155 protein-coding genes and 5 pseudogenes (2 of these 160 running past the window's edge) are annotated in these 177,500 nt (G+C 42.5%); 77 read left to right on the top strand and 83 right to left on the bottom strand.

Annotation, left to right across the window (positions count from 1 at the left end; all coding sequences use genetic code 11):
• The 6 genes and pseudogenes from rbsR to AAC853_RS04890 form a co-directional block, all read right to left on the bottom strand.
• A protein-coding gene (gene rbsR / locus AAC853_RS04915) for a ribose operon transcriptional repressor RbsR (protein ID WP_340613837.1) crosses the window boundary here: on the bottom strand, positions 1–943 show its 5' portion. The gene continues 59 nt to the left of window position 1, outside the view; only the first 943 of its 1,002 coding nucleotides appear in the window; it begins with the start codon at positions 941–943; its stop codon lies off the left edge, out of view.
• A gap of 2 nt (positions 944–945) precedes the next feature.
• Positions 946–1,875 (bottom strand): ribokinase, encoded by a 930-nt coding sequence (gene rbsK, locus AAC853_RS04910; RefSeq protein ID WP_340613836.1) that lies wholly within the window; start codon positions 1,873–1,875, stop codon positions 946–948.
• A 65-nt stretch (positions 1,876–1,940) separates the two neighbouring features.
• The gene (rbsB, locus tag AAC853_RS04905; protein ID WP_340613835.1) at positions 1,941–2,831 is read right to left on the bottom strand and encodes a ribose ABC transporter substrate-binding protein RbsB; all 891 of its coding nucleotides are present in this window, start codon (positions 2,829–2,831) and stop codon (positions 1,941–1,943) included.
• Between the two features lie 28 nt (positions 2,832–2,859).
• Positions 2,860–3,830: pseudogene (rbsC, locus tag AAC853_RS04900) on the bottom strand (ribose ABC transporter permease).
• A gap of 85 nt (positions 3,831–3,915) precedes the next feature.
• A complete protein-coding gene (gene rbsA, locus AAC853_RS04895) occupies positions 3,916–5,400 on the bottom strand; it encodes a ribose ABC transporter ATP-binding protein RbsA (RefSeq protein WP_338883929.1) in 1,485 nt (494 codons plus the stop codon).
• A gap of 7 nt (positions 5,401–5,407) precedes the next feature.
• A complete protein-coding gene (locus AAC853_RS04890; RefSeq protein WP_340613834.1) occupies positions 5,408–5,554 on the bottom strand; it encodes a hypothetical protein in 147 nt (48 codons plus the stop codon).
• Positions 5,555–5,938: 384 nt separating this feature from the next.
• On the opposite strand from AAC853_RS04890, the gene ravA reads away from it, so the two are divergent.
• Both ravA and viaA read left to right on the top strand, forming a co-directional pair.
• Positions 5,939–7,426 (top strand): ATPase RavA, encoded by a 1,488-nt coding sequence (ravA, locus tag AAC853_RS04885; RefSeq protein ID WP_340613833.1) that lies wholly within the window; start codon positions 5,939–5,941, stop codon positions 7,424–7,426.
• Positions 7,427–7,430: 4 nt separating this feature from the next.
• Positions 7,431–8,888, top strand: coding sequence for an ATPase RavA stimulator ViaA (gene viaA, locus AAC853_RS04880; protein ID WP_338883926.1), 1,458 nt, complete (start codon positions 7,431–7,433; stop codon positions 8,886–8,888).
• A gap of 3 nt (positions 8,889–8,891) precedes the next feature.
• On the opposite strand, the gene asnA is transcribed toward viaA, so the two are convergent.
• Complete coding sequence (gene asnA / locus AAC853_RS04875) at positions 8,892–9,884, bottom strand: aspartate--ammonia ligase (RefSeq protein ID WP_189758975.1); 993 nt, start codon at positions 9,882–9,884, stop codon at positions 8,892–8,894.
• A gap of 165 nt (positions 9,885–10,049) precedes the next feature.
• Between asnA and asnC the strand changes: the two genes are divergently transcribed.
• From asnC to asd, 17 genes and pseudogenes are all read left to right on the top strand, one after another.
• Complete coding sequence (asnC, locus tag AAC853_RS04870) at positions 10,050–10,511, top strand: transcriptional regulator AsnC (protein WP_074018962.1); 462 nt, start codon at positions 10,050–10,052, stop codon at positions 10,509–10,511.
• Between the two features lie 91 nt (positions 10,512–10,602).
• Entirely contained in the window at positions 10,603–11,043 is a 441-nt protein-coding gene (mioC, locus tag AAC853_RS04865) for an FMN-binding protein MioC (protein WP_338883925.1), read from the top strand.
• A gap of 375 nt (positions 11,044–11,418) precedes the next feature.
• Positions 11,419–13,308, top strand: coding sequence for a tRNA uridine-5-carboxymethylaminomethyl(34) synthesis enzyme MnmG (mnmG, locus tag AAC853_RS04860; protein WP_340613832.1), 1,890 nt, complete (start codon positions 11,419–11,421; stop codon positions 13,306–13,308).
• Positions 13,309–13,319: 11 nt separating this feature from the next.
• Complete coding sequence (gene rsmG / locus AAC853_RS04855; RefSeq protein WP_189758977.1) at positions 13,320–13,940, top strand: 16S rRNA (guanine(527)-N(7))-methyltransferase RsmG; 621 nt, start codon at positions 13,320–13,322, stop codon at positions 13,938–13,940.
• Positions 13,941–14,550: 610 nt separating this feature from the next.
• Positions 14,551–14,928: a F0F1 ATP synthase subunit I gene (gene atpI / locus AAC853_RS04850; RefSeq protein WP_273560240.1), complete on the top strand. Its 378-nt coding sequence runs from the start codon at positions 14,551–14,553 to the stop codon at positions 14,926–14,928.
• A gap of 31 nt (positions 14,929–14,959) precedes the next feature.
• Positions 14,960–15,784 (top strand): F0F1 ATP synthase subunit A, encoded by an 825-nt coding sequence (atpB, locus tag AAC853_RS04845; RefSeq protein ID WP_273560242.1) that lies wholly within the window; start codon positions 14,960–14,962, stop codon positions 15,782–15,784.
• Between the two features lie 52 nt (positions 15,785–15,836).
• Complete coding sequence (gene atpE / locus AAC853_RS04840) at positions 15,837–16,076, top strand: F0F1 ATP synthase subunit C (RefSeq protein ID WP_045967711.1); 240 nt, start codon at positions 15,837–15,839, stop codon at positions 16,074–16,076.
• Positions 16,077–16,134: 58 nt separating this feature from the next.
• Positions 16,135–16,605: a F0F1 ATP synthase subunit B gene (gene atpF, locus AAC853_RS04835; protein ID WP_047770880.1), complete on the top strand. Its 471-nt coding sequence runs from the start codon at positions 16,135–16,137 to the stop codon at positions 16,603–16,605.
• Between the two features lie 12 nt (positions 16,606–16,617).
• Entirely contained in the window at positions 16,618–17,151 is a 534-nt protein-coding gene (gene atpH, locus AAC853_RS04830) for a F0F1 ATP synthase subunit delta (protein ID WP_189758980.1), read from the top strand.
• Positions 17,152–17,165: 14 nt separating this feature from the next.
• Positions 17,166–18,707, top strand: coding sequence for a F0F1 ATP synthase subunit alpha (gene atpA / locus AAC853_RS04825; RefSeq protein WP_273560246.1), 1,542 nt, complete (start codon positions 17,166–17,168; stop codon positions 18,705–18,707).
• 72 nt (positions 18,708–18,779) lie between these two features.
• Positions 18,780–19,643 (top strand): F0F1 ATP synthase subunit gamma, encoded by an 864-nt coding sequence (atpG, locus tag AAC853_RS04820; RefSeq protein ID WP_193851894.1) that lies wholly within the window; start codon positions 18,780–18,782, stop codon positions 19,641–19,643.
• A gap of 34 nt (positions 19,644–19,677) precedes the next feature.
• Positions 19,678–21,059, top strand: a pseudogene (gene atpD, locus AAC853_RS04815) (F0F1 ATP synthase subunit beta).
• Positions 21,060–21,080: 21 nt separating this feature from the next.
• Positions 21,081–21,503, top strand: a complete 423-nt coding sequence (locus tag AAC853_RS04810) for a F0F1 ATP synthase subunit epsilon (protein ID WP_045967700.1) — start codon at positions 21,081–21,083, stop codon at positions 21,501–21,503.
• Between the two features lie 143 nt (positions 21,504–21,646).
• A complete protein-coding gene (gene glmU, locus AAC853_RS04805) occupies positions 21,647–23,047 on the top strand; it encodes a bifunctional UDP-N-acetylglucosamine diphosphorylase/glucosamine-1-phosphate N-acetyltransferase GlmU (RefSeq protein ID WP_338804118.1) in 1,401 nt (466 codons plus the stop codon).
• Between the two features lie 121 nt (positions 23,048–23,168).
• A complete protein-coding gene (gene glmS / locus AAC853_RS04800) occupies positions 23,169–24,998 on the top strand; it encodes a glutamine--fructose-6-phosphate transaminase (isomerizing) (protein ID WP_340613831.1) in 1,830 nt (609 codons plus the stop codon).
• Positions 24,999–25,402: 404 nt separating this feature from the next.
• Complete coding sequence (locus AAC853_RS04795; protein ID WP_340613830.1) at positions 25,403–26,851, top strand: flavin-containing monooxygenase; 1,449 nt, start codon at positions 25,403–25,405, stop codon at positions 26,849–26,851.
• A 191-nt stretch (positions 26,852–27,042) separates the two neighbouring features.
• The gene (gene asd, locus AAC853_RS04790) at positions 27,043–28,164 is read left to right on the top strand and encodes an aspartate-semialdehyde dehydrogenase (protein ID WP_338883918.1); all 1,122 of its coding nucleotides are present in this window, start codon (positions 27,043–27,045) and stop codon (positions 28,162–28,164) included.
• Positions 28,165–28,246: 82 nt separating this feature from the next.
• On the opposite strand, the gene AAC853_RS04785 is transcribed toward asd, so the two are convergent.
• From AAC853_RS04785 to dnaA, 5 genes are all read right to left on the bottom strand, one after another.
• On the bottom strand, positions 28,247–28,888 hold the full coding sequence (locus AAC853_RS04785) for a hypothetical protein (protein WP_340613829.1): 642 nt from the start codon (positions 28,886–28,888) through the stop codon (positions 28,247–28,249).
• 725 nt (positions 28,889–29,613) lie between these two features.
• Positions 29,614–32,037 carry a DNA topoisomerase (ATP-hydrolyzing) subunit B gene (gyrB, locus tag AAC853_RS04780; RefSeq protein WP_338883916.1) on the bottom strand — a complete coding sequence of 808 codons (2,424 nt, stop codon included), beginning with the start codon at positions 32,035–32,037 and terminating at the stop codon, positions 29,614–29,616.
• A gap of 18 nt (positions 32,038–32,055) precedes the next feature.
• Entirely contained in the window at positions 32,056–33,147 is a 1,092-nt protein-coding gene (gene recF / locus AAC853_RS04775; RefSeq protein WP_189758997.1) for a DNA replication/repair protein RecF, read from the bottom strand.
• Between the two features lie 17 nt (positions 33,148–33,164).
• Positions 33,165–34,265: a DNA polymerase III subunit beta gene (gene dnaN, locus AAC853_RS04770; protein ID WP_340613828.1), complete on the bottom strand. Its 1,101-nt coding sequence runs from the start codon at positions 34,263–34,265 to the stop codon at positions 33,165–33,167.
• A 4-nt stretch (positions 34,266–34,269) separates the two neighbouring features.
• Positions 34,270–35,658, bottom strand: coding sequence for a chromosomal replication initiator protein DnaA (gene dnaA, locus AAC853_RS04765; protein WP_189758999.1), 1,389 nt, complete (start codon positions 35,656–35,658; stop codon positions 34,270–34,272).
• A 749-nt stretch (positions 35,659–36,407) separates the two neighbouring features.
• Here dnaA and rpmH point away from each other — a divergent pair.
• From rpmH to mnmE, 5 genes are all read left to right on the top strand, one after another.
• Positions 36,408–36,548, top strand: coding sequence for a 50S ribosomal protein L34 (gene rpmH / locus AAC853_RS04760; RefSeq protein WP_000831330.1), 141 nt, complete (start codon positions 36,408–36,410; stop codon positions 36,546–36,548).
• A 17-nt stretch (positions 36,549–36,565) separates the two neighbouring features.
• Positions 36,566–36,925, top strand: a complete 360-nt coding sequence (rnpA, locus tag AAC853_RS04755) for a ribonuclease P protein component (RefSeq protein WP_189759000.1) — start codon at positions 36,566–36,568, stop codon at positions 36,923–36,925.
• Entirely contained in the window at positions 36,889–37,149 is a 261-nt protein-coding gene (gene yidD, locus AAC853_RS04750; RefSeq protein WP_047771132.1) for a membrane protein insertion efficiency factor YidD, read from the top strand. The genes rnpA and yidD overlap by 37 nt, the downstream gene beginning before the upstream one ends.
• 2 nt (positions 37,150–37,151) lie before the next feature.
• Positions 37,152–38,768, top strand: a complete 1,617-nt coding sequence (gene yidC, locus AAC853_RS04745) for a membrane protein insertase YidC (RefSeq protein WP_340613827.1) — start codon at positions 37,152–37,154, stop codon at positions 38,766–38,768.
• 109 nt (positions 38,769–38,877) lie between these two features.
• Positions 38,878–40,242 carry a tRNA uridine-5-carboxymethylaminomethyl(34) synthesis GTPase MnmE gene (gene mnmE / locus AAC853_RS04740; RefSeq protein ID WP_338883910.1) on the top strand — a complete coding sequence of 455 codons (1,365 nt, stop codon included), beginning with the start codon at positions 38,878–38,880 and terminating at the stop codon, positions 40,240–40,242.
• A 144-nt stretch (positions 40,243–40,386) separates the two neighbouring features.
• Here the strand turns inward: mnmE and AAC853_RS04735 are convergent, their stop codons facing one another.
• From AAC853_RS04735 to AAC853_RS04670, 14 genes are all read right to left on the bottom strand, one after another.
• Positions 40,387–40,953: an NAD(P)H-dependent oxidoreductase gene (locus AAC853_RS04735; RefSeq protein WP_338883908.1), complete on the bottom strand. Its 567-nt coding sequence runs from the start codon at positions 40,951–40,953 to the stop codon at positions 40,387–40,389.
• 62 nt (positions 40,954–41,015) lie between these two features.
• Entirely contained in the window at positions 41,016–41,759 is a 744-nt protein-coding gene (locus tag AAC853_RS04730; RefSeq protein ID WP_338883907.1) for an SDR family NAD(P)-dependent oxidoreductase, read from the bottom strand.
• A 13-nt stretch (positions 41,760–41,772) separates the two neighbouring features.
• Complete coding sequence (locus AAC853_RS04725; RefSeq protein WP_340613826.1) at positions 41,773–42,537, bottom strand: SDR family NAD(P)-dependent oxidoreductase; 765 nt, start codon at positions 42,535–42,537, stop codon at positions 41,773–41,775.
• The gene (locus AAC853_RS04720; RefSeq protein ID WP_340613825.1) at positions 42,534–45,380 is read right to left on the bottom strand and encodes an aminotransferase class III-fold pyridoxal phosphate-dependent enzyme; all 2,847 of its coding nucleotides are present in this window, start codon (positions 45,378–45,380) and stop codon (positions 42,534–42,536) included. The genes AAC853_RS04725 and AAC853_RS04720 overlap by 4 nt, the downstream gene beginning before the upstream one ends.
• Positions 45,381–45,394: 14 nt before the next feature.
• Positions 45,395–46,162, bottom strand: coding sequence for a hypothetical protein (locus AAC853_RS04715; RefSeq protein WP_340613824.1), 768 nt, complete (start codon positions 46,160–46,162; stop codon positions 45,395–45,397).
• Positions 46,149–47,447, bottom strand: a complete 1,299-nt coding sequence (locus AAC853_RS04710; protein WP_338885632.1) for a beta-ketoacyl-[acyl-carrier-protein] synthase family protein — start codon at positions 47,445–47,447, stop codon at positions 46,149–46,151. The genes AAC853_RS04715 and AAC853_RS04710 overlap by 14 nt, the downstream gene beginning before the upstream one ends.
• Complete coding sequence (locus AAC853_RS04705) at positions 47,447–48,529, bottom strand: beta-ketoacyl-[acyl-carrier-protein] synthase family protein (protein ID WP_340613823.1); 1,083 nt, start codon at positions 48,527–48,529, stop codon at positions 47,447–47,449. Before AAC853_RS04705 ends, AAC853_RS04710 begins: the two co-directional genes overlap by 1 nt.
• 3 nt (positions 48,530–48,532) lie before the next feature.
• Positions 48,533–49,795 carry a beta-ketoacyl synthase N-terminal-like domain-containing protein gene (locus tag AAC853_RS04700; RefSeq protein WP_340613822.1) on the bottom strand — a complete coding sequence of 421 codons (1,263 nt, stop codon included), beginning with the start codon at positions 49,793–49,795 and terminating at the stop codon, positions 48,533–48,535.
• Positions 49,796–49,871: 76 nt separating this feature from the next.
• A complete protein-coding gene (locus tag AAC853_RS04695) occupies positions 49,872–50,336 on the bottom strand; it encodes an acyl carrier protein (RefSeq protein ID WP_338883900.1) in 465 nt (154 codons plus the stop codon).
• A 462-nt stretch (positions 50,337–50,798) separates the two neighbouring features.
• Complete coding sequence (locus AAC853_RS04690) at positions 50,799–50,984, bottom strand: MFS transporter (RefSeq protein ID WP_340614157.1); 186 nt, start codon at positions 50,982–50,984, stop codon at positions 50,799–50,801.
• Positions 50,985–51,405: 421 nt separating this feature from the next.
• The gene (locus AAC853_RS04685; RefSeq protein ID WP_340613821.1) at positions 51,406–52,227 is read right to left on the bottom strand and encodes an energy transducer TonB; all 822 of its coding nucleotides are present in this window, start codon (positions 52,225–52,227) and stop codon (positions 51,406–51,408) included.
• Positions 52,228–52,247: 20 nt separating this feature from the next.
• Positions 52,248–55,226, bottom strand: a complete 2,979-nt coding sequence (locus tag AAC853_RS04680) for a TonB-dependent receptor domain-containing protein (protein ID WP_340613820.1) — start codon at positions 55,224–55,226, stop codon at positions 52,248–52,250.
• A gap of 61 nt (positions 55,227–55,287) precedes the next feature.
• A complete protein-coding gene (locus AAC853_RS04675; protein ID WP_340613819.1) occupies positions 55,288–56,763 on the bottom strand; it encodes a surface lipoprotein assembly modifier in 1,476 nt (491 codons plus the stop codon).
• Between the two features lie 88 nt (positions 56,764–56,851).
• On the bottom strand, positions 56,852–57,592 hold the full coding sequence (locus AAC853_RS04670) for a Slam-dependent surface lipoprotein (protein ID WP_340613818.1): 741 nt from the start codon (positions 57,590–57,592) through the stop codon (positions 56,852–56,854).
• Positions 57,593–58,242: 650 nt separating this feature from the next.
• Between AAC853_RS04670 and AAC853_RS04665 the strand changes: the two genes are divergently transcribed.
• Entirely contained in the window at positions 58,243–58,611 is a 369-nt protein-coding gene (locus AAC853_RS04665) for a hypothetical protein (protein WP_340613817.1), read from the top strand.
• On the opposite strand, the gene AAC853_RS04660 is transcribed toward AAC853_RS04665, so the two are convergent.
• The 3 genes from AAC853_RS04660 to fdhD all read right to left on the bottom strand — a co-directional run bounded on the left by AAC853_RS04660 (position 58,608) and on the right by fdhD (position 61,957).
• The gene (locus tag AAC853_RS04660) at positions 58,608–60,041 is read right to left on the bottom strand and encodes a surface lipoprotein assembly modifier (RefSeq protein ID WP_340613816.1); all 1,434 of its coding nucleotides are present in this window, start codon (positions 60,039–60,041) and stop codon (positions 58,608–58,610) included. The genes AAC853_RS04665 and AAC853_RS04660 overlap by 4 nt on opposite strands.
• 110 nt (positions 60,042–60,151) lie before the next feature.
• Positions 60,152–60,868, bottom strand: a complete 717-nt coding sequence (locus AAC853_RS04655; RefSeq protein ID WP_340613815.1) for a Slam-dependent surface lipoprotein — start codon at positions 60,866–60,868, stop codon at positions 60,152–60,154.
• Between the two features lie 243 nt (positions 60,869–61,111).
• Positions 61,112–61,957, bottom strand: a complete 846-nt coding sequence (gene fdhD, locus AAC853_RS04650; RefSeq protein ID WP_340613814.1) for a formate dehydrogenase accessory sulfurtransferase FdhD — start codon at positions 61,955–61,957, stop codon at positions 61,112–61,114.
• Between the two features lie 144 nt (positions 61,958–62,101).
• Between fdhD and fdnG the strand changes: the two genes are divergently transcribed.
• The 5 genes from fdnG to AAC853_RS17770 all read left to right on the top strand — a co-directional run bounded on the left by fdnG (position 62,102) and on the right by AAC853_RS17770 (position 67,222).
• Complete coding sequence (gene fdnG, locus AAC853_RS04645; protein WP_340613813.1) at positions 62,102–65,149, top strand: formate dehydrogenase-N subunit alpha; 3,048 nt, start codon at positions 62,102–62,104, stop codon at positions 65,147–65,149.
• A 12-nt stretch (positions 65,150–65,161) separates the two neighbouring features.
• Positions 65,162–66,088: a formate dehydrogenase subunit beta gene (fdxH, locus tag AAC853_RS04640; protein ID WP_340613812.1), complete on the top strand. Its 927-nt coding sequence runs from the start codon at positions 65,162–65,164 to the stop codon at positions 66,086–66,088.
• Positions 66,085–66,726: a formate dehydrogenase cytochrome b556 subunit gene (gene fdoI, locus AAC853_RS04635; protein ID WP_340613811.1), complete on the top strand. Its 642-nt coding sequence runs from the start codon at positions 66,085–66,087 to the stop codon at positions 66,724–66,726. Before fdxH ends, fdoI begins: the two co-directional genes overlap by 4 nt.
• Positions 66,727–66,869: 143 nt before the next feature.
• Complete coding sequence (locus tag AAC853_RS04630) at positions 66,870–67,127, top strand: type II toxin-antitoxin system RelB/DinJ family antitoxin (RefSeq protein WP_273557825.1); 258 nt, start codon at positions 66,870–66,872, stop codon at positions 67,125–67,127.
• Entirely contained in the window at positions 67,121–67,222 is a 102-nt protein-coding gene (locus AAC853_RS17770; protein ID WP_422824190.1) for a type II toxin-antitoxin system YafQ family toxin, read from the top strand. Before AAC853_RS04630 ends, AAC853_RS17770 begins: the two co-directional genes overlap by 7 nt.
• Positions 67,223–67,353: 131 nt before the next feature.
• On the opposite strand, the gene AAC853_RS04625 is transcribed toward AAC853_RS17770, so the two are convergent.
• Positions 67,354–69,429, bottom strand: coding sequence for a plasmid pRiA4b ORF-3 family protein (locus AAC853_RS04625; protein WP_340613810.1), 2,076 nt, complete (start codon positions 69,427–69,429; stop codon positions 67,354–67,356).
• A gap of 263 nt (positions 69,430–69,692) precedes the next feature.
• Between AAC853_RS04625 and fdhE the strand changes: the two genes are divergently transcribed.
• From fdhE to AAC853_RS04605, 4 genes are all read left to right on the top strand, one after another.
• Positions 69,693–70,577 (top strand): formate dehydrogenase accessory protein FdhE, encoded by an 885-nt coding sequence (fdhE, locus tag AAC853_RS04620; protein ID WP_340613809.1) that lies wholly within the window; start codon positions 69,693–69,695, stop codon positions 70,575–70,577.
• Positions 70,578–70,593: 16 nt separating this feature from the next.
• Positions 70,594–71,988, top strand: coding sequence for an L-seryl-tRNA(Sec) selenium transferase (gene selA, locus AAC853_RS04615; protein WP_340613808.1), 1,395 nt, complete (start codon positions 70,594–70,596; stop codon positions 71,986–71,988).
• Between the two features lie 18 nt (positions 71,989–72,006).
• Positions 72,007–73,896, top strand: a complete 1,890-nt coding sequence (gene selB / locus AAC853_RS04610) for a selenocysteine-specific translation elongation factor (RefSeq protein WP_340613807.1) — start codon at positions 72,007–72,009, stop codon at positions 73,894–73,896.
• Between the two features lie 84 nt (positions 73,897–73,980).
• Positions 73,981–75,630 (top strand): LTA synthase family protein, encoded by a 1,650-nt coding sequence (locus tag AAC853_RS04605; protein WP_340613806.1) that lies wholly within the window; start codon positions 73,981–73,983, stop codon positions 75,628–75,630.
• An 87-nt stretch (positions 75,631–75,717) separates the two neighbouring features.
• Here AAC853_RS04605 and AAC853_RS04600 read toward each other — a convergent pair whose 3' ends face one another.
• Positions 75,718–76,377, bottom strand: a complete 660-nt coding sequence (locus tag AAC853_RS04600) for a helix-turn-helix transcriptional regulator (protein WP_340613805.1) — start codon at positions 76,375–76,377, stop codon at positions 75,718–75,720.
• Between the two features lie 94 nt (positions 76,378–76,471).
• Here AAC853_RS04600 and AAC853_RS04595 point away from each other — a divergent pair, with 94 nt between their 5' ends.
• Positions 76,472–77,884, top strand: a complete 1,413-nt coding sequence (locus AAC853_RS04595) for an MFS transporter (RefSeq protein WP_340614156.1) — start codon at positions 76,472–76,474, stop codon at positions 77,882–77,884.
• Positions 77,885–78,228: 344 nt separating this feature from the next.
• Here AAC853_RS04595 and AAC853_RS04590 read toward each other — a convergent pair whose 3' ends face one another.
• From AAC853_RS04590 to AAC853_RS04560, 6 genes are all read right to left on the bottom strand, one after another.
• The gene (locus tag AAC853_RS04590; RefSeq protein WP_338883875.1) at positions 78,229–78,627 is read right to left on the bottom strand and encodes a type II toxin-antitoxin system death-on-curing family toxin; all 399 of its coding nucleotides are present in this window, start codon (positions 78,625–78,627) and stop codon (positions 78,229–78,231) included.
• Positions 78,624–78,845 carry a type II toxin-antitoxin system Phd/YefM family antitoxin gene (locus AAC853_RS04585; RefSeq protein WP_047962450.1) on the bottom strand — a complete coding sequence of 74 codons (222 nt, stop codon included), beginning with the start codon at positions 78,843–78,845 and terminating at the stop codon, positions 78,624–78,626. Before AAC853_RS04585 ends, AAC853_RS04590 begins: the two co-directional genes overlap by 4 nt.
• A 965-nt stretch (positions 78,846–79,810) precedes the next feature.
• Positions 79,811–80,218: a type II toxin-antitoxin system HicB family antitoxin gene (locus AAC853_RS04580; RefSeq protein ID WP_340613804.1), complete on the bottom strand. Its 408-nt coding sequence runs from the start codon at positions 80,216–80,218 to the stop codon at positions 79,811–79,813.
• Positions 80,219–81,315: 1,097 nt separating this feature from the next.
• A complete protein-coding gene (locus AAC853_RS04570) occupies positions 81,316–81,708 on the bottom strand; it encodes a hypothetical protein (protein WP_340613803.1) in 393 nt (130 codons plus the stop codon).
• The gene (locus AAC853_RS04565; RefSeq protein WP_340613802.1) at positions 81,705–82,976 is read right to left on the bottom strand and encodes a tyrosine-type recombinase/integrase; all 1,272 of its coding nucleotides are present in this window, start codon (positions 82,974–82,976) and stop codon (positions 81,705–81,707) included. The genes AAC853_RS04570 and AAC853_RS04565 overlap by 4 nt, the downstream gene beginning before the upstream one ends.
• A gap of 180 nt (positions 82,977–83,156) precedes the next feature.
• Positions 83,157–84,020, bottom strand: a complete 864-nt coding sequence (locus AAC853_RS04560; RefSeq protein ID WP_340613801.1) for a YicC/YloC family endoribonuclease — start codon at positions 84,018–84,020, stop codon at positions 83,157–83,159.
• 123 nt (positions 84,021–84,143) lie between these two features.
• On the opposite strand from AAC853_RS04560, the gene rph reads away from it, so the two are divergent.
• Together rph and pyrE are read left to right on the top strand one after the other, a co-directional pair.
• Complete coding sequence (gene rph, locus AAC853_RS04555; protein ID WP_340613800.1) at positions 84,144–84,887, top strand: ribonuclease PH; 744 nt, start codon at positions 84,144–84,146, stop codon at positions 84,885–84,887.
• 103 nt (positions 84,888–84,990) lie between these two features.
• The gene (gene pyrE, locus AAC853_RS04550) at positions 84,991–85,632 is read left to right on the top strand and encodes an orotate phosphoribosyltransferase (RefSeq protein WP_338883868.1); all 642 of its coding nucleotides are present in this window, start codon (positions 84,991–84,993) and stop codon (positions 85,630–85,632) included.
• Between the two features lie 242 nt (positions 85,633–85,874).
• Here pyrE and slmA read toward each other — a convergent pair whose 3' ends face one another.
• The 3 genes from slmA to coaBC all read right to left on the bottom strand — a co-directional run bounded on the left by slmA (position 85,875) and on the right by coaBC (position 88,314).
• On the bottom strand, positions 85,875–86,474 hold the full coding sequence (slmA, locus tag AAC853_RS04545) for a nucleoid occlusion factor SlmA (RefSeq protein WP_338883866.1): 600 nt from the start codon (positions 86,472–86,474) through the stop codon (positions 85,875–85,877).
• A 159-nt stretch (positions 86,475–86,633) separates the two neighbouring features.
• Complete coding sequence (gene dut, locus AAC853_RS04540) at positions 86,634–87,092, bottom strand: dUTP diphosphatase (RefSeq protein ID WP_338883864.1); 459 nt, start codon at positions 87,090–87,092, stop codon at positions 86,634–86,636.
• Positions 87,070–88,314, bottom strand: coding sequence for a bifunctional phosphopantothenoylcysteine decarboxylase/phosphopantothenate--cysteine ligase CoaBC (coaBC, locus tag AAC853_RS04535; RefSeq protein WP_340613799.1), 1,245 nt, complete (start codon positions 88,312–88,314; stop codon positions 87,070–87,072). The genes dut and coaBC overlap by 23 nt, the downstream gene beginning before the upstream one ends.
• Before the next feature lie 330 nt (positions 88,315–88,644).
• On the opposite strand from coaBC, the gene radC reads away from it, so the two are divergent.
• From radC to AAC853_RS04500, 7 genes are all read left to right on the top strand, one after another.
• A complete protein-coding gene (gene radC / locus AAC853_RS04530; protein ID WP_338883861.1) occupies positions 88,645–89,337 on the top strand; it encodes a RadC family protein in 693 nt (230 codons plus the stop codon).
• A 274-nt stretch (positions 89,338–89,611) separates the two neighbouring features.
• Positions 89,612–89,848 carry a 50S ribosomal protein L28 gene (rpmB, locus tag AAC853_RS04525; RefSeq protein ID WP_092512040.1) on the top strand — a complete coding sequence of 79 codons (237 nt, stop codon included), beginning with the start codon at positions 89,612–89,614 and terminating at the stop codon, positions 89,846–89,848.
• 11 nt (positions 89,849–89,859) lie between these two features.
• Positions 89,860–90,027: a 50S ribosomal protein L33 gene (rpmG, locus tag AAC853_RS04520; RefSeq protein WP_010847629.1), complete on the top strand. Its 168-nt coding sequence runs from the start codon at positions 89,860–89,862 to the stop codon at positions 90,025–90,027.
• A gap of 160 nt (positions 90,028–90,187) precedes the next feature.
• Complete coding sequence (locus AAC853_RS04515) at positions 90,188–91,306, top strand: glycosyltransferase family 4 protein (RefSeq protein WP_340613798.1); 1,119 nt, start codon at positions 90,188–90,190, stop codon at positions 91,304–91,306.
• 190 nt (positions 91,307–91,496) lie between these two features.
• The gene (locus AAC853_RS04510) at positions 91,497–92,486 is read left to right on the top strand and encodes a glycosyltransferase family 9 protein (RefSeq protein WP_340613797.1); all 990 of its coding nucleotides are present in this window, start codon (positions 91,497–91,499) and stop codon (positions 92,484–92,486) included.
• A 17-nt stretch (positions 92,487–92,503) separates the two neighbouring features.
• A complete protein-coding gene (locus tag AAC853_RS04505) occupies positions 92,504–93,625 on the top strand; it encodes a glycosyltransferase family 4 protein (RefSeq protein ID WP_340613796.1) in 1,122 nt (373 codons plus the stop codon).
• On the top strand, positions 93,606–94,784 hold the full coding sequence (locus AAC853_RS04500) for a glycosyltransferase (RefSeq protein WP_340613795.1): 1,179 nt from the start codon (positions 93,606–93,608) through the stop codon (positions 94,782–94,784). The genes AAC853_RS04505 and AAC853_RS04500 overlap by 20 nt, the downstream gene beginning before the upstream one ends.
• An 81-nt stretch (positions 94,785–94,865) precedes the next feature.
• Here AAC853_RS04500 and rfaL read toward each other — a convergent pair whose 3' ends face one another.
• Positions 94,866–96,110 carry an O-antigen ligase RfaL gene (rfaL, locus tag AAC853_RS04495; protein ID WP_340613794.1) on the bottom strand — a complete coding sequence of 415 codons (1,245 nt, stop codon included), beginning with the start codon at positions 96,108–96,110 and terminating at the stop codon, positions 94,866–94,868.
• Between the two features lie 131 nt (positions 96,111–96,241).
• On the opposite strand from rfaL, the gene mutM reads away from it, so the two are divergent.
• Positions 96,242–97,051 (top strand): bifunctional DNA-formamidopyrimidine glycosylase/DNA-(apurinic or apyrimidinic site) lyase, encoded by an 810-nt coding sequence (mutM, locus tag AAC853_RS04490; protein ID WP_340613793.1) that lies wholly within the window; start codon positions 96,242–96,244, stop codon positions 97,049–97,051.
• A gap of 40 nt (positions 97,052–97,091) precedes the next feature.
• Here the strand turns inward: mutM and coaD are convergent, their stop codons facing one another.
• The 3 genes from coaD to waaA are packed head-to-tail and all read right to left on the bottom strand — an operon-like array spanning position 97,092 to position 99,626.
• On the bottom strand, positions 97,092–97,574 hold the full coding sequence (gene coaD / locus AAC853_RS04485; RefSeq protein WP_338883848.1) for a pantetheine-phosphate adenylyltransferase: 483 nt from the start codon (positions 97,572–97,574) through the stop codon (positions 97,092–97,094).
• Positions 97,540–98,349, bottom strand: coding sequence for a glycosyltransferase family 2 protein (locus tag AAC853_RS04480; protein ID WP_340613792.1), 810 nt, complete (start codon positions 98,347–98,349; stop codon positions 97,540–97,542). The genes coaD and AAC853_RS04480 overlap by 35 nt, the downstream gene beginning before the upstream one ends.
• A complete protein-coding gene (gene waaA, locus AAC853_RS04475; protein WP_273557790.1) occupies positions 98,349–99,626 on the bottom strand; it encodes a lipid IV(A) 3-deoxy-D-manno-octulosonic acid transferase in 1,278 nt (425 codons plus the stop codon). Before waaA ends, AAC853_RS04480 begins: the two co-directional genes overlap by 1 nt.
• Before the next feature lie 184 nt (positions 99,627–99,810).
• Between waaA and rfaQ the strand changes: the two genes are divergently transcribed.
• From rfaQ to AAC853_RS04455, 4 genes are all read left to right on the top strand, one after another.
• The gene (gene rfaQ / locus AAC853_RS04470) at positions 99,811–100,875 is read left to right on the top strand and encodes a putative lipopolysaccharide heptosyltransferase III (RefSeq protein WP_340613791.1); all 1,065 of its coding nucleotides are present in this window, start codon (positions 99,811–99,813) and stop codon (positions 100,873–100,875) included.
• A complete protein-coding gene (locus AAC853_RS04465) occupies positions 100,872–102,002 on the top strand; it encodes a glycosyltransferase family 4 protein (protein WP_340613790.1) in 1,131 nt (376 codons plus the stop codon). Before rfaQ ends, AAC853_RS04465 begins: the two co-directional genes overlap by 4 nt.
• Complete coding sequence (locus AAC853_RS04460; RefSeq protein ID WP_338804071.1) at positions 101,999–103,102, top strand: glycosyltransferase; 1,104 nt, start codon at positions 101,999–102,001, stop codon at positions 103,100–103,102. The genes AAC853_RS04465 and AAC853_RS04460 overlap by 4 nt, the downstream gene beginning before the upstream one ends.
• A gap of 70 nt (positions 103,103–103,172) precedes the next feature.
• A complete protein-coding gene (locus AAC853_RS04455) occupies positions 103,173–104,126 on the top strand; it encodes a polysaccharide deacetylase family protein (RefSeq protein ID WP_340613789.1) in 954 nt (317 codons plus the stop codon).
• Between the two features lie 132 nt (positions 104,127–104,258).
• On the opposite strand, the gene AAC853_RS04450 is transcribed toward AAC853_RS04455, so the two are convergent.
• From AAC853_RS04450 to rfaD, 6 genes are all read right to left on the bottom strand, one after another.
• The gene (locus AAC853_RS04450; protein WP_340613788.1) at positions 104,259–104,999 is read right to left on the bottom strand and encodes a glycosyltransferase family 25 protein; all 741 of its coding nucleotides are present in this window, start codon (positions 104,997–104,999) and stop codon (positions 104,259–104,261) included.
• A 282-nt stretch (positions 105,000–105,281) separates the two neighbouring features.
• The gene (locus tag AAC853_RS04445) at positions 105,282–106,154 is read right to left on the bottom strand and encodes a glycosyltransferase family 2 protein (protein ID WP_340613787.1); all 873 of its coding nucleotides are present in this window, start codon (positions 106,152–106,154) and stop codon (positions 105,282–105,284) included.
• Positions 106,155–106,262: 108 nt separating this feature from the next.
• A complete protein-coding gene (locus tag AAC853_RS04440) occupies positions 106,263–107,048 on the bottom strand; it encodes a glycosyltransferase family 2 protein (RefSeq protein WP_340613786.1) in 786 nt (261 codons plus the stop codon).
• Between the two features lie 96 nt (positions 107,049–107,144).
• The gene (gene rfaC, locus AAC853_RS04435; protein ID WP_340613785.1) at positions 107,145–108,122 is read right to left on the bottom strand and encodes a lipopolysaccharide heptosyltransferase RfaC; all 978 of its coding nucleotides are present in this window, start codon (positions 108,120–108,122) and stop codon (positions 107,145–107,147) included.
• Entirely contained in the window at positions 108,122–109,174 is a 1,053-nt protein-coding gene (gene rfaF, locus AAC853_RS04430) for an ADP-heptose--LPS heptosyltransferase RfaF (protein WP_340613784.1), read from the bottom strand. The genes rfaC and rfaF overlap by 1 nt, the downstream gene beginning before the upstream one ends.
• A gap of 9 nt (positions 109,175–109,183) precedes the next feature.
• Positions 109,184–110,122, bottom strand: coding sequence for an ADP-glyceromanno-heptose 6-epimerase (gene rfaD, locus AAC853_RS04425; protein ID WP_340613783.1), 939 nt, complete (start codon positions 110,120–110,122; stop codon positions 109,184–109,186).
• A 278-nt stretch (positions 110,123–110,400) separates the two neighbouring features.
• Here rfaD and kbl point away from each other — a divergent pair, with 278 nt between their 5' ends.
• Both kbl and tdh read left to right on the top strand, forming a co-directional pair.
• Entirely contained in the window at positions 110,401–111,597 is a 1,197-nt protein-coding gene (gene kbl / locus AAC853_RS04420) for a glycine C-acetyltransferase (RefSeq protein WP_338804074.1), read from the top strand.
• 9 nt (positions 111,598–111,606) lie between these two features.
• Positions 111,607–112,632, top strand: coding sequence for an L-threonine 3-dehydrogenase (tdh, locus tag AAC853_RS04415; RefSeq protein WP_338883832.1), 1,026 nt, complete (start codon positions 111,607–111,609; stop codon positions 112,630–112,632).
• On the opposite strand, the gene AAC853_RS04410 is transcribed toward tdh, so the two are convergent.
• Positions 112,629–113,660 (bottom strand): divergent polysaccharide deacetylase family protein, encoded by a 1,032-nt coding sequence (locus AAC853_RS04410; protein ID WP_340613782.1) that lies wholly within the window; start codon positions 113,658–113,660, stop codon positions 112,629–112,631. The genes tdh and AAC853_RS04410 overlap by 4 nt on opposite strands.
• Positions 113,661–113,676: 16 nt before the next feature.
• Positions 113,677–114,990, bottom strand: a complete 1,314-nt coding sequence (gene envC / locus AAC853_RS04405; RefSeq protein ID WP_340613781.1) for a murein hydrolase activator EnvC — start codon at positions 114,988–114,990, stop codon at positions 113,677–113,679.
• 329 nt (positions 114,991–115,319) lie between these two features.
• Here envC and AAC853_RS04400 point away from each other — a divergent pair, with 329 nt between their 5' ends.
• The 4 genes from AAC853_RS04400 (at position 115,320) to cysE (ending at position 118,161) form a co-directional block, all read left to right on the top strand.
• Positions 115,320–115,757: a rhodanese-like domain-containing protein gene (locus tag AAC853_RS04400; protein WP_273557776.1), complete on the top strand. Its 438-nt coding sequence runs from the start codon at positions 115,320–115,322 to the stop codon at positions 115,755–115,757.
• A gap of 73 nt (positions 115,758–115,830) precedes the next feature.
• Positions 115,831–116,301 carry a protein-export chaperone SecB gene (gene secB / locus AAC853_RS04395; protein ID WP_340613780.1) on the top strand — a complete coding sequence of 157 codons (471 nt, stop codon included), beginning with the start codon at positions 115,831–115,833 and terminating at the stop codon, positions 116,299–116,301.
• Positions 116,301–117,320 carry an NAD(P)H-dependent glycerol-3-phosphate dehydrogenase gene (gene gpsA, locus AAC853_RS04390; RefSeq protein WP_340613779.1) on the top strand — a complete coding sequence of 340 codons (1,020 nt, stop codon included), beginning with the start codon at positions 116,301–116,303 and terminating at the stop codon, positions 117,318–117,320. The genes secB and gpsA overlap by 1 nt, the downstream gene beginning before the upstream one ends.
• 19 nt (positions 117,321–117,339) lie before the next feature.
• Positions 117,340–118,161, top strand: coding sequence for a serine O-acetyltransferase (gene cysE, locus AAC853_RS04385; RefSeq protein ID WP_340613778.1), 822 nt, complete (start codon positions 117,340–117,342; stop codon positions 118,159–118,161).
• A 93-nt stretch (positions 118,162–118,254) separates the two neighbouring features.
• Here the strand turns inward: cysE and trmL are convergent, their stop codons facing one another.
• A complete protein-coding gene (trmL, locus tag AAC853_RS04380) occupies positions 118,255–118,758 on the bottom strand; it encodes a tRNA (uridine(34)/cytosine(34)/5-carboxymethylaminomethyluridine(34)-2'-O)-methyltransferase TrmL (protein ID WP_340613777.1) in 504 nt (167 codons plus the stop codon).
• Positions 118,759–118,833: 75 nt separating this feature from the next.
• Between trmL and AAC853_RS04375 the strand changes: the two are divergent.
• Positions 118,834–119,501, top strand: a pseudogene (locus AAC853_RS04375) (IS1 family transposase).
• Between the two features lie 1,719 nt (positions 119,502–121,220).
• Positions 121,221–122,354 carry an ISAs1 family transposase gene (locus AAC853_RS04370; RefSeq protein WP_340613776.1) on the top strand — a complete coding sequence of 378 codons (1,134 nt, stop codon included), beginning with the start codon at positions 121,221–121,223 and terminating at the stop codon, positions 122,352–122,354.
• An 801-nt stretch (positions 122,355–123,155) separates the two neighbouring features.
• Here the strand turns inward: AAC853_RS04370 and AAC853_RS04365 are convergent.
• The 13 genes and pseudogenes from AAC853_RS04365 to cpxR all read right to left on the bottom strand — a co-directional run bounded on the left by AAC853_RS04365 (position 123,156) and on the right by cpxR (position 136,744).
• A complete protein-coding gene (locus tag AAC853_RS04365) occupies positions 123,156–123,560 on the bottom strand; it encodes a WbuC family cupin fold metalloprotein (RefSeq protein WP_340613775.1) in 405 nt (134 codons plus the stop codon).
• Complete coding sequence (locus AAC853_RS04360) at positions 123,547–124,761, bottom strand: glycosyltransferase family 4 protein (RefSeq protein WP_340613774.1); 1,215 nt, start codon at positions 124,759–124,761, stop codon at positions 123,547–123,549. The genes AAC853_RS04365 and AAC853_RS04360 overlap by 14 nt, the downstream gene beginning before the upstream one ends.
• Positions 124,761–125,891, bottom strand: coding sequence for a non-hydrolyzing UDP-N-acetylglucosamine 2-epimerase (wecB, locus tag AAC853_RS04355; protein WP_340613773.1), 1,131 nt, complete (start codon positions 125,889–125,891; stop codon positions 124,761–124,763). Before wecB ends, AAC853_RS04360 begins: the two co-directional genes overlap by 1 nt.
• Positions 125,891–126,994, bottom strand: a complete 1,104-nt coding sequence (wbjC, locus tag AAC853_RS04350; RefSeq protein WP_340613772.1) for a UDP-2-acetamido-2,6-beta-L-arabino-hexul-4-ose reductase — start codon at positions 126,992–126,994, stop codon at positions 125,891–125,893. The genes wecB and wbjC overlap by 1 nt, the downstream gene beginning before the upstream one ends.
• A gap of 1 nt (position 126,995) precedes the next feature.
• Entirely contained in the window at positions 126,996–128,030 is a 1,035-nt protein-coding gene (gene fnlA / locus AAC853_RS04345) for a UDP-N-acetylglucosamine 4,6-dehydratase/5-epimerase (protein WP_340613771.1), read from the bottom strand.
• Between the two features lie 43 nt (positions 128,031–128,073).
• The gene (locus AAC853_RS04340) at positions 128,074–129,171 is read right to left on the bottom strand and encodes a glycosyltransferase (protein ID WP_340613770.1); all 1,098 of its coding nucleotides are present in this window, start codon (positions 129,169–129,171) and stop codon (positions 128,074–128,076) included.
• On the bottom strand, positions 129,168–129,881 hold the full coding sequence (locus AAC853_RS04335) for a CDP-glycerol glycerophosphotransferase family protein (protein WP_340613769.1): 714 nt from the start codon (positions 129,879–129,881) through the stop codon (positions 129,168–129,170). Before AAC853_RS04335 ends, AAC853_RS04340 begins: the two co-directional genes overlap by 4 nt.
• Positions 129,882–130,664, bottom strand: coding sequence for a glycosyltransferase family 25 protein (locus tag AAC853_RS04330; protein ID WP_340613768.1), 783 nt, complete (start codon positions 130,662–130,664; stop codon positions 129,882–129,884). It abuts the gene before it with no gap.
• The gene (gene wzy, locus AAC853_RS04325) at positions 130,645–131,835 is read right to left on the bottom strand and encodes an oligosaccharide repeat unit polymerase (RefSeq protein ID WP_340613767.1); all 1,191 of its coding nucleotides are present in this window, start codon (positions 131,833–131,835) and stop codon (positions 130,645–130,647) included. Before wzy ends, AAC853_RS04330 begins: the two co-directional genes overlap by 20 nt.
• A 497-nt stretch (positions 131,836–132,332) precedes the next feature.
• Positions 132,333–132,473 (bottom strand): hypothetical protein, encoded by a 141-nt coding sequence (locus AAC853_RS04320; protein ID WP_340613766.1) that lies wholly within the window; start codon positions 132,471–132,473, stop codon positions 132,333–132,335.
• A gap of 1,331 nt (positions 132,474–133,804) precedes the next feature.
• A pseudogene (locus AAC853_RS04315) lies at positions 133,805–134,559 on the bottom strand (IS5 family transposase).
• A gap of 119 nt (positions 134,560–134,678) precedes the next feature.
• Positions 134,679–136,055 (bottom strand): envelope stress sensor histidine kinase CpxA, encoded by a 1,377-nt coding sequence (gene cpxA / locus AAC853_RS04310; RefSeq protein ID WP_340613765.1) that lies wholly within the window; start codon positions 136,053–136,055, stop codon positions 134,679–134,681.
• Complete coding sequence (cpxR, locus tag AAC853_RS04305; protein WP_338883804.1) at positions 136,052–136,744, bottom strand: envelope stress response regulator transcription factor CpxR; 693 nt, start codon at positions 136,742–136,744, stop codon at positions 136,052–136,054. The genes cpxA and cpxR overlap by 4 nt, the downstream gene beginning before the upstream one ends.
• 152 nt (positions 136,745–136,896) lie before the next feature.
• Here cpxR and AAC853_RS04300 point away from each other — a divergent pair, with 152 nt between their 5' ends.
• The 5 genes and pseudogenes from AAC853_RS04300 (at position 136,897) to AAC853_RS04280 (ending at position 141,161) form a co-directional block, all read left to right on the top strand.
• Positions 136,897–137,403: a Spy/CpxP family protein refolding chaperone gene (locus tag AAC853_RS04300; protein WP_338883802.1), complete on the top strand. Its 507-nt coding sequence runs from the start codon at positions 136,897–136,899 to the stop codon at positions 137,401–137,403.
• Between the two features lie 274 nt (positions 137,404–137,677).
• Positions 137,678–137,887 (top strand): annotated as a pseudogene (locus AAC853_RS04295) (phosphatidate cytidylyltransferase); the annotation flags it as partial.
• A gap of 31 nt (positions 137,888–137,918) precedes the next feature.
• Positions 137,919–138,818: a CDF family cation-efflux transporter FieF gene (gene fieF, locus AAC853_RS04290; RefSeq protein ID WP_340613764.1), complete on the top strand. Its 900-nt coding sequence runs from the start codon at positions 137,919–137,921 to the stop codon at positions 138,816–138,818.
• Positions 138,819–138,975: 157 nt separating this feature from the next.
• On the top strand, positions 138,976–139,953 hold the full coding sequence (gene pfkA, locus AAC853_RS04285) for a 6-phosphofructokinase (RefSeq protein WP_338883798.1): 978 nt from the start codon (positions 138,976–138,978) through the stop codon (positions 139,951–139,953).
• Positions 139,954–140,159: 206 nt separating this feature from the next.
• On the top strand, positions 140,160–141,161 hold the full coding sequence (locus AAC853_RS04280; RefSeq protein ID WP_340613763.1) for a sulfate ABC transporter substrate-binding protein: 1,002 nt from the start codon (positions 140,160–140,162) through the stop codon (positions 141,159–141,161).
• A 71-nt stretch (positions 141,162–141,232) separates the two neighbouring features.
• Here the strand turns inward: AAC853_RS04280 and tpiA are convergent, their stop codons facing one another.
• Together tpiA and AAC853_RS04270 are read right to left on the bottom strand one after the other, a co-directional pair.
• Positions 141,233–142,000, bottom strand: a complete 768-nt coding sequence (gene tpiA / locus AAC853_RS04275; RefSeq protein ID WP_338883794.1) for a triose-phosphate isomerase — start codon at positions 141,998–142,000, stop codon at positions 141,233–141,235.
• A gap of 144 nt (positions 142,001–142,144) precedes the next feature.
• A complete protein-coding gene (locus AAC853_RS04270; RefSeq protein ID WP_340613762.1) occupies positions 142,145–142,765 on the bottom strand; it encodes a DUF1454 family protein in 621 nt (206 codons plus the stop codon).
• A 59-nt stretch (positions 142,766–142,824) separates the two neighbouring features.
• Here AAC853_RS04270 and AAC853_RS04265 point away from each other — a divergent pair, with 59 nt between their 5' ends.
• Positions 142,825–143,259 carry a DUF805 domain-containing protein gene (locus AAC853_RS04265; RefSeq protein ID WP_340613761.1) on the top strand — a complete coding sequence of 145 codons (435 nt, stop codon included), beginning with the start codon at positions 142,825–142,827 and terminating at the stop codon, positions 143,257–143,259.
• Here AAC853_RS04265 and fpr read toward each other — a convergent pair whose 3' ends face one another.
• A complete protein-coding gene (gene fpr, locus AAC853_RS04260) occupies positions 143,260–144,006 on the bottom strand; it encodes a ferredoxin--NADP(+) reductase (RefSeq protein ID WP_338883788.1) in 747 nt (248 codons plus the stop codon).
• Positions 144,007–144,322: 316 nt separating this feature from the next.
• Here fpr and emrD point away from each other — a divergent pair, with 316 nt between their 5' ends.
• Complete coding sequence (gene emrD, locus AAC853_RS04255) at positions 144,323–145,510, top strand: multidrug efflux MFS transporter EmrD (protein ID WP_340613760.1); 1,188 nt, start codon at positions 144,323–144,325, stop codon at positions 145,508–145,510.
• A gap of 79 nt (positions 145,511–145,589) precedes the next feature.
• Here emrD and glpK read toward each other — a convergent pair whose 3' ends face one another.
• Positions 145,590–147,113 carry a glycerol kinase GlpK gene (gene glpK, locus AAC853_RS04250; RefSeq protein ID WP_340613759.1) on the bottom strand — a complete coding sequence of 508 codons (1,524 nt, stop codon included), beginning with the start codon at positions 147,111–147,113 and terminating at the stop codon, positions 145,590–145,592.
• Positions 147,114–147,136: 23 nt separating this feature from the next.
• A complete protein-coding gene (locus tag AAC853_RS04245; RefSeq protein WP_189760055.1) occupies positions 147,137–147,934 on the bottom strand; it encodes an MIP/aquaporin family protein in 798 nt (265 codons plus the stop codon).
• Positions 147,935–148,250: 316 nt separating this feature from the next.
• Between AAC853_RS04245 and zapB the strand changes: the two genes are divergently transcribed.
• Positions 148,251–148,493 (top strand): cell division protein ZapB, encoded by a 243-nt coding sequence (gene zapB / locus AAC853_RS04240; protein WP_074019086.1) that lies wholly within the window; start codon positions 148,251–148,253, stop codon positions 148,491–148,493.
• A 56-nt stretch (positions 148,494–148,549) separates the two neighbouring features.
• Here zapB and rraA read toward each other — a convergent pair whose 3' ends face one another.
• The 7 genes from rraA to priA all read right to left on the bottom strand — a co-directional run bounded on the left by rraA (position 148,550) and on the right by priA (position 156,553).
• Positions 148,550–149,047, bottom strand: coding sequence for a ribonuclease E activity regulator RraA (gene rraA, locus AAC853_RS04235; protein ID WP_338883769.1), 498 nt, complete (start codon positions 149,045–149,047; stop codon positions 148,550–148,552).
• Between the two features lie 108 nt (positions 149,048–149,155).
• Positions 149,156–150,073, bottom strand: coding sequence for a 1,4-dihydroxy-2-naphthoate polyprenyltransferase (locus tag AAC853_RS04230; RefSeq protein ID WP_338883768.1), 918 nt, complete (start codon positions 150,071–150,073; stop codon positions 149,156–149,158).
• Between the two features lie 136 nt (positions 150,074–150,209).
• Positions 150,210–151,541: an HslU--HslV peptidase ATPase subunit gene (hslU, locus tag AAC853_RS04225; protein WP_338883766.1), complete on the bottom strand. Its 1,332-nt coding sequence runs from the start codon at positions 151,539–151,541 to the stop codon at positions 150,210–150,212.
• A gap of 11 nt (positions 151,542–151,552) precedes the next feature.
• A complete protein-coding gene (gene hslV / locus AAC853_RS04220; protein ID WP_338883764.1) occupies positions 151,553–152,083 on the bottom strand; it encodes an ATP-dependent protease subunit HslV in 531 nt (176 codons plus the stop codon).
• A 135-nt stretch (positions 152,084–152,218) separates the two neighbouring features.
• Positions 152,219–153,037 (bottom strand): cell division protein FtsN, encoded by an 819-nt coding sequence (gene ftsN, locus AAC853_RS04215; protein ID WP_338883763.1) that lies wholly within the window; start codon positions 153,035–153,037, stop codon positions 152,219–152,221.
• Positions 153,038–153,108: 71 nt separating this feature from the next.
• Positions 153,109–154,134, bottom strand: coding sequence for a DNA-binding transcriptional regulator CytR (gene cytR / locus AAC853_RS04210; protein ID WP_340613758.1), 1,026 nt, complete (start codon positions 154,132–154,134; stop codon positions 153,109–153,111).
• Between the two features lie 220 nt (positions 154,135–154,354).
• Complete coding sequence (gene priA, locus AAC853_RS04205; protein WP_340613757.1) at positions 154,355–156,553, bottom strand: primosomal protein N'; 2,199 nt, start codon at positions 156,551–156,553, stop codon at positions 154,355–154,357.
• 231 nt (positions 156,554–156,784) lie between these two features.
• Between priA and rpmE the strand changes: the two genes are divergently transcribed.
• The gene (rpmE, locus tag AAC853_RS04200) at positions 156,785–157,000 is read left to right on the top strand and encodes a 50S ribosomal protein L31 (protein WP_189760010.1); all 216 of its coding nucleotides are present in this window, start codon (positions 156,785–156,787) and stop codon (positions 156,998–157,000) included.
• Positions 157,001–157,082: 82 nt separating this feature from the next.
• Here the strand turns inward: rpmE and metJ are convergent, their stop codons facing one another.
• Positions 157,083–157,400 (bottom strand): met regulon transcriptional regulator MetJ, encoded by a 318-nt coding sequence (gene metJ, locus AAC853_RS04195; protein WP_338883758.1) that lies wholly within the window; start codon positions 157,398–157,400, stop codon positions 157,083–157,085.
• 292 nt (positions 157,401–157,692) lie between these two features.
• Between metJ and metB the strand changes: the two genes are divergently transcribed.
• The 3 genes from metB (at position 157,693) to ppc (ending at position 164,186) form a co-directional block, all read left to right on the top strand.
• Entirely contained in the window at positions 157,693–158,853 is a 1,161-nt protein-coding gene (gene metB, locus AAC853_RS04190) for a cystathionine gamma-synthase (protein ID WP_340613756.1), read from the top strand.
• Positions 158,854–158,855: 2 nt separating this feature from the next.
• The gene (locus AAC853_RS04185) at positions 158,856–161,291 is read left to right on the top strand and encodes a bifunctional aspartate kinase/homoserine dehydrogenase II (protein ID WP_340613755.1); all 2,436 of its coding nucleotides are present in this window, start codon (positions 158,856–158,858) and stop codon (positions 161,289–161,291) included.
• Between the two features lie 258 nt (positions 161,292–161,549).
• Positions 161,550–164,186 (top strand): phosphoenolpyruvate carboxylase, encoded by a 2,637-nt coding sequence (ppc, locus tag AAC853_RS04180; RefSeq protein WP_340613754.1) that lies wholly within the window; start codon positions 161,550–161,552, stop codon positions 164,184–164,186.
• A 57-nt stretch (positions 164,187–164,243) separates the two neighbouring features.
• On the opposite strand, the gene metF is transcribed toward ppc, so the two are convergent.
• Together metF and argE are read right to left on the bottom strand one after the other, a co-directional pair.
• The gene (gene metF, locus AAC853_RS04175) at positions 164,244–165,131 is read right to left on the bottom strand and encodes a methylenetetrahydrofolate reductase (RefSeq protein WP_340613753.1); all 888 of its coding nucleotides are present in this window, start codon (positions 165,129–165,131) and stop codon (positions 164,244–164,246) included.
• A gap of 230 nt (positions 165,132–165,361) precedes the next feature.
• Positions 165,362–166,519, bottom strand: coding sequence for an acetylornithine deacetylase (argE, locus tag AAC853_RS04170; protein WP_340613752.1), 1,158 nt, complete (start codon positions 166,517–166,519; stop codon positions 165,362–165,364).
• Between the two features lie 115 nt (positions 166,520–166,634).
• On the opposite strand from argE, the gene argC reads away from it, so the two are divergent.
• The 5 genes from argC to oxyR all read left to right on the top strand — a co-directional run bounded on the left by argC (position 166,635) and on the right by oxyR (position 172,287).
• Positions 166,635–167,639 carry an N-acetyl-gamma-glutamyl-phosphate reductase gene (gene argC, locus AAC853_RS04165; RefSeq protein ID WP_340613751.1) on the top strand — a complete coding sequence of 335 codons (1,005 nt, stop codon included), beginning with the start codon at positions 166,635–166,637 and terminating at the stop codon, positions 167,637–167,639.
• A gap of 54 nt (positions 167,640–167,693) precedes the next feature.
• Entirely contained in the window at positions 167,694–168,467 is a 774-nt protein-coding gene (gene argB, locus AAC853_RS04160; RefSeq protein ID WP_340613750.1) for an acetylglutamate kinase, read from the top strand.
• A 55-nt stretch (positions 168,468–168,522) separates the two neighbouring features.
• Complete coding sequence (locus AAC853_RS04155; RefSeq protein WP_340613749.1) at positions 168,523–169,734, top strand: argininosuccinate synthase; 1,212 nt, start codon at positions 168,523–168,525, stop codon at positions 169,732–169,734.
• A gap of 162 nt (positions 169,735–169,896) precedes the next feature.
• Positions 169,897–171,270 carry an argininosuccinate lyase gene (argH, locus tag AAC853_RS04150; protein WP_340613748.1) on the top strand — a complete coding sequence of 458 codons (1,374 nt, stop codon included), beginning with the start codon at positions 169,897–169,899 and terminating at the stop codon, positions 171,268–171,270.
• A 99-nt stretch (positions 171,271–171,369) separates the two neighbouring features.
• Positions 171,370–172,287, top strand: coding sequence for a DNA-binding transcriptional regulator OxyR (oxyR, locus tag AAC853_RS04145; protein WP_338883741.1), 918 nt, complete (start codon positions 171,370–171,372; stop codon positions 172,285–172,287).
• Here oxyR and sthA read toward each other — a convergent pair.
• Positions 172,279–173,676: a Si-specific NAD(P)(+) transhydrogenase gene (gene sthA, locus AAC853_RS04140; protein WP_340613747.1), complete on the bottom strand. Its 1,398-nt coding sequence runs from the start codon at positions 173,674–173,676 to the stop codon at positions 172,279–172,281. The genes oxyR and sthA overlap by 9 nt on opposite strands.
• Before the next feature lie 205 nt (positions 173,677–173,881).
• Here sthA and fabR point away from each other — a divergent pair, with 205 nt between their 5' ends.
• Together fabR and AAC853_RS04130 are read left to right on the top strand one after the other, a co-directional pair.
• Positions 173,882–174,523: an HTH-type transcriptional repressor FabR gene (fabR, locus tag AAC853_RS04135; RefSeq protein WP_338883739.1), complete on the top strand. Its 642-nt coding sequence runs from the start codon at positions 173,882–173,884 to the stop codon at positions 174,521–174,523.
• A 41-nt stretch (positions 174,524–174,564) separates the two neighbouring features.
• Positions 174,565–174,942, top strand: a complete 378-nt coding sequence (locus tag AAC853_RS04130; RefSeq protein WP_338883738.1) for a YijD family membrane protein — start codon at positions 174,565–174,567, stop codon at positions 174,940–174,942.
• A 75-nt stretch (positions 174,943–175,017) separates the two neighbouring features.
• Here the strand turns inward: AAC853_RS04130 and trmA are convergent, their stop codons facing one another.
• Positions 175,018–176,118, bottom strand: coding sequence for a tRNA (uridine(54)-C5)-methyltransferase TrmA (trmA, locus tag AAC853_RS04125; protein WP_340613746.1), 1,101 nt, complete (start codon positions 176,116–176,118; stop codon positions 175,018–175,020).
• Between the two features lie 203 nt (positions 176,119–176,321).
• Between trmA and btuB the strand changes: the two genes are divergently transcribed.
• A protein-coding gene (btuB, locus tag AAC853_RS04120) for a TonB-dependent vitamin B12 receptor BtuB (RefSeq protein WP_340613745.1) crosses the window boundary here: on the top strand, positions 176,322–177,500 show its 5' portion. Its footprint extends 660 nt past the window's final position; 1,179 of the gene's 1,839 nt are visible here — the first part of the coding sequence; the start codon lies at positions 176,322–176,324; its stop codon lies off the right edge, out of view.

The raw sequence follows: 177,500 nt of genomic DNA, 5'->3' as shown, positions 1-177,500 counted from the left end.
GTTCACTATCTGGATTATCCATTCGATAGAGCAGCATATCTATAGCTAACTTACCTAACTCATCTTTTGGTTGATGAATTGTCGTCAAAGGAGGGGTTAAATAGGAAGCTATAGCAATATTATCATATCCAATGACAGAAATATCTCTAGGAATAGCAAGCCCTACCTGATATAAAGCCTGATAAACGCCAATCGCCATAGCATCATTTCCCGCAAAAACTGCTTCGGGAATTTCAGGTAATTGGAGGAGTTTTTTCATTGATAACAATCCTCCCGCAAATTCATAATCACTGTGGATTTCATAACCATCGGGGATCTCAAGCTGAGCATTTCTCATTGCTTTTCGATATCCAGCCAGACGCTGACGAGAAAGAGATGTATTCTGTGAGCCTGCGATACAGGCAATTTTGCGAAACCCACGATTAATCAAATAAGATGTGGCTAATTCGCCTCCGAACAGAGAGTTATCTTTAATAACATCACTAGAGGCATCAAAAGGAGACCAATCCAATGTCACTATTGGCACTAGCGGGTATCGCAATAGAAAATCTTTGGATAGCAATTTATGTTCGGAACTCATAATCAGAAGGCCATCGACACGTTTTTGCAATAGTATTTCCATACTGCGAATCATACGGGTAACACTACCCTCAGTATTACACAGAATTAAACTATATCCCCGTTCGTAACAATTGTTTTCGACACTTCTGACAACTTCGGAATAAAAAGAGTTATCACTGGCCGTAATCAACATACCAATAGTTTTAGTTTGCTTGACTTTCAAGCTCCTTGCCAAAGCAGACGGTGCATAATTCAATTCCTCAATAGCTGCATTGACCTTCTTTTTCACGCTTTCACTGACATAACGATTGCCATTAATCACATGAGAAACCGTTGATGTTGATACACCCGCCAGACGAGCAACGTCCTTCATGGTAGTCACGATTAATCCTGTTCAGATAGAAATGCATCAATTTCATTCCGCCACGGAACCGCAGGCTGTGCCCCCTGACGCGTAACGGCAATCGCAGCTGCAGCATGAGCAAAGCGGATCGCCAACAACATTTCTTTTCCTTCCAGTAATCCCGTTACCAAAGCGCCATTAAATGTATCCCCAGCAGCAATTGTGTCGATTGCTTTTACTTTAAACCCTGGAACAATTTTACCTTCCTTGCCTTTTTCACTCAGCCATACGCCTCGACTACCCAATGTGATAATGACTGTTTCTATACCTTTATCATGTAAAACCTGCGAGGCTTCTTCCGCTCCAACATCATCTTTTACGGCGATGCCAGTCAAATACTCGGCTTCGGTTTCATTCGGCGTAATAATATCTACCAGCGAAAGCAATCGATCCGAGATTTTCTGTGCAGGCGCTGGATTCAAGATCACTTTGGCATGATGCTTCTTGGCCGTTTCAGCAGCAAGTTGTACGGTTTCCAATGGCGTTTCAAGCTGCAATAACAATGCATCAGCTTCTTTGACAACTTGATCATGACGAAGGAAATAATCAGGAGTTAATCTCCCATTCGCCCCTGCATTAATACCAATAATATTCTCACCCTGCCGGTTGACAAAAATCAGAGCAACGCCCGTTGTTTCTCCTTCAATCACCTCAATTGAGGAAGTATTAATGTTATCTTTTGCCAACTGTTGGCAAACACGTATGCCAACATCATCTTGGCCAACACAAGCGATAAATATAATGTCCGCACCACAGCGACCAGCAGCAACGGCCTGATTTGCGCCTTTTCCTCCAAAGGCAACCTTATACTGTTCTCCCCTCACTGTTTCCCCTGGTTGAGGAAAAGAGTTGAGATTCAATATGTGATCTACATTGATGCTACCCATCACAACCAGTTTTGCCATACTCATGACATTTGTTCCTGTGTGAAAATCATGCAATCATTAAAGCTAATGGCTGCATAAATAAGGTTAATTTATTTCTTCACAACTAATTCCAGCTCAACCGGAATGATGACATCTACTTTTTCACCTTTTAGCACTTTGTCCGCAGCCTGAACGCCGATGATACCCATTTGATCCGGACGCTGTGCGATCGTTGCTCCCAATTTACCACTCTGTACAGCCTTAAGAGCATCGTCAGTGCCATCAAATCCGACAACCAACACATTTTCTTTACCGGCTGCCTGCAATGCTCGCAATGCACCAAGAGCCATTTCATCATTTTGAGCGAAAACAGCTTGTACTGACGGGTGAGCTGTCAGTAAGTTTTGCATGACATTCATCCCCTTTGTACGATCATAATCAGCGGGCTGACTAGCCAACATATTGAATTTGTGCTCTTGGGCTGCCTGACCAAAACCTTCACCACGTTCACGTGCACCTGAAGTTCCTGGAATACCTTCTAATTGAATGACCTTGACATTATTACCTAATTTCTTGGCAATAAAATCAGCTGCCATTTTGGCGCCTAAACGGCTGTCAGAAGCAATATAGCTAATAACATTGCCCTTATACGCTGAGCGATCAAGAGTAATAACCGGAATATTCGCCTTATTTGCCATGATCACTGCATTACCAACGGCATCCGAATCGGTTGGGTTAATTAACATCAATTTTATGCCACGAACCGTCAAATCCTGCACATTGGCCAATTCTTTTGCTGGATTATCCTGAGAATCAAGTACAATCAAGTTATATCCCAGCTTATCAGCCTCTTTTTGTGCACTATCTTTCATTGTGACAAAGAAAGGGTTATTCAGGGTTGAAATAACCAATGCTATGCTATCTTTCGCCAGTGCATTAGCACTTATAGTGGCACTCAATGCTATGACAGAGAGAATGGTTACCAGCTTCTTCATTTTCATATTATTTTTTCCTGTAGGGTGAGAGAGATTATTTACTGCTTTTGTTATCAACCAAAACCGCCAGTAAAATAACAACTGCCTTGACGATCATCTGGTAATTGGAAGAAATACCTAATAAGTTCAATCCATTATTTAAAAAGCCTAAAATCAGCGCACCAATCAGTGTGCCAACAATCCGTCCTCTACCTCCTGCCAGACTGGTACCTCCCAGTACAACAGCAGCAATAGCATCTAACTCATAACCACTCCCAGCCATCGGTTGAGCAGAAGATAATCGTGCAACTTCGATAATGCTGGCCAATGCTGCCAATAAACCACATAGGGAATAAACGATTATTTTTATTTTATCAACGTTAATACCTGATAAACGTGTTGCAAGTTCGTTCCCACCTAAAGCGTAAATATAACGACCAAGGCGCGTATGGTAGAGGATGAACCATGCAACAACAAAAGTAATCAGCATAATCCAGACGGGAGTCGGTACTCCCAATGGATGGCCAATACCAAACCAGACAAATAGATCTGCATTTTCACTGAAACCTGTATTTATCGGGCTACCATCGGTATAAACACGGGTGATACCACGCAATAACAACATCATGACCAATGTTGCAATAAATGCCTGAACTTTGCCTTTTGCAACAATAACGCCAGTACACGCCCCAACAGCTGCTCCCAGTGTCAATGCACAAGCAACAGCCACTAATGCATTAACATCACTACCTACCATTGATGCAGCTATTGCTCCTGTCAGTGCCAACAGGGAACCGACAGATAAATCAATCCCCGCAGTCAAGATCACCAATGTCATTCCCACAGCTATGATTGCATTAACAGATGTTTGCTGAAGGATGTTAAAGAGGTTATTCAATGTGAAAAAGTTGGGACTAAAAAAGAAACAACCGCAATCAGCGTTAATAATGCAATAAGTGATTTTTGTTCCATCAACCATGTTTTCGTAAACCAACGTCGGGAGGCTGACCCTGTATTAGAATTCATATCGATTCCCTTGACCATTTTCTTTTAATTCACTGTAGTTTTGTTTGTCGATAAATTATATGCCTGTAGATTATGTACCTATGAACTACTTGCCAAAAGCAGCGGCCATCAACTCTTCCTGAGAAACCTCGTTCGCATTAAATTCCCCACTAATACTTCCTTCATGCATAACCAGAATACGGTCACTCATTCCCATCACTTCAGACATCTCAGAAGAAACCAAAATGATGCTCAAGCCTTCTTTTTTAAACTGGTTGATAAACTGATAGATTTCTTTTTTTGCCCCGACATCTACGCCTCGGGTTGGCTCATCAAGGATTAAGACTTTTGGACAAGTCATCAACCCACGGGCAATAGCCTCTTTTTGTTGATTACCACCAGAAAGCAAACTAATAGGTTGTTCCATAGAGGGAGTTTTGATATTGAACAACTTGATAAAATCAGCAACGGACTTTTTTTCCGCCAAATGGTGCAAGCGATAGAAATTTTTACTGAAAAAAGGCAAAAAGGTTAGAGACATATTCTCTTTAACAGACATGCTCAAGACTAATCCATCACGCTTACGATCTTCTGAGATGTAGACAATACCATTAGCCATTCCTTCTTGTGGATTTCGGATAGTTAGGAGGTTTCCATCCAGCAAGATCTGACCTTCAGTTTTCGACAATGCCCCGTATATAACCTTCATCAACTCAGTACGACCAGCGCCCATCAAACCAGATATTCCCAAAATCTCGCCGCTATACAGGGAAAAACTGACATTTTTGATCCCAGAGCCAGACAGGTTTCTAATCTCTAACCGCTTTTTACCACGCGGTAGAACCAAGCGAGGGTATTGCTCACCAAGCTTGCGCCCCACCATCATTTCAATCAATCGCTCTTCATTCAGAGCATTGACAGGCTGTTCACCAATAAATTGGCCATCACGCAATACCGTCACATCATCACAAATTTTAAAAAGTTCTTTCAAGCGATGGGAAATATAGACAATGCCACATCCTTGTGCTTTCAGTTCCCGTATGACATGAAACAAGGATTCAGTTTCGGTATCCGTCAAGGCATCTGTAGGTTCATCCATAATGATGACTCTGGATTGGAAACTCAGTACCTTGGCAATTTCTACCATTTGTTGCTCACCAATGGACAATTCAGAAACAAGCCGATGGCTGCTGTAAAAAATATTTAGTCTCCTCAGCAAGTTATCGGCTTCTTCATACATTTTTTTCCAGTTGATAAAACCCAATTTATTGACGAATTCACGACCCAAAAAAATGTTTTCAGCGATCGTTAGTTGAGGAATGAGGTTTAATTCTTGATGAATAATGCCAATACCCGATTCCAGAGAGGATTTGGGGCCAGAGAAAGCTACATCTTGCCCAAGATAGCGGATCGTGCCAGCATCTTTTGTATAAATACCGGTCAAAACTTTCATCATCGTAGACTTGCCGGCACCGTTTTCGCCGACTAACGCCATCACTTTCCCGGGATAAACTCGTAGTGCAGCGCCTGACAAAGCTTTTACCCCAGGAAAAGCCTTGTCAATTCCCTTTAACTCCAGTAATGGCTTCATAATAACCTCAGAAAGTGACTCTTTTCTCTTTCAGAATGCTATGACTGACATACTTTATCGCAATTGCGTTTCCCTGTTGCATTTCGAAAGCAGCAACACATTTGATGATTTGCTCATGTATTTGCTGATTGGGTTCAATAATTGAAGCAGCCAAAATGGCTGCTTCAATTTGTACTTTCTAAATAACAACATTGAAGACAGATCTGGTGTTCCCTGGGTTAGCGCTAAATCAATTCTTTGGGTAGATAATGGGATAGTTTTCTTTTTTATAAGCCTCTTAGCGAAACGTTTCGCTAAGAGGTCATCATATAAAGCTAACGACCAAAGACAACATGATTAATACGAAAATGTGATCATCATTGAAACGTTTAAGAAGGTGATAATAAACAGAAAAAAACTAACTTATTGAATAAGTTAAGCTGAATCGATTTTTTAAAACACACCACTAAACTTAATAAATTATCACCAAAATCTTTGCATAGAGTGAATTTTATCTATAAATAAAGGCAAGTAACTATTCAGCCTTGGTATAAATACTATGCGATTGGTCGAGAAAATATCCCTATTAAGTCAGTATCTAGAAAGTGGGCTATATGAACGACGGCAAGCCATTCGCCTGTGCCTGCTGGCCGCTTTATGTGGAGAGAGTATTTTTCTTCTTGGGCCACCAGGAATAGCTAAAAGCCTTATCGCACGTCGGCTCAAGTTTGCGTTTCAAAACGCCCACGCTTTTGAGTACCTGATGACCCGTTTTTCCACCCCAGAAGAGATCTTTGGTCCCCTTTCCATTCAAGCACTCAAAGATGAAGGACGTTACCAGCGCCTTACCGAAGGGTATTTGCCCGAAGCCGAAATCGTTTTTTTAGATGAAATTTGGAAAGCAGGTCCCGCCATTTTGAATACGTTACTCACCGCGATTAATGAAAAGAAATTCAGAAATGGCAACCAGGAAGAACAGCTACCGATGCGTTTATTGGTTACCGCATCCAATGAACTCCCAGAGAGTGATAGCAGTCTGGAAGCACTTTACGATCGCATGTTGATCCGACTCTGGCTAGACAAGATCCAGGAAAAGAAAAATTTTCGAGCTTTGCTGACTGACCGAAACAATGAAAATGACAATCCTGTACCTGCCCATATTCAAATCACCGATGATGAATTCCAGCAATGGCAAAACAAGATCAATCAAATATCCCTACCAGATCATATCTTCGAACTGATTTATCAATTACGCCAACAATTAAATGCGACTGGAAGTACGGCTGATGTCTCAGATCGCCGTTGGAAAAAATCCATCCGTTTACTGCAAGCCAGTGCCTTTTTCAGTGGCAGAAATGAGATATCTCCGTTAGATATCGTGCTGTTAAAAGATTGCCTATGGCACGACTTGAATAGCTTAAAACTCTTGTCCCAATTTTTGCATGTCTTATTGACAGAACAGGCTTATCGACAACATTCCCTCATGCAAAAAACAGAGAAGCTATACCAACAATGGGTACAGTCCAACCAAAACGAAAATGACCATCCCCTGCAATTAGTCGCCAAATCTTCTCTACTTGGCCGCAAGGCTTCCTATTCACTGCCTGAAAATATTGCAGATGAAAAACTGATCCTGTTTTTACATCCTTCATTGCACATGCATAATATTGAAGTCAATTTCATCGAAATAGATAAAAAATCACTGGAAAATACCTTAAAAAATAATACAGGAGAACTCTCTGCTTGTTTAAATGGCATTGGTTTTCCTCAAACTATCACGGCAGAAATTAATGAAAAGAACCAGCTTACAGTACTGGATATTAGCCGTAATAGCGCTGTTCTCTGCCTATCTGACCCCGCCAAAAACACCGATACAGAATGGCATGAAAAGCTGATATCCATCGGTGATGAAATTCAACGACAACGTAATTTATTCAACCAACATCAACCCTGTTTATTTGTCGAAGAACATTGGCTTGCCAACATTGAACAGAGTTTCCTGCTATTAACTGAAAAGCAGAAACAATTAAGATCAAAAATGGAATAAAAATATGTTAACACTAGCCACACTTGATCTCTTGCTCTCTGTCAATGAAGGGGAGCTGATCGAAGAGATCATCTTGATACTGCTAAGTGCCCCTCAGTTAGTTATTTTCTTTGAAAAACATCCAAGACTTAGACAAGCATTTATGCAAGATCTTCCTGCATGGCAGCAAATATTGCGGCAAAAAATAAAAGAGACGCCGATCCCCGCCCCATTGGCCGAAGAGTTTCAGTTATACCAATATATACAGACAATTAACACGACAGAATTCTATCAGCAGTTACCTAACATCGTAGAGAAACTTCAACAACTCGAATCTCCCTTTACCAAAGAAGCCGATACACTATCCAAAGCATTCTCTGAATACACCTCTTCAGGACAAATACTGTTTATCCAACGCTGGCACCTCAGCTTGATCCTGCAAGCGACGGCATTTAACAACACACTATTAGAACAAGAAAAAGAGCAACTCCTTGCAGAGATCCAGAAACGATTAACACTCAGTGGCACTCTTGATCCCATATTTGATCACAATGATCACGCAGCAGGACGATTATGGGATATGAGTAAAGGACAACTTCACCTAACCACGAAAAATATACAACTATTTACCCGTTATGCTGACTTTCTTGAACAGCAAGCTGAGCTGGAAAAACTAGCACAATTACTTGGCCGCAGTCAGACAGCAAAAGCAATTCCTAAAGAAAACCCCATCCTGGAACCATTTACCCGACTTGAAAGAGTGCCAGATACAATACCTGAGCAAATTAGCGGAATTAGGCAAAGCGACGATATCTTAAGGTTATTACCTACCGAGATGGCTATGCTGGGTATTGAAGAGTTGGAATACGAATTTTATCGGCGGCTGGTGGAGAAAAAATTACTATCGTATCGCCTGCAAGGGGACAACTGGCAAGCCAAAACCACACTCAAACCCATGACACACTACCACAATGAAAAACAGCCTCGGGGACCATTTATGGTTTGTGTTGATACATCCGGCTCAATGGGGGGGTTTAATGAACAGTGTGCAAAAGCATTCTGTCTGGCTTTGATGCGTATTGCACTAGCGGATAATCGTCATTGTCATATTATGTTGTTTTCAACACAACTTATTCATTATGACTTAACATCACCGGATGGGTTCACCCAAGCCATGCATTTTCTGGGGCAAACCTTTAGGGGGGGAACCGATCTGGCATCTTGCTTAAATGCCACTGTTGAAAAAATGCAAGAAAATAGTTGGGAAGATGCTGATGCTGTTGTTATTTCAGATTTCATTGCCCAACGCTTGCCAGGCTCCCTAATCCATCAGATAAAAAATCTGCAACAGCATCAACAACACCGCTTCCATGCGGTCTCCCTTTCCCACTATGGCAAGCCCGATATTATGCAGATATTCGACCATATCTGGCGTTTTGATACCGGGCTTACAAGCCGTTTACGAAGAAAGTGGCGCAATTAAAACTTACAGTACACCTTCAACGGATTCAATGATCTCAGGTGACCAAACACCGCACTGAACCTGACCGATATGTGCCATTTGCAGCAGCAACATCACCAAACGGGATTGCCCGATACCACCACCGATAGATTGTGGCATATCTCCCTTGATCAGAGCCTGGTGCCAATCATATTGCAGACGATCTTCATCACCAGTCAGTGCCAGCTGACGTTTTAACGTCTCTGCATCAACACGGATACCCATAGAAGATATTTCAAAGGCATCTTGTAAAACTGGGTTCCAAACAATAATGTCACCGTTTAAACCAAAGAAGCCATCACAGTTTGGTGTAGTCCAATCGTCATAATCCGGCGCACGTACATCGTGAGCCTGATCATCAGACAACTTACCGCCAATCCCCATCAGGAAAATAGCACCAAACTCTTTGGCAGCCTCACGTTCACGACCTTTCGCATCCAGACCAGGGTAACGTTTCAGAAGCTCTTCACTGTGGATAAAGTGAATTTGATCTGGCAGGAACGGTGCCAGACCAAATTCCTTACTTACCGCTTGTTGTGTTTCTTTTATTGCTTCGTAGATTTTACCTACTGTCTGTTTTAAATAGTCGAGTGAACGCTGACCTTCACCCATCACTTTTTCCCAATCCCACTGATCAACAAAGACAGAGTGGATAGGTGTCAAGCGATCTTCATCAGGACGCAGAGCTTTCATGTGAGTATACAATCCTTGTTCAGATTGAAAACCAAAGCGACCTAATGTCTTACGTTTCCATTTCGCCAGAGAATGAACCACTTCAAAGGTGTCGTCCGGCAACGTTTTCACTTTCACCTGAACTGCTTTTTCATGGCCAGATAAGTTGTCCTGAGTACCATCACCAAGACGGCTCAAAATAGGACCTTGAACTTCGATTAAGCCAAGTTTTTTCTCTAACAGACGGGAAAAGTATGATTTAACAAAACTAATCTGCTGTTGTTTTTCAATAAAGGATGTTTTCATGATGCAACTCTCAAAATTTTTAGTAGCCCTGTGACCCGTTGATATAGATTAAGCAACAAAATGAGGTACAAATTCAATATCTGATAATAAAAATATTGTATAAGATTTATAAATGATAATTTTTACACTATAAAAATGAATATTATTCAAAAACAGGGGTTAAAAATGGCGGAAATTTATCAGATCGATAATTTAGACCGTGACATACTTCACGCTTTAATGGAGAACGCACGTACACCTTACGCAGAATTAGCCAAAAAATTCGCAGTAAGCCCGGGAACCATTCATGTCCGCGTAGAAAAAATGAAACAATCAGGGATCATTACGGGGACTCGAGTCGATATCAGCGCCAAACAACTGGGGTTTGATGTGTGCTGCTTTATCGGCATCATATTGAAAAGCGCCAAAGACTATCCGGCAGCATTGAAGAAACTCGATATGCTTGATGAAGTCGTTGAAGTTTACTACACCACAGGGCACTACAGCATTTTCATTAAAGTCATGTGCCGATCCATTGAAGCTCTTCAAGATGTACTTATCAACAAGATCCAGACGATTGACGAAATCCAGTCAACAGAAACGTTGATCTCCCTGCAAAATCCGATAATGAGGACAATAAAACCTTAAAGCAAAAAATCAGTTAACCACATTATCCACAGGTAGATCCCAGTAGATTCACTACGTACAATAGTTATTCTTTAATTTAGCAAGGATCATGATGAGCACAATAACCTTAATCAGTGGCAGCACAATGGGTAGCGCCGAATACGTTGCTGAACATATCGCTGAGATCTTAGAAAATGATGGCTTTTCAACAGAGATATTTCATGGTCCCTCATTGGAAGATCTTCCACTTGAAGGATTATGGCTTGTGATCACTTCCACTCATGGGGCAGGGGACTTACCTGATAATCTCCAGCCTCTGGCAGATGAGATCACCCAACAGCAACCGGATCTCAGTAATATCACATTTGGTGCCGTTGGTATCGGCAGTTCCGAATATGACACCTTCTGTGGCGCGATAAGATCACTGGAACGTTTATTGGAAGATCACGGAGCAAAACGGATCGGCGATCGATTGGAAATCGACATTCTGCAACATGAAATTCCCGAAGATCCGGCTGAAGAATGGGTCAAAGAGTGGGCAAAGTTACTCTGATCCGATTAAAAATATAACGATCAGCTGTGGATAACTTGTCTGAAAAGCAGGGGTTAACCCGTAGTTATCCATTTAACAACTGAGTTTAAATCGAGTGGCTGTGAATAACTAGGCTTTTAGATCCCAGCTTATCCTGAGCTGGATCACGGATCATTCACAGCAAATGATCCTTTACAGCATTATGATCTTTATATGGAAAATCCACTTATCCACAGATGATCGTGATCCTAATAAAAGATCCAATAAAGAGATCTTTAAATAAAAAGATCTTATTTTAAAGAATGATGATCTCTCACCTCTTGGTCTGAGGTCCAAACTTGAGTAGAATTCTCTCCCTGATGCATATGAAGCATTCTCACTATTGAAGGTTCGCACATGTTTTATCCAGATCACTTTGACGTCATCATTATCGGCGGGGGTCATGCCGGTACTGAAGCGGCGATGGCCTCCGCACGTATGGGGCGTCAAACCTTACTACTGACTCACAATATTGATACTTTGGGCCAGATGTCATGTAATCCAGCCATTGGTGGGATCGGTAAAGGGCATCTGGTAAAAGAGATCGATGCACTTGGTGGCCTAATGGCAAAAGCCACGGATCAAGCCGGTATTCAGTTTAGAACACTCAATGCCAGCAAAGGCCCAGCTGTTCGAGCAACACGAGCACAAGCGGATCGAGTACTTTACCGACAAGCTGTAAGAACAGCACTGGAAAATCAACCTAACTTAATGATCTTCCAGCAACCCGTTGAAGATCTCATTGTTGAAAACGACACTGTTACCGGTGTTGTTACTCGTATGGGATTGAAATTTAAAGCTAAATCTGTAGTCCTGACAGTAGGAACTTTCCTTGATGGAAAAATTCACATCGGATTAGAAAACTACAGTGGAGGACGAGCAGGTGATCCTCCTGCGATCTCATTGTCCCATCGTTTACGTGAACTGCCTCTGCGCGTAGCTCGCTTGAAAACAGGCACACCACCTCGCATTGATGCACGTACCATTGATTTTAGCCAGCTTGAACAACAACTAGGTGATAACCCGACACCTGTATTTTCATTCATGGGTAATGTCGATCAACACCCACGGCAGATCCCGTGCTATATCACACATACCAATGAAAAAACCCATGAAGTGATCCGCAATAACTTGGATCGCAGTCCAATGTATGCGGGGATCATTGAAGGGATCGGCCCTCGTTATTGTCCTTCCATCGAAGACAAAGTTATGCGTTTTGCGGATCGTAACGCTCACCAGATCTTCCTGGAACCCGAAGGATTGACCAGTAACGAAATCTATCCAAATGGTATTTCTACCAGTTTGCCATTTGATGTTCAGATGCAAATTGTTCACTCCATGAAAGGCATGGAAAATGCCCGTATTATTCGCCCTGGCTATGCGATCGAATACGACTTTTTCGATCCACGTGATTTAAAACAAACACTGGAAAGTAAATTTATTCACGGTCTGTTCTTTGCTGGTCAGATCAATGGTACTACTGGGTATGAAGAAGCAGCAGCGCAAGGATTACTGGCTGGTCTTAACGCAGCACGCTATGCTTATGGTGAAGAAGGTTGGTTCCCACGCCGTGATCAGGCTTATATTGGCGTCTTGGTCGATGATCTATGCACACTTGGCACTAAAGAGCCTTACCGCATGTTCACCTCCCGTGCTGAATATCGTTTGATGCTGCGTGAAGACAATGCGGATCTTCGACTGACTGAACAAGGCCGCCAACTTGGTTTGGTAGATGATCTCCGTTGGGAACATTACTGCCGCAAATTTGAAATGATCGAACAGGAACGCCAGCGCCTGCGTAATATCTGGGTACATCCTCACTCTGATAACTTAGAGGATATCAACCAGATGCTAAAAACACCGCTGTCAAAAGAAGCCAACGGTGAAGATTTGCTGCGCCGCCCTGAGATGAATTATGAATTGTTAACGTCGTTACCTCGTTTTTCACCTGGGCTGACTGAGCCTCAGGCTGCGGATCAGGTTGAAATTCAAGTGAAATATGAAGGCTATATTGCCCGTCAGCAAGAAGAGATCGAAAAACAGTTACGTAATGAAAATACCGCATTACCTGTTGATTTGGATTATCAACAAGTGAGCGGGCTTTCCAATGAAGTTATTGCAAAACTGAATGACCATAAACCAAGTTCAATTGGCCAGGCTTCGCGGATTTCAGGCATCACTCCAGCCGCAATTTCTATTTTGCTGGTATGGCTGAAAAAACAAGGTCTATTGCGTCGTAGCGCTTAAGGGGACAGATTTTGCTTAACAAATTGGAATCGCTGCTGGCGAAAACTGACATTAAGTTATCACTGCTACAAAAACAGCAGCTCATTGCCTATGTTGATATGCTGAATAAATGGAACAAGGCTTATAACCTGACATCTGTCCGTGATCCAAAACAGATGTTGGTTCGGCATATTATGGATAGCATTGTTGTTAATCCATTCCTGCATGGAACGCGTTTTATTGACGTTGGAACTGGCCCTGGCTTGCCAGGCATTCCACTGGCAATTGTACGTCCAGATTCCCATTTCACTTTATTGGATAGTTTGGGAAAACGCGTTCGTTTTTTGCGCCAGGTTCAACATGAATTAGGCTTGACCAATATTGAGCCGGTACAGAGTCGGGTTGAAGAATTTATTCCTGAACCTCTTTTTGATGGGGTGATTAGCCGTGCATTTGCTTCACTGCAAGATATGCTGTCATGGTGCAACCATCTTCCTAAACCACGTGAAGGGCGTTTTTATGCTTTGAAAGGTGTACTGCCAGAAGATGAATTGACTCAATTGCCAACAGGGATTGTGCTCGACACGGTTGTTCCTCTCCAAGTCACAGAGTTAGATGAACAGCGTCATCTGGTAATACTTAAGTCAAACTAACTTTGCTATTTGTCAATAAAAATCTAAATAATTAGTGACGTCAACGACATTTAAAATGTAACGGGCGTTACTAATTCTTCTCTTCCATGGATTCAACTTTATTTACTGATGATTTACAGAAAACCAACGTAATGTTTATATTGGTAGAATTTCTCTTTTCAAAGATTGCTATCGATTTTCTTTATAAATAAATTTTAGAGAAAGTGAAAAAATAGTCATTTAAACTTTTTTATCGATATATCAGATAAAACTTCACAGATGTAATATTAATATTTTGATTTTCGATAAAAAAAATAAAATATTTTTATCACATATTTAATGATAAATATAATTAATGGGTTTTGTTTAATGTGATGTATATCACGTTTAATTTAGAGGTCATACCATTAATCATTGCAGAATATTAAATAGTATTTGTGAGCGATCTAGCACCAAAGTTAGAAATTTAAATAATTATTCACTTTTTCGCTACTTATGGATTGAATTCATTTTGGCTGCCCGTATAATTTGCACGTTTTTGTCACTTGACACTCTTAAGCAAAGCCAGTTTTATACAACATTCAGCAAAGCCTGATATGTGATGGTGTACCACAGGGAGAAAACAAAAGTCATGTCTGTATCCCTTTACAGCGGTAGAATGGCACTGAAACTGTTATTTTTGCAGTTAATGACTTTTGTTATTCTCAGTGTAGCTTTTTGTACCAAAAGTATAGAGTGGGGCGCTTCTGCTTTTGCTGGTGGGCTAGCATGTTGGCTACCAAATGCCATTTTTATGCTGCTTAGCCGCTTCCAAAAGGTAAAAGAAGAAGGCGTTCCAGTACGTATTGCATGGTTTTTCGCGATTAGCGAAGGGGTGAAGGTTATCATTACGATAACCGTGCTGATAGTCGCTTTAGGGGTGTTCAAGGCGGCATTTGCACCACTTGGTGTGGCCTATTTAGCGGTGCTGATTGTGCAGATCATCGCACCTGCCGTAATGAACGGTTAGCGTTTTTAACAACAAAAGGGTAAAAAGCATCATGTCTGCATCAGGAGAAGTTTCAACTTCGGAGTACATAAGTCATCACCTGAAGCACCTTCAGTTGGACTTGCGTACCTTTGAGTTGGTCAATCCCCACGCTAGTGGTTATGAGCCGACGTTCTGGACGTTAAATATCGACTCGCTTTTTTTCTCCATCGTATTAGGGATGTTGTTTCTATTTGTATTCAGAAGAGTCGCGGTTCGCGCCACTGACGGCGTTCCGGGCAAATTTCAGACTGCAATAGAAATGGTAATCGGCTTCGTTGATAACACCGTGCGTGATATGTATCACGGCAAGAGCAAAGTGATAGCTCCTCTGGCTTTGACTGTGTTCGTCTGGGTGTTACTCATGAACGCATTGGATTTGCTGCCAATCGATTTAATTCCTCTAATCGGTGAACACTACTTCGGCTTGCCTGCGCTGCGTATTGTTCCAACCGCAGACGTCAGTGTCACTTTGTCGATGGCCCTCGGTGTTTTTGTCCTCATTCTGTTCTACAGCATTAAGATGAAAGGAATTCGTGGTTTTGCGAAGGAGCTGACATTACAGCCTTTCAATCATCCACTCTTTATTCCAATTAACTTAATCTTGGAAGGGGTCAGCTTGCTGTCTAAACCTATATCACTCGGTCTGCGACTGTTTGGTAATATGTATGCTGGCGAATTGATCTTTATTCTTATTGCGGCCCTTCTACCGTGGGGAGCACAGTGGTTACTCAGCCTGCCTTGGGCGATTTTCCACATACTGATTATTACGTTACAAGCCTTTATTTTCATGGTTCTGACGATTGTTTATCTGTCGATGGCATCTGAAGAGCATTAATTTTTTATCAATCAATAATTGTGTTTTAACTTGAAACAAACTGGAGACTGTCATGGATATAAACATGGATCTGCTGTACATAGCTGCCGCTATTCTGATGGGTTTGGCGGCTATCGGTGCTGCGATCGGTATCGGCATCCTCGGGGGTAAATTCCTGGAAGGCGCTGCTCGCCAACCTGATCTAATTCCTCTGCTGCGTACGCAGTTCTTTATCGTCATGGGCCTGGTTGACGCCATCCCGATGATTGCTGTGGGCCTGGGCTTGTTTATGATGTTCGCTGTTGGCGGTTAATAAGATAGCAGAACTTAAAATTACGCCAATTCATTAATTGAAATAGAGGTATTGTGTCGTGAATATTAACGCAACAATCCTCGGCCAGGCCTTAGCGTTTGTCCTGTTTGTTTTGTTCTGCATGAAGTATGTATGGCCACCAATCATGGCGGCCATTGAAAAACGTCAGAAAGAGATTGCTGACGGTTTGGCTTCAGCAGAGCGTGCCAAAAAGAACCTGGACTTAGCGCAAGCCAATGCGACCGACCAACTGAAAAAAGCGAAAGCTGATGCACAAGTTATCATTGAGCAGGCTAATAAACAAAAAGCCCAAATTATTGATGATGCGAAAGCAGAAGCAGAGCTGGAACGTAACAGAATTGTGGCGCAAGCTCATGCTGAAATTGAAGCTGAACGCAAGCGCGCACGTGAAGAGTTACGTAAACAGGTTGCGATGTTGGCTATCGCAGGTGCCGAGAAAATCATCGAACGTTCCGTGGATGAAGCTGCTAACAGCGACATCGTTGATAAACTGGTCGCTGAACTGTAAGGAGGGAGGGGCATGTCTGAATTTGCTACGGTAGCTCGCCCCTACGCCAAAGCAGCTTTTGACTTTGCTGTAGAACACCAATCGCTCGAACACTGGCAGAACATGCTGGCGTTCATTGCTGAGGTTACTCGCAACGAGCAGGTTGGTGAGCTGCTTTCCGGTTCATTAGCACCGGAAACGTTAGCCAAAACCTTCATCACCCTTTGTGGTGAGCAGGTTGATGAGCATGCTCAGAACTTTATTCGTGTAATGGCAGAAAATGGTCGCTTGCTGGTACTGCCAGAAGTCTTCCGGCAATTTATCCAATTGCGTGCGTCACTTGAATCGACTATCAATGTTGAAGTGATTTCTGCGACCGAACTGAATGAGCAGCAGCAGGCTAAAATTTCTGCGGCGATGGAAAAACGTCTGTCACGCAAAGTGAAGCTGAATTGCAAAATTGACAAGTCTGTTATTGCCGGTGTGATTCTCCGTGCGGGTGATATGGTAATAGATGGCAGTATTCGTGGCCGTCTGGATCGTTTAACAGACGTCTTGCAGTCTTAAGGGGACTGGAGCATATGCAACTGAATTCCACCGAAATCAGCGAACTGATCAAACAGCGTATTGCTCAGTTCAATGTCGTGAGCGAAGCTCACAATGAAGGTACGATTGTTTCCGTTAACGACGGTATCATTCGTATCCATGGTTTAGCTGATGTCATGCAGGGTGAAATGCTTTCCCTGCCTGGCAACCGTTACGCAATTGCACTGAACCTGGAGCGCGACTCTGTAGGTGCGGTTGTGATGGGTCCGTATTCTGACTTGGCCGAAGGCATGAAAGTCAAATGTACTGGCCGTATTTTGGAAGTGCCTGTTGGTCGTGGTTTGCTGGGACGTGTTGTTAACACACTGGGCGAACCCATTGACGGCAAGGGCGCTATTGAGAACGACGGTTTCTCACCGGTAGAAGTTATCGCACCAGGGGTTATCGATCGCCAATCCGTTGACCAGCCTGTCCAGACAGGTTACAAATCTGTTGATGCCATGATCCCAATCGGCCGTGGCCAGCGTGAGCTGATCATCGGTGACCGTCAGACCGGTAAAACTGCTCTGGCTATTGATGCGATTATCAACCAGCGTAATTCTGGTATCAAATGTGTCTACGTTGCGATTGGTCAGAAAGCCTCTACCATTGCTAACGTCGTTCGTAAATTGGAAGAACACGGCGCACTGGAAAACACCATCGTTGTTGTTGCATCCGCTTCTGAATCTGCGGCCCTGCAATATCTGGCACCTTACTCTGGTTGCGCGATGGGTGAATATTTCCGTGATCGCGGTGAAGATGCCTTGATTGTTTACGATGATCTGTCTAAACAGGCTGTAGCATACCGTCAGATTTCCCTGTTGTTGCGTCGTCCACCTGGACGTGAAGCATACCCTGGTGACGTATTCTATTTGCACTCCCGCTTGCTGGAGCGTGCAGCGCGTGTTAACGCTGAATACGTTGAAAAATTCACTCATGGTGAAGTGAAGGGTAAAACCGGTTCTCTGACTGCGCTGCCAATCATTGAAACTCAGGCGGGTGACGTTTCTGCGTTCGTACCAACAAACGTTATTTCTATCACAGATGGACAGATCTTCCTTGAATCTTCTCTGTTTAACTCAGGTATCCGTCCAGCGGTTAACCCAGGGATTTCCGTATCCCGTGTAGGTGGTGCTGCTCAGACTAAGATCATCAAGAAACTGTCTGGTGGTATTCGTACCGCTCTGGCTCAGTACCGTGAACTGGCGGCATTCTCCCAGTTTGCTTCTGATCTGGATGATGCAACGCGTAAGCAGTTGGATCATGGTCAGAAAGTGACTGAGTTGTTGAAACAGAAACAGTATCAGCCGATGTCCATTGCACAGCAGGCTCTGTCTCTGTTTGCTGCTGAACGTGGTTATCTGGAAGATATCGAAATCGCAAAAGTGGTCAGTTTCGAAGCTGCGCTGTTGGCATATGCTAACCGTGAACATGCTGATCTTCTGAAAGAGATTGACCAGTCTGGTGATTACAATGGAGAGATCGAAGCGAAGCTGAAAGCTCTGTTGGAATCCTTCAAGGCGACTCAGTCCTGGTAACACTATTCGGCCCAGTTTGATTCTATTTAACGAAAAAACTTGGGCCGTCTGGTTGAATTCGGAGAAGCAGAAATGGCCGGCGCAAAAGAGATACGTACCAAAATCGCCAGTGTGCAGAACACGCAAAAAATCACTAAAGCGATGGAGATGGTCGCCGCGTCCAAAATGCGTAAAACGCAGGATCGCATGGCGGCCAGCCGTCCTTATGCAGAAACCATTCGCAATGTGATTGGACACCTTGCGTTAGGTAATCTGGAATACAAACATCCATACCTTGAAGAGCGCGAAGTGAAGCGTGTTGGGTACGTGGTTGTTTCGACTGACCGTGGTTTATGTGGCGGTTTGAACATTAACGTGTTCAAAAAATTGCTGATAGAAATGAAAGACTGGTCTGATAAAAACGTTCAAGTTGATTTGGCGCTTATTGGATCAAAAGCGGTTTCCTTCTTTTCTTCTGTTGGTGGCAACATTGTTGCTCAAGTAACAGGGATGGGAGATAACCCGTCATTATCCGAACTGATCGGGCCAGTCCACGTCATGATGCAAGCATATGACGAAGGGCGTCTGGATAAACTGTATATAGTGACAAACAAGTTCATGAATACAATGTCTCAGGTTCCGACGATCACTCAGTTATTGCCTCTGCCAGCCGGAGACGATGAAACACTGAAGAAGAAGTCTTGGGACTATCTGTATGAACCTGATCCTAAGGCGTTGTTGGATACCCTGCTGCGTCGCTATATAGAATCGCAAGTTTATCAGGGCGTCGTTGAAAACCTGGCTAGTGAACAGGCCGCACGAATGGTAGCGATGAAAGCCGCAACCGATAACGGTGGCAACCTGATCAAAGAGTTGCAGTTGGTTTACAACAAGGCTCGTCAGGCCAGCATCACTCAGGAACTCACCGAAATCGTTTCGGGTGCTTCTGCGGTTTAACAGCTAGGTTTACGAATTACGTAGAGGATTCAAGATGGCTACTGGAAAGATTATCCAGGTAATCGGCGCCGTAGTGGACGTCGAATTCCCTCAGGACAGCGTACCAAAAGTATACGATGCCCTTGAGGTTAAAAACGGTGAAGAGAAACTGGTGCTGGAAGTTCAGCAGCAGTTAGGTGGTGGTATCGTCCGTTGTATCGCAATGGGGACCTCCGATGGCCTGCGCCGTAATTTGGACGTGACTGATTTAGGACACCCAATCGAAGTACCAGTGGGTAAAGCGACACTGGGCCGTATCATGAACGTATTGGGCGATCCAATTGACATGAAAGGTGAGATTGGCGAAGAAGAGCGTTGGTCAATCCACCGTACAGCACCATCCTATGAAGAGTTATCTAACTCTCAGGAACTGCTGGAAACCGGTATCAAAGTTATGGATTTGATCTGCCCATTCGCGAAGGGGGGAAAGTTGGTCTGTTCGGTGGTGCTGGTGTAGGTAAAACCGTTAACATGATGGAGCTGATCCGTAACATCGCGATCGAGCACTCAGGTTACTCTGTATTTGCCGGTGTTGGTGAGCGTACCCGTGAAGGTAACGACTTCTATCATGAAATGACCGATTCAAACGTATTGGATAAAGTATCTCTGGTATACGGTCAGATGAATGAGCCACCAGGAAACCGTCTGCGTGTTGCGTTGACCGGTTTGACGATGGCGGAAAAATTCCGTGATGAAGGCCGTGACGTTTTGCTGTTCGTTGATAACATTTACCGTTATACCCTGGCAGGGACAGAAGTATCTGCACTGTTAGGTCGTATGCCATCAGCGGTAGGTTATCAGCCAACGTTGGCAGAAGAGATGGGTGCTCTGCAAGAGCGTATCACCTCAACGAAAACAGGCTCTATCACCTCCGTACAGGCTGTTTACGTTCCTGCGGATGACTTGACTGACCCATCACCTGCGACAACCTTTGCTCACTTGGATGCAACCGTCGTATTGAGCCGTCAGATCGCCTCTCTGGGTATTTACCCTGCGGTTGATCCACTGGACTCAACCAGCCGTCAGCTTGACCCACTGGTTGTTGGTCAAGAGCACTATGACGTGGCTCGTGGTGTTCAGTCCATCCTGCAACGTTATCAGGAGCTGAAAGACATCATCGCCATTCTGGGTATGGACGAACTGTCTGAAGAAGACAAACTGGTTGTGGCGCGTGCTCGTAAGATCCAGCGCTTCCTGTCTCAGCCATTCTTCGTTGCAGAAGTCTTCACCGGTTCACCAGGTAAATTTGTTCCTCTGAAAGACACTATCCGTGGCTTCAAAGGTATCCTGGAAGGTGATTATGACCACCTGCCAGAGCAGGCGTTCTACATGGTTGGTACCATCGAAGAAGCTGTGGAAAAAGCGAAAAAGCTTTAATACGGCTGACGGGAGGTTGATATGGCTGCAATGACGTTCTCCCTGAACGTAGTCAGTGCTGAAAAACAGATGTTTGAAGGACTGGTACAGAAAATTCAGGTGACAGGTAGTGAAGGTGAGTTGGGGATCTATCCTCAACACACACCACTACTGACTGCCATAAAACCGGGCATGATACGTATTGTTAAGCAGTTTGGTGAAGAAGAATTTATCTACCTGTCAGGTGGTATTCTTGAAGTTCAGCCAAATGGCGTTATCGTACTGGCCGATACAGCGATCCGTGGTAAGGATTTGGACGAAGCTAAAGTGCTTGAAGCCAAGCGCAAGGCGGAAGAACACATCCGTAATTCTCACGGCGATGTTGATTATGCTCAGGCATCTGCTGAATTGTCGAAAGCGATCGCGAAACTTCGTGTTATCGAATTGACAAAAAAAATGATGTAATAAATACCCAAAGGGTATAGGCAGTTAGATGAGAAGCCAGTTGGTGAAAACTAACTGGCTTTTTTGCATTGCGAAATATGTGGCAATTTATTTCGCAAACAGGTTTACTTTCATACTTAAAAATTGGGATTGTCAGGTTTCTTATGTCTGTAATTGCAAATAATGACAACGCAAATAATATCGGTACAAAAAGTGTCGTGATCCTTGCCGCAGGCAAGGGAACTCGCATGTATTCCGCACTTCCTAAAGTTCTGCACTTGCTGGCCGGTAAACCGATGGTTCAGCATGTTATCGATACCGCAATGGAGTTGGGCGCCCAAAATGTTCACCTGGTTTATGGGCATGGTGGTGATTTGATGAAACAAGCACTTTCCAGCCAGGATTTGAACTGGGTACTGCAAGCTGAACAGCTTGGGACAGGCCATGCTATGCAGCAAGCGGCTCCGCATTTTTCGGATGATGAAGATATTCTGATTCTTTACGGTGATGTGCCCTTGATTGGTAAAGATACCTTGGCGCGTCTGATTGAAGCTAAGCCAGAAGGTGGAATCGGTTTATTAACTGCCATTTTGGATAATCCAACGGGCTATGGTCGTATCATTCGTGAAAATGGTGAAGTGACGGGTATTATCGAACAGAAAGATGCAACGGAAGAACAGCGTAAAATCAACGAGATTAACACGGGTATTTTGGTGGCGAATGGCGGTGATTTGAAACGTTGGTTATCCAGGCTGGAAAACAATAACGCACAGGGCGAATATTACCTGACTGATGTTATTGCGCTTGCACACAAAGAAGGCCGTCAAATCAAAGCGGTACACCCAAGCCGTTTAAGTGAAATGGAAGGGGTAAACAATCGTTTGCAACTTTCTGCCCTGGAACGGATTTACCAGTCTGAGCAAGCGGAAAAATTACTGCTGGCGGGCGTTATGTTGTTAGATCCTGCCCGTTTTGATTTGCGTGGAACATTAGAACATGGCCGTGATGTGGTCATTGATACCAATGTGATTATTAAAGGCCATGTCACACTGGGAAATAATGTTCAGATCGGTTCTGGTTGTATCCTAAAAAATTGTGTTATTGGTGATGGGGCAGTGATTGACCCTTATACTATCATCGAAGATTCTGAAATTGCGGCTGAGTGCACTATTGGGCCTTTTGCCCGTTTACGCCCTGGCTCCAAATTGGCGGAAAAAGCTCATGTTGGCAATTTCGTTGAAATGAAAAAATCCTCACTTGGCAAAGGTTCCAAGGCAGGCCACCTGACTTATCTTGGTGACTCTGAAATTGGCAATAATGTAAATATTGGTGCGGGCACCATTACTTGTAATTATGATGGCGCCAATAAATTTAAAACCATCATTGGTGATGATGTTTTTGTTGGTTCTGACACTCAGCTTGTTGCGCCAGTTACGGTCGCGAAAGGTGCGACGATTGGTGCCGGAACCACAGTAACAAAAAACGTTGCTGAGAATGATTTAGTTATCAGTCGCGTAAAGCAAACTCATATTAAAAACTGGCAGCGTCCAGTGAAGAAAAAATAATTAAGATATATCCATAATAAAAATCCCCATCTCTACAAAGCTCGGGGACGGCAAAGCCGAAACGCAATCAGGTTGGCGACATAAAAGGGCTTCATCGCCCTGTTTTTGGGAATAAAACAAAATGTGTGGAATTGTTGGTGCAGTAGCACAACGGGATATTGCAGAAATACTGATCGAAGGTCTTCGTCGCCTGGAGTATCGTGGTTATGACTCTGCGGGTATAGCTGTTGTTGACAGTGAAAACCGCATGACCCGCCTGCGCGAAGTGGGTAAAGTACAGATGCTGGCTGATGAAGTAGATAAACAGCCTGTCATTGGTGGAACAGGGATTGCCCATACTCGTTGGGCGACTCACGGTGAACCCAGCGAGCGCAATGCTCATCCTCATGCTTCTGAACATATTGCTGTTGTGCATAATGGCATTATTGAAAACCACGAAGAACTGCGCGAAGAATTAAAAGTGCGTGGTTACACCTTCGCTTCTGATACAGATACAGAAACCATTGCCCATCTTGTTCACTGGGAGCAGCAACAAGGCGGTTCACTGCTGGAAGTGGTGCAGCGTGTGATCCCACAATTACGTGGCGCTTATGGCACCGTAATTATGGACAGCCGTCACCCTGATGTGCTGGTTGCTGCGCGCTCTGGCAGCCCATTGGTCATTGGCTTAGGTGTGGGTGAAAACTTCCTGGCATCTGACCAATTGGCATTACTGCCAGTGACTCGCCGCTTTATTTATCTGGAAGAGGGTGATATTGCAGAAATCACTCGCCGTACCGTTCGTATCTTTGATGTACAGGGCGAAGCGGTTGAGCGCGAACAAATTGAATCTAACGTTCAGTACGATGCCGGCGATAAAGGTGTATACCGCCATTACATGCAGAAAGAGATTTACGAGCAACCAATGGCGATCAAAAGCACATTGGAAAGCCGTTTGAGCAATGGTCAAGTAAATCTGTCAGAACTAGGCGCTAATGCTGCGGAATTACTGTCCCAAGTTGAGCATATCCAAATCGTTGCCTGCGGTACTTCCTACAATGCAGGTATGGTTTCGCGTTACTGGTTCGAATCACTGGCAGGTATCCCATGTGATGTTGAAATTGCTTCTGAATTCCGTTACCGCAAGCCAGCGTGTCGTAAAGGAAGCCTGCTGATCACCCTGTCCCAATCTGGTGAAACGGCTGATACCTTGGCTGCCTTGCGTTTGTCCAAAGAACTCGGTTATCTGACTTCGTTGACCATCTGTAACGTTGTCGGTTCCTCTTTGGTACGTGAATCTGAATTTGCCCTGATGACCAAAGCAGGGGCAGAAATCGGCGTGGCATCCACCAAAGCCTTTACCACCCAGCTAACTGTATTGCTGATGCTGGTGGCTTATATGGGACGTCTGAAAGGTGTGGATACAGCACTGGAACAAGATATTGTTCATGCCTTACATGCTCTGCCAAGCCGTATTGAAAGCATGTTGTCTAAAGACAAGTTGATTGAAGCATTGGCAGAAGATTTCTCTGAAAAACATCATGCCCTGTTCCTTGGCCGTGGCGATCAATACCCGATCGCGGTTGAAGGTGCGCTGAAACTGAAAGAGATCTCCTACATTCATGCAGAAGCCTACGCAGCCGGTGAATTGAAACATGGCCCGTTGGCACTGATTGATGCGGATATGCCGGTTATTATCGTTGCACCGAACAACGAACTACTGGAAAAACTGAAATCTAACATTGAAGAAGTTCGTGCCCGTGGCGGTTTGTTGTATGTCTTTGCCGATCAGGATGCAGGTTTCACTAACAGCGAAAACATGAAGATCATCTCTCTGCCACATGTAGAAGAGTTGATCGCACCGATCTTCTATACCGTGCCACTGCAATTGCTGTCTTACCATGTTGCCTTGATCAAAGGTACGGATGTGGATCAGCCGAGGAATTTGGCTAAATCGGTGACGGTGGAGTGAGAGCCACCAATTTTGGTGTAAAAAAGCTTTAAACTTTCTAAATCCGGTTATGCGTAAGCTAACCGGATTTTTTCGTAAGAGAATAATCGCAGTACATAGAATGTTAACGATAATAAAATGTATAAAACAAATCTGATAAATCTCTTACTCAAACGTCCAGTCCTCAACTCTTAATCCATCCACTCTATTAAATTATTAGTTACAACAATTAACCCTTTGCTTCTAGCATGACAAATATTAATCAAATTCTAAAGTCGTCCGTGATACCTCCCAATTCCAATCATTAACGTCCTGATACTCCCCCCACATAAATGCAAATGGTTGCTCCTGCAAATAGAAAATAACATGACATCTTGAACAAACCGCTTATCTGGTTAAGAGGATCTTTTTGCAGGAGAAGCAACATGAGTCACCATTATGATGTTTTAGTTATAGGCGCTGGAGTTTCTGGTATTGGTATGGCGTGTCATTTGGCAAGGGAATGTCCCAATAAAAAAGTGGGGATCTTAGAACGTCGCCATAATATAGGGGGAACTTGGGATTTATTTCGCTATCCAGGTATTCGTACAGATTCGGATATGATGAGCTACGGCTATAAATTCCGTCCTTGGACAGATACCAGTATTTTTGCTGATGGATCTTCAATTAGGCGCTATCTCCATTCAGTAGCAACAGAATATGAAGTTGATAAGAAAATACAGTTCGGGTTGAGAATCACTCAAACTGACTGGTCAAATGAAACTTGCCAATGGACTGTTACTGCAATTGATGAAGCCACTGAAGAAACCCGGCAATTTACCTGCCATTTTCTTATCATGGCGACAGGTTACTACAACTATGATGAACCTCATTTACCCAAGTTTCCCGGTCTTGCAGATTTCAAAGGCCCAATCATTCATCCTCAATATTGGCCCGAAGAATTGGACTATAAAGGAAAGCGAGTCGTTGTGATTGGAAGTGGCGCAACCGCGGTCACTTTACTGCCGGCAATGGCTAACGATACTGAACATATCACCATGCTACAGCGTTCTCCTGGCTACATTTTATCAATACCAGGAAGAGATAAGATGGCAGAATTGCTAAAGGGCGTTATTCCCCAACGTTGGATTTACACGTTAAGTAAAAATCGCAATATCTTATTTTTCAGTTCGTTGTATAAGATAAGTCGGTATTTTCCCAACCTGCTCAGATCGTTTTTATTGGGTCTGGCTCGCAGAAAGGTTGGTTCTGGTTTTGACATGAAACACTTGACGCCAAAGTACATGCCATGGGATGAACGATTGTGTTTTGTTCCCGACAGTAACCTGTTTAAGGTACTGAAAGAAGGCAAAGCGTCTATTGTTACCGATCAGATTGAACGTATTACTGCAAATGGTATTTTGTTGCAATCTGGTAAGGAATTACCCGCAGATATCATAGTGACAGCGACGGGGCTGAAATTACATCTTATGGGGGGAATAGAACTTTTTATTGATGGACAAAAGCCACAAAGTCATAGCCAATTGTTATATAAGGGAACATTGGTACAGGACGTTCCTAATTTTGCTTATCTGGTTGGCTATATCAATAATGCCTGGACATTAAAAATTGATCTCTCAGCTGAATATATTTGTCGTTTATTAAATGAGATGGATCGCCGCCATGCCAAGATTGTCACACCACATGCGCAACCCAATGAAGTCGTGGTTAATGAGCATATTTTTGGTGCCTTGCGTTCAGGTTATGTGAGACGTGGTGAATCTGGTCTTCCTCGTCAGGGACGTAGCCAAAATTGGCATGTTTCACATGATTACAAAAAGGATAAAGAGGTATTTGGGCAATCTATTAATGATACGGCATTACGGTGGAAGTAAATTTTAACTAACGATTTGTGATGAGCCACTTCTTAGCAGGGAAAATCTCAATATAGATTAAAAATGGCAGACACATCGCTTTAAAAGTTCTAGTGCTGTAGCTCATAAATATACTTGCACCTTTTACCATATTTTGTCAGTTTTAATGCTATCAGTGGTATCTGATGAACATCTTTTAAGGCAGGGTAAATATGAGTAAGAGTGTAGGTTTTATCGGTTGGCGCGGTATGGTCGGCTCAGTATTGATGCAGCGGATGATAGAAGAGCGAGATTTTGACGAAATAAATCCGGTTTTCTTCACAACCTCCCAACACGGGCTTCCAGCCCCGCAGTTTACAATAAATCGCACAGGAACATCAGGCATCTTACAGGATGCTTTTGATATTGATGCGCTGGGTGCGCTGGATATTATCATTAGTTGTCAGGGGGGGGATTATACTAATGAAATCTACCCTAAACTGAGAGCCACTGGCTGGCAGGGATATTGGATCGATGCTGCTTCTGCACTGCGTATGAATGATGATGCTGTCATTATTCTTGATCCTGTCAACCATCAACATATTCAAAATAGCTTAAATAAAGGCACCAAAACCTTTGTTGGCGGTAATTGTACGGTTAGCTTGATGCTGATGTCATTGGGCGGATTGTTTGCCAATGATTTGATCGAGTGGGCATCGGTATCAAGCTATCAGGCGGCTTCTGGCGGTGGCGCTCGCCATATGCGTGAACTGCTGGTGCAAATGGGTATGCTGCATAATCAGGTGGCTGAGGAGCTACAAAATCCTGCTTGCGCGATTTTGGATATTGAAAAACGTGTAACGGATTTTACCCGCAGTGGTGCATTGCCAACTGACCAGTTTGGTGTTCCTTTGGCTGGAAGCTTAATTCCGTGGATTGATAAGCAACTGGAAAATGGACAGAGTCGCGAAGAATGGAAAGGCCAGGCCGAAACCAACAAGATCTTGAACACGGGTAATAACGTGATCACGATTGATGGCTTGTGTGTCCGTATTGGGGCATTACGTTGTCATAGCCAGGCATTTACCCTGAAATTAAAAAAAGATATCCCGATCCATGAAATTGAAACATTACTGGCTTCCCATAATGATTGGGTACGCGTTATTCCAAATGATCGCGAATTAACGATGCGAGAGTTAACACCGGCGGCGGTGACTGGCACGTTAAATACACCAGTAGGGCGTCTACGTAAGTTGAATATGGGGCCAGAATATTTATCTGCCTTTACGGTGGGCGATCAGTTGTTATGGGGAGCTGCAGAGCCTTTGCGCCGTATGTTGCGTATTTTGCTGTAGAAAAGAGTTAAGTTTTTATATTGGTTGAGAATAATGCCGCCACTCAATAGAGATATTGGCGGCATTAATTATTTTTTGGCTTTTAGCGAACGGTTGTACCCAATGTTAACGTGACACAACGAATAAACTCGGTACTGACACCTTTGCGGTTTTCAAGGTCTATAACTGATGTTGTATGGTATTTTGGACAGATTTCATAAAGCAATTCAGGTGATATATCTGCCCCCAGAGATTTAAGCACTGCAGAAGCTGTTTCTGGCCTAAAATTCATTCGGGCTTCATAGGCGGGAAGTGCATTACGGATTTTCTGGAATATCTCTTGATTTTCATCCAGAATTGTTTCCAGATTACTGTCATTAATATGGGACAAAGCATGATCAAAATCTGTCACACCGCGAAGTGCGAGAAGACTAATATCCATATTATGTTTGGTAGCAAGTGATTCAGTGCCTGTTTGGGATTGAATTTTTGCATAGTTGAGTGACTTAATTTCATGATGAATTTTACTGGCTACTTCTGGAATAAAACCAACAGCCAGAGCAATATTTTCAATTTCATCATGAGTTAATGCGAACATGACACCTTCCCATGAATCGGTCAGCTCCATTGCCTTAGCACGGAGAGCATTGGCATTGTCGGATATACGATTTAGCTCATTTTGACTCACCATCTCAGCATCAATAATATGAGGTTTGGTGGATGTTTGGTCTGTGAATTTTTGCATGATCTTCTCCTAAGTGACATTACTATATAACAGGTAAATATCTTCTACGGATAATGATACAGCTTCCGATAAATCGGACGAGATGAATGGGTTTGGATATTAATTAACTTTATCCGTCATCCATTGTCAATAATTTTTTAAGGCGGCCATTGTTCAGGTTTTGTTATATTGAATATGCTGAAATAATAAATATATAAATTAAAGAAGTTATACGTATTGAACTTCAAGTTGCATTTGCAACACTCTATGAAACCTGATATTTACCCGCGAAGCGGGGAAATATCACACGCATCTTGAAGTTAGATTGGTATATATTTTTTGTGAAAAATAGATTTACTATTTTTATTGGATTAACAGAATGTAAAGGGATATAAAATAATAGTCTAATAATAGGGGGAGATATATATTAAGAGATAGGATCTGTTTATGAATAGTTAATTTTTAATTTACCTGTATCATGGGGATATATTTATTTTATATTATCCATCAGGTTTATATTTATAGATTATTATAATATTTTATTTTTCTGGTGGAGATAAAACAATTATTTTTCAAGTTGCAGATTTGTTGTCTGCAACTTGAAATTGATTAGGTATATACGCATTAAACTTCAAGCTGCAATTTACAACACGATATGAAACCTGATATCTCCCCGCTTTCGCGGAGAGATATCACTCGCATCTTGAAGTTAGATTGGTATAGTTCTGTAAATAGTTTCGGGAATATCAGATATCAATATTCGCCGCTTTCAAGGCATTCTCTTCAATAAATGCCCGGCGAGGTTCAACCGCATCCCCCATCAGAGTCGTGAACAGTTGGTCAGTTGCAATGGCATCTTTCACGGTTACACGCATCATGCGACGGGTTTCTGGGTTCATGGTTGTCTCCCACAACTGTTCAGGATTCATCTCTCCCAGACCTTTATAGCGTTGGACGGCAAGACCACGGCGTGACTCTTTAGTCAGCCATTCCAGAGCTTGTTCAAAGCTGCTGACTGCCTGACGACGTTCACCACGTTCGCCACGTTCGATGTATGCACCTTCCTCAATCAAATTCCCAATCAATTCACCCAGTTTGGTAATGCGGCGATATTCGCCACCGTGGATAAAGTCGAAATCCAGATTGTAGTTAGTATCAACACCATGTGTACGAATGCACAGAATGGGTTCGAAAATTTGGCGTTCACGGTTCTCATGGATTTGATAGCTGTAAGTGCTGCCATTTTGCTCTTTGTCATTCAGACGAATAGCCAGTGAGCTTACCCACTCTTCCACTTTTGCCTGATCGTTCAAAGCATCTTCGGTCAGTTTAGGGTGGTAAATCAGGTTGTTTAGCAGGGCCTGCGGATACAGACGCTCCATGCGACGGATGATTTTCTGAGCGGCATTGAATTCAGCTACCAATTTTTCCAACGCTTCCCCTTTCAGGGCTGGTGCATGTGGATTGGTATACAACGCTGCGCCATCCAATGCGATAGACATCAGGTAAGCTTCCATTGCATCATCATCTTTGATGTATTGTTCTTGCTTACCTTTTTTCACTTTATACAGTGGTGGCTGGGCGATGTAGACATAACCGCGCTCAATGATTTCCGGCATCTGGCGATAGAAGAATGTCAGCAACAGAGTACGGATGTGCGATCCGTCAACGTCAGCATCGGTCATGATGATAATGCTGTGATAACGCAGCTTGTCTGGGTTGTATTCATCGCGGCCAATGCCACAGCCCAGGGCCGTGATCAAAGTGGCGACTTCCTGTGAAGAGAGCATTTTATCAAAGCGTGCTTTCTCAACGTTCAGGATCTTACCTTTCAATGGCAAGATAGCTTGATTCTTACGGTTGCGTCCTTGTTTTGCAGAACCGCCCGCAGAATCACCCTCCACCAAGTAGAGTTCGGACAGGGCTGGATCGCGCTCCTGGCAGTCAGCTAGTTTTCCCGGCAATCCGGCCAGATCCAGTGCACCTTTACGACGGGTCATCTCGCGAGCCTTACGTGCTGCTTCACGGGCGCGGGCTGCATCAATGATTTTGCCGACGACAGTTTTGGCATCGTTCGGGTTTTCCAGCAGGTATTCCACCAGCTTCTCATTCATCAGGGTTTCAACCACGGTTTTCACTTCGGAAGAAACCAACTTGTCTTTGGTCTGTGAAGAGAATTTAGGATCAGGCACTTTAACGGAAATCACCGCAATCAGGCCTTCACGAGCATCATCACCTGTCGCGCTGACTTTGGATTTTTTGTTGTAGCCCTCTTTGTCCATGTAGCTATTGAGGGTACGGGTCATCGCAGTACGGAAACCAACTAAATGGGTTCCCCCGTCGCGCTGGGGAATGTTGTTGGTGAAGCAGTAAATATTTTCCTGGAAACCGTCATTCCATTGCATGGAAATTTCAACACCAATGCCATCTTTTTCGGTACAGAAATAGAAGACATTTGGGTGAATTGGGTTTTTATTACGGCTCAGGAATTCAACAAACGCTTTTATTCCCCCTTCATAGTGAAAGAGATCTTCGGTATTTGTACGTTTGTCGACTAAACGAATGGCAACACCGGAGTTGAGGAATGATAATTCACGCAGGCGCTTGGCCAGAATCTCGAATTCGAACTCAGTGTTAATCTTAAACGTATCCATACTTGGCCAGAAACGGACAGTCGTTCCTGTCTGCTCAGTATCACCGACGACTTTCAATGGTGACTGTGGCACGCCCAGACAATAGGTTTGTTCGTGAACCTTACCGTCACGGCGGATAGTCAGTTCCAGTTTTTCCGATAAGGCGTTAACAACAGAAACCCCCACGCCATGCAGACCACCGGAAACTTTATAGGAGTTATCATCGAATTTACCCCCCGCATGCAGCACAGTCATGATGACTTCTGCTGCTGAAACACCTTCTTCTTCGTGTATGTCGGTCGGAATACCGCGGCCATCATCCTGCACAGAAACGGAATTATCTGCGTGGATAGTGACAGTTATTTTGTCACAATGACCTGCGAGGGCTTCGTCGATAGCGTTATCAACAACCTCGAAGACCATGTGGTGCAGGCCAGTACCATCATCGGTATCACCGATATACATGCCTGGACGTTTACGGACGGCATCCAGCCCTTTTAATACCTTGATACTTGAGGAGTTATATGTATTCGACATCAACGTTTCTCGCTCATCTTAATCCTGTGGTTGAACCTCTATTTTGCCATGTTCTACGCGAAACATCCTGCTATTTACATCAATCATGTCTGTAACTTGTCCAGGTGTGATTGCACTGACAAACACCTGGGCTTGCGTAGATTTTAGACGCTCGGCTAATAGCTGACGACGGCCGGCATCCAGTTCTGAGGCAAAATCATCAAGCAGATACAGGCATTTTTGCCCGCTCTGTCGGGTGAAATATTCACCCTGTGCTAACCTCAATGCGCACATCAGTAACTTCAACTGACCACGGGACAGCATATCTTCTACTGGTGTACCGTCCGCCCTGATCCGCAGATCGGCTTTATGCGGGCCGGAAGCGGTATAGGTTAGCGATCTGTCGCGCTCAAACTGCCGCGCGAGCAGTTCCGCATATTCACTCTCTTTGTCCCAACCTTGCTGGAAGCTGATACTAAGTGTGAATTCAGGTAAAAATTGTTTGCAGGTTTTTTCTATATCTTCGGAAATTTCCGCAATATATTCAGCCCGCCATTGACTAATTTCACTTGCCAATGGGGCAAGCTCTCGATCCCAATGCTGGATTTGGCTGTAGCGAGTGACTTGTCGCAATGCGGCATTGCGCTGCTTAAGCAGCCTTTTCAGGTTGGCCCATGCAGCAAAAAAGCGTGGCTCATTGTGAAAGCACCCCCAATCAATAAAGGCTCGACGATATTTCGGGCCACCATTTAGCAACGTAAAACCTTCTGGTGTGATAAGTTGCATTGGCAGTATTTTCGCTAATTCAGCAATTTTATGTCCATCACTGCCATCTATCCTGACTTTGCTGTCGCCTTGACGGTTTTTACTTAAGCCCACCGATAAAGTTCGTTCATGGGGTTGCTGATCAAGCCGCCCATGAAGAATGAACTCTTCGCAATCATGACGAATGACTCTTCCTGCCTGAATACTGCGAAAAGCACGGCCGTGGCCTAAGGTATAAATGGCTTCCAATATACTTGTTTTGCCGCTACCGTTCGGTCCAACCAGAAAATTAAAACCGGTTGCCAGTGGCAAGTCAGCATCCGCGATATTACGGAAATCGCGGATCAGCAAACGCGAGAGAATCATATAATGAGTTAATTTTGTTACAGGCGCATTGGCATCACGACATAAGTCGCAGCCTGACTCGCTGAATTCTCAATTTTTACGCTGGATGTGGCATCTGTTAGCAGAAGGCTCACTTGCTCGCATTTCAATGCGTTGAGGACATCCAATATGTAGCTGACATTGAAGCCAATTTCCATTTCAGCCCCCTGATAACTGACATCAACAATCTCTTCTGCTTCTTCCTGCTCTGGGTTATTGGCGGTAATTCTAAGTTGATTTTCGCTCAAGTAGATGCGAACGCCCCGGAATTTTTCATTGGACAAAATGGCGGCTCGCGAAAATGCTTGCTTAAGCATGTCACAATTGGCTTCTAATGTTTTATCAGGATTTTTGGGTAACACGCGACGATAATCAGGAAAACGGCCATCAACTAACTTCGATGTGAAGATAAAATCACCAACATGAGCACGAATGTTATTGCTGCCAATCTGCAATTGCAGCGGATTGTCACCGCCATCCAGCAGACGCATTAATTCAATGACGCCTTTGCGAGGTACTATCACGGAATGGGAAGGCAGATCTTGCCCGATGCTCATGGAACAAACGGCCAAACGGTGGCCGTCTGTGGCAATGGTACGTAGTTCTTCGCCTTCCGTTTCAAACAACATACCATTCAAGTAATAGCGAACATCCTGATGCGCCATGGAAAATTGGGTGGATTCGATCAGGCGTTTCAGTGTGGACTGAGGCAGAGAAAATTCGACTTCGCTCTGCCAGTCATCAAGATTGGGAAAATCCGATGCGGGTAGCGTAGAGAGTGAAAAACGGCTGCGACCCGAACGGACGAGGATGCGATCGCTATCCAGTTCTACACTGATTTCTGCTCCTTCAGGCAACCCACGCCAGATATCGAAAAATTTACGTGCGGGAACAGTCGTTGCACCTTGTTCATGTGGCTGGGTAAGTGTAACCCGAGCCTTCATTTCCATTTCCAAATCGGTGCCCGTCAGTAGCAGGGAACCTTCTGTTACCTGCAATAATAAGTTGCCTAAAATAGGCAGGGTAGGGCGGCCTCCCAAGGGGCTGCTAACCTGTTGCAAAGGTTTTAATAATTGCTCACGTTCAATGATAAATTTCATAGCGCTAGGAAGACAATGTTCTGATTAAGTTAGAAAAATCTTCTTTGATGTCGTGACTTTCTTCACGCAGCTGTTCGATTTTACGACAAGCATGAAGTACGGTTGTATGGTCACGTCCACCAAAGGCATCCCCGATTTCAGGCAAGCTGTGATTGGTCAGCTCTTTTGCCAGCGCCATTGCCATTTGTCTCGGACGGGCAACGGAGCGTGAACGGCGCTTGGAAAGCAGATCTGCAACCTTGATTTTGTAATATTCAGCCACCGTTTTCTGAATATTATCGATGGTTACCAGCTTTTCCTGTAGAGCCAATAAGTCACGTAATGCTTCGCGTACAAAATCAATAGTAATCGCACGGCCAGTAAAATTGGCATTGGCGATGACTCTGTTCAAAGCGCCTTCGAGTTCACGAACGTTAGAGCGCAGGCGTTTAGCAATAAAGAAAGCCACTTCTCCCGGCAACTGGATTTGATTCTCATCGGCTTTCTTCATCAAAATAGCAACGCGAGTCTCCAGCTCCGGCGGTTCAATAGCAACGGTCAATCCCCAGCCAAAACGGGATTTTAACCGATCTTCGACGCCATTTATCTCTTTCGGATAGCGATCTGATGTCAGAATAATCTGTTGATTACCTTCTAACAGAGCATTGAACGTGTGAAAGAATTCTTCCTGAGATCGCTCTTTATTGGCAAAAAACTGAATATCATCGATCAGCAGGGCATCAACTGAGCGATAGTAACGTTTGAATTCTTCTATAGCATTGTTTTGTAATGCTTTTACCATATCCTGAACGAAGCGTTCAGAGTGCATGTAAACCACTTTTGCATTAGCTTTACGTGCCATAATGCTGTTGCCGACAGCGTGCAAAAGGTGGGTTTTACCCAGTCCGGTTCCGCCATAAAGGAACAGAGGATTGTATGCGCCACCAGGATTATCTGCCACTTGTCTGGCGGCAGCTCTGGCGAGTTGGTTAGATTTACCTTCAACAAAGTTATCGAATGTATGCTTGGGATTAACATTGGAACGATAAGATAACTCAGGCTGAGCTTTTGCGTTATCCCAGCTTGGGCGTACTGATGAACTGGACGGCGCAGCAGCCACCGGCATATCGGCAATGATTTTCTGAGATGCAGACTGGTTTGGTGAAACAGGCTTATTTCCTACTTCAAAACGCAGTAACGGTACTTCAGGACCACAGAAATCATTTAATAACAAATTGATATTATTAATATATTTCTCTCTCACCCAATCCAACACAAAACGGTTGGGGGCATAGAGAGCCAAAGTGTTATCACTCAGTTCTGCCTGAAGGGGTCGTATCCACATACTGAATTCTGTGGCAGGTAACTCATCCTGCAATCGGGCAAGACATTGCTGCCAAAGCGAAAGTGACACGGCGAACTCCCCTAAAACAAGACCAATAAAAGAAACCGGAATAAAAGACACGTTATATTGGGCACAAGGCGTTATTCCTCTCTGTTTCTCATGTGACGAGGAACAGAGCATGTACCTTGTGGCGATTTTTAACATCATCGCTCCCCAAAGATCCACATAATCTGTATATAGAGAGACTGGGATCGGGATTAACGATCATAACGCAAAAGACGACACAAATCCTCATTCTTTTACACAGCTTTGACGCTTTTTATCCACAGGGAGATCACCACGCTTTGGCACTTGCAGAATATAAAGGCCCGTAAGAAATACTGTAGTGTAATCATGGCATATAGCAAACTTCATTTAATTATCGTTTTAAATTCAAGATGAAAACAATGCTATGATCACGCATTAAGCGGCAACTATCTGTGTATGATCCTTGCGCTTTATTACACAGTCCGTATAATCTTGCACCCTGCGTGTTATGCCAACGATTTTTTCCGGCTAGGTCTGGTGAGGATTTGGGGTTAGCACTTCGGGTAGCAAAAAGTCTGACCTGTCTGTATTGATTGAAATAAAAAAATCTGACAGGGGGGCGGTCAGGCTCGCGTCATCTTAGATTGACTAGGGGGAGTACATTTTATTACAATCCTGCCTCTTTCTATATATTGATGTTGCGACTGAGGCATCGGTGTCTACTTTATTCTCACTGGTCGCCAACGCATTTGCTGAATCAGTAACAAATTTTAAGCTAGGTAGAAATCGCTATGAAACGCACTTTTCAACCATCCGTACTGAAGCGTAACCGTTCTCACGGCTTCCGCGCTCGTATGGCCACTAAAAATGGTCGTCAGGTTCTGGCTCGCCGTCGTGCGAAAGGCCGTGCTCGTCTGACTGTTTCTAAGTAATAAAGCTAACCAACCAAGTGGTTAAGCTCGCTTTTCCGAGGGAGTTACGTTTGTTAACTCCCGAGCATTTCACTTATGTTTTCCAGCAGCCGCAACGGGCAAGCTCCGCAGAGTTAACAATTCTTGGGCGCTTGAATGAGCTGGGGCATCCCCGCATCGGTCTAACCGTCGCCAAAAAAAATGTTAAACGCGCCCATGAGCGTAATCGTATCAAGCGACTGGCTCGTGAAAGTTTTCGTTTAAACCAGCATAAATTGCCTCCAATGGATTTTGTGGTTTTGGTGAGGAAAGGGGTCGCTGAGCTTGATAACCGTGAGCTAACGGAAGCTTTGGGCAAATTATGGCGTCGTCACTGTCGCTTGGCTCGCGCCTCCTGATTGCTTTGATCAGGGGTTATCAGTTAGTGATTAGTCCACTGCTGGGGCCTCGTTGTCGTTTCAATCCTACCTGTTCCCACTATGGCATAGAGGCATTGCGCAGGTTTGGGATGATAAAAGGCAGTTGGTTAACAGTGAAACGCGTATTAAAATGCCACCCTTTACACGAAGGTGGTGATGATCCTGTCCCACCTAAAAAAAACGACGATAACAGAGAACATTAACGATGGATTCGCAACGCAATCTTCTTCTCATCGCTTTGCTGTTTGTTTCGTTCTTGGTCTGGCAGGCGTGGGAAAATGATAAAAACCCACAACCAACGGCCCAGATCACGCAGCAAGCAAATACTACGCTGAGTAGCGAAGCAAGCAGTGGGCAAGGTAAACTGATCACCGTGAAAACGGATGTGCTTTCACTGCACATTAATACCCGTGGCGGTGATATCGAGGAGGCTGATCTGCTGGCCTATCCTGATACTCTCGGTTCCAAAACTCCGTTCAAATTGCTGGAAACAACCCCTGAATTTACTTATCAGGCTCAAAGTGGATTAACGGGTATCAATGGTCCCGATAATCAAGCTGAACGCCCATTTTATCATGCCTCTCAGGATAGCTTTGTTTTGGCTGATGGTCAGAATGAATTGCGTATCCCAATGACTTATACTGCGCCGGACGGTGTTGTTTATGTCAAGACCTTCGTTTTAAGACGTGGCGACTATGCAGTTTCTGTTGATTACAACATCAATAACGTCACTGATAAACCATTACAGATGGCCTTTTTCGGTCAGTTGAAGCAGAGCGTTGAGCTACCAAAACATCGCGATACTGGCAGTAGCAACTTTGCTTTGCATACATATCGTGGTGCTGCTTACTCTTCTGATGAAGAAAAATACGAAAAATACAAATTTGATGATATTGAAAGTAAAGCGCTTTCCGTGACCACAAAAGGCGGCTGGGTAGCAATGCTCCAGCAATATTTCGCCACTGCGTGGGTTCCGGGAGAAAGCAAAACCAGTACTTTCTATACCAAGGACCTGAAAAACCAAAAAATGGCGATCATCGGGTACAAAGGTGAAGACATCAATATTGCGCCGAATAGCCAACAGAATATCTCTTCTACCCTGTGGGTTGGCCCTGAAATTCAGGACAAAATGGCAGCGGTTGCACCACATCTGGATCTGACCGTGGATTACGGTTGGTTGTGGTTTATTTCTCAGCCGTTATTCAAGTTACTGAAATTCCTGCATGAGTTCATCGGTAACTGGGGTTTCTCCATTATTGCGATTACCTTTATCGTGCGCGGTATCATGTATCCGCTGACCAAGGCGCAATACACCTCAATGGCGAAAATGCGTCTGTTGCAGCCAAAAATCACGGCAATGCGTGAGCGTTTTGGTGATGACCGCCAGCGCATGAGCCAGGAAATGATGGCGCTGTATAAGACAGAGAAAGTGAACCCACTGGGTGGCTGTTTGCCTCTGGTGATTCAGATGCCAATCTTCCTGGCGTTGTATTACATGTTGATGGGTTCTGTTGAATTGCGCCATGCCCCATTCATTGGTTGGATTAACGACTTGTCTGCTCAAGATCCTTACTACATCCTGCCATTGCTGATGGGTGTGACCATGTTTGTTATCCAGAAACTGTCACCGACTACTGTGACTGATCCAATGCAGCAGAAGATCATGACCTATATGCCTGTTGTGTTCACGGTTTTCTTCCTGTGGTTCCCATCTGGTCTGGTGCTGTACTACATCGTCAGTAACCTGGTTACTATTATCCAGCAGCAAGTTATTTTCCGTAGCCTGGAAAAACGTGGCTTGCATACCCGTGAGAAAAAGTAACTGTTTTTAAAATAGCTGTTTTTAAAAATATCAGTGGAAGGCGGTCATTGGCCGCCTTTATTATTTTAGCTTTTAACGATAACGAATCTAGGTCAAAAGAGAGAATTTCATGAATACCACCGATACGATAGTCGCTCAGGCCACTCCTCCGGGACGAGGCGGTGTAGGCATTCTGCGTATTTCTGGCTCTAAGGCTGCGAAAGTTGCTGAGGTGGTATTGGGTAAACTCCCAAAACCTCGTTATGCCGATTATCTGCCCTTCCGTGATGCGGATGGCTCTGTGCTTGATCAAGGTATTGCACTTTACTTTCCCGGCCCTAACTCATTTACGGGGGAAGATGTTCTGGAGCTTCAAGGGCACGGTGGGCCGGTTATTCTGGATTTGCTGTTAAAGCGCATTCTGGCGATTTCCGGTGTACGCATTGCCAACCCTGGCGAATTCTCTGAACGGGCTTTCCTCAATGATAAACTTGACCTGGCACAGGCGGAAGCCATTGCGGATTTGATTGACGCCAGCTCTGAACAAGCCGCACGTTCCGCGATGAACTCCCTGCAAGGTGCATTCTCCAACCAAGTCCATGAAATGGTAGAAGCGCTGACTCACTTGCGGATCTATGTTGAAGCCGCGATTGATTTTCCCGATGAAGAGATTGATTTCCTTTCCGACGGCAAGATAGAAGCCAAGTTGGATGAAGTGATCGCAGAACTGGAGCACGTTCGTTCACAGGCGCGTCAAGGCAGCTTGCTGCGCGAAGGTATGAAAGTTGTCATTGCAGGGCGCCCGAATGCGGGTAAGTCCAGTTTGCTTAATGCACTGGCAGGCCGTGAAGCTGCGATTGTGACTGATATTGCGGGCACAACGCGCGATGTTTTGCGTGAACATATCCATATTGATGGAATGCCACTGCATGTGATTGATACGGCAGGCTTGCGCGAAGCCAGTGATGAAGTGGAGCGTATTGGTATAGAACGGGCATGGCAGGAAATTGAGCAGGCGGATCGCGTGCTGTTTATGGTAGACAGTACGACAACGGATGCCGTTGAGCCTGCACAAATCTGGCCTGAATTTATGGCTAAGCTGCCAGAATCGCTACCTGTTACTGTTATCCGTAATAAGACAGATATGACGGGGGAAGAAACGGGTGTTGCAGAAACCAGTGGCTATACATTAATTCGTCTCTCTGCCCGTGATGGGAAAGGTATCGGTTTTCTGCGTGATCACCTAAAAGAAGCCATGGGATTCAACAGCAATACAGAAGGCGGCTTCCTTGCCCGTCGTCGTCATTTGCAGGCATTAAACACAGCAGCGGAGCATTTGCAGGAAGGTCATCAACAGCTCGTCTTTGCTCGTTCAGGGGAACTGCTGGCAGAAGAACTGCGTTTGGCACAGCAAGCATTAAGCGAAATCACGGGTGAATTTACTTCCGATGATTTACTTGGGCGGATTTTTTCCAGTTTCTGTATTGGGAAATAAGTAACACTGCGACTATTCCAGATAGTCATGATGATGATAAAAAATGGAAACAAAATTACGCCAGCATGTTAGATGCTGGCGTTTATAATAATGCGGCTGCCAATATTATGTGGGTTAAACGAGTTACAAAAATGTAAAAAAACCTTAAATGACGATCGATTCCAGCATGATTTTTCTCTCTTCGTCAGTGATCTTAGGAATAGCATAAAAAGGTATAACGTTAACTGGAGAAATACCCACTAACTCTAGAGTTCCAAGTGTCATACTACGCATGAAGTGATCTACTTCCATGCCATTTTGGACTAAGATATTTTTTTCAGTGCCTAAGGTGACATATACAGTTGCCGATTTTCCTGTCAAATAGGGCATAAAAGTCTTTTCATCTTCATAATAAGCAAAACCATTAGAAAAAACCCGGTCAATCCATCCCTTAAGGATGGCTGGCTGACCAAACCACCAAATAGGATAAATAAAAATAAGGTGATCAGATTCTTTAACCATGGCCTGACTTTTCACAAGATCTGGCGATACCTCACCTCGGTGTAGGGCTTCAAAATCCGGGCTATCAAGTACGGGATTAAATTTTTCATCATAAAGAGAAATAAAATGGTATTCCTCACCTTTCTTGACTATTTCACTAATTATTTTTTCTTTAATGGCATGATTAAAACTTTTAGGATTAGGATGAGCATAAATAACCATGTGCTTCATTTTGTTACTACTCCTTTAAGAAATAAAAAAACACATTAACATCTGGGTGATGAATGAATATCTTACATTCCTCCCCTTTCACCACCATCAATTGTTATCCCTTGGGCAGTAATCATGGCAGCATCAGGAGAAATGAAAAACATGACCGTACCGGCAACATCCTGTGGAGTGACTAAACGTCGTAATGGAATTCTTTTGGCTGCCCTTTTTAATAAGACTGATGTTGAACATCCCAGTAATTTGGCTTGTGGCTCCAGTCCTTTTACAAACATCGGCGTATTCACCCAGGCAGGCAATACAGCATTTACGGTTATTTGTCTCTCTGCAAGATCCAAAGCTAATGATTTAGTTAAACCAAGTAAAGCATGTTTTGATGTACAATAAGCAGTATTACGTATTGTTCCTATCTTTCCAAGAATAGATGAAATAATGACAATACGCCCACCAAAAACAATATCAGGCACAATATGTGATAGTAAGCGTTGGGTTGAATGCAAATTGGTTGCCAATACTGAGTCCCATATATCATTTTGGTCAATATAGTTATCATCCGCTTTACCGTGGCTAACAACAATGCCTTTTATTTCACGTTCCTTAACCAAAGGCATTAATTCTCTGACCAGTGCTTTCTCGTCAACTAAATCGATTTGGAGAGGATGAATATACTCTGGTGATTTATCGACTAATTCACTTAAACCGTTTCGGTTAATATCAATAGCAATAACATAATATCCGGCCGCAACAAGTCTTTGGCAAACAGCAAAACCAATTCCGCTTGCTGCACCAGTAACAATAAATGTTAACATGATTTTTCCTTATTTAACTTAGTGCAATGCCGCCATTGATATTAATTACTTCGCCAGTTATGTAACTATTTTCTATAAGAAAATGTATTGCACTGGTAATTTCATTGACATGTCCAATTCGCTTAAGTAGTACTTTGTTATTGATTATTTCCTTGTGGGTACTTAATAAAGTTTCTGTCATCTCTGTTTGGATAATACCTGGGGCAACAGCATTAACCCGAATATTTTTAGGCGCGACTTCAACTGCAAGCGCTCGAGTCAATGATTCTATTCCACCTTTGGCTGCCGCATAAATTGATTGACCTTTATTCGGTCTTGTCGCTGAAATCGAAGAAATATTGATAATCTGGCCACTACGTTGCGGTATCATTACTTTCAGTACCTCACGACTGCACAAAATATAGCTCAGCAAATTGTTATTTATCAGTAATTCAATATCCTTGGTTTCCATCGTAGCGAGTAATCCATCTCTGGTTATTCCCACATTGTTGACCAAGAGATCGATCCGATCAAATGTGCCAATCACTCTAGTAATAAACGCATTGATATCTTCTGCCTTGGCTAAATCAGCCTTGATAGGCAAGATATCCGGGTAAGTTAGCTTCATTTCGGCAATAAAATCGGTTAATTGTGGAGTTTCATGCCGATAACAAAAAGCAACCCGATATCCCTTGTCCAACAAACTTAGAACTATGGCTTTGCCAATGCCTTTACTGCCCCCCGTCACAATTGCACTTTTTGTGATGGTATCTGATCCTGATTCTCCGTGATTGTTCATAAACTTGAATTCTCTTTGATATCAGATAAGGTAAAATGATGTTTTCTGGCGATTGTCATGATATCAATCACCTGATCGGCGGTAATGTTTCCGTATGAAAAATTCCCTTTGTACTCTTCCAACCCCAACAAAACCGTTTCTGCCATGCAAGCGTAAATCTGCCCTTCTTTCAAATAGGCACGGACACGGGCATCCAGGCTGTCATTATTAGGTGTCTGAACAATCCCTCCTCGCAATATTTTGATATCGGGTCGTTTAAGGACATCTTCATCAGAAAGGTTATGTGGCACTGAAATATCACAGACGATTGCCCTATTTTTAATTTTTTCGACTGATAAAAATGCCTCTGAAGCATTCGAAGCACATACGATTACATCACAGTCTTCAATATCAGAAATATTTTGGGAGGTGTGGATAAATGTTTGGGTCGGGTAATGCTGGTTCAAATAGTGATCTATCTCTATTCCCACGTTTGCCTTACCAATGAGGTAATCAATAGGCATAGTGGAAAGGCAATCTGCTATTCTTTTTGCTAATCCCCCAGTGACTGGCATCCTATTAACTAGGAATTGTTCATAGATATTTTTATAAATATGGTATTTCACCGTATCCAGTTTTTTCAGCGAACCATGATTACTGCTGCCTATCAATATCATTTCCTGGAATTGAGATCCTAATATCTCTGCATAAACACTTCCGATATTTCCGGCACCTCCTACAATCGCAATCCGCATGTTAGCTATATCCCGATCTGCGATACTTTTCTGCAATGCTTCAATACCGATGCCTACAGTTAAGGCATTGCCTGTTGTCACGCTAATTGGCGGATTTTTTAAGGATTTGCCATTATTGGTGATGATAGAGGTAAACATTCCCAGCCCAACAGCGACATTACCATCAGAGGCTGCTTGGGTAATCCGAACATCAATTTCATGCCGCAACCGCCCCAGGTCATTTTTTTCCAGTGATTTTTTGATCATTTTTGAAGTCACTGTCAGTGGATATAGGGTAAATTCCACTGATTTGCCATTACCTGAACGGATACGTGCCGCTTTGAAAGGTTTGGTCGCGAGATTAAAAGTAGAACTCTCAACAAACAATGTTAATTCTTCATCACTAAATATACCAAATGATGGATCAACCTCTCTAAGCCCGCTTGCAGAAATCAGGTGGTTAATAAAAGCCACCTTATAGTCAGCTTCTTTGTCATCATCATGCTGTGGGCTTTCCACACGTCGGTGATCGGTAGAAATGGTAAGATCCTTTTTCCCAAGCATGGGAGCAATAATAAATCCCGCGTCAGCATGACGAATAGCAAGGCAAACTTTGGATAACGCTTCAACAAATCGGTGAATTTGTTCAATTTCCAAAAATACAGATGGTTCTACACGAATCACATTTGCTGCACTTCCAGAAGGTGCGACACGAATATGGCTACCACACAGCAAATGCCCGCTAATCACGTAACCTAAGCTGCCTTGTACGGCAATATTTTGCAAAATATAAGAGTCTGAATGAGTGACATCATGAAACTCCATTCCCCATATCAAACCTTTGCCACGCACTTCTCGAATGACATCAGGATATTGTTCTTGGAGAGCGTTCAGCTGTGTCTTGAATTCCTCTCCCAATTGAGTCACTTTTTTCAGTAAATGACGCTGGTCAGCATGTAAAAAATTGACGAAATCATGTGCTATTCGACAAGATAAATCATCCTCCCCAAAAGTGGAGCTTTGTATGACATCAAATCCCGGTGTAAAACTTTCCTGACGAATAGCGACCACCCCAATCTTGACATATCCAGCGCCCAATGCCTTGGAAAGGACATAATAGTCGGCATCAAGGCCTACATCACTGGATGCCACCAAAAATCCACATCTACCTGATCCTGATTGGACTTCATCGGCAATAACTGGGCAACCCAATACCTGTTTTAATCGGTTAATTTCTCCAATTTGCCCTGTATTAAGCGGATAAACGCCTCCCTCTCCCTGTATTGGCTCTACCAGAAATGCAGTAACAACCCTGAATGGTTTCTTCGTTAAAATAATTTGGTTGTTCTCTTCTTGCGGTAACCACAACCAACTATTAAAAACATCATTGGCTTTTTCCCCCATTCCCGCAAATTCGTTTAGTTCTTCAGAAGAAAGGAAATGTGTATCTATTTTCATTCTTCTCAGATAATGACGATACATGGCACCATACGTACAGTTGGCCGTTATCATTGTCTTGCCATGGAATGAATTTTCAAGGGCTAGAAATGTTGGTTTTGTATCCAATCGATTCTGGGTAAATGCCGACAATGCTAATTTTATCTCTTCGGCAGATGCATTTTCCTCCAATTGCAAGTCTTGGCGTTGTTCCCCTGTGAGTACGATCTCTTTACCACTGCTGATTTTGGCAATAGCTGATATGGCTTCCTGCCCTAGCTCTTCAAGTTGGGCATTACGTGTAAATTCTGCACTTTTTAGGGCAATTTCTATTGATTCTGCCCCTGTACTGGCAAAGCAGAATATAAAATCACTATGTGTCCCAGTTTCTTCTTTCAGTAACTCATTAAGACGTTCAGCCAATAATGCGGCGGGTTTTTTGATGGAAAATTGATTATGGACGGGGGTTTCTTCATCAAGATAACGCTTTATTTTTTCTCTTATAAAAGGAGAGTTATGGCCCAATAATGTTGCACCATATCCCCCCAAGAGATCCAGGACAGGAATTTCTTTGTCATTTTCATCTTTGTAATAGAGAAAATTCCCTGCTGCCCGATGATAAGTTATGTTTAAACCAAGTGAAATCAATGCGCGGGTTAGCTGAGGCTTACAAAAAGTAGCATAACTTTCCATTGTAATTCCTATTGTTAATTAACAGTTTCAACCTGCTTATGGGCGTTTATACGATCTGCTAATTCCTTGATAAAAAGGAGGGTTTCAGCAGCATAATTTCCCTCACGATAATTTTGATATAGTCGTGTAATATCAATGAGGTGTAGGTTCTCTTGCGATACTTGATTTTCAACTTTTGTTAGAATAAACGTGACTCCGAATTCAACACCCCCACCAGCAAATTCAGATTGGCTCTCTTGGCTTACATTTCCTATCCCGGAAGCAACTACCAAGGCATAATCAATCAAGCCACTGTTTAGGCATAACTCCGCTTCACTGAATGCCGACAGTAATCCTAAATTTCCGCGCAAGAAAGAAGCACAATCACATTGCAAATTGAGTTCCTGGGAAAGCACTCCTAACAGGTTATTACTGAGTGATAGGGTGATTAAGAAAGGATTGACCTGTTCACATTCCCAGATAGTTTGAAAAATACTATTTGGATTGTTTGTCTGGGTTTGCTCATATTCAGGCAACAATTCCGAAGGCAATGGGTGAAGATATCCATATTGCGTGGTATACAAGCCAAACCTTATTTTAGGATCATTGATGTCTAAACCAGCTGAAATCAAAGCTCTTCTGGTTGAAATGATCCCTTTTTTTGTTCCTGTAGAATAAAAGCGCCTGAGTTTATTATTTTTAACCAGTTCATCGCCCTCTTTTTCATCATTCAGGTTATTAAACAGATGGCAAGGCGTGGTTATGTTATGGGTAATGAGTTTGATTACTCTATTTTTTTCCATCGTAATCCCCTATCACTAAGCAGGAGTTAATTCCACCAAAACCAAATGAATTGGTTATCGCGTTCTTCACAGGGAAAGGCCGTCCATAATTCGGGACATAGTCCAAATCACAAAGCGGATCGGCAGTTTCAAGGTTAATGGTGGGTGGAATAAATTTGTGTTTCACAGTCAAAACCGTTGCCACCGCTTCAATGGCTCCTGCTGCTGCTATCCAATGACCTAACATTGATTTGGTTGATGAAACCAACGGAGAGCGCGAACCAAAAATACGTTTTATGACAGCGGATTCAAGAGCATCATTTAATGGCGTTGATGTGCCGTGGGCATTGATATAATCGATCTGGTGCAGATACAAACCACTATCCTTGATAGCTCGCTTAATGGCATTTTCTGCACCAATTCCATCAGGATGCGGAGCCGTTAATTTATAGGCATCCAAGGAAGCGCCATAGCCTTTAATTTCAGCATAAATATTAGCTCCTCGACGTAGCGCACTTTCTTCACTTTCAAGCACTAAAAACGCACCACCTTCACCTGCAACCAATCCACTACGATCTTTATCAAAGGGGCGACAAAGTTTATTTCCCCACTTTTCCGTTGTGGCGGTGGCTCCCAATAATTTCAGCCCGATCAAGGTATGCAGGTTTATGACTGAATCTGCCCCACCAGCCAGCATTATGGACACTTCCCCCCTTTTTATGGATTGACAAGCCAGCCCGATAGCATGAGTGGCTCCGGCACAAGCGGCATTCACGTTTATTGCAGGTCCCGATAAAGAAAATCGGTGGGCAATGGCTTTTACCATGCCATCGTTGCTGCACTTTATGCCGGAGTAGAAACTCAAGTTGTGGCGTTGGTCGAACAAGGCTTTAATAGCTTGTTGTTCCGTGTCTTCATCGTGACGGCTTTTGCGCCACAGATGCCTGTCATCCTCTGATATTTCCGTGACTCCACTACATCCATAAATACCGATATGCTGCTCATTCCTCTGTGTCGGCATGAATAGTCCAGCATCTTCCAAGGCCTTAGAGGCTGAAATGATTCCCATAATGCCACGCTTGTCCGTAATGCCTGATTCCGGTAGATATGTTGAATGTTCAGAGAGCAGGGAATTAAAATCAATTTGGGCTGCATATTTCACTGGCAGTACGCCATCATCCTCAAATGTTAGTGGCCTAACGGCTGATTCACCATCACAGAGCTTTTGCCAGACAGTATCAAGATGGGTTCCGAAAGCACTCACAACCCCTATACCTGTAACAACAACACGACGGTCAGATATCATCACAATTCTCTCCCGGCCATTCCCATACGAAGCAAAACAGCAATACACTGTTTTTCCAGACCATGAACCAATATCAGGACTAAAGGAGATGATTGTTGAGAGATAAGATTTGAATGAGTGTTATCTATGCTCAACGTTTTTTCATGCATCTCGATGGCGAGATTGGTAGCAATAAAAGATGCGGCAGGTCCTGTATATCCTATAGCTTTATCAAGATTAAACTGTAAGGCATCAGGGAAAATGTCATGCGTTAACGAAAGATGTTTACTATCAACTTTTCCAACATGGATTATCTGATGTGGTGATAAACCTGTTGTGCTCACTTTGGACAGGAAACGAGTATATTGATTACTATCGTAGATTATCATGCGATTAGCATAAATAATCTCACCATCAGCATTCTGTCTGTCTCCGTGTAAGGAAACAAATGAAGCAGCTTCCGCAGGTAGCCACGGTGTATCACTGATTAGGCGTTCATAGGCAAGATAATACCATTCTGAAATTTTCTGGGCATTACCCCCACAAAGTGCAAACTGGCTGCGTTTCTCTTTGATACTGTAATACCCTTCTAGAAGAGCATGGCCTCCTGCATCAACATGCGGTGAAAAGAAGGCATTGTCGCCTATGATACCAAGATGTTGCGATAAATGGCTGGCTGTTGAAGTATTCAACAGTGTCAATCCCATTAATGGAGGTGTTTCCACTAATGCCCTGGAAACATAATCCTTATCATCTTTTGTATCAGACGCAATGAGATAAGCATTATTATCAGCATCACTTATTCCTAGCCCAATAAACAATCCACGGTGCTCAGGAAGAAATTTTTCACCAATACTGTTTTCCCAAGTTTTTATGCCAGTATAGAGCACCCACTGACTTTGCCCATGTGCTGCCCGTCGGATCATCTTATCCATGGAAGGCATGACAAAATCATCTTCTTTGATGCATCTTTCCCCTATAATATGTGGCAGACATAGCCTATTGTCTGGTAAATGAGCTTCTTTAATATTTCCATGAATAATATCATTCATGCACAGGCTATCAGGAAGCAAACTACTCCCTTTGGTTATGTAAATCCCCATAAATTATCCTTCAGCTCGTTTTAAGATCACACTGCTATTTTCTCCACCAAAGCCAAAGGAATTACTTAGGATATATTTGGCGTGCATCGCTTTTGTAGAATTGTTTACATTAATGACTCCATCCATTTTTCCCAGTTCAGAAAAGTTAAGGCTGGGAAGAAGTTGATTATTATTTAGCGTTTCAATTGAGAGTATTGCTTCCAGTAACCCACTAACGGCTAACGAATGCCCCATTGCCGACTTAGTGGAAATAACCGGTGGTTTATGCGGAAAAAGAGCATTAATAGCTTTACTTTCCGCAAGGTCGTTATTAACAGTTGAAGTGCCATGAGAGTTGATGTGATCGATATTTTCAGGCGATAGCCCGGCATCTTTTAGTGCTGAAGACATACAGTCGAGATAATATTGCCCCGATAAATCTGTTGATGTCATTTTATAACCTTCAGATTGTCGGGATATTCCTGCAATCTCAGCGAGTATCTTGGCCTTTCTGGTAATCGCATGAGAATAATTCTCAACCACTAGAAACGCAGAGGCATCAGCCAAGACACAGCCTGCTCTGTCTTTATCAAATGCCCGAGAAGATTGGCTTAATTCTGTAAACGTACCATCATAAAGGGCCCTAACTTTTTTGAACAATATTTGCATAATAGGATGGGTTGCTTCTTCAGAAGCACCAACCAGAGCTATATCATTTCGGCCACTTTTAATGGAGTGATATGCAGAATAGAGAGCGACCATACCTGCCGTACAAGCATCACTATAGACTCTTGGTTGCCCTGACATATTAAAGCGTTCAATCAACTCTTCAGCAATTTCATACGGGCGCATCAGCGCCCCAAAATGTTCAACGTCAAGATATTCTGAGGAAGATACATTTCCGTTGAAGTAATGGTTCAAGGTATCACCATCAATAAACATCTTATTATTGGCAAAAAATAATTCACACCTATATTGCTTCAGATTTTTGTAGGTTAATCCTGCCATTTGCAAACTGTTTGCGCCTGAACAATAGGCCATCAATAAAACAACATTATTGGATGATTGCCCAGTGATGTTGTATTGATTGCGTAAGCTACTTATATCTGTGGAAGTTAATTTTGCGCTAGGGATATTATTTATTCCATATTTTCTTAATAACTCATCTTCACAGATAAGTGACTTTTTATTCATCAATGAATTGAATAAATCATTTGGACAATTATGATTACGGACAATCAAACCATAACCGGTTACAGCCACTTTCTCTGTAGTTATACCAGCCATATTTACTTCCATATTAGTGACAAAATGACTTTTACATTTAAGTTGTTAATATAATTGCAAACAAAAATTAACAACTTTACAACCCAATTAACATATCATGACAATATTTTTCGATTTCGGCTAAAATAATATCATCTGCATTTTTACTATCTGATTCACAAATAGATTTACATAATGAAGCCCAATTATGGACATTAGTTTCACCGAATAAATCACCCAATGTACAAATAGAGCCTAATTGCTCTGTTGTATAGTTATAACAACTAAAAGCAAGTAATCCTTTACCTTCCTCGGTAAGGACATCCCCAGTTAACAAGCGATTTATTATGTTTTCAGACGCAGTCTCTTGAACATGAGAAAAAATACTTTTAGTTGGCATGGTGATCTTGAATTTTTTTCCAAGATTAAAGGAAAGATCAATAATATCCAAAGAGTCAGCCCCTAATTCATTAATTAATGAAGAATTTTCATTAATAACATTTTTGTCAACAAAAAGAATTGAAGAAACCTCTTCACATACAGCGGAAATGTATTTTTCCATATAAGTAGCCCCAATAAAACAATAAAAGGAATGTGTTTATGAAGAACAATAATTGAAAATGTATGTGCTTTTTTACCAACAAAAATGAATAAAAACCAGAGAAACATAATGGTGCAATTAACAAAATATATTATACATATAAAAAACAATAGAATTGCATAAATGATTACACTGTCATTCCGCACTTTATTAATAATTAATTTCTATATAAAATATAAAAAATTTAAAGATCAAAATATTATATATACCAATCTAACTTCAAGATGCATGTGATTTCTCCCCGCCTCGCGGGCAGGGCGCGAGCACACTATTTTTACTGCTTTTTAAAGATTAATAATTTTCAATATTTGATTATCACAGTTTTATATCGGGTAATAATTAAACTAAATTACAGTTCTTTAGACATTTATAGTTAACAAAAGAGTTAAAGAACAATGCTGACATTTTAAGTGCAAATATTAATCAAAGTATGCTCTCGCCCTGACTATCTGCCAATGTTCCAACCGGTACCATAAAAGCGGAAAGGGCTATCATAAATATAGAAGTAACCCACTGTGTTTCCTTCAACGATGTATTAAATTCACGCCCAATTGCAGGAATAATGGTATTCACAACGGTGAGATCTATACATTCAAGAAAACTTGCAATACATATTCCGATTAATCCGGTGTATTTTCGGGTTGCAATAACTCATTAACTAGCTCCTTTTGTTTTCTCAATAGTTGAAATTTGAAAAAAAATCAGGTGTCATTATGACTGATATATCACCAGATCATAGATAGTTACCGGTTAGGGACTTTACATCGATTTCTATTATTTCGCTTATACTATCTCCTTATAAAAACAAGGAGGTGATATTAAAAAATAATAATTGATTTATAACTTTTTTATTAAAAACAATACATATTTAAATTAATGAGTTTTTTATCTGTAACGGATTTTTATATCATATATTATTCCAATAAATGACTATGTTTCTTGTATTTTGATTACGTTATTGTGGTTTGAGTTAACTAATTAGTCACAATGACAATTAATCCTCGCCCCGATTGGGAGCGAGAGATGGGACTTACCTCAATGTAAAATCAAGTGTCAGCACAACATCGGGCTTTATACCTGCTGGTATAGGGCCAACTGAATTGGCATTATTGATCGCATCGAGTGCGGCATTATCCAGTATGTTATTGCCGGAGGAATTAACGACTTTGGCGGCAGTCAAGGTGCCGTCACTTAGCAGGGTAAAGCTGACGGTGACTATACCTTGCTGTTTCATCCTTTTTGCCTTGCGGGGATAGCGTTTATGGCGTTCAATTTCTTGCCGCAGTCTTGCGGAGTAATTGTCTACTTCACTATTTCCTTGCCCCACCAAAGGTTGTGATGTTGCTGCGCGGCTCATACTGCCTTCTGAATTAGCCTGATCGTTACCATGCGTTTCCTGCTCTGTCTGATTGTTTTTCTCTACCTGTGGTGATTGGATGGTTTTCTTTTCTGCTACTTCTTGCGGTTTTTCTTTCGGCTGCTTTTGGCGTTTCTTAGGCTTATCGGCTATTGGCGGTTTTGCTATCTTATTTTCAGGGTGAATGGCTCTATCCAGTACGAGTTCTGGTTTTGTTGGTGATTCCGGTGCGGTCAAAAGTGGGGAGGGAGGAGAAACAGGCTCTGGCTTATTTTCCCACGATGGGGCAGCAACCATCGTAATGGATAGCCCGGTAGTAAAAGCGTTATTGTTGATATGATGTGCCGCGTCATCATCATATGAAGTCTGTCGGTTAAACAGCCATAGCAGACTGGTATGCAATAAAATAGCGATTAAGATACCAACCAGCACTCCCCTTCTGGGCATCAATGGAAAACAAGCGGCTGGATTGTCTAATATGGCTGTGTTGGTCATACGATCCTCTCATCAAGCCCCTAAAATTGGCTGGTCAAACTGAGTTTAAAAGTTCTGCCCGGCGCTGGAATCATCGAACGTGTCAGCGGATCGAGATAGTAGCGGTTAGTTAGGTTTGTGCCAGTTAACTCTATGGATATAGCCGGAGTGATTTGATAGTTGATATAGGCATCAACCGTAAGCACCGGATTCCAGCGCATTGGGTTATTAGACTGTCCTTTATAAATATCCGGTAAGGCATTCATCAGCCATTTTTCATCTTTATTTTCTGCCTTACTGTGATAGAGCATTCGGCTGCCTAGCTCCAGTTTTTCATCAAACAAGCGGCCGCCGACGCTCAGGTTAGCTGAGTATTTAGGCTGAATAGAGGTACGTAAATAACCGCCAGGGAAACCACCATCAATACATTCAGGTATACCATAACGATTCTGGGAATCCAGTCTCATGACAGCGTTATGGTCACAGACCTTGTTTTTCATGTTATAGACCAACCCCATATCGGCAAAGAAACTGCCGTTGTCATAACGTGCTTGTAGTTCCACGCCCGCCAATTTTTGTTTGTCCAATTGGGAGAATTTATAGGTAGTGTCCCGGTCGAACACATTTTCAATGAGGGTGTTGTAATAGGAGAGTTTGATATCAGCATGGCGTTCAGCTTTGACTAATTGGCTGACATCGTAGACTAAGCCAACTTCCGCGGTTTTTGCGCGCTCAGGCTTAAATTTATGACCTATTTGGTTGGTTGGAGAGCCTGAAAAACCGACGGTATCTTCAAAAATACTGGGCATTCTTACCGCTTCAGCATAACGGGCGTAGATACGGAAATCATCTGTAACATAGGCCGTCGCGGAGAAAGTGGGTGCCCAAGCGTGATCCTTACGTTTTGGCGCAGTTTCCCAAGGATCGTCAACAGCAGGGCCTTGTACGCCAGTAGCGTCAGCTCTCTCACCGTATTCATATTTATAGACTTCTTTGCCGCTTATTGGGTCAATAACCTTTTCATTCATGTCTAATTGGCCATTGAAATAGAGGTTACCGCTTTTACTGAGCTTGCCATTGCTAGGATCGTACTTCCAAGTGAATTTTTCTCTAACCATATTGCGCTTTAGGCCATCACGTGAATCAATACGAGTTGTCTCAACCACAGGGTATTCAGTTTGGAGTTTATTCATAAACTCAACCCTCTCTGCGAAGCTCATTTTCAAGCTGTTGTTTGATCTTATAAATTGTTTTCTTTTTTTCATCATATTAGATTCAGTTTCAGTTATTGTTCGCCAATAACTCATTTCATGACCAATGGTTTCCGGTTGTTTCTGATAACGGCTATCTTTTACGGCACGCCGTTCATTAAGCAAATCATCTTGAGACCAATAAGAAACACGCTTGGCTCCTGCATTCAGTTCCAGCCATGAAGCAGGTCGCCAGTTAAAGTTAAAGGCGAGATTGATTTCCTGACGTTGTCCTTTCCGTGTCGGTGACTGGTCGAAATATAGACTAGGTGAATCATAATCATCATTGGAATCAAGGCGTTCCCGTTGGAAATTTCCCATTAAAGTCAGTTCTAAACTCGGGTGCAGGGTAAATTTATTGGAAATATCGATACCCCAACGATTGTTTTGAGAATGGGTGAGAGCGGTATTGATCAATGTGCCATCGATATTGGCGTTTCTGCCCTCAAGACCATCTTCCCAACGCCAGTCTCTGTCAACAGGGGTACGCGGATATCCTCCCGCCGTGTTGGTATTGCTGGTGGTGCGAGTTGTCCATAAATTCATGTCGAAGTCGACATAAGGGTTATTCTCAGGTTGCCATTTATAGGTCAGATTGGCTGCTTTCTGGTGAACTTTTGCTAATGGCCATTGAGGAATTTTATTTTCTTCGGGTATAACCCAGCCTAAACGTGAAGGCATAATATCACCAAACTCCATATGGGTATTACGAATCCCCAACTGTAGAACCTGATCTTCGGTGAAACGCCAAGTATTTTTAATTAATACAGAACGCATTTCACTGGAAGTATTGGGAACTTCATTGCCGGGGTGATAGATACGAGCGGCAAAAGGCAGATAGGGATCCAGTGTTGTCTGGACATTTTTCATGAGCTCCCTATCGTTTTCCGTAATGGGTTCATCATAGCGATGGGCGCCCCCTTTGCCGGCAAAATAGTTACCCTGATGACGGTATGCATAGGCCAGCATTAGGTCAAAATATTCCTGCCGTGTTCCTAATGCGATACGGAAGGCATTATCTTTGAAACCAAACAGTTTATTGTCTTTCGATGAATGAGGCGTAATTTGCAACTCCGGATCGGTTTCCACCTTGTTTTGGATAAAGTTAGGAATATCGCGGTAATCCTGTCCCAATGGCAGGGACGGAGTGTGCTCTCTCACAGAGTTACTACTGGTTTCCAGCTTAGTATTGATACCGAAAGTTTCCCCTTTCGGCACCACGTCATCAATGGTCAAAGTTTTGATAGATACTGCCCCACCGATTGATCCTTTAACTTTACGGTTCAGAGAAGGACCTTTTTCGATTTCAATGCTACTGATTAAATTTGGATCGATGTAGTTACGGTTATTGGCTCCATTATAACCACGCCCGACGGTAATAGCCTGTTCTGTGCCATCGATGGTGATGGGAATTCGCCCTTGTCCTTGAACACCACGGATATTGACATCTAGGGCGCCACTATTGCGGGCGTCACCGCTATATACACCGACAGCACCTTTAATTAAATCGGCGGGAGAAGCTCCCTTGTAGCGCTCTATCTGCTCTTTACCGATATAAATATTGGAAATATCTTTGTCATAGACTGCGTTATAACCCTCTTCATCTTTATCACTGTTATCCGTGACACGAATCTTGCCTAGATCCGTCTTACTATTTGAGGTTGTGGCTGTAGGTTTGGATTCGGCAAATAGGGGTGGGGCAATTAGTGATAATGCCAGTGACAATGCAATTGTGGTGGGAGTGAACTGTGTTTTAATTCGGTATGTCATTGATGTCTCTTGCCTCGATTTATCAATTATCATCACACAAATGAAAAGAGTAACTATTTGATTAAAAATATTTTTCTAGTCTGATTAGCACTTCGTTTTTGTTATAGCTGTACATCCAAGCCACATTGCTGTGATTGCGTCGATGGCGGAAAGTGAAAGAAGGTGTCATGCCCCATATTTCAGCGGCGGGCACTTTAATGACGGCACTGTAAATCTGCTCATTATCTTGGCGTGTAGCATTCAACATCGGGCTGTAAGCGCCAAAATGGCGTTTTTTCAGTGTGGAAAACAGTGAGCCATTGATTCCGGGATAGATTTGTCCTGCAATCCCTGTCCGAATTCCCCATTGCTGATAGCGATCCATGGCATACTGATGGTTGTCACGATAAACCCAATCGCCGCCGCCAAACAGGACAACGTCTTTACTAATGGAGTAGAACAGAGTGAGGTAGGCTGAGGTAAAGCTGCCATCTTTCCGGCGAAAACTTGGCTGATGATGTAGCTGTTTGTGCTCAAGTTCAACATTCATGGCTGTTTTGGGTGTGAATGCCCATCGCCATTCTGTTTTGGCGCCTACCGCACGGTAATAGGGTTCGCCTGCTCGTTGTTTATATTCAAACAGAGGCCCAAAAGAGAAATCGTGACTTTTGCTTTTGTAGCTGTATCCACTAACCAGTTGAAATGTATTCTCGTTTTCATCATGGTAATCACGATAGTTTTCACCATAAATCAGGCCACGACCAAAAATACCGTGATGACCAGTAAGTTGATAACGCCGACTTAATGTTGCGTCATAAGACGTACCCCATGCTCTGATGGCCTTTGGTATCTGCCTTTTATAGAATATTTGCTTTATGGGATCAAAATCGTAACGGGGATTTTCCTGATCAGGAGACATATTTACATTATCATTATAAGCGTAAGCAGCCGAGAAAGAGCCGCGCCAACTATTTCTCAGATCTATCGCTTCCAGATAGCTGTTAATATTTTTCAGCACGACTTCTGGTAACTTTTGTGCTTTATACAATCCAGTAAACAGTTGCTCAGCTTCCCGATTTTTATGATCCTCAAAATAGACGCGAGCTAATTCTAGTTCGATACGAGGAAAATCGGGCTGTTGATTCAGAACTTGTTGATAATGATAAGCGGCGAGATCTAAATCTCCCTCAAGACGTGCCAGCCCGCCCTGAGCAAAATTGACCAACATTACATCATGTTCCGGCAATTTTTGATAAGCCGAGAGAAAACGTCTGACATCTGACCATTGTTGATGGTTAATAGCCAGGAATAGTGCTTGGCCGATATCATTAATATTGTTTTCGACCTGAAACGTTTGTCCGTTAATGACAATCAGTGAAGCATTATTTTCAACAAAAATAGGATCTGGCGTAATCAGATTGGTTTCATTTTCCTGTTGATTATGTTGTGCTTCTTGCCAGATTTTTCTTGGGGTATCTTCATCGGCATAAACGGGTAGGGATAGGCATAGAGCCACCAGCGCCGTTAATAATATTGGCGTAATTTTATTCTCAGACATCGGGAAACCAGATCATAAAGCTCACGTTATTAGCAATAAAAAAACAGAGAACAGCCCAAGATGGTACTGTTCTCTGGAAAATTAACGATTACTGTTTAGGACCACCAAAAGCGGTATCTTTGGTGTCATCATCAGCAAATTTCGCATACCCTGCCAAACTAGATGCGTTATCGCCAAAGAAGTGACCACTGGTGCTGCCAACCAAATCATCAGTTATGGCTATGCCGTTGAATTTGGCATCAGCGCCAATATTGGCACTAATATCTATTGTCATTGCGGTATTTTCCATGGAACCGACCAGGGTTTTCTCACCGAAGTCTGCGGTAAATGTACCGGCCAGAGCATTGTCACCGCTGTACTGGTTAATACCTGTCACTGTATAAGTTGCTGTACCGTCGGTTGGAATATTGGTAGTGATATCCTTGCCTGCATAGTAAACCGTATGGGTACTATCACCAGCCTGACCGGTCTGAGACCATTCACCAAAATAAACGTCAGCATTGGCAACTTTGCTGAAATGGAATACCCCCATCCCGCCATGAGAACCTGGTGCGCCTGCTCTTGAGATATTATGAATACCATTGCTGTCCGTTGGTGCCATGCGAGTTAAGCCAGAAAAACCGATAAGTTTTCCTCCACCGATTGAACTGACTCCAATGCCTGGGGCGCCATTCGCACCACCGTGTGAATTTGAACCTGTTTGAGTTTCACCAACCTTGACATATGATGGTGAGCTTATTTGACTCTGCCCGAAACCAACTCCTGCCTGAGCCTGTGCTATAAATCCCAATGTGCCTAAAGCGGCGATTAATACGTTGAACTTTTTCATCATTATCCTCGTTTGGAGTGGGGGATCCCTCGTTACCCAATCTTAAAAACGGCCTGATTTATCGCGCGAGAAAAACGTACTCCGTTCAAATGATAATGTAAATGATAATTATTACTATTTGTTTCACTAATAATGGGGTTTATTAGTCAATGTTTTTTTATTTTATTGATTTTTATTTTATTTTTTGCATTTTTGGTAAGATTTTAACTATCTACTTTTTTTTGAAAATGTGAGGTTGGTAGATTTTATTTACTGGGGTTATTTTATTGTTAACAAATTAATTAAAATTAAAAAGTTTCCTATATTATTAAATTAATAGGGTTATATAACTACTCATATAATTAAACAAAGTTAATACATATATTTTATACCAATCTAACTTCAATATGCGTGTGATTTCTCCTCGCGAAGCGGGGAGAAATCAGGCTTCATATCGTGTTGTAAATTGCGACTTGAAGTTTAATGCGTATATATGGAGAAATATTCGTTCTCTGTTGTGGAAAATAATGAGTTATGGTGAAATTTGAGCGCAAATAACCAATCAAGTACATGTTATATATTTATTTTTTGCGTTGTAGAAAGCCGTTATTTAAAAGAATAAGGGGCATATCTCATATATCTGTCTGAAAAAAGCAAAGTGGAGATGCATTATGGAAGCAAAAATGGTTATTCAGTCTGTTGAAGAAAGGACAGATCTTGGTGATGAGGTAGAGGAGCTTATTGATAACAATTGGCCTCTATTTATCGAATATTACGGATGGAAAAATGGTAAAGGCGAACCATTTGATCCGTGGATACGTACCCATTGTCGATTAGGCGCCAAAATCATCAAGCCCGCCCTGCGCTCCATGGATATTTATGGCACTTTGGAACAGTGGCAGGAATGGACAGGCATGAAGTTTCCGCAAAGCGGGGAATACGTTATTCCGGGTGGTCTGGTGCCATTGGTAGTAGATGTTGAAAAGCAGATGGCTTATTACATTGAGCCTAATTTGTGGATGTACCATAGCCTCGATTAAAAAGATTTTTCTAACTGTATCTGTACCTCGTTTTTATCATAACTGTATAACCAGTTCACATTACTGTGATTGTGTCGATGGCGGAAAGTTAAAGAAGGTGTCATGCCCAATATCTTCGCGGCAGGGAATTTAATGGCGGCAGTATAGATTTGTTCATTGTCCTGGCGTCTGGCACCCAATAATGCGCTGTAAGCACCGAAGCGTTGTTGCCTTAGAGTAACAAGCAGTGAACCATTAATGCGGGAATAGAGTTGTCCAGCTATTCCCGCACTTATGCTCCGTTGTTGGTAGCGATCTGCCGGGTATTGATTATTTCGATAGCTCCAATTGCCGCCACCAAACAGAATTAATTTTTCATTGATAACATGAGATAGGCTGAAATAGGATGAGGAAAGTTCGCCGTCTTTCCTGCGGTAAAGCGGTTGATAACTCAATTTTTTATGTCCAAGTTCAACATTAAGGATGGTTTGTTTGGTGATAGCCCATTGCCACTCTATTTTGGCACCGATAGCATGATATTCAGTCTTCCCTGCCCGCTGTTGATATTCAAATAGAGAGCCAAAGGATAAATCCTGGTTCCTGTTTTTGTAGTTGTAACCACTGGTCAGCAAAAACATATTTTCGTTTTCGTCGTGATAATTGCGATAATTTTCACCATAAATCAGCCCGCGGCCAAAAATACCATGATGGCCGACAAGCGGGTAACGTCGGCTTAAAGTAGCGCTGTAAGTCCCGCCCCATGCTTTGATAGGTTTCGGTATGCTCCGTTCAATGATGCACTGTCCCTTGATAGACTGCAGACAGATGGGTCTCTGATTTGGAGACATATTGATATTATCGTCATAGGCATAGCCAAATGAGAATGAACCGCTCCAGTCATTTCTTTGGGTTACTGCGGCCAGATAACGGTCAATATTCTTCAAGACCATTTCTGGTAATTGATATTGTTTACTGATTTCTTTAAATAGTTGCTCGGACTCCCGATTTTTGTGATCTTCAAAATAAACACGAGCCAGCTCCAGTTTGATGCGAGTAAAATTCGGTTTTTGACGTAGGATCTTTTGATAATAAGAAGTCGCCAGCGCTAAATTCCCTGCAAGATGTGCGAGTCCGCCTTGAGCAAAATCGATAAGTAACGGATCGTACCCAGGAATTTTTTGATAAATCAGCAAGAGGCGCCTGACGTTTTGCCACTGCTGGTGGTTAATAGCAAGGTACAGAGCTTGACTGATACCCTTAAGATTATTTTCCACTTTTATAGACGTCGCGTTTGGGACTTCAATTTCCTGGTGATTGTATCGTGCTTTTTGCCAAATCTTGGGGCTAATATTTTCAGTGGCATAAACTGTCGGGGAAAAGAATGAGAGCAGCAGCATGATAAGAAATATTGGCAATATTTCTTTTGCAGTCACTTTTTTTTGATCAGACATAACAAAATCCGCTTCATAAGCCACCGATTTATTTGAAATAAATCGGGTAAAGAAGATGAAGAGAAAACAGCGTCCAAACAAAATGACACTGTTTTCTGGAGAATTAATAATTATTCTTTAGCACCGCCGAAGGCAGTATCTTTGTTTCTGTCGCTATCAAATTTGGCATACCCTGCCAGAGAGGAGGCGGAATCACCGAAGAATTTTCCATCGGTAACGCCATTAATATTGCTGTTGGCTGTGGCTTTACCGGAAAATCCGGCATCATCATTTATATTGGCATCGATACCAATATTGAGTGAACCATTGCTCAGTGAACCATTCAGCTTTTTGTTACCAAAATCCGCAACGAGTTTGCCGGAGAGGAGATTCTTGCCACTATACTGGCTTAAGCCTTTTACTGTATAGGACGCAGTGCCACCTGTTGGCAGATTGGTTGTCACATTTTCGCCCACATAAAAAACAGTATGAGTGACATCCGATTTATCAGGCGTTTTTTGAGCCCATTCTCCAAAGTAAACTTCTGTATTGGGAATCTGACCGATATCGATATACTGGTCCTCGATATCGAAAAGTGAACCATCAATTTCGGCATGATAGATGCCATTCTTGTCAAGTGTAGCGAAACCTTTCAGTTGGGAGGCAGAAAGTAATTGACCTTTTGCTTTGGATAAAGTGATACCCAGGGCGGGTTCACCATTTACCTCTCCGATTATAAGATGTGGATCGGTTTCTTGTTGGCTTATACCATACTCGATTTTTGCCTGAGCCTGTGTAGTAAATCCAACAATGCCTAACATGGCGATTAATATATTGAGCTTTTTCATAAGCAACCTCACAGAGTATTGAATGTCTTGTTATCCTGTCATAAGAGCGTCCTGAGCTTTTTGTGTGAAAGGTGTGCGCAAAAAATGCGCAGCAAATAAAATGTATGTTGGTTAAATAGCGCTGTAAACTATAAGTTATAATTATGTTTCTTATTTGTTTAATCTCATTGCTTGTGCAAAGTAGAGGTGAGTTAATTGAAATTAAGTTGTTTTTTGAGGATGGAATGAATTTGTGGATTTCAATTAATCCACTAATCGTTGAGGGTGGGTATACACTGTTGCTCGCCCTGGCTTGCAAAATCCGATCAACGTTAAATGACATTTCTGGGCGACTTGAATGGCAAGTGAGGTTGCGGCAGAAACGGCGAATAAAATTTCTACCCCGCAATTAGCTGATTTTTGTACCATCTCATAACTGGCACGGCTGGAAACTAACACCGCACCTTGTTGCCAGCCTGTTTTTGCTCGCATTCCCAGTAACTTATCCAGTGCAACATGGCGGCCAACATCTTCACAACCACCAAGCAATTTGCCCTCTGGATCAATCCAACCTGCCGCATGGGTACAGCCGGTAAGTGTGCCGATTTCCTGAACATGTGGTAATTGGGCAAGCGCAGCATCAAGGCAGGAGAGTGAAAACGTTTGGGTGAAAGGCAGGGGCGTAATTGGGCGAAAGATTTCTGCGAGTTGTTCGGTGCCACAAATACCGCAACCCGTTCTGCCAGCCATATTGCGTCGGCGCTCTTTTAATCCCGCAAAACGGCGGCTGGAAAGCTCAATGTGCAGTTCAATGCCGCCATGGCAGCTAACTATCGTATCAATCCCCCGAATTTCTTGCGCAGATGTGATAATCCCTTCTGACAAGGAAAACCCGATAGCAAAATGATCGAGATCTTTCGGACTGGCCATCATTACGACATGGGAAATACCGTTGTAGACCAATGCAACAGGGACTTCCTCTGCTACCCAATCCGGCGTTGGATTGCTCAAGGAGCCGCTTTGTTTGGCATTTTTTTGTTGTACATTGGTGCGAAAAACACCGCTGATCCCTCCCATATTTAACTCATTTTCTGACCTTTTATTTTTCATTAATGAATTCCCCAATAGTTTGATTCATAATACTGTTTGTGTGGATAATATATTATCAATCTGTGTCCTGATAAGAAGCAAATACACCCGCGGAATTCCTGTCATGCGGTGTGTTAATGAGCAATGTGAGTGAGGAGATCCCCCATGCAAGTCAGCAGAAGGCAGTTCTTTAAGATCTGCGCTGGCGGTATGGCGGGTACGACGGCAGCCGCGCTGGGGTTTGCCCCAGGCGCAGCGATTGCACAAACACGTAACTACAAATTGTTGCGTGCGCGTGAAACCCGAAATACCTGTACATACTGCTCTGTCGGTTGTGGATTATTGATGTACAGTCTTGGTGATGGCGCTAAAAATGCCAAATCAACTATTTTTCATATCGAAGGGGATCCGGATCATCCTGTGAACCGTGGTGCCTTATGTCCGAAAGGGGCTGGCTTGGTGGATTTTGTTCACAGCAAAAATCGCCTGCTCTATCCAGAATATCGTGCCCCAGGCTCCAATCAATGGCAGCGAATAAGCTGGAATGAAGCCTTCGATCGTATCGCGAGATTGATGAAACAAGACCGCGATGCCAATTTCATCAAAACCAACCAAGATGGTGTGACGGTTAACCGCTGGCTGACAACGGGTATGTTGTGTGCGTCTGCGGCCAGTAACGAAACCGGTTTTTTATCGCAGAAATTTAGTCGCGCGCTCGGCATGCTTGCCGTAGACAACCAGGCGCGTGTCTGACACGGACCAACGGTAGCAAGTCTTGCTCCAACATTTGGTCGCGGTGCGATGACCAACCATTGGGTGGATATTAAAAATGCGAACTTGATTGTCGTGATGGGCGGGAATGCGGCTGAAGCACATCCTGTCGGTTTCCGTTGGGCGATGGAAGCTAAAATTCACAACAACGCTAAACTGATCGTTATCGATCCTCGCTTTACCCGTACGGCATCCGTGGCGGATTTCTACACGCCTATCCGTTCCGGTACGGATATTGCCTTCTTGTCAGGTGTGATTTTATACCTGATAACCAATGAAAAAATTAACCGTGAGTATGTCGAGGCCTACACCAATGCCAGCCTGATTGTGCGGGAAGATTTCTCATTCGATGATGGCCTGTTTAGTGGCTATGATGCTGAAAATCGCCAGTACGATAAAACGACATGGCACTATGAGCTAGATGAGAAGGGCTTTGCCAAACGGGACAAAACGCTGAGCCATCCACGTTGTGTCTGGAACCTACTGAAAGCTCACGTCAGTCGTTATACACCGGATGTTGTGACTGATATCTGTGGAACACCGAAGGAAGATTTCCTCAAGGTGTGTGAATATCTGGCAGAAACCAGCGCGAAGGACAAAACCGCTACTTTCCTGTATGCACTGGGTTGGACGCAACACTCCATCGGCGCCCAGAATATCCGTACAATGGCGATAATCCAATTACTGCTCGGTAATATGGGTATGGCAGGCGGTGGCATCAATGCGCTGCGCGGTCATTCCAATATTCAGGGACTGACAGATTTGGGGTTGTTATCCCAAAGCCTGCCGGGGTATCTCTCCCTGCCATCGGAGAAACAGGCCGACTTGCAAACTTATTTGCAGGCGAACACACCAAAAGCCACCGTTACAGGTCAGGTCAACTATTGGGGAAATTATCCGAAGTTTTTTGTCAGCCTGATGAAGAGTTTTTATGGTGATAATGCCCGTAAAGAGAATGATTGGGGCTTCGATTTGTTGCCGAAGTGGGATAAGCCTTACGATGTCTTGCAATATTTTGAAATGATGTCGAAAGGGGAAGTGAATGGCTATATCTGTCAGGGCTTCAATCCAATGGCATCATTCCCGGACAAGAACAAAGTCGTCGCCGCTTTGTCGAAGCTGAAATTCCTGATCACGGTTGATCCTCTCAGTACCGAAACGTCATCATTCTGGCAAAATCATGGTGAATTCAACGATGTTGATCCTGCCACCATTCAGACTGAAGTATTCCGTTTACCCTGTTGCTGTTTTGCCGAGGAGAATGGCTCAATAGTCAATTCAGCTCGCTGGCTGCAATGGCACTGGAAAGGTGCGGACGCGCCAGGGGAAGCGATTGGGGATGGTGAAATTTTGTCGGGCATTTTCAAGCGGCTGCGTGATTTGTACCGTGAAGAAGGCGGTGCTGCGCCAGAACAAGTCTTGAGCATGACATGGGATTATTTCGATCCTGACGCACCAACAGCGGAAGAGGTGGCCCAAGAAAGTAACGGTCGCGCTTTGGCTGATTTGCTGGATAACAACGGCAATGTTTTGGTGAAAAAAGGGCAGCAATTATCCTCTTTTGCTCAATTGCGTGATGATGGCACTACCGCCAGCGGCTGTTGGATTTTCGCTGGAAGCTGGACGCCGGAAGGTAACCAGATGGCGCGCCGCGATAATGCTGATCCATCCGGGATAGGGAATACACTGGGTTGGGCATGGGCGTGGCCACTGAATCGCCGCATTCTGTATAACCGCGCATCTGCTGATCCACAGGGCAATCCGTGGGATCCCAAACGCCAGTTGATTGCATGGGATGGCGATCAATGGCGCGGAGTGGATATCCCAGATTACAGCAACGCAGCCCCAGGAACGGATGTTGGACCTTTTATCATGCAGCCAGAAGGTATGGGGCGCTTGTTTGCCATCGACAAAATGGCAGAAGGACCGTTCCCTGAACATTACGAACCGTTTGAAACGCCGTTGGGAACCAATCCGTTACATCCGAATGTGGTTTCCAATCCGGCCGCCCGTGTGTTCAAGAGCGATTTTGAAGCTATGGGGAAAGCCGATAAATTCCCTTATGTCGGCACCACCTACCGCCTGACTGAGCATTTTCATTTCTGGACAAAACATGCGTTGTTAAACGCTATCGCCCAACCAGAGCAGTTTGTGGAAATTGGTGAACGGTTGGCGGCAGAAAAGGGCATCAAACAAGGCGATACCGTTAAAGTTAGCTCCAGCCGTGGTTATATCAAGGCCAAGGCGGTGGTGACAAAGCGTATTCGTACCTTGAATGTTCACGGCCGTGAAGTGGATACCATCGGTATTCCGATTCACTGGGGCTTTTTGGGCGCGGCGAAGAAAGGTTTTATTGCGAATACCCTGACGCCGTTTGTCGGTGATGCCAATACGCAGACGCCGGAATTCAAGGCATTTCTGGTTAATGTGGAAAAGGTGTGAGGGAGAAAAATTATGTCATTGCAAACCCAGGACATTATTCGTCGCTCTGCCACCCATTCATTGACTCCCGCGCCTCGTGTGCGGGATCACCAGCAAGAAGTGGCAAAGCTGATCGATGTGACAACCTGTATTGGCTGTAAAGCGTGTCAGGTAGCATGTTCAGAATGGAACGACATTCGTGATGAAATTGGGCACAACGTTGGCGTTTATGATAATCCGGCTGACCTGACAGCGAAGTCATGGACAGTGATGCGATTTTCCGAAGTGGAGGAGCATGGCAAGCTGGAATGGTTGATCCGTAAGGATGGGTGTATGCACTGTGCCGATCCGGGTTGCCTGAAAGCTTGTCCGGCGGAAGGCGCGATTATTCAATATGCCAATGGCATCGTTGATTTTCAGTCAGAACAGTGTATCGGCTGTGGCTATTGCATTGCCGGTTGTCCATTCAATGTACCGCGTATCAACAAAGAGGATAATCGTGCCTACAAATGTACTTTGTGCGTTGACCGTGTTGGTGTAGGACAAGAGCCGGCATGTGTGAAAACTTGTCCAACCGGTGCGATTCATTTCGGTAGCAAGCAGGATATGAAAGCGCTGGCGGCAGAGCGGGTTGAAGAGCTTAAGGGACGTGGTTATGAAAATGCCGGTTTGTACGATCCCGAAGGCGTAGGTGGAACCCATGTTATGTATGTGCTGCACCATGCCAATAAGCCTCAACTCTATCATGGATTGCCGGATAATCCGGTTATAAGCCCAACTGTCACCTTCTGGAAAGGTATCTGGAAGCCATTAGCTGCAATCGGTTTTGCCGCGACTTTTGCTGCTGCCGTTTTCCATTACGTGGGTATTGGTTCGAACCGTATTTCCAGAGAAGAGGAAGAAAGCGCACTTAAAGAGATTGATTCGGACAAGGCAAATAATGAGGAGGTGAAGAAATGAAAAAGCGTAACGATACCATTATCCGTCACTCTCCGGTTGAGCGAATCAATCATTGGGTGGTTGTGGTTTGCTTCCTGTTTACCGCCATCAGTGGATTAGGTTTTTTCTTCCCCTCCCTGAACTGGCTGATGAATATCTTTGGTACGCCGCAATTGTCACGGATATTGCATCCGTTTGCGGGTTCGGTGATGTTCTTTCTGTTTGTCTTTATGTTTTTCAGGTATTTCAAACATAATCTGATCGACAGGGATGATATCGAATGGGCGAAAAATATTCACAAGGTACTGCGTAATGAGGAAGCGGGAGATATCGGACAGTATAACCTCGGACAGAAAGGCATTTACTGGTCAGTAAGTCTCTGCCTGTTTCTCCTGCTTATTAGTGGCATTATTATCTGGCGCCCGTATTTTGCGGAATATTTTCCTATCCCATTGATCCGAATTGCTTTGCTGGTTCACTCACTGGCGGCGATTGGTCTGATCCTGACGATTATCATCCATGCTTATGCGGCGTTTTGGGTAAAGGGATCAGTGCGAGCAATGGTAGAAGGTTGGGTCACACGTGGCTGGGCGAAAAAACATCATCCGCGTTGGTATCGTGAAATGGTGAAACAAGAGCAGCAAAAAGAGAAAGAATGAGTTTGAGGCAGGGTATTTTGTGTACTCTGGCTCATTTCTACAGTTATTGTTCTTAAGGTTATTGTAGTAATTGATAAACGTTACTTTGTGGCTACAACATGGCTGCAATGTTCATTGTTTGTACAATAAATGAGGGCGTTTGTATGATTGAGACCATCGTAAGAGCCAGAGTATCTTCAGCTTCTAAAGAAGCGGCTATGGCGAATGCTAAGGCTTTGGGGTTGGATTTATCTACCGTTATCCGTATGCTTGTTAACCGGCTGGCTGTTGAGGGACAACTTCCCGATGGATTTTTTCAGCCAAATAGCGAAACCTTACAAGCTATTCGTGACTTGGAAAATGGTAAAGGAGTTCATCGAGTCAATACAATTGACGAACTGAGAGATGATTTGGACTGGTAGAACATGTTGACAATTGTTTACTCTTAATTTATCAATGCACTGATATAGAACTGATATTGTACCGTGTTGGAAGCCATGCTGATTTGTTTAAGTAGCCATCAGTAGTCGAAAATGGATATCTTGGTTCTCAGAAAGGGAAGAAAACCGGAGGCCGTTTTCTCCTCCGGTTTATCAGGTGCGCCGTAAAACCCCGTCCTTCAGAGGGTGTCGTAAAAGGGGGAGGATGTCAATGACTGATGAGTGTCTTGAGCCTCTTATTAACCTGCTGTTTATCAAAAGGTTCCAGTGACTCACTTGGGGATAATCCCACAAGTTCTAATTGTTCTGCTTCATCTTCCGTCAGGAGTTTCTTTTTTCTCAACTTGAGCAAATAGTTCCAACTCCAAATGCCACCGGAATCTTCCGCCGGACACATGCCATTACCTGCGGTCACTTCAGGCTGGATAATATCTTTTGGTAACACCTTCTCTAGCGTTATTTGATGGAACCAATCATCGCCAAAGTCATATTGGTAGTTGAATTCATCGCCGGCTTCCTCCAGAAATGCACCGATGCATAATTGGTCATACTGTTCTTCTGGAATATCGATTCCTGCAAAACTAAAACTGAATAGATGAGCATTTTCCCAGCCCATGGCAGCTTGTATCACATCATGAAATTCACTGAGTGTGAGTTGATTGCTGACACGGATCCGGCGCCATACGGCGGGTGTTGCATCGAATAAACTCACTTTAACAACAAAACCTTGCGGCTCAATCTCTTCCTCTTGCTCCATGTAGAAATATTCAAAGCTGAGTTCAGACAAGGTATCAAATAAGGCAAATCTCTTGCGATTTAATCCAGGATCTCTGAGGGCATAGGCCAAATCTAAATATTGCTCTACCAGATATGGCGCTTGTGGTGGCAATCTGTATTGTTCGATTGAAGCGGAATAAGTCAGACGTTCAATAAACAGCTCGCGGTTTGCGTAGTAATAGAGCTTCAATAAATCCCTGGGTTTTTTCGCTTTCAACAGGCATTCTTCCGGCGCCAGCCAAGACAATATTAATGATGAACCCATGGTGATGCCAAGACGATTCTGATCCTGTCGCTTCAGATCAGCTTTATACCCGAACTTCTGGCTCCAGTGTTCAAGCTCAAATGCTTCTGGCTGTGTCCATTCGACGGGAAGTTGTGACAACCAATAAAGTGAGTTGAGATCGAGTGGGGTATGTTGATTTTGCTGGACTGAAAATATCCACGGTAAAATTTGTTGCAGCCAGTCAGGGGAGACCGGAGTAAAGTCAACATATGCTTCACTATTATTGCTCAACTCTTCAATCAGTTCGGGGATTGTGCTCTCAGGAGCAATATTCATAAAGCTTTCACGGATACCAGATTTAAAATCTAGCATCATATTCATTTGATATTCTTGACCATCCAGTGTAATTGTCATCATCATGCTGGCACAGTCATTGCCATCAACATGAGTGACGTATAATTCGTGTATCTTCGCTGTTTCCCGCGGCTTACTGTGGTGCGACATCGCCTTTTTTTTCCAACGCTTAAAACAGGAGTGAATGGCAGGATGGCGGTTAAATTGTGCACACAGATTGATCAGTTGCAGATAGGATAAGTTTGCCCATGCAGAAGAAGGACAATCGTCCAATGTTTGCGCACAGGCAAGGGCGACGGGTTCTTCAAAGTATTGGGTGAGTAACAGCAGGGCATCGATACCCCATGAATGCTTGGCAACTTCCGCCAACAGATGAGGTAAGGCTTCATGGGGAATGATGGATAGGCCGTTTTCAAAAAAGTCAATAAATTCAATGCCAGAATGAATTTCAAACTGCTTAAACAGTTGGTTCAAATTTAAGGATTTTTTAGGGAAAGTTGCTATGTTGGTGTCATCAGTAGATTGAGGTGCATCCAGTAGCTGGGTGATGTCAGTTTTGATATGAAATTGATTTCTTTTCAGGACTGATACACATAACAACATGCATTCGCTATTAATTTCGAATTCTTCTTTGGTATTCAGCAAAATTTGCTCAATGATCTCTTCGAACAGTTGTTTGGTTTCAGCAGGCAATTTGTTTGCTGTTAATGCAAGTTCCGCTATGGCAACTTCAAGCCAATGGTTAATGCTGTCTCCTATCTCCGTCATCGCTTCCTTGGGCAGCGTTAGCACCAGGCTAATCAACAAGAAGACGTTTTCTGGATAGGAAAACCACTGTATCTGCTTTGGCGTTAAGGAACGTTGTTTATCGGGAGTATGGGCGTATTTTTCTATTGCAGATAACAATTTTTCAGGTGTTAATTTCATTATCAACCTCTTCAATATATCTATATTTCAACTAAGAAGAGATGCTGGTTATCACGCTGTCATATCCACCATTCCCCTTTACGATTATTCAATAGTCTAACCTGAATTTTTGTGATGGCAGTAAGTTTGTGTTGAAATTTATCCACGTTACTGCTTTGTGGTCTGTAACTTGAAATCGATAGGATCTGGCAATGCCATTCCGCTGTTTGGCGGGGTAAGATGGTTGGGGATTTACATATCAACATAACTGGAAGGTGAGATTGATGAGTATTCGCATTGCCCCTATTCCCCCATTATTGTTTGTCAACCTGAAAACGCTTTACCAGCAGCGTGCTGAGCGTCTGAAAACGTTGGCAACCGAAAGCAACCCATTTGCAAGTTATCTGAATTTTGCGGCAGAAATTGCCCAAGCACAGCAAAAAGCGTGGTATGACAATCCGCTGGAGATGGAATTGGATGAGCTTCTTGGTCGTTCCCAGCAAGAAATTCGTGTCCCATTGGATTGCAAAACATTGCACCGTACCCAGCATTGGCAGAATATTCTGCACGCCCTGATGGCGGAATTGTTGCCTACCGTACCTGAACATGTGAAACCTGCCCTCGAAAATCTGGCAAAAAATTCAGAACAAGAGTTAGAAGAGATGGCGAGTGCGCTACTCAATAGTGAATTCAGCAAAGTTAGTGCTGATCAGGCGGTGTTTGTTTGGGCAGCATTATCTATCTATTGGGCACAAATGGCCAGTTTGATCCCCGGCAAGGCACGGGCGGGATATGGAGAACATCGCCAGTTTTGCCCGATCTGTGGCAGTATGCCGGTTGCCAGTGTGGTGCAAATCGGCACTCACCAAGGGCTGCGTTACTTGCATTGTAACCTGTGTGAAAGCGAGTGGCATGTTGTCCGTATCAAATGCAGTAACTGTGAACAAAGTCGTGACCTGAGTTATTGGTCACTGGAGAGTGAGCAATCGGCAATCAAGGCAGAAAGTTGTGGTGATTGTGGTAGTTATCTCAAAATTCTGTATCAGGAAAAAGATCCAAATATCGATGCTGTGGCCGATGATCTGGCGTCATTGATTCTGGATGCCAAAATGGAAGAAGAAGGTTTTGCCCGCAGTAGCCTGAACCCTTTTTTGTTTCCTAACGAATAAATGGGGTGGGGAAGCGATGACACAAGCAATCAACTCGCTGTACCGTCAATTACCCTCCATTGACAGATTGTTGCGGGAGCCAGAAATCACCTCGTTGGTTGCGTCATATGGACAGACGCAAGTGGTGGAGATATTGCGGGACATGCAAGAACAGGCGCGATTTAATATTCGTGAATATCAGACCTTGCCAGAGTGGAGTGACGATTGGGCTGCATTATTGCAGCGAAGATTGGACAAGGTTCAAGCAACTGCCTTGAAACCCGTTTTTAACTTGAGCGGAACGGTGCTTCATACCAATTTGGGCCGTGCATTGTTAGCGGAATCAGCAATTGAAGCCGTGACACAGGCAATGCGTTCGCCGGTCACGTTGGAATATTCTCTTGATGGTGCTAGTCGCGGGCACCGTGATCGCGCATTGGCTGATTTACTCTGTACGTTAACAGGGGCAGAAGATGCCTGCATCGTTAACAATAATGCCGCCGCTGTTTTACTGGTGCTGGCAACAGTGGCGCAAGGCAAAGAGGTTGTTATTTCCCGCGGTGAATTGGTAGAGATTGGCGGGGCGTTCCGTATTCCTGACGTGATGGTGCAAGCAGGTTGTCGTTTGGTGGAAGTGGGAACAACTAACCGAACGCATTTAAAAGATTATCAGCGGGTAATCAATTCTGATACCGGTTTGTTGATGAAGGTGCATACCAGTAATTACAGTATTGAAGGCTTCACCGCTGAAGTATCGGCAGAAGCCTTGGCGACGCTGGGTATGGCATCCCAAATCCCGACAGCCATCGATCTTGGTAGTGGCTCCATGACCGACATGACACAGTATGGTTTGCCGGCTGAGCCGATGCCCCAGGATTACCTGAACCATGGTATCGATTTGGTGACCTTTTCTGGTGATAAATTATTGGGTGGCCCGCAAGCTGGCATTATTGTTGGCAAAAAACAGTGGATAGACGCTATCCAGCAGCATCCCCTAAAGCGCGCATTGCGGGCAGACAAAATGACGTTGGCGGCACTGGAAGCCACTTTGCGCCTCTACCAACACCCTGAGCAACTTCGCCAGAACTTACCGACTTTGCGCCTGCTGACTCGTACACAGGGTGAAATCCGTGATATGGCGCAACAGCTCATTCCTCAACTTCAGGCATATTACAGCGAAAAATTTATTGTTCGTGATGAACCTTGCTATTCCCAAATTGGCAGTGGTTCTTTGCCAGTGGATCGGTTGCCCAGTTGGTCGCTGACTTTTACTGCCATCGATGGTCGTGGCAGCACATTGGAAAATTTGGCTCACCAATGGCGCAATTTGGAAAAACCGGTGATTGGGCGTCTGTATGATGGGCGGTTATGGCTGGATCTGCGTTGCCTGGAAGATGGAAATGCATTATTGCAGGCACTTTTGCTGTTATAAGAAATAGGCTTGATAACTATGATTTTTGCCACAGCGGGACATGTTGATCACGGTAAAACGACGCTCATTCGAGCGATCACGGGGGTTGATACGACCCATTTGCCGGAAGAGAAAAAACGCGGGATGACTATCGATCTCGGTTATGCCTACTGGCCGCAGCCAGATGGATCTTCGGTGGGGTTTGTCGATGTGCCGGGACATGAAAAATTCCTGTCGAATATGTTAGCGGGGATGGGTGGAATAGATCATATCCTGCTGGTTGTCGCTTGTGATGATGGTGTCATGGCTCAGACACGGGAACATCTGGCAATTTTGCGTTTGATTGGGCGACCTGATATTACGGTTGTATTGACCAAAGCGGATAGCGTCGAACAAGCACGGATTGAGGAAGTCCGGCAACAAGTCGGGCAATTATTAGCATCACAAGGTTGGCAATCGGTGCCTTTGTTTATAACGGCAGCCGCCATAAAAGAAGGCATTATCCCACTAAGAGAGCATTTGCAGTCTATTCACCAATCTTATGCTATCCATCAAGTTCGCTTCCGGCAAAATCCACAACATGAAAAATTACAGCAACGCTTTCGTTTGGCTATCGATCGCGTTTTTACTATTAAAGGTGCCGGGTTGGTTGTCACCGGAACGGCGTTAGCGGGAAGTGTCAATGTTGGCGATATGTTATGGCTGATTGGCAGTGATCAAAGCGTGAGAGTGCGTGGCTTGCACGCCCAGAATCAACTCGTTCAACGTGCTACAGCGGGACAGCGTATTGCATTGAATATTGCGGGGGATATCAGCAAAGAGCAAATTTCCCGTGGCGACTGGCTGTTATTACAAAAACCCTCGTTTGCGGCTGAAAAAGTGTTAGTCGAAATTGAAGCGGATTTACCGCTGCAAAACTGGCAATCTCTCCATATCCATCATGCTGCCAGCCATATCACCGGCAGAATTTCTATCCTGAACTCGCTAACCGCTACGCCAATATTGGCTGAGCTGACGCTGGATCGTCCTTTGTGGCTGGTGGAAAATGATCGCCTGGTACTGCGTGATATCAGTGCCAGAAAAACGCTGGCTGGGGCACGAGTCGTTAGCTTAAATTCCCCGCGCAGAGGGAAACGCCAGCCTGAATTTCTTCATTGGTTATCCCAACTGGCCCGAACGAGCAGCCATCTGGAAAATCTTACCTTATATTTAACACGTGGTGCACTGTTACTTAGCCACTTTGCCTGGGCACGCCAGTTGACAGAAAATCAGCTCAACAACTTGTTGGTTGGGATGGAGGTGATGGTTGCGGGTGATTGGGTTTTATCACTGCATCATGTGGTGCTGGCAGAACAAAAGCTATTGCAGACTGTCGTGGAATACCACGAAAAACACCCTGATCAATTGGGTGTGGGTAAGGCGCGTTTGAAACGAATGGCTTTGCCGACACTGGATGACATGCTGGCTTATAAACTTATCAATCGGCTATTGGAACAAGAAGTGCTAAAACAAACCCATGGTTGGTTGCATTTGCCTGAGCATGGATTGATGTTTACCCCAGAGCAGGCGTGTTTGTGGTTAAAAGCAGAACCTTATTTTAAAACGGAAGCGTGGTGGGTGCGCGATTTGGCAACTGAAATGGGGGAAGATGAAGAGGTCATACGTCGTCTTTTGCGAAAAGCGGCACAATTAGGACTCGTTATCGCCATTGTGTCTGATCGTTATTACCACCGACAGCAGATTCAGCAGCTTGCTGATTTAATTCGCAACTATTCTCAGACTAAGGGCGGTATAACAGCAATCGATTTTCGAGATGAATTAGGGATTGGCCGGAAACTGGCGATTCAAATACTGGAATACTTTGATCGTACGGGTTTTACCCGCAGGAAAGCGAATTTGCATGTTCTACGGGATGAGGGCATTTTTTAGCATTTTATTTACAGTATCTCTGACAATCTGTGCTATTTTTCATCGGGTTGGCAAACTGAACTCATGTGTGGAATTCAATAGAGTATGAAAAAGAAGATAATCTCGAGGATTTATCTTGGATTGTTGTTGATTGCTTCCTTGATATTAGTGTTTGAGAAAGGTGGAGATATTTATCCTGCACTGGTGTCTGTCGGCGTATTCGGCATCATCTTTGGCCTGGCTTTTTTAGTTTCAGCGCGCTGGTTATTTTCGGTAGTGTTAACTGGCACGTTATTTATCATCCTAAAATTCCTCAACCAGATAAAAATCCATTACTACAAAGAACAACTGATGTTTTCTGATTTGAATGTGATGTTAGATCCATCAAATCAGGAGACTTTACGCCATTATTGGCTGGCAGGTATCGCTGTAGTGGCTATGCTTATCTGGTTGATATTCAACATGATATTGAGCTGGAAAATAGTCCCTTCTGCGCGTGGGATAAAATGGCGCTTCGCCAGTATCGTTTTGATGGTCGTGAGTACCTGGGGTATCAATCTCACAGTTAGTGCTTATCATGAGCAATGGCAAGGGGAATTACCGAAGGGGCGGGGAACGGTGACTAATATGGTAATGTCTGCCTCTGATGCCCAATATCAGCCGCCAAAATTGGGTTCATCTGCTGATTATTTCTTGCAGCAGGCGAAACAAGTGACGTTGCCTGAACCTCAGTCGGAGGTTAAACCCGATGTGGTTGTCTTGCTGCAAGAATCCACGGTCAATCCCCATATTTATCAATTACCTGCCAAAGTGCAGTTGCCCGATCTTTACATGTTCCGGCGTGATGTGGGTGTCAGTGCCCAAAGTCCACTCAGGGTACAAACCTTTGGTGGTGGAACCTGGTTATCTGAATTCTCCGTTTTAACCGGATTGAATACGGATGATTTTGGTTCACGTAAAAATGCGGTGTTTTATTTTGTCGTTGATCACCTGAAAAACAGCCTGTTTCGTGCAATGAAAGATAATGGCTATTACACGGTTGTTCTGACACCGTTTAATAAGTCTGCTTACCATGCGGGACATGCTTACAAGACACTGGGTGTTGATCGAATTATTCAACCGCAGGAGTTAGGGTATCCCGCTGGCATGGATGAAAATTTGTGGAAAATTCCAACACAAGATATGTTGTCTTATGTGAAAACTATCCTGGCTAAGGAAACAGACAAGCCGATTTTTATTTTCTCTCTCACCATGTATGAACATGGTCCTTATGAAGAGAGTCATCATGATGATTATGGCTTGGCTGGCAACGTTGACTCTGTAATAGCGACAGGTAAGTTTAGCCATTACATGGAAAAAATTGTGGCCTCTGATCCTGCCATCAGGGATTTCAGTGAATTCGTTGCTAATCGCGACAAGCCTACCGTTTTCCTCTATTTTGGTGATCATCAACCGAACATCAATTTTGATCACTATAATTCTCCGTTACCTGATCCAGCACATGTGACTCAGTTTACTCTGCGGGATAACCTGAAACAGGGAGCGTCAATAACAACGGGCAAGCTGACCGATATCTCTTTCCTCGGCGGGATCATTCTGGAACGTGCCCGTTTGTCAGCGCCAGCGTTTTACCAAGCAAATATGATCATGCGCCATTTATGTGGTGGTGCTTTGAATGATTGTCAGGATAGTGCATTGGTAGAGAGTTATAAGCATTATATTTATCAGAAGTTGGAAGCGGCAGGTAAGGAATAATGTTATCCCTTCTGTCGGTGATGCTACTGACAGAAGGGATGTGTTATCGATATACCGCTACAATATGGGAACTATGTGTGAAACCATTTAGTTATTTGTGGCGGTGATGCGATAAGCGCAGCGTCGGTGACCACTCAGAATATATTCGGTTCTTTCCACATTGGCTTGCAGGATCTCCCGAAACAGTTTCAGCTCTGTCCGACAAAAACCCTGACACAATTTGGCGGCGGCACAAATTGGACAATGGTTTTCAAAAAACAAAATAGCGCCATTTTCCTCAACAGAATAATGAGCCATATAACCTTCTTGGCAGCGAATCGAAACTAGACGCTCAACCTTCTCCTGTAACCCAGTGGCACCTTCCATTGCCTTTTTATAGTTGGAAAAAGCCTCTTTTTCACGGGCGCTGATAATCAAATCCATAGCATCTTCACCCAACTGATTACGGATAATCGAGATCAGTTGCGTTGTTAAATCTGCGTGAGCATCAGGAAATTTGGCATGGCCTTTCTCTGTAATATGCCAAAGTTGTATTGGACGCCCAACCCCCCTTGTTTCTGATTTTGCTTCAACTAACCCCTCTTTAGCCATTTTCACAAATTGCTGACGGGCTGCTTCTCCAGTTGTTCCCAATAATTTGCCGGCATCAGAGGCTTGTAAGGCACCTTGAGTTTTTAGCAACATTAATAGCTTTTCACTCACTGTTTGCCCTACGATTGTGCCATTTTCCAAGTCATTGCTTGACATATTATTGATCCCGACATTAATTTATTCCAAGATTTATCTTGTTTAATTTAGCGCAAGACTTTTCACAACTCAACCTGAGTTTAGGGCAAAAATGATGATAATGACTGAGGAAAGCCGTTGGAGGGATCTGTTTTCCAGCAAAAATGCACCGAGTGCGATAGCACTTTCACTGGGCGTGGTATTGATGGCAATTAATACCTTAATTGCGATTACGATTCTGCCTTCTGTCGTCAATGATATTGGAGGATTAAATCTTTATGCCTGGAATACGACATTGTTTGTCGTGGCATCGATTATTGGTTCCGTTCTTTCTGCGAGATTGTTAAGTGCATTGGGTGCAAGAAACGCTTATCTGATTGCATCAGTGATCTTTTTTATCGGTAGCTTACTCTGTACTCTTGCACCGACAATGGTAGTGATGTTGGTTGGCAGAACCATTCAGGGCCTGGGTGGTGGATTTTTGTTCGCCCTTTCCTATTTGATGATTAATCTCGTCTTTGCCCAATCACTTTGGCCGCGAGCTATCGCATTGGTTTCGGGGATGTGGGGTGTAGCGACTTTAATCGGGCCAGCTATTGGCGGTATTTTTGCTGAGATGGATGCATGGCGTTACGCATTTGGCATTATGCTTCCTATTATTCTGTCTTATGCCGTATTTACCTGTCTGATTTTACCTAAAACAGAGGTGCAGGATAAAACCAAAACAGCACTGCCCATTGTGCAATTGATTCTGTTATCGGCAGCGGTACTGGCGGTTTCTTCTGGCAGTTTGTCGCCAGATGTTCGGTTCAACATTCTCGGCATTGTTGCCGCTGTGATATTCATCTTTTTATTGATCATTTATGAGCGTAGAGCTTCAGCCAGGTTATTGCCTGAACGTTCCCTAAGTTTACGTTCTCCTCATTTGGTCTTATTTACTACTATATTTCTATTGGTAGTGGGTTTATCAGGGGATGTTTTTATTCCCTATTTTTTGCAAATTCTGCATGGGCAATCCCCTTTTGTTTCTGGTTACATGGTTGCGTCCGTGGCAATGGGTTGGACTATAGGAGAAATACTCAGTGCTAGCTGGCAAGGGACAAAAATGCGGTTTGCGATTATCAGTGGGCCTGTCTTCATGTTGGTTGGTATGTTGCTGTTGCTTGTGTTTCTGCCATCTCAGTCAGCAGGGGAACGGCAGATTATACTACCGATAATCCTGGGATTGGGGATGTTTGGTTTTGGGGTTGGATTCGGCTGGCCTCATCTTTTGACGCTCATTTTACAGGTTTCCCGTGATGCGGATAAAAGCATCGCCGGTTCATCCATTACTACCATACAGTTATTTGCCTCTGCATTTGGTTCTGCATTGGGGGGAATGACTGTCAATTTATTTGGATTTTATCAGCCAGGAGGCGTTGAAGGGGCTGCTTCTTCTGCTTATTGGCTATTTTTATTCTTTTCCATTGCACCAATATTGGCATTATTAACAGCATTTCAATCAGCGAAAATTAAGGCAGAGGAATAAATTTATTATCAACGGCATTATCATAAAAAAGTAGTGCCGTTTTCTTGATTCCGTGTGATGGGATATCCATATAATAGTGGTGATTGATATTATGAACCGAAAGTTCTAATTTCCTTCCCGTGTATTTGATAAATGGAAATTGGATTGTGTATGAAAAATGAATGTGTCCAAATTGAGTACACGTCAATCATGTACTATTGTGGGGCGGATTTATTCATTGATGAGTAGACAGCCTAAGTCTGCATAAATACTGGGTTGTTGTTATTCAATATCTTCTAGGGGTACACCTTTGGGTACACGGCAAAATGAGATGTTCACTTATTCTCATAAAAAGTAAGTTGTGATTATGTCTTACAGTTTGGCTCAACATGGTCTACCAATTCGCGTAAATGTTGCGCCAACTGGTCAACAGTTTTCGCACCCGTGGCAGCCTCTACTGTTAAGTTTTCTAGTGTATTGTCGTTATCACGGATCTTGATACCGTTGCGGTAAAGAAAAGTCATGGTAACGAAAAACGCTGTGCGCTTATTACCATCATTAAAGATATGACCACGAGCAATAGCAACCCAGTAGGTGGCTGCAAGTTCAAAGATGTCTGTTACACCTTCATTGTGGGTACGGTTTTGTACCCGATAGATAAGTGCTTCAGCTCTGCCTGAATCGGGCATTCCAGCAACGCCGGGAAACCACTGCAATATACGGTCATGAAAAGCGATAACTTCCTGCGCGCTGACCCATATCATCGGTTTGTCAGAGCCTCTACCGTATGCCCATGACGCTGCATAATCGAATCAAATTCTGCATCCAGTTTGGCATTCTGGTATGCCTCGAATTCTGCTTTACTGATAACAACTGCTGAACTGCCGTCCCGACGAGTAATTTCAACAGGTTCGCCGTGGGTAGCCGCATCCAACACTTCTGAAATATTGGCTCGTGCTTGGGTTGAGGTGTATGTACGCATAATATATCTCCAGATATGTACATGTGAATTGTACATAATTTGGGTGTTTATTCAACAATAGTGATCTCGGCATAGCTCACCTTTAATCGTGGCTTTTTTGCATACTCATATAACGCAACCAATCGCCCGCTAAGCTACGCAGATTTTAGATCATGTCACCACATCACGCCCACACCACGTAATTCCCACGAAATCAACGTAAACTTCACGTAGAACGGCCTACACCGCACCCGCCTGCACGTTTTCGATCAAAAAGTTTTTTCAATTTTAAAATCCTACAAACCAAATCACCAGACCGCGCCAGTACTGACTGTGTGAGGAAAATCTCAAACTGAAATGAGTGAAAAGAATTTCAGTTTCTTATCCAGTTGCGCTCTCGTATGTTGATTGTATTTATTTGAAATAAAATGATTTTTCTATTTTGCGTGAGATTTTTACTGGGGAGGAAATGTAAACTGAAATTGTGTGAAAAATTTATTTTCACTGTTAGCGTTCTGCTCCAGACAGTTGTACCAACTTACTAGGACGTATCCACGCACTGATCTCTTTGTCTGTAAGTTTAGGCATTTGTGCAATTCTCAATGTAAAAAAGTGGGGTGTACCCAAAATGGTTTTTTAAATGTGCTATGGTTACACGCTAATCATGCGCTACTGTGATTCGTTCAGCAATTCTGATAGTAAAAAAGCCAGCAATAACAAGGTATATGCTGGCTTTCTGAAATGTTGTGATTCGCTAATGGATTTATTCATTGAGTAGAAGGATCAAGCCCGCATGAATACTGGATTGTTGTTACTCAATATTTTTTAGGGGTACACCTAAATCGGAGCGTGCAAGATTTAACATGCGGGCAAATAATCCCTCAGTCACTGCATAAATGAAATTATCTCGTCAAAATCAAATCAACTACTGCTTTGGCGGAGTAAGGCCATCGGGTTAATCATGCGATGACCTTTAACATTAGGGGTTAGGGGTGAGCAATTTCTTTACGTGCTAATTCCGCCAGAAAAGCCGAACGGTTCTTATAGTGACCGTTTCGCTCAATATAGCGGTCTATCGCGGTTAACAAATTGCCAGGCATCGTCAGATTAAACTTGATAGCCTTAGATTCATATTTCGCAGGGTCTAGCTCAATCAGTGCAATCATTCCTCCATCTTCCGTTAAGCGGGGGTCATTGATGTACTCTGAGGGATCTTTCGGCGCGGGGACATACCCGCCTTGTTCCGTCAATACCTCCATATGCTGCCCGAACGCGCTTTCAGCATCACGGATAGTTTCTTCTAAAGTGTTGCCAGCGAAAAAGCAGCCGTCAACATCAGGAAAGTAACCGTCAAAGCCCTCTTCTGTTTTAAAGATAAAGAGCGGATAAATCATAGTATTACCTCGTCGTATGATGATGAGTAGCGCAGAGAAGGAGCGGTTAGACCGCTCCTTAATTATTACAACAACTTCAATCCTGAATTTTTCTGTGCCTGTCGAAGAATCCCCTTTGACGAATCTTTTCTCGGATGCGGTACGGTGATTATTTCTCTGACTCCCTCCCTGTTTGGCTAGCGTGACATGACTCCCGTCTTGCCGCATCTTTACCCAACCGTCAGCCATTAGGCGTTTGATTAACTCTGTACTACTCATCAACCCTCCATTGCGTTAATGAATGGGTATAATACCCATAAATTCAAGCATTGTCAATTATTTGTGGGTATTATACCTATTATCAACTAGTGTTCTCCCTCTTAACCTGTTATTTATTGCCCACCCATAGAGCGCAACCAGACGCATACAGAGCTATGCACAATAAAATTGACTCACTTACGGCTAATTTGGATCACGTTATTACATTGCATCTCATACTGCGTAATTCCCACGAAATAAACGTAAACTCCACGTAAAATGGACTACACCGCACCCGCCTGCACTTTTGGATAAAAAAGTTTTTTCACTTTTAAAATTCTACAAATCAAATCACCAGACCGTGCCAGTACTGGCTGTGTGAGAAAAATTTCAAACTGAAATGAGTGAAAAGAATTTCAGAAAATTTCAGTTTGTTATCCAGTTCTGCTCTGGAGTGTTAATTGTATTTATTTGAAATAAAATGATTTTTCCATTTTACGTGAGATTTTTACTTGGAGGGAAACCCAACATAAAAACTGAAAAGCCAGTCTTCATGCGGGGTAAGAGGAAATGTAAACTGAAATTGTGTGAAAAAATTATTTTTGCTGTTAGTGTTTTGCGCCAGACAATTATTGATGCTATTTCTCAGATGACTACGACTTCATTTTTGATGTCATTGTATATGTGTTGTTTAATGGGATCGCCTATTGCGCCGTAATGGTCTGATGGCTGACAGCCGTTTATGCTTTTTTCTTGAAGCAGTAATACAAGCAATCCAATTAATTTATAAGTTCCTTTTTGCTCATCATTTTTTCGATATTGTCCCTGACCTTTTTTATTCTGTAGTGCTATTTTCTCAACTAATGCCCGTCCACCAAAGACCTTAATAGACTCCTCCCATCCACCATTTTTTTGTGCTCTTTGTATATATTGTCTAAAGCTTGCTCTATTCTTGATACAATAACCTCTGGGATATTTTCTATTAAGCTCATATATTGATATGCAGCACCAAACACAATATCAGAGTCAATCACATCGCTTGTGTTTTTTCTTTTGTCCTGAAACAAGCTGAGGGAGTTCACATTACTTAAAATAGCACTTCTTACCTTACGAACATTTTCTGAATACTCTTCGGGTACATTTGTCATTGATGTATAAGGATCTAATCCAAAGATTGAAAGGGCTACAGCATTAGGCGTCGCAGTTCCTTGTAAAGCAAATAGTTTTAATACATCAATTTCAGGTACTGTCATACAAATTTCCTTTTAATTTGTTTTATTGGAGTCACGTTGTAATCTTCACCTTTCTCCAGCATTATCAGCAAATCACACCATTGAGCTAACGCGGCTTTACGTTCATCAAAATAATCATGCCTGTTATAAATGCCCTCAACGCCTTTTATGCGATGATTTAGGCAACGTTCAGCCACAAAGGGATCAACACCTAACGCGGCTAAGTGGGTTCTGGCGGTTCGTCTAAAGTCGTGAATAGTGAAATTAGGTATATCTGGCGGCAGTTCTCGTCTTACTTTGGCAAGCGCAACGGGTAGAGTGCTTTCCTGAATATGTGGGATCATGCGGTGTTGCATTTTTCTTGCTGGTAGAACGTACTTACTACCACAGGCCATAGCCTTTAATTCCATGAACCACTCTATAACCTGTGGACACAGTGGAATGTCTACCGCATCGCCGTTCTTGCTGCGTTCTGCCGGAAAATGCCAGACAGCTTTTTTGAAGTTGAATTCTTCCCATCGTGCGCCGCATAGCTCCATTTTCCGTAAGCATAGGGCAAGTAGTATCTTAAAGCTGATTTCATTCTGGCGACTGATTGTAGACGTTCTAAATGTCCTCAGCACAATGATTAATTCTTCTCTGGTTAGCCATCTATCGCGTGATACTTCTTTCCCACCAGCGTCCGCAACCTCGAAAGCTGAACAGGGGTTAATATCTATCATCTGTCGCTTAATGGCATAATCAAACATGCGTCTTAACCATCGTAGAACATCGGTCGCCATAGTGGGTGCGCCTCTGTCTACAATGCTCTTTAGCATTTCATCAATATGACGGGGCTTTACATCCTCCAGCTTCATATTGCCGATGCGAGGGTCAATGTCTTTATCTATCCGCCTGCGGAGTATGTCGGGGTGTTTCCAGCGTGGTAGTATCTGGCGCTCAAAATATTCAGCCGCTAAGTCTGATACCTTTATAGCGTTCTTTTCGGCATCAATCTTTGCCAGTGCTTCGGCCTTGCGTTCCTGTTTCTCCATAGCGACGTCATAGCCCAGCGAAACACGCGCTGATAGTTCTCTGGTTAGCTCTCTTGCCTTTGATAGCGATAGGTCAATGTATGAGCCTAAAATCATCACTCGTGATAATCCTGCAAATTTATACCTAAATCGCCATACAGGGTGTTTATAGGTTTTTCGATAGCATAGATATAGCCCGTTACCGTCCGCTTTCCCCTCGAACCTTTCGCCGGATTTTATCCATGCCCTGATCTCTTTATCGGTGAGTTTAGACATTGTGCAATCTCCAATGTAAAAAAACAGCCGTGTACCCCTAAATGGGTTAGGGGTACACACTAGGGGTACACGCTAATCATGCGCTACTGTAATTCGTTCTGCAATGCTCTGATAATAAAAAAGCCAGTTATAACAATGTATAGACTGGCTTGATGGTTTGTTGTGATTCGCTAAGAAATACTATTCAATATTTTGAATCTGCTCGCGCATCTGCTCAATCAGTACCTTCAACTCAATTGCAGAATTTGTCACATCCGCATTAATTGATTTTGAAGCCAGTGTATTCGATTCGCGGTTAAATTCCTGCATCATAAAATCCAGTCGGCGGCCGACGGCTTCTTTTTTCTTCAGAATATTACGTGTTTCTTTGACATGAGCATCCAGACGATCCAACTCTTCTGCTACATCAATACGCTGGGCTAATAAAATTAGCTCTTGCTCAAGGCGATTATTATCTAACTGAATTTGTGCTTCTTCTAACTTGGTCTGTAAGCGCTCGCGCTGCCATTGCAGGATTGCCGGCATTTGTTCTCGGACTTTAGCCACTTCTACAGTTACCGCATCCAAGCGTTGCTCAATCAGTGTTTTGAGCGCTTGTCCTTCGGTTTCACGACTCTGGATAAAAGAATCTAGCGCCAGATCTAATTCTGCCAGCAACTGTGCATTGATGACATCCAAATCCTGCTCTTCGGCAGACATCACGCCTGGCCAGCGTAAGATATCTACCGGATTAATTTCACCTTCACTACTCTGTTGTTTAACCCAACTTGCTGCTTCAACCAGTTGTTTTGCCAGTTTTTCATTCAGGATTAAGGAATTTGGGGCAAGGGAGTTCAATTCAAAACGAAGGTTACATTCCACTTTGCCGCGCGTCAGGCGGGAACGGATGCGCTCACGGATGACAGGTTCAAGGCTTCTGAATTGCTCTGGCAGGCGAATATAGGTTTCCAAGTAACGCTGATTGACAGAACGTAGTTCCCATGCTGCATTTCCCCAACCTTCCTTAATATCTTGCCGTGCAAAAGCAGTCATACTACGGATCATAATTCGTTTCCAATTTATAAAATGATGTGCGGATTATAGCGCTCCATGTAGATGCAGGATAGGCATCCACCACTTTAGGCCGTATAATGCGCCCCTAAAATGTACGAACAACGGAGATACACTATGAGCTTAGTAGGAAAGCGTCCAGCAGGAAGGTCAGCGGGGCAGGTGCGTCCTATTAAAATGACCCGTCATTACACCAAACATGCAGAAGGCTCTGTTCTGGTGGAATTTGGGGATACCAAAGTGTTGTGTAATGCTTCCGTTGAAGAAGGAATTCCCCGTTTCCTGAAAGGCCAGGGACAAGGCTGGATCACCGCTGAATACGGTATGCTGCCACGCGCAACCAATAGCCGTAATGTACGCGAAGCTGCCAAAGGCAAGCAAACAGGTCGCACAATGGAAATCCAACGCCTGATTGCGCGTTCATTGCGTGCTGCCATCGACTTAAAAAAGCTGGGTGAATTCACTATTACGCTGGATTGTGATGTGATTCAAGCGGATGGCGGTACTCGTACTGCGGCTATTTCTGGCGCTTGTGTGGCTCTGGTCGATGCCCTAAATAAGCTGGTTGCGGAAGGCAAATTGAAAGAAAGCCCGCTAAAAGCAATGGTTGCAGCAGTGTCTGTTGGCATCGTTGAGGGTGAAGGACGTTGCGATCTGGAATATGTCGAAGACTCTGCGGCTGAAACTGACATGAATATCGTCATGATGGATGATGGCAGAATGATTGAAGTGCAGGGTACGGCAGAAGGTGAACCGTTCAGCCATGATGAGTTGCTCTCACTGCTTTCATTGGCAAAAGAGGGATTGGATACGATTTTCAAAGCACAGCGAGATGCGTTAGAACAAGAACCATTAAAATAATAAATAAATCAGGCGGCTGAAGAGTCGCCTTTTTTATGCCTGCAATAAATTTACCTGCAATAAATAGTAATGAATGACAAGAGATCAAAGAGGAGAAACCCCAATGAAAGCCTATCAGCGCGAGTTTATTGAGTTGGCACTGGAAAAACAGGTGCTGAAATTTGGCGAATTTACGCTGAAATCAGGCCGCAAAAGTCCGTACTTTTTTAATGCTGGCCTGTTTAATACCGGACGTGATTTGGCGTTGATTGGTCGTTTCTATGCAGCAGCGTTGCTAGATAGCGGAATTCAGTGTGATTTGCTGTTTGGGCCGGCTTATAAGGGGATCCCGATTGCAACAACTACCGCAGTAGCATTGGCGGAACGTCATGATATCGATATGCCTTATTGCTTTAACCGCAAGGAGGCTAAAGATCATGGTGAAGGTGGATCGCTGGTTGGTAGTCCTCTGCAAGGTAATGTTGTTGTTGTGGATGATGTTATTACCGCAGGTACGGCGATTCGTGAGTCGATGGAAATCATTAAGCAGCACGGGGCAACGCTATCCGGTGTGATTTTGTGCCTGGATCGTCAGGAACGTGGACGTGAAACGCTTTCAGCAATTCAAGAAGTTGAACGTGACTATCATTGTCAGGTTTTTTCCATCATTACCTTGAATGATTTGGTAAGTTATTTGCGCGAAAACCCAGAGATGCAATCTCATCTGGAAGCGGTAGAGGCTTATCGCAAAGAATACGGTATTTAATGGCCAGTAAGCTGGGTTGAAAAAAAATCCCTCGCCCAAAAATGGGCGGGGTGAGTAGTAGAAATGGCATCTATCTAATGGTAAGGATTGCGATAATGATGATGCCATTATTAAGTCACTGAGTAGTGAACTTAATGAACGAGGACATGTTAACACAACTCAATAAAAAATCCGCACGTTATCATTCACTCTATGAAGGGCATAACTTACGATGCTGCGATCAGCTATTGTAGTGGATTAGATTATTGCAGTTGGGTCAATATCAATGGCCAGCGTACTTCAAATTCAGTTGTCGGGCGATAGCGAAATTCAGAGCGAACAAAACGGGAGAGCATCCCTTCGCAAAATGCCAGTAGCTGTGATGCCAATACGGATTCGTCATAAGCGAATCCTTGCCCATCACGGATTTTTCTCTCTTTTAAAATTTGGCGAAGTTGCATTTCAATTCGCTCAAATAGCTGGTTTATTCGATTTTGCAATCTGTCTTGTTCGAACATTAGAGCATGGCCGGTCATGATACGAGTCAGCCCCGGATTTCTTTCCGCAAAACCTAAAAGAAGGACGAGAATTAACCGAATGCGTATGATGGTGTCTTTTTCATCTTGCAGGATCAGATTGATACGTGAAATTAAGGTATCTTCAATAAATTCAATCAAGCTGTCAAACATCCGGGTTTTGCTCGGAAAATGACGGTAAAGGGCTGCTTCAGAAACACCAACGTTTGCGGCAAGTTTTGCAGTAGTAATGCGTTGGCTGCCATCACTGGATTCCAGCATGTGTGCCAGAGTCTGCAAGATTTCCTCACGTCTATTTTTCTTTTTTGTACGTTCTTTTTCTGCCATGTCTGGTAAGACCCCTGCTAAAACAGCAAAACAAATCCAGCGATTTTTTGCCACAACGTTATTGTTGCCAAAAGCCATTTTTGCCAAAAGCTATTGTCGTCAAAAACATTGTGGACAAAAAATATGAAAATCGATTGATGGTACAGGCCTTATGAAAAGTTATTGACGACCGGAATGGCCAAATCCACCATTGCCGCGTTGGCTCTCCTCAAAATCTGCAACCACATTGAATTCAGCCTGTACAACGGGTACAAAAACCATTTGGGCAATGCGTTCGCCAGGTTCGATAATGAAAGTTTTATCACCACGGTTCCAAACTGAAACCATTAATTGTCCCTGATAATCTGAGTCGATAAGTCCTACCAAATTGCCCAGAACAACGCCATGTTTATGGCCCAGACCAGAGCGAGGGAGAATAACTGCCGCTAATTGCTCATCTGCAATATGGATAGCAATCCCGGTTGGCAGAAGTTCAGTTTGGCCAGGAGGTAGTTCCACTGCATTATCCAGACAAGCACGTAAATCTAAACCCGCAGAGCCAGGTGTAGCATAAGTCGGTAAAGGAAATTCTTGCCCGATGCGGGGATCAAGGATTTTAACGTCGATTTTTTTCATCATAGCGTTTGAGTATCTCGTCTAATAAGCTGTGGCTGAGTTGTAATTTACCATTGTGGGGTAACAGAACACTACCATCATGCCAGAATAGATGTAATGCGTTAGTATCACTGTTGAAACCGTGTCCGGCCAGGGATACATTATTTGCGCAAATCAAGTCCAGATTCTTCTGTTTGAGTTTTCCGCGGGCGTATTCTTCCACATTCTGGGTTTCGGCTGCAAATCCAACGACAAATGGACGATTTTTTTCTATGGTAGCAACGCTCGCTACAATGTCAGGATTTTTCACCAGTGTAAATGTGATTTCATCACCTTGCTTTTTGATTTTTTCTGTTGAGATTTGCTTAAAACGATAGTCAGACACGGCAGCGCAACCGATAAAGATATGCTGTGAGGCTACGGTAGCTTGAACCTGTTCATACATTTCCAGTGCACTATTGACATCAATGCGTTTAACGCCTTGTGGTGTGGGTAAATTAACGGGGCCGGTAATTAATGTCACCTCAGCACCCCGTTCTGCTGCTGCCTGTGCAATGGAAAACCCCATTTTACCGGAGCTATGATTGCTGATGAAACGAACAGGATCCAAGGCTTCACGGGTTGGTCCTGCGGTAATGGTGATACGTAGGCCAGAAAAATTTTTCTCCGTGGTGAAATGCTGCATTGCCCGTTCGACAATCGCCATCGGTTCCAACATTCTCCCTGGCCCAATATCACCACATGCCTGGCTGCCCTCATCTGGTCCCCAAATTAATACATTACGCTCTTTAAGTACCTTCAGGTTATGTTGGGTGGCCTGTGCTCGGTACATTTGTTGGTTCATGGCGGGAGCAACAGCAATAGGTGCAGCGGAAGCCAGGCAAATTGTAGTGACTAAATCGTTCGCCATGCCTGTGACCAGACGAGCAAGTAGATCTGCGGTGGCGGGGGCGAGAATAATTAAATCAGCCCACTTTGCCAGTTCGATATGCCCCATAGCAGCTTCGGCTGCGGGGTCTAGAAGATCATCTGAGACGGGATGACCGGATACTGCCTGTAAGGTCAGTGGAGTGATAAAAGCTTCTGCTGCAGGAGTCATGACGACGCGTACCTGGGCGCCACGATCACGTAAGCGTCGTACTAGTTCGGCTGTTTTGTAAGCTGCGATCCCTCCGCTGATCCCGAGGACTATCTGCTTACCAGAAAGTGAATTATCAGAAAGTGGTTTGCCGGAAAATCCTGTCATTTTGATTGTCCAGATGTAAGTTACAATTCCCTAAGATTCTATCACAAGAAAATATTGTGTTGAGAACTGTCCCTATTTAGGTAGTCAAAAATGGCAAGTTTGCGAAGCGTTGCGCAAGCCTCGCAAGTCGATCTGGCGATGATTTTTTCATCATGGGATAGTAAGTGCGTAAATGTAGGTGCGTGAATATAGGTGCGTGAATATATAACTGCATGAATATAGAGGAAGAATGGAGATAGAGGGCGAGTGAATATTGATTGATAGCACCCATTGTTATGAGGGGATTATAGGGCAAGGGATTGGGACAATATTGAAGGTGGGAGGAGTATTATGGATTTAACGGTAATGGAAAGAAACGATGAATTGCATTTAAATCTTCTTCCCCGGGAGAAATTATTAGCTTATGGGGCTGTTTCCCTAACCGATGCGGAGTTATTGGCTATCTTTCTGCGTACAGGAACCAGGGGCGTTCCTGTCGTTCAAATGGCAGAATACCTGCTGAAATCATTTGGTTCGCTTTATCACCTTCTATCCGCGGATTACGATGAATTTTGTTCACATAAAGGCATGGGGAGATGTAAGTATGTCCAATTGCAGGCGATATCTGAATTGGCAAAACGGTTTTTCTCCAGTCAATTTATCCATGAAGATATTATGAGCAGTCCCACGATGACTCAAACATATTTGCAGGATTTATTATCCTGGCAAGATAGGGAGATATTTGTGGTGTTGTTTTTAACTAACCAAAATAAAGTTATTTGCCATGATGAAATGTTTAAAGGAACGATAAACAAAGTTGAAGTTCATCCACGTGAAATTGTGAAACAAGCGGTTAAAGTAAATGCTGCATCAATTATTCTTGCTCACAATCATCCTTCCGGCAATCCAGAACCTAGCCTGGCAGATAAATTAGTGACAGAAAAAATTATTGAAGCTTGTGACTTGGTTGGCGTTAAGGTTTTGGATCATATCGTTATTGGTAAGCAATCTTGTGTCTCATTTATGGAAAGAGGTTGGATTTAATACGGTTTTTTCGCATTACGATCAGATCTTAGTTGTTCGGGACTTGAGCATCAGCTAATGAGGGCGTATACTACGCCACCTTTGAGGATCTTGGGTTTGGCGAGAAGAGCCTATCTCAGTAAGTTTTTTTACTGGGAGAATGTGAGTCCTTTTAGTGACGTTCTTTTCAGTAATATTTTCAATAAAGAAAGTTTGCTGAGATGGGCTCCTAAGCCTGACGAGGCGGTCATACCCAATATAAAGCTCGAGCTGATTTGATTTTTGGAGAATAGACATGTCCCGAGTCTGCCAAGTTACTGGCAAGCGTCCGGTGAGTGGTAACAACCGCTCCCACGCATTAAATGCGACTAAGCGTCGTTTTCTGCCTAACCTGCACTCTCACCGTTTCTGGGTTGAGTCTGAGAAACGTTTTGTAACTCTGCGTGTATCTGCCAAGGGTATGCGTGTGATTGACAAAAAAGGTATCGACACAGTTCTGTCTGAACTGCGTGCCCGTGGTGAGAAGTACTAAGGAGCTGAAAAATGGCTAAAGGTATTCGCGATAAAATCAAGCTAGTTTCTTCCGCTGGTACAGGTCACTTCTATACCACTACGAAGAACAAGCGTACTATGCCTGAAAAATTGGAAATGAAAAAATTCGATCCAGTTGTTCGTCAGCATGTTATGTACAAAGAAGCTAAAATTAAGTAATTTTAGTGGATTATAAAAAACCCAGCATTATGCTGGGTTTTTTATATCTGTTGATAATGTCACCACGGCTTATTTTAAATTGGGTTATGCGTGTAGACCTGAGCATTGTTCAGTTATACTACCGTTTTTTCAATTATGAACCGTCAGGTGTAGCGCTAAAATGGTTAGAAAGACCTTGAATATCTTACATACAGAGTCATCGTGTGGTTGGGGAGGGCAGGAAATTCGTATCCTGACAGAGTCTCAAGGCATGATACAGCGTGGACACTATGTCGTTATCGTTTGTTGTCCAACTTCAACCCTTTACCGTGAAGCTCATCATTATGGTGTGCCTGTTGTTGCGCTCCCAATTGAAAAAAAACGTCTTTCTTGTCTTCGGGCAATACGTCAATGGCTAAAAACAGAAGGTCGCCAATTCGATGTAATCAATACCCATAGTTCTACGGATTCTTGGCTAGTGGCGGCGGCATGTGCCACATTAAAAGGCATGCCCCCGATAGTCCGAACCCGTCATGTTTCAACCCATGTTTCAAAATCCATTGCGACTCGTTGGCTGTATTTGCACGCAGGTCAGCATATTGTGACAACCGGGGAAAAACTACGCCAATATCTGCATATACATAACGATTATCCGCTATCTCATATGACTTCTGTACCGACAGGAATCGATTTGTCACGTTTTCATCCTGAAAATAAATCCTTAAGTCGTCAGCGTATTGGCATAAAAGATAAGCCAACACTGGGCATTGTCGCCACAATGAGAACGTGGAAAGGCCATCGTTACCTTCTTGATAGTTGGAAAACTCTCCACCAACGTTATCCTGATTGGCAATTACTGTTCGTGGGTGATGGCCCCCAGAGAAAGAATTTAGAGCCGCGAGTTCAGCAGGAAGGACTGACAGAAAGTGTCATTTTTCTTGGCAATCGTCAGGATGTTCCTGATTGTTTAAATGCAATGGATATATTTGCCCTGCCTTCGTTTGGCAATGAAGGTGTACCCCAAGGTATCATGCAGGCAATGGCGTGTGGATTGCCTGTTGTGTCTACATCGGTGGGAGCGATAACAGAAGCCGTAATTGATGGAGATACAGGGTATATTATTGAACCTAAAAATGTTGAACAATTAGCAGAAAGATTAGATTCATTAATGAATGATATTGAATTGCGTTTACAAATGGGAGAGGCCTCATTGCAACGAGCAACTCACTTATTTGGTATGGATAATATGTTAGAAAAAATGGAGACTATTTTTTATTCTAGTATTGAAAGTAAGAGGTAACATTTTATTTATATCATTTTTATCCATATTAGTAGAATAATCGATATTTTTTCTTAGCTATTTGAAGTGTAATTAGATTATTCTTATGAGTTTATTGTGTTACTAACCATAAATAGAACATTGATATACTTTACTGTATAGTATCTTAAGTGCCCCCAATTCCTGAATTGATAATTTAATATTCATTATTATGCAGCCCCAAAATATCCTAATCATCAATATTGCCCGTTTTGGTGACACCTTGCTGATAACGCCAGTTATTCGCGCCCTGAAAGAAAAATGGCCAGAGGCAAATATTGATATATTTGCGCATAAAAAAACGAAAGAAATCCTTGAAAATATAGAATTAATTAATATATTGAAAGATTTTTCAAAGGGCAAAGCCAGATGGTGTGGCTGGTTTTCTCGTCGGCACTATGATCTGGCATTAGTCTATGGCCAAGATAAATCTCTATTGCAATATGCCAAACGCGTAGCAAATTTGACGGTTTATTTTGCGGATATCTCTAGTAAAAAGTCAAATGAATATACTGTTGCAAAGCCTGGAATACTTATACCAGCACAACAGGAAAGGGCTTTGTTAATTGATTTACTTGGGGTTGAAGTGAGTAATTGGCGTTTGCAGTATAATGTAAGTTCGTGTGAAGAGGCATACGCCAGAGATTTTCTTCAGCGGCAAGGGATAGAGCGGCAATTAAGAATTGGTTTTCAGTTACAGAGTTTTCCAGCAAAAGCCTATCGTGATTGGCCTGTAGAATATTTTTACGAGTTAGCTCAACGTATTTACCGTGATTATCCGTATGCACATGTTTTGTTGTTAGGCAGTAAAGAGAGTGAAGAAAGTGCGCGAATGCTGGCTGAGAAATTGGGTACAAACAGATGTTCATCATTAGCAGGTAAAACTACGATGCGGCAAAATGCGGCAATCATGAGCCAACTTAATTTGTATGTGGGCGTCGATACTGGAACAACTCATCTGGCAGGAGCCTTGGGAATACCAATGGTTGCACTGTACCACAGTTTTCATCCAGGACGTTTTCTTGCACCTCAGCAACATCCCAAATTAGTGGTAATTGAACATCCGATAGATTATCGACAGGCAACTCGTCAAGATACAATGTCGGCAATATCGGTAGATCAAGTCTGGCGTTCTGTTCAAAATTTGCTGGAAAATGAATGAAAGGATAATGAAATCCAATGAAGATAGGATTTATCGATGTTACTGTTACTATGTCGTATGGCGGCATTCAAACCGCTGTTTGGGAGTTAGCCAAAGCGCTAACTGATGAGGGGCATGAAGTCCATATTTTCGGTGGTGTTGGTGATGTTCGGCCGGCATTAGGTGGAAGAAATATCCATATTCATACTTTCCCATTTATCTCTAGAGAGCGCGTGCTTAACATTGGGCGTCGTTTCCAACGCATTGTTGAACGTTATTCTTTTGCTCGTCATGCTCGCGCAACAGTTATTGCTGAAAATTTTGATTGGGTGATTTTGACCAAACCATTTGATTTTTTCTGGCCCAGAATGGTGCCTGCAACATCTAGTACCCAGTTTTGCTATATGAGTGGTGGAACCAGTTTTTTTAAAGGGGATCGGGTATTAGGTAAGAAAATATCTGCATGGGTTGCATGTAGCCATTTTAATGCCTGGCAGATTCAGCATCATTTCAAGCAATTTCCAAGCGTCATCTATAATGGCGTAGATATCAGTAAGTTTAAACCATCTGACTCGGATGTCCGAACTCGATTAGGTATTAACGAGAAAACGTTTCTGTTAACGTTTGCAGGCAGATTAGTTGGCTGGAAAGGTATGAAAGTAGCCATTAATGCAATGACTTTGCTGCGGAACAAGGATGTAAGGTTATTAATTATTGGTAAAGGTGAAGAGTTGAAATCGCTTGAAAAGCAGGTTTCAGCTTTGCAGCTGGAAAAATCTGTTATTTTTCACCCTCCAGTTAGTCACGATCAATTACCCGAATTTTATGCTGCGGGTAATGCTGGTATTTTCCCTAGTATTGGTGATGAAGCATTCGGTATTACTATTGCAGAAGCGATGGCGTGTGGACGCCCTGTGATTGCCAGTTGTATTGGCGGAATACCGGAAGTGGTCGGCAACGAAGGTAGTACTGGTATTTTGGTGACACCGGGTGATGCTGTCGCTATTGCTGAGGCGGTGAATCATCTTTTATCTTTGCCGGATAGGGGAGAAAAGATGGGGAAATCTGCCCGCCAGAGGATTGAAACGATGTACACTTGGCAACATTCTGCTAGCCGTTTATTGAACGCTATAAAAAATAATGAAAATTGCGTATATTGATCCTTATCCTGTACCTGATTATCGGGTTGCGTCGTTGCAAATTTTGCAGAATGTAGACGCTTTTGCCCGCCAGGGGCACTGTATTTACCTGATTACTCCAAAAGGCCAAAGTCAAGTTGAGGAGATTCTTGGCCGGTCGTTACCATCCTACGTAGAGCTAGTTGCCTTGCATGATATACGTAGAAAATGGTATTTCCCGCTAAATACCCAGAAACTGTTTTATTTGCAGGTTTCGCGATGGCTAAAGGAGCATCAAGTTGATGCCCTTTTTACCCGCAATATTAAAATGGCAAATTACCTGTTGTGTAATCATCCAGATATTCCTCATTTTTTTGAAAGCCATGAGGTATTTTCTCAGTCGTTTAGAGAGTCCCATGATTTACTAAATCGTAGAAACCAACGTAAATATCATAAACTAAGAAAAATTGAACAGCAGGTTTATGATAGTTCTAAGGTTGTTTTTGCCCTGACTTCGCTCTTACGAGAAGATATTTATAAGCAATATAGTGTCAAAACACCGATTGTTGTTGCTCCCGATGGCGTTGATATGCTAGCGGTTGAATATGCTAAGCAGACACTTGTTGGCAGCGATTACAGCAATACTTTGGCTAAAAAAGTGCTTTATTTGGGCAGCTTACATCGTTGGAAAGGTATCCCAACGGTAATGAAATCTATGTGTTACCTGGATAATGTTGAACTAAACATTGCTGGAGGTACAAATGAACAAATTGAGCGATTAAAACAGATTGCTGAACGAATTGGCGTGAGTGATAAAGTGAATTTCCTGGGTTTTATTCAACCCAGAAAACGTTTTCAGGTTATTGCTGGCAGTGATATCTGTGTCTTGCCACTGACGAAAACCAGTATTGGTAGCCGCTATACCTCCCCTCTCAAGCTATTTGAATATATGGCCATGGGCAAGCCTGTGGTTATTTCTGATTTCCCTTCCATTCGTGATGCTGTTGATGAAAATGCGGTAAATTTTGCTGATAGTGAAAATGCAGAGAGTTTTGCTGAACAGATTCAATGGTTGATTAATCATCCTGTTGAAATGATGGCGAAAGTTGACTATTCGCAACGACTAGTTGCGGAACGTTTTAACTGGGATCAGAGGGCGAAGTTAATTATGAACGTGATAACGGAAAAATTATTCCAATAATCTGCTTATCCTGTTATCGGAAAATGTGTAAATTCAGCCCATATCGTCCATTGCCTATGGGCTGGTATTTTGTCGTTTAGCTTATACCGCTTTATCGGGTGTTTTCTTATATAGCGCAAGCATTAAGCCAAATAAGATACCTATCTGATTGATATAGGCATTTTCAAAAATCCCTCTGACAATAAACACGCCAATAAAAGCAGACAGAAGGATAAGCCCTACTTGCCGGACAATACCTTTATGTTGGCGTATGATTTGTCCTCCAGTCAATAGAGCTGAAAATGTCATCAGTAATGTTGTTATCAGGCCAAAGATGCCAGCCGAAAACCAAAGTGATAAGAAGACATTATGTGGACCAATCGAAGTTTTGAATGTCCAGTCAGGATAATCGGCTATACGGCTATTGTAGACTCGATGATAAATTTTATTGCCAAAGCCATAACCTTTGAGGGGGTTTTCCATAATAAGCGACCATGCTGAACCTTGGGTGCCATTATGATAACGATGACTACTGTCTGTTTGAGTGAGTTTACGTAACAATAATCGGGTATCAGGGTTGGAAGCAGTTATCCAGTGTGTGGTGCCCGCCAGTAACCCTAAACACATTGCAGCTACAAGGGTGAGTTTCCACTCTCTGTTAATCACAATAATAAATACAGTGGCAACGGCAACGGCAACCCAGGCTCCACGGGAAAGTGTCCCAAGGAGTAAAAATAAGCTCATTGCTGAGGTAATAATCAATAATACCCAACTCAATAGAGAATGTTTTTTCCATAACGCCCAGGTACATAGCAACACGGGGAAATAGAAAATAAAACCGTATGAAAACTCACGGTGGTTGTAATTCTTAAATGGTATTTCACCAGTAGCATGGTAATTGATGATATATTTTGCAATATCGGTCAGTGAAATAGCCGCCATTCCGATAATAAATGAAACCAGAATCATCTTTGCGATATGCTCTTTACTTTCTTGGTAGAGCAAAATCGGGAAAGTAAAACTGAATAAAAGTAATCCATTTAAGATAGGCTTGTTCATTTCCTTGAAACTTAATGCAGGATCAATAGAGATCCCCACAGAATAAAACATTGCCAGAACGAACAGTAATACGGATAAAAATAGGTGGCTACGTAGCGAATTGATGACTTGGTGAAAATATCTTACCAGATAATAGAGTGCGGTTGTACCGATAAGAATCATGACAATATTTTTGTATCTTGTGATATCTGGCAGATAAACAAGAATAATATATAGCCCAACAAGAGATAAATTCCATAAGGATTTCTTGTTGTGACAGAGGTTAAATCTATTTTTTATATTAAGCATAATGAATAATCTATTTTCTTATACTAACCAATCAAATCTGGCTGCAAATAATACATGAAAACGATATTGTAATCTGCTTAGATACAATATTCTCAGATCAATATCGTAGATAATTTATTCAAGGGGTGGGTATGCCGGAGCTACCAGAGGTAGAAACTAGCCGCAGGGGGATTGAACCTCACTTGGTTGGTAATGTGATCCAATATGCTGAGGTCAGAAATGCACGCTTGCGCTGGCCTGTTTCTGAGCAAATCATGGCGCTTTCAGACAGGCCTGTGCTTAGCGTCCAACGGCGGGCAAAATACTTATTGCTTGAGTTGCCGGAGGGTTGGATTATTATCCATTTGGGCATGTCTGGTAGTCTGCGTGTCTTGTTGGATGAACAGCCCCCGGCAAAGCATGATCATGTCGATTTGGTTATGGCCGATGGCAAAATTCTCCGGTATACCGATCCCCGACGTTTTGGTGCGTGGTTATGGAGCGACAATCTCAAAGAGTGCTCTGTACTGGCTCATTTAGGTCCTGAGCCTCTTTCTGATCAGTTTGATGGCGAATATCTTTATACGGTTTCTCGCAACAAAAAAACAGCTATCAAACCTTGGTTGATGGATAACAAAGTTGTGGTTGGTGTTGGGAATATCTATGCCAACGAAGCGTTGTTCGTTGCGCGTATTTTGCCTGAACGCTCCGTGAATTCATTAACGCAGCAAGAAGCGCATCTATTGGCTGAGATAATCAAACAAATTTTACGTCGTTCCATTGAACAAGGTGGAACAACACTGAAGGATTTTCTGCAATCTGATGGTAAGCCGGGATATTTTGCCCAAGAATTGTTTGTCTACGGTAAGAAAGGTGAACTTTGTCCGCTATGCGGTGAGAAAATCGAGTGTGTGAGATTGGGGCAACGCAGTACATTTTTCTGTCGTCAGTGCCAGCATTAAAGATATTGGGGGGCAGAAGATAGTTGCCCCGTATAATGTATTATTTACCTAATTTTTTTAGCATTGCCAGCGCAACGGGTTCTGACAGGAAAGATGAAACGTCACCATCATGGCGTGCAACATCCTTGATTAAGGATGATGAGACGAAAGACAGAGTTTGGGAAGGCAATAAAAAGACACTTTCTAGCTCAGGCATAAAATGTCGATTCATATTGGCTAGTTGCCATTCATATTCAAAATCGGAAACAGAGCGTAATCCGCGGATTAAGATGTTAGCTTGCTGTTTTTTGGCAAAATTAACCATCAGTTCGCTAAACCCAACCACATCAACATTTTTCAGATGTGCTGTGACTTCTTTTGCCAACGCGACACGTTCTTCCAAACTGAACATGGGACTTTTTCTATCACTATTGGCGATAGCCAATAAAACATGGTCGAACATGTTTGCGGCACGAGTAACAATATCAAGATGACCATAAGTGATGGGGTCAAAGGTGCCGGGATAAATCGCTTTTCTTTTCATCGTTGTTCTTACCCTTTGTTTGAGCCATTTCCCACAATGCAGCGTATTTATTGAATGTATACTGGGCATTCACAATAGCCAATATCAGACCTTGCTTGCCATCCAAAAAACCTGCCCTTAATAACCAGGTTTTGAAAAACGCGCCCAGGGTATGGCTTATTATAGAAAAATAACGGGTTTTTTTGCCTTGCTCGTAGCGATGCTTTGCCCAATCTCTTGCATAATTTAATTGTTTTTGCTGGAACTCCATCAGATTACGGCAGGTTAAGTGACGTAAGTCGCCCTTTAGCGTCACGATAGATGCGCTTTGAATATCAAGGGATTCGTGAACTTGATTGTCGTTGTATTGGTAACGTTCACGGCAATAAAGGCGAATAACCCTATCAGGATACCAGCCACTGTGTTGCATAAATCGCCCCATAAACAGATTGAGGCGCGCGCAGCTATAGACTTTATTGTCATCAGGATTTACCAGGATTTGTTCAATGGATGCTTTTAGTTCTGGCGTTACGCGTTCATCGGCATCAATCATAAAGATGTAATCACCGCTGGCATAGGATTGCGCGAGTTGCCGTTGCCGTCCGAAGCCAGGCCATTGGGTATTTGAGTAAACTTTTGCCCCCATTTCGCTGGCTATTTGGCAAGTTGTATCGGTGCTGCCTGAATCCAGAACGATGATTTCATACGCCCAATTCACAGAAAGCAGACAATCTGCAATCACATCAGCGGCATTTTTGGTGATCATGACAACGGACAGGCGTTTTTTGGCAATCATCAATGTCTCCTTGGAGGGAGGTAAGGTTCCAGTAATTTTAGCAAGCGTTGAAGAGCACCTTGGTTTTCATGCAGGACTTCTGCGGCGTGGTGGCCGTAATAGCGTCGGTAATCTTCATCTGTCAGCAGGCTATTGATAGCTGAACTTAATGATTGGCTATCTGTAACAGTAATCAATCCATCCGCTTTATGCAGCTTGGCACAAATATCTTTAAAGTTGAATGTGTGTGGGCCCATGATAACAGGAATGGCATGAGCAGCCGCTTCCAGCGGGTTATGTCCTCCACGTTCTATCAGGCTCCCTCCGACAAAAGCCAGATCAGCGATACCATACAAGAGCATCAATTCGCCCATTGTATCGCCAATAACCACTTGCACATTGGTGTCAGGAATAGTGTTAGCACTGCGTAAGATCGCGTTTAATCCCGCTTTTTGGGTCAATTCAGCGGCTTTACCAAAACGTTCAGGATGGCGGGGCACTAGAATTAACAACAGATCAGGGAATTGTTTAAGCAGCTTGCAATGTGCGTCCAGAATAATTGTCTCTTCCCCATCATGGGTACTGGTTGCTATCCATACCGGACGATGGGGCGCCCATTGGCGGCGTAATGTGACGGCCTTTGCTGCGAGTTCTGGTGTAACAGAAATATCGAACTTAAGGCTACCAGTGACAGAGAGTTGGGAGCGTCTTAATCCCAATTCGATAAAGCGTTCACCATCTTCCTGATTTTGTGCGGCAATCAACGTGATTTTATTTAAAATGGTCTTAATAAAGTTACTAATTTTCTGGTATCCCGCAGCAGAGCGGGCTGATAGTCTCGCGTTGGCGATAACCAGTGGAATTTCCCGTTGATGTAACTGAGTAATCAGGTTTGGCCATAGTTCAGTTTCCATAATGATCACTAGCTTGGGATTAACGTGATCGAGAAAACGTCGCATTGAACCTGGCAAGTCATAGGGAAGGTATACATGGTTAACATCATTACCCAGGGCAGACAGAACCCTTTCAGAACCCGTCGGTGTCATGGTTGTTATCGTAATGGGCAAAAAAGGGTAATGGTGCCGTAAGATCCGTACGAGCGGAATGGCCGCCAATGTTTCTCCAACAGAAACGGAATGCAGTAAGATCCCACCTGGGGCCACCTTTTTAGCGCAGAAGCCATAGCGCTCTCCCCAGCGTTTACGGTACGCGGGGGATTTGCGGCTGCGCAGCAGCAGACGTAACCAGATAATTGGTTGGATAAGGTAGAGAAGTACCTGATATAAGCGAAGCAACATTCTATCAAATTCACTGACATGGACTGCGGTTATAGTACCACATTGGCTTGAAGAAAGTGTGTAAAATGCGGATATGTTGTGTGCCAGTGAATATACTTGATATCTAAAGATGGAAGGGGAGAGTTGCTGCCTTTAGAATATAATTAATAAGATTTCTGCCTCAATTGCGAATATTGGAAACACAATGGGTAAAATATCCCCTGGGTTTGGAAAGATTCTTATCATAAAACTAAGACATCATGGTGATACATTGCTTATCACACCAGTTGTGAATACGTTGAAAGAAAATTTTCCTGACGCTGAAGTTGATGTTTTATTGTACAAAGAAACAGAACCAATGTTGATAAATTTCGCTCCCGTATTCCATATTTTTTCCGTTGATAGGCAATGGAAAAAGGAAGGTCTAAAAGCTTATATCACCCATCATTGGCGTTTACTGAATCAGTTGAGGAAAAGAAAATACGATCTCGTCATTAATCTTGCTGATCAGTGGTATAGCGCTCTGGTATCTAAAATTTCTCGTGCTCCAACCCGTATTGCCTTTGATTTTCCCAAGCGACAAAACTGGTTATGGAAAATCTGTTTTAGTGATTTGGTTTCTACTGAAGGTGAAGAATTTCTACATGTCGTTGAACAGAATTTATCAGTGCTGAAACCGATTAATCTTTCCAGTATCAATTTCAATGTAACAATGAGTTATAGTGAAGACGATTGGCATAAGGTAGCAAATCTTTTATACATGGGTGGAATTCATCAAAAGTATATTGTTATCCACCCGGCATCCCGCTGGTTTTTCAAGTGCTGGAATGATGAGAAAATGAGTGAAACCATTAATGCCTTGCAAGCAGATGGACATTCAATTGTTGTGACATCCGGGACGGAATCACGGGAAAAAGAGATGGTGGCAAAAATTTTATCTACCTGTAATCAGAAAAATATTGTCTCTTTGGCAGGCCAGATTACGTTACCCCAGCTTGGGGCACTGATTGCTCATGCCAAGTTGTTTATTGGGGTTGATTCTGTTCCCATGCATATGGCGGCTGCGCTGAAAATACCTTGTATTGCATTATTTGGGCCCTCTAAATTAGCTTTTTGGAGTCCATGGAATGCTAATGGAGAAGTGATTTGGGCGGGGAATTACGGTAAATTACCTGATCCTGATGATATTGATACCAAAACAGATACTCGTTTTTTGGATCTTATCCCTACTGATGTCGTAATTACTGCTGCCCGGAGATATTTATCATGAAACCTATGCGCCTTGCCATTGTCCGGCAAAAATATCGGCCTGATGGAGGTGCGGAACGTTTTATTTCCAGGGCACTTGAGGCATTGGATAATGGCAGCTTGGAATTGAACGTAATTACTCGCTCTTGGGAAGGGAGTCGCAATCCTAATTGGCATGTACATGTGGCAAATCCTTTTAAATGGGGTCGGATTAGCCGCGAGCAGAAATTTGCAGAGGCTGCAAGGCGCATTTGGCAAAAGGAGAAATTCGATATCGTTCAAAGCCATGAACGCATTGCAGGATGTGATGTGTATCGAGCAGGGGATGGTGTTCATCAACGTTGGTTGCAGCAAAGATCACGGATCTTGCCATCTTGGAAAAGCAAACTGCTTTTTTCCAGTCGTTATCATCGTTATGTTATGGGAGCTGAGAAAAGAATGTATCTCTCTCCCGCATTAAAAAAGGTTATTTGCAACTCTCAGATGGTTAAGCGTGAGGTGATGGCAGATTTTGATCTGCCCGATGAGAAAATTTCTGTTATCTATAATGCCATTGATCAGTCACAATTTTTTCCTGTTGGAGAAGCTGAACGGCTCGCATTACGGCAGAAATACGCTATTCCTGCACAAGCGAAATGTTTGGTATATGTTGGTTCTGGTTTTGAAAGAAAAGGATTGAAAGCTGCGATAGAAGCTATCAGCATGACGGATGCTTATCTGGCTGTAGTGGGCCAGGATAAAGAAGAAAGTAAATATAAGCAGCTTGCCAACTCGCTTGGCTGTCATGGCCGAGTTCGGTTTCTGGGGATGCAGAAAAAGACATTACCATTTTATCAAATGGCAGATGGATTATTACTACCAACATTATATGATCCTTTCCCGAATGTTATTTTGGAAGCCATGGCATGTGGCTTGCCCGTCATAACTAGTGAAACTTGTGGGGGTGCTGAATTCATTGTTTCAGGTGAGAATGGCTTTGTGTGTGATGCCCTCGATATTTCGGCTTTGGCTGAAGCTATCTCTTTAGTGCCAGCAGACCATTTGACTAGTAAGATCTCAATGTTATCAAAAGAGAAAATAGTGAACTACACTCCTGCTTATTTGTCTCAGCAGCTTACGGAACTGTATAACAAGGTGCTTTCCTTATGAAAGGACATATTTTATTCATCATTGATGGATTACCGGGAGGAGGCGCTGAGAATGTTACAATTCGCTTGTGCCGTGGCCTGCAACAAAAAGGTTTTGATATTACCCTGTTATCTCTCTCTGACAGATGTGAATATCCGATCCCAGATAATGTTGAATTAATCATTAATGCTGATGAATATAGAGGGCCTTTTAGAAGACAGACTGAAATTATTCGTAGAGCTAAATCTATGGATAAAGTTCTGTCTAAAGTCTTTCTTCAAAAAGGTACACCTGTGTTAGTGATATCTAATTTACATAAAACAGATCGTATTGTTGCGAAGTCTAAGATATTGGCCAACTTAAATGTATGGTTTTGTATTCACGGTGTGTTTTCAAAATCGTATCTTGAGAATAAAGTGGGGTTATCTCGTTGGATTAAGAAATGGAAAATCCAACATGTTTATCAAGATCGTAACTTAATTTGTGTTTCTGATGCTGTTGGTTTGGATTTGAAAGAAAATTTATCGTTGACACCTAAAAAAATGGTCACTATTTATAATCCATTCAATCTAGCTGAAATTAAAAATCATTCTTTGGAAATAAATCCCTATTCCGATGAGAATTATTTTCTTCATTTAGGACGCTTCCACAATGTAAAACGTCATGACCGTTTATTGGATGCTTTTGCCAAAGCTGATCTTCCCTGTAAATTGTTGATCGCGGGTCAGGGGGATTATGGTATAACTAAAGAAATTAAACAAAAAATTGAGAAACTAGGCTTACAATCTAAAGTTTTTCTAATTGGTTTTTTAGTTAATCCATTACCGGTCATACGAGGTGCTAAAGCTGTTGTATTAAGCTCTGATAGTGAAGGGTTGGGTAATGTTTTGATTGAAGCGCTGATTTGTCATACGCCTATTGTCAGCACGAATTGTCCGGGTGGTATTAGTGAGATTATGGTGAATGAATTAGAACAATACAAATCTGAACTGACTTCTGGATCATTAGCAGAAAAAATGCGGTTGGTTTATCAAAATCCACCAATCATTACAGAAGATATGTATAAAAATTTCGATTTAGAAATTGTGCTTGGTAAATACTTAGCCTTGATAGAAAAATAAACTTTGAAAGAAGTTGGGATGTTGTATTTTACATTGTATTTTATTTACTTTTATTTTGGGTATGTATCTTATGACACAACCTGCGTTTATCATCACAATTGATACTGAAGGTGATAACCTTTGGCAAAACGATGAGCAAATCTCTACCAAAAATACGCGATATTTACCACGATTTCAGAGCTTATGTGAGCGTTTTGGCTTCAAGCCTGTTTGGTTAACTAACTATGAAATGGCAATGGATGATAGCTATATTGAATTTGCCAAGGATGTGATCACCAGAAATGCGGGTGAAATCGGTATGCATTTACATGCTTGGAATAGCCCACCTATTACTTCCCTCACTGGCGATGATATGCGTTATAAGCCATATCTGATTGAATATCCTAAAGATCAGATTAAAGCAAAAATTGATTTAATGACCCATCTTTTGGAAGATAAACTCCAAACTAAGATGTTGAGCCATCGTGCAGGGCGTTGGGCATTTAATGAATATTATGCACAATTGTTGGTTGAATATGGGTATCAGGTAGACTGTTCAGTTACACCAAAAGTTAATTGGAGCTTTACCAAGGGAGATCCTAATGGAAATGGGGGAACAGATTATAGCCGTTTTCCTGATCAGGCTTATTTTATGGATTTGCAAGATATTTCCAAAGAAGGTGATTCATCGTTATTGCAAGTACCAATGAGTATTCAATATAAGCACTCTGGAGTTATGAATTTCATTAAGCAGAAATATGATCGATTGAGAGGAAAACAACGTTCACCATCAGTTAATTGGCTGAGACCAAAAGGTGGAAATTTGGCGCAAATGAAAGCTGTAGTCCAGAAAACATTGGCATCTGGTAATGATTATATTGAATTTATGTTGCATTCATCTGAATTTATGCCGGGAGGGAGTCCAACTTTCCAGAATAAAGAAAAAGTTGAACAGCTTTATCAAGATCTGGAGGGTTTGTTTGAGTTTTTGAAGCCTTTGGTGCAGGGGGTGACGTTGGCAGAATATTATACATTGAAATTGTAAAAATATAAGAAATTTAAAATTGATTATATAGTTTATGGTTATTTCTATAATAAGGCGTTTCACAAATAGAGTTTATTTAAATCTAACTAACTTTAATGCTATGAACGCCTTTAGTCAATTTTAGAAAGGTAACTAAGGTCTAATTTTTTTTAACCAAGTTCGAATAAAAACTCTCCACAAAGTTAATTTTATTTGAATAAATATATTTTTCTTTCTATTCATTTTATCTAATTTTGTTAATACGCAAGTTCTTTTTCCAATAGAGGAGTATGCTCCGTGAGATGAAATAGTAATTACAGGAGGAATTACCCCTTTTAATTTAATAATTCCTTGTTCTCTTAACATTTTCCACTCATCAGCTACGAATTTCACGGGAAATAAATGACCATATAATTTACTGGCTGCTGATAGGTTTAAAGCATAACCATGAGTACATGCAGCATCAATTACACTAACAATATGATGACTATCGCCCAATTTTTTTTTGAATGAATCAAAATATTCATTCGTTTTACTAAGAAGAAATACGTAAGGTGTTGAGCTTAAAGTCATTGGATGACGTTCTAAAGACGATAAGACGTTTTTCAAATTGGTATTTAGACTTGCATCATCTTCTAAAATGAGGGAAATAGGAATCTGGTGGTCTATAATTTTTTTATATGCATTTAAATGGCTTAGTGAACATCCAAGTTCACCAAGAGTAAGTGTCATTTTTTCAAAGCAAGGACAAGTTTCCTGAAGTTGCTCTTTGTTTAAATTTTTTCCATAAATGGCATTTATAAATTCAAAGTCAAGTTTTAAATTTTGTAGTTGTTCTTGTATTGATTTTTTTCGTTCTATATCTTTTTCTAAATTAATCACAAATATTTTCATAACTAACCTAACACAATAAATTTAATAAAAACATATTACCACAGTTGATGTTTTATACTAAAGTTATATTTATATGGTTGATAATAAGTACCTTTTTGTAACGGTAATATTCTGATATTTATTTCCCTTACACCCCACAATGTGAGGTGTAAGGGAGTGTAAAGTCTTATTATTTTTAATTGTTACTTGGTTGATAATTTGTTGTAAAATACTCTGTTTATTTATTTTACTGTATGGGTAAAATTTTTTATAAAAAAATTAAATAGTTTTCGTTTACAACTGTCAAACATTAGGATTGAATAGATAAGAAAATTTATTTATTTTCCTGATTAAAAAAATTAGTTTTTCTTTATTTTCATTAGAAATTATGTTTCCATTTTTCAATATATGCTCTATAGCATGAGTAGCTACTAGATTTTTATATTTATCACCAAAAATACTATCCATTTCTATGATTACGTCAGCCATTATATTTATTTTTTGTGAGTCTATTGTCATAGATAAACTGTTTTCTCTTTTTATATAATTATAGATAATAGAGTCTGTAAAATATATTTCTTTACTAAAATTCAATAACTTAGGGAATACATAGGCGTCTTCATAACAAGATATTTCAGGTATTTTAATATCTTCAAATAGTTTCTTTTTAAATATCTTACCCCATAGGTGGGCTTGGAATTTTTTATGAACTAAGAAATATTTTATAGCATTATCTTTTTTTAATTTTATAGGTGGCTTAAGGATAGATGATGATAGCAGATTGCTTTCATTATGAACTTCATGGATTCTTGATAACAGGATATCAGGAGAGTAATATCTTAGGAAAAACATTAAATAATTAAAATTAAAACTTGGTATAATATCATCACCATCAATAAAAGTAATATATTTACCAGTGCATAATTTAATAGCATGATTCCGAACTTTACCTATATTTCCAAACTCAGTCCTTATGTAACTAAAATATTTACTCTTTTGGGAAAAATCTGACATTAATTTTTTTGTATTATCTGATGAATTATCATCTATTAATAATATTTCTATATTATCATCATCAGAATGAGCTAAGCATTTTTCAATACTATTTAAACATCTCATTATAAATTCTTCTATATTATGAGCGGTTACAACAATTGATATTAATGTCGTTTTCATATTATGTTTATGATTTATCGTTGAGCTATATAAACTATATTGTAATTTGAAACAATCAATAACTCAAGCTCCTTTTAATAGGAGCTATACAAATATAAGAATTAATAATTATTTCATAATATTCAAAAAAACAAAAGTTAATATACTGCCGAGAAAAAAACCTATTGAAAAATATTTTATTTTCTTTCGTGTTTTGTTTCTTTTATGAAAAATGTCATTTTTATTAATAACATGTTGATCCCAACCAATATGTTTTGTAGCGCTATTCTTTAAAATAACTGCGTACATTCCTTTTTCATAATACAGTTTTGAAATGTAAGCTTCAGCTTCTCCAAAATCTTTTCCAACATAATAAGGCGCTATTTTTAAATAGTCACTTTTTCTACGTAACCCAGGATTAAAGCTAAACCCCTTCCAAACTTTATCATTGCTTTCTAATACAGAGAAATCTATTCCACATATTGATTGTGGATTAGAAGGATAATGGAAAGGATAATTAATTTTCACATCTTTATCAAAATCGCGTAACCATACTTGCAGGATTTCATTGTTTTTTTCAAGAAGTAAACGTGAATCTTCGATAAAGTTATCTCTATAAAAAATCCAATCATCTTCACAATGGAAAATATATTGTGTGTCTACTTTCCCATAAGCTAAATCTATAGACTTGATCTGTCCAAGTTTGGGATTATTTACTATGATTTCGCAATGATGTTGCCAGTGCTCAGGTATCACCTTTACAATTTTTTTATTTCCTGAATCCTCTGTAATTAATACTTTTTTTACTGGATAAGTATTATGTTTATCCAATGATTGAAGAGTTTTTGTTAGTAGATCGAATCTTCCACAACTTGTGATAACTATGGTGACGTCACTTTTATCTGAAAAAATCATATATACATACCTAATTTGATTTCTGAAAATACTATCAATTTAAATAGGGATAGGGTGCAATGTGAATACAAAAATCGTTGGTGTGAAACATTGCCGCTAGGCAAAGTGCTTTTTTAATGTGTTCTGCAAGAGCAGCATAACTTCTCCTGAAGCAACACCTTGCATCGTATTATCTGCTGATTTCAGGGGATGCTGTTCTTTACCATATCCACCGATTAAACCAGGATCAGTCGGCCCGAATAGCGTAATATTGGGTCGATCAAGTGCCGCTGTCAGATGGCTTAAGCCCGTATCAACTGAAACTACGGCTTGTGCCCCTGCAATGACATGTGCAACTTCAGCCAGTGTCAGTTTTGGCAGAACATCAACATGGGAAAACCCTTCCGCTAGCCTTAATGCCCGTTGATATTCATGCTCAGCGCCCCAAGGCAATTTAATGCGCATACCCGTTGTCTGGATATCTGCGATAAGCTGCCGCCAATGATCTTCAGGCCAATGTTTTTCATCGCGCGTTGTTGCATGGAGAAAAACGAGATAATTATTTTGGCCATTAATTTGCTGGTGCAAAAAATGGCGGGCGATGGCGTAATCACCTTGCCCTGACGGTTTTTTATACCCCAAACTATCAGCAAATAAAGCCCGAGTGCGTTCAACCGCGTGTTGTTGCTTGCTGACAGCATGACAATGATCGTAGAAGAAGCTGGCAATGGGTTCACGGATGCTTTTTCGATCGTAACCATGCTTTGAACCCTGTGCTAATCGCGTTACCAAAAAAGCGCTTTTTAACAGACCTTGAGCATCAATGATAGCGTCATATTGGTGCTGTTGCAGTTGTTGCCGAAATTGTGCCCGTTCTTCACGAATATCTTTTCTGAACCAATTTTTTCGCCAGCGGCGAATAGCCACGGGGATGACATTTTCGACCGCGTAGTGCCAGGTTGGAATTTGGGCAAATCCCTCTTCCACTACCCAATCAAATTGAATATCAGGAAGCTGCTGTTTTGCATCAGTTAACGCCGGCAGAGTATGTAACACATCTCCCATCGAAGACGTTTTTACCAGTAAAACACGCATTAATTTTGGCTCTCCGCCTGTAGCAGTTTTGCTAATGAAGATAGAACTCTTTCAGGTTGAATATCGATCAGACTTTGGTGATAGCCACCATCGCTGTCGCCTTTTCTGATTTTGTGGTAACCCGTAATCAGGCGGATCACTTCGGCCTTATTTGATAATGGCGGGGTAAAATCCGGGCTACTTGGCCCATATAATGCCACCAGCGGCCGGTTTAAGGCTGCCGCTACATGCATCAAACCTGAGTCGTTTGTGACGATGGCATCACAAGCTGCGATGACATTTACCGCTTGTTCAAGCGAGGTTTTTCCTGCCAGATTGAGACAATATTCGCGGGCATCATCGCTTAACAGTGCGCGAATATCTTCACCTGCTTGATGATCTTTGTCAGAACCAAACAGCAAAATTTGGTAGCCTTTTTGAGTAATTAACTGTTCGGCAAGAGCAGCATAGTGATAATGTGGCCAGCGCTTGGCTGGTCCGAACTCAGCACCAGGGCAGAAACCAATAATAGGGCGGTGATCGGAAATATTGAAGGCTGAAGTTGATTCGGCAATATCTTCGTCATTGACACTTAATCGCGGCCATAACAAAGGTTGTGGAAGATCATCGGCGCTACGTATATTTTTCCCTTCATACGCGAGAGCGACATAGCGTTGAACCATGAGTGGAAAAGCACTTTTATTCAGGACGCGGATGTCATTTAGTAATCCGTAACGCATCTCACCGCGCCAGCCTGTCCGTCGCGGGATATTGGCGAAGAAAGGGACCAATGCAGATTTGAATGAATTGGGTAATATATAAGCACGATCATATCTATTTTCACGCAATGACAGCCCAAGGCGTCGGCGCTCACCCAAGGCCAGGGCACCATGACCAAGCGGCATGGCTAATGCCTGATGCACTTCTGGCATTTTTGCCAGTAATGGACGACACCATGCGGGTGCCATCACATCAATTTCTGCATTGGGGTGCAAATCTTTCAAAGTACGGTAGAGGCTTTGTGACATCATCATGTCACCCACCCATGATGGGCCGATCACCAATATCTTCATAGAAATCGATTAATTATCCTGATTGAGCCATTGCATATATTCAGCGACGCCTTCGGCAACCGTCTTGAACGGTTTTTGATAGCCAGCAGCGCGAAGTTTTGTCAGATCTGCCTGAGTAAAACTCTGGTAACGGCCTTTTAATTTTTCTGGAAAGTCGATGTATTCCACGGCTGGAGATTTTTCTTTATGGAATTCAATCACAGCATTTGCGACAGCCTGGAAAGATTCAGCGCGGCCTGTTCCACAGTTAAAAATGCCGGAAACGCCATTTTGCCAGAACCACAGATTGACGGCGGCAACATCGCCAACATAGATAAAATCGCGGCGGAAATTTTCACTGCCAGCAAATAACTTCGGATTCTGTCCCTGGTGAATCTGGTTATTTAAATGATAGGCGACACTCGCCATACTGCCTTTATGACCTTCGCGCGACCCGTACACATTGAAATAACGGAAGCCGCAAATTTGGGAATTTGCATGGGGCAAAATATCACGAACATATTGATCAAATAGGAACTTGGAGTAGCCATAGATATTGAGAGGTTTTTCATATTGGCGCTCTTCAATAAAATTGTCACTGCGGCCGCCATAAGTAGCAGCAGAAGAGGCGTACAGGAAGGGGATTTGGCGCTCAAGGCAGTAATGCAGAACATCTTTAGAATACTGATAATTATTGTCCATCATATACTTACCATCCCATTCTGTTGTGGATGAACAAGCACCTTCATGGAAAATAGCATCAATGTCACCTAAATCATCACCTGCCACTATACTGGCAATGAAGTCTTCCTTATCCATATAATCGGTGATATCCAAATCAACCAAATTGACGAACTTTGTGCCGTCTTTCAGGTTATCAACAACCAGGATATCTTTATAGCCCTCATCATTCAGTGCCTTGACAATATTGCTGCCAATAAACCCTGCGCCACCAGTGACAATAATCATTTGGCTCACCTCTAAATAGTCAGTTCACTTTATACCCAGCTTTATTACTGTAACTTGACGTCTATTGGGTATATCTTTGTTGTGTATAATAGCACTTAACCCCACTGACGACAGCAGCTTAGGCAGGGAAATATCCTGAAATCTTGCTGTATACCAGACACTGAGGCGTGATCAGCTTTACAAAGTTGAGATTAACTTTCTCGTTGTGTCGTCACTAGCAGGATCTATCAGTAAAATACATCAGGCCTTTCACTTAGTTAGGGATTCAGGAGAGAAAAATGTCAGCGTCGTTTTACCAGAAAATTAATGAGCAGTTGGAACAAACCCGCTCCGAAGGATTATTCAAAAGTGAACGTATAATCACTTCTGCCCAGGATGCCAATATTGCTGTTGCGCAGGGTAACCAAGTTATTAATTTTTGTGCCAATAACTATTTAGGCTTAGCTAATCACCCTGACTTGATTGCTGCGGCAAAAACAGGCATGGATAGCCATGGTTTTGGTATGGCATCCGTTCGCTTTATCTGTGGCACACAAGATTCCCATAAAGAATTAGAAAATAAGATTGCTGAATTTTTAGGTATGGAAGATGCCATTCTGTACTCATCATGCTTTGATGCAAACGGCGGTCTGTTTGAAACCCTATTTGGGCCAGAAGATGCCATTATCTCCGATGCTTTGAACCATGCCTCTATCATTGATGGCATCCGCTTATGCAAAGCAAAGCGTTACCGCTATGCCAATAATGACATGCAAGAATTAAGGGTGCAGTTGGAAAAGGCAAAAGCGGACGGTGCGCAAAATATCCTGATCGCAACTGACGGGGTATTTTCAATGGATGGCGTTATTGCTGACCTGAAATCTATCTGTGACCTGGCTGATGAATTTGGTGCATTGGTCATGGTGGATGATTCACATGCAGTTGGCTTTGTTGGCAAGCATGGTCGTGGCACTCATGAATACTGTGATGTTATGGGACGTATTGACATCATCACCGGTACGCTAGGTAAGGCACTGGGTGGCGCATCAGGTGGTTATACTGCCGCGCGTAAAGAAGTGGTTGAATGGTTGCGTCAGCGTTCACGCCCATATTTGTTTTCCAACTCACTGGCTCCCGCCATTGTCGCTGCATCGATCAAGGTGCTGGATATGCTGAAAAGTGGCGATGATCTGCGTGAGCGTCTCTGGAAAAATGCGAATTTGTTCCGTGAAAAAATGACAGCGGCAGGTTTCACACTGGCGGGAGCAGATCATGCGATTATTCCTGTTATGTTGGGGGATGCAAAACTGGCGCAGGAATTCGCCGCAGAACTGCTGAAAGAAGGCATTTATGTGATTGGGTTCTTCTATCCGGTTGTGCCGAAAGGTCAGGCGCGTATCCGAACCCAGATCTCAGCCGCCCATACTGAAGAACAAATTGAACGTGTGGTGGCTGCATTTATCCGCATTGGCAAGCAATTGGATGTCATTGCTTAAGGTATCATTATGAAAGCATTGTCCAAATTAAAGCCAGAAGAAGGTATCTGGATGACAGATGTGCCTACGCCGGAGCTTGGGCACAATGATGTGATGATTAAAATCCGTAAGACTGCTATTTGTGGGACGGACGTTCACATCTATAACTGGGATGATTGGTCGCAAAAAACTATCCCTGTCCCGATGGTAGTGGGGCACGAATATGTTGGTGAAGTTGTTGCGATTGGTCAGGAAGTAAAAGGGTTCAAGGTTGGTGATCGTGTATCTGGTGAAGGCCATATCACCTGTGGTCACTGTCGTAATTGTCGTGCTGGACGTACACATTTATGCCGCAATACCACGGGTGTGGGTGTGAACCGTGAAGGTGCTTTTGCTGAATATCTGGTTATTCCCGCATTTAATGCTTTTAAGATCCCAGACAATATACCCGATGAGCTGGCTGCGATTTTTGATCCATTTGGTAATGCAGTACACACTGCACTGTCTTTTGATCTGGTGGGAGAAGATGTACTGGTATCAGGTGCTGGTCCTATCGGGATTATGGCAGCAGCGGTATGTAAGCATGTTGGTGCCCGTCATGTCGTAATTACGGATGTCAATGAATACCGCCTTGAGTTAGCTCGTAAAATGGGGGTTACCCGCGCTGTGAATGTCAGTAAAGAAAATCTAACTGATGTCATGGCAGAACTGGGAATGACAGAAGGTTTTGATGTTGGGTTGGAGATGTCGGGTGCTCCACCAGCGTTCCATACTTTGCTCAATACCATGAACCACGGTGGGCGCATTGCTCTGTTAGGTATTCCGCCTTCGGATATGGCGATAGATTGGAACCAGGTCATCTTTAAAGGATTATTTATCAAGGGCATCTACGGGCGTGAGATGTTCGAAACCTGGTACAAGATGGCGGCTTTGATCCAATCTGGCCTGGATTTATCCCCGATTATCACTCACCAATTCTCGATTGATGATTACCAGAAAGGCTTTGATGTCATGCGTTCAGGGCAATCTGGCAAAGTTATCTTAAATTGGGGTTAAAAATTAGCGCAGGCGTCTTTGGTTTTTTGGGCGCCTGCTTGATCGTTTTCTGGTCGAGTTTCCGTTTTATTTTCCAGAGTGTGTTTTACTTCTGTTTTGTCTGACGCTTTTTTTGTCGTGTAATTCCCCAAAAGTTTTTGCATGTACCGATTTAAGGTATTAAAGATGACACTGTTAGAGAATGCCTTTTTGACCATCTTGAGATACTCCAACTGAGTGGCTGGTACATGTTTTGGCTGATGGGGTTTTATGCACTTACGTGCAGTTTGATGATCTAACAACCGGCTGGGTGTTACCAGCTCAATATCACTGGGTAATGTTGCAAGTGCTTGCTGTAAGGCGCGTATGGTCGTGGGATGTGGGTGTCCAATTGCAACGGCAGAACCTCGCTTACGGGCAAGTGAAATTGCTCGGTTAAATTGATGCCATGTTTCGGCTTCGGTTTGAATATTATCCAAAAATACATTTCTTCGGATCACGGGAACAGGGGTTCCCATTGCTGCTTTGGTGACCTGTGTATTGCCTATTGTCACACTGTCCAGAAAGTAAAGGTGATAATGGGCTAACGTTTGCATTACCTTTTCCATGCCACTGAGATTAGATGTCATTGCACTGCCCATATGATTATTCATACCAATAGCATGGGGGACTTTCTGTATCGCATCTTGAATAATACGGGCAATTTCTTCCTTGCTCATGGCAGGATGGAGTGTATTTTTTTCCAGAGGTTGCCTGCCTAATGGGGCCATTGGCAAGTGGATTAAAATCTCCCTTCCCTGCTGATGAGCTTTTTCCGCCATTTTCCTGCCATACGGAGAGTTGGGCAGGATGGCGATAGAAACCGCAACGGGCATTTGTAAGATTTTATTTTCTTCATTAACACGATAGCCAACATCATCAATGACAATGGCTAAACGTGCAGCTTGTGCATTTAAAGTAAACAGCAATGATGTGAAGAATAGCGGTATCCAAGATAAAAAAGTGAATACATTAACCCGCTTTATTAATCGATACCGCATCTTCACCATGACTTGTGTTCCTATCCTATTTTCCTAACCACGGTAAAGGGTTAACAGCCTGCCCTTGACGGCGGATTTCAAAGTACAGAGACGGTTGTTGTTGTCCGCCGCTGTTGCCAACCAACGCTATTGGCTGGCCTGCCCGAACCTGTTGCCCAACACTGACCAATGTACTCTGGTTGTAACCGTAAATGCTCATATCACCTTTACCGTGTTCAATCACAACAACCAGTCCATAGCCTTGTAGCCAGTCTGCCAGCAAGACACGCCCATCTGAAATTGCCCTGACTTCTGTTCCTTCCGCTGCCGAGATAACGACGCCTTTCCAGCGAAGCTCACCTTGTATTGCTTCACCAAAACTATGGATGACACGACCGCGTACTGGCCAGATTGCTTGCCCTGCAGGACGCCCAAGGCCACCAGTTCGAGCCATGAGAGCACGTTCTTCTTCTGTTGGCTTATAGCTGGAACCTTTTTGTTGTGCTTGTTTCTGCTTAGCAGCAACTTGGGCACGAACACGAGCTGCTTCACGTGCTTCACGTTCAGCACGCGCTTTTGCTTCCCGCTCAGCTTTGGCAATTTTGTCTCTCAGTCTGGTTTCATTCTGCCGAAGCTCAGCCAGACTCTGTTGATCTTTCTTCAATGAAGATTCGAGTGTCGTTAATGTTTTTTGCCGTGCAGTGCGGGCAGTTTCCATCTTTTGCTTTTGCTGTTTTTGGCTGGCCAGTATCGCTTTCTGTTCACTTTGTTTTTCTAGTTGCAGTTTTTTTTGCTGGTTAAGTTCTTCGGTTGTTTTTTGCAGTTTAGCGATAGTTTCCTGACGAGCCTGATTTAAATAACTGTAATAGGCGAGAATACGTTCTTTGCGCTGATTTTCTTGCCCATTGAGCAACAATTCTAACCCTTGGTGATTTCCTTGCCGGAATGCAGCATCCAATTGGTTGGCAAGTAATTGACGTTGCTCTTTTTGTTGTATTTGCAGCTGCTTGATATTGGTATTTAGTGATGAAACGTCGTTTTCTAGTTTCTCCAGACGATTCTGTGTTGTATGCAGCGAACGTCCCACTTCGGAGATAGTATTTTCTTGTTCTTTTAATTGGTTGAGCAAGTCTGCACGTTGTTTTTGTTGCTGTTTTACGCTTTTCTCTTTCTCGGCAATATCTTGTTGAATATCTTTGAGCTGATTTTTATTCTCTGAAATTGGATTAGCGAAAGTATTTGTACTGAAACTGAGAAAGGTGAATAACAAGGCACAGAGTTGTAACACTCTGATTTTATTTTGCAGTTTGTATTGCCTCTGCCGATTCTTACGGCTATTGAGATCCTTATTTTCAGCCATCTTATTGGGTACCCTGCTGCTACATAGCGCCTGATTATTTCATGAGGAATTGCCCCTGACCAGAGAACAGACTGTTTTTTATCATTAACATAAGCTTTAGTTAATTTAGTCCATTTATGGTTGAAGATCCTGCCTGGAGCCAGTGTTACATGAAATATTTTATTGGTGCATGACAATCAAGTTGTTCTCGGTATGTTTTTTAATTTTTCTCGAAACTCTCCGCAAAATCTGCATTGGATTGATGCTAATTGGCTGTAATTGAGGCAACACACAGGTATACTCTTCTACCTTAGATATTTGTTATTAACTAACGGGAGTTGTTGCCCTCCATGCTGCAAGAAATCATGCAATTTATTAGCCGGAACACGATCCTGAGCCTTGTCTGGATTGCATTGCTGGTGGCTGTCATTGTTATGACGGTAAAAAGCGTGTTCTCCAAGAGTAAAGAGATCACCCGTGCTCAGGCCATCCATTTCATCAACAAGGAAGAAGCTATCGTCGTGGATTTACGCTCCCGTGACGATTTTCGCAGAGGGCATATTATTGGTTCCGTTAACCTGACGCCATCTGAAATTAAAGACAGTAATTTAGGTGAGTTGGAGAAACATAAAAAACAGCCTGTTATCGTAGTTTCAGCGAATGGGCTAGAATCCAGAACACCAGCGGAAAATCTGGTTCGTTTAGGCTTTGAGCAGGTTTATTCCCTGAAAGAGGGGATAGCTGGTTGGGCGGGTGAAAATCTGCCATTGGCTCATGGCAAGAGATAACGAACTTAGCTGCAAGTAATAGCTCTTGCATTATTGAACAGTTTAAGGACATCTGAAAAAGGTAAACATCATTATGTCAGAACAAAACAACACAGAAATGGCTTTCCAGATCCAGCGTATTTACACGAAAGATATTTCTTTCGAAGCACCAAAAGCCCCGCAGATTTTCCAGCAGGATTGGCAGCCGGAAGTTAAATTGGATCTGGACACGGCTTCCAATGAATTGGTTCAGGGAGTTTATGAAGTTGTTCTGCGTGTTACCGTTACGGCGACACTGGAAGAAGAAACTGCGTTTCTGTGTGAAGTTCAGCAAGCGGGTATTTTCTCTATTGATGGTATTGAAGGAACCCAGCTGGCACATTGCTTAGGTGCATATTGCCCGAACATTCTGTTCCCATACGCCCGTGAGTGCATCACCAGCTTGGTAAGTCGTGGTACTTTCCCACAACTGAACCTGGCACCTGTTAACTTTGATGCGCTGTTCATGAATTATCTGCAACAGCAGGCTGAATCTCAGCCTAATGAGGCTGGACAGGAAGCCTAATGAATACTGCTTCTATGACAGTGATCGGTGCCGGTTCATACGGCACCGCTTTAGCCATTACTTTGGCTCGCAATGGGCACGATGTTGTGCTTTGGGGGCATAACCCTGAGCACGTCAATGCGTTGCAACAAGCGCGTTGTAATCAGGCATTTTTACCAGATGTTTCTTTTCCTGATAGTTTACGGCTTGAGACTGATCTGAAAAGTGCTGTTTCAGCCAGTTGTAATATCCTGGTAGTGGTTCCCAGCCATGTTTTCGGTGATGTCTTACAGCAGATAAAACCATATTTACAACAGGATAGTCGCATTGTTTGGGCGACCAAGGGGCTTGAAGCGGAAACAGGGCGCTTATTGCAAGATGTCGCTCGTGAGATATTAGGTGATAAAATCCCCTTGGCCGTAGTTTCTGGCCCGACATTCGCAAAAGAGCTGGCAGCAGGTTTACCAACGGCGATTGCGGTTTCTGCCACCACACCTGAGTTTAGTGAAGAACTGCAACAGTTTTTCCATTGTGGTAAAAGTTTTCGAGTCTACAAAAACCCGGATTTCATTGGGGTGCAGCTCGGCGGGGCAATAAAAAATGTTATTGCAATTGGTGCAGGGATCTCTGATGGTATGGGATTTGGAGCTAATGCCCGTACAGCTTTGATCACTCGAGGATTGGCGGAGATGAGCCGCCTTGGTGTGGCGTTGGGGGCTGATCCTTCGACATTTATGGGAATGGCTGGATTGGGTGATTTAGTTTTGACCTGTACCGATAACCAATCCCGTAACCGTCGTTTTGGTATGATGCTGGGAAAAGGTATCAGTGTTGATGAAGCGCAGCGTGAGATCGGACAAGTTGTTGAAGGATATCGCAATACTAAAGAAGTTCGGGCCTTGGCGGAACGAGTGGGTGTTGAAATGCCTATCACAGAGCAGATCTACCAGATACTATACTGCAATAAAAATGTGATTGAGGCTGCCCAAACATTATTGGGAAGAGCTACCAGGGAAGAGGGAGAAAACTCTCACTCTTAAGTAAAACGGGAATGCTGATATGTCGCGATCAGAACTTAACGAAGTCTGGGAACATATAAAAAATGAAGCAAAAGTTCTGGCTGATTGTGAACCTATGTTAGCCAGTTTTTTTCACGCGACACTACTAAAGCATAGAAATCTTGGTAGTGCCTTGAGCTATATGTTGGCAAATAAGCTAGCATCACCGATTATGCCTCCCATCGAAGTCAGAGAAGTCGTTGAAAATGCATACCGCAGTGATCCCAAGATGATCGAATCGGCAGCCTATGATATCAAAGCTGTTCGACTACGCGATCCAGCAGTAGATAAATATTCGACACCATTGCTCTACCTTAAGGGTTTCCATGCACTACAGGCTTACCGCATTGCACACTGGCTGTGGAAACAAGATCGCAAGGCATTGGCAATTTATCTGCAAAACCAGATCTCAGTTTCTTTTGGTGTCGATATTCATCCTGCTGCAAAAATTGGTTGTGGCATTATGTTAGACCATGCAACTGGCATTGTGATTGGTGAAACGGCGATTGTTGAAAATGATGTTTCCATTTTGCAATCTGTAACGCTTGGTGGTACGGGTAAAACAGTAGGAGATCGTCATCCGAAAGTACGTGAAGGCGTGATGATTGGTGCGGGAGCTAAAATTCTCGGAAATATAGAGATTGGTCGTGGTGCAAAAATTGGGGCAGGCTCGGTTGTATTGAGATCAGTGCCACCTCATACCACTGCGGCAGGCGTACCAGCGAGGATCGTTGGTAAACCGGAAAGTGAAAAACCATCTTTGGATATGAACCAGCATTTTAATGGCATCAATAATGGATTTGAGAATGGGGATGGAATTTGAAATTCTGTTCTTTTCTTATGAGCATTAGCATTAATAGATAATTAATAAGATAGGACATTCAGCGAGGATTAGGTACTGAATGTCCTATTAATCTTAATCCCGCAATAACGCACCTGGATAACCCAGCTGCCGCCATGCTTCAAACACAACCACTGCCACAGAATTTGACAGATTCATGCTACGGCTATCTGGCAGCATAGGAATTCTGATTCTCTGTTCAGGTGGCATGTTATCTAATACATAAGACGGCAAACCACGGGTTTCCGGGCCAAACATTAAGTAATCACCATCACAATAACTCACATTACTGTGCGCCGGAGTGCCTTTTGTAGTTAAGGCAAACAGACGCGCTCCAGAAGGAGACTGTGAATTGACGAAACTAAGTCCTTCACTTTCCAAGAATGCATTGTAATCGTGGTGTTGTTTGATATTGGCGAATTCGTGGTAATCCAACCCTGCACGACGCAGGCGTTTGTCATCCCATGTGAAACCCAAAGGTTGAATGAGATGAAGTTGACAGCCAGTGTTGGCACACAGGCGGATTATATTGCCTGTATTAGGCGGAATTTCTGGTTCGAATAGGACTATGTTTAGCATGTTTTTATTAAATTGTTACAATTTATTGAATAGCGTAATAGTATATCTATTTGGAGAACATACCGATGGCAAAGAATAGATGTGATCTACCCATTTTGTTGTACAGTTAAAGAGTGCTACCGTAATGGACGCTCTTGTTCTGGTCACCAACGTTATCTCTGCCAATCCTGCCGTCATTCTTGGTAACTTAAATTCACTTATGTCGCATGTCATACTGGCACACATCAGCAAAGCGTAGATATGGACATGAATGGGATGTCGTGTGACAGTGCATGTCATGGGGAGTGGCCTTAATATTGTCCTTCGTCATTTAAAAATCTCAGAACCAATTTGTCACTGAGGCCAATTTTTCCTAGCACCGAAGTGATTGTCTACTGTGAAATGGATGAGTGGTGGTCGTCGTATGTGAACAAAAAAGAGTAAGCCCGGATGATTCTTTTATTATGCCTACGGCAGGATCAGACGAAAAGTGAGCCTAAGAACAAAAAAACATTGATGAGTCTGGTGGCTTTGCTGGCTTCTTTCAACATTGTGGTTATATGACCAATGGTGGGGAGGTGATGAAAAAACGCTGGTAGGGAAACTCCATGTGAGCAAGCGTTATACCCAGTATAGGGAGACATAACCTGAATCTCCGTCAGCATGTGGCAAGACAGATTTGTTAGACGCTGCCTTTTTGAATATCCATAGATATGCATGATAAGGTCATTGGGTATTACCTGAATATTCGTCATTATCAATAAATTGGAATCATGACCAAATGCACGAAAAAATTATTGGTACTTCAATTAAAATAACCCCCCCAATTATAACTTGAGGGGGAGAGGAATTATTTTAATGGTTTGATTTTGAGAGAATCCGAGTAAGAATTAATTACATAATTTCCATTTTTTAAATTATCCCCGTTTAATGTGTATTTCTTATTTCGCTCTATAAATTTAGTATCTGCTCTAAAGATCGTAATATAATTGTATTCATGAACATAACTTGATATATCTCCTCCGCAAGTCCATACATCATTGTTATAATATTTATCCCCCAAAGACCAACACCACCATGATGTATGAAAAGGTGACATGAGATAATTATATATGTATTTTTCGAAACCAGTTGAATTTTGAATTATGAAATAAGATTTATCGTTATTAGACATCATGGGTTTAAGTTCATCAACATATTTTTGAACTTGCAATCTTGATTCAAGTAATTTTTTATCAGGTGTTATTCCCTTAATGTCTTTTCTAATTTGGCTAGATGAAAAAAATGCTAAAATAAAAATTACAATTAATATGGTGGTTAATTTTCATTTTTCATTTTTTATTAGTGAAAAATACATTATCATGGATACAGATAGCCAGGCAAAATAGTAAGATGCTGCGTATCGCTCAAATGAAGCTAACCTAATTCCTTCATATTCTGAAAAAAATACCAAATAACAAAAGAAAAGAAATACAACGTAAGCAATAGAACATATAAACAAATAGATTAAACTAATGAAATTGTCAATTAGATCAGTGAACTTTCTGTTTATCAACAATAAAAATAAGCTTGATAAATTAAAAAACACACAAAGTAATGTTATTCCAAATAGAGATAGATTTAATTCCTTTGATGATAAAACAAAAAAATTTGTTCGAAAAACTCTTTCTAATAGGGCATTTACTGTAGCACCAAATCTATCAATTAATGGATGCCTCATATACTCAGTCAATGATGGCACAATAGTGTCAACAGAGATTTCATGGATTGAGATATAAAATGACCATGATTTATATCCTATTGTTACAATGACAATTGAAACTAAAAAATATAAAAATGAATAAGATAATTTTCTGGCTAATTTGCATTCGCTTGAATTTATGTAACATCTTATGGAGTAAATTCCGGATATAAAAAATGCAAATACTAAACCCACTTGTTTAATAAGTGGCAAGGTGAGTAATAAAATTAATAATATTATAAAATTATTGGTGTTTTTTTTAGATGTTATCGCGAAGGACAATGCAGATGCAAAATAAGCTCCAAGGAGTCCATCTACATAAATATGGGATAGATCATATCTAAATGAGTAGAAAACTAATGTTAAAAATAAGATGTATAAAATTGATATGATTTTCTTTTTAGAAAAACAAGATGCTATAAATAAAAAACATGATATAGTAAATGCTTGCTGTATAGCTAAGATAAATGGCTCTGACCAGCCTTTAAAGTATAAAAAGAAATATTGAAGAGTTTGTTGACCTGGTGGATATGTTTTAAATGCTTTATGGATAGGAGTATCTAAAGTATAAAAAGAGTTTGAATCAAAAATAGTTTTTATACTAAATGCCCAATATGAAAATTCATCCCAACCAGTAAATAGAAAGTTCAGGGTGAGAGCGTGAATTTTTTGTTAACAAAATTTAGGGTTGACGGATAAGAAAAAACATCATCTCATCCTTCTTTTTTTAGGAAGTATTCTCATGAGCATCGATGCCTTTTCTCAATATTTCAGTACGTTAACAGACCCTCGCCAGTCGTCTAAGATCAGTTATCCTTTGTTTGATATCCTTTTTCTGGCAATTACATCCATCATCGCCGGCGCGGAAGGATGGGAAGATATTGAAGATTTCGGCGAAACGTATCTGGACTGGTATCAAAAAAAATCACTTTTCCCGAATGGAATACCGGGACATGATTCTATCGCTCGACTTATTTCTCGTCTCAATCCTGTTGAGTTTCAGCACTGTTTTATCCAGTGGGTTCAAGGGATTAATGAACGTTCTGAAGGGGAAATTATCGCCATTGACGGGAAAACATTGCGGGGAACTTATCACGGCAAGGATCGGCAGTCGATGCTCCACATGGTAAGTGCGTTTGCCACCCAGAATGGCGTTGTGATGGGGCAATTGAAGACAGACAAAAAGTCCAATGAAATCACTGCGATCCCTAAATTACTCCGTTTGCTGGATATCAAAGGCTGCCTGATAACGATTGATGCGATGGGATGTCAAACGAAGATTGCGGAACAAATTGTGCAGCAAGAAGGTGACTATCTTCTGGCGGTGAAAGGCAATCAGGAAACGCTGTATCACGCCGTCAAGAAGGCGTTGTCTGCGCAAGTCTCAGCAGTGAGTCATGCCGAAAATATCACGATAGAACAAGGGCATGGTCGTATAGAAGCGCGTGAATATCATGTATTGTCTGCACAAGCGTTATCCCAACCATTTCCTGAATGGAAAAACTTAAAAAGCATCGGCGTAGCAATCGGGTATCGAATTAATAATAAAGGAAAAGAGTCGCTCGATTATCGTTATTACATCAGTTCAGCGGAGCTAAACACGGATAAATTTGCGACCGCTGTCAGGAGCCACTGGGGGATCGAAACACGATTACACTGGGTTCTTGATGTCACTATGGGAGAAGATGCTTGCCTTATCCATCGGGGAGAATCGGCTGAAATATTGGGATGTATGCGTCATATCAGTGTCAATATGTTGCGGGTAGAAACAACCAAAAAAGTGAGTATTCGCCGAAAACAACGGCTTGCGAGCATGGATATTAACTATCTGGACAAGGTATTAGTCGCAGGATTTACGGTATTGGGCAAGAAGTGAGCATTCACGCTCTTGCCCTGATTCTTGGTTCCTTTATTATTAAAGATTATGTTTTTGATTGGTTTATTATTTCGATACCAATCTATCATCTATTGAGTATGTGAAAAATAGAATAAGGTGATATGTAAACAAACAATGGGTCATAACTTTCAAAAGATTGTAATGATGTTTTTCAATATATGAGCTAGTGAATTTTTTATGAATTTCTATTGAACGTGAGAACGAATTGTTCTTCTTGCTAATTGATTGAAATAGATTAGAAAATTGAGATTTTGCTACTCTGTGCATAACACATTATGGTTGGGTAAGATCTTGCCTATTAAGATAGTTTCTTGGCTCGATTTTTCTGGTGCAACATTCATCCAGAGTACAAAATGTTTTGCACGAGGCAGACATGCTAGAATCCCAGCCCTTAGCCACTAGCACTTGGGCTTCGTCGCTTTGGTTTTATCTTTCGGTTTTACGAGAGAGCTCCTGATAATGTCATAGATAGTGGAACAATCAATACTAAGAGCCAGAACGATATTATAATAACTCAGGTGCCGCTCAAATCGGAGTCACAGACTTCAAAACAAATGTCCATAGAGGTTTTCACATTTCTCTTTTACGCGTTATATTCGGCTTTACAAAAGTGAGAGCAACCAGTAATTATTAGGCAGCATGATGATTTGGTGTAATTATTTTCGCCAAAGCCAATTATGTCTTATCATCATGCCGCAGACTACCTTAACAAATATACATTTTGGCATTACTAAAAAACAGAAAGCCTACATTTCGTCAACCCATAACTTTGCTGTATTATCACCAGAGTGGAAAAACTTTTGCATAGTTTGGATCAAAAGGGCCTTCTTTAATCTCCATCATTAATGCCTTGGGCGAAATACATTCAACGCTATGTATATCTTTAGGAGAAAACTCAACCACGGATATAGGTGTATCAGGGCCAACAATGAAAGTTTGGTTGATTTTTCCATCAGTTTCGTATAAACATACTTTAACTTTGCCTTCCATAACGACAAACATTTCCCACTGGTTGGCCAGCTCATGATAGTGAGGTTCAACATAACTTCCTTCAACCATTGCAATAAGTAATCGTTGAACCTTTTCTTGATGAGAACTATGTAACAAATAATGAGAGCGCTTGCGGTCAGAAAGGTGTGCTTCATCGTATATTTTTTGCAACAGGCCATCGTCAATTAACAGCATTTTCAGCCTTCAATATAATTTCAATGAGTTGTGCAGCAGATGTGACAGAGAATTGCTCTTTTAGAAGTTGGTGAGCTCTACCCCCGAGTTTTTTCCGTAATTCTTTATCCAGAAATAGGTTTTGTGCAGAAGTGAAAAGCTTGTCATCCTCACCATTAATATGAATGAACCCCGCTTCGTTACTGTTTATTACGTCTAAGAGATCATTACCTTCATTCACGCTGCCAAGAATAGGTAAAGCCTGCGCCATGTATCCTAGTAATTTTCCTGGAAAATTATGAGAGGAATGATATGCTGAAAGAGAGAATAGGCCTATATCAACTTCTTTGAGGATATATTTAAATTCCTGCTGACTTACTGATGGTAAGTAGCTGAAGTTTCTTAATTTCCATTCTTCTGCGAGAGATTTAATCAGTTCAACTTCTTCTCCTTGGCCAATAAAAAGGAAATGAGCTTGTTCATGACACTGCATATTACGAGCTAGACGCATCAAATTAGCCATATCTTGAGCATGGCCAATATTTCCACCATAAAAGAATACAACTTTATCTTGAAGTTTAAGGCGATCACGAATAGAAATATAATCTTTTCCGTTTTGAAATAGAGGAGTAGAACTAGCCCAATTTCTCAATATTTCACAAGTGTGACCTTGATTTACGGAAAGGAACACTTCAAGATTTTTTTCAGACATTAAGCCAATGCAATTAGCTTGATTGTAAGAAAAATGTTCAAAGATACGGAAGTATTTTTCTATCATCGATCCTTGTTTCAACATTCCTGCATCAATAACCCATTGAGGGAATAAATCACGGAGAATTAAGTATGCGGAACAATGACAGCGTTTTTTCAATTTGCGAACTAAACTTCCCCAAAAAATGGAGGGGGAATAGTAAATAATACCATCAAAAGTGTTTTCAGTAACTAAGTGACGAATAGCTTTCCAAGCCTGATAAGAAAGTAGTGTTTCATTTATGGCCCGGAAAAATCTACTAACATCCTTGATAGGGCCATTTTTAAAACGCCAGATAGTAATTCCATCTAACGTGACGATGTTTATTTTTTGTTTCTGCTGGGAATCTGGCGTTATAACAGTAATATTATGTCCTCTGGAGCGCAGTTCAACTGCTAGTTCATGAAACATTTTAGCTCCAATGCGAGTACTATGAGGTAAATAATCATCAATGATTAAAACAAGATTCATTAATATTCTTTCCAGACAACTCGTTTCACATAATCTGTGTAGGAATGAATTATTCTGACAACCTTCTCAGAAACATTAGGCATACTATAATCATAAACTTGGCGCAGCAGACGTTCTTTTCCACGAGGCTGTGATTCAAGAATAGTCAATGCTTGTAAAACTCGATCGCATTCTAAACCAACCATCATCACTGATGCTTCCTCAAAACCTTCAGGGCGTTCATGAGCTTCACGAATATTTAGTGCTGGGAAGTTCATAATCGAAGACTCTTCAGTTATCGTACCACTATCAGATAACACTGCACGAGCATGCTTTTGTAAATGATTATAGTCGTGAAATCCAAGTGGTTTTAATAACTGAATATTTGGATGAAATTCTATACGGTTATCGTTGATACGATTACGTGTACGTGGATGTGTGGAAACAATTACAGGTAAATTATATTTTTCGGCAATTATATTAATAAGTTGGGAAAATTTAGTGAGTTGTTGTGGAGAATCAACATTTTCTTCACGGTGGATGCTAACAACAAAAAAATTCCCATTGCGAAGATTTAGTCTATTTAATACATCTGAGTTGTCAATATGTGGCATATAATGTGAAAGCACTTCAAACATAGGGCTTCCGGTTTTAATTACTCGGTCGGCAGGAATGCCTTCTGCTAATAAATAATCGCGAGCAATATCGCTATAAGTGAGGTTAATATCTGCAGTATGATCAACTATGCGGCGATTAATCTCTTCGGGAACTCGCTGATCAAAGCAGCGATTACCTGCTTCCATATGAAAAATAGGTATTTTTCTTCTTTTAGCTGGTAGAGCAGATATACAGGAATTAGTATCGCCAAGAATAAGCATTGCTTCAGGCTTTTCAATTTGCAAAACTTCATCAATTTTAATAATTACTTGACCAATTGTTTCAGCTGCATTCTTTCCTGCTGCATTAAGAAAATAATCCGGTTTACGTACACCAAGATCATTGAAGAATACTTCATTTAGTTCAAAATCGTAATTTTGTCCCGTATGAACAAGAATATGCTCACAATATTGATCTAGTTTTGCTAATACACGTGAAAGACGAATAATTTCAGGACGAGTTCCAACCACAGACATTACTTTAAATTTTTTCATTATAATGGCCTCGCTATTGTATCTGGAGATTCTCGATCGAATATTTCATTTGCCCAAAGAATAACTATCATTTCATCATCACCGATATTAGTAATATCGTGTGACCAACCAGGAACAGTCTCAACTATTTCATAATTTTCATGAGAAACATTAAGTTCATATTTTTCACCAGTAATGACATGTTCAAATTTAAACTTGGCCTGGCCTTTGATGACTAAAAATTTCTCATTTTTAGTGTGGTGATAATGTCCGCCTCTGGTAACGCCTGGATATGCGGTAAAAAATGAAAACTGGCCAGTTGAAGGAGTTTTAAGTATTTCACAGAAAACACCTCTTGTATCACCATGTGTTGGAATCTTATAGTTAAATTGTTCTGGTCGTAAATAACTTAGCCAAGTTGAATATAAGGCTCTGGTAAATCCTGTCCCTACATTTTCAGTAATCAACGTATTGCGACTATTTTTAAAACGATAAATAAGATCTGCAACTTCTCCTACTGTTGTATTATATTCTGGCGTAATTTTCAGATAACCTCTGTGACATTTTTTCTGTAATAAATTAATCAATTCAGAACAAAGATCATCAATATAAATTAATGTTACTTTTGTTAATGGATTGTTGATTTTAATGTCCAGGTTGTTTGCAATATTATAGCAGAAAGTAGACACGAACGAATTGTAATTTGGCCGACACCATTTACCAAATACATTAGGGAAACGATAAATATAATAATCTATATTATTAGCTTCGCCATATTCTTCTATCCATTTTTCTGCTTCTGCTTTACTTATGCCATAGGTATTATCCTTCTCAGCTTGTGTTGAAGAACTCAACACAATGGGAGTTTTTATATTTTTCTTGGCGAGATAATTAACAATTTTTTTTGTTAAATTACTGTTAATTTCAGCGAATTCTGTTTCATCTTTCGGTCGATTACTCCCTGCCAAATGGAAGATAAATTCGGCTTTTTGTAAACCTGAGATAAGGTCTTGTTCAGAGGTATTACGATCAATTTTTATTAGGTCTGTAAAACCTGCTTCTTCAAGACGTAAGCAGAGGTTGCTACCTATAAATCCCTGAGTTCCGGTGATAAGTATTTTCATGTCATGCGTCCAGTTCGTATTCTTCACCAGCACACAAGGCACGGATGAATGATAATTTAAGAAGCAATTTTTTCATACATTCAGTATCTAAGCGTTGTGTATTATGCGAATTGTAATCTTTGACCTCTGAAATACGCTTGTCACCATGTTCAACATATTTACCATAGTTAAGATCACGCAGATCTGGTGGAACTCGATAGTAGTCACCCATATCCTCTGCGGCGATCATTTCTTCTCTACTGAGAAGAGCTTCATATAATTTTTCACCGTGACGGGTACCAATAATATTAATTGGATGTTCGTTGACGTTCAATAAGTCTTTTAATGCGATTGCCAATGTTTCAATTGTAGCTGCTGGTGCTTTTTGAACAAAAATATCACCATTACTTCCATGTTCAAAAGCGTATAGTACTAGATCCACTGCATCTTCAAGTGTCATCATAAAGCGCGTCATATTAGGATCTGTTATTGTCAGAGGTGCTCCAGAACGAATCAAGTCGACAAATAAAGGAATCACAGAGCCACGTGATGCCATAACATTCCCATAGCGTGTGCCACAAATGATAGTTTTGCTGCTGTCTAAGTTACGAGATTTGGCAACCATCACTTTTTCCATCATGGCCTTAGAAATTCCCATGGCATTAATGGGATAAACAGCTTTATCAGTACTGAGGCAAACAACGCGTTTAACTTCATTTACTATTGCGGCTTCAAGAACATTTTCAGTACCAAGAACATTTGTCTTTACTGCTTCCATTGGGTGGAATTCACAAGAAGGAACTTGTTTAAGAGCTGCTGCATGGTAAATATAGTCAACTCCACGTGTTGCGTTAAGTATACTGGAGTAGTCGCGGACATCACCAATATAAAACTTTAACTTAGAGTTATGATATTTTTTACGCATATCGTCTTGTTTTTTCTCATCACGAGAAAAAATACGAATTTCTTTAATATTCGTATTTATGAACCTTCTTAATACAGCATTCCCAAAAGAACCCGTGCCACCTGTAATTAAAAGGATTTTATTATTGAACATGATTTACCTTACATTTATCTATTGAAATTATAATAAATTATTTTTAATACAATTGGTTACTTTGTGAATTTAAAGTGTTTATTATTTCTTGTAATTTTTTCCATCCGGATTCATAATGAAATGTATTTTCTCTAATTGGTTCTTCTGATTCAATAATAGATTTAATACTTTTAGCCCAACTTGAAGCATCATTGTTATTGCAAAAATCAACATAATTATAATTATTTAATACTTCTTTCGAATAAGGAAGTTCACTGGCAATTATATATGTATTTAATTTTGCTGCTTCAACTAAGGGAATACCAAAAGTTTCAAGATTGGATGGGAATAACATTGCTCTACTTTTTATTATTAAATTTAAAACCTTATCTCTAGAAATATGCCCAGAAAAGAGAACATAATTGTCTAGATCATAATTCTTTATGAGATTGTTTAGCTTAGGAATTTCATTTCTTTTTATAGTAAGTAATAATCTAAAGTTATGTTTATCTAAAAAATCAATTCCGAGAATATTCATGGCCTCAATTAAAATTAAGTGATTCTTATAGCTATAAGATGCCGCTGGATAGATAAAATCGTTAACTTTCGTTTCTGTCATATCTATTTTTGAATAATCGATTTTTATGTCTGGTTTGATTATATGAATTAATTCTTTATTTAATTTAATTTTTTTAGCTACTGCATCTTTCATCCAGTTTGTTTGAACTAAGCAGTGACTAATATACTTTTTGTTAAAGGCGATTAATGAGGCATATATATATTTATACATTAATAAATTGCGTTCTTTTTTGGATAAAATAGAGAACGTGATATTAGAGAATGGTATTGGTTGATGTATAAATAGAAATTGAGGTAAGTTTGTCCGTACTGGTATGTTTTGTAAGTTAATAACTGCATCATATGTACTGATATCAAAACAGTTTGAAAAACCCCAAAAATCAAAGTAAATTCTTTTATATGTACTTTTAGTATCAATGGTACGGTAAGAGATATTAGTTGCACTTATTAAATCTTCTTTTATACTTTCATTAATACACACAGTATAATAGTTATTATCTTTTTTTATAAAGTTCAGTAAATCTTTTAGCATTGATAATGCGCCACCTTCTACAGCTGCGGTAGCGTAAATAATGATATTCATTTAATGTTCCTTGTTAATAATTCTAACTTTTCCGAGTGTTTTTTCTCTCCTTGACCATAAAATGGATATTTTAACAAAAATTCTTTGTTTCTGATATTATTGAAGTTATAAACATTCCTAAAAAAATCATCACCTATTTCATTAACATCATTGAGAAAATATCCAAAGAAATCTGCTTTATCAAAATAAACACCTTCGTATTTTGTATAGATATCATAATCATATTGAATAAAGCAAACTTGCTTATTTTGATATAGATAATCCCATGAGATACTTGAGTAGTCTGTGATAAATAAATCCGTATTACTTATTGTTTTTTGAATCTCATTAATACTAATAAAAATTACTTTTTTTGAACAGAAGAATTCTATATTAGTTATGTTAGAGTGCTCATGGGAGCATATATATATATTTATATCATTTTTGATACTACTTATTTTTTTTATTATTTCAATAATTATATTGGAGTGATTGAGACTTAATATTTTTCTCCAAGTAAACATTATAAAACAACTTTCAATATTTTCTTTTGTATTATTTAATACACTATATCTGTCGAATCTAAAGGTAATATATCCACTTTCTCCATTTCTAGTACCAACAATAATTATAGATTTAATATTTCTCAATTTAATAGTTTTATAAAATGGATATATTATGAGGGCGATAACAAATTTTGATAATACAGTAAAGACATTATAAAATTTCATCTATTCCCAGTCCTTGTCAGTAATTGTTAGTACAATTTTTTTGACTAAAATTTTTGCTTTTGCAATTGTTGAAATTTTATTTTTTTTGATAATTTTTTGTCTATCGTGGTTGATAAAGCTATCGATCATCCGTACTTGTTCTTCATTTGTTTTGACTACACTTGGTATTACACAATAAAAATTCTTTATCCCACTTTGTTTTTTGATAAAATACCAATGATCACACACACAAAAAATTGGTAAATAATTTAGAATCAATTTATTTATTGCTTCTTTAGTCACTATATAACCATAGGAACCAACAAAATATTGAGAACTACCAAGTAATCTTCTCATGCCATAATTATTTGTTAATTTTTGTATTTTTCTGCTAAATATAACCTTTTTATTCAAAGTATGCTCTTGAATAAATATAATTGCATCTTCTTCAGGAGATATTCTAGTTGTTATTTTTTTTATTACCTTATCAAAATCCTGATTTATAAAAGTATCATCCTCTAAAACAAGCAAATAATCTACTTTTTTACTGTTAGCTTCTAAATACATTAAATAATGTGAGTATGTGGCACCAATTTCTCCTAAAGTTAAATCACGATTGATTTTATTATTGGCTTTCTCGGATGAATATATTTGAGCAATACTTTCTTTTTTTAAATGTTTTCCATATATACCATCAAAAAATTCATAAGAAAAACTAGAGTTTTTTATAAACGTATTGCTAAATTTTTTTCGGCGGACATCAGCATCTGGTAATGATAGAACTTTAATTAATAGATTGTTCACAGTTGTTCCTTAATCCAACAACAAGCATTTGATTTATTATTACTATAAGTAAATAAACAAATAAGGAATATAAATAATTTGCCAATATTCCCCAAAAACCTTGATATAAGGTAAGGAGGACAAAGAAAAATGCCACAATATTCTGTTCGTTCGAACAGTCCAGTTTTCCAATGATAAAATGGATAAATATATAGCTAAAAAATAAAATTGACATAATGATATATAATTTATCTGGTATGACGAATATCATTCCCATAACTGATATTGCTATAGCACTATCAAGTCTGCCATATGAATTTTCAAATATAATTTTACCAAATTCTATTATTTTATCATTAATACCAAATAAACTTGGCATTGGTGTCAATTTCTCAAGAAATTCACTAACAGGGTTATAACTATAAGAGTTGATGGCGTTACGTAATGATTCAATATGCTCATAATTATAGAGAATGTTTGATAATACACTCAGCCGCCCTGCAAGCATTAATGACGTTTGCAGTATATCAATGTAAGTATATTCATCCCCCATTCTCATCATATATTTCAAGTTATATACGGTATTGATAAATAACAATAATATAGGGAAGAATACGAATATGTATCTTAACTTTGCATATTTTTTCCATTTTTTATATTCAATTATTCCTAGTAACAAAATTGGAAAAGAAACACCCCTATATAGCTCTGCAATTACAAATATAATCAAACTTAAATAATATATTTTATTTTTATTTCTACAACCTGCTGCGTATAAGTAAATTAAGAAATTTATTTTCAATAGAATAATAGGAAGAAATATTATTTTTTCGAAACCATTAAGAAGATTTTTTGGTTCAGAAGCTATGGTAACTTTGCCAACACCAGTTTTAATTAAGAAAATAAAATAAAGGATGACTAGTATTAAAAAGAGGCTATTTAGATTACTCAATGACTTGAATTTTTTACGACTGTTGAAAAAAAGTGTCGTTTTTATCCAAGAGTAATAATAGGATAAATATAAAAAAATTATACCTATAAAAAATAATATTATATTGTTATTACTAACAGTAACATCTACTCCAAAGTAATCTGAAACGTATTTATGTTTGATTATAACAAAGAAAAAACATAATAATTCACAAATAATAAAAAGTTTAATTATATTTTTGTTTGTTTTTATATTGTTCATTTAATAGAAACCTCCTGGCTTCCAATGGCCATTTCCAATTATTATATATCATTTGTGAAACTAATATTGCTAATATCGCTCCAAGTGAATCTAACTTTGGTATTAATATTATAGATAATATGAATGCAAGTATTCCTGTATATAATGATGCGTATGCGAAAGGGATTTTATTTTGAATAGTAAGTAATTGCCCTGAAATACTATGATTCAATTGTAATGAAAACGTTATGGCAAAAATAAAGCATATTTCAACAGATAATAAATGAGTTTTTATATTAGAAAATTGAAGAATATAATTTCCTATAAAACTTAATATAATGCCTCCACAGAACATTAATAAAACACAATTATTTTTTACTCTGCTATAAGATTTTATTAAGCTATTATCTCCATTTTATAGGAGTTTATCCATTGTGGAGTTTTTATTAATGCTACAGTGAATAAAAAATTAATATGATTTCAAATAGTTGATATGTCAAACCATACTACTACTTCTTCTAAGAAACATAGTAAGGTAAAATAAAGAGGCCAATTCTAACTATTAATCCCCCACCTATAGTTGACAAAAGAGATAAAAAAGATAATTTGTAAATTTTTTCTTTTATTTTATTAAAATATTTTTGTACTTTTCTTTTCATGTTCACTACCTTTCTTGAAAGAACTATTAAAATAGTAATATAATATAATTCTTTTAAATAACATTACTGAATAGATAAAAAAACGCAGAATAATAAAAGGGAATATTGATGAATATCTATAACGATTAGTAATAATCCTAGAAGTGACAAAATGCTTCTGGAAATAAAATTTGCAAAATGAACTTTTGTAAATTCACCTATACCATTAAATGCGCAATCATATGAAGTATAATATACTTCAAAGCATAATGAGAATGCTATAATAATCCATGATGCTAATATAATTCTGTTTTCGTAACTAAATATCGAAATAATCTTGCTAAGATAAAGAAAAGTTACTGAAAAACAAATGAATAGTACAATTAAAACAAGCCTAATAAACAAAAGATTGGTTTTTGAATGAAACTCATAACAATTAAAAATATAATTTTTATTATTAAGGCCTAAAGAATATTGTCTAGATATATTAGGTATTAGCGCATTATTCAAAATAAAGATCAAAGTTTGCAATGTCATGAACACATACCATATTCCCAGTTCCTTTGGAGATAATATTTTTATCATTAACAAAGCATTAAAAGATGTCGCAATTATATAAAGTCCTTTATATAAAACTCCACCGATAACTTGATTATTCTTATGTTTTACCACTAGTTTGAATCCTAGTTATTTTAAAATAATAACACGATAATTAGTTTAATAACATTATCGCTTCTTAGTTCTATAGACTATTATATAGAATTTGAAAGGTTAAAATTTCAATAGAAACTAATAGTTAGCCGGATTAACACTAAAATCTTGCTTGGGGCTTTGAGCGATCATTACTTTACTAAATATCCCAAGATATTCTTGGTGCCATTGGTTTATAGATAATAGCGATTATATTTATCAGGATAGGTAGTCTCAATGCTTTGGGAGCGGAACGATTAATATTATGCGCTGTGTAAATTGGTGATGCTGAACAGGCAAAGTGGCAGTGGCATTACTGGATGCTATATAGTTTCTACAACATATTACAGTCGTTTGATTGGATATTATTGATATAGGATCGGAAAAGAAACATTAGAGCATGAATATATTATACTTCATCAAAGCTACCGCACTAGGTTACGGCTCCCAGAGTGCCTATTATGTGTAACAATTTGACTTATCCATTTAATATAAAAGGATTTTTCTATATTAACAAAAATTAACATATCAACGAGTTATGTTAAGCAGGGACGAGATTAGTCCCTCAACGCTTTGAGGTCAAGTATAATAACTTTTTTTCTTTAATTGTTACATTTTGTAATTAGGGCGTGTTGACGTTTATTGTTCATCATTCATTCAACCTACATTGGTAGCCATATAATGACAAACGTCAGTGTCAGGATGCTGGCATAATCTCGAGCTAATTTATTGTATCTTGTTGCAATTGCTCGGAAATGTTTCATTTGGGAAAACGTATTTTCGACTAAATACCGATAACGGTATAAAATATTATCAATATTCTTATCCAAATTTTGGCTATTTTTTAGATAAGGAATGATCATTTTCACCCTGTGTTTTTCAACGAAACCTCTGAAAGCGCCTCTATCGTAACCTTTATCAGCAATCACTAAATTTGATACAGGTGAATGGACGACCAAAAAACTTTCCGCATGGGCAATATCATGAGTTTGACTGCCTGACAGCTCAAAATAGACGGGTAAACCGTAACTGTCTACAACTAAATGAATTTTTGTAAAGCGCCCGCCCCGACTTTTACCGATGACTTCATCTTCTGTTGAAGCTGCGCTTGAGCTAAGTTGATGAGTACGGATAATACTGCTATCAATAAATAGCCATTCGGTGTCCGTGTTTTTAGATAACAATTTGGATTATGAATTAAAAGTGCTTTTTTTGACCATGCATTAAAGCGCTTAAAGAAGGTATTCCATTTTCCAAACTCATCAGGTAAATCCTGTCACGGACATTCCATTCTCATTCGATAAAGGAGTTCTTCGAAAGTCAGGTAGTGCTCTTCTTTGTGGTAAATATCTCCACGTTATTGCATCAATATAACTAGTTTATCCCATAAGGATATTGATAATATGGTTCTTGGCATGATGGGGTCGGGTAATCGTTTTTCGCGAAGACAATGATACCAGATCATTATGCCTGCCGCTCAAATTCCTTTCATAAAACGTCAACACATCTTAGATAAATTTCAAGGCGAAAGCCTGTTTATCTTCCATGCAATGGCAACCAAATTATCAACCGTAATCCTCCTAAAGGGCTATCTTCTGCTTTCACCCAACCTCGATGCTGGCTCACTGCTGTTTCAACTATCGCCAACCCTAATCCAGTTCCACCAGATTCTCTATCCCGTGCCTCATCTGTTCGATAAAACGGTCGGAAGATATGTTCTCGGTCTTCTGGGCTGACTCCTGGGCCGTCATCATCAACGGTAATTGTTACGCCTTGGTTATCTGCCTTAAATGCAACAGCAATATGGTTGCTAGAGTAACGTAATGCATTGCGGACGATGTTTTCTAGTGCGCTGCCGAGTGCTGCGGGGTTGCAGTAAATTATCCAGTTTCCGGGAGGTGAGACGATATCGAGAGTTTTACTCATCTGCTCAGCTTCGAATTTTGCATTTTCCAGGATGTCAGACCATATATCGTAGGCTTTGATATTCTCGCGCAGTAACTCGTTTTTATGTTGATTGCGGGAAAGTACTAGTAAGTCATTAATCATACCATCTAAACGTTGGGTTTCTGTTTCGATACGCTCCAGCTCTTTACTTTCACCATGACGGCGGCGTAATAAGGCAGTCGCTAGCTGTAAACGGGTAAGCGGCGTGCGCAGCTCATGGGAGATATCGGAAATCAGACGTTGTTGGGCGGTGACCATCCTTTCTAGTGCACTAATCATTTGGTTAAAACTACTGCCGGTAGCTAAAAATTCTTGTGGTCCGGATTCCAGTTCAGGGTGTTGTCGTAAGTTTCCTTTCGCGACGTCATCGGCTGCGTTTTTGAGTTTACGAGCGGGTTTTGCCAGGCTCCATGATAGCCATAAGAGTAGTGGAGCGCTGATTAACATGGTGGCTGCGGGCAGTAAAAATGGCCGGTCAAACATCAAATTAATAAAATCTGATTGTGGACTGCCCGCTGGCCTAATGATGTAGAGGTGGTAATGATCTTCTCTATCACGGACAGAAAAAGGGCCGAGTATTTCCGAACGGCCATATTTTTTCTTTTTAGGGTGATCAGCGTTATCGGATTGACCGATAAAGTTGCGGATAACTTGTTGTTGATGGGGGGGAGTATTAATGTCGCTAATCAGCCCCTCACTGGAGACGAGGATCAGACGTTGTCCAGGAGGAGTCCACAAAGCAATAGCACGATCTAGACGTAACCACCAGAATAGATCATTCCCAGAGTCGTGCATTAATTCTTCTTCTACTTGTTTTGCCAGTTTTTCCCCTAACTGATATTCGCTATCTAAAAGAGGTGTTAACTGCCGTGAGTCCAGTTTGGGAGCCATTAAAGCTATCATCAGGACAAGTGCAAGCGTGAACCAAAAAATTGCAAATATACGGGCTGTCAAGCTGTTGATCATTTTGCAGAAACCATTAAGTATCCACGGCCGCGTAATGTCTTAAACCATGGTAGTTCATCAGTTCTATTGGGTAATTTACGGCGTAGATTCGAAATATGCATATCAATAGCTCGATCAAAAGGCGTTAAACGTTTTCCCAATACTTCTTGGCTTAAATGTTCACGGGAAACGACTTGTCCCAAATGTTGTGCTAATAAATAAAGCAGAGTGAATTCTGTGCCAGTGAGATCCAAAATGACACCATCAAAACTGGCTTCCTGACGTCCTGGGTTGAGTTGTAGTTTATCGATCTCCAGTATAGGTGTCCCAATATCAGCTTGTTGTTCACTCCAGTTGGAACGGCGTAAAATGGCACGTATGCGGGCGACCAGTTCGCGATCGTTAAACGGTTTGGGGAGATAGTCATCTGCTCCTAACTCTAATCCCAAAACACGGTCTAAATCGCTACCACGAGCCGTTAACATGATAACAGGGGTCTGGTGGTATTGCCGTAACTCTTTCAGCGTCTCAATGCCGTTCTTGCGCGGCATCATGATGTCCAGCAACAATAGGTCAATTGAAGAATCGATGTATTGTAAAGCCTGTTCGCCATCGTGGGCGATTACAACATTGAATCCTTCCATCTCGAGCAATTCTTTTAATAGCGATGTCAGTTCGCGGTCATCATCAACTAATAAGATTTTATGCATTAATTCTTCCTCCAAGAGCAAAATACGATAACAAACTTCGCTATTCCATGACTTTACGTTCTTTTACATGCTCTGACGCTAGTTTGCAGCCGCAGGTTTATAGTTATCCACACTGAATCGAATGCTGCTGTTCGAGAAAGCGAGGAAATTTAATGCGTAACATAGCAATATTGGCTTTAGCGTCAATGGTTGTTCTCGGAACAGCGGAGGCTTTAGCTAAAACTGCTGATACGGATCATATTCCTGAGGTTAGTGTTAGTCCTTCCTCCACACATCCATATTGTATGCCATATGGGTATAAGAGGGGATTTAATCATCACCAAGATGGTCAATATAACTATAGTTATATCTTCGGTGGAATAGCGTTAACTGAGCATCAACGTGAGCAGATGTGGAATTTAGTCAAAAAGCAGCATCAGTATGAACAGCCGCAGCTTGATATGCGAGCTGAACATCGAAAGTTGCGTGCGCTTTTGGCAACAGAGGATTTTGATGAAGCTGAGGTTCGCTCGCAGCTCGAAAAAATAGCTGAAAAGAATGTTGCCTTGGGTGTAGAAATTGCACGCATTAGCAATCAGATTTATCAACTTTTAACACCAGAGCAGAAAGGGTTATTAAAAAATTGTTTAAAACAAACGAATGTGAAGCTCGAAAAGTGAATTAATTTTTTTGTTACTACTCTTGATTCCTATACTTTTGCTACATAGTGGCATTAACAGCGGTTTTCCTTGCCATAGACACCATCCCTGTCTTTCAGCCCCTGTGAGGGGCTTTTTTTTTTCACGTTAATTATCAGTAAGAAAATGAACTCTCAAAGTGTACTGCTGCCGAAAACCAAAAACCGGATAGTAATAGTCTAGACGTTGAAATCATCTAACATGTAAAACCTAGTCTGACAAAGCATATTGCCGATAGCTCATGACATAGCTCTGTTGGTGGAGGGATCTTATGTCTGTGCTGTTCGTCGTTAGTAATCACCCTGATGCAGTTGGTAGATTATGCAAGTCGGCGATTAAACGAGATAGTGGAGTGAGGGAGTTCAGTGGAATAATTGAAAGCCATGGTGGGGAGTTGGAGTGAAGCGACTCACTTTGCCCCTCTGCGCCTATATTTTTCCATTTCACACGCTATTTTTATACTTGAGAGTGACTGAAGAACCGAAAGGCGGTAGTCAATGAGTATAAATTATGGGCGATGGGTCAGTTCTGCTGCGTTGGCGGCAACGGTTCTGGCTAGTGTGCTGTTGATCGTGAAAATTTTTGTCTGGTGGTTGACGGGTTCGGTGAGTTTATTGGCAGCGTTAGTGGATTCATTGGTCGATTTGGCTGCTTCCTTGACGAATTTTTTTGTTGTGCGCTATTCACTTCAACCTGCTGATGACGAACATGCTTTTGGACACGGTAAGGCTGAATCGCTGGCGGCTTTGGCGCAAAGTATGTTTATTTCCGGTTCGGCAATTTTCTTGTTTTTGACAGGCTTCCAGCATCTATATTCCCCCGAGCCATTGGAACATGCGGCGATAGGTATATGGGTAATCGTCATTGCTTTGGTTTCCACGTTATGTTTAGTTACGTTCCAGAAATGGGTGATCAGTAAAACGCAAAGTCAGGCAATCCGCGCGGATATGCTGCATTATAAGTCCGATCTGTTGATGAATGGGGCGATTTTGCTGGCGTTGTTTTTGAGTCTGTATGGTTTTAAACGCGCAGATGCACTCTTTGCTTTGGGTATTGGAGCCTATATCCTCTATAGTGCGTTACGGATGGGCTATGATGCTGTACAGTCTTTGCTTGATCGCGCCTTGCCAGATGAAGAGCGACAGGAGATTATTGAGATCATTCAAAATTATCCGGGTATAGCTGGTGGGCATGATCTGCGGACTCGTCAATCAGGCTCAACGCGTTTTATCCAGTTCCATCTGGAGATAGATGACAATTTGCCCTTGGTGCAAGCGCATGCTCTAGCCGATGGGATTGAAAATAAATTGCGGAGTAGATTCCCAGATGCCGATATTATTATTCACCAAGATCCCAGCTCTGTCGTGTCTGAAGAGCATAAAAACCGCTGGGATTGAAGGGGAATTTATTCATAATCAAAAGAACATCAAAAAACAGACATTATCTTGATGCAGACTGGGTGTTTTTCCGTATTATAGTTAGAGTTGAATCAATTCAGCTAATGCAGTGACAATCAGGTTTCTCAAATATTATATCTACAAGTCAGAGGTCATCATGATCAACAAGATTAAAAGAATTGGAGTCTTAACGAGTGGCGGTGATGCGCCTGGCATGAACGCCGCTATTCGTGGTGTTGTTCGTGCCGCTTTAACCGAAGGGTTGGAAGTCTATGGTATTTATGATGGCTATCTGGGGTTGTATGAAAACCGCATGAAGAAGCTTGATCGCTTTAGTGTTTCCGACATGATTAACCGCGGTGGTACGTTTTTGGGATCAGCCCGCTTCCCAGAGTTCAGAGATGATAAGGTTCGGGAAACTGCCATTGAAAACATGCGCAAAAATGGAATCGATGCGTTGGTGGTGATTGGAGGGGATGGATCTTATTTGGGGGCGAAAAAGCTGACCGAAGCAGGTTTCCCTTGTATTGGTTTGCCTGGAACTATTGACAACGATGTTGCGGGCACAGATTACACCATTGGTTATTTCACGGCGTTGGAAACGGTGGTTGAAGCGATTGACCGTTTGCGCGATACATCAACTTCCCACAAACGAATTTCGATTGTTGAAGTGATGGGACGTTATTGTGGTGATTTAACCTTATCAGCGGCAATCGCGGGTGGATGCGAATTTATTGTTCTGCCTGAAAGTGAAGTTCCGTTCGACCGTGAGGAATTGCTGGCTGAAATTAAAGCTGGAATTCAACGAGGCAAGCGTCACGCGATTGTTGCTATAACTGAGCATGTTTGTGATGTCGCGGAGCTGGCGAGATATATTGAGACAGAAACCCACCATGAAACCCGTGCGACGGTATTAGGACATATCCAGCGTGGTGGTGCGCCTGTCGCTTATGACCGCATTCTTGCTTCCCGTATGGGGGCATACTCTGTTCAACTACTGCTGGAAGGTCACGGTGGTCGTTGTGTTGGTATCCAGAACGAGAAACTTGTTCATCATGATATCATTGATGCGGTGCAAAATATGCAGCGTGTCTTCAAGAAAGAGTGGCTGGAAACCGCGAAGAAACTCTACTAATCCTTTCTTACCTGTCAGATCCTCTTGCGGAGACAGCCATATGCTCTGGCTGTCTCGTTCCTCATATTCTTCTTATGCATAAGCAGAAATTTAAAATTATTTCTGCGTCATAACGCTTTCTGTCAGTTTTTATAGAGAAATCATAATAACTTAGGGGAAATATTATCGTGGATGCAAGAGGTATAAATAGAGGCTCAAGATGGGCAATGGCAAAAGAGTATGTGGTATCGGCGTTATTCTTGGCGGCGCTGGCGGTAACTAACGGTGCATGGGCAAAAGAGCAGCAATTATTGAATGTCTCCTATGATCCGACACGTGAATTTTATCAGCAGTATGATGAGGCATTCCGCGAATACTGGCATAACAAAACGGGGGATGATGTAAAAATCCGCCAATCACATGGCGGTTCAGGCAAGCAGGCAACTTCTGTTATTAATGGTCTTCAGGCGGATGTTGTGACGCTGGCACTGGCTTATGATGTGAATGCCATTGCAGAGCATGGGCGCATTGATAAGAATTGGATTCAGCGCCTGCCAGATAATTCAGCACCTTATACATCAACCATTGTCTTTTTAGTGAGAAAAGGAAACCCTAAACAGATAAAGGATTGGTCGGATTTAATTCGTCCAGATGTTGCGGTGGTTACGCCAAATCCGAAAACTTCCGGCGGAGCACGTTGGAATTATCTGGCTGCTTGGGGATATGGTCTGGCGCATAACAACCAAGATCAGGCTAAAGCTAAAGAATTCGTGAAAGCGCTTTATAAAAATGTTGAAGTGTTGGATTCCGGCGCACGCGGTGCAACGAATACGTTTGTGGAGCGCGGAATTGGTGATGTATTGATTGCCTGGGAAAACGAAGCGTTACTGGCAATTAATGCGTTGGACAAAGGCAAGTTTGAAATTGTGACGCCGAGCATTTCTATTCTGGCAGAGCCAACGGTTTCTGTTGTCGATAAGGTGGTTGATAAGCGAGGAACGCGTGAGCTGGCAACAGCATATCTGAAATATCTTTATTCTCCGGCTGGGCAGGAGATTGCCGCCAGGAACTATTATCGTCCTCGTGATAAAGTAATTGCAGAAAAATACCACGCGGTTTTTCCTGATTTGAAGCTTTTTACGATTGATGAGGTTTTTGGTGGTTGGGAGAACGCTCAGAAAGAACATTTTGCCACAGGCGGAACATTTGACGACATTATCCGGCGTTAATCATTGAACTCATTTGGGATAGAAAACCGCCACAAGTGATACTGCGTGGCGGTTCTGTCTTAATTAAAAACTTACGCTTTTTTCGCTTCTGCTGCGGCTTTTACGATAACAGCAAAGGCATCAGCTTTCAGTGATGCGCCACCGACCAGAGCACCGTCGATATCTGGTTGGGTGAATAGCTCTGCTGCATTGCTGGCGTTAACTGAGCCGCCATATTGAATAATGACCTGTTCAGCGATAGCTGCATCCTGTTTGGCGATATGGTCACGGATAAATTTATGGACGGCCTGAGCCTGGGCAGGTGTAGCGGATTTGCCTGTGCCGATTGCCCAAACTGGCTCATAAGCAATCACCGTATCTTTGAATGCTTCCGCGCCCAGCGTGTTCAGAACGGCATCGATTTGTCGCGCGCAAACAGCTTCAGTCTGACCGGCTTCATTTTCTTGTTCAGTTTCGCCAATGCACAGGACAGGGATCAAACCTTGCTCTTTCAGGATTGCGAATTTCTTCGCGATGAATTCGTCGCTCTCTTTGTGGTAAGTGCGGCGTTCAGAGTGGCCGATAATGATATATTTTGCCCCGACGTCTTTCAGCATTTCTGCGGAGGTTTCGCCCGTAAAGGCACCAGAAAGATTGACGCCAGTATCTTGTGCACCCAGAGCGATACGGCTACCAGCCAGGGCATTTTTTGCCAGAGAAACATAAACTGTTGGTGGTGCGATAGCGACGTCACAGCCGTCAACGTTGCTCAGTTCTTTACGTAGGCCTGCAATCAGGTCGTTAACCATGTGGGTACTGCCATTTAATTTCCAGTTACCCATAACTAATGGATGTCGCATATTTTTCCCTCCAACCAGAAAATAATCAAATTGCGAACTGAATGAATATTCTTTCTTTGAATGACATTATGGTGATGTCATTCCCTGTAAGTGGAATCCCGACAGTATAAAGATCATCAACGCGAATAGCTCTGCGTTGTGTCACTAATTTTCATTTGCTGCTGTGTCAGATAACGATAGCTTAATCGGTTCAATTGCGAAGGTCATTATATTTTCGCTGCTGTTTACGATGATATAACGCATTGCTCCCATTTTTTGACTGAAAGCAGCTCGGTTTTCTGCTGTTTGTAAAAGCCTTTCCAATTGAATTTCGGCTTGTTCAGGAGAAAAGGTCGGTTCGAATTGGCTGATCAGGGCTGTGATATATTGCTTTGCCAATATATGGTTTTGTTCATCTTCTCGTTTATTTTGTGATGGCAGCAAGGTAATTTGCAGACTTTTAATTTTTTCGCTGCCTCGTTCAAGTACCGCTGAAGAGTAAATTTTGTCATTGATTTTACTGGCGGCGCGGATGAAAGGTTGAGAAATATCTGTGCTTGCAATCACCCGATATTCGTACAGAGGAGTATCCGGGTGTTTTTTGTTGAATTTCTCCCGAAAGACAGGGATGGTGTCTTCGAAAGTAGGGGAATCCGGCAACAGGTACATTAATGGTGAGTTTATTTCTGGTGTGACTGAAGACTCATCGGCAGAGGCTGAGAATGGTAAACCGATGCTAAAAGCGATTAAAATTGTCACCAGAAGTTTATTTATGCCTGTTTTCATTTTAATTACTCACTGAGTTAAATCCTGGAAAAACAGCATCCACAATTGGAAAAGAGTACATGACATTACAACAATGGGGATTTTCATTCAAAGGCCGAATTGGAAGGCGGGAGTTTTGGATCGGCATGGCTATTTGTTTCGCCTTGATCTTTATACTTCTGACACTGCATGGAATGAATCTCCTTCCCATGAATTATGCGGCGGTCGGTCTTGCTTTGCTATTGTATCCAACGGCGGCAATTTTTTCGAAGCGCCTGCATGACCGGAATAAACGGGGTGGTTGGATGCTACTATGTGCACTGGCCTGGATATTGTTGTCCCTTGATTGGAGCGTGATGACACCAATATGGCAGTGGGGAATTGGTCGTTTTGTTCCAACCCTGATTTTTGTCATGATGATATTGGATTGTGGTGTATTCCGTGGTACGGAAGGTGCCAATCGTTTTGGTGAGATGGCAGAAACGGTTGATTATATTTCTGCCAAGGGAAACTGATTACCAGTACTGCTCGCTGGTAATATGGCCTGGTTTACGACGTAGATGTTTTGCCATATTACGCTGCTCTTTTAATAGTTGCTGGGTATCCCTGACCATTTGGGGATTCCCGCACAGCATGACATGGCTGTTTTCTGCCTGAATGGGTAAACCAACAGCCGATTCCAATTCGCCATTTTCAATTAATGCTGGAATTCTGCCCATGAGTGAATTTGGCCATTTTTCTCGGCTGACGATGGTCTGTATTCTCAGTTTACCTTGAAATTTTTTCTCTAATTCTTGCATCATCGGTAAATAACTTAAATCCGCTCCCCATCTGGCGGCATGAACCAAAACGATATTTTCGAATCGTTCCAGAGCGGTTCCTTGCTGGAGGATGGAAAGGTAAGGCCCAATGGCGGTGCCAGTGGAAAGCATCCAGAGTGTTTGGCAGTCAGGGATTTCATCAAGAACGAAAAAACCCGCCGCTTGCTCTGTTACCAGCAATTCATCACCAATTTTTAGTGCAGCCAATCGAGGACTGAGTTTTCCTTCAGGAACGGTAACCAAATAAAATTCCAGATTATTGTCATCGGGAGCGTTGACGTAGGAATAAGCCCGTTGGATACGTTCCTCCCCAATTTTTAGGGCAAGTTTTGCAAATTGTCCGGCGGTGAATTTTTCTATTGGTGCATGAACTTTGATGCTGAAAAGCGAATCAGTCCAGTTGGTTATGTCGGTAACTTTTCCTGTAACCCAATTTGTCATTACGATTAACCTCTCTACACAAATTGATGATTTTTTGTAACGATTCTACGTGATTACTTGATCTAGCATTATCGATTACGTGTTACAGTTCGATTAACTGGGTTTTTGCCAATATCATGGTCTAATATGTACATTTTTATTGACATATATGGGTGATATATCTGTAATTTTTTCTTCATATAAAATTGTATACTGCAAAGAAAAAATATAGATTTACCAAATGGATCTATCTAGTGAAGTTAATTCATCAGGTTCTTTATTAAGGGCTTGAGGGGTTCACTATGGCTGTTTGTAATGAGTGGTTGAATAAAGTGCGATGAGAAAAATAGAACACTTTAATTTATTGTTAATGTTAATTGCCTTGGCCGCTGTAGGGCAGATGACGCAAACAATCTATGTACCAGTTATTGCTGATATGGCAAGTGATCTGAGTAAGCCTGCGGGAGAAGTTCAGCGGGTAATGGCGGCATATCTGTTTTCTTATGGATTTTCACAACTTTTTTATGGACCGCTATCTGACAAGGTGGGGCGCCGTCCTGTGATTTTGGTCGGTATGTCGATTTATCTGGGGGCGACGATATGTGCTCTGTTTGCTCCACACTTGCTGGCATTGGTGGTTGCGAGTGCATTACAGGGATTGGGCACTGGGGTAGCAGGTGTGATGGTGCGTACCATGCCGCGGGATTTATATACTGGGATGACGTTGCGTTATGCCAATAGCTTGCTGAATATGGCTATATTGGTTAGCCCTCTGGCTGCTCCCATGATTGGTGGAATGGTTGCTCACTATTTTGGTTGGCGCTCCTGCTACTTATTCTTACTGATGCTAGGGGCTGTCGTTGCTTTCTTCCTGGCTCGGCATTTACCGGAGACCCGTCCTACAGGGACTGAACATAGTACGATGTTAGTTTCCTTCTACCAATTACTCTCGCAGCGTGCTTTTGTTTCTTACCTGATTATGTTAGTGGGTGGCTTGGCTGGAATTGCCGTTTTTGAAGCCAGTAGCGGTGTGTTGATGGGAGCTGTTTTGGGGTTAGATAGCTTGACAGTCAGCATCTTGTTTATTCTGCCAATCCCAGCGGCGTTTTTTGGGGCATGGTATGCTGGGCGAGAAGGGAAAACATTTTATTGCCTCATGTGGCGCTCTGTGATCTGTTGCTTGCTGGCGGGTATCTTGATGTGGTTGCCTGGTTGGTTTGGCATCATGAATATCTGGACCTTGTTGATACCGGCTGCATTGTTCTTTTTTGGCGCTGGTATGTTGTTCCCTCTCGCGACGACGGGAGCGATGGAGCCTTTCCCTTATCTGGCAGGAGCAGCAGGAGCCTTGGTCGGGGGATTGCAGAATGTCGGTTCAGGTGTGGCAACGTGGCTGTCGGCGATGCTACCGCAAAATAGCCAATTTAGTGTTGGGATGTTAATGTTTTCCATGTCATTGCTGATTCTATTTTGTTGGCTGCCTATTTCACAGCGGTTCCAGCGTCAAGAACATACGGCTTTGTAGAAACGATAGTGTTTAAAAAAAGCTCTGGCAACAATCTTAGATGCCAAAGCCTTTATCTCACTTGCTCAATATCTTGCGGTTAGGCACGATCTTCCCATTCTTGGGCGCGGGCGACGGCTTTTTTCCAGCCATTGTATTTATGGTTGCGTTCAGTCGTTTCGATACTTGGACGGAATTCTTTTTCGACTACCGCCTTACTTTTCACTTCATCCAAATCTCGCCAGAAACCAACGGCTAAACCTGCAAGGAAAGCTGCGCCTAAAGCTGTGCTCTCACGCACTTCAGGGCGCTCTACCCGAGTGCCAAGAATATCGGACTGGAATTGCATCAGGAAGTTGTTGGCGACAGCACCGCCATCGACGCGCAGGGCTTGCAGGCGAGTACCCGCATCAGCTTGCATAGCGTCCAAAACATCGCGGGTTTGGTAAGCAATGGATTCTAATGTAGCACGAATAATGTGGTTGCTATTGGCGCCGCGGGTCAGGCCAAAAATAGCGCCACGGGCGTAAGGATCCCAATATGGTGCGCCAAGGCCAGTAAAAGCAGGAACAACATAAACACCGTTGCTGTCTTTGACCTTGGTCGCGAAGTATTCTGAATCTGCGGCATCTGCAATGAGTTTCAGTTCATCACGCAACCATTGAATGGATGCGCCACCAACAAAGACGGCACCTTCCAGTGCATAATTAACTTCACCGCGTGGGCCACAACAAACAGTTGTTAACAGGCCATGGTTGGAGCGTACTGCGTCTTTGCCGGTGTTCATGAGCAGGAAGCAGCCTGTGCCGTAAGTATTTTTTGCCATTCCGGGGCTTACACACAGTTGCCCGTATAAAGCGGCTTGTTGGTCGCCTGCGATACCCGCGATAGGAATACGAGTGCCGCCTTTACCGCCGATATTGGTTTGGCCATAGATCTCCGAGGATGCGGCCACTTTAGGCAGCATCACGCGAGGTATGCCTAACTCTTCAAGGATTTTTTGATCCCATTCCAGATTATGGATATTAAATAGCATGGTACGGGAGGCATTAGTGTAATCGGTCACATGTACGCGCCCCTGAGTCATTTTCCAGACCAGCCATGTGTCGACTGTACCGAATAAAAGTTCACCGTTTTCAGCACGCTGACGGGCGCCTTCAATGTTGTCCAAAATCCATTTTATTTTCGTACCTGAGAAGTAAGGGTCAAGCACCAAACCTGTATTATGGCGGATGTATTCTTCCAGCCCCTCTTTTTGTTTCAGTTTGGTGCAAATATCTGCTGTCCGGCGACATTGCCATACAATCGCGTTATAAATCGGTTTACCGGTTTCTTTTTCCCAGATGATGGTTGTTTCTCGTTGGTTTGTAATACCAATGCTGGCAATTTCATCAGAGTGAATATCGGCTTTTGCCAAGACTTCAACTAAGGTAGAGCTTTGGCTTGCCCAGATTTCCATTGGATCGTGTTCCACCCAGCCAGGCTTGGGATAGATTTGTGGGAATTCACGCTGTGAGATGCAGACAATATTGGCATCGTGATCAAGTACAACGGCGCGTGAACTGGTCGTGCCCTGATCCAGAGCAACAATATATTTTTTTTCTGTAGTATTTTCTGTTGTCATAACTATAACCTGGTTTTATGTATTTAAATCTCGCGTGGTAAATGGCGAGTAATCAGTTTACGGTAGCCAAAAGCACCTAAAATCGCGCCAACGATAGGAGCTACCAACGGAACAAGGCAATAAGGAATATCTCGGCCTCCGGTCAGGGCAATGTCTCCCCAGCCGGTCAAGTAAGCAACTAATTTGGGGCCGAAATCACGAGCTGGATTCAGGGCAAAGCCGGTCAGTGGGCCAAACGAGCCACCGATAACTGCAATAAGAATCCCGATTAACAGGGGAGCTAAAGGTCCACGTGGGATGCCATTACCATCATCTGTCAGGGACAGGATCAGGCATAACAGAACGGCCGCAATAATAACTTCAACGATAAACGCATGAAACACGGAGATCTGGGCAGCTGGGTAAGTGGAGAAAACCCCCGCAGTAAAGAGGCTTTCCTGCGAGCCTCGAACGATGTTGTGAACTTGCTCATAATCGAGGAACAGATTGTAATACATCATGTAGATAATGAGTGCTGCGACAAAGCCACCGAGCATTTGGGCAATGATATAAGGCAGCACCTTTTTTCTGTCAAAGTTGGCAAATAGGCATAATGCGATAGTCACTGCGGGGTTAAGATGTGCGCCTGATATTCCGGCAGTAAGGTAGACTGCCAGGGCAACACCAAAGCCCCAGATAATGCTGATTTCCCATAAGCCCAGTTGTGCTCCGGCAATTCGGGCAGCAGCAACACAGCCTAAGCCAAAAAAAACGAGCAATGCAGTACCGAGAAATTCGGAAATACATTGACCTGATAATGTTGGAGTTGTGGTCTGGCTCATTTCTATATCCTATAAAAAAGTACAGGGAAGAGATTAATTATTAGTCATTTCTTATGTGTTAAGAAAAAGATGCCTGTGAATTTATCGTTAATGCGCGTAAACGAGAAATAGCGAAATTGAAATATGCGTGTTGCGTCAACAAAATGAGCGAATTCGCATTTATTTACAGTTTTATTGAACTTGGAAATGTGATCTTACAGACATTTGGGTTTGGTCACGATATTTCGCGTTATGCCGCACATTGCTAGGATGAAACTAGACAGATGTTAATAGGCTAAATACAATCAATAACATTGCTTACAAGAGGGGCCTTAGAATGTCATTTGAAGTTTTTGAGAAGCTAGAATCTAAAGTTCAGCAGGCGATTGATACCATCACTTTGCTGCAAATGGAAATTGAAGAATTAAAAGAAAAGAATGCCGTCTTATCTCAGGATGTCCAGAATATAACAGACAGTCGTGATTCTCTGGCACGTGAAAATGAGCAGCTCAAACAAGAACAATCTGCATGGCAAGAGCGCTTACGCACTTTGTTGGGTAAGATGGAAGATGTACAATAGGGTATCTAATGGCTTAGCTGAAAAAGGGCGATAATTGCGCCCTTTTTATATTCCCTTTAATTTAGCTCTTCATCAATTTCCAGAGGGAAATCGGATAAGACAATGCCGGTATTATCTGCGTAGAGATAGTCACCAGAGAAGAATGTGACGCCACCAAAATTCACCCTGATATCACTTTCTCCCACCCCTTCGCTATTGGAGCCAGCAGGAATGGCAGCCATTGCCTGAATTCCAATATCAAGTTCCGCGAGATAATCGACCTGACGCACTGCGCCATAGACGACAATGCCTTCCCAATCATTATTGACGGCGAGCTGAGCCACTTCAGCATCAACGAGTGCCTTGCGTACTGATCCACCACCATCAACGAGCAAAATGCGACCTTGTCCGTTTTCTTCAAGCAAATCATAAAGAAGGCCATTGTCCTCAAAACATTTCACTGTGATGATCTGACCACCAAATGAAGTACGCCCACCAAAGTTGGTAAAGATTGGCTCTACCACATTTATATCTTCTTGATAGATATCACAAAGTTCGGAAGTATCATATTTCATGGGATTTACGTCTGGTTTATGCAAGGAACGGACAGTATATCCTTTTAAAGTCAGTGTTGGCAAAACCATCAATCTTGAAACCTATGTGTAAAATCGATTCTTACTCGCTTAATTCAGTACCAATCCAATAGAAAACAGAATATTGGTCAATAATGCCGCTTTGACCATTTGTACTAATTTAGGGCGCATACCTTCAGCGGTTGGATCACGTAGCACTTGCATCATATGTTTTAACAGCAGGGGAAAAGCAAGCAGGAACAACCAACTAAACCAATTATTCAGGTATAGGAGCGTGAAGAAAACAAAGCAGAGCATCGCAGTTAGCAGAATGGCTGCATGGTAATAGCGAGCCTTTTTTCCTCCCAGCCGGACAGCCAGCGTATTTTTGCCGTTTTGGCGATCACTGTCGATATCGCGTAAGTTATTAATGTTCAAGACTGCCACGGAAAGTAAGCCACTGGCAGTTGCGGGCAAAACGGTGCTTATGGAAAAAGTACTGGCTTGCAGATAGTAGGTTCCAAGAACGCTTAAATAGCCAAAGAAAATCAGGACAGAAATGTCTCCCAACCCCAGATAGCCATAAGGACGCGTACCCACTGTATAAGTGATAGCGGCGACAATCGCCAGTAACCCTAGGATCAAGAATCCGATTATGTCGTTTGGGTTATTACAAGCTATAGCAATCAGGGAACTTCCTGATAAACAAGAGAGTAGTACAGTGAGCTTCAAGGCATTTTTCATCTGCTTTGCGGTAATCAGGCCTTTTTGCATACCACGACTTGGGCCAATGCGATGTTCTGTGTCACTGCCTTTGGTGACGTCACCATAATCGTTAGCGAGATTAGAAAGAATTTGCAGTAGGGCCGCAGTTAATAAAGCCAGTAACGCGACAGGCCATTTGAAATGTCCGGTCCATGACGCAAGGGCTGAACCCGTTATGACGGCAGCAACGGCCAGCGGGAGCGTTTTGGGGCGTAAACTTTCCAGCCATGCTTGCATCTGACTGATAGACGTTGTTGAGCTCATATTGTCACTGTTTGTCATTATGATTGATGAAATAAATTTTATACCATCGAAAATAGCAAAATGGGAGGCTAAAAGCCCCCCATTTTGTCTCAGTACGAAGAATTATTGGCTCTAATCAAACTGATAATATGACTGATTATAAAATAAACCGACTCAAATCTTCATCTGCAACCAATTCGTCCAAGTGTTCTTTGACATAATCGGCATTGATTTCGACAGTTTGTCCTTGACGTTCGCTGGCGTCGAAAGAGATATCTTCCATCATACGTTCAAGCACGGTGTGCAAACGACGGGCACCGATGTTTTCAGTCGTTTCATTAACTTGCCATGCTGCTTCCGCAATTTTACGGATACCGTCAGCCGTGAATTCAATACCCATGCCTTCCGTTGCCATCAGGGCTTTGTACTGTTCGGTCAGCGAAGCATTAGGTTCAGTCAGGATTCGTTCAAAGTCTTCGGTGGTCAGGGCTTGCAATTCAACACGGATTGGCAAGCGACCTTGAAGTTCTGGGATCAGATCAGAAGGGCTGGCAACCTGGAATGCACCGGAAGCGATAAACAGAATGTGATCAGTTTTGACCATGCCGTGTTTAGTGGAAACGGTGCAGCCTTCGACAAGTGGCAGCAGATCGCGCTGAACACCTTCGCGGGAAACATCTGGACCGGAAGTTTGGCCGCGTTTACAAATCTTATCGATCTCATCAATGAAAACGATGCCGTGTTGTTCAACTGCATCAATTGCCTGCTGTTTCAGTTCTTCAGGATTGACCAGTTTTGCCGCTTCTTCTTCGACCAGCAACTTGAAGGCGTCTTTGATTTTCATCTTACGATTTTTTTGACGCTGGCCTGCCAGATTTTGGAACATGGATTGTAACTGATTCGTCATTTCTTCCATGCCCGGAGGTGCCATGATTTCAACACCAACTGGGGCGGCTGAAACTTCAATTTCAATTTCTTTATCGTCTAACTGGCCCTCACGCAATTTCTTGCGGAATGCTTGACGAGTTGAAGACGGCTCAGCTTGAGTCTCAGTCTGTCCCCAGTTATTTTTTGCTGGTGGTAGCAGGACATCCAAAATACGCTCTTCTGCTAACTCTTCTGCACGATAGCGGTTTTTCTCAATGGATTGCAGACGGACTATTTTTACCGCTACATCAGTGAGATCACGAATAATGGAATCGACTTCTTTACCGACATAACCCACTTCGGTGAACTTAGTTGCTTCAACCTTGATAAAGGGAGCATTGGCCAGTTTTGCCAGACGACGGGCAATTTCGGTTTTACCGACACCGGTTGGGCCTATCATCAAAATATTTTTTGGCGTGACTTCATAACGCAGTGATTCATCTAACTGCATGCGACGCCAGCGGTTACGCAGGGCAATAGCAACGGCACGTTTTGCTTTGTCCTGACCGATAATATGATTGTTTAGTTCGCTGACAATTTCGCGAGGAGTCATTTCAGACATACTATCTATCCTTACGCTTTCGAAGGCAGTTCTTCGAAGTTGTGATTATGGTTGGTGTAGATGCAGATATCGCCAGCGATAGTTAAAGCGCGTTCTGCGATTTCTCTGGCGCCGAGTTCGGTTGTTTCCAACATCGCACGGGCAGCAGCCTGTGCGTATGATCCACCGGAACCAATGGCGATAAGGTCATTCTCTGGCTGAATAACATCACCATTGCCTGTAATGATCAGCGAAGTATTTTCATCTGCGACAGCAAGCAGGGCTTCCAGCTTGCGCAACATGCGATCCGTTCGCCAGTCTTTGGCTAGTTCCACGGCTGCTTTGGTTAGGTGTCCTTGATGCATTTCGAGTTTCCGTTCAAACAGCTCGAACAGTGTGAAAGCATCAGCAGTACCGCCGGCAAAACCCGCGATGACTTTGTCATTGTAAAGGCGGCGTACTTTGCGGACATTGCCTTTCATAACGGTATGACCCATTGTTGCTTGTCCATCACCACCGATGACGACTTTGCCATTACGGCGAACACTTACGATTGTAGTCACGAGTTAGCCCCTGGTTACAAAATAGAAGATGGTACACACGGAGCATTAATTTGCTATCCCACAATTGCTTGTGCACTGCTGATAAGCACCATGTGTATATTATTAGAGAGTAAGATGGGGGAGCTTTCCGCTTTTTCAACCCCCGGTAGGGCGGAGAATACAACCAGGTACACCAGCACCTGCAACACGTTCGCGCATTTTCACAGCACTGGCTTTATTTTTATAAGGGCCAAGTACAACACGGTTCCAATTATCTTTCGTGGTAATTTGACTCTCAATGCCTGCGAATGCAAGGCTGGCACGGACAGATTCCGCCTGTTCCATTGTGCGGAAAGAGCCGCATTGTAGCATCAATTTTGCCTCATTGGCTTCAGGCTTTGTGCTGGTTTGGGAAGAAGCGGAAGACCTTTTTTCCGGCACGTTGGCTGGCTTTTGTTCTGGTGAATGTTGTTCAGTATGTTGTTGAGGAGGGCTGATCAACACTTGTGAACGTGCAACTGCTTCACTGTTATAGGGCACTTCTTTCAATGAAATAGGCGGTTGGCGCATATCCGCTTGTATTTGTTCGAGTAGCTGTTTCTGCTCAGGGGTTAATTGAGGAGGCTGGTTTAGTGGTTTGTTTACTGTTGTATCGCCTTCCTGGATGGAAGATTCATTAACAGGACGATTTTCCAATTCCTTGATGTAACTCCAGCGCTCTTCTGGTTTTGGTGGCAAGCCGTGCCCCTTGTTTTGATGATGGGGCTGTGAGGTATTTTGTGTACTTTCTTCCTGCTTATTTTCTTCCTGTTTATTGTGTACGATGAAATAAAGTCCACCAATAAATATGACCACCAAGGCCACAGCAACGGCTAATGTAGTTTTGGGTAATCCTTGAGACTGATTTTTTTTCTTACCAGTACTTTTCCGACGGGGATTGTTACGCCCGCGACTTACATAATCTCGTTGTGCCACTGTTTAATTCACTGAGTTATTTAAAAATTAAAGGATAGGTAACTAATGTTACTTAAGCTGTTGTTATTTGCCTAGCTTTTAGGCGAACAAGTACTTGCACGGATGATCAATTCTGCCTCCAATAATCTTGAACCTTTAGAAACCAAACGGCCTTGAAGCTGCTCCAGTAATAATAAAATGGAATTATACCCAATCTCATAACGGGGATGTTCTACTGTAGTTAGGGCTGGCTCACAGTATTGAGCCAAGTTTAAATTATCGAAACCGACAATAGAGAGATCTTCTGGTAATTTTAATCCCATTTTTTTAGCTTGCCACATTGCGCCCATTGCCATGATATCACTATGGCAAAAAATAGCGCTTGGAGGCTCTGGCAGGTTAAGCAAGGTTTCTGCCAGTGTAGCCCCACTTTTATGGGTGAAATCACCACGGATAATATATTCTTCGCGAATTTCTTCTCCTGCACGCCGTAATGCCTGGATGTAACCTTGTAAACGATAGTGGCACAATGGCATGGTTTCCGGCCCGGTAATGCAGGCAATGCGTTTGTGTCCCAGATCTTGCAAATGATGGGTAGCATTAAAGGCGGCTGTCAGGTTGTCAATATGGACAGTGGGGAGTTCCAGTTCTGGTGCGAATTCATTGGCCATCACCATGGGAGGCAGATTTTTCTGTTCTTCTTTAGAAACATCGAAAGGAATGTTGGAACCCAATAGCACCATACCATCAATGCGTTTGGTGATCAGAAAATTGATAAATGCATGTTCTTGTTGCTGTTGATGTTTGTGATCACCAATCAGAACCAAATAACCATGTTCAGTGGCGGTTTCTTCAATGCCCCGAATAACTTCAGTAAAGAAAGGATCACAGATATTGGGAACAAGTACTAAGATGGTTCTGGATTCATTACGTCGTAAATTTTTGGCCAGGGTGTGGGGATAGTAACCCACCTCCAACACTGCATTCTCAACCTTCTGGCGTGTATGGGCAGAAACCTTGTCAGGATTCATTAGTGTTCTTGATACAGTCGCGGTAGAAACACCAGCCACCTTGGCAACATCCTTCATAGTTACTAACGCGTAATGCTTTTTTTCCATAGTTCACTTCTCGCTTTCCATAGGCAGCTAATCGGTTGCTATCCAGCTGCTGAAAAACGCCAGTCTTTCCTGAGAAGGGAGTGCTGGCAAATTATTTTCTACAGTTATATTAATAAGTTCATTTTAAGCTGATTAACAGATCCATCTGTTACTTTGTTTGCATAAAAAGTGTGAGATAAATCATTTCTTAGAAGTGCTTCGCAAATTAAAGAAATAATTATCAATTTTCGGTGGGATCAACATCAATGTTCCATTTCACTTTACGTGCTTGTGGCAGTGTAGTGATTTGGGGATTAATTCTGGCCATCATTTTCTGGAGAAAAATGCGGGAAGGGTGTTGAATCATCAACTGCCAACGATAACGACCGCCACGTTTAGCCTGTAATGCGGGTACTGGCCCCATGATCCATAAATGATTATCAGGTTGTGAATGATGTTCAAACAGTTGACGCATTTGCTGCAAAAATGCGGGGGCTTGTTGGTTGTCGTGATCTTCTGCGCGGAGCAGGATATGGCTCACAAAAGGTGGCAAATGAACTTGTTGACGCTCTTCCATCGCTTGCTGGGCAAAGGCATCGTAGCCTTTCTCCAACAATATTTGCAAAAGTGGATGCTCAGGATGGTGGGTTTGCAGGACAACTTCTCCCTGCTTTCCGGCTCGTCCTGCCCGACCGGAGACTTGGGTATAGAGTTGGGCAAAACGTTCGGCGGCTCGAAAATCAGCAGAAAACAGGGCACCATCGACATCCAGTAAGGCAACCAGCGTAACATCAGGGAAATGGTGACCTTTCGCCAACATTTGCGTACCAATCAAGATGCGGGCTCCACCTTGATGGACTTCGGCTAGTTGCTGTTCCAGTGCACCTTTGCGGCTGGTGGTATCACGGTCGATACGAGTAACCGGGGTATTGGGAAACAGTTTTGTAATGCCATCTTCAAGTTGCTCAGTGCCTAAGCCAACGGGAATTAAGTTAGTGGTGCCACATTGCGGGCATTGGCGTGGGATTGGGCGCTGGCTGTCACAGTGATGGCAACGCAGGTGGCGATGATTTTGATGTAGGGTGTAATAGTGATCACAGCGTTGGCACTCTGCTATCCAGCCGCATTCGTGGCAGAGCAGGGCAGGAGAATAACCACGACGGTTCAGAAATAGAATGACCTGATTGTCAGCTTTGAGATGTTCACCTATGCGATTGATGAGTGGTTGGGATAATCCAACCGTCAATGGCAAGCCTTTCAGATCTAATAAATGCTGAGTGGCTACTTGGGCGTGGCCTGCCCGTTGAGTTAAGGTGAGTTGGCGATATTTCCCCTGTTGTACATTATATAGTGTTTCCAGTGCCGGGGTGGCAGAACCCATAATAATCGGAATCCCCTCTTTTTTCGCCCGGAATACCGCCAGATCGCGAGCATGATAGCGCCAGCCTTCTTGCTGTTTGTAAGAACTGTCATGTTCTTCATCAATAATAATGACACCCAGATGAGCAAAGGGGGTAAACAAAGCTGAGCGTGTACCGATAACGATGGCATTTTCCCCTCTTTTCGCTCTCAGCCAAACTGTTAACCGTTCACTGTCATTCAAGGCTGAATGCAGAACATCAATGGGAGCGTTGAAACGTTCCCGGAACCGGCGGATAGTTTGTGGCGTCAAGCCAATTTCTGGCACTAAAATGAGGGCCTGTTTACCTTGTGCAAGAATGTTCTCCAGTATACTGAGATACACTTCTGTTTTACCCGATCCCGTGATCCCCGCTAGTAGCCACGGAGAAAAGGTTTGATCTTCTGCACGGATGGCGCCTATCGCGGTAGCTTGTTCTGTGTTGAGCTTTAACCGTTCGCCAATAGTTTTAAAATGCTCACGCCAATTTTCCGCTTTTGGTTGGATGGGATGCAGGGCAATCAGTGATTTCTTTTTCAGTGATTGCAGTGCGCTTTCACTTAACGCCAATTCAGCGACTTGGTGACGATAAACAGGACGTTGGCGCAAAGCGGCCAACGCCTTTTGTTGCTTAGCGGAGCGCTTGAGTTGTGTAAGCGGGAGTTCGCGGCCTGCTTCAGTAACTTGCCATTGCCAGAGAGGGGAAAATTCTGCTGGTTTTCCCTGTCGTAGCAAGACAGGCAAAGCATGGAACAACACTTCACCCAGCGGATAGTGATAATAGCTGGCGGCCCACTGAAGCAATTGCCAGAGATCGTTAGGAAAAAGGGGTTGGTTATCAAGAATAGTAGCAATAGACTTGAGTTGTTCAAGAGGAAGTTCGCTGCTGTCTGTGATACCAGTGACAATACCTATCGCATTACGTTTACCAAAAGGCACGAGTACTCGAACTCCAATAGTGGGTAAAGGTAACGCTGTAGGCAGTAGATAATCAAATGTGCGGGTTAGGGGGACAGGCAATGCAACCTGGACAACTGTCATAAGGCGATTTCCGGATAATTAATGACCAGATGAAAGAACGTATAAAAGAACATATAGCGATAAGGGTATCATAGCAAATCGGCAGATTTCATTGCGCAATAAACAGATATTCTGTATGATCCGCCGCCTTTGGTATAGAAATTACCGATACATATTTTTTATCAACACGACGTGTGGTGTCTGGCAGCAAAACAAGGCTGGATAGCGACACGGCCTGAACAGAGGTTTCCCATGAAACAAGGTATCCATCCTAAATACGAAGCAATTACTGCAACTTGCTCTTGCGGTAATGTCATCAAAATTAACTCTACTGTAGGTCATAATCTGAACCTGGACGTCTGTGGTGAATGCCACCCGTTCTACACTGGTAAGCAGCGTGATGTTGCGACTGGTGGTCGTGTTGATCGCTTTAACAAACGTTTCAGCGTTCCAGGTACTAAAAAGTAATGACTTTTTCCTGTCTGTTGTTCATACAGGCCGGAGAGTTCAAACAAAAACGCCCGATGTTTTGCATCGGGCGTTTTTGTTATCAATATTCCCATGTATCAGGATCAATGCCTCGTTCACGCATCATGGTTTTCGCTACTTCCGGGATTTCATCATGGCGTTCTTTGCGCAAATCGTTATCATTAGGCAGAGGCTGTCCGGTGAATGCATGGAGAAAAGCTTCACACAGTAATTCGCTGTTTGTTGCATGACGCAGATTATTCACCTGACGGCGAGTGCGCTCATCAGTCAGAATTTTCAATACCTTTAGTGGGATTGAAACTGTAATTTTTTTGACCTGTTCACTTTTTTTGCCATGTTCAGCATAAGGGCTGACATACTCACCATTCCACTCAGCCATGAGATACCTTAAATAATTTTTGAATCAAGTAATTGAGATTAGAAATTGGAAGGAATTTCTGATCTGTTTTCATGTCGATAATGCAATAGTCTAACATAATTAGCCTGTCGACTATATCGCCCTACCCGCACTAATTTATAAAATATAACCAGAAGACATATAAAGTGTAATGACAGCCATGGAATTGTGGTATTAAACCGCAAAATAATTTGGATGTCTAGATGTATTGACGTCTATCTTTCCAATCGTTATTCTTGCGTGACGCTAATAATAACGATGATGGTGAAAGGTTATGGGATGTAAGCAAGCGACAATTGCGGTTCACAGTGGTTCAAATGTTGATGAACAATATGGTTGTGTTGTTCCGCCTATCTATCTTTCCAGTACATACAACTTTACGGGTTTCAATCAGCCCAGGGCGCATGATTACTCGCGCCGTGGCAATCCTGGTCGTGATGTTGTCCAACAGGTGTTGGCCGAGCTGGAAGGAGGCGCGGGCGCAATCATGACTAGCAGTGGCATGTCAGCGATTCATCTGCTCTGTACCGTATTTCTGAAACCAGGGGATTTATTGGTGGCTCCGCATGATTGTTATGGTGGGAGTTACCGCCTGTTTGACAGTCTAAGCAAGCGTGGCGCATACAATGTGATTTTTGTTGATCAGTCAAATGAACAAGCGTTGAAACAGGCGTTGGCTAAAAAACCCAAACTGGTGCTAATTGAAACACCGAGTAACCCTTTGTTGCGGATCGTAGATATTCAATACATTTGTGGCTTGGCCCATGAAATTGGGGCATTGGCTGTGGTCGATAACACTTTCTTAAGCCCTGTACTGCAAAAGCCATTGGATTTGGGGGCAGATTTAGTCGTGCATTCTTGCACGAAATATTTGAATGGACATTCTGATCTGATTGCGGGAGCAATTATCGCTAAGGAGCCATCCATCGCGGAAGAGTTAGCTTGGTGGGCAAACAATATTGGCGTAACGGCTGCGGCCTTTGACAGTTATCTGCTACTGCGCGGCATTCGTACATTATCTGCCCGCGTGCTGCTCCAACAAAACAATGCTGTTGCCATTGCGGATTATTTGCAACAACAGCCCCAAGTGAAAAAGCTCTTCTATCCTGCGTTGAAGAACCATCCAGGGCATGAAATTGCCGTTAAGCAACAGCAAGGTTTTGGGGCGATGCTAAGTTTCGAACTGGATGGTGATGAACAGGCCATGCGTCGTTTCTTATCTGCGTTAAAATTATTTACCTTGGCTGAATCTCTCGGTGGTGTGGAATCGTTGATTTCTCATACCGCGACGATGACACACGCGGGAATGTCGGCAGAAGCAAGGACTCAGGCAGGGATTACGGATTCGCTTCTTCGTGTCTCTGTGGGAATTGAAGATAGTCAGGATTTAATTGCTGATCTGGACAATGCGTTTCAGGCAGCGGCAACGAGGTAATCATGAGTACAAGGGCAACAGCGGGGACGGGATCTGGCCGTCAGTTACATAAATTTGGTGGTAGCAGCCTGGCTGATGTGAAATGTTATCAGCGGGTTGCTGAAATTATGGCGAACTACAGCCTGCCAGGTGATTTGATGGTGGTATCGGCCGCAGGGAGTACAACCAACCAATTGATTGATTGGCTTAAATTGAGCCAGAGTGACCGGATATCAGCCCATCAAATACAGCAGTCTTTGCGGCGTTACCAGCAAGAATTGATCCGTGGCTTGTTGCCCGAAACAGTTGCAGAAGAACTAAATGCAATGTTTGTCGCTGATCTGGAAAGATTGAGCGTATTGTTGGATAAGCCTGTCACCGATATGACATACGCCGAAGTTGTCGGTCACGGGGAAATCTGGTCTGCACGTTTAATGGCGGCAGTGCTGGAAAATCAGGGTATCCCTAGCGCATGGCTGGATGCGCGTCAATTCCTGCGGGCAGAGCGCATTGCTCAGCCGCAAGTTGATGTCAGTTTATCTCAACCTCTGCTTAGCCAATTACTGATCCAAAACCCCAATAAGCGTTTAGTGGTTACCGGCTTTATTTCCAGTAACCAGAAAGGGGAAACGGTATTATTGGGGCGCAATGGCAGCGACTATTCTGCTACCCAAGTTGGCGCTTTGGCGGGAGCCAAAAAAGTCACAATTTGGAGTGACGTAGCGGGAGTTTACAGTGCCGATCCGCGTAAAGTTAAAGATGCCTGTTTGTTGCCGTTGCTGCGTTTGGACGAAGCCAGTGAATTGGCACGTTTGGCCGCGCCTGTTCTCCATACCCGAACATTGCAGCCGGTTTCTCTCAGCGATATTGATCTACAACTGCGTTGCAGTTACCAGCCTGAACAGGGTTCCACCCGGATTGAACGGGTACTGGCAACGGGGACAGGGGCAAAAATTGTCACCAGCCATGATGATGTCTGCCTGATTGAATTGCATGTTTCTTCAGCCCACGATTTCAAGCAAATCTATAAAGACATTGATTCTTTGTTGAAACGCGCCCAAATCCGGCCATTGGCAACAGGGCTACACGCAGATTGCAACCTGATCCAACTTTGCTATACCTCTGAGATTGTCAATAGCGCCCTTGATGTTTTGCAGGATGCTTCCTTACCCGGCAAACTTTCTTTGCGTGAAGGTTTAGCGCTGGTGGCATTAGTGGGGGCGGGTGTATGCAAGAATCCACTGCATAGCCATCGTTTTTATCAACAATTAAAAGATCAGCCAGTTGAATTTATCTGGCATGCAGAAGATGACATTAGTTTGGTTGCTGTACTGCGTTTGAATCAGACATCACATTTAATTCAGGGATTGCACCAAAGCCTGTTTAGGGCAGAGAAACGTATCGGTTTGGTGTTGTTTGGTAAAGGGAATATTGGTTCTCGTTGGCTGGAGCTGTTTGCCCGTGAACAGAAGAACATTTCTGCTCGCAGTGGATTTGAATTTATTCTCGCGGGTGTCGTCGATAGTCGGCGGAGTTTGTTGAATTATCAGGGCATTGATGCCAGTCGGGCATTGGCCTTCTTTGATGATGAGGCAACTGAACATGAAGAAGATACTCTGTTTTTATGGATGCGGGCACATCCTTATGATGACTTGGTTGTACTGGATGTCACGGCAAGTGAAGAATTGGCCAAAGAGTATATCTATTTTGCCAGTTATGGATTCCACGTTATCAGTGCCAACAAAGTCGCCGGTTCTTCCGACAGTAATACCTATCGTATGATCCGCGATGCCTTTGCAAAAACGGGGCGCCATTGGTTATACAACGCCACAGTAGGTGCAGGGCTGCCGATTAATTATTCCGTCAGGGATCTGCGGGAGAGCGGTGATACTATTCTGTCCATCAGTGGCGTTTTTTCCGGCACATTATCCTGGCTGTTTTTGCAGTTTGATGGTTCTGTACCTTTCAGTGAATTAGTTGAGCAAGCATGGCAACAAGGGTTGACGGAACCTGATCCGCGTATTGACCTTTCTGGTCAGGATGTGATGCGTAAATTGGTTATTCTGGCGCGCGAAGCGGGTTATGAGATAGAGCCTGATCATGTACGGGTTGAATCTTTGGTGCCGGTAGAGGCTCGAAGCGGTTCTATCGAAGAGTTCTTTGAAAACAGTGCTGCCATTAATGAGCAAATGCGGCAACGATTGGAAGCGGCACAGGAAATGGGCCTGGTGCTACGGTATGTCGCTCGTTTTGATGCCAGTGGTAAGGCAAAAGTGGGGGTGGAAGCGGTGCGTAGCGATCATCCATTGGCTTCACTACTGCCGGCGGATAATGTTTTTGCGATAGAAAGTCGCTGGTATCGTGATAATCCGTTAGTAATCCGTGGGCCTGGTGCGGGACGAGATGTCACCGCGGGAGCAATCCAATCGGATTTAAATCGTCTGTCACAACTTCTATAACCTATCTCTCGGTAGGAGAGATATTGAGCGATCAGGCTTTAAAATTCGCCCAAGTTGTTTGTTTTCTGATATGAATATACGCATTAAACTTCAAGCTGCAATTTACAACACGATATCACACGCAGCTTGAAGTTAGATTGGTATATAAATAGAAGAACAGGCTCTACAGCAAAATATGAAATATTTAGACAGAAAATAAGGGTAAGCCAATCCATTGGTGAGATAGGTGACATACAGCAACACAAGGCCAGGAACCACATGAATCAACAATATTCCGCAATGCGAAGTAATGTCAGTATGCTCGGTAAGTTACTGGGCGATACAATTAAAGAAGCTTTGGGAGAAGATATTCTTGATAAAGTTGAAACGATCAGGAAGTTATCTAAATCATCCCGTGCAGGTAACGAAACCCACCGTCAGCAGCTTTTATCAACACTGGAAAATTTATCCAATGATGAATTATTGCCTGTGGCCCGTGCGTTTAACCAGTTTTTAAATCTGGCTAACGTTGCCGAACAGTATCACAGCATTTCGCCACATGGCGAAGCGGCAAGTAATCCGGTCGCGCTGGCAGCGCTATTCAACCGGCTCAAAGACAAGCAATTCAGCAATGATGATCTGATCAAGGCAGTCAATAAACTGGCGATTGAACTGGTTCTGACCGCTCATCCGACAGAAATTGCCCGCCGTACCCTGATTCATAAGTTGGTTGAAGTTAATGGCTGTCTGGCACAGCTTGATCATGACGATTTGGCCGATTATGAACGCAATAACATCATCCGCCGATTGCGTCAGTTGATTGCCCAATCATGGCATACTGATGAGATCCGTAAGAATCGTCCCACCCCAATTGATGAAGCAAAATGGGGTTTTGCTGTGGTTGAAAACAGCTTGTGGGAAGGTGTGCCGGCATTCCTGCGTGAATTCAATGAACAACTGGAAGGATCCATTGGTCATAGTTTGCCGGTGGAAGCTGTACCAGTACGTTTCACCTCTTGGATGGGAGGCGATCGTGATGGTAATCCTAACGTTACCGCTGAGATTACCCGTCATGTCTTATTGCTGAGCCGTTGGAAGGCCGCCGATCTGTTCCTGAAAGATATTCAGGTTTTAGTTTCTGAGCTTTCCATGTCGGAATGTACGCCTGAACTTCGCCAAATGGCAGGAGGTGAGCATGTTTTGGAGCCTTACCGTGAAATTGCCAAACAATTGCGCACGCAATTAGGTAACACACTGGCTTATCTGGAAAAACGCCTTAAAGGCGAGCAAACTTTACCACCCGCGGATCTACTTTTGCATAACGAACAGTTATGGCAACCACTCTATGCTTGTTATCAATCATTGAAAGCTTGCGGGATGGAAATTATCGCAAATGGCCAATTGCTGGATACCTTGCGCCGCATTCGTTGCTTTGGTTTGTCTTTGGTACGTATTGATATCCGTCAGGAAAGTACCCGCCATCGCGATGCGATTGCTGAACTGACGCAATATCTGGAAATGGGAGACTATGCGAGCTGGCCTGAAGCCGAAAAGCAGGCATTTCTGCTGGGAGAGTTGCAATCAAAACGTCCTCTGATCCCACGTGATTGGCAGCCGAGCGCAGAAACGCAAGAAGTTTTCGATACCTGCAAGGTTATTGCTGAATCACCCCAAGATTCGATTGCAGCTTATGTTATTTCCATGGCGAAAGTTCCTTCTGATGTCTTGGCGGTGAAATTATTGTTGAAAGAGGCGGGATGTCCATTGTCATTGCCTGTTGCGCCGTTGTTCGAAACCCTTGATGACTTGAATAATGCAGAAGGCGTGATTGAAAAACTGTTGGGGATTGGGTGGTATCGCGATCTGATTAAGGATAAGCAGATGGTGATGATTGGTTACTCTGATTCAGCCAAAGATGCAGGGGTGATGGCGGCGTCGTGGGCACAATATCGGGCACAGGATGCATTAATCAAGGTGTGTGAAAAAGAAGGCGTGACACTCACTCTGTTCCACGGACGTGGTGGCACCATTGGCCGTGGTGGTGCTCCAGCCCATTCGGCTTTGCTCTCCCAACCGCCGGGTAGCCTGAAAGGCGGGTTTCGGGTAACGGAACAGGGGGAAATGATCCGTTTTAAATTTGGTTTGCCGCAGGTCACGATCAGCAGTTTGGCCTTGTATGCCAGTGCGATCCTGGAAGCAAACTTATTGCCGCCACCAGAGCCGAAACCGGAATGGCAGCAGATTATGGATACACTCTCTGATGTTTCCTGTGACATGTATCGTGATTATGTCCGTGAGCAACCGGAATTTGTGCCTTATTTTCGCGCAGCGACACCAGAGCAAGAGTTGGCAAAACTGCCTTTGGGTTCGCGGCCAGCTAAACGACGCCCGACAGGGGGAGTTGAAAGTTTGCGAGCAATCCCGTGGATATTTGCCTGGACGCAAAACCGGTTGATGTTGCCGGCATGGTTAGGCGCGGGGGCGGCGCTGCAACGGGTGATCGATGCCGGTAACTTGTCAGTTTTAACGGATATGTGTCGTGATTGGCCATTCTTCAATACGCGTATTGCCATGTTGGAGATGGTGTTTGCTAAAGCAGATCTGTGGTTAGCAGAATATTACGATCAGCGTTTGGTCGAACCTAAGTTGTGGCCATTAGGCGTCAAATTGCGTAATCAACTTGCAGAGGATATTGAAACGGTATTGACTATTTCGCAGGACGAACAATTAATGGCAGATTTGCCATGGATCGCCGAATCTATCGCTTTGCGTAACGTGTATACCGATCCGTTGAACGTACTGCAGGTCGAATTATTACAGCGTTCTCGTCAGCAGGAAAATCCTGATCCGCATCTTGAACAAGCGCTAATGGTAACGATTGCCGGTGTTGCGGCAGGAATGCGTAATACAGGATAACGTTTAAATATTTTTTAATCATAGAAGCCGAATGGGAAACTGTTCGGCTTTTTGGCGTTAGCAAGGGCGTACTCCCAGCGTATGGCAGATGGCATAACTCAATTCTGCCCGATTCAGGGTATAAAAATGAAAATCTTTCACGCCTTCACGGCTGAGAATTTTCACCATGTCCATTGCAATAGATGCACCGACTAAATTGCGACTTTCCGGATCATCATCTAACCCTTCAAACATTCTGGTCATCCAGCTTGGGATCCGAACGTTAGTCATTGCGGCAAATCGTTGCAATTGACGGAAGTTAGAGACTGGTAAGATCCCGGGTACAATTTCTACGTCAATCCCTGTTGCGACGCAACGATCACGAAAACGCAGGTAACTTTCCACATCAAAAAAGAATTGGGTAATGGCGCGATTGGCTCCAGCATCAATTTTACGTTTTAAATTGATCAAATCTGCCTGTGCACTTTTCGCTTCTGGATGCACTTCTGGATAAGCGGCAACGGAGATATCAAAATCTGCTTCTTTTTTTAATAGCTCAACTAAATCAGCACCATACATTTCTGGTTTGCAACCGTTAGTCGGTAAATCACCACGTAATGCCACAATATGACGAATGCCGTTTTGCCAATAATCATGAGCAATGCTGCTCAGTTCTTCACGGTTGGCATCAATACAAGTTAGGTGCGGGGCTGCATCAAGGCCGGTTTTTTCTTTAATACCTTTGATAATGCTATGGGTGCGATCACGTTCGCCAGAGTTAGCACCATAGGTGACAGAAACAAATTTAGGTTTCAGTTTGCTCAAGCGATCAATGGATTTCCACAGGGTTTGTTCCATCTCAGCCGTTCTAGGTGGAAAGAATTCAAAGGAAACACGAATTTGACCTTCAAGTTCAGCCAGATTCTGGTTCAGCGCTTCTCGCTGATTAGCGTGAAAAAAACTCATACCCTGTGCCCTCATGAACATATTTTTAGATGTTTAAGTGTTTAAATGTCTATCCGTTTAGATGTCCAAATAGAATGGGCGAAGCGGCGTTTTTAGTCAATCGAGAAATGGCTTATTCCCAATGAGGAATATTCAAAGTGATCAGGAAAGAAATTCATGTTGGGGAATGAGCAAAAAACCCCGATGTATCCATCGAGGTTATGGAGTTGGCTGGGATAGTAGTGCGTATTTTAACCTGCTTTCAAACAAAAGTGTTCCACAAGCTGTGAAAGTAGCTTCCTTGTCGGTTCAATAAATGCCATATCTAAAAATTCATCGGGCTGGTGTGCTTGTTCAATTGATCCCGGCCCTAAGACCAAGGTCGGACACAATGCCTGTATAAAAGGTGCTTCCGTACAGTAATTGACGGTATCTGCTTTGGTTCCCAACAGTTTTTCAATCACGCCGACCAGTTTGTGGTCTGTTGGACATTCATAACCCGGAATCGGGGGATGAAGCTCTGTTACACTCAGGTGACCAGGCCAGCGCTGTTTGACCGGTTCCAGAGCGTCATTTAGCAATTCATTCAAATTCTGCAAAGTCAATCCAGGAAGCGGGCGGATATCCATATGCAGCTCGCAGCAGGCACAAATACGATTTGCGGCATCACCGCCGTGAATATGGCCGAAATTCATGGTTGGATAAGGGATGACAAATGCCGGATTGTGATAGCGTTCTTGTAAGGTATGGCGTAGTTTTATGAGCTGGGTAATGGATTCGTGCATCAGATCAATGGCATTGACGCCCCGTGCCGGATCACTGGAATGCCCAGATTTTCCTTCAATGCGGATCGCTTGGGCGATATGCCCTTTATGGGCGCGGATTGGCTGTAATGATGTGGGTTCGCCAATGATGGCAAAATCAGGCTGAAGATGGGTATTGGCAGCAAAGTAACGTGCACCCGCCATGGATGTCTCTTCGTCAGCAGTGGCCAGAATATACAGAGGGTGCGATAGTTTGCTGACATCGATATCCCGTAACGCATCAACGATAAAGGCAAAGAAGCCTTTCATGTCAGCCGTCCCAAGTCCATATAATTTGCCATCGCGTTCGGTCAGCGTGAAGGGATCTTGTGTCCAGCGCCCCTCATCAAAAGGAACGGTATCTGTATGGCCACATAGCAGCAAACCACCTGAACCACTGCCCAATGTTGCCAGCAGATTGAATTTACCTCTGGTTTCAGGGACGCCCTGAATTTCAATGGAAAACCCGATCTCTTTTAGCCATTCCGCCAGCAGATTGATAACAACTTCATTGCTTTGATCGTGTTCAGCATCGGTGGCGCTGATCGAAGGAGCCGCAATGAGCTGATGATATAATTTAATAAAAGACGGTAATTTAATATTCACTGTTGACAGCCTTTACTCATAATAGTATCAATATTCATGCAAATTTATTGCATATAAATGCAATGAGGTCATTGGATTAATATTATTGGGTTAATACTAAAGGTGAATAAATCCCATGTTGAATACGCTGATAGTTGGTGCCAGTGGTTATACCGGAGCTGAGTTAGCAGCATATCTGCAACGTCATTCCCATGTCCATCTTTCCGGCTTGATGGTTTCTTCTCAAAGTTTAGATGCAGGGAAATGTTTTTCTGAACTTCATCCACAATATCAAGGTATTGTGGATTTACCCTTACAGCCGCTAACTGAGGTGATTGAGGCGGCAAAAGGGATTGATGTCGTCTTTCTCGCCACTGCCCATGAAGTCAGCCATGATATTGCCCCGATATTTCTGGCAGCAGGTTGTATCGTATTTGATTTATCTGGTGCCTACCGCGTACAAAATACACAGTTCTATAAAAAATACTACGGATTTGAACATAAAAATATGCAGTGGTTGGAGCAAGCCGTATATGGGTTGGCAGAATGGCAAGCCGAGAAAATCAAGCAAGCACAATTGATTGCCGTTCCCGGCTGTTACCCTACCGTTTCCCAACTTTCCTTGAAACCGTTGCTTGAGCAAAACTTATTAGATACAGAACATTGGCCTGTTATCAACGCTGTCAGTGGTGTCAGTGGCGCTGGCCGAAAAGCATCGATTGCCAATAGCTTCTGTGAAGTGAGTTTGCAACCGTATGGTGTTTTTAACCATCGTCATCAACCTGAAATCACCACACATTTAGGTACAGAGGTGATTTTCATCCCTCATTTGGGCAATTTCTCACGCGGTATTCTTGCCACAATTACCTGTAAGTTGAAATCTGGTGTGACAGAAGCACAAATTAGGGAAGCTTATCAACAGGCATATCATGATAAGCCGTTGGTACGGTTATATAGCAAAGGCGTTCCCGCGTTGAAAGCTGTTGTTGGTTCGCCATTCTGCGATATTGGTTTTGCTGTTCAGGGGCAACATTTGATCATCGTAGGAGCTGAGGATAATTTGTTGAAAGGGGCAGCGGCACAAGCAGTACAGTGCATGAATATTCGTTTTGGGTATGAAGAAACTCAGGCATTACTTTAACTTCTAAAATAACTGAATGCCGAAAAATTAAAATTCCGACAGAGGATAAATCCGATGGAGCCGTTAGTTATCAAGTTGGGTGGTGTGTTATTAGACAGTGAAGAAGCGCTGGAACGGTTATTTACCACATTACAGTTATATCGAAAAACACATAAACGTCCGCTGGTTATTGTACACGGCGGTGGTTGCTTGGTTGATGAGCTGATGCAACGATTGCAGATGCCTATTTTGAAAAAGCAAGGTCTGCGGGTTACCCCTGAGGATCAAATTGACATCATTACGGGGACGCTTGCCGGAACCGCCAATAAGAAATTACTGGCGTGGGCAACAAAGTATCGTTTGCCTGCTATCGGATTATGTTTGGGTGATGGAGGGATGGTTAAAGTTTCTCAACTTGATGAAGAGCTTGGCCACACTGGAAAGGCTCAACCAGGATCACCTGATCTCCTGCAAATTTTGCTGGATGTGGGCTATATGCCGATTATCAGCTCGATTGGTATTACTGAGCAGGGTGAATTGATGAATGTGAATGCCGATCAAGCTGCGACAGCTATCGCGCAAGTACTGAATGCAGATTTGGTCTTGTTGTCCGATGTCAGCGGTATTCTGGATGGGAAAGGGAAAAAAATCCCAGAAGCCACGGCAGAGCAGATCAGGCAGCTTATCGATCAAGGCATTATTACTGACGGCATGATAGTGAAAGTGAATGCAGCGTTGGAAGCGGCAAAAACACTCGGACAATCCGTAGATATTGCGAGTTGGCGTCATGCAGATCAATTGATTGCGTTATTTAATGGCATACCTATTGGCACACGAATTTTGGCGTAATTGAACGTGTATTTACCGAACTTATGTTTTTACTAAAATTAAAAAGGTTACCCCTATGACTAAAAGCATTAAGAAAATTGTTTTGGCATATTCAGGTGGTTTAGATACATCCGCCATTATTCCGTGGTTGAAAGAACATTATGGCAATTGTGACGTGATTGCGTTTGTCGCTGATGTCGGCCAAAGTCGTGAAGATCTGGAAGACGTGGAGCAAAAAGCGTTACGTTCCGGCGCTTCCGAATGCCATGTCGTTGATCTGCGCGAAGAGTTTATCAAAGAGTATGTTTATCCTGTGTTAAAGACCGGCGCCCTGTATGAAGGAAGTTATCTGCTCGGTACTTCAATGGCTCGTCCAATTATTGCCAAGGCGCAGGTTGAGCTGGCTCTGAAAGTAGGAGCGGATGCCGTCGCTCATGGCGCAACAGGTAAAGGTAATGATCAGGTTCGGTTTGAAAGCACTTATACCGCGTTGGCACCACATCTGAAAGTTGTGGCTCCTTGGCGGGAATGGGATCTGCGTTCCCGTGAAGCGCTGCTGGATTATTTAAAAGTTCGCGATATTCCGACAACCGCAACGCTGGAGAAAATCTATAGCCGTGACGAGAATGCATGGCATATTTCAACTGAAGGCGGGGTTCTGGAAAGCACGTGGAACGCTGCCAATAAAGATTGTTGGGCGTGGACAGTAGAGGTAGAAGAGGCACCCAATGAACCGGAGTATGTCACGGTGATGGTTGAAAGAGGTGAAGTGGTTGGCGTGAATGGTCAGGCACTTTCACCTTATCAATGTCTTGATAAGTTAAATAAGTTGGGAGCCAGGCACGGCATTGGCCGGATCGATATCGTGGAAAATCGTTTGGTAGGCATGAAATCCCGCGGTTGTTATGAAACTCCGGGGGGAACCATCATGATGGAAGCACTACGTGGTATCGAACAACTGGTTTTAGATCGTGATAGTTTCAAATGGCGTCAACAACTGGGGCTGGAGATGTCTTATGTGGTTTATGACGGCCGTTGGTTTGCACCATTGCGTCAATCAATTCAAGCGGCAGCAGAAATGTTAGCGGCCAGTGTCAGCGGTGAAGTTGTCCTGAAACTTTATAAAGGGCAGGTAACGGCAGTGCAGAAAAAGTCAGCCAATAGCCTCTATTCTGAAGAATTTGCCACTTTTGGCGAGGATGAAGTTTACGATCACAGCCACGCAGAAGGGTTTATTCGCCTCTATTCGCTTTCTTCACGCATTCGTGCACTAAACAGCAAAAAGTAATTTTGGGGCGATCAACTTTTATACGCATTAAACTTCAAGTTGCAATTTACTACACGCTATGAAACCTGATATCTCCCTCGCTACGCGGGGGAGATATCACACGTATCTTGAAGTGAGATTGGTATAGTAATTAATAGCGATTAGAAAAACAGGAACGATATTATGGCACTTTGGGGTGGGCGTTTCAGTCAGGAAGCCGATCAGCGCTTCAAGCAATTTAATGATTCACTGCGTTTTGATTATCGTTTGGCGGAGCAGGATATTATTGGCTCGGTTGCGTGGTCAAAAGCGTTGGTTACGGTAGGCGTGTTCACTGCCGAAGAGCAGCAAAAGCTGGAACTAGCCTTAAATGAGTTACTGGATGAAGTGCGAACCAACCCCAAGGCCATTTTGCAAAGCGATGCGGAAGACATTCACAGTTGGGTTGAAGGGCAACTTATCACGAAAGTGGGCGATTTGGGTAAAAAACTCCATACGGGACGCAGCCGTAATGATCAGGTCGCAACTGACCTGAAATTATGGTGCAAAGATCAGATCGTCCACATTCTGACAGCATTAGTTGAGTTGCAACAAGCATTGGTATCCACTGCTGAAAATAATCAGGATGCAGTCATGCCAGGTTATACCCATTTACAGCGGGCGCAACCTGTCACTTTTGCCCATTGGTGTTTGGCCTATGTGGAAATGCTTAATCGTGATGAAAGCCGACTGCAAGATGCATTAAAGCGGTTGGATGTCAGTCCATTGGGATGCGGGGCATTGGCAGGAACGGCTTATGATATTGATCGTGAGCAGCTGGCGTCATGGCTTGGTTTTGCTTCAGCGACACGCAATAGTCTGGATAGTGTGTCTGACCGTGATCATGTTTTGGAGCTACTGTCAGATGCGAGCATTAGTATGATTCATCTTTCGCGTTTGGCTGAAGATTTGATTTTCTTTAATAGCGGAGAGGCCGGCTTTGTTGAATTGTCGGATCGGGTAACTTCCGGCTCTTCCTTGATGCCGCAAAAGAAAAACCCAGATGCGTTGGAACTTATCCGCGGTAAGTGTGGACGGGTGCAAGGCGCATTGACGGGGATGATGATGACGTTAAAAGGGCTTCCTCTCGCCTACAATAAAGATATGCAGGAAGATAAGGAAGGCTTGTTTGATGCACTGGATACCTGGCTGGATTGTTTGCATATGGCGATACTGGTGTTGGATGGCATTCAGGTAAAACGCTCCCGTTGTGAGGAAGCAGCAAAGCAGGGATATGCTAATGCAACTGAGCTGGCGGATTATCTGGTGGCAAAAGGTGTTCCGTTCCGCGAAGCACATCATATTGTTGGTGAAGTTGTTGTTGCGGCAATTGACCGAGGTAAGGCACTGGAAGAACTTTCTCTATTTGAATTGCAAAAATTCAGCAATGTCATTGCTGTGGATGTTTATGACGTTTTATCGTTGCAATCGTGTTTAGACAAGCGACTGGCAAAAGGTGGAGTAGCGCAAGAACAAGTGAAGCAAGCGATTGCTCAGGCCAAAAAGCGATTTAGCTAAAAACATCAGTAATCACATGCGGTTGATAGTTTTTTCCCCTCGTGGATATAATGATTTATTGGTCAATACTATCATTGATATCAAATGCTGAGGTTGGGAATGAATATCCGCGATCTGGAATACCTTGTAGCACTTGCTGAATACCGGCATTTTCGCCGAGCCGCTGATGCTTGTCATGTCAGCCAACCGACACTAAGCGGGCAAATCCGCAAACTGGAAGATGAGCTTGGCGTGATGCTGCTGGAACGCACTAGCCGCAAGGTATTATTCACCCAACAGGGAATGTTGCTAGTGGAACAGGCCAAAACCATTTTGAGAGAAGTGAAGGTTTTGCAGGAAATGGCCTCGCTTCAAGGTGAAAGTATGTCTGGGCCGTTGCATATCGGCCTTATTCCAACAATCGGTCCCTACCTCCTGCCACTTATTATTCCTGAACTGCATAAATTGTTCCCCAAATTGGAAATGTACCTACATGAGGCTCAAACCCTAAACTTGTTGGCTCAACTTGATAGTGGCAAGCTTGACTGTGCTATTTTGGCGTTGGTGAAAGAAACCGAAGCATTTATCGAAGTGCCGTTATTTGAAGAACCCATGAAACTGGCGGTATATGAAGAGCATAAATGGGCTGGACGGGACAAAATTAAGATGGCGGAGCTATCCGGCGAGAAGTTATTGATGCTGGAAGATGGACACTGTTTGCGTGATCAGGCGATGGGATTTTGTTTTCAGGCTGGCGCCAAAGAAGATACCCATTTTAGGGCGACCAGTCTGGAAACTCTGCGCAATATGGTCGCGGCGGGGAGCGGTATTACGTTATTACCTGATTTGTCAGTGCCGAATGAAAGAAGCCGGGATGGGGTTTGCTATCTGGAGTGTTATGAACCGGAACCGAAGCGCTCTGTCATATTGGTTTATCGTCCCGGTTCACCTCTGCGTGGTCGCTATGAGCAATTGGCAGAGGCGATTCGGACTAAAATGGGTAATTATTATGAAATACTTGGAAAAACCTCAAAATAATCGGTTTAGCCCATTCAGTGCTGCAACACGGTAGGCTTCTGCCATTGTTGGATAATTGAAGGTAGTATTAACGAAATATTCGATATTATTGCCTTCACCTTTCTGTTCCATAATGGCCTGACCAATATGAATGATCTCTGCCGCACGTTCGCCAAAACAGTGGATGCCTAAAATCTGTTTTGTCTCACGGTGGAACAGGATCTTGATGCTGCCAACATTCATACCGGCAATTTGTGCCCTTGCCAGATGTTTGAATTGGGCACGTCCTACCTCATAAGGGATTTTCATTGCGGTTAATTGCTGCTCAGTCTTACCAACGGAACTAATTTCAGGAATGGTATAAATGCCCGTTGGGATATCTTCCACCAGATGCAGATCAGCATGGCCTGTAATAATCGCTTTTGCCGCGATGCGTCCCTGATCATAGGCCGCAGAAGCCAAACTTGGATAACCAATAACATCCCCCACGGCATAGATGTTTTCATTGTTGGTTTGGTAGACGCGATTGACTTTCAGTAACCCGCGGTTATCTGTTTCCAGTCCAACATTTTCTAAACCGAGAGTGTCTGTATTGCCTGTTCTGCCATTGGCATACAGCAAACAATCCGCTTTGACTTTCTTACCGGATTTCAGGTGAACGATGACACCATTATCAAGGCCTTCAATTTTTTCATATTCTTCGTTATGACGAATGACTGTGCCACTATTCCAAAAATGGTAGGAGAGCGCATCAGACATTTCTTGATCAAGAAACGACAGAAGATGATCGCGAGTATTGATCAAATCCACCTTAACACCCAATCCGCGGAAAATAGAGGCATATTCACAACCAATCACGCCGGCACCATAAATAATGACATGCCGAGGTTCGTGATCCAGTTGCAGTATGGTATCGCTGTTATAAATACGGGAGTGGGTGAAATCGACATCAGGAGGGCAGTAAGGACGGGAGCCGGTGGCAATGATAATGTTGTCTGCACTTAAGATATCAACACTATCATCGGCATAACGCACACTGACCCGATGTTCATCAATGAAAGAGGCTTCTCCTGCAAACATTCGACAACGGTTACGTTCATAAAACCCTTGGCGCATCTTAGTTTGTTGGTTAATCACGACTTCAGCATGGCGGAGAATTTCTGAAAACGAGGAACGAAGAATGCGGGAGTTATCACTGTAGAGAGGATTTTGATTAAATTCGATAATACGACTAACAGCATGGCGGAGAGCTTTCGACGGGATTGTGCCCCAATGAGTACATCCACCACCGACATTATTATAACGTTCTATAACAGCAACGTTTTTGCCTTGTTTTACTAACCCCATTGCTGCTCCTTCCCCTCCGGGACCAGAGCCAATCACAATGGCATCAAAATGAGTATGTTGCATAGAGGAAAGACCTGTTTTTACACAAAATAACAACGCTATCTTAACATTACTTGATGCAATAACCCAATGAACATAAGGTTTTTATCTCATTGTTTAGAAATAAATCAGGAAAACATCGAATAATATCTTTAAGAGAACAATCACAGCAAACTTAGCAGAATCTGTTATATTTGCCTGATTAAAGTCGAGATAGATCAGGATTGTTGTGAGTAACGTAACCGGCGTTAGAGCAAAACAAAAAGAAAAAACCCGCCGCTCCCTGATTGAGGCGGCATTCAGCCAACTCAGTGCTGAACGCAGCTTTACCAGTTTGAGTCTACGGGAAGTGGCTCGGGAGGCGGGTATTGCACCAACTTCTTTTTATCGACATTTTCGCGATGTGGATGAACTGGGTCTGACGATGGTGGATGAAAGTGGTTTGATGTTGCGTCAGTTAATGCGTCAAGCCCGCCAGCGTATTGCCAAAGGTGGCAGTGTCATCCGTACTTCGGTTTCAACCTTTATGGAGTTCATTGGCAACAATCCTAATGCGTTCCGGCTGTTGCTGCGTGAACGCTCCGGTACATCGGCTGAATTTCGTGCTGCTGTAGCACGAGAAATCCAACATTTTATTGCCGAATTGGCAGACTATCTCGAGCAAGCCAGCCATATGCCACGTCATTTTACCGAAATACAAGCCGAGGCGATGGTGACAATCGTGTTCAGTGCAGGTGCAGAAGCGTTGGATATTGATGAAGAAAAAAGGCGTCGTCTCGAAGAGCGTTTAGTTTTGCAACTCCGCATGATTTCCAAAGGTGCTTATTATTGGTATCGTCGTGAGCAAGAAAGAAAACTGTCCCTAAAGTGATCCCTAAAACCTCTGAATAATAATGAAAGGAGAATAATACGATGGAACAATACCGCCAAGATAAAAGCACAATGTTGCTGGCGCTTATCGTTGGAATGGCAACACACGGAACTTTCTCAGCATTTTTTAATTCATTTGTCCCTTTTTCTATTTTCCCGCTTATTGCACTGGCACTCTCTTTGTATTGTCTCCATCAACGTTATTTGAATTATCCAATGGCAGAAGGATTACCAAAACTAGCGACGGGATGTTTCTTGTTAGGTATATTCATGTATAGCGCATTTATTCGGATGGAATATCCAGCAATTGGATCTAATTTATTATCTGTCATTATTGGCACAGTTTTGGTGTTTTGGATCTACCTAAAGATGAAAAAGCGCAAGCAGCAAGTAGCGTTCACTTCAGAAAGCCAAAACTAACCGCTTTTATCGAGAATGGTTCAATAAAAAACGCCACGAAATTGACTCTGTGGCGTTTTGTTTTTTTTATGACGACTAAGTTCTTTTTTCTAGCAGAACACCGCACTCCATATGATGGGTATAAGGGAATTGGTCAAAGAGCGCCAGTTGGCTGATTTTGTGGGTCTGTGTTAGCGTTTCCAGATTTTGGCAGAGCGTTTCTGGATTACAGGAAATATAAAGAATACGTGGATATGCTTGAACCATTTTTAGCGTTTCTTCATCCAGTCCGCTGCGCGGTGGATCAACAAAAATGGTTTCACATTGATAACTGTTTAAATCAATTCCTTGCAACCGATTGAATTCACGCTCTCCATTCATCGCCTGAGTAAATTCTTCTGCTGACATGCGGATAATCTGTACATTATCAATTTTGTTCGCTGCAATATTAAATTGGGCAGCCGCCACTGAAGGTTTGGCTATTTCTGTCGCCAATACTCGTTCAAAATTCTGCGCCAGTGCCAGAGAGAAATTACCATTACCGCAATACAGCTCAAGTAAGTCACCTTTCGAGTCTTTGGTGATATCAATTGCCCATTCCAACATATGCACATTGATACTGGCATTCGGCTGGGTGAAACTATTTTCAACTTGACGATAAATCATCGTCTTGCCTGCAACAGGCAGTACTTCATCAATATAGTCATGGTCAAGCATGATCTTGGTTTTTGCTGCGCGTCCAATAAGGTGCACATCAAACCCTGTTGCTATGAGTTGAGTACGCAGAGCAGTTGCATGTTCACGCCATTCATCCCCCAGTTTTTTGTGGTAAAGCAGAGAGACAATGATTTTGTCACTGCGGGTAGAAAGGTAATCCACTTGAAACAGTTTATGGCGTAAGATGGGATTGTCTTTTACGCCAGCAATGATGGCTTGCATCATTTTATTGATTAGCTGATTGGCAACGGGAAATTGATCAATGCGGATACGCTGTTTAGTCTGCTGATCAAACATAATGTGATAGAGATCATCTTCCTCATGCCAGATACGGAATTCTGCGCGCATTCTGTAATGTGATGCCGGGGAACGGAAAACTTCAGGCTCAGGTGCGCTAAAGGGGAGCATCATTCCTTTTAAACGATGGACTTTCTCCATCAATTGATTTTCATAATTTTCCGTTGGCAAAGCATTCTGCATTATCGGGTTCTCGTATGGTCGCGTTAAGAAAAATTTCCGAGCGGCATTGTAGGGCAAGTGCAAAGGATGTCCAGTTTTCTGGTTTATCAGTGCTTTTTTTGATAGAGAGGCATTCTGGACACGCTGAAGTCTTCATCGTAGCATGACTCTTTATAGTTAAATATAGCTAGCCAGATAACACACACATTCTCATTACAAATCTTATGGTAAATAAAAAACAGATTCCTCTATATGTTGCGTACGTGGCGATATTTTTTGGCTGGAACCATCTTGCAATTGCAGATAACCAGGATACGTTGGTGGTTACAGCCCATCGCTTTAAGCAGCCGATTTCTTCAGTGTTGGCGCCAACGACGGTAGTGACTCGTGAAGATATAGATCGTTGGCAATCCAGTAGCTTGGTTGATGTTTTGCGTCGTTTGCCGAGTATTGATATTGCGCAGAATGGTGGTATTGGGCAGCATTCTTCTTTATTTGTTCGTGGTACGAACTCAAACCATACACTGGTGCTGGTGGATGGACTCCGTTTGAATCAGGCAGGTATTACCGGAGCCGCCGATTTTAGCCAAATCCCAATTTCAATGGTGCAAAGAATAGAATATATCCGTGGCGCACGTTCGGCTGTATACGGTTCTGATGCCATTGGTGGCGTGATTAATATTATTACAAAACGGCAACAACGCGGGACAACACTGAATGCGGGGATCGGCTCGAATGGATATCAGAACTATAATGGTTCAACACAGCAAAAATTTGGTGAGAATACTTTATTAACTACAGCTGCAGGTTATACCTATACCAAAGGGTTTGATGTGATAGTTGATGGTAAAACAGGGGGATATCGTCAGCCAGATCGTGATGGTTTTATGGGTAAAATGTTGTGGTTGGAAATTGATCATAAAATAAATGAGCAAATGAGCGGATTTGCTCGAGCCTATGGATTTAATAATCGGACCGCTTATGATGCATGGAACTTCGGCGAAGCAGACACGCGCGAACTGTTCAGTCGTTCCTATGATGCGGGGCTTCAATTTAATCAAGGCCTCTATTCTTCCCAATTCATTGTCAGTTACAGTCGTGTTAAAGATTACAATTATGTTCCTAAGCATGGGCGTTATGGCACAAGCTCCAGTCTAAGTGATTCAAAACAATACAATGTGCAGTGGGGAAATACGTGGCAGGTTGCTCATGGTGCAATCAGTAGTGGGATTGACTGGAAAAGAGAATGGATTGCCGCAGGCTCTAATAACATTCCTGTACAGAAACATGTTGATAATACGGGACTATATTTAACTGCTCAGCAACAGGTACGGAATGTCATTTTAGAAGGTGCTGTGCGTTCAGATCATCATTCTGAATATGACTGGAATACGACGGGGCAA

Origin of the sequence: Xenorhabdus thailandensis, assembly GCF_037996785.1 — a bacterium.
Lineage (GTDB): Bacteria > Pseudomonadota > Gammaproteobacteria > Enterobacterales > Enterobacteriaceae > Xenorhabdus > Xenorhabdus griffiniae.
Note: the sequence above shows the minus strand (reverse complement) of the source record. Positions and strands in the feature narration are given on the sequence as shown.

Bases quoted from the DNA above. Each gene is read 5' to 3' on its own strand.
- glpK (WP_340613759.1), bottom strand. From the start codon at position 147,113: ATGACAACAGAAAATACTACAGAAAAAAAATATATTGTTGCTCTGGAT.
- AAC853_RS04300 (WP_338883802.1), top strand. From the start codon at position 136,897: ATGCGTAACATAGCAATATTGGCTTTAGCGTCAATGGTTGTTCTCGGA.
- sthA (WP_340613747.1), bottom strand. From the start codon at position 173,676: ATGCAACATACTCATTTTGATGCCATTGTGATTGGCTCTGGTCCCGGA.
- emrD (WP_340613760.1), top strand. From the start codon at position 144,323: ATGAGAAAAATAGAACACTTTAATTTATTGTTAATGTTAATTGCCTTG.
- AAC853_RS04185 (WP_340613755.1), top strand. From the start codon at position 158,856: ATGAGTACAAGGGCAACAGCGGGGACGGGATCTGGCCGTCAGTTACAT.
- argB (WP_340613750.1), top strand. From the start codon at position 167,694: ATGGAGCCGTTAGTTATCAAGTTGGGTGGTGTGTTATTAGACAGTGAA.
- radC (WP_338883861.1), top strand. From the start codon at position 88,645: ATGGATTTAACGGTAATGGAAAGAAACGATGAATTGCATTTAAATCTT.
- cpxR (WP_338883804.1), bottom strand. From the start codon at position 136,744: ATGCATAAAATCTTATTAGTTGATGATGACCGCGAACTGACATCGCTA.
- atpG (WP_193851894.1), top strand. From the start codon at position 18,780: ATGGCCGGCGCAAAAGAGATACGTACCAAAATCGCCAGTGTGCAGAAC.
- AAC853_RS04590 (WP_338883875.1), bottom strand. From the start codon at position 78,627: ATGATATGGGTCAGCGCGCAGGAAGTTATCGCTTTTCATGACCGTATA.
- rpmB (WP_092512040.1), top strand. From the start codon at position 89,612: ATGTCCCGAGTCTGCCAAGTTACTGGCAAGCGTCCGGTGAGTGGTAAC.
- priA (WP_340613757.1), bottom strand. From the start codon at position 156,553: ATGACAGTTGTCCAGGTTGCATTGCCTGTCCCCCTAACCCGCACATTT.
- AAC853_RS04665 (WP_340613817.1), top strand. From the start codon at position 58,243: ATGGAAGCAAAAATGGTTATTCAGTCTGTTGAAGAAAGGACAGATCTT.
- AAC853_RS04585 (WP_047962450.1), bottom strand. From the start codon at position 78,845: ATGCGTACATACACCTCAACCCAAGCACGAGCCAATATTTCAGAAGTG.
- metF (WP_340613753.1), bottom strand. From the start codon at position 165,131: ATGAGTTTTTTTCACGCTAATCAGCGAGAAGCGCTGAACCAGAATCTG.
- cpxA (WP_340613765.1), bottom strand. From the start codon at position 136,055: ATGATCAACAGCTTGACAGCCCGTATATTTGCAATTTTTTGGTTCACG.
- wzy (WP_340613767.1), bottom strand. From the start codon at position 131,835: ATGAACAATATAAAAACAAACAAAAATATAATTAAACTTTTTATTATT.
- AAC853_RS04465 (WP_340613790.1), top strand. From the start codon at position 100,872: ATGAAACCTATGCGCCTTGCCATTGTCCGGCAAAAATATCGGCCTGAT.
- trmL (WP_340613777.1), bottom strand. From the start codon at position 118,758: ATGCTAAACATAGTCCTATTCGAACCAGAAATTCCGCCTAATACAGGC.
- pyrE (WP_338883868.1), top strand. From the start codon at position 84,991: ATGAAAGCCTATCAGCGCGAGTTTATTGAGTTGGCACTGGAAAAACAG.
- mnmG (WP_340613832.1), top strand. From the start codon at position 11,419: ATGTTTTATCCAGATCACTTTGACGTCATCATTATCGGCGGGGGTCAT.
- metB (WP_340613756.1), top strand. From the start codon at position 157,693: ATGGGATGTAAGCAAGCGACAATTGCGGTTCACAGTGGTTCAAATGTT.
- AAC853_RS04570 (WP_340613803.1), bottom strand. From the start codon at position 81,708: ATGACAGTACCTGAAATTGATGTATTAAAACTATTTGCTTTACAAGGA.
- AAC853_RS04370 (WP_340613776.1), top strand. From the start codon at position 121,221: ATGAGCATCGATGCCTTTTCTCAATATTTCAGTACGTTAACAGACCCT.
- ravA (WP_340613833.1), top strand. From the start codon at position 5,939: ATGCGATTGGTCGAGAAAATATCCCTATTAAGTCAGTATCTAGAAAGT.
- wbjC (WP_340613772.1), bottom strand. From the start codon at position 126,994: ATGAAAATACTTATCACCGGAACTCAGGGATTTATAGGTAGCAACCTC.
- AAC853_RS04280 (WP_340613763.1), top strand. From the start codon at position 140,160: ATGGCAAAAGAGTATGTGGTATCGGCGTTATTCTTGGCGGCGCTGGCG.
- AAC853_RS04680 (WP_340613820.1), bottom strand. From the start codon at position 55,226: ATGACATACCGAATTAAAACACAGTTCACTCCCACCACAATTGCATTG.
- argC (WP_340613751.1), top strand. From the start codon at position 166,635: ATGTTGAATACGCTGATAGTTGGTGCCAGTGGTTATACCGGAGCTGAG.
- metJ (WP_338883758.1), bottom strand. From the start codon at position 157,400: ATGGCTGAGTGGAATGGTGAGTATGTCAGCCCTTATGCTGAACATGGC.
- rbsB (WP_340613835.1), bottom strand. From the start codon at position 2,831: ATGAAAATGAAGAAGCTGGTAACCATTCTCTCTGTCATAGCATTGAGT.
- AAC853_RS04365 (WP_340613775.1), bottom strand. From the start codon at position 123,560: ATGCTGTTAATTGACGATGGCCTGTTGCAAAAAATATACGATGAAGCA.
- recF (WP_189758997.1), bottom strand. From the start codon at position 33,147: ATGATTCTCTCGCGTTTGCTGATCCGCGATTTCCGTAATATCGCGGAT.
- atpA (WP_273560246.1), top strand. From the start codon at position 17,166: ATGCAACTGAATTCCACCGAAATCAGCGAACTGATCAAACAGCGTATT.
- zapB (WP_074019086.1), top strand. From the start codon at position 148,251: ATGTCATTTGAAGTTTTTGAGAAGCTAGAATCTAAAGTTCAGCAGGCG.
- fdhD (WP_340613814.1), bottom strand. From the start codon at position 61,957: ATGAAAAATAAAAGGTCAGAAAATGAGTTAAATATGGGAGGGATCAGC.
- AAC853_RS04450 (WP_340613788.1), bottom strand. From the start codon at position 104,999: ATGAAAATATTTGTGATTAATTTAGAAAAAGATATAGAACGAAAAAAA.
- AAC853_RS04560 (WP_340613801.1), bottom strand. From the start codon at position 84,020: ATGATCCGTAGTATGACTGCTTTTGCACGGCAAGATATTAAGGAAGGT.
- slmA (WP_338883866.1), bottom strand. From the start codon at position 86,474: ATGGCAGAAAAAGAACGTACAAAAAAGAAAAATAGACGTGAGGAAATC.
- AAC853_RS04360 (WP_340613774.1), bottom strand. From the start codon at position 124,761: ATGAATCTTGTTTTAATCATTGATGATTATTTACCTCATAGTACTCGC.
- hslU (WP_338883766.1), bottom strand. From the start codon at position 151,541: ATGTCTGAAATGACTCCTCGCGAAATTGTCAGCGAACTAAACAATCAT.
- atpI (WP_273560240.1), top strand. From the start codon at position 14,551: ATGTCTGTATCCCTTTACAGCGGTAGAATGGCACTGAAACTGTTATTT.
- AAC853_RS04660 (WP_340613816.1), bottom strand. From the start codon at position 60,041: ATGTCTGATCAAAAAAAAGTGACTGCAAAAGAAATATTGCCAATATTT.
- rpmH (WP_000831330.1), top strand. From the start codon at position 36,408: ATGAAACGCACTTTTCAACCATCCGTACTGAAGCGTAACCGTTCTCAC.
- AAC853_RS04730 (WP_338883907.1), bottom strand. From the start codon at position 41,759: ATGTTAACATTTATTGTTACTGGTGCAGCAAGCGGAATTGGTTTTGCT.
- asd (WP_338883918.1), top strand. From the start codon at position 27,043: ATGAGTAAGAGTGTAGGTTTTATCGGTTGGCGCGGTATGGTCGGCTCA.
- fnlA (WP_340613771.1), bottom strand. From the start codon at position 128,030: ATGTTCAATAATAAAATCCTTTTAATTACAGGTGGCACGGGTTCTTTT.
- dut (WP_338883864.1), bottom strand. From the start codon at position 87,092: ATGATGAAAAAAATCGACGTTAAAATCCTTGATCCCCGCATCGGGCAA.
- AAC853_RS04785 (WP_340613829.1), bottom strand. From the start codon at position 28,888: ATGCAAAAATTCACAGACCAAACATCCACCAAACCTCATATTATTGAT.
- atpE (WP_045967711.1), top strand. From the start codon at position 15,837: ATGGATATAAACATGGATCTGCTGTACATAGCTGCCGCTATTCTGATG.
- AAC853_RS04580 (WP_340613804.1), bottom strand. From the start codon at position 80,218: ATGATTTATCCGCTCTTTATCTTTAAAACAGAAGAGGGCTTTGACGGT.
- atpH (WP_189758980.1), top strand. From the start codon at position 16,618: ATGTCTGAATTTGCTACGGTAGCTCGCCCCTACGCCAAAGCAGCTTTT.
- wecB (WP_340613773.1), bottom strand. From the start codon at position 125,891: ATGAAAAAATTTAAAGTAATGTCTGTGGTTGGAACTCGTCCTGAAATT.
- cysE (WP_340613778.1), top strand. From the start codon at position 117,340: ATGTCGCGATCAGAACTTAACGAAGTCTGGGAACATATAAAAAATGAA.
- mioC (WP_338883925.1), top strand. From the start codon at position 10,603: ATGAGCACAATAACCTTAATCAGTGGCAGCACAATGGGTAGCGCCGAA.
- rbsK (WP_340613836.1), bottom strand. From the start codon at position 1,875: ATGAGTATGGCAAAACTGGTTGTGATGGGTAGCATCAATGTAGATCAC.
- ppc (WP_340613754.1), top strand. From the start codon at position 161,550: ATGAATCAACAATATTCCGCAATGCGAAGTAATGTCAGTATGCTCGGT.
- waaA (WP_273557790.1), bottom strand. From the start codon at position 99,626: ATGTTGCTTCGCTTATATCAGGTACTTCTCTACCTTATCCAACCAATT.
- AAC853_RS04340 (WP_340613770.1), bottom strand. From the start codon at position 129,171: ATGAATATCATTATTTACGCTACCGCAGCTGTAGAAGGTGGCGCATTA.
- AAC853_RS04500 (WP_340613795.1), top strand. From the start codon at position 93,606: ATGAAAATTGCGTATATTGATCCTTATCCTGTACCTGATTATCGGGTT.
- AAC853_RS04595 (WP_340614156.1), top strand. From the start codon at position 76,472: ATGATAATGACTGAGGAAAGCCGTTGGAGGGATCTGTTTTCCAGCAAA.
- AAC853_RS04515 (WP_340613798.1), top strand. From the start codon at position 90,188: ATGGTTAGAAAGACCTTGAATATCTTACATACAGAGTCATCGTGTGGT.
- yidD (WP_047771132.1), top strand. From the start codon at position 36,889: ATGGCGTCGTCACTGTCGCTTGGCTCGCGCCTCCTGATTGCTTTGATC.
- AAC853_RS04795 (WP_340613830.1), top strand. From the start codon at position 25,403: ATGAGTCACCATTATGATGTTTTAGTTATAGGCGCTGGAGTTTCTGGT.
- trmA (WP_340613746.1), bottom strand. From the start codon at position 176,118: ATGCAGAATGCTTTGCCAACGGAAAATTATGAAAATCAATTGATGGAG.
- yidC (WP_340613827.1), top strand. From the start codon at position 37,152: ATGGATTCGCAACGCAATCTTCTTCTCATCGCTTTGCTGTTTGTTTCG.
- AAC853_RS04810 (WP_045967700.1), top strand. From the start codon at position 21,081: ATGGCTGCAATGACGTTCTCCCTGAACGTAGTCAGTGCTGAAAAACAG.
- AAC853_RS04480 (WP_340613792.1), bottom strand. From the start codon at position 98,349: ATGATTGCCAAAAAACGCCTGTCCGTTGTCATGATCACCAAAAATGCC.
- fieF (WP_340613764.1), top strand. From the start codon at position 137,919: ATGAGTATAAATTATGGGCGATGGGTCAGTTCTGCTGCGTTGGCGGCA.
- asnA (WP_189758975.1), bottom strand. From the start codon at position 9,884: ATGAAAACATCCTTTATTGAAAAACAACAGCAGATTAGTTTTGTTAAA.
- AAC853_RS04565 (WP_340613802.1), bottom strand. From the start codon at position 82,976: ATGTCTAAACTCACCGATAAAGAGATCAGGGCATGGATAAAATCCGGC.
- AAC853_RS04695 (WP_338883900.1), bottom strand. From the start codon at position 50,336: ATGGAAAAATACATTTCCGCTGTATGTGAAGAGGTTTCTTCAATTCTT.
- tdh (WP_338883832.1), top strand. From the start codon at position 111,607: ATGAAAGCATTGTCCAAATTAAAGCCAGAAGAAGGTATCTGGATGACA.
- oxyR (WP_338883741.1), top strand. From the start codon at position 171,370: ATGAATATCCGCGATCTGGAATACCTTGTAGCACTTGCTGAATACCGG.
- AAC853_RS04335 (WP_340613769.1), bottom strand. From the start codon at position 129,881: ATGAAATTTTATAATGTCTTTACTGTATTATCAAAATTTGTTATCGCC.
- fdxH (WP_340613812.1), top strand. From the start codon at position 65,162: ATGTCATTGCAAACCCAGGACATTATTCGTCGCTCTGCCACCCATTCA.
- fpr (WP_338883788.1), bottom strand. From the start codon at position 144,006: ATGACAAATTGGGTTACAGGAAAAGTTACCGACATAACCAACTGGACT.
- AAC853_RS04445 (WP_340613787.1), bottom strand. From the start codon at position 106,154: ATGAAAACGACATTAATATCAATTGTTGTAACCGCTCATAATATAGAA.
- AAC853_RS04460 (WP_338804071.1), top strand. From the start codon at position 101,999: ATGAAAGGACATATTTTATTCATCATTGATGGATTACCGGGAGGAGGC.
- AAC853_RS04230 (WP_338883768.1), bottom strand. From the start codon at position 150,073: ATGAGCTCAACAACGTCTATCAGTCAGATGCAAGCATGGCTGGAAAGT.
- glmU (WP_338804118.1), top strand. From the start codon at position 21,647: ATGTCTGTAATTGCAAATAATGACAACGCAAATAATATCGGTACAAAA.
- argH (WP_340613748.1), top strand. From the start codon at position 169,897: ATGGCACTTTGGGGTGGGCGTTTCAGTCAGGAAGCCGATCAGCGCTTC.
- rfaF (WP_340613784.1), bottom strand. From the start codon at position 109,174: ATGAAGATATTGGTGATCGGCCCATCATGGGTGGGTGACATGATGATG.
- tpiA (WP_338883794.1), bottom strand. From the start codon at position 142,000: ATGCGACATCCATTAGTTATGGGTAACTGGAAATTAAATGGCAGTACC.
- rbsA (WP_338883929.1), bottom strand. From the start codon at position 5,400: ATGAAGCCATTACTGGAGTTAAAGGGAATTGACAAGGCTTTTCCTGGG.
- AAC853_RS04130 (WP_338883738.1), top strand. From the start codon at position 174,565: ATGGAACAATACCGCCAAGATAAAAGCACAATGTTGCTGGCGCTTATC.
- pfkA (WP_338883798.1), top strand. From the start codon at position 138,976: ATGATCAACAAGATTAAAAGAATTGGAGTCTTAACGAGTGGCGGTGAT.
- AAC853_RS04455 (WP_340613789.1), top strand. From the start codon at position 103,173: ATGACACAACCTGCGTTTATCATCACAATTGATACTGAAGGTGATAAC.
- AAC853_RS04510 (WP_340613797.1), top strand. From the start codon at position 91,497: ATGCAGCCCCAAAATATCCTAATCATCAATATTGCCCGTTTTGGTGAC.
- AAC853_RS04710 (WP_338885632.1), bottom strand. From the start codon at position 47,447: ATGATATCTGACCGTCGTGTTGTTGTTACAGGTATAGGGGTTGTGAGT.
- AAC853_RS04685 (WP_340613821.1), bottom strand. From the start codon at position 52,227: ATGACCAACACAGCCATATTAGACAATCCAGCCGCTTGTTTTCCATTG.
- AAC853_RS04735 (WP_338883908.1), bottom strand. From the start codon at position 40,953: ATGAAGCACATGGTTATTTATGCTCATCCTAATCCTAAAAGTTTTAAT.
- AAC853_RS04720 (WP_340613825.1), bottom strand. From the start codon at position 45,380: ATGGAAAGTTATGCTACTTTTTGTAAGCCTCAGCTAACCCGCGCATTG.
- AAC853_RS04400 (WP_273557776.1), top strand. From the start codon at position 115,320: ATGCTGCAAGAAATCATGCAATTTATTAGCCGGAACACGATCCTGAGC.
- cytR (WP_340613758.1), bottom strand. From the start codon at position 154,134: ATGGAAAAAAAGCATTACGCGTTAGTAACTATGAAGGATGTTGCCAAG.
- envC (WP_340613781.1), bottom strand. From the start codon at position 114,990: ATGGCTGAAAATAAGGATCTCAATAGCCGTAAGAATCGGCAGAGGCAA.
- AAC853_RS04245 (WP_189760055.1), bottom strand. From the start codon at position 147,934: ATGAGCCAGACCACAACTCCAACATTATCAGGTCAATGTATTTCCGAA.
- rfaL (WP_340613794.1), bottom strand. From the start codon at position 96,110: ATGCTTAATATAAAAAATAGATTTAACCTCTGTCACAACAAGAAATCC.
- kbl (WP_338804074.1), top strand. From the start codon at position 110,401: ATGTCAGCGTCGTTTTACCAGAAAATTAATGAGCAGTTGGAACAAACC.
- rpmE (WP_189760010.1), top strand. From the start codon at position 156,785: ATGAAACAAGGTATCCATCCTAAATACGAAGCAATTACTGCAACTTGC.
- AAC853_RS04320 (WP_340613766.1), bottom strand. From the start codon at position 132,473: ATGAAAAGAAAAGTACAAAAATATTTTAATAAAATAAAAGAAAAAATT.
- fdoI (WP_340613811.1), top strand. From the start codon at position 66,085: ATGAAAAAGCGTAACGATACCATTATCCGTCACTCTCCGGTTGAGCGA.
- mutM (WP_340613793.1), top strand. From the start codon at position 96,242: ATGCCGGAGCTACCAGAGGTAGAAACTAGCCGCAGGGGGATTGAACCT.
- viaA (WP_338883926.1), top strand. From the start codon at position 7,431: ATGTTAACACTAGCCACACTTGATCTCTTGCTCTCTGTCAATGAAGGG.
- AAC853_RS04655 (WP_340613815.1), bottom strand. From the start codon at position 60,868: ATGAAAAAGCTCAATATATTAATCGCCATGTTAGGCATTGTTGGATTT.
- AAC853_RS04670 (WP_340613818.1), bottom strand. From the start codon at position 57,592: ATGAAAAAGTTCAACGTATTAATCGCCGCTTTAGGCACATTGGGATTT.
- dnaN (WP_340613828.1), bottom strand. From the start codon at position 34,265: ATGAAATTTATCATTGAACGTGAGCAATTATTAAAACCTTTGCAACAG.
- AAC853_RS04600 (WP_340613805.1), bottom strand. From the start codon at position 76,377: ATGTCAAGCAATGACTTGGAAAATGGCACAATCGTAGGGCAAACAGTG.
- rfaC (WP_340613785.1), bottom strand. From the start codon at position 108,122: ATGCGTGTTTTACTGGTAAAAACGTCTTCGATGGGAGATGTGTTACAT.
- gpsA (WP_340613779.1), top strand. From the start codon at position 116,301: ATGAATACTGCTTCTATGACAGTGATCGGTGCCGGTTCATACGGCACC.
- AAC853_RS04630 (WP_273557825.1), top strand. From the start codon at position 66,870: ATGATTGAGACCATCGTAAGAGCCAGAGTATCTTCAGCTTCTAAAGAA.
- AAC853_RS04625 (WP_340613810.1), bottom strand. From the start codon at position 69,429: ATGAAATTAACACCTGAAAAATTGTTATCTGCAATAGAAAAATACGCC.
- mnmE (WP_338883910.1), top strand. From the start codon at position 38,878: ATGAATACCACCGATACGATAGTCGCTCAGGCCACTCCTCCGGGACGA.
- gyrB (WP_338883916.1), bottom strand. From the start codon at position 32,037: ATGTCGAATACATATAACTCCTCAAGTATCAAGGTATTAAAAGGGCTG.
- selB (WP_340613807.1), top strand. From the start codon at position 72,007: ATGATTTTTGCCACAGCGGGACATGTTGATCACGGTAAAACGACGCTC.
- AAC853_RS04725 (WP_340613826.1), bottom strand. From the start codon at position 42,537: ATGAACAATCACGGAGAATCAGGATCAGATACCATCACAAAAAGTGCA.
- AAC853_RS04715 (WP_340613824.1), bottom strand. From the start codon at position 46,162: ATGGAAAAAAATAGAGTAATCAAACTCATTACCCATAACATAACCACG.
- rpmG (WP_010847629.1), top strand. From the start codon at position 89,860: ATGGCTAAAGGTATTCGCGATAAAATCAAGCTAGTTTCTTCCGCTGGT.
- AAC853_RS04675 (WP_340613819.1), bottom strand. From the start codon at position 56,763: ATGTCTGAGAATAAAATTACGCCAATATTATTAACGGCGCTGGTGGCT.
- selA (WP_340613808.1), top strand. From the start codon at position 70,594: ATGACACAAGCAATCAACTCGCTGTACCGTCAATTACCCTCCATTGAC.
- asnC (WP_074018962.1), top strand. From the start codon at position 10,050: ATGGCGGAAATTTATCAGATCGATAATTTAGACCGTGACATACTTCAC.
- fdhE (WP_340613809.1), top strand. From the start codon at position 69,693: ATGAGTATTCGCATTGCCCCTATTCCCCCATTATTGTTTGTCAACCTG.
- coaBC (WP_340613799.1), bottom strand. From the start codon at position 88,314: ATGACAGGATTTTCCGGCAAACCACTTTCTGATAATTCACTTTCTGGT.
- AAC853_RS04155 (WP_340613749.1), top strand. From the start codon at position 168,523: ATGACTAAAAGCATTAAGAAAATTGTTTTGGCATATTCAGGTGGTTTA.
- AAC853_RS04270 (WP_340613762.1), bottom strand. From the start codon at position 142,765: ATGAAAACAGGCATAAATAAACTTCTGGTGACAATTTTAATCGCTTTT.
- AAC853_RS04605 (WP_340613806.1), top strand. From the start codon at position 73,981: ATGAAAAAGAAGATAATCTCGAGGATTTATCTTGGATTGTTGTTGATT.
- AAC853_RS04705 (WP_340613823.1), bottom strand. From the start codon at position 48,529: ATGGGGATTTACATAACCAAAGGGAGTAGTTTGCTTCCTGATAGCCTG.
- coaD (WP_338883848.1), bottom strand. From the start codon at position 97,574: ATGAAAAGAAAAGCGATTTATCCCGGCACCTTTGACCCCATCACTTAT.
- glmS (WP_340613831.1), top strand. From the start codon at position 23,169: ATGTGTGGAATTGTTGGTGCAGTAGCACAACGGGATATTGCAGAAATA.
- rfaD (WP_340613783.1), bottom strand. From the start codon at position 110,122: ATGATTATTGTCACTGGTGGCGCAGGGTTTATTGGCAGCAATATTGTC.
- AAC853_RS04440 (WP_340613786.1), bottom strand. From the start codon at position 107,048: ATGATTTTTTCAGATAAAAGTGACGTCACCATAGTTATCACAAGTTGT.
- AAC853_RS04700 (WP_340613822.1), bottom strand. From the start codon at position 49,795: ATGGCTGGTATAACTACAGAGAAAGTGGCTGTAACCGGTTATGGTTTG.
- rph (WP_340613800.1), top strand. From the start codon at position 84,144: ATGAGCTTAGTAGGAAAGCGTCCAGCAGGAAGGTCAGCGGGGCAGGTG.
- rraA (WP_338883769.1), bottom strand. From the start codon at position 149,047: ATGAAATATGATACTTCCGAACTTTGTGATATCTATCAAGAAGATATA.
- rfaQ (WP_340613791.1), top strand. From the start codon at position 99,811: ATGGGTAAAATATCCCCTGGGTTTGGAAAGATTCTTATCATAAAACTA.
- atpB (WP_273560242.1), top strand. From the start codon at position 14,960: ATGTCTGCATCAGGAGAAGTTTCAACTTCGGAGTACATAAGTCATCAC.
- AAC853_RS04410 (WP_340613782.1), bottom strand. From the start codon at position 113,660: ATGGTGAAGATGCGGTATCGATTAATAAAGCGGGTTAATGTATTCACT.
- AAC853_RS04265 (WP_340613761.1), top strand. From the start codon at position 142,825: ATGACATTACAACAATGGGGATTTTCATTCAAAGGCCGAATTGGAAGG.
- secB (WP_340613780.1), top strand. From the start codon at position 115,831: ATGTCAGAACAAAACAACACAGAAATGGCTTTCCAGATCCAGCGTATT.
- AAC853_RS04505 (WP_340613796.1), top strand. From the start codon at position 92,504: ATGAAGATAGGATTTATCGATGTTACTGTTACTATGTCGTATGGCGGC.